This window comes from Lichenicola sp., assembly GCF_965198575.1.
Classification (GTDB): Bacteria; Pseudomonadota; Alphaproteobacteria; order Acetobacterales; family Acetobacteraceae; genus Lichenicola.
In genome coordinates this window covers 1,909,714-2,138,371 of sequence record NZ_OZ240671.1, presented here as the reverse complement: position 1 = coordinate 2,138,371, position 228,658 = coordinate 1,909,714, and the positions used below count along the sequence as shown (strand labels likewise).

The window sequence follows — 228,658 nt, the reverse complement described above, 5'->3', positions numbered from 1 at the left end:
GAACGACACGCTCGCCCGGTCGAAGAGATCGCCTGCCAGATCGGCAAGTCCGAGCATGTAGTGCGCTTGCGCTAGGCCAGGCGCACGGGCGCGTGCCTTGCGTGCGGCGCGCAATGCGCCGCGGACGTCCCCGAGGCCGAGCAGCGACGAGCATAAGTTCAAGGGTGGTGCTGGATCATCCGGAAGCAATGCCTGGCAGGACCGGAACATCGACGCCGCCTCGAGGTGCCGCCCTACCGATTGCAGAGCGATGCCGTAATGCAGCCTGCACCATGGATCGTTCGGGGCCAGCGCGTGGGCGCGCGCAAGCAGGTCGATCGCCTCCGACGGTTCGCCTTGCCGCAACCGACACAGTCCGAAAATCCGCAGGACGTCCGGCAAGGGCGCGACATCCGACGCCAGAGGTTCCAGCACCGACACAGCCTGGGCATAGGCGCCCGCACGATAATGCGCCTCGGCCGTCGGAAGCAGACTCTCGGCGTGGCTCATCTGACACAACTACGCTGCACCGGCAGGTGGTAACATTCCGTTAGTACGCCGTCAATATGCTGTTGCTCCCGGCAGCGCCGCGGTGTTATCCGGTTGCCTGAATGTTACGTAACCGACACGTAATCGATCGCCCGGGCCCGCAGCGAGGTCCATCTGCACGACGGCCCGGCTTCATGGGCGACACAAGGAAGACCTGGCCATGACTTCTTCGAGCCTGCTTTTCACCAGCCAGGACGGCTCCACCCTCATCGCGACCGACGGGACGGTGCAGGGCACCTATATGGTGGCGGATGGAAGCTCGAGTCCGGTATTCTCTGACGACAGCATCTATAGTTCTCTGTCCGCCACGCCGCTCGGAACCACGACATATCTCGTGATGGCTGATGCGACAGGAAACACTTCGGCGCTCTGGAGCTATAACGGAACGGCGGTCACCCAGGTCACATCCTCGAACAACTACGTCTTCAACGCGTCATCCTATACGACGACGGTCAATCCATACCCGCTCACGACCTATGCAGGGAACGTCATCTTTTCGGAAGCGACCCTTGCCAGCAATACCGACGGTTTCAACGATACCGCAACCCTGGCAATCTACAATCCGACGACCCATGCGATCGTGCAGCCGGTAACACCGAACGGCGGCTACGATCCGACCAGCTTCGTGACCCTGGACGGCACACTTTATTTCGAGGCGGCCACCACCTCAGGTCCGGAGGCGATCTACTCGTACAACGGGTCGACGGTCACCGAGATCTACAATCTTGCGCCGACCGCCAGCGGTGTCGCGGCCGCCGGAACCGTCAACGGCTCGTTGATCGCATTTAACGATCACATCTATTTCGGATCCGGCCAACAGACGATGGAGGAACTGACCTCCCTTGCATCGCTCAGCAACAGCGCGACCAACGTCGGCACAACCGGCGAATACCAATTTGACGGATCCCCCGGCAGGAACCCGATCGTTGCAAACGGCTCACTTTTCTACCTTGCCAACAACAACGGCATCTACAGCCTCTCGACCAGCAACGTCGCGACCCTGGTGCTGGGCTCGATCGGCGCGCAGAATTTCACGCCGGTGGTTTACAACAGCGCCGTCTATTTCTTCTCGAGCGATCCAAGCACCCAGCAGTCGAACCTTTACAAGAGCACCGGGGGCGCCGCGACAATCGTCGCCTCGAGCATCAGTGGATCGCAGCTGTTCGTGATGGGCAGCACCCTCTACTACTCGAACGGCACCGGCGCCACGCTGGGCACGATCAACGGCAGCACGGTCGGCACGCTCGCCGTCCCCGGCGGTGTCGGCGGCATCCCGCTGGAGGTCGTCCCACTCACCGGGCTGACCTGGTCGAACCTTCCCGCAGTCCCCGCCACGCCGGCAGCACCGGTCCTGGCGACGGCCTCCGATAGCGGGACCCTCGGCGACCACATCACCAACGTCACGACGCCGACAATCACCGGCACCGGAACGACCGGCGACACCGTCAGTCTGTTCGAGAACGGCGGCGTCACCGCCATCGGCACCGCAACCATCGCTGGCGGCACCTGGTCGATCCACGTGTCCCCCTCGCTTGCCGACGGCACCTACAGCCTCACCACGACGGAAACCAACACGGGCGGCGCATCGGCATCCTCCCCGGGCCTGTCGCTGACCATCGACGCCACGCCCCCGGCTACGCCAGCCGCCCCGACGATTGCGTCCGGCAGCGACAGCGGCACGCTCGGTGACGGCATCACCAACATCATGCGGCCGGCCATCGTCGGCACCGGAACCGCCGGCGACATCGTCACGCTGCATAGCGGCGCCACGGCGCTGGGCACCGCCACCGTGGCAGTCGGCGGCGGCTGGTCGATCACGCCGACCACGCCATTGCTCGACGGCAGCTACAGCCTCACCACGACCGAGGCCGATATCGCCGGCAACGTCTCGGCCGCCTCCCCGCCGCTGGCGCTCACCATCGCCGGCGGCATCATCGATGTTGCCAACATCGGCGACCTGAACGCCGCGATCCAGACGGTCGATGCCGCCACCAGCGGCCAGAGCTACACGATCGCCTTCACCCAGACGATCACCGAGAGCACCAACCCGATGGCGCTGAACCTGGCCAGCGGCGTCAACGTCACCGTCGATGGCGGCGGCTATCTGCTCAACGGTTCCGGCGCCTATCGCGGGCTGTTCGTCTATGCCGGCAGCGTCACGATCCAGAACCTCACAATCGAGAACTCTCTTGCCCAGGGCGGTACCGGCAGCGATGGCGGCGGCGGCGGTGCCGGTCTCGGTGCTGGTCTGTTGGTGGCAGCGGGCGCCACCGTCACCACCAGCAATGTCAGCTTCGTCAATGACTCAGCCAAGGGCGGCGAGGCCCTCGCCACTGCCTGGGGCAATGGCGCCGGTGGTGGCGGCGGCGGCCTGGGCGGCGCGGGCGGCACGATCGTTGGCGCGGCCGGGGGCGCCGCTGGAGGCACCGGCCTGACCGGTTTACCGGCCGGTTCCTTTGGCATGGGCGGCAACGGCGGTGCCCAAGGTAGTAGTGGCGGCGGCGGCTCCGGCGGGTTCGGCGGCGGCGGCGGCGCTGCCGGCGGCTCCGCGTACGGCGGCAGCGGCGGGTTCGGCGGCGGCGGCGGCGGCGGCGGCGGGATCATGGGCTCAGCCGGCGGCGGCGGCTCCGGCGGATTCGGTGGTGGACATGGCCACTCAGGCAACACGGGCGGCGTGGGAGGCCAGGGCGGCGGCGGCCTCGGCGCCGGTGGCGACATCTTCGTCCAGCAGGGCGGCAGCCTGACCATCGAGGGCGGCAGCCTCGGCAACGGAACCGTGGCAGGGGGCGCAGGATCTATTGCCGGTTCGGCCTATGGCGGCGCGATCTTCCTCCAGGGCTACGAGAGCCTGGTCCTGGCACCGGCGGTCAGCACCACGCTCACCGTCTCCGGTGCGATCGCCGACCAGAACGGCTTTGAGGGCATCGGCAGAGGCGGCCTGATCATCAACGGGCTTGGCACGGTGACGCTGGGCGCCACCGACACCTACATCGGCGGCACCACCCTGGACGCCGGAACCCTGATCCTCGGCGCAGTGGGAGCCGCCGGCAGCGGCGCAATCACCTTCGCGCCCTCGGACGTCGCGACCCTGCAATTCACCGGAGCCAACGCGCCCACCAACACCATCGCCGGCTTCTCCATCGGCGACGCGATCGTCCTGTCCGATCTCGCCTATGCCGCGAGCGACACCGTTACCCTGTCCGGCAACGTCGTCACCGTCTCGACCATCGGCGGCGTCCACGACAGCTTCACCCTGTCGGGCCAGCAGAACAACCGCTTCCACCTGGCCGCGTCAGGCAATGGCACCGCCGTGACGCTCGCTCTCAACCCGGTCGTCACCGAAACCCTGGTCTCCGACACCGGCAGCTCGTCCAGCGACGGCATCACCTCCAGCCGACTGCTCGCCGGCACCGCCGACCCCAATGCCTCCGTCGTGCTGAGCTATTCCGGCGGCGGCACCATCACCACCGTCATCGCCAACGCCCAGGGCGCCTGGAACTACAACGGCGCGGGGCTCGTCGACGGCACCCAGACGATCGTCGCCACCGACACCGACGGGACCAACCACTCCGGCTCCGCCAGCCTGACCTTCACCCTCGAGACCTCGGCACTCGCACCCGGTTCGCTCGGCCTCGGCGTCGGCTCCGATAGCGGCACCCTCGGCGACCACATCACCAACGTCACCCTGCCGACGATCGTCGGCACCGGCACGGCAGGCGACGTCGTCACGCTGCATAGCGGCGCCACGGTGCTGGGCACCGCCACCGTGGCAGTCGGCGGCGGCTGGTCGATCGCGCCTACGACGCCGCTGCTCGACGGCAGCTACAGCCTCACCGCGACCCAGCTCGATCCTGCAGGCAACGTCTCCGTCGCCTCCACGCCCCTCGGCCTGACCATCGCCGGTGGCGTCATCGACGTCGCCAACGCCGGCCAACTGGACGCGGCGATCGCCATCGTCGACGCGGCGACCACTGGCCAGAGCTACACCATCGCCTTCACCCACTCGATCACCGAGACCGCCAACCCGATGGCGCTGAACCTGGCCAACGGCGTCAATGTCACCATCGACGGCGGCGACTTTGCGCTCAATGCCGCCAACTCCTATCGCGGGCTGTTCGTCTATGCCGGCACCGTCACGATCCAGAACCTCACCATCCAGAACGCCGTCGCGGCCGGAGGCGCCGGAGCCAGTGGCGGTGGCGGCGGTGCGGGTCTTGGCGGCGGCCTGTTCGTCGCGGCAGGTGGCACCGTCACAACGAACAATGTCAGCTTCAGCGGCGCCGCAGCCCTCGGAGGCGCCGCCCTGTCGAATGTAACGACGGTCGGTGCCGGCGGCGGTGGCGGCGGCGGGCTCGGCGGTGGAGGCGGGAGCCCACCAAGCGGCCAATCCGGTGCACCCGGCGCCGGTGGCGGAAGCGGCCTGACCGGCGTGTCGGTCACGTACGGCAACGGCGGCGACGGCGGCGGCACAAACACCGTCGGCCTGGGTGGCGGCTTCGGCGGCGGCGGCGGGGGCGGCGGGGGCGGGGGCACCGCCGGCGCCTACGGCTCCGCAGGTGGCGGCGGCGGATTTGGCGGCGGCGGCGGCGGCGGCGGCGGCGGCGGCAGCTCTGATGGCGGGGGCGGCAGCGGCGGCGCCGGAGGCGGCGCTGGGTTCGGCGCCGGCGGCGGCGCGGACGGCGGACTCAATATCGGCGGCCAGGGCGGCGGCGGCCTCGCGGCGGGTGGCGACATCTTCGTGCAGGCCGGAGGTAGCCTCACCATCGAGGGCGGCAGCCTCGGTTCGGCACTGGTCCAGGGCGGGACGGGCAACGTCGCCGGCTCCGCTTATGGCGGCGCGATCTTCCTCCAGGGCAATGAGAGTCTGGTCCTGGCGCCTCGGATCAGCACCACGCTCACCATCTCCGGGGCGATCGCTGACCAGACCGGGTCCGGCGGCACCGGCGCCGGTGGACTTGTCGTCAATGGCCTCGGCACTGTGACGCTTGGCGCCCTCGACACCTACACCGGCGGCACCACCCTGGACGCCGGAACCCTGATCCTCGGCGCAGTGGGAGCCGCCGGCAGCGGCGCGATCACCTTCGCGCCCTCGGACGTCGCGACCCTGCAATTCACCGGAGCCAACGCCCCCACCAACACCATCGCCGGCTTCTCCATCGGCGACGCGATCGTCCTGTCCGATCTCGCCTATGCCGCGAGCGACACCGTTACCCTGTCCGGCAACGTCGTCACCGTCTCGACCATCGGCGGCGTCCACGACAGCTTCACCCTGTCGGGCCAGCAGAACAACCGCTTCCACCTGGCCGCGTCAGGCAATGGCACCGCCGTGACCCTCGCTCTCAACCCGGTCGTCACCGAAACGCTGGTCTCCGACACCGGCAGCTCGTCCAGCGACGGCATCACCTCCAGCCGACTGCTCGCCGGCACCGCCGACCCCAGCGCCTTCGTCGTGCTGAGCTATTCCGGCGGCGGCACCATCACCACCGTCATCGCCAACGCCCAGGGCGCCTGGACCTACAACGGCGCGGGCCTCGTCGACGGCACCCAGACGATCGTCGCCACCGACACCGACGGGACCAACCACTCCGGCTCCGCCAGCCTGACCTTCACCCTCGAGACATCGGCACTCGCACCCGGTTCGCTCGGCCTCGGCGTCGGCTCCGACAGCGGCACGCTTGGCGACGGCATCACCAACGTCACCCTGCCGACGATCGTCGGCACCGGCACGGCAGGCGACGTCGTCACGCTGCATAGCGGCGCCACGGTGCTGGGCACCGCCACCGTGGCAATCGGCGGCGGCTGGTCGATCACGCCCACCGTGCAACTGCTCGACGGCAGCTACAGCCTCACCGCGACCCAGCTCGATCCTGCCGGCAACGTCTCCGTCGCCTCCACGCCCCTCGGCCTGACCATCGCCAATGGTGTCATCGACGTCGCCAACGCCGGCCAACTGGACGCGGCGATCGCCATCGTCGACACCGCGACCAGCGGCCAGAGCTACACGATCGCCTTCACCCACTCGATCACCGAGACCGCCAACCCGATGGCGCTGAACCTGGCCAACGGCGTCAACGTCACCATCGACGGCAACGGCTACACGCTTGACGGCGCCAACTCCTATCGCGGGCTGTTCGTCTATGCCGGCACCGTCACGATCCAGAACCTCACGATCCAGAACGCGATCGCGGTCGGGGGCGCTGGCGGCAACGGCGGCGGCGGTGGTGCAGGTCTCGGCGGCGGCCTGTTCGTCGCAGCGAGCGCCACCGTCACCGCGAGCAATGTCAGCTTCAGCAACGACGATGCCTTCGGCGGGAGCACCTCGCTCTCCAACTCTCGCCCGGGCGGCGCCGGCGGCGGCGGTGGCGGCCTGGGGAGTGCCGGCGGCGCGGCCAGCCAATTCGGCACCCCGGGGGTCGGCGGCCTCAGCGGCCTGACCGGTGTGCCCGGCACGTTTGGCCGGGGCGGCGCTGGCGGACCGAACAACTCGAACGGCCAACCTGGCGGCTTCGGCGGCGGCGGCGGTGGCGGCGGCAAGTACTCCAGCGGCGGCGGCGGCGGCTTCGGCGGTGGTGGCGGTGGCGGCACCAGCGGTCGAATCGGCGGGTTCGGTGGCGGGAACGGCCAGAGCGGAGGCTCCAATCCCGCGACCGGCGGTGTCGGAGGTGGCGGCCTGGGTGCGGGTGGCGACATCTTCGTGCAGGCTGGCGGCAGCCTGACCATCGAGGGCGGCAGCCTGGGTGCCGGCGCCGTCGGCGGCGGGTCCGGATATCAGGGCGGCTTCGCTTATGGCGGCGCGATCTTCCTCCAGGGCGATGAGAGCCTGGTCGTGGCGCCCTCCGTCAGCACGACGCTCACGATCTCCGGTGTGATCGCCGACGAGAACGGGTCCGACGGCCGCTATGGCGGCAGCGGCAGCTTGGTCCTCGACGGGCTCGGCACCGTGACCCTGAATGCTGTCAACACCTACAACGGCGGCACCACCCTCGAGGCCGGCACCCTGGTGCTGGGCGCCGCGGGAGCGGCAGGCAGCGGCGCCATCACCTTCGCCGGCCCTGCCACGCTTGCCTTCACCGCGGCGGACCTGCCGACCAACACGATCGCGGGCTTCTCCGCCGGCGATACCATCGTGCTGTCCGACTTGGCTTATGCCGTCTCGGACACCGTCACCATCTCGGGCAACACGGTCACCGTCGCCACCGCCGGCGGCACCAGCAGCGAGACCCTGCATCTCGTCACCGCGCCGGGCGTCGCCTTCAGCCTGGGCGCATCCGGCGGTGGCACCGCCCTGACGCTCGGCGTGCCGGCTGTCACCGAGCACCTGGCCGTGGATACCGGCAGTTCGCCCACCGACGGCATCACCTCGAACCGCACCCTCGACGGCACCGGCCTTGCCAACAGCACCGTCACCCTCAGCGAGAACAACGCCTCCTTCGCCACCACCACGACCAACGCACAGGGCAAGTGGAGGTACGCGACAAGTCTCGCCGACGGCGCGCATACCATCGTCGCCAGCCAGACCAACGGGGGCGGCACCGGCTCCGCCAGCCTGACCTTCACCCTCGACACCATCGCCCCCCTGGCCCCCGCCACCCTGGCCATCAGCGCCGGCACCGACAGCGGTACCCTCGGCGACGGCAACACCGACGACACCACGCCGGTCATCACCGGCACCGGCGAGATCGGCGCCACCGTGTCTCTGAGCGAGGGCGACACCCTGCTCGGCTCGGCCACGGTGCTGTCGAACGGCACCTGGTCCATTGCGACGACCGTCCTGGGCACGGGTCCGCACACCCTGACCGCAACCCAGACCGACCCCGCCGGCAACGTGTCCGGCAGCACGTCCCTGCCGATCGCCATTGCCGGGGTGCCCCAAGCACCTACCGGCCTCACATTGTCGCCGCTGACCGATAGCGGCACCCTCGGCGACCTGTTCACCGACATCCCCGCCGTGCGGATCAACGGCACCGGCATCGCCGGCCAGACCATCATCGTGTTCGACGGCAACACCCAGGTCGGCACCGTGACGATCCCGAGTCTCGGGACCAGCTGGTCGATCCTCACCACCGCACTGTCCACCGGCGCGCATACCCTGACCGCCATCGCCTACGACGCGGCCGGCAATCCGAGCCCGGTCTCGACCTCGCTTCCGGTCATCATCCTCCCGGTTCCGAATGCCGCCGCCGACCTGACGCTCGCGGTCGCCAGCGACACCGGCACACAGGGCGACGACATCACCACCGCCACCACCCCGACCATCACCGGCACCGGCCATTTCGGCGACACCGTCGTGCTGCTCGACGGCACCACCCAGGTCGGCACCGCCATTGTGCTGCAGGACGGCACCTGGTCGGCCACCACCAGCGTCCTTTCGGTGGGCACGCACAGCCTGACCGCGATCCAGACCGACCCCGTGGGCGACCCGGCCCCCGCATCGACCGCCCTGGCGCTCACCATCAGCCCCGCCCCCTCGACCCCGGCCGCACCGTCCCTGTCGCTCGCCAGCGACAGCGGCACCGTCGGCGACAACCTCACCAATGTCTCCAGGCCGCAATTCATCGGCACCGGCACGCCGGGTGACACCATTTCCCTGATCGTGAACAACGTCGTTGTCGCCACGACGAATGCCGGGGGCGGCAACTGGTCGAAGACCCTGGGCACCGCCCTCCCGTCCGGCACCTACACGATCACCACCAGCCAGACCGACAGTGCAGGCAATGTCTCGGCGCAGTCGGCCCCCTACACCTTCACCATCGACACCGACGCGTCCCCTGCCCCGACCGCGCTGGCGCTGGCGACCGGGAGCGACAGCGGCACCCTTGGCGACCACATCACCAACGTCACGACCCCGACCATCACCGGCAACGGCACGGTCGGCGAGACCATCCGGCTGTTCGACGGCGACCAGCTTCTCGGCACCACCGCCGTGCTCGGGAACGGCACCTGGTCGGTGGCACTCACCGGTGCACTGACCGCCGGCTTGCACGGCCTCACCGCCACCACCACGGACGCGGCGGGCAATACATCCGCTGCCTCGGCCACGCTCGGCCTGACCATCGACACCACCGCGTCCGCCGCTCCAGGCAGCCTCGCCCTTGGCCTCGGCAGCGACAGCGGCACCCTCGGCGACGGCCTCACCAACGTGACCCGGCCCGCGATCGTCGGAACCGGCACAGCGGGCGAGACCATCCGGCTCTACGATGGCAACACCCTGATCGGCGTCGCCCTGGTGGCACCTGGTGGCGCCTGGACGATCACCCCCGAAATCGCCCTGGCCACCGGCGCGCATGCCCTGACCGCCACCACCACCGACGCCGCCGGCAACCTCTCGGCCAGCTCCATGGCGCTGAACCTGGTCGTCGACACGGCAGCCTCGCCTGCTCCGACCGCCCTTACCCTGGCCACGCCCAGCGACAGCGGCACGCCCGGCGACAACCTCACCAACGTCACCCACCCGACCATCACCGGCCTCGGCACCGCCGGTGAGACGATCCGCCTGTACGAGGGCCAGACCCTGCTCGGCACCGCAACGGTCGCACCCGGCGGCGCCTGGGCCGTCACGCTGACCGCCGCCCTCGGCAACGGCCCGCACGACCTGACCGCCACGACCACCGACGCCGCCGGCAACGTCTCCACCTCCTCCGCGACACTCGGCCTGACCATCGACACCTTGGTCCCTCCCGCACCGACCGGACTGACCCTGGCCCCGGGCAGCGACAGCGGCACCGCTGGCGACGACATCACCAACGTGACCACGCCGACCATCACCGGCACCGGCACCCCGGGCGACCTCATCACGCTGCTCGACGGCCTCACCCCGGTCGGCACCGCGACCGTGGCCCCGGGCGGCGGCTGGTCGGTCACGCTGGCGAGCCCGCTGCTCGATGGCGTGCACGGCCTCAGCGCCATCGCCACCGATCCCGCCGGAAACGTGTCCCTCGGATCCACGGCGCTCGGACTGGGGATCGTCACCTCGGCCTCGGCGATCGCCAACCTGTCGCTTGCGCCGGCCAGCGACAGCGGCATCGTCGGAGACGGCATCACCAACGTCACCCGTCCGGCGATCGTCGGCACCGGCCCGGCCGGCGAGACCATCCGGCTCTCCGACGGCAACACCCTGATCGGCAGCACCATCGTCGGCCAGACCGGCTTCTGGTCGATCACCCCGCTGACGGCACTGACCCAGGGCACCCACAGCCTGACCGTCACCGCCACCGACATCGCCGGCAACATCTCGCCCGCCTCGACCATCCTCGGCGTCACGATCGACAGCGTGGCCTCCGCTGCCCCGACCGCCCTGACCCTGGCCCCACTCAGCGACAGCGGCACACCGGGCGACAACCTCACCAGTGCCACCGACCCGACGATCCTCGGGGTCGGCACCGCGGGCGACACGATCCAGCTCTATGACAGCGGCGTCCTGGTCGGCACCACCACCGTGGCCGGCAACGGCACCTGGTCGGTCGCCCCATCCGCCGCCCTCGGCAACGGCCTGCACGCGCTCACCGCCACCGGCACCGACCTTGCCGGCAACGTCTCGGCCGCCTCCGCGGTGCTCGGGCTGACCATCGACGACACGGTCCCCGCAGCGCCGGTCGGCCTCGCCCTGGCCACCGCCAGCGACAGCGGAACCGTCGGCGACAATCTTACCAGCGTGGTCCATCCGGCGATCACCGGCACCGGCGCGATCGGCGACACCATCACTCTCCATGATGGCCTGGCGGCAGTCGGAACCGCCGTGGTGGCCAATGACGGCACCTGGTCGATAACCCCCGAGACCGCGTTCGTGGACGGCGTCCATACCCTCACCGCGACCGCCACGGACGCTGCCGGCACGGTGTCGGCGTTCTCGCTGGCCTTGTCGCTGAGCATCGACTCGCACCAGCCGGCAGCGCCCGCGGACATCATGCTGGCGCCCGGCAGCGACACCGGCACGCCGGGCGACGATATCACCAGCGTCACCACCCCGACCCTGACCGGCACCGGCGAGAACGGCGATGTCGTCACCGTCTATGACGGCAACACGCTGGTTGGCTTCGGCGTCGTGGGCGTGGGTGGGATCTGGTCCGTCACCACGACCCCGCTCGAGCAGGGCGCGCACGACCTCTCCGTGCGCCAGACCGACGCGGCGGGCACCGCATCCGGCGGCTCGGCCTCGGCACAACTCGGCCTGACCATCGACAGCGTAGCCTCCACCGCGCCGGCAGGCCTCGCCCTGGCGCCCAACAGCGACAGCGGCACCCTCGGCGACGACCTCACCAACGTTACCCTGCCGAGCATCACCGGCACCGGCACGGCGGGCGAGACCATCATCCTGTCCGACGGCGCCACCGTCATCGGCACCACCGTCGTCGCCGGCAACGGCACCTGGGTGATCACGCCCACGATCCCGCTGGCCGACGGCACCCACGTGCTGGCCGCCACCACCGCCGATGTCGCCGGGAATGTCTCCGCGTCCTCGGCCCCGTTCAGCGTCGTCATCGACACCGCGATCCCGGCGGCGCCTGCAAGACTGGCACTCGCGAGCGGCAGCGACAGCGGCACCCTCGGCGACGGCGTCACCAACGTGAACACCCCCACCATCCTCGGCACCGGCATCGTGGGCGAGACGATCACCCTGTATGCCGGCAGCATCCTGCCGGGCGCCATCCCGATCGGAACCGGCGTCGTCGGTGTCGACGGCACCTGGTCGATCCTCATCGCGAAGGCACTCTCCAACGGCGTCCACGACCTGACCGCCACCAGCACCGACACGGCCGGCAACGTTTCTGCCAACTCCACGGCGTTGGCCCTCATCATCGACAGCACGGTGCCGATCGCCCCGACCCTGGAGCAGGTCGCCGTCAGCACCAGTCCGGCCGCGCCCGAGCTCACAGGCATCGCCCTCGCCGGCGCCACGGTCGCATTGCATGACGGCGCGGTGCTGCTGGGCACCACGACGGCCGACGCGAACGGCGTCTATTTCTTCACGGTCGCCACGGCGCTCGCAGTCGGCATCCATTCCCTGACCGCCACCGAGACCGATCCCGCGGGCACCGTATCGCCGTCCTCGTCGGTGCTTTCGGTGACCGTCAACGCCGACGCCGGCTACACCGTCGCAGTCAGCCCGCCCGACACCGACACCACCGTGACCCACGTGTACGACAGCACCGGCCAGTATGTGTCCGTCGACACCACCGGTGGCACCGGCCTGCTGCTGCAGAGCATCAGTCCGACCTCGACCCTCCGCAACATCTACGACAATGCCGGGACGCTGATCGGCACCATCAGCGAGGCCGGCTCCGCCACCGGCACGGCGCAACCGAATTTCGCCACCGTGGCCCAGACAGACAGCGCCACCACAACCACCGACCTCACCGCCAGCCAGATCACCCTGCTGTCGGAAAGCCACGCCCTCACCTTGCAGGGATCCGACCAGGTCTCGATCGTGGGCGGCGACGACACCATCAGCGCCGGCTCCAACTCGGTCACGATCTCGGGCGGATCGGGCCGCCTGCTGTTCACCGCGGGCAGCGGCGCCAACACCGTATCCGGCGGCACCGGCACCCTCACGGTGCTGGGTGGCAGCGGCGGCGGGCTCTATCAGGGCGGGTCGGGAGCCGGCAACGTGATCTCCGCGGGCGGCGGCAACACCACCCTGCAGGGCGGCACCTCGCACGACCAACTCGATGGCGGCACCGGCAACAGCACCATCGTCGGCAGCAGCGCCGGTTCCGACACCATCACCGGCGGATCCGGCACCAACCGGATCACCGCGACGATCAACGAGACCGTCTTTGCCGGCACCGGCCAGGCCACCGTGTTCGCCCATGCAGGCGGCAACAACCTGATCGTCGGCACCGGCGGCAACGACCAGCTCGACGCGTTGGGCCGCGGCAACGCGATGTTCGGCGGCGCCGGCGACGACACCCTGTTCGGCGGCACGGGTGCCACCACCCTGGTCGGCGGTGCCGGCAGCACGCTCATGGTGGCCGACACCGGCAGCGTCGAATTCGTCGGCGGCTCCGGCCAGAGCACGGTCTGGGGCGGCAAGGGCAACGACGTGATCTGGACCGGCACCGGCACCATGCACGCGGCCGAGGGCCCGGGAAACGACACCGTCATCATCCAGTCCGGCACCAGCAGGATCTACGGCGGGCTGGGCACCGACGTGTACGACATCATCAACGGCAGCGGCGGCGGCAACGCGGTCATTTCCGGCTTCAAGACCGGCACCGACACGATCAATCCGATCGGCTACAGCGGCCCGATCACCCAGCACTTGCTCGGCGGCTCCACCATTCTCAGCCTTTCCGACGGCACCACCATCACGCTGATCGGAGTCAGCCACTACGGCGCCGGTCCGTCGAGCTGAGCCGCCCGGTCGGCCTGCATCTCTCCCGTGCCGACGGCGCCCCTTAACCATTCATTCGGGGAATTGAGCCAGATTACCTGACCGGACCGCGGAGAATGCATATCCCATGTCGTCGCGTGCCCATCATGATGGCGCCTTGGAGCTCCCTGGCCAGCGAGCTCCCGATCTCGTCGCCCTGCTCGGCAGGTGGCTCGGCCTGGGCGAAATCCAGCGTCGCGGCCTGGGTGCGTCGATCGAGCAGCTGGGGGAGTCGTCTGCCCTCATCGAGCAGAGCACGCTCGACCTTTCGGGCCGTTTCCAGAACCTGGCCAGCTCCGCCGACGAGCAGACCGAACGCGTGCAGCGGGTCGCCGCCATTGCAGCAGCCATTGATGTCGGCGGCGTCCCGATGCCGATGTCCGACGCCACCAGGATCGTGGATGTCGCGCTGCGCGAAGGCATCGACGCCCTGCTTGCCGTCTCCCAGCAGGCCGGCCGCATGGTGACGGCACTCGACCAGGTGATTTCCGACGTCGTGGCGACCGAGCAGTGCGTCGGCCAGATCGAGGCGATCAGCAGGCAGACCCGTTTCGTTGCACTGAATGCCAGGATCGAAGCCAACCGGGCCGATGCCTCAGGCGGCACGTTCAAGGTCATCGCCAACGAGCTCAAGGATCTGTCGGAAAAAACCGACGCCACGTCGCATCTCGTGCGCTCCCGTGTGGGAGACGTGGTGAAGGGCGTGCGCCACGCCCATGCGCAGCTCGAGGAAATCGCTGCCGTCGATACGTCCCGTTATCGCCAGACACAGCAGCAACTCGACGCCGTGCTGAGCGGCATGGTGGTGCAGAACCGCAATCTCGCCGCCGTCGTCGACGAGACGATCCGGGCTTCATCCGGCATCGCCGAAACGATCGCCCAGATCGTCATGGGCGCCCAGTTCCAGGATCGTGCGACACAACACCTGAACCACGTCATGGAAGCGATAGAGGTGCTCGCCGGGGCAACGGCGACCCTCCAGTCGGAAACCGAACGCTCGCTTCCGCAACTACCCAGATCGCAAATCGACCGGGCGCTGCTCGAACGCATCCTGGAACGCCAGACCTTGAGCCTGGTCCAGGAGAGGTTTCTCGGCCGTCTTCTGGGCACGCCCGTGCCGGAGCCGGCCCGGACCTCCTTCGTTGGCGATGTCGAGCTGTTCTAGTCGGGACACCCGTCGCCCGGACTTCAGTTTCAAGCGATCGAGCCTTCGCCGCCTTAACTCATCATCAATGGTTTCGACTTACGTTCGGACTGCTGGCCGGAATGAAATGGGATCAGATCATGGATAGTACCGGCAGCGCAGCTGAACTGGTCATCGACGACGGACTGGCCGAACAGGAGACCGGTCAGGCGCTCCTGCAACTCGCTCCGTGCCTCGATCTCGGCGAGGCGGACGCACTCTGCCACGCGTTGCGGAGCCGCCTGTTGGCGGGTGCGATATGTCTCGACGGCAGCCAGGTGGAACGGGCCTCGACCGTGTGCCTCCAGATCATTGCCGCGTCCGTCGCCACTGCGCATGATCGCGGTGCGATATTCTCCCTGCGGTATCCATCCCCTGCCCTGTCATCCGCGATTGCCGATCTTGGTCTTTCAGCCGCAATTCCGCTGGTCGATTGAGATGCATAAACGGGTCATGACGGTCGACGACTCGCGCACCATTCGTGAAATGGTTGCCTTCACGCTGCGTCGAGCCGGCTTCGATGTCAGCGAAGCCGCTGATGGATTCAAGGCTTTGGAAGCGCTGAAGATCACACCGACCGACGTGATCATCACCGATCTCAACATGCCGAACATGGACGGCGTCGCTCTCATCCGCGCCCTCCGGGCCGACCCGAAATGGCGCACCGTGCCGATCCTGATGCTGACAACCGAGTCCGACGACCGGAAGAAGCTTGCAGGCAAGGCCGCTGGAGCGACCGGCTGGCTGGTCAAGCCCTTCGACCCGCAGAAGCTGATCGACGTCGTCAAGCGCGTAACCGGTTGAGTCGGGATGACGTTCGACCACCTTCGCGTCGTCTATTTCGAGGAAAGCGCCGAGCTCCTCGAGAGCGCTTATCTGCATCTCGGCGACCTCGCGGATGGCCGCCGCAACGACGAGACCATTCACGCGCTGTTTCGTGCCATCCATTCGATCAAAGGCGGTGGCGGCTCCTTCGGCCTGAAGCGCATCGTCGCATTCGCGCATGTCATGGAAACCATGATGGACCTGGTGAGGGAGGGCGCCCTCTCCCTGACTCCGGCCCGGCTGGCGCTCCTCGTCAAAGGCACGGATGCACTTGCGGACCTGATTTCCGCCGAGCGCGACGGACTGGTCGTGGCCGTTGACCGGGAAACCGCCCTGCTCGCAGCATTCGCGGACGTCAGCCGGGGAGATGCGCCGCCTCCGGCCGGTCCCCCCATCGCATCCGGACAGCCGCCGGGATGGCGGGTGAAGTTCCGACCGCACCCGAACCTGTTCCGAACCGCCAACGACCCACTCCTCCTGATCCGCGAACTCATGCGCCTGGCGCCGACGACGGTGGCTGTCGACCTGTCCAGCCTGCCGGCGCTTGATTGCCTCGAGCCTGAGGACTCCTTCCTGGCCTGGACAATCGATGTCGGGTCGGAACTCACCCGTGCGCAGATCATCGACGTGTTCGAGTTCGTGGCCGACGATTCAATGCTCGAAATCGAGCCCATGGTCGCACCCGTCATCGCCCCCCAGGAGGTCGAGGCGGCTCCGGCCGAGCAACACGAGTCTAGGGCCGCGCCCGCCGAAACTGGAAATGCGGGCCGCCCCGAGACCGCCACCGCCGCACCACATTCGGTTCGGGTCGATGTCGTCAAGGTCGATCGCCTGGTCAACCTGGTCGGCGAACTCGTCATCAACCAGGCCATGCTGCTGCAACTTGGAGGCACGCTGCCGCCCGACCTGTGTCCAGGGCTGATGGTCGGACTCGGCACACTGTCACAACATCTGCGCGAATTGCAGGAAGCCGTCATGGCCATCCGCACGCAGCCGGTGAAGTCCGTCTTCTCGCGCATGCCGCGCCTGATCCGTGACCTGTCGGCCCAGCTCGACAAGGACGTCCAGCTTGTCATCACCGGCGAGGACACCGAGATCGACAAGACGGTCGTGGAGCAGCTCGCCGACCCACTGACCCATCTGCTTCGCAACGCCGTCGACCACGGGATCGAGACGCCGGAACATCGGATCGCCGCGGGCAAGGCGGGGCGCGGCACCATCCATCTCGGTGCCGAACAGCGTGCCGGCCGGATCTTCATCGCAGTCTCCGACGATGGACGCGGGATCGACCGCGTCCGGGTCCTTGCCCGCGCACGCGAGCGGGGCCTGGTCGCCCCGGACGCCACGCCCACGGACAGCGAGATCGACGAACTGATCTTTCTTCCCAGCTTCTCGACGGCCGCGATCGTATCCGACATCTCAGGTCGTGGTGTCGGCATGGACGTCGTTCGTCGCAACATCCAGGCCCTTGGCGGCCGCATCGCGATCGAATCCCGCTCCGGTACCGGATCCCGGTTCCTCCTGTCCCTGCCACTGACTCTCGCAGTGCTTGACGGTCTCGTCGTCTCGGTCGGTCGCGAGGCGTATGTCCTGCCATTATCGGCAATCGTGGAGAGCCTGCGACCCTCCAGATCCGACATCCACTCGATCGTCGGGCGCGGCGACGTCCTTGCCATTCGCGGCGTCTTCATCCCGCTGCTGCCGCTGCACCAGCAGTTCGACGTCACCGCCGCGAAAACCGACCCGACCCAGGGGATTGTCGTCATCGTCGAGATCGATGCCGGTGAAAAGATCGGACTCCTCGTCGACGACCTGCTCGGGCAACAACAGGTCGTGGTGAAAAGCCTCGAGGAGAACTACCGGTCCGTTGCCGGGATCGGCGGCGCCACCATCCTGGGTGACGGCCGCGTCGCCCTGATCCTCGATGTAACCGGACTGCGCGCTGAAACTGCCGTTCCGTCGATGATGGCGTCATGACCGCACTGCACCGACCTCGAGTGCCGCGTCGCCCCGCGTCCGCCTGCCCTCGCTGCCTCGCCGCCTGACCGTACAGTCCAGTCACCAGGAACCCGTCATGGATATGCCCCCGCCCACCTCATTGTCGCTGGTCCCGAAGGGCAGCCGGTCGCGGCGTGGGACCGATCCGTGCAGCCAGTTCATCACCTGCACGCTGGACGCTGCCGAATACGCCATCGACATCATGGCCGTGCGGGAGATCAAGGGCTGGTCGGAGACAACCGCTATCCCGCATGCTCCGCCCTGGATCAGGGGCGTCATGAACCTGCGTGGCGTCATCGTGCCGATCCTGGATCTCCGCGCACGTTTCGGGATGGCCCTGACGGAACCCACCTCCATGCACGTGGTCGTCATCATCCAGACCGGAGCGCGCATCGCCGGGCTGCTGGTCGATGCGGTGTCCGACATCATTACCGTTGCCGCGAACGATATCCGGCCCATCCCCGAGGTCGGGACGGATGTCCCGACGAGCCTGCTGGCCGGCATCATCCCGCTGGAGCGCGGCCTCGTCGTGCTCGTGTCCCTCGACAGACTTATGGCGCTCCCCGAAGACATCGCCGTCACGCTCGGAAGCGCATTGATTTCAACCTGATCACCCGTTGTCCCAGATTCACTGCCGAGAGGACTTTCCCCGTGTTCATCAGCCGCGCTGCCCGGACCCTGTTTTCGACATCCCGTGCCGATCGGGGATCCGCAAAAAGCCTGCAGGATCACACCCGTGATCTGGAATTCCGCGCAGCCGCACTCGACCGCAGCCACGCTGTCATCGAGTTCAGTCCCGACGGACGGATCGTTACGGCGAACGCCAACTTCCTGAAGGCATTCGGCTACACGCTCGAGGAGATCCGTTGCCAGCACCACTCGATCTTCGTCGACCCGGTGGAGCGGCAGAGCCCAGAATACCGGGCCTTCTGGGACAAGCTCGGCCAAGGCGAATTCGAGGCCGGCCAATACAAACGCCTGGCCAAAGGCGGCCGCGAAATCTGGATCCAGGCCAGCTACAGCCCGGTTCTTGATGCCCTGGGGCATCCGACCGCCATTATCGAGTATGCGACCGAGATCACCGCACAGAAGATGGCGCATGCCGACCTCCAGGGCCAGCTGGCAGCGATCAACAAGGCACAGGCGGTGATCGAGTTCGGTCTCGACGGACGCGTGCTGCACGCCAACGCAAATTTCCTGACCACGCTGGGATACACCCTCGACGAGATCCGCGGCCAGCATCACTCCATGTTCGTGGATCCGCTGGAGCGCCAGGGCGCCGAGTACCGGCTGTTCTGGGACAAGCTCGGTCGCGGCGAGTACGACGCGGGGCAGTACAAGCGCATCGGCAAAGGCGGCCGGGAGGTGTGGATCCAGGCGAGCTACAATCCGATCATGGACATCGATGGCCGACCGTTCAAGGTCGTCAAGTACGCGGCAGACATTACGGTACAGATGCTGTCCAATGCCGATTATCAGGGTCAGCTTGCCGCGATCGGGAAGGCACAGGCCGTGATCGAATTCGGCCTCGACGGTCGCGTGCTGCACGCCAATCAGAACTTCCTCGCGACGCTCGGATACACACTCGAGGAGATCAAGGGCCAGCATCACTCGATGTTCGTGGACCCGATCGAGCGCCAGGGCTCCGGATATCGCCTGTTCTGGGACAAGCTCGGACGAGGGGAATATGACGCGGGTCAATACAAGCGGCTTGCCAAGGACGCACACGAAGTCTGGCTCCAGGCGAGCTATAATCCCATCATGGACATGAACGGTCGTCCGTTCAAGGTCGTGAAATATGCCACCGACGTCACGAAGCAAAAGCTTGCAACTGTCAATTATCAGGGTCAGATCGCAGCAATCGATAAGGCTCAGGCAGTCATTGAATTCGGGATGGATGGCCGGATACAGCAGGCCAACGCGAACTTCCTGAGCGTTCTCGGCTACACCGCCGATGAGATCCGAGGCCAACATCATTCGATGTTCGTCGACCCGGTGGACAGGCAGGGATCTGATTACCGGCTGTTCTGGGACAAGCTAGGGCGCGGCGATTACGACGCCGGGCAGTACAAGCGGATCGGCAAAGGCGGCCGTGAGGTGTGGATCCAGGCCAGCTATAATCCCATCCTCGATTTGAATGGTCGTCCATTCAAGGTCGTCAAATTCGCGACCGATGTAACGGCGCAGCGGATTGCCGCGGATGCACTCAGTAAGGCAGTCGAGGAGACGCAGGAAATCGTCACTGCCGCGCAGGCCAACGATCTGAGCCGGCGGATCTCCCTGGTCGGCAAGACGGGTGCGATCGTCGATCTATGCGAGGGCGTCAACGGCATGCTCGATACGATGTCGTCGGTCGTGGCCTCGATCACCGAAGGCTGCAACACGCTCATGACAGCATCCCGTGAAATTGCCATGGGCAATACCGATCTCTCCCAGCGAACCGAGGAGCAAGCCTCGAGCCTGGAAGAGACGTCCTCCAGCCTTGAGGAACTGACCGGGACCGTGCGTCAGAACGCAGAGAACGCGCAGCAGGCAAACAAGCTGTCGGCATCGGCCTCCGAGATCGCCGTTCGTGGCGGAATGGTGGTCAGCGAGGTCGTGCGGACGATGGGCGGCATTACCCAGTCCAGCAAGAAGATCAGCGACATCATCGGTGTCATCGACGAGATCGCGTTCCAGACCAATATCCTCGCCCTGAATGCAGCGGTCGAAGCGGCGCGAGCCGGCGAGCAGGGCAGGGGATTTGCGGTGGTTGCCGCGGAGGTCCGCAACCTGGCGCAACGGAGCGCCAATGCCGCCAAGGAGATCAAGGCACTGATTTCGGACTCCGTCGAGAAGGTCGACATGGGATCCAAGCTGGTCGCGTCGGCGGGTCAGACGATGGACGAGATCGTCACCTCGGTGAAGCGGGTGACCGACATCATGGCGGAGATTTCTGCGGCATCGAGGGAACAGGCTGGCGGACTGGAGCAGGTCAACGTCGCTGTCTCGCAGATGGACAAGATCACGCAGCAGAACGCGGCCCTGGTGGAGGAAGCAGCTGCGGCCGCTAAATCGATGGAGGAACAGACGGAGACGCTGTCACAGATGGTGTCCAGCTTCGTTCTCGAGGGCCAACAGCGGCCGGCGCCCGCACGACCGGCGCCTGGTCGCAAGCCTGTCCCCGCCGCGGTGACACGGGCGGCTCCGGGCCGTCCGCTACGTCGGGCAACGGTGTCGGCCGCCACCGCAGATGACGACTGGAAGGAATTCTGAGCGACGGCAGAGGTCGACATCGTGCTGGCTCCGGACACACTCACGGGCGACATCGTCCTGACGGATGCGGATTTCGCCGCGATCGTCGTCATGGTACGGCAGCAGTCTGGGATCGTGCTCGGTCACAGCAAGCGCGATCTGGTTTATGGTCGGCTCCGGCGTCGGCTGCGCTCGCTCAACATCGAGTCGTTTGCGCTCTATCGCGAGATGCTGGATGCGGAGGGTGGTCAGGCCGAACGGGTGCGCATGATCAATGCGATCACCACGAACCTGACCGGTTTCTTCCGCGAGCCGCACCATTTCGAGTTCCTGGGCAAGCAGGTCCTGGCGCAGCTTCCGCGCGATCGGAATCGGCTCCGGATCTGGTCGGCCGGGTGCTCATCCGGCGAGGAGCCCTATTCCATCGCGATGACGCTCTGCAACGCGATGCCGGATCTGGGAACATGGGACGCGCGGATCCTCGCGACCGACATCGACACCGACATGATCGCGCATGGTGCGTCAGGTCGGTATAGCGCCGAGCGTGCGGCTGCGATCCCGGCGGGGTTTCTCGCACGGCATGCCCGGCAGCGGGACGCGACAATAACTGAAATGGGTCCGCAGCTGAGATCCTTGATCACGTTCAAGCCGCTGAACCTGCTCGGGCCCTGGCCCATGACCGGCAGCTTCGACGTCATTTTCTGCCGAAACGTCGTGATCTATTTCGACAAGGACACCCAACGCTCCCTGTTCGACCGTTTTGCCGATCAGCTGGTCTTGGGTGGCTACCTCTTTGTCGGTCATTCGGAAAGCCTGTTCCGGGTTACCGAGCGTTTCGAGCATCTTGGCCGCACGATCTATCGCAAGGTCCGGTGAGCGGCCGTGTCAAAGGTGACCGCATGACCGCCACACCGCCTGTCGGCCGGTTTCGCGATCCGACATCCGGTCATATCGCGGTCAAGATCGGGCCCGGCGAGCATTACGTCAGCGGCGATGCAAACGAGATCATCATGACTGCGCTGGGATCGTGTGTCTCAGCCTGTATCCGGGATCCGGTTGCCGGCGTTGGCGGTGTCAATCACTTCATGCTTCCCCATAGCGACGCTGGTGCGTGGGACACGGAAGCCGCCAGTCTGCGTTACGGCAATTTTGCCATGCCCCGCCTGATCAACGACATCCTGCAGCAAGGCGGGCATTCGGGCCGGCTGGAGATCAAGCTGTTCGGCGGGGCCCGGCTTGGCGGTGATCGGGGTAGGATCGGCGGTCTCAATGTCAGTTTCGTCGAGCGGTACCTGCAGGGTGTCGGCCTACCCTGGGTCGTTGCGGAAGTCGGCGGCACGGTCGCCAGGCGTCTGATCTATATGCCCGTGAGCGGACGCGCCTTCGTGCTCGAGCTCCCTGCGCAGACACTGCTCCGTCAGGGCGACGAACCTGTCCATGCCAAGGGGCAGCGCATGCCGCCTGCCCTGCAAGGCGGGCCCGGCATGCCCGTGACAGGAGCCCCCTGATGGCAATCAAGGTGCTCGTCATCGACGACTCCGCGTTGATGCGCCAACTCCTGACCGAGATCCTTTCGACAGATCCAGAAATCCGTGTCGTCGGAAGTGCCGCAGATCCCTACGTCGCGCGCGAGCGGATAAAGGCACTCATGCCCGATGTCCTGACGCTGGATATCGAGATGCCGCGCATGGACGGCCTGGCGTTCCTCGAGAAGCTGATGGCCCTGCATCCCATGCCCGTCGTCGTGGTGTCGACATTGACGCAGAAAGGCACGGACGCGGCATTCCGGGCGCTCGAACTCGGTGCGATCGATGTCGTGAGCAAGCCCATGCTCGATATCTGCGTGGGCATGAATGAGCTTGGAGCCGAGCTCATTGCGAAGGTGAAGGAGGCCGCGGCGACGCGCCCACGCGGGCGGCAGGCAGGCTCGGCAATGGAGGCGCCTCTGGCGGTCGATCCGAAACTTTCCACGGCTGCGCGGATCGTCGCCATCGGGGCATCGACAGGGGGAGTGGAGGCATTGCAACGGGTGCTGATGCGCCTCCCCGCGACGGCGCCGGCGATCCTGGTCACGCAGCACATGCCGCCAGGCTTCACGGCGTCCTTCGCCCGGCGATTGGATTCGCAATGTTCGCTGACGGTGCACGAGGCGGTCGATGGCCGGCGGGTCTTGCCTGGCCACGTGCAGATCGCGCCAGGTGCCCGCCATATGACGCTGGAGCGCACCGGCGCGCACTATGTCTGTCGGGTTTCCGATGGACCACTGGTGTCGGGGCATCGGCCCTCCGTCGATGTGTTGTTCGGCTCGGTGGCGGACGCGGCGGGGGCCAATGCGATGGGGATCATCCTGACCGGCATGGGGCGGGACGGGGCGACCGGCCTGCTGCAGATGCGGCGTGCCGGGGCCCGGACGGTTGGCCAGAGCGAGGCCAGCTGCGTGATCTACGGCATGCCGAAGGTGGCGCGCGAGGTCGGGGCAGTGGAGATCGAAGTCCCTTTGGACCGCATCGCCGAGGAGATCGTGAAAGGCTAGAGAGACTGAACCATGGGTGAAGCACCGCCGGCCTCCAGTCCAGGGCCTGCCCCAACATCGTGGACAAGGGTCTTCTTTGGCGGCGCGCGCCGAGCCTGATCCGCCCCGGCCGAGCGGCAGCCGATTTGGTCTCCATGACCGGTGTGCAGGCCCCCAGGCGCACTAAGTTGGTTACGAACACCACTTGATGCCACGAAGTCACAACTTCTGGTCATCGACGCCACGCCGCTCCCATCGTATTTCGTCATGTCGTATATGAGCCAAGCAAGATCAATAGCTTATCCCGGACGTCAGCTTGGCACGGCGACTGCAATCACTCCTGGCATGGGCAACAGCGCCCACACAGGGGAGATCCAGACATGACCACGCTCAGCTTCGACAACGGTTACGCCATGTTCCAGAGCGACACTGCGCTGTTCGGTCGCCGGGAGGCCGGCACGCCGGTGATCCTGCGGCAGTTGAGCGCGATCGTCGCCACGCCCCAGGTCGAAGCCGCGAGCGCGCTGGTCGGACGCACGGTGCTCGCCTTGGTGCCGTTTTCCGCGCTGGTCTGGATGTTCGTTGCACGCTAGTCGCGTGGCACGGGCCGCCAGTCCGGTGGCGCCAATTCGAAGCCCTCGAACCGGAACGCCGGGGCCACGACGCACGAGACCAGCGTCCAGCGCCCCAGCGAAACCGCGCTCTGCCAATGGCCGCGCGGCACCAGCAGCTGCAACGATTGCCGCATGCCGAGATCGGGCCCGAGATGGCGAGCCTCGGCATCGTGCCCATCCGCCGACGTCGTCAGCACCAGATGCGCGCCGGCCTGCCAGATCCACAGCTCGTCCGCGTCGACGCGATGCCAATCGCTGAGCTCATCGTCGCGCAGCAGGAACAGGATCGCAGTGCCGGCACCCCGCCCGCCGTCCGCCGGCCGATCGCGCCAGGTTTCGCGGTAGTGACCGCCTTCCGGATGCGGCTGCAGATCGAGCGCCCGGATGACCTCTGCGGCATTCAGCCTGTGGTCGCGAAGATCGATCATCGGGCCTCCTGATCGGGTGCGAAGACAACGGTGCCAAGCGCCGGTGTAGGGCGCCCGAGGTCACCATGCCAGCCGCCATAAAAATTGTACCGATCGACATCCAGGTCACAAACGATGGTCTTGCGATACGTTCCGTAATCGTTCTACGTTGAGAATGTTACGAAAAAGTTCTCGGTTCATCGGATCGTCTCAGCTCGCGCTCAGAGTCTCCGTTCCTGACGCAGGCCGTCGCCTATCCATGGATCTGGAGCGGTGTCGCGCAAAAACGGAGATCGACCTTGCCTCGAACGATCAAGACACGTCTCGGCCGTGCCTGTCTGGCCGCCTCCCTCGCCCTGTCCGCCAGCACGGCTGCCACAGCGGCTTTCTCGGCAACGCTCGCCGGCAACGTTGCCAACTGGGTGCCGACCGCTCCCGAAACGGGAACCGCTTCCCCCGGGCAGCAGGTCTCGATCGTCGTGCACATGGCGCTGAAGAACGTGCCGACACTCCGCGGCCTTGCGACCGCCGTGTCGACCCCGGGCAACGCCGCGTATGGCCATTATCTCAGCCAGTCCGAGTTCCGCTCCCGCTTCGCGCCCGACGAGGCGGATGTTTCGGCGGTGCAGGCGATGCTCGGTCGCGCCGGCATGACCAACATCACGGTCGGCCCGCTCGGCTCCTACGTGTCTGCAACAGCGACCGTCAGCCAACTCGGCCACGCCTTCGCCGTCAGCCAGAAGATGTATCGCTACGGCAACATGACGCTGCGCGCCAACAAGGAAGCGCCGACCATTCCGGCTGAGCTCGCCGGCAAGATCGTGTTCATCGAGGGCCTCGACGACACGACGTTCCTGAAGCAGCCGCAGCACATCTCTGTCACCGCCGGCGCGCAACTCGCACCCGCCTCCGCGCCGAGGCCCGCGACACTGTCCGGCACCACCTCGCTGGCCACCGCGGCCGTTCTGCCGCCGCCGGTCGCGTCGAATACCCCGTCGCCCTATTGCAGCACCTATTTCGGCGACGCCAACGCCACCCTCAGCACCAAGCCCGGCCCCTACACCAAGACGCTCCCCTGGCTCGCCTGCGGCTACAATCCGCAGCAGATCCAGGCAGCCTACGGGCTCAACCCGTTCAATATCGGCCTGGACGGGCGCGGCATCACAGTCGCCATCATCGACGCCTACGCCTCTCCGACGCTGCAATCGGACGGCAACCACTACGCCGCCAACCATCACCTTCCGCAGCTCACCAGCGCCAACTTCAAGCAGATCATTCCTGCCGGCATCTACGATGTCAGCGCCAGCGAGGCCTGCGGCCCGTACGGCTGGTGGACCGAAGAGTCGCTCGACGTCGCGGCGGTGCACGGCTCCGCACCTGGTGCCAACATCGTCTATGTCGGCGCGCGCGACTGCGGCTCCACCCTGACCACGGCCCTGCTCGACACGATCTACAACCATCGTGCCGACATCATTACCAACAGCTACGGCAACAACGGCGAGTCCGTGGCCGCGTCCGACGTGGCGATGGAGGACCAGGCCTTCATGGCAGCCGCGGTGCAGGGCATCACGATGCTGTTCAGCTCCGGCGACGATGGCGACCTGTCGCAGCTCAACGGCGTCGCCACCGGCTCGTGGGAGGCGACCAGCCCGTACGTCACCGGCGTCGGCGGCACGTCGCTGCTGCTGAAAAACCAATACGGCGCCAAGTCCGAATATGGCTGGGGCACCTACCGCGACTACCTGGCCGACGCCACCGTCAACAGCAAGACCTCGATCACCACCAGCGGCCTGACCACCACGACCGCGGACGGCCTCACCTTCGCCGACTTCAGCTTCTATGCCGGCAGCGGCGGCGGCATCAGCCTGCTCGAAGCGCAGCCGGCCTACCAGGCGTCGGTCGTGCCGGCTTCCCTCGCCACGACGCTGAACGAAGCGAACGGCTACAGCGTGCCGCTCTCGTCCCGCCGGGTAAGCCCGGATATCTCCGCCGACGCGGACCCGTACACCGGCTATCTCTATGGCGAGACCTACACGATCGCCGGTGACGGCCACAGCGACATCGGCTGCACCAAGGAGAGCGCCACCACCGAGTATTGCGAGATCGCCGAGGGTGGCACCAGCCTGGCCTCGCCGCTGATGGCCGGCGTCATGGCGACCGTCAACGAGGTCCATGGACTGCTTGCCAGGCCGATGGTCGGGTTTGCCAATCCCTGGTTGTATGGCTCCAAGGTCGGCAAAACCACCAACAGCGCCGGCATCAACCAGATCATCGCGCCGACGACACCCACGGCCGTGCTGCGCGGCTACGTCACCAGCTCGAGCCTGGTCAGGGTGGTGACGATCAACTCGGTGCCGGAGGTGATCACCACCACGCCGTTCCCGCTCGAGGTGTGCTCGACAGCGATCTGCGAGGGCATCGACGACGTCTTCAACTTCGTCACCCCGGGCTACAACGACGTCACCGGCCTGGGCGTACCGTATCTCCCGCGCCTGGCGATCCCCTGATCCTTTGACGGCCATCCGGGCCGGAAGCTCCACGCTTCCGGCCCGGATCGTCACTTGCCTCCGGGATCCGCCATCCGGACGATCACCGCGGTCGAAAGCAGGATCGCGCCCACCATTCCCCCGATCGCCCACAGCCCCTTCGGGGTCAGGCTCACCCGGAGCTTGAGCCGGATCAGGACACCCGTCAGTTCGAGCTCGACGATCTGGGCATCGACGACCCCCGGCCGCTCAGGGTCCGCGCCGACCAGGCTCAGGGTGCGCCGCTTCCGGGTTCGCCGATGCCGACACCGGGTTGTTGCGCGTAGGAACCGCTCGGCGGCGCGGTCCCGCTCTGCTGGCAGGCTCCGAGAGCCATCAGGCAGGCGAGGGTCAGGATCGTCGTCATCGTCTTGGTCATGTTGCCTCCGGAGCCGAGGTTGCGCGCTCAGGGTGGCGTTTGGCTACATGCTTCCCATATCCAATTCCGACGGCCGGGCGCCTCGCCGGTTAAGCCGGCCTTAACCTTCCAGAGATACATTTCGCATTCAGCCCGGCTCGATCCCGCCACAGGCCGGGCGTCGAATGCTCACGACGCGGCGTGATCCGCGACGACCGCGCGTCAGAGGGACACATGAGCTGGTTTCAATCGGGTCTGATCGCCCTCGCACTGGTGACGCCGGCGAAACATCCGGCGGCAGCGGTCACGCCGGCGACGCTCCAGGCAAGTCCGGGAGATGTGATCGTCGATTGCGGCGATTTCGCGCGGGTAGCGGATGGAGTCTATATCGGCCGGAGCGGCGCGATCTTCGCTGTCGGCACCATCCGCGACGATCTCGGCGGCGACACCTTCGGCCCGAACGCGCTCAATATCGGCGGGGTCGATCCGGCGCGCTACCTGCAGCAGAAATGCCGGATGTAGAGCCCCCGACCCGCACGTAACCCCGCGATCGCACTTCGCTACAGAACGAGCCCCGACGAGACGGGCCCCTGCCACACGCCTGGTCATATCCTTCCTGCTCAACGTCCGGCGGGCAGGAGTGCCAATCATGTCATTGTGGATCATTGCCGGGATCGTCGCCGGCGTCGCAGCGCTCGGCGTCGTCTTTGCCCTGCTGATCTTCCGCCTCGATGCGCAGGTCGAGGAAGAGCTCGAACTCGGCGACGGCGATCGGAGCTGGACCAGCATCATCTGACGCGCCGGTCCCGCCGGCTGTTCAAGGGTGGTCGCGCGGAACAGCGCTGATTACGGGGGCAGCGCCTTGAGGGTGCCATTCACCGGGTCGGCGGCATCGCTCGCCATCTGGTGGGTTGTCTGGTCGACATAGACCGAGAACAGGTGCTCATCGACCTGGGGGTCGCCGCCGCAGGCTCTGTCGTGCCTGGCAGACACATCGACCCGATCGATCCCGGGATCGCTGTTCCGCGTGACGAAGTATTGCAGGCAGGCCGGTCGCGTTCCGAGATGGTTGTGCATGATGGCTGCACTCACCTTGCCGACCAGTCGATCGTCGGCATCGGCCCATGCAGGTGCGGCGAGGCCGGCCAGGACCGGGCTCCCCAGCACCAGGATCCCGACGGGCAGCCATTGGCCTCGTCGATCGGGCTTCTGGCGCCTCGGCATGCCCCTTATGGTCTTCCCATGTGACCGGATCACCCTGTGCCATCCTCCGAAATCACCCGCCCTGCATCGCTCTCCCAGGTGCAGATCATCCGTTCGCTTGCGGAGGCGCTGGCGTGGTTCGAGAAGGAACTCGGTTGGGGCGTCATCCCGCGGAGCTGCGGCACCTGACGGGCCGCATCGGTGAACTCTACACGGCGATGATCACCCGTGGGCAGATGGTCAGCACATCTCGGTCAAGACCATCACGAGTTCGGGCCATGTCAACTTTCGCCGGAGCACCATCAGCGAGGCGGACCGGATCGTGATCCTGCGGATCGATATCGACGAAGGAGAAGCCTCCATCGAGGAGGTCGCGGACGGACCAGTCGGCGATATCCTGGCTCGGTGCCAGGAGACGCCGGAGGGCTACCGCTACGGTGTCGGCAAACGATCATCGGAACCGCCAGAGCTCGGCCATCTGCGCGTCGTCGCCGAAGCGGTCATGGAGCACCGGCAGATCAAGCAGCTCGAGAATGGAACCGTCATCGTCGAGGTGAACGGCGTCCGCGTGTCAAAGGCAAAACCGGTTCTTCGGGAGCTTGCAATCGCGCTCGGGATCTCACGGCTGAACGGCAACGGCGGCACACAGAACACACGGCAGCTTGGCGCAGACATCATCGCCGCTTTGACGCCCTGAACCACCGCGATCACGCAGCACCTCGACCATCCTCGTCGATGCCGAGGCAGCGGTCGCTCTATAACCAGCCTGCGTCAAAATGTGCCCGACACCGCCACCGACTGGCGGATGGCGACCAACACCCCCATGTCGGCAGGCGTGGATCATGACGATGTCGATAGTCCGGCCGTATCGGTCGGGCGGGCGAGGCCGGAGGACGCCGCCGGCATTGCCGCCGTGCACGTGGCGGTGTGGCGAACGGCCTATCCCGGCGTGGTCCCCGACCACACCCTGGCCGGCCTGTCCCGGGCCGCGCTCGCTGCGCGCTACGAAGCCGCCATCCGCGGCGGTGCGGGCGTCCTGGTAGCGCGGACCACCGGCACCGGACCTGATGACGCACCCGCCCAGGTGGTCGGCTTCGCCACAGCCTCCCGGAGCCGGCCAGGCCCCAGGCTTGCCGACGGCGAGGTCGAGACGCTCTACGTGCTCGATGACTGGCGCGACCGCGGCATCGGCCGCTCGCTGCTGCGCGAATCGGCCCGCCGCTTGTCCGAGTTGTCCTGCCGCTCGCTGTTCCTGTGGGTCCTGGCCGACAACCCGAGCCGCTGGTTCTACGAACGCCTCGGCGGACGTTCCGCAATGCGGTCGACCACGTCGGTCGGGGGTCGCCGGCTGCCGCAGATCGCCATGGTGTGGGACCGCATCGAGACCCTCACCGACTGAGCGGCGGTCCCTCAGGCCTGCTTGATCTCGATCAGGCTGCGACGGATGCGACGACCGCGCTCGATCCGGTCGACGATGAACGCCTCGTCGCCCCAGCGGATCGCGCGCGCCATGGCCTGCGCGTCCTCGGTGAAGCGCGCCAGCATCTCGAGCAGCGCCTCGCGGTTGTTCAGGAACACGTCGCGCCACATCACCGGGTCGGACGCCGCGATCCGGGTGAAGTCGCGGAACCCGGACGCTGCGAACTGCAGCACCTCGTTGCGGCTCTCGCCCTCGAGGTCGTCCGCGGTGCCACAGATGGTGAACGCAAGCAGATGCGGCAGGTGGCTGACGATCGCCAACGCCTTGTCATGATGGGGCGCGTCCATCTCCCGCGTCATTGCGCCGCAGAGCTGCCAGAGCCCGGCGACGCGCGCGGTCGCCTCCGGGTCGGATCCCTCCAACGGCGTGAGCAGCGTCCAGCGACCCTCGAACAGCGTCGAGAAGCCGGCATCCGGACCGGAATACTCGGTGCCGGCCAGCGGATGCGCCGGCACGAAATGCAGGTCCGGCCGCAGCAGCGGCTCGATCTCGCGGATCACCGACTGCTTGGTCGAGCCCACGTCGGTCAGGATCGCACCCGGCTGCATGTGCGGGATGAGCTCGGCGGCGACCACTCCCATGGCGCCCACCGGCACGCACAGCACCACGCAATCCGCGCCCTGCACCGCGTCGGCGACGGTCTCGGCCACCCGGTGGGCGATGCCGAGCTCCACGACCCGCGCCCTGACCGACGGGCTTGCGTCGTACGCCACCACCTCGCGGGCGATCGTGCCCGATTGCAGGGCACGCCGGGCCAGCGAGCTGCCGATCAGCCCGAGCCCGATGACGGCCACTCGCTCGAACAGCGGCTCCTTCGCGGCGGTGCGCTCGACGAGCGGTTCGGTCATGCGATGGCTCCCGGAACAGCAGCGGCGGCAGGCTTGCGCAGGTGCCGGATCTCGAGCGCCTGCCACACCAGCAGCACCGGCACGCCGATGGCGAGATCGCGGCCGCGCCTGAGCAGCGACAGGCTGAATGAGAGGTGAGGATCGATCCCGAACAGGCTGCCAAGGGTCACGTAGGCCGCCTCCTGCACACCCAGCGCCGCCGGCACCAGGAACGACACCGAAACCACGCCACTGGCAACGCCCTCGATCGCCATTGCCTCACCGAAGCCGATCTCGGCGCCCAGCAGGTGATACCCCAGCCAGGCCCAGCCGGCGGCCATGATCCAGGACACGAAATGGATCAGGCTGCTGCCGACGATCCGCCAGGGCTGCGCATAGAACCCGTTCAGCCGCTCCTGCACGCTGTCGAACCCGTCCTGCAGCAGGCCGCGCCACTGCCCGGCGATGCGCGCGCCGAGCAGGTCGATGCCGCGCCGGACCGTGCCGGAAGCGCCGCGCTGCGCCCAGATGAAGGCGATGATCGCCACCGTCATCAGCGCCATGCCGATCGTCACCGGACCGGCGAGGCTGCTGTCCGGCCGGTGATCCAACAGGAAAAGCAGGCCCAGCAAGACGAACAGGATCTGGCCGATCACCTCGGTGGTCAGGTCGACGACGTTGGCCGCCGCCGCTTCCGGCCAGGCGATCGTCCGCGCACGCCTGGTCGCAGAAAAGCACGTGGCCCGCATGCCCATCAGGATGCCGCCGAGCTGCGAGAACGGCAGGCAGGTGGTGCCGCCCTCGCGCACCAGCCGGGCACGCAACAGGCGATACAGCCCGATCCGCGGGCAGGCGACCGCCCAGGCGACTGCCATCACCACGTCGGACGCGAGCTGTGCTGCCACCAGGGCCGCAAAACCGAACGGTCCGACCGAGCCCAGCGAATGCAGCACCGCGCCGAGGCCGAGCCAGGCGGTGAACCCGGTGATCAGCGCGAGGCCGGTCAGCGCGAGCAGGATCGAGACCGTCTTCAAGCGGGCGGGCTTCCGTTCCGGGGCCGGGGCTGGATTGTCCCTGATGCGGCCTCTACACCAGCCAACCGGTCCCTGCCACATGACGACTTGGCGTTGGCCACACCATCATCCTGTTGTCCGGAGCTCCGCGTGCCGCCCATGTCCCTGCCCGTCCTGGTCACCGGCGCCACCGGTTTCGTCGGCTCCGCCGTGGCGCGGGCACTTGCGGCGCGCGGTCACACGCTGCGCCTGCTGGTGCGCAAGGGCAGCGACCGCCGCAACATCGCGGACCTCGATGCCGAGCTGGTGGAAGGCGATCTCGCCCGTCCGGATACCTTCGCGGCCGCCCTCGAAGGCACGTCCGCGCTCTTCCACGTCGCCGCCGATTACCGCCTCTGGGTGCCGGACCCCGCCCGCATGATGCAGGCCAACGTCGAGGGCACGCGGCTGCTGATGCTCGCTGCCCAGGCCGCCGGGGTGGAGCGGATCGTGTACTGCTCGTCGGTCGCCGCCCTCGGCCTGGTCGGTGACGGCAGCATCGCCGACGAGACCACGCCGGTGCATGAGGACGCGATCATCGGCGTGTACAAGCGCTCGAAATACCTTGCCGAGCAGGCGGTGCTGGCGCTGGTGCGCGACCATGGGCTACCCGCGGTGATCGTCAATCCGTCCACCCCGGTCGGTCCGCGCGACATCAAGCCGACCCCCACGGGGGCGATGATCCGCGACGCCGCCGCGGCCCGGATGCCCGCCTTCGTCGAGACCGGCCTCAACCTGGTGCATGTCGATGACGTCGCCGAGGGCCACATGCTGGCGTTCGAGAAGGGCCGCATCGGCGAGCGCTACATCCTGGGCGGCGAGGACATGTCGCTGCGGGAGGTGTTCGCGCTGGTGTCCGAGGTGGCCGGCGTGAAGGCGCCGCGGATCCAGCTCGACCAGCGGCTGCTGTGGCCGGTGGCGGTGGTCTCCGAGGGTCTGGCCCGCGGCTTCGGCATCGAGCCCCGGGTGACCCGCGAGATGCTGGCGATGTCGAAGAAGAAGATGTTCTTCTCCTCCGAAAAGGCTCGCCAGGAGCTTGGCTACACCCCACGTCCGGCCCGCGCTGCGGTCGCCGATGCGGTCACGTGGTTCCGCGACAACGGCATGATCTGAGCGATGCTGGTCCTCGCCATCCTGACGCTGCTGGTGTGGCTCGGCCTGATCGGGCTGCATGGTCGGTTCTGGCAGGCAGGTCCGATCCTGCGCCCCATCCCAGGCAGCGCGCGTACCGACTGGCCCATGGTGTCGGTGGTGATCCCGGCGCGCGACGAGGCGGAGTCCATCGCCGCCTGTATCGCGTCGCTGCTGGCGCAGGACTATCCGGGCCCGTCGCGGATCGTGCTGGTCGATGACGGCAGCAGCGACGGCACCGGCGACATTGCCCGCGCCCTTGCTCCCGGGTCCGATCGGCTGGTGGTGCTGAGCGGCGCCCCCCGGCCCGAAGGCTGGAGCGGCAAGCTGTGGGCGGTGGCGCAGGGCGTGGCCGAGGCCCGGCGGCTCGATATCGGAGACGCTGGCTTCTTCCTGTTGTGCGACGCCGACATCACCCACGCGCCCACGCACATTGCCACCCTGGTCGACAAGGCGCTGCGGGACGGCCTCGACCAGGTCTCCGAGATGGTCGAGCTGAACTGCGCAAGTGCCGCCGAGCGCACGCTGGTGCCGGCCTTCGTGTTCTTCTTCCAGCTGCTCTACCCGTTCGCCCAGGTGAACGACCCCCGATCGCGCACCGCCGCAGCCGCCGGTGGCACGGTGCTGATCCGGCGCACCGCCCTGGACCGCATCGGCGGCATCGAGAGCCTGCGTGGCGCCCTGATCGACGACGTGACGCTCGCCACCCGGGTGAAACGCAGCGGCGGCAAGATCTGGCTCGGCCACTCGATGCTGGCGAAGTCGATCCGGCCCTACCCGCAGCCGGTCGATGTCTGGCGCATGGTCGCCCGCACCGCCTACGTGCAGCTCAGGTTCTCTCCCCTGCTGCTGCTTGGCACGGTGCTGGGCATGGTGCTGGTCTGGATCGCGCCGCTGCTTACCTTGCTGGCCGGACACGGCGCGGCGCGCTGGATCGGCGGTGCCGCGTGGCTCATGTCCACCGGCTCGTTCGTGCCGACGCTGCGGCGGTTCCGGCTGTCCCCGGCCTGGGCGCTGTTGCTGCCCGGGATCGCCCTGTTCTACACCCTGGCGACACTCGGATCGGCGATCGACCATCATCGCGGTCGTGGCGTGGTCTGGAAGCGCCGGGCCTATGCCGGGGCGCCTGGGGGCAACAAGGACGTGACCGCCGCATGAGCAACACGGTCATGGACAACACCATCGCCCCGCCCGCCGCCGACATGTCGTCGGGCAAGCAGGCCGCGGACGAGAACTTCCCCGTCGGCTCGATGCTGATCGCGCGCAAGCTGCGGCCGCACGTCCACGCCTACTACGCCTTCGCCCGCGCCATCGACGACATCGCCGACAACAACGTGCTCTCCCCCGACGCCAAGATCGCCCGCCTCGACGCGATGCAGGCGCTGCTGCTCGGCCGTGAGAGCGGGGCAGCGCAGCTCGGTCCGGCGGAAGCGGCGAGCGCCGTGCGACTGCGCGACAGCCTGGCCGTGACCGGCATCGATCCCGCGCGCGGCACCGACCTGATCGTCGCCTTCCGCCAGGACGCGGTGAAGTCGCGCTACGCCAGCTGGGCCGAGCTCGCCAACTACTGCCGCTATTCCGCCAACCCGGTCGGGCTCTATCTGCTCGACCTGCATGGCGAGGGCTGTGCCACCCACGCTCCCTCCGACGCGCTCTGCACGGCGTTGCAGGTGCTCAACCACCTCCAGGATTGCCGCGAGGACCTGGTCGAGCTCGGCCGCTGCTACCTGCCGGAAGCCTGGCTGCATCAGGCCGGCGAGACCGTCGAAGGCGTGCGGGCCAACCGCGCCAGCCCCGGCCTGCGCCGCGTGCTCGACCAGGCGCTGGACGAAGTCGACCGGTTGAACCGCGACGCCGCCCGGCTGCCCGGCCTGATCTCCGACCGGCGCATGCGGCTCGAGGCGGCCGTCATCGTCGGCCTGTCGCACCGGCTCGCCCGCCGGCTGCGACGCGGCGATCCGCTGGCCCGTCGGGTGAAGCTGTCGCGTCCCGATGTCGCGGCCAGCCTGCTGGCGGCCTTTCGCCACCTCGTCTGACAGCGCGGACCCGCCTCATGCCCCCCCCGCCTAAGCAAACACCTACACCGCTCGATTGCGCGAAGCCGGACCTCGACGTGGTCGAGCAGATCGTCCGCCGCTCCGGAACCTCGTTCGCTCGCGGCATGAGCGTGCTGCCCCCCGACCGCCGCTACGCCATGTACGCGATCTACGCCTTCTGCCGCCTGGTCGATGACGTCGCCGACGAGGACGCCCCGTTCGAGAGCAAGCTGCCCCGCCTGCAGGAGTGGCGCGGCCGCATCGCCGGGCTCTACGAGGGATGCGCCGCCGACCCGCTGGACCGTGTCCTTGCAGCGGCGATCGAGCGCTACGACCTCCGCGAGACCGATTTCGCCGCGGTCATCGACGGCATGCAGATGGATGCGGAGGAGGTGATCGTCGCCCCCGACCTGGCCAAGCTCGATCTCTATTGCGATCGGGCCGCCTCGGCGGTGGGGCGGCTCTCGGTGCGGGCGTTCGGCGATGCCTCCCCGGCAGCCGACCAGGTGGCGTTCCATCTCGGCCGCGCGCTGCAGCTCACCAACATCCTGCGCGACATCGCAGAGGACGCCGAACGCGGCCGGCTCTATCTGCCGCGCGAGGTGCTGGACGAGGCCGGCGTCCCCACCGATCCGGATGGCGCGCTGACCTCACCCCGGCTGCCCGCCGCCTGCCGGATCCTGGCCGCCCGCGCCGCATTGCATTTCAAGTCCGCCCGCGCTGCCATGCGACGCTGCAACCGCCGGGCGATGCGCCCCGCCCGGCTGATGGCAGCGAGCTACGGCGCAATCCTGGCTGCATTGCTCAAGGCCGACTGGCGCGATCCCACCCGCCGCGTTTCCGCACCCAAATGGCGCAAGCTGCTGATCGGCCTGCGCGCCCTGGTGCCGGTCTGACACCATGAGCGGAACCGTCCACATCGTCGGCGGCGGCCTGGCCGGTCTGAGTGCCGCGCTGGAACTGGCGGAAGCCGGCCGCCGGGTGACGATCTACGAGGGCGGCCCGGCGCTCGGCGGACGCGCCCGCTCCTACGAAGACAAGCAGCTCGGCTGCCGGCTCGATAACGGCAACCACCTGCTGCTTTCCGCGAATGAGACCGTGTTCGCCTATCTCGACCGCATCGGCGCCCGCCACACCCTGGTCGGTCCCGGCGCGCCGATCTTCCCGTTCCACGACCTCGCTGCCGGCCTCGACTGGACCGTGCGGCTCTCCCCCGGCCGCATCCCCTGGTGGGTATTCTCCAACCGGCGCGGCGTGCCCGGCATGCGCCTGAAGGAGCTCGGCGGCCTGCTGAAGCTGATGCGGGCTCGCGGCGACCAGACCGTGTCGGAGTGCCTGGACCCCGGTGCACTGGCCGACCGGCTGATGATCCCGCTGGCGGTCTCGGCGCTGAACACCCGACCCGAGATCGCCAGTGCCGCGCTCATGGGTGCGGTGATGCGCGAGAGCATGGCCAAGGGCGGCAGCGCCTGCGTGCCGTGGTTCCCGGCAATCGGGCTGTCGGAAAGCCTGGTTGATCCGGCGACCGTGCGGCTGCAGCAGCTCGGCGTGACGATCCGTACCGGCGCCCGCGTCGCCGGCCTGGGGCTGGTGCATGGCCGGGTCGGCACCATGCTGTTGCCGGAGGGCCGGGTCGAACTCGCACCCGGCGACCAGATGATCCTGGCGGTGCCGGCACATTCGGCGCGCGACGTGGCTGCGGGGGTGCTGCCGGACATGACCGCGCCGACCGAGTACGAGAGCATCCTCAACCTGCACTACCGCGCCGACGTGCTGGACCGACTCACCGGTGACCTCGCCCGCGCCGGCTTTGCCGGCGTCGTCGGCGGCATGGCGGAGTGGGTGTTCGTCAAGCCTGGCATCCTGTCGGTGACCGTGAGTGCGGCCAACCACCTGGCCGACCACAGCGCCGCAGCGCTCGCAGCCACGATCTGGCGCGAGGTCCGTGCCGTGGTGTCGCCTGCGCTTCAGCCCGGCACGACGCTCCCGGACGCGCTGCCGCCGCACCGCGTGGTCCGCGAGAAACGCGCCACGTTTGCCGCGACCCCGGCGCAGGACCGGCTGCGGCCGCAATGTCGCACGTCGGTCCCGAACCTCGTGCTGGCCGGCGACTGGACCGCTACAGGCTTGCCCGCCACCATTGAAGGTGCAATGAGGTCCGGCTTGGTTGCGGCCAGGGCCCTGGGTCCCGGCTCGAGGCCACCACTGACCTGAGCGAGTATGGATGAAATCCGGTCATCAATGCGCTCCGGCCATCCGCGGGCTGGGGCGACCAAGGTGCTGAGCACCGTGCAAGAGCGGGACGCCCTGCTGGCGGACGCAGTGTCCGATCCGGCAGACGAGATCCTCGCCGAGGCGATCGACCGGGGCAGGGCAGCGCTGGCGGCGCGGCAGAAGCCGGACGGCCACTGGCTGTTCGACCTCGAGGCCGATGCCACGATCCCCGCCGAGTATGTGCTGCTCGAGCATTATCTCGATCGCATCGACCCTGCCCTGCAGGCGCGCATCGGCGTGTATCTGCGCCGCATCCAGGGCGCTCATGGCGGCTGGCCGCTGTATCACGGCGGCCGCTTCGACCTGTCCGCCACGGTCAAGGCGTACTACGCGCTCAAGCTGATCGGCGACGACATCGACGCGCCGCACATGCGCAAGGCCCGCGAGGGGATCCTGGCGGCCGGTGGTGCCGAGCGCAGCAACGTCTTCACGCGATTCCAGCTGGCCCTGTTCGGCGAGGTGCCGTGGCGCGGCGTGCCCTGCATGCCGGTCGAGATCGTGCTGCTGCCGAAGTGGTTCTTCTTCAACATCTGGAACATGTCGTACTGGTCGCGCACCGTCGTGGCGCCGATGCTGGTGCTGGGTGCACTGCGCCCGCGCGCGCGAAATCCGCGCGGCGTCCGGGTGCAGGAGCTGTTCGCCAAGAACCCCGAGCGGGTGCGCGACTGGATCCGCGGTCCATACCGGTCCGCCTGGGGCCCGGTCTTCAAGCAGATCGACGCGCTGGTGAGACCGGCCGAGCGCCTGATGCCGCGGCTGATCCGGTCCTATGCGATCCGCCGCACGCGCCGCTTCATCGAGCCGCGCCTGAACGGTGTCGACGGGCTCGGCGCGATCTACCCGGCGATGGCCAACACCGTGATGATGTACGACGCGCTGGGCGTATCCCCCGCGCATCCGAACGCCGCCACTGCCTGGGAGGCCGTCCGCCGGCTGCTGGTCGACCAGGGCGACGAGACCTATTGCCAGCCCTGCGTGTCGCCGATCTGGGACACCAGCCTCGCCGGCCATGCCATCGCCGAAGCCGAGTTGGCCGGGGCACCGTCGCACCCGGGCCTCGACGACGCCACCGCCTGGCTGCGCGATCGCCAGGTGCTCGACGTCAAGGGCGACTGGGCGGTGCGCAACCCGACCCTCGATCCCGGCGGCTGGGCGTTCCAGTACAACAACGCGTACTACCCCGACGTCGACGACACCGCCGTGGTGGGCATGCTGCTGCACCGCCACGATGCCGACGGCAACACCGAGGCGCTGGTGCGCGCGCGCCGCTGGATCGTCGGCATGCAGAGCACGAACGGCGGCTGGGGCGCCTTCGACATCGACAACAACACCAGCATCCTCAACCACATCCCGTTCGCCGACCATGGCGCGCTGCTCGACCCGCCGACCGCCGACGTGACCGCGCGCTGCCTCTCCTTCCTGGCCCAGCTCGGCTACCCCGAGGACCGGCCGGTGATCGAGCGCGGCGTCGCCTATCTCAGGCGCGACCAGGAGGCCGACGGCAGCTGGTTCGGCCGCTGGGGCACCAACTACATCTATGGCACATGGTCGGTGCTGTGCGCGCTGAACGCGGTCGGGGTGTCGCCGGACGATCCGATGGTGGTGCGCGCAGTCGACTGGCTGATCTCGGTGCAGCGTCCGGATGGCGGCTGGGGCGAGGACTGCGCCACCTTCGAAGGCGGCGAACCCGGGCGCTACCATGAGAGCCTGCCGTCACAGACCGCCTGGGCGCTGCTCGGGCTGATGGCGGCACAGCGCCGCGAGCATCCGGCGGTGGCGCGCGGCATCGCCAGCCTGGCCGCCGCCCAGGACGCCAACGGCGAATGGCAGGAGCAGCCGTACAACGCGGTCGGTTTCCCGCGGGTGTTCTACCTCCGCTACCACGGCTACCGGCTGTTCTTCCCGCTGCTGGCCCTGGCCCGCTACCGCAATCTCGGCCGCAGCAACAGCAGCCGGGTCACCTACGGCTTCTAGGCGATTGCCCGTCGGTGAGGCGTCCGCCCTGGCGCGCGACCCGGGCCTCGGGATCGTCGTCGGGCTGCGGGCCGAAGCGAAGCTGGCGCGCACGCTGTTCCCGGCTGCCATGATCGGCATCAGCGGCGCCACCCCGGATGGCGCCAGGCGGGCCGTGTCCGGGTTGCTGGCGCAAGGTGCGACCCGCTTGTTGAGCTTCGGACTGGCGGCGGGTCTCGATCCGGACCTGCGCGCCGGTGACGTGCTGCTACCGGACGCCGTGGTCGTGGATGGCGCGCGCCTGCCTACCGACCCCGGCCTCCGCGCGCTGCTCGCGGCAGGCCGCACGATTGCCCCGCCGTCCCCTCGCACGCTGCCGTCGCTCGATCTGTTGCTGCACAGCGACATGTTAGTGACGGAGGTAGCGACCAAGGCTCTTCTGCTCGCCCGCTCCGGGTGCAGATCGCTCGATATGGAGAGCGGCCCGGTGGCGCTCGCGGCGACCCGGGCCGGCATCCCGTTCGCCGCCTTGCGGGCGATATGTGACCCTGCGGACCGGACGCTACCGCCGGCAGCCTGCATCGCGCTGCGACCCGACGGGCGCCTGAAGGCGCTGCAGGTGCTAGGGTCGATCCTGCGCCGACCGGGCCAGTTGCCGACCCTGCTGGCCCTCGGGCGCGACGCCTCACGCGCGAAGTGGGCGCTACTCGATGTTAGTCTAGGCTCGCCACCGCGCTAACGATCCTGTAACGCACTGTCTTCGGAGTGAATGCCGACGGAGACAGGTCTTGGCCGATACCAGAACTCAGACGATCGCCGGAAGCCGGGTTGCACGGCCCGCTCCGTCGCCATTCATGGGTTATGTGGACGCCTTCGTCGGCGGGGTTGCCAAGGGATGGGCCGTCAACACGCGCGCGCCGACCGAGCCGACGCGCCTGCATGTGCTGATCGACCGCCAGGAAGTCGGCGTGGTCGTCTGCGACCAGCTCCGCGAGGACGTCCAGCAGGCGCTCGGTCATCCGACCGGCCGGCTCGGCTTCAACTTCACGCTGCCGGACTCCTACGTCGACGGCAACCCGCACACCCTGTCGTTCCGCTTCGGCGACCGGGCCATCGTGCCGCAACTCGATCCCGCCAACTCCGCGGTCCTGCACGAGGAATACGAATTCACCCTGCACCGGCTCTACGAGTTCCAGAGCTTCCTCGACGGCATGAAGCAGGGCGCCCTGCGCGGCTGGGTGCAGCGAGTCGATCCCCGATCTCAACTCCGCGCCGGCGGTTGCCACATCCTGGTCACCGCCAACGGCATGCGGGTCGCCCAGGTGAAGGCCGATCGCTACCGTGGCGATGTGGCGGCGGCACTCGGCGGCGATCCGAATTGCGGCTTCGAGATCATCCTGCCGAACTCGTTCCGCAAGGGCGGCCAGCAGACCTTCCGCTTCATCGTCACGCCGGACGATATCGAGCTCGCCGGCAGCCCGTTGACCACCACCATGGTCGACGACCAGCTCGAGGCGCGCCTGCTCGACATCCAGTCGAAGGTGGAGCGGCTGCACGGCGAGATCACCCGGCTGCGCGCCGACATTTCCGACGTCGTGCCGAAGCCTACCTACAATCTCGGCGATTACGACCGCTGGGCCCGCCGCTACTACGACCGCCTGCGCGCCCGTGTTTCCAGCGACCGTGCACATGATGCGGCAGCCGGAAACCGGGTGGCCACACCGCTGGTGAGCATTCTCTGCCCGACCTACAAGCCGATGATGTCGGATTTCACCGCGGCCGTGGACAGCGTGCTCGCCCAGACCTACGGCAACTGGGAACTCATCATCGTCGATGACGGTGCCAAGTCGCCCGAGATTGCAGCCCGGATCAGGAAATACTGCGAGCAGGACCCGCGCATCCGCGCCATCACCCTGAAAAAGAACCTCGGTATCAGTGGCGCCACCAACGCGGGACTTGCCGAAGTGCGCGGCGATTATGTCGCATTCTTCGATCACGACGACCTGCTTGTCGATGTCGCAATCGAGTTGATGGTGAACGCGGCCCTGCGCACCGGCGCCAGGATGCTCTATTCCGACGAGGACAAGATCGACCAGGCCGGCTACTTCCTCGAGCCGAACCTCAAGCCCGACTATAATTACCGCTACCTGCTCGGCTGCAACTACATCTGCCACCTGCTGTTCGTCGAGGCCAAGACGCTGGCCGCGGTGGGCGAGCTGCGTGCGACCTATGACGGTGCCCAGGACCACGACCTGATCCTGCGCCTGGTCGAGCAGATCCCGGCGACCGAGGTGCATCATGTGCCTGAGGTGCTGTACCACTGGCGCAAGACACCGAACTCGACCGCGGTAAATATCGGCAACAAGGGCTATGCGATCGATGCCGGCGTGCAGGCGGTCTCGGACCATCTCGAGCGGCGCGGCATCCCGGCGAAGGTCAGCTCGATCCGCGGCCTGACGCTGTACGGTATCGAGTGGTTGCAGAAACTGCAGCCGAGTGTCTCGATCATCATCCCGTTCAAGGATCAGGTCGACACCACGCAGGCCTGCCTGGACGCGCTGCTGGAGCACACCGACTACAAGGCGTTCGACATCGTGCTGGTGAATAACTGGTCGGTGACCCGGGAAGCGGCGGATTTCTGCAAGCGCGTGTCGAAGCTGAAGCGGGTACGCGTGTTGACCGTCGAGGAGGACTTCAACTACTCGCGGCTGAACAACCTGGCGACGCAGGACAACAAGGCCGACTTCTTTTTCTTCATGAACAACGACGTGTTCGTGAACGATCCAGACTGGCTGAAAACGGTCGTCGGAGAAGCACTGTCGTCAGCCGACATCGCGGTCGTCGGCGGCAAGTTCCTGTATCCGAACGACACCATCCAGCATGCCGGCGTGGTGGTCGGACCGGCCGGCGTGGCAGCCCACGTGCATCGTGGCGCGCCGCTGACCGATTACGGCTATATCGGCCGCGCGCTGCTGAGCCACGAGGTCTCCGCGGTGACCGCGGCGGGCATGCTGATACGCGCCGACGTCTTCCGCCAGGTCGGCGGTTTCGACGAGGAGCACCTGAAGGTCGCCTACAACGATGTCGATCTCTGCCTGAAGGTATGCGATGCGGGCTACCGGATCGTGTGGTGCGCCGAGTTCGTGGCCTACCACCATGAGAGCCTGTCACGCGGCAGCGACGACCGCCCCGAGCACGAGGCGCGCTTCTATGCGGAGACACAGACGATGCAGGAGCGCTGGGGCGAAAACGCGCGCTATCGCCGCGACCCGTTCTACAGCAAGCACTTCACCGTCGATCGCCAGCCCTTCTTCGACCTGGTCGATCCGGCGGTCGAGGCGGAATAACTCAGTCGGTCGGGCCAGCGCCGTATTCCGCGTCGGTCACCTTTTCCATCCAGTCCGCCACCTGGCCGTCGAGCGCCTCCTGGATGGCGATGTGCGTCACGCCGGTCGTCGCCGCCGCGCCATGCCAGTGCCGCTGACCCGGTGGGAACCAGATCACGTCGCCCGCCCGGATCTCGACGATCGGCTCGCCCTCGACCTGCGCCCATCCGCATCCGTCGGTCACGATCAGCGTCTGGCCGAGCGGGTGGGTGTGCCAGGCGGTCCGCGCACCCGGCTCGAAGGTGACGTTGGCGCATGCGACCCGAGCCGGTGCCGGGGCACTGTTCAACGGCTCCACACGGACGCTGCCGGTGAACCATTCCGCAGGTCCCGCATTCGACGGCCGCGATCCGGCCCGTTTCAGTTCCATGATCCTGCTCCTTGCCTGTCGATCAACCCAACGGCCGCAACACCAGCACCTGCAACGGCAGGGCTACGAGCGGTTCGATCGCCACCGCAAACGCCTGCAGATGCGGGGTCCGGTTATGTGCGTCGAGCGCTGCCTGGCTCTCCCAATCCTCGATGAACACGAAGCGGTCAGGGTCCTGCACGTCGCGATGAGGCACGTAGCTGAGACAGCCCGTCTCGCCACGCGTCGCCGCAACGACCGCCTCGATCGCCTTCATGATCGCATCCGCCTGGCCGGCCCGTGCAACAACCACGGCCACCACGTGCACGCTGTCGGCCATGTCGCTCTCCCTCTTGCCGCAAGCCAGCTTGATCCCTGCCGCGCGATCCGCCAAGCAGGCCGAACGCCCACACCCCGGATGGCGACCGGCGACAAGGAGCCTCCGCATCGTGGAACCCCGTTTCCGGCGCCTGCGCCCGATCCTCGTCCACGCGTTGCTGCTGCTGCCGTGCGTCGGGCTGTTCTGGGTGCCGTTCTATGACCGCGCGGAGCCGGCGCTATTCGGCTTTCCGTTCTTCTACTGGTACCAGCTCGCCTGGGTGCCGCTGACCTCGCTGGTGATCTGGCTGGTCTGGAAGTTTGGACGCGCATGACCGCCGCCACCATCGTGCCCTCACCCGGACCGGCCGCGATCGCCGTCTTCCTGCTGTTCTTCGGCGTGACGATCCTGCTCGGCGCCTCGGCCAGCCGTCGCAAGCGACACAGAGCCGGCGACGAGGAATGGAGCCTCGGCGGCCGCTCGTTCGGCACCTGGGTGACCTGGTTCCTGGTCGGCGGCGACTTCTACACCGCCTACACGGTGATCGCGGTGCCGGCACTGGTCTATGCCACCGGCGCATACGGCTTCTTCGCGCTGCCCTACACCATCATCGTGTATCCGTTCGTGTATGCCGTGATGCCGGTGCTGTGGCGCATCGCCAAGGCCGGCGGCCACGCCACCGCAGCCGACATCGTCCGGGCACGGTTCGCCAGCATCCCCCTCGAGTGGGTCGTTGCCGCGACCGGGCTGTTGGCGGTGATCCCCTACATCGCGCTGCAGCTGGTCGGCATCCGCACCGTGCTGGCCGCACTCGGACTGCCGGGCGAGATCCCGCTGCTCGCGGCATTCCTGTCGCTCGCCGCCTACACCTGGTTCGGCGGCCTGCACGCGCCGGCCAAGACCGCGTTCCTCAAGGACGTGATGATCTACATCGCGGTGATCGCCGCGGTCACCGTGATCCCCCGCCATCTCGGTGGCTACGGCGCGATGTTCGCCAATGCAGCCGCCCACATGCACACCGCCAAGCCGGGATCGGTCCCTGCCGGCCATGTGCTCGGCACGGGCCAGTCGATCCCGTACGCCACCCTGGCGCTGAGTTCCGCACTCGCTGCGTTCCTGTATCCGCACACCCTCACCGGCGTGCTGGCGGCCCGCGACGCCGAGACCATCCGGCGCAATGCGGTGATGCTGCCGGCCTACACGCTGCTGCTCGGGCTGATCGCCATGCTCGGACTGATGGCGCACGCCGCCGGCATCGTCACGACGCATCCGAATGCGGTGGTGCCGCTGCTGTTCCTGACGATCTTCCCGGGCTGGTTCGCCGGCTTTGCGTTCGCCGCCATCGCCATCGGCGCACTGGTGCCCGCTGCGGTCATGGCGATCGGCGCTGCCAACCTGGTGACCCGCAACCTGTTGCCGGCCAGGCTGTCCGCATCGGATGGCGGTGACCGCGTCGCCCGGATCGCCGCGTTGCTGGTCAAGCTCGCGGCACTCGGCTGCGTGCTGCTGCTCGCTCCGCAATTCGCCATCGACCTGCAGCTGCTCGGCGGCGTGTGGATCCTGCAGACGCTGCCCGCCCTGGTGCTCGGGCTGCTTCCGATCGGTCTGTCCAGCACCGGGCTGCTTGCCGGCTGGGCGGTGGGCATGGCAGCGGGGAGCTGGATCGTGTTCGCCGACGGATTGAAGCCGGTGCACGCGCTGCATCTCGCCGGCCACACCGTCGGCCTCTCCACCGGGTTGCTGGCGCTGGTCCTGAACGTGGTCGTGGCGCTGGTCGTGTCGCGGTTGTCGAGCACGCGCACGTCGACTCCACCCGGAACGACCTGAAACCGCAGCGTCACACCCACGTTCATTGCGTTATCAACATGGCAGGGCCGTCAGCCATGCAAGAGATCGGCTCCATTCCGTCCCTGACCGCCCGACCCCGACCGACCGCTCGCGGTGCCGCGGTGGCCGCGACGGAGTTACCCGGCATGCGCGGACTGCTCACCTTGCAGGTCGGCGTGGTGCTGATCGCGGCACTGTATTTCGGCAGCAGCATCTGCATCCCGTTCGTCTTGGCCGTGATGCTGAGCTTCCTGCTGCAGCCGCTCAACGGCCTGCTGCGGCGCTGGCATTTCGGGCGCTGGCCCTCGGCATCGCTGTCGGTGCTGTTCGCGCTGGCGCTGCTGGCCGGGATGGCATGGCTGATCGGCATCCAGGCGATGGGCCTGACCCACCAGCTCGCCGCCGACCAGCCGACCATCGAGCGCAAGCTCGACGCTCTGCACCATTTGACCGAAGGCCGCTCGGTCGGTGGCCTGCAGCATCTGCGCGACCAGGTCAGCCAGCTCCTCGCCGGTCCACCGCCGGCACCGCCGCCGCCTGGAAATCCCGCCGTCGTCAAACCGGCCCAGGTCGAGGTGGTCGATGCGCCGGCGTCGTCGCTCGCAGTCGCCGAAGGCCTGCTGTCCCGCATCGCCCATCCGCTGGCGACGGCGCTGATCGTGTTTATCGTATCGATCTTCATCCTGCTGCAGCGCGAGGATCTGCGCGACCGGGTGATCCGGCTGTTCGGCACCAGCGACCTGCACCGCACCACCCTGGCGATCGATGACGCCGGCTCCCGCCTCAGCCGCTACTTCCTGACCCAGCTGGCGATCAATGCCGGCTTCGGCTGCCTGATCGCCGGCGGCCTGCTGCTGATCGGCGTGCCGAGCCCGGTGCTCTGGGGCATCCTGGCGATGCTGCTGCGCTTCATCCCGTATTTCGGCACGTTGATGGCCGCGGTGCCACCGGTGCTGCTGGCAGCCGCCTCGTTCCCGGGCTGGGACCACACCATCGAGACCCTAGCGCTTTATCTGCTGGTCGAGCCGGCGGTCGCGCAGTTCATCGAGCCGCTGCTGATCGGGCACAGTACCGGCCTGTCGCCGATCTCGGTCATCCTTGCCGCCACCTTCTGGACCTGGCTGTGGGGCCCGATCGGGCTGATCCTGTCGACGCCGTTGACCCTCTGCACAGTCGTGCTCGGCCGCCATGTCGAGCGGCTGGAGTTCCTGGCCGTGCTGCTGGGCGACCAGCCGGCACTGTCCCCGGTCGAGAGTTTCTACCAGCGCATGCTGGCCGACGATCCGGACGAGGTGGAGGAACAGGCCGACGCCCTGCTGCAGGACGTCGCGCTCTCCACGTACTACGACGAGGTGGTGATCCCCGGGCTGCAGCTGGCGGATCTCGATGTCGGACGCGGCGTGATCGAGGAGGAACACCTGGCCCGCATGCGGGAGGCGATCGTCGAGCTGGTGGCGGAGCTGGACCGCTACCCCGATCTCGATCCGAAGTCCGAGGGCGCCCCGCGGGAGCTGACCCCCGTCGCCCCGATCGACCCGACCGGCCTGTTGCAGCAGCCCGCGGCGAGCGGAATGCTGGACCGCGAGAGCGTTGTCGACGCCGGCTGGCGGGCGGCGCATCCGGTACTGTGCGTGCCGGGCAGCGGTCCGCTCGACGAGGCTGCGATGACGATCCTGGTGCAGATCCTGGCCAAGCATGGCATCGAGGGCCGGATGGTCACGAACGCTTCGACCTCCCGGACGATGATCGCCAGCCTGGATGTCGGGGAGCCGGCGATGATCTGCCTCTGCGCGCTCGGCATCGAGAGCCGGTTGTCACCGTTGCGCTACACTGCCCGCCGCCTGCGCCAGCGCCTGCCCGGGGTGCCGGTATCCGTTGCGTTCTGGCCGGGTGGGGAGATTGATGATCGGCAGCGTCGTCTCTCGCAGACGCTCGGCGCCGACGCGCATGCCCGCTCGCTCAGGGACATGGTGGCAATCTGCCTGCAGGCGGCGGCGAACGAAGCCAGGGACCGCCAGGCCGCCTGAACGCCGATCAGGCCGCAGGAATGCTGTGGCTTTCGGCGATGAAGTGGAAGAAGCGGCCGTTGAAGGGCTTCAGCACCTCCAGCGTGAGGGCGTGGGATTTCGTCTTGATGTCCGATGCCAGCGACTGATCGAGTGCCGCCCTGTCGGCGAAGTCCATCTCCAGGACCATGACGATCGGGATCGCCCCGCGATCGGCCGACAGCACCCGCTGCACCCGGACGTCCAGCACGTTCGGGAACGACCGCCAGATCGGCTCCAACCGACGGGCGACGTCCGCGAAGAAGGCATCCTCCGTGCCGGGCTCGATCGTGCCCTCGTAGATTGCCACACGCGTCAGCATTGCCGTGCACTCCTGCGGAAGAAGGTCCAGCGCGACGACCCGCTTGTGGTTCGTCAGCGCCGAACGAAGCTCCAGTACAACGGCTGCCGGCCGGCCGCGAGCGCCTTGGCCTCGTAGCGTGTCGGCGGCCAGCCCTCCGGACGACCGGTTACGGGTGTTGCCGGATGGAACAGCGTCTGCGCCGCCATCACCTCCATCACCCAGGCCTGGTAGGTCGGATCGTCGCTGGCCACCCGCCAGGTGGCGCCGGGCTTCAGCACGCGCGCGGCCAGCGGGATTGTCTCGGGATGCACGAAACGCCGCTTGGCGTGGCGGGTCTTGGGCCACGGGTCCGGGAACAGCAGGAACATCCGGTCGAGGCACGCATCGGGCAGCAGCCGCAGCAGCGTGCGCGCGTCGTCGTCCCATAGCCGCAGCAGGTCCGGCACCGGGGCGGTGTCCTCGGCACCCTCCGGCACCAGCCGGGACAGCAGCGAGCAAAGTCCGTTCTCGAACACCTCGCAGGCGATCAGCCCGACATCGGGATGCGCTGCGTGCTGTGCAAGCGAATGCTCTCCGCCACCGAACCCGACCTCAAGCCACACCGCCGCCGGAACACGGCCGAAGCCCGACGCCGGGGCAGCCGCATCGGCCCCCGCGAACCGGACCCGCGGCAGCGTCACATCGAGCAGGCGTTGCTGCCGTGGCCGCAACGGATGGCTGCGCTGGCGGCCGTACAGCCGGTCCGGCGGCGGCTTCACCGCCATGACGGGAGCGGCTTACGAGCGGTTGAAGGCCTGGCGCAGGGTGTCCACCAGGTCGGTCTTTTCCCAGGTGAAGCTGTCCAGCGCCGCATCCGGGGTGCGGCCGAAATGACCGTACGCGGAGGTCACCGCATAGATCGGCCGGTTCATCCGCAGGTGCTTGCGGATGCCGCGCGGCGTCAGGTCGACGGTCTCGCGCAGCACCTTCTCCAGCCGTGTCTCGTCGACATCCCTGCCGGTGCCGTCGAGGTCCACATAGACCGAAAGCGGCTGCGACACGCCGATCGCGTACGAGATCTGCAGCGTGCAGCGGTCGGCAAGGCCGGCAGCGACCACGTTCTTCGCCAGGTAGCGGCACACATACGCGGCCGAGCGATCGACCTTGGTCGGATCCTTGCCGGAGAATGCGCCGCCGCCATGCGGTGCAGCTCCGCCGTAGGTGTCGACGATGATCTTGCGCCCGGTCAGGCCGCAATCGCCGTCCGGTCCGCCGATGACGAACACGCCGGTCGGGTTGACGTAGAACTGGTCCTCGGGGACCTCCCAGCCGGCCGGCAGCACGTCCGCCACCACGCCGCGCAGCGCTTCGCGGATGTCGCGCTGGCTCATACCCTCGTCATGCTGGGTCGAGATCACCACGCTGGTGGCACCCACCGGGCGGCCATCGACGTAGCGCAGCGTCACCTGGCTCTTGGCGTCCGGCTGCAGGCCGCGACCGCGCGGGTCGCCGCTCTTCCGGAGCTGGTTCATGCGGCTGAGGATGGCATGCGCGTAATGGATCGGCGCCGGCATCAACGAGTCCGTCTCGCGCGTGGCGAAGCCGAACATGATGCCCTGGTCGCCGGCGCCCTCGTCCTTGTTGCCGGCGCTGTCGACGCCGACCGCGATGTCGGCGGACTGCGCGTGCAGGTAGTACTGCACGTCGGCATTGCGCCAGGAGAAGCCGGACTGGTCGTAGCCGATGTCGCGCACCGCCTCGCGGGTGGCCTCGACGAGCAGTTCCTCGGTCACCGACGCCGGCCCGCGGACCTCACCGGCCAGCACGATGCGGTTGGTGGTCACCAGCGTCTCGCAGGCAACACGCGCCTCCGGATCGGCGCGCAGGAAACAATCCAGCACGGTGTCGCTGATACGGTCGGCGACCTTGTCCGGATGGCCCTCGGACACGGATTCCGACGTGAACAGGAAGTCGCCCTTGTTGCGCATGGTGCTCCTCGTGTGGCGCCTACGGCACGCCTAAGAACCGGATGCGCCAGTCAAGAGCGCCGGAGTTGGGGGTTTGGCGGAAACGGCCAAGGGGGTCAAGAAACAGTGGTTCGATCCGCGGCTCCGGCGAGCGCTCAGCGCAAGCCGAGCACGTCCTGCATGTCGTAGTGGCCCGGCGGTCGGGTGGCAGTCCATCGCGCCGCCCGCACGGCTCCCGCGGCGAACACCCGGCGATCGAAGGCTCGGTGGGTCAGCCCGATCTGTTCGGCGCCGGAGGTGAATAACAGCGTGTGCTCGCCGACGATCTGGCCGCCACGCAAAGCCGCGAAGCCGATGCTGCCGGGCAGGCGGGCGGTGCCATGCCCATCCCGGACAGGCGCGCGCATCTCGTCGAGACTGCCGCCGCGGCCCGCTGCCACCGCCTCGCCAAGTGCCAGGGCGGTGCCCGACGGCGCGTCGACCTTCTGCCGGTGATGCATCTCGAGGATCTCGGCGTCGTAGGCGTCCCCTGGCAAGGCTTCGGCCATTTGCCTGGCCAGCCCGACAACAAGTGCAACTCCGGGCGAGAAGTTTGCCGCCTGGACGATGGGGATGCGAGCCGCCGCCAGGTCGATCCGAAGCTGGGCATCGGCGGACAGCCCGGTGGTGCCCAGCACCCAGGCGACCCCGGCCGTGGCAAGACAGTCGGCGTGGGACGCGGCGGCGCCTGCATGGGTGAAGTCGATCACGACGTCCGAGGCGGCTGCGAGAGCGGCAATGTCGTCGAAGAGCGGGAGATCGATATCGGACGCAACCTGCGCACCGGGGCGGGCGGTACCGCCGGCCAGGACAAGACCGGACATGCGCACTTCGTCGACGAGCAACCGACCGACACGGCCGAGAATACCGGCGATCCCTACGCGCATCGGATACGGATCGGGCGGCGACGCGGCCATTGCAGCCGCGTCGCCTTTGTCCGCCTACGGCTCGGGCGGGGGGGGGACGTCACCGCAGGCATGAGAAGACTTGGACTCCACCGACCGTCGTTTCAACGAGGACGTCACGCCTTGCGCGCATTTCATCCAGTCGCGAGCTTAAGTTAATCGATTCTGCCGTAACCTTCAGCTCTTGCCTTCGAAGAAATCCCGAACCCTGCCGAAGAACCCCTCGGTCTCGGGGTGGCTCTTGTCGTTCTCGGCGCCCTCGGCCTGGAACTCCTCCAGCAGTTCACGCTGGCGCTTGCTGAGGTGGCGCGGCGTCTCGACCGCGAAGACCACATACATGTCGCCGCGCGCGGCACTCCGCAGCACCGAGAAGCCCTTGCCGCGCAGCCTGTGCTGATCGCCGCTCTGGCTGCCCGCGGGCACGGTCAGCTTGGTGCGCGTGCCATCGACCACGGGCACTTCGACATGACCACCCAGGGCCGCCGTCGTCATGCCGAGCGGAACCCGAACCACGACGGTCGCGCCGTCGCGTTGAAAGATCTCGTGCGGCTTTACCCCCACATGCAGATAGAGGTCGCCGTTGGGCGAGCCCTGCGGTCCGGCCTCGCCCTCGCCCTGCACACGCAGCCGGGTGCCGTCCTCGATGCCCGCCGGGATGTCGACCGAGATGCTGCGCTCGCGCTCGACGGTGCCCGCACCTCGGCAGACCTTGCACGGGTTGCGCACCACGCGACCACTGCCGCCGCAGGTCGGGCAACCGCGCTCGACCAGGAAGAAGCCCTGTTGCGCCCTGACCTTGCCGGCACCGTGACAGGTCGGGCAGGTCTCTGCGCCGCGGCTCTTGTCCTCGGAACCGGTGCCGGTGCACGCCTCGCATGTCACGCGGCTCGGCACGCGCAACGGCACCTTGATGCCGGAGAACGCGTCGGTCAGGCTGATCTCGACCTGGGCACGGACATCTGCGCCGGCACGCGGTCGACCACCGCCGCCGCGACGGCCGCCGCCCATCATGTCGCCGAACACCTGGTCGAAGATGTCGCCGAGGCCACCGGCGCCGGCCGCATATTCGAAGCCTCCAGCGCCCGGACCGCCGCCCTCGAACGCGGCATGGCCGTAGCGGTCATAGGCGGCGCGCTTCTGGTCGTCCTTGAGGACGTCGTATGCTTCGTTGAGATCCTTGAAGCGGCCTTCGGCGCTCTTGTCGCCCGGATTGCGGTCCGGGTGATACTTCATGGCGAGTTTGCGATACGCCTTTTTCAGGTCGTCCGCAGAGGCATCCCGGGCGACCTCGAGGGTCGCATAGTAGTCCTGCTTGGCCATGTGTTCCTCACCGGGGACCAGCCAGCGCCCCACTCGAGGGCACGCCTGACGGTCGTCTCCGTAGTGCCTTGAAGAAGGCGCCCGCCTTCAATCCGAAGCGCGGGCGCCCTTTCGTGTCGTCAACCGCCGGAAGCGATCAGGCCGACTTCTTCTTGTCGTCGATGTCCTCGAAGTCGGCATCGACCACGCGCTCGCCGCCAGGAGCGTTGCCGCCCTGGCTCGCACCCGGACCGGCCGACGCACCCGGAGGCGGCTCGCCGGCACCAGCGGCACCTGCAGCGTCGGCACCGGCCTTGTACATCGCCTCGCCGATCTTCATCGACACCTGGGTCAGGCGATCGGTCGCGGCCTTGACCGCCTCGACATCGCTGCCTTCCATGGCTGCCCGGGTCGCCGCGATCGCCGATTCAGCCTCGGCCTTCTCGGCGGCCGGGACCTTGTCGCCATTCTCGGACAGCGTCTTCTCGGTCTGGTGCACCAGGCTCTCGGCCGCGTTGCGGGCCTCGACCGACGCGCGCTTGGCCTTGTCGGCGTCGGCGTTGGCCTCGGCCTCCTTCACCATGCGCTCGATGTCCTTGTCCGACAGGCCACCCGAGGCCTGGATGCGGATCTGCTGCTCCTTGTTGGTCGCCTTGTCCTTGGCGGACACCGACACGATGCCGTTGGCGTCGATGTCGAAGGTGACCTCGATCTGCGGCACGCCGCGCGGCGCCGGCGGAATGCCCATCAGGTCGAACTGGCCAAGCACCTTGTTGTCGGCCGCCATCTCGCGCTCGCCCTGGCTGACCTTGATGGTCACCGCACCCTGGTTGTCCTCGGCGGTCGAGAAGGTCTGGCTCTTCTTGGTCGGGATCGTGGTGTTGCGATCGATCAGGCGCGTGAACACGCCACCGAGCGTCTCGATGCCGAGCGACAGCGGCGTCACGTCGAGCAGCAGCACGTCCTTGACGTCGCCCTTCAGCACGGCGCCCTGGACCGCCGCGCCGATCGCCACGACCTCATCGGGGTTTACGTTGCGGGCCGGCTCCTTGCCGAAGAACTGCTTCACGACCTCGATGACCTTCGGCATGCGGGTCATGCCGCCGACCAGGATCACTTCCTCGATCTCGCTCGCCGTCACCGACGCATCCTTGAGCGCCGCACGGCACGGACCGAGGGTCCGCTCGATCAGGTCGGCGACCAGGCTCTCGAGCTTCGCGCGGCTGAGCTTCAGCACCAGGTGCTTCGGCCCGGAGGCGTCGGCGGTGATGAAGGGCAGGTTGATCTCGGTCTCCTTGGAGGAGGAGAGCTCGATCTTCGCCTTTTCGGCGGCCTCCTTCAGGCGCTGCAGGGCGAGCTTGTCGTTCCGCAGGTCGATGCCCTGCTCGCGCTTGAACTCGTCCGCCAGGTAGGCGATCACGCGGGCATCGAAATCCTCGCCACCGAGGAAGGTGTCGCCGTTGGTCGACTTCACCTCGATCACGCCGTCGCTGATCTCGAGCACGGACACGTCGAAGGTGCCGCCGCCGAGGTCATACACGGCCACGGTGCCGCCGTTGCGCTTCTCGAGGCCATAGGCCAACGCCGCCGCGGTCGGCTCGTTGATGATGCGCAGCACTTCGAGACCGGCGATGCGGCCGGCATCCTTGGTCGCCTGGCGCTGGGCGTCGTTGAAGTAGGCCGGGACGGTGATGACCGCCTGGCTGACCGTCTCACCGAGATAGGTCTCGGCGGTCTCCTTCATCTTGCCGAGCACGAAGGCGGCAATCTGCGACGGCGCGTATTTCTGGCCGCGGGCCTCGACCCAGGCATCGCCGTTCTCGCCCTTGACGATCGCGAACGGGACCAGCGCGCGGTCCTTCTCGACGGTCGGGTCCTCGAAGCGGCGGCCGATCAGGCGCTTTACGGCGTAGAGGGTGTTGGTCGGGTTGGTCACGGCCTGGCGCTTGGCCGCCTGGCCGACCAGCCGCTCGCCGTTCTCGGCGAAGGCGACCATGGAGGGGGTGGTGCGCGCGCCCTCGCTGTTCTCGATCACCCGGTTCTCGTCACCCTCGCGGATGGAGACGCACGAGTTCGTCGTGCCGAGATCGATACCGATTACCTTGCTCATACTGCTCTCCTCGTCAGCGGCAGCGTGCGGCCCGAAGCACCGGACGCCACCCTTTGGAACACCACGTCATATCATGCCGGCAGGCCGGAAAGCTTAACGAAAGCCTCCGTCGCGTGCATTCAATCCGGCTCGGGATGTATTCAGGCCGGACCGTTACGACAAGCCCCGCCGCGGCAATTCTGCCACGAAACGAGGCAGATCGGCATCAGACGGTCCGGTCGAAGCCACCGCCTGCCGGAGCCTGTGCCGACGGACCACCAACCTGTGCACCGGCCTCCGCTTCGTGCTGGCTCGTCGCGAGCACGGCCGGCTCGGACGACTTCGAGACGACCACCATCGCGGGCTTCAGCAACCGGCCGTGCAACGTCCAGGCCGAGGTCCAGGCCTGCAAGACCGTGCCCGGCGGGTGATCGCCACTCGGCTGCTCGGCCATCGCCTGGTGCAGGTTCGCGTCGAAGCTGCTGCCGGTCGGATCGGTGCCGGTGATGCCGTTGCGCTCCAGGATGCCCAGGAACGACCGCTCGACACTCTCGAACCCCTCGCGGAGCTTGGTCACCACCGGATTCTCGTCGGCATCCGCAGGCGGCAGGCTGGAGAGCCCGCGACGCAGGTTCTCGGCCGCCTCGACCACATCCTTGGCGAACTTCTGCACCGCATACTGGCGGGCATCGTCGACATCCCGCTTGGCGCGGGTCCGCACGTTCTGAATCTCGGCCTCGGCGCGCAACCACTTCTCGCGCATCTCCTCGACGGAGCTCTCGAGCGTGCGGATGCGCTCGCTGGCAACGTGCATCAGCTCGTCCGGGCCACCGGCCTCGGCATCGCCCGCAGTCCCCGATCCGTCCTGCGCCCGATCGGCGTCGCTGTGCGGCCTGTCGAAGTTCGGTGGGCCGGCATGGGCGCCTGCAGCCCGATCCTGGTCGTTCGCGGTGTTCATCGTTTCACCGACATGTGTCTGGGGGTGTTCGTCCATGGCGCTGAATTAGGTGACGCCGCGCCCGGGGACAAGCCGCAGGACGCCCGACAGCACCGGAGCCGACCCAATCGCTGCAAGATTTTCAGGCAGATTGGCGCGGCGGGTGTTTCGGGCCACACTCAGAACGAACCCAGGAGCCCCCTTGATGGAGCCGACTAAGCATACGATCGCGCTGGTCGACGATGACCGCAACATCCTGACGTCGGTCTCCATGACACTGGAGGCCGAGGGCTTCCACGTCCGCACCTACACCGACGGCGAAAGTGCCTTGCAGGGACTGACCGCCAAGCCGGTGGACCTTGCCGTGCTGGACATCAAGATGCCCCGGATGGACGGCATGGAACTGCTCCAGCGGCTGCGTGCGAAGTCGCAGCTGCCGGTGATTTTCCTGACCAGCAAGGACGAGGAGGTCGACCAGCTGATGGGCCTCCGCCTCGGCGCCGACGACTACATCACCAAGCCGTTCAGCCAGCGCCTGCTGCTGGAGCGGATCCGGGCGCTGCTGCGTCGTGGCGAGGTGTTGCGTGCCGAGGCCAATGGTGCAGCACCGGCTGGTGTGATGGCGCGCGGCGAGCTGTCGCTGGACGAGACCCGCCACCAGTGCCTGTGGCGCGGCGCCGACATCCAGCTGACCGTCACCGAGTTCCTGCTGGTGAAGGCGCTGGCATCGCGTCCGGGCCTGGTGAAGTCGCGCGACCAGCTGATCGACGCGGCGTACGGCGAGAACATCTATGTCGATGACCGCACCATCGACAGCCACATCAAGCGCGTGCGCAAGAAGTTCCGGCAGATCGACGAGAGCTTCAACCACATCGAGACGCTGTACGGCATCGGCTACCGGTACAAGGAAGAGTAGCCGCCGGTGAAGGCGCTCTCCCTCCCGGGTTGGGCGCCGGTCAAGCGCACGACTCCCGACCCGAAGCCGGCAGCCGCGCCGCAATCGCCGCCCGTCGCGGCCACCGCGCTGAAACGTCGGCGGCGCCGCTGGATGTCGCCGATGATGCGGCGGATCCTGCTCGTCAACGTGGTGCCGCTGGCGCTGCTGGTGGCGACGCTGCTCTATCTCAACCAGTTCCAGAACAGCCTGCTCGAAGCCGAAGTGAGCGCGCTGCGGGAGCAGGCCCGGATCTATGCCGGCGCACTCGGCCAGTCCGCGGTGGCACCGTCGGCGCACCATCCGGCGCACCACCCGCATCCTGCACATGCCGGCACCCCTGGTGTCGCCGGCTCTCCCGCTGCCGCGACGGAGACCGTCACGCCGGACGCCTTCATGCTGGTTCCGGACCTTGCACGCCCGCTGCTGCTGCGACTGACCGAACCGAGCCCGAGCGCGCAGGCACGGCTGTATGCGCCCGACGGCCAGCTGATCGCCGACAGCAGGTCCGACGCAGCCGAGATCGACCAGCACGCTGCCCGGCCGGGCGTCGACAGCAGCGGCAAACCCGTCCCCGGCTCGACCCGGAGCTTCGGCGCATTGCTGGAGCGACTGTACGACCGGCTGCTCGAACTGCTGCCGCAGCAACCTCTGGTGCCATCCGGCCAGTCGAGCCTGGGGCCGTCAGGTTCGGGAGGCGACCCGGACGTGCAGCCGCAGATCCGCGAGCAGCTCAAGCTCGGCGACACCGACAGTTCCGAGACCGCGCCCTTCATCCGGCGTACGACCGACCACAAGCTGCTGGTAACGGTGGCCGAGCCGGTCGCGCATGACGGCCAGACGGTCGGCATCATCCAGCTGACCCGCGAGGCGCGCGAGGTCGACCGCTCGCTGTTCGCCGTGCGGTCCTCGATCCTGGTGCTGTTCTGCGTGGCGCTGGCGATCACCGTGCTGCTGTCGTGGTACCTCTCGCAGACGATCGCGCGGCCGCTGCTTCGCCTGGCGGCGTCGGCGCACGTGATGCGCGAGACCATCGGCCGCAGCGGCAGCGTGCCGCGCCAGCTGCTCGGCCGGCGCGACGAGCTTGGCGAACTGGCGCAGGCGCTGGAGGAGAGTGCGCGGGCGCTGTGGGCGCGGATGGATGCGATCGAGCGATTTGCCGCGGACGTCAGCCACGAGATCAAGAACCCGCTCTCCTCGATCCGCAGCGCCATCGAGACGCTGATGCGCATCGAGGACCCGGCCCAGCAGAAGCGCCTCCTTGCCATCATCAACGACGACGTGCGCCGTCTCGACCGGCTGATCACCGACATCTCCGACGCCAGCCGGATCGACGCGGAACTGTCCCGCTCGATCACCGAGCCGGTCGATGTGGTGCCGATCCTCGCCGTGCTGGCAGAGATCAACCAGGCGACCCGCAAGGAGGGCGACCCGGTGATGCTGGTCGAGGTGCCGTCGGCGCCGGCCCGGCCGCTGGTGGTGGAGGCGGTGGAGGATCGTCTCGTGCAGGTGCTGCGCAACCTGATCGGCAACGCGGCCAGCTTCTCTCCCCCCAATGGTCGCATCACGTTGTCGGTCACCGACCTCGCGTTGCCGGCGCCCGGGATGGTGGAGGTTGCCATCGCCGACGAAGGGCCGGGCATACCGGCTGGAAAGCTCGACGGCATCTTCGACCGCTTCTACTCGGAGCGGCCGGCGGGCGAGAATTTCGGCCAGCATTCCGGGCTCGGGCTGTCGATCAGCCGGCAGATCGTCGAGGCGCTGCGTGGCCAGATCCTGGCGGAGAACCGCATCGACGCCGAAGGGCGGGTCATCGGTGCCCGCTTCATCGTGCGCCTGCCACACGCCGCCGCCATCACGCTATAAAAACGATCACGGCCGGGCGGCGTTGCACGGCCTATTGGGACGGGCGGGCAGAGTTATGGTTGGGACGATCGGCAGAGCCGACGACATCGAGTTCGAGCAAAAGCAACTGGTTGCGGCCCAGGCGGCGGTGCAGGACGCCAAGCGGAACAGCAGCCTCAACACGCTGTCGGTCTGCCTGCTGGTGCTCACCGTGCTGGCGTCGTTCTACACGCTCTATTTCACCAGCGACCTCGTGCTGCCGTTCGTCCTCGCCGGGGTGCTGAACCTGCTGCTGTCGGGGCCGATGCGCTTCCTGAACCAGCGGCTCCGGGTACCGAAGCCGCTTGCGGCACTGCTGCTGATCGTGGCGCTGTTCGGCCTGGTCGGCGCCATCGGTGCGGCGATTTCGGTGCCCGCCAGCGGCTGGATCAGCAAGGCGCCGCAGAGCCTGCCCGCGCTGCAGCAGAAGCTGTCGTTCCTGAACGGGCCGATCCACGCCGTGCAGGGCGGCATGAAGAAGCTGCAGTCGCTGATGGACCAGACCAGCGCGCAGCAACCAGGCGTCCGCACCATCGCGGTGCAGCAGTCCGGCACCAGCGGCCTGACCAGCGTCGGCTCCTCGATCCTGGTCGGCACGCGGGCGTTCCTCGGCCAGATGTTCAGCATGCTGCTGATGCTGTTCTTTCTGCTCTACGAGGGTGACAGCCTGCTGCGGCGGTTCGTCGAGATCATGCCGACCTGGGCCGACAAGCGCCGCGCGGTGCAGATCGCGTCCGAGATCGAGCGCAACGTGTCGCTGTATCTGGCCACCATCACGGTGATGAACCTGCTGGTCGGCAGCCTGAACTTCATCCAGTGCTGGCTGCTCGGCGTGCCGAACCCGCTGCTCTGGGGCGTGCTCGCGTTCCTGCTGAACTACATCCCGATCATCGGGCCGTTCACCGGGATCGTGGTGTATTTCTTCGTCGGGCTGTTCGTGTTCCCGTCGGCGCTGCACGCGCTGCTGCCGCCGGCGATCTATTTCGGCATCCATCTGATGGAAGGCGAGACCATCACGCCGCTGTTGTTGGCAAAACGCTTCACGCTGAACCCGGTGCTCGTGATGGCGTCGCTGCTGTTCTGGGACTGGCTCTGGGGCATTCCTGGTGCGTTCCTGAGCGTGCCGCTGCTGGCGGTGTTCAAGATCGTCTGTGATCACGTCGAGAGCCTGACCGCGATCGGCCACATCGTCGGCGGCCCTGAAAAGAAGAAACGCCGGCTCGGGAGCTCGCTCCCATTCAGCCGTGCGGCAAGCTAGCACCTGCCACATTGATGGTCCGGCAGGGCGACCGCGTTCAACCCCATGCGCCGGCGGGCTTCTGCCCGTTCATCGTGCAGGAAGGTCAGCAGGACGTAACGGCATCGCGACGTCACGCGGGTCGCCTCGTGGAGAAGCGAGGCGGAGAACACCAAGCCTTCGCCGGTCGCAGGCTGGTAGAGCCCGTCATCGAACTCCGGAAACCTCAGACACCCGCCTTCGTAATCGCCCGCATTGAGATTGACTGACAGCGCGAACTGCCTGAACGCCACGGCAGATCCGACATTGTCGCGATGACGGCTGAAGTGGCCGGCTCCCTCGTCGTATCGCGCGACGAGGATGCGGTCGAGATGAGCGACCTCGTGCTGAAACGCGCGGTCGATCGCGGGAATGCAGCGGTTGAAGAGGCGGTTCCTGACATCGTCGTAAAACCCGTCACCCGGCTCGAGCAGCCAGTCGCGTCGCCGCTTGCGGCGGTGATCGACGCGATCGACCAGTTGCCCGTCCGGACCCGAGGAACTGACCGGACTGTCGAATGTGGGCGCAGTCTCGAACGCCTCGATCAACGTCCGGCAGAATTCCGCCTCGAACAAGCGGGACACGAACAGGACGGGAGGAGCGGGAGGAGCCTTGCCGGCCAATGCGCAGAGACAGGCCAGCGCCGCCTCCGCGATCTGCTCCGGGTCGGCATCCAGGCCCTGCCAGCACCCCGCGACGAGGCCGCCTCGATCGATCACCACAACCAGCGGGATCGGAGTCCCAAGCCGCACGCAGGCCTCGAAGAACTGGTCCGGACAGAGCAGCGCACGGAGTGTGTCGGATGAAGCAGTCTTGTCCGCATACAGCCGTGCCATCGCCGCGAACGGTAGCAGGAGCCACGAGTCCGCACCGGTCGCGACGATCGCATCGCGGCGCGCTGCAACACTGGCGCTGGTCGCCTCCACGACAGGCGTGGATGAGCCGACGCCGATCACCAGGACGGCCGGCCGCCCCGCCTGATGGTCGCTCGAATGAAAGCTGCGATCCGGCCCGACGCCGACGCAGAAGGGCAGTCGATCGCCCGATGAAAGTGCCATGCCACGCTCCGTGACGCCCGAGCGCATTTCCGCACACACAGATGAACAGCGGGCTAACGGCAAACTGCCACCAGCTCCCCTTCAGGATGTCGCCGAACACCCCTCGAGAGCCGCGTCATCCTGCCATCAAAGCTTCACTCGTCGACCACGTTGGATTTTGGGACGTTCGTACAAGCGCCCGTCTCACCTGATGGGATGGTGATCCACGACCGGATGACGCGGCCCGGAGGCTGACAATGAGCGACGTCGTGGACGCCAAGAAGGTCGACCTGCAGGCGCCGAGAACGGTGCAGGACTACATCGACGAGCGCCCGATCTGGCCGGACGGCACCAGCCTCAACTCGGTGCCGATGACAGCCATGCAGCGGCGCATCTGGGCGTTGGCGGCGGCTGGCAAATTCTTCGAAGGCTTCGTGGTCTTCATGACCGGTGTGGCGCTGCCGCTGATCGTGCGCGAATTCCATATCGGCGCCTCGGAGAAGGGCCTGATCAGCGCCGCCAGCCTGGCGGGCATCCTGGTCGGCGCCGTCGGGCTGGGCGGGCTGTCGGACTATTTCGGCCGCAAGCGGATGTTCATCATCGAGATGATCATCTTCTGCGCCTTCCTGGCCCTGCTGATCCTGTGCGCCAATGCGACATCGCTGATCATCTGCCTGTTCGGCCTCGGCCTGGCACTCGGCTGCGACTACCCGACCGCCCACATGATCATCTCTGAAAGCATCCCCAGCACCGCGCGCGGCAAGCTGGTGCTCGGCGCATTCGCATTCCAGGCGGTCGGCGCGCTGGGTGGCACCGGCGTCGGCTGCCTGATCCTGATCTGGAAGCCGGAGCTTGATGCCTGGCGCTGGATGTATGCGACCGCGCTGTTCCCGGCGATCCTGGTCACCATCGGTCGCTTCTACGTCACCGAGAGCGCCAACTGGCTGGCGATCCGCGGCGCGCACGACAAGGCCGAGGTGGCAATCGCGCGGCTGCTGGCGCGCGCGCCGCAATATCCGCAGAACCCCCGGCTGACGCGGCCCCCGCTGGCGCATGCGGACCTGGTCCAGACCACAGCAACGAAAGCACGCCCGTCCTTCGGCGCGCTGTTCGACAGCCGCAACCTGCGCGCCACCATCTTCGCGTCGGTGCCCTGGTTCCTGCAGGATCTCGGCACCTACGGCATCGGCATCTTCACCCCCACCATCCTGGCTGCCGCACTCGGTGGTGGCGCCGACCATGTGCGCAGCCTCAGCGACCTGATCTCGGAGGGCATCCGCGCCGCGGAGGGGGCCGCGATGATCAACGTGCTGCTGATCGTCGGCATCCTCTGCGCGGTGCTGCTGGCCGACCGTGCCGGACGCATCCGGCTGCAGATCATCGGGTTCATCGGGTGCGCGGTCGGTCTGCTGCTGGCCTCGTTCTCGATCGACTTCACCGGCAGCGCCAAGGTCGAGATCATCTTCGCCGGCTTCATGCTGTTCAACTACATGACCAATCTCGGGCCCAACGCGCAGACCTACCTGCTCGCCGGCGAGGTCTTCCCGACCGCAGTGCGTGGCATGGGTGCCGGCTTCGCGGCCGCCTTCGCCAAGATCGGCGCGGTCCTGACGGCCTTCCTGTTTCCGATCCTGCTGGTGAGCATCGGCACGCGCGCGCTGCTGTATGGCCTGGTGGTCACCTCGCTGCTGGGCGCGGTCGTCACATGGCTGTACCGGATCGAGACCAATGGCGTGAACCTGGAGAGGATCGGCCAGTGAAGGCCCTCTCGAAGGCGGCCAGGCGCACCGCCGCCTGCACGACACTTGCATCGTGCCTGATGCTGGGCCTCGCGATACCGGCGCACTCCGCCCCGGTCACGCTGCAGGAGAGCGGGTCCACCCTGCTCTACCCGTTGTTCCAGAGCTGGATCGCCGCCTACGACGCCGCACATCCGGATACCGTCGTGACCGCCGCCGCCACCGGGTCGGGCAAGGGGATCTCCGAGGCCATTGCCGGCCACGTACAGATCGGCGCCTCGGACGCCTACATGTCCGACCAGGAGGCGGAACAGAACCCCGGCATCCTGAACATCCCGCTCGCCATCTCGGCGCAAACGATCAACACCAATCTGCCCGGCCTGTCGGCGCCGCTGCGGATCGACGGGCCGACGCTGGCCGGCATCTACTCGGGCCGCATCGTCAGCTGGGACGCGCCTGGTCTTGCCGCCCTCAATCCCGGCGTCGCATTGCCGCACCAGCCGATCGTGCCGATCCGACGCGCCGACGCATCCGGCGACACCTTCATCTTCACCCAGTTCCTCGATTTCTCGACCCAGCGCTGGGAGGATGGCCCCGGCTACGGCACCTCGATCGCCTGGCCCGACGTGCCCGGGGAAAAGTCCGTCGTTGGCAACACCGGCATGGTCCATGCGCTGCAATCCACTCCGTACTCGATCGGCTATGTCGGCATCAGTTCTGCCGACGCCACCGCCAAGGCCGGCCTCGGCACCGCGATCCTGAAGAACCAAGCCGGGCAGTTCGTGACGGCGACGCCTGCCACGATCGGCGCCGCCGCCTCCGAGCTCGACCCGCGCACGCCCCCCGACGAGCGCCTGAGTTTGGTCTTCGCGACGGGCTCGAACTCCTACCCGCTGATCAATTACGAATACGCGATCGTCTCGGGCAGACAGGCCGATCCGGCCACCGCAACGGCGCTGCGGGCCTTCCTGCTCTGGACGATCGCCCTGGATGGCGGCAACGCCCCGGCTGAGCTGACGCCAGTGGGCTTCGTCGCGCTTCCCGACTTCATCCGGGCGCTGAGCGAGCACCAGATCGCCAGGATCCGTTAGCGCCGGGTCAGGAAGCTGACCTGAAGCTCCAGCCGCAGCACGCGGTGCGTGTCGTGCGAGGCTCCACTCGTCTTGAACATGGAAAAGGCTGCTTCATGAAATCTGGCGTTGTCATCGCATTGGGCCTTGCCGTCTCGATGGGAAGTGCCTCGGCCGCAAGCACGACCTCTCCCGCCGAGATCATGAACGACCTCGCCCACGCGACGAACTCGGGCGATCTGCCGGCGGCCAGGGCGCTCTTCACGAGCTCTCCCACGATCGTGGACAGCTTTGCTCCGTTTTCATGGCAAGGGGCGAACGCGGTCGATAAGTGGTGGAGCAGTTTCGGCAGGTTCTCCAAGCGGCATGGAATGTCGAACATCGATGTCGAGCTGTCGGCGCCCCTCGTCTCGGAATTCGACCGAGAAAAAGACGACGCCTACGTCGTTGTCCCGGGGGTGATCACCGGCTCGATGAACGGCAGCACGTTCCGGATGACGGGTCGCAACACCGGGGTCCTGACGCTTACGCCGGCCGGCTGGCGGATCGTGGTGTGGGCCTGGACCGACGACCCCCATTAGGCCACGCGGCTCAGGGGAGCGGTATCAGGCGCCGAAGCCGCTCCACCAGCAGCCGGTCCAGGGAAGCCGTGCCCGGCATCATGACGGAAGCACCCCCCGCGGCAATCCCCCAGGCCAATGCGTCCTCCGGGGTGCGCCCCTCTGCGAGCGCCATGACCATGCCGGCCAGGAAGCTGTCGCCGGCGCCGACGGTCCCGTTCACGACGACATCGAGTGCCGGCAGCCGCAACAGGCCGTCGGCGGAGGCAAGCGTGGCGCCGTCGTCGCCGAGGGTGAGCGCGAACAGCTCGGTGCGCCCGCTCCGGACCATCTCCAGCGACGCGGCCTCCTGGTCCGCCGTGTCGGGCAGCTTGCGTCCGACGATGCTCTCGAGCTCGCTCAGGCTCGACTTGACCAGCGTGATGCAGGTTCCGCCGGTCGCCAGTGCCGCGCGTAACGGCGGCCCGGACGTGTCCAGCACGAAGCGCGTGCCACGTGCCCTGGCGGCAGACGCGAGCCAGCCATAGAACTCCTCCGGGACCCCGGGGGGCAGGCTGCCGCTGGCGATCAGCCAGGTCGCGTCCAGGGTGCGGATCGCCTCGAGCATCGCCGTCCACTCCGGCTCGCTCACCACCGGCCCCTGCGAGATGAAGCGGTACTCGTGGCCGCTCGACTCGTCGGTCATCGCGTGGCTCGTCCGGGTCCGACCGCCGATCGGCACCACGTGGCGCTCGATGCCGCGATCGGCCAGGAGTTCGTCGAGCAGCCGCCCGGTGGAACCGCCAGCCAGCAACAAGGCGCGCGTCGGGCAGCCGAGCGCCGTCAACACGCTTGTCACGTTGATGCCGCCGCCGCCCGGATCCTGTCGTTCGGAGTAGGTCCGCAGCTTGTGCGTCGGCTGCACGGTCTCTGCCCGCGCGGCGATGTCGATGGTCGGGTTCATTGTCACGGTGGCGATGAGCCCCGCGTCCTGTCGCAGCGTCACGTCCTCGAACTCCCTCCGTCCGCGGGCAGATCGGCAGCTGCCGCTCTCGATGACCGGAAGCAGACCGATGACCAGCCGCACATCCGCGGGCCTCTTGTCGTGCAGAGGCTTGGTCCTCCGCGGGCCGGCAGTCTGTAGATGATTGGCGTACATCGGCGCGCCGACCATGGCTAGGTGCCGGCCGGTGACGAAAATCGTCGCGAGCTTCCAGCCCCAGGCGAAATCTGCCACACAGCCAAGCGATGTCGCCCGCCCAAGGCTGAGGACCTGACCGCATGATCGTCCATGACGTCCGGGTACACCCGGAACGCGAGCGCCTGCCGCGCGAGGACCAATTGGCCTGGAAGATCGCTGCGGTCGCCTCCGATCCGGTCGCCGTCCAGGACGACGTTGCGGAGATGATCGTCAACCGGCTGATCGACAATGCCGCAGTGGCCATCGCCTCGGTCAATCGACACCCGGTCGTCACCGCGCGCGACCAGGCGCTGGCGCACTCGCGTCCGGGCGGGGCGACCGTGTTCGGAATGGGGCCGGACATCCGCGTGCATGCCGAATGGGCAGCCTGGGCGAACGGCACCGCGGTACGCGAGCTTGATTTCCACGACACCTTCCTGGCGGCGGAATACTCCCACCCCGGCGACAACATCCCGCCGATCCTGGCTGTGGCGCAGCAGGCGGGCGCGAGCGGCGCGGATCTGGTGCGTGGTATTGCCACCGGCTACGAGATCCAGGTCGACCTCGTGCGCGGGATCAGCCTGCACAAGCACAAGATCGACCACGTGGCGCATCTCGGACCGTCCGTGGCGGCAGGGGTCGGCACGCTGCTGGGCCTGCCGATCGAGGTCATCTACCAGTCCGTGCAGCAGGCGCTGCATGTCACCACGGCAACCCGGCAGTCCCGCAAGGGCGAGATTTCGTCATGGAAGGCGTTCGCGCCGAGCCATGCCGGCAAGCTGGCGATCGAGGCGGTGGACCGGGCGATGCGCGGCGAGGGTGCGCCGAGCCCGATCTATGAGGGCGAGGACAGCGTCATTGCCTGGATGCTCGACGGCCGGGACGCGCTGTATCACGTGCCGCTGCCGGCGATCGGCGAGCCCAAGCGCGGCATTCTCGACACCTACACCAAGGAACATTCTGCAGAGTACCAAAGCCAGGCTCTGATCGATCTCAGCTTCCGCCTCGGCCGCCGAGTGGAGAATTGGGACGATGTCGACAACATCCTGATCGAGACGTCGCACCATACGCACTACGTCATCGGCACCGGCGCGAACGATCCGCAGAAGTTCGATCCCACCGCATCGCGCGAGACGCTCGATCACTCGATCATGTACATCGTTGCCGTAGCCTTGCAGGACGGCGCCTGGCACCACGTCCGCTCGTACGCGCCGGAGCGTGCGCAACGTCCGGATACGGTCGCGTTGTGGCGGAAAATCCGCACGGTCGAGCAGCCGGCATGGACCGAGCGGTATCATTCGAACGATCCCGCGGTGAAAGCCTTCGGTGGACGGATCATCATCACGCTGAAGAACGGCCAGGTGATCGCGGACGAGCTTGCCGTCGCCAACGCCCACACGCTGGGTGCGACGCCTTGGATGCGCGCTGACTATGTCCGAAAGTTCCGGATCCTGACGGAAGGCATCCTGGAGACCACCGAGACCGAGCGCTTCCTCGATGTGGTGCAGCGCCTGCCGGAGCTTCGGCCGGAGGAGTTGCCGCTGCTGACGGTTGCGGTTCCCGACGCGATACGGGCGACGGGCGGGAAGGGGCTGTTCTGATGAGCGAGACGGCGGCGCTGAAGCCGAAGAAGTCTGTCGCACTCTCGGGAGTGATCGCCGGCAACACTGCGCTCTGCACCGTCGGACGATCAGGCAACGACCTGCATTATCGCGGGTACGACATCATCGACCTGGCGCGGACATGCGAGTTCGAGGAGATCGCGCATCTTCTGGTGCATGGCACGCTACCGAACATCGCGGAGCTCGCTGCATACAAACTGAAGCTGAAGCGGCTGCGCGGGGTGCCGGCGGTGGTGCGCACGGTGCTGGAGAGTCTTCCGGCCGCGTCGCATCCTATGGACGTGATGCGCACTGGCGTCTCGGCACTCGGCTGCGTGCTGCCGGAAAAGGACGACCACAGTCTCGCGGGTGCCCGCGACATCGCCGACCGGCTGCTGGCCTCGCTCGGGTCGATGCTCCTGGTCTGGTATCACTCCGCCTTCAACGGTGTGAGCATCGACATCGAGACCGACGACGACAGCATCGGCGGCCACTTCCTGCAATTGCTGCACGGTGAAACGCCGCGCCCGACTTGGGTCCGGGCGATGCACGCGTCGCTGGTGCTGTATGCCGAACACGAGTTCAACGCCTCGACCTTTACCGCGCGCGTTGTCGCCGGGACCGGTTCGGACATGTATTCGGCGGTTGCTGCCGGCATCGGCGCTCTGCGGGGCCCGAAGCACGGGGGCGCCAACGAAGTGGCTCTCGAAATCCAGGCGCGTTACGCCACACCGGATGAGGCAGAGGCCGACATCCGTGAGCGGGTCGGCAGGAAAGAGGTCGTGATCGGCTTCGGTCACCCGGTCTATACGATCGCCGACCCCCGCAGCGTGGTGATCAAGGAGATCGCCCACGAACTCTCAGCCGGAAATGGCTCCACAGCGAAATTCGACGTCGCTGCGCGGATCGAGACGACGATGTGGGACACCAAGAGGATGTTTCCCAATCTCGACTGGTTCTCGGCCGTGTCCTACGCGGCGATGGGCGTGCCGGCCTCCATGTTCACCCCATTGTTCGTGATCGCCCGCACTGCCGGTTGGGCCGCGCACGTGATCGAGCAGCGCCAGGACGGCAAGATCATCCGACCTACCGCCAATTACACCGGGCCGGAGAACCTCGACTTCGTTCCGATCGTCGATCGGGCGTGACCTAGCAGGTCTACTTCTCGCCGAGCAGCGAGCTCAGCTTGAGGGCGACGCCCTGGCTGCCCTCGATCCTGAGTTGGCCGAGGGTGTAAGCCCACATCGCGTTCAGCGTGCCATCCAACAGCTTGCGCATGTTGTCCGCCGACAGCTTGATGACGGTGTCGGCCTCGGCGTCCTGGTCGGCTTCCACGACCGAGACGTCCGGCTCGGTGGCGTCTATCAGGATCGAGCCGGCATCCTTGAGGTCGATCCGCACACGATAACCGAGCGTCGACAACAACTCGCGCCGCTCTGTGAGAGCCTCGATGATCTCGGCAGTCTCGGACATGGTGTTCTCCGATAATGAGGCCGTCAGCATGGTCGGCTGAGTAACGGAAAAGCGTCCGCAGCGCCGCCAATCCGTGCCCTGTCCGCCAGGCCTACGCTACTCGATGACGTCGCCGATGTCGCCTCCGCACGGAAAGCAGCTCCCGCCGCTGTCGATCGGTAATTTCCGGATGGCATTGTCGAGATCGGCATGATGGAGCGGCGTCGCCGTCCGCCAGTCTGTCTCGTCGTTCAGCGCATGCTTCTTCTCGGGGCGATTCGGCACGTCCCGCAGATGCCTTCGTCGATCGCGGTTTCGACAAGTCTCTCCTCGCTCGAGTCGGGCAATCGGGTGGACCCTTCGCAGAGTGACCCGGCTGTACTGCCCTGTTTCGGCACGCCGTTCAGGCGCTACTCATCAGCGAGCTCTCGCTCGACCCGGCGATGCTGATCGCCAACTTCCGGATGCCGATCCTGATCCTGCAGGGCAAGCGTGACGTTCAGGTCGATCCATCTGATGCGCGTCGGCTCGCGGACGCCGACCGAACGGCGAAACTAGGTCTTTTCACCGACGTGAACCATGCCCTGAAGTCGGTGCCGTCAAAGGCTCTTGCCGACAACCTTTCGACCTATGGCGACCCTGACCTTCCTCTTCTGCCAGCCGTGGTCGATCAAGTTGCCTCGTTCATCCTCAGCAACAGCCCGACGCTAGGCTCCGGATTAGAGGTTCCCGCCGGGCTTGGTGCCGGTCACGGCGGCGACGAGAATGAATACCGCGACAAGCGCCAATAATATACCGAGGCGGTATCGGATGCCCGGGATCATCGACACGACCAAGACGGCCACCGTGAACGCCACCGTGACCGCCCAAGCCTGCCAGGTTATGGGTGTCCATCCCCAGCCGACTGTCTTCGGCCCGAACCATGGACTTCTCACGAGCATGACGCCATGCGCCGAGGATGGTCGGAGGTTTTCGAAGACATCAACCCACCTCCGACATGCCCAGCCCCGACGGTTTTCCAAGCGTAGCGTGTGAGGGCCTCAATCGCTACCGGCGCCTTGCCCTCAACCAGGGGGACCACGCCAGTGTTGCTCAGCGCCGGGACCAGCGCTGTGATCTGGGTCCGGATCATCTGGCGGGCTGAATGAACCGCAATCCCGGAGTCGCTCGTCGAGTTGGCGGGACGCTGGGCTCGCTCGGCGTTCTGCATCAGGCGCGGGTCTAAGAGCGCCAGCTTTCCAAATGCAGACGCAACAAGATCCGTGCCCTTCGCGGCGTCGTCATCGTCATCGTCGGCCAGACGGGCGGGAGACACCCCGTCTTTACGAACAACGGCGCAACCGAAGGCAGCGACCGGGATGGCGGTGAAAACCGTTGCCACGACAAATACGAAGGCGAGTAGCGCGACGTAGCCGGTCAGAGGCCCGCCCTTGCCTGCGCGTATCCGTCAGCAAGACGTGCAACAATCTCTGCCGCGGGGCGAATCGCGTCGATGGCGCCGATTCCCTGGCCGCTCCCCCAGACGTCGCGCCACGCCTTGGCCGACGTCTCAAGGCTCAGCGTGGCTGGCTTGGCACGAGCAATCGCCTCTGGGTCGAGGCCAGCCCGTGTTATCGAGCCGCGCAGGTAGTTGCCGTGCACGCCGGTGAACATGTCGGTATAGACGATGTCAGCCGCCTCCGAGTTTATCACCATCTGCTTGTAGTCGGGTACCGCGTTGGCCTCCTCGCTGGCAATGAACGCCGACCCGACATAGGCAAGGTTGGCGCCAAGAACGATTGCCGCCAACACTGCGCGGCCGGTGGCGATGGCACCCGACAACACAATCGGGCCGTCGAACCAGGCTCGCGTCTCCGCCAGAAGTGCGAACGGTGATTGCACACCGGCATGGCCGCCGGCACCCGCCGCCACCAGGATCAACCCATCGGCGCCCTTCTCGATCGCCTTGTGTGCATGCAGTTGATTGGTCACGTCGTGCATGACGATGCCGCCATAACTATGCACCGCGTCGTTGACGTGAGGCTGCGCGCCGAGTGAGGTGATGACGATCGGGACCCGGTGTCGCACGCAGGTTTCGACATCGGCCGCGAGGCGGCTGTTCGAGCGGTGCACGATCTGGTTGACGGCGAACGGTGCAGCCATGTCGTCCTGGCCGAGCGCGTCCTCGATGCGCGACAGCCAATCATGCAGCGCGGCGTGAGTGCCACGGGCGTTCAGCGCCGGGAACGCGCCGATGATCCCGCTGCGGCATTGCGCGATCACCAGTGCCTCCGACGAGACCATGAACAGAGGCGCGCCCATCACCGGCACGCGAAGGCGGGCGACGATGTCGTCGAAGCTCGTCATGGATCGAGACCGGAGTAGGCCTCTGCCATCCGCTCGATCGCCGCGAGCTTGCTCCGGAACGGTGACCAGTCATCGCTTGCGGCGATCGGCGCCCAGATTGCCTCCATCTCATCGATGAGCATGCCGCAGGGGGTCGGATCGGCGAAATAGGCATGATCGAGACGGAGCCCGGGCATCGCGTCATACCCACTGATCGTCGCGCGCAGAGCGGCGAACCCCTCGCTGGCGTAAGAGCTGGCCGACGGGCTGGCAGCCGCCCGGTCCGATGAGCATGACCCACCATACCAGTCGAAGAAGAACTGTTCGAACGGCACCTGGCTCTCGCGCAGGAATGCCCATACCTGGCTTGCAAACATTGTATCGGCGTCTTGCCCGCCCGACCGCAGTCCCAGCCGACGCAGCAGCGACGTCGATTGTTCCACGTGAAACATTTCGCCGAAGCGTTGCAGCACCGCCTCCAGCGCTGCCTGGTTGGCGAGCGGTAACAGGCACTCGGCCAACCGGATCAGGTTCCACAGCAGCGTGTCCGGTTGACGCCCGTAGGCGTAAAGCTTTCCGGTGTCGAAATAGGCCGCGGTGAAATCGGGCTGGTAGGTCGGCAGGAAACGCCACGGACCGTAATCGAAGCTCTCGCCGGTCACGTTGATGTTGTCGGTGTTCAGCACGCCGTGCACGAACCCGGCGAGCATCCATTGCGCGCCGACCTGTGCCACCCTGCCACACACGCTCTCCAGAAACGCCAGTGCGCGGTCACTCTCGGTCTCGCGCCACACCTCCGGCATGTAGGTCCGGATGGTGTAGTCGAGCAGGCGGCTGATGTTGTCGGTGTCCTGCTGGTAGGCCAGGCGCTGGAAGCTGCCGATGCGGATGTGTGAGTGGCTCAGACGCACCAGAACGGCCGAGCGCGTCGGTGAAGGCTCATCGCCGCGGCTCAGCGCCTCGCCGGTCTCGATCAGCGAGAACGACTTCGACGTCTCGACGCCGAGTGCCTCCAGCATGCTCGTTGCAAGCACCTCGCGCACACCGCCTTTCAGTGAGAGCCTGCCGTCACCACCGCGCGACCAGGGCGTCCTGCCGCTGCCCTTGGTGGCGAAATCCAGCAGCCGCCCGTCGATGAGGTCGTGTCCCTGGGCAAACAGGAAGCCGCGCCCGTCGCCGAGCTCAGGGTTGTAGTTCCGGAATTGGTGACCGTGATAACGCAGCGCGAGCGGCTGAGAGAAAGAGCCCGGCAGCGGCTCGAAGCGGCCGAAATGATCGATCCACCGTGTGTCGCTCAGCGTGTCGAGCCCGACCCGGGCGGCCTGGTGCTGGTTGCGGTAGCGCACGATGTGCTCGGGAAAGGCCGCCGGCTGCACCAGGTCGAAGAACTGGTCTCCGAGCCAGGCATGCGCGGTGGAAGGCTTGAAGAGTGGCGTTGCTGTCATTGTCCCGTCCGGCTCGGCATCGCGTGGCATCCATATGGGACGGAACGCGTCACGCGGCGATTATGTGGGCCCGCTTCGACGGCAGGCCGCCCGGATGACGCCGAAGCAGCAGCACCATGATCAGGATGCCTGGCAGGCAGGCGCCCACGGTCAGCAGGTAGAAAGACGTCCAACCCACCCCCTGCGCGAGGAAGCCGGTGGTGCCGCCCAACGTGCGCCAGGCCACCGGTGCCAGCGACGACAGCAGCGCGTATTGCGTCGCCGTGTATTCCAGTGAGCACAGCCGCGACAGATAGGTGGCGAAGGTGGTGGCGGCCAGCACCTCGGCGAACCCCTCCAAAGTCACCTTGGCGAACAGCATCGCGAAAACCGGGCCGGATCGCACCAGGGCCACATACAGCAGGATCGAGCACATCTGCACGACGGCGCACAGGATCAACGACCGGCCAATGCCGATGCGTGCCACCAGCACCCCGCTCGCTGCCGCACCGGCGAGTGCTGCGCATAGCGAAGGGATCCCGTTCGCGGCGGCGACCGCGGTGGGAGCAAACCCCAAAGCACGGTAGAGCGGGTACGCCATGGTGTCGGCGAGTTGGGTTCCGAGATTGAACACCAGCACGAAGGCAATGACCATCCAGGCATCCGGACGCCCGAGCAGATCGCGGAACGGCTCGAGCACGCGGGCTCTCAGCGCATGCCGCCAGCCCGACCCGGTCGCACCATGGGCGGGGACCAACGCCGGCTCGGGCGCGATCAGGGCCAGGAAGGGTCCGATCAGACTGAGCGCTGCCATGGCGAGAAGCGACAAGTGCCACCCGATCTTGGCAGCAAGCCAGATCGCTCCGGCACCGGAGCACAGCATGGCAATCCGGTAGCCCCAGGTGTAGGCGCCGAGTGCCGCCGCTTGCAGACGACCGGGAAAGGTCTCGATGCGCCAGGCATCGATGACGATGTCCTGGCTGGCGGAAAAGAACGCCAGCGCGACGGCAGCACAGACCAGCGGCCACAAGGCGCGCGCCGGCTGGCAGTCCGCCATCAGCACAATCGCCAGAGTGAGCAGAGCCTGGATCGGCAGGATCCAGCCTCTGCGCCGACCAAGGCGTGTCAACGGTGTCGGCGGCATGCGGTCGAGCAGCGGCGCCCACAGGAATTTCAGCAGGTAGGGCAGCCCGATCAGGGCGGCGGCACCGATTGCTCTGAGCGAGATGTGGCTCTCGCTGAGCCATTGCTGCAGCGTGAAGAAGGTGAGGAAAAGCGGCAGCCCGGAGGCGAAACCGAAGCCGCCCATCAGCGCGATCATGCGCCGAGTTGGCGGATCCAGCTCGCTGGGCGCGACAACTCCAGGAGTGTCGGATGATGCGGTCAAGAGGCGGCCGCTCAAGCCGATCCCATAGCCAGGGGAGCGGGAGCCGGTTGGAACCGGTTCCGCGCACCCCTGTCACGCATGGAGGCGGATAAGCCCGTGGTCAGGAACCAAAGGCAGGTTATTGCGGAGCCGGAGCTGCCTCGGTCGAGGCTGCCGCCTTCTTGTGGTGCTTCGTGGTGGTCTTCTTGTGGTGCTTGGTCGTCTTCTTCGGCGCCATGCTGCTGTCGCTGGATGCGGCGGGTGCCGTGGTCGCCGGTGCGGACATCGCCGGCGCTGCGGTGTCCGGAGCGGGAGCGGTCGGGGCCGGGGCGGCCATCGGTGCCGCGGGGGTGGTGGTGGCGGGTGCCGCCATCGTGTTCTGAGCGAATGCCGGTGCCGCAGCGCCCAGAAGGGCTGCGGTCGACAGGGCGGCGAGGAACCGGGTCGTGAAGGTCATGGATGTCTCCGCGGAGTGGGACAGGCGTTGCTGCAACGCCGACCCCAACGAGGGAACGGCTGCGCAAACACCCCATAACATGGCACCCCAGGCACGTCGCGGGTCAAGTTCGGTATGGCACCGAAGTTTCTTACGCAGTGGCCTGAAATACAACACAAACCGGGCATGGACCGATAACAAATCATGTCGGTTTTGTGGCACCGCGTGGCGGGCTTAGCAGCCGCGCCACGCGGCGTCCGGTTAGGCTATTGAAACGCAACGAACTCCTGATCGGCAGGCAGACGATCAGGCCGCGCTGTCGCCCTTCTTTTCCGCCCGCTTGCGCTGGTTCGGATCGAGGTAGCGCTTGCGGATGCGGATTGCCGACGGAGTCACCTCCACCAGTTCGTCATCCTCGATATAGGCGATTGCCTGCTCCAGGCTCATCCGGCGCGGCGGAACCAGCAGCATCGCGTCATCCTTGCCGGCGGCGCGGATGTTGGTGAGCTTCTTTTCCTTGATCGGGTTGATCTCGAGATCCGACCCGCGGGAATGCTCGCCGAGGATCATGCCGACATAGACCTTCTCGCCCGGATCGACGAACAGCACGCCGCGCTCCTGCAGGTACCACAGCGCGTACTGCACCGCGGCGCCATCCTCGGAACTGATCAGCGAGCCCTTGGTGCGGCCCTCGATCGTGCCGGCCCAGGGCTGATAGCCGGCAAACAGCCGGTTCATGATGCCGGTGCCGCGGGTATCGGTCAGGAACTCGCCGTGATAGCCGATCAGGCCGCGCGACGGGATGATGAAGGTCAGACGCACCTTGCCGCCGCCGGACGGCCGCATATCCTGCATCTGGCCCTTCCGGATGCTCATCTTCTCGACGACGATGCCGGAGAACGCCTCGTCCACGTCGACCAGCACCTCCTCGAAGGGCTCCTCGCGGTCGCCGGTCTCCTCGTTCTGCCGCGTCAGCACGCGCGGGCGACCGATGGTGAGCTCGAAGCCCTCGCGACGCATCTGCTCGATCAGCACGCCGAGCTGCAATTCGCCACGCCCGGCGACCTCGAACGCCTCGCTCTCCGGGCTCTCGGACACGCGGATGGCGACGTTGCCCTCGACCTCCTTGAACAGCCGGTCGCGGATCTGCCGCGACGTGACTTTCTTGCCCTCGCGACCACCGAGCGGGCCGTCATTCAAGCGGAAGGTCATCGACAGGGTCGGCGGATCGACCGGGATCGCGGGCAGCGCTGCGGTGACTTCCGGCGACGCGATGGTCTCCGGGATGGTCGCCTCGGACAGCCCCGCCACGGCCACGATGTCACCGGCCTCGACCTCATCGGCCGGCACCCGCTCCAGGCCGCGGAACGACAGCAGCTTGGTCAGGCGGCCGGTCTCGACCACGGTGCCGTCGGCGCGCAGCACGCGCACCGGCATGTTGGTGCGGGCGCGGCCCTGCTCGACGCGACCGGTCAGCACGCGGCCCAGGAACGGGTCGGCCTCGAGAATCGACGCGACCATCGCGAACGGCGCGTCCTTGTCCAGGTTCGGCGGCTTCACGTGGCTCAGCACCAGGTCATAGAGCGGCGCCAGGTCCTTTTTCGGGCCGTTCAGCTCGATATCGGCCCAGCCCTGGCGGCCCGACGCGAACAGCATCGGGAAATCGAGCTGCTCGTCATTGGCGCCGAGGGCCGCGAACAGGTCGAACATCTCGGTATGGACCTCGTCCGGACGCGCGTCCTGGCGGTCGACCTTGTTCACCACGACGATCGGCTTGATGCCGCGCGCCAGGGCCTTCGTCAGCACGAACTTGGTCTGCGGCAGCGCGCCCTCGGCCGCGTCCACCAGCACGATCGCGCCGTCCACCATGTTCAGGATACGCTCGACCTCGCCGCCGAAATCGGCGTGGCCCGGCGTGTCGATGATGTTGATGCGGGTGTTCTTCCAGACCACGCTGGTGCACTTCGCCAGGATGGTGATGCCGCGCTCGCGCTCCAGGTCGTTCCGGTCCATCGCCCGCTCGGCCACCACCTGGTTCTCGCGGAACGAGCCGGACTGTCGCAACAGCTGGTCGACCAATGTGGTCTTGCCATGGTCGACGTGGGCGATGATGGCGATGTTGCGGATGTCCATTGGCTGACCTGCTGGCTCTGGGCGGCGCGGAAGATGCGCGAACGGAGCCGCCGCCGGAATGGCGGTGGCTGACGCGGGCCCGCTTTGGCCCCGAACAGTTATGATTTGGGGCTAGATAATGCTGCGCCGCGGCGTTTGCACGCCTAAAATGTGCTTGGGGGCCTCAGGCGAGACCTGCGTTCGCCACAAGGGCAAGCAGATCGGCCTCCGGACGGGCCCCGAAATGCGAGATCACCTCCGATGCGGCGATGCTTGCGATATGGCCGCACTCCGGGATCGAACGGCCCTGCGCCAGGCCCGACAGGAACCCCGCAGCGTAGGCATCTCCGGCGCCGGTGCTGTCGACGACGTGGGCCGGCACCGGCGCGATATCGGTCCGTACGCCCTGCCGGAACGCTACGCTGCCATGCTCCGAACGCGTCAACACGGCCAGCTCGACGTCGCGGCCGATCCGTTCCGCCGCCTGCTCGAAGCTGTCGGCCTGGTAGAGCGAAACAATCTCGTCCTCGTTGGCGAACAGGATGTCGACATGACCGGCGGCCAGCGCCAGGAAGGCAGCGCGGTGCCGATCCACGCAGAACGGGTCCGACAGCGAGAGCGCCACCGTGCGCCCGGCGTCATGCGCCAGGGTCGCCGCGCGCCGGAACGCTTCCTGCGCTGCCGGAGGGTCGAACAGGTAGCCCTCCAGGTAGGTGATCCGGGCGTCACGGACGGTGGCCTCGTCGACGTCGTCCGGTCCGAACGCAGTGCAGGCGCCGAGATAGGTGTTCATCGTGCGCTGCCCGTCCGGCGTCACCAGGATCAGGCAACGGGCGGTGGTGCGACCCGCGGCGCGCTCCGGACCAAGCGGCGCCGTCGGGTAATGGATGCCGGCAGCGACCAGGTCGGTGGCGAAGGCCTGGCCGAGCGTGTCGGCGGCAACGGTGCCGAGATAGGCGGTGCGGGCGCCGAGCAGCGACGCCACGACGCAGGTGTTGGCTGCCGAGCCGCCACCGGTCTGCTGGCGGTCCCGAAGCATCGCGGTGAGCTCGTCAGCGCGCGCCGTATCGATCAGCGTCATGCTGCCCGGGATCATGCCCTGCGCCTCGGGAAGTCCGGCCGGCACCGCCGCCAGAACGTCGACGATGGCGTTGCCGATGCCGAGCAGGTCGAAGCGCGCCGCACGCGTGAGATTGGTCAGGCTCAAGATCGGGCGCTCCTTCATGCCTCACCGGCGGCGTCCGCTATCATTCCCGATGATTTGCCGCAAACACTGGCTGTGCCGCCAGGATCGGCTGATCGAAACACGGTTCCGTCAGCGTTGACCCTTGTCGGTCCACGCTGCCTGCGTGTAAGGCGAAGGCCGGTCTCTCGCTCGCGCGTGAGGCTCCCGCTGGGCGGCAGCGCCGTTCAGACCCGAGACATCGACGAGAGCAGCGGGGATCCAGTGTTCAGACGACGCAAACCAGAAGAGGCCGGCGAAGTCCCGCGGGTTCCGCCCGGCCCCGAAATGTCCAGCAAGCCCGCCCAGCCGGCCGAGCAGACCGCCGGACCCGTCGCTGGGCCAGCCTCGGGTGCAGTTCCGGCAACGCCCACCGGCACCTCCACCTTCGGCTCACTGCAAGCGCCGAGAATACCCACGCCAGGTCAGCCGTCGCAGCCCCCGGGCCAAAGCTCGGCCTCGACTACCGTCCCGAACCCAGCACCGTCCAAGGAGGCCTCATCGATGGGTCGTTCACCGTTCCCCACTCCTCCCAGCCCTCCCGCCGCCGCTGGCGGGATGCCCCCTGGCGGTATTCCCGCCAATCGCGGACCGATGCCGGGCACCGGTCCGGGTGGCGCACCGGGTGCCACTTCCGGCGCTCCCGGTAGTGCGCCGCGCAAGGATGCGGCCGAGCGGCGGACCCTCGTGGTCGGACGCGGCATCAGCGTCCAGGGCGTCGTGCAGGACGCCGAGCGGCTCGTCGTCGAGGGCACGGTCGAGGCGACCATGATCCACGCGACCGAGTTGTCGGTGGCCCCGGGCGGTGTGTTCCGCGGTGAGATCGAGGTCGAGGACGCCGAGCTTGCCGGGACCGTCGACGGCACCCTGACGGCGCGCGGCAACCTCACCATTCGCGCCACCGGCCGCCTGATCGGCACTGCCAAGTGCCGCCGGTTGCAGGTCGAGGATGGTGGTCAGGTGACCGGCCGCCTGGAGATGATCACCGAGCAGCGTGCCGGCATCCAGCCACCGGTCGGCGAGCCGATCCAGTCCGTCAAGGCGGCGCCATCCCCGACCGCCCCGGTCGATCCGGCACACGCCGCGACCTGATCCCGGCACACTCCCGGGAGGCATCCAGGCCGTCCCGGCCCGCACCCGGCCTCCCGGCGCGCGGGCCGGGCGCTCCGGCCAGTCTGGATCCGCCATCATGTCCTGGACCGACCTTGGCGACCTGCTGCATGCGCTGATCGCGCTGCCGCTGCTGTTCGGCAGCTTCGTTGGCGGCGCGCTGCTGCAGCGCCGGCTGCCGGAAGCCCATCGTGGCCCGGCGACGCACGCCATGGTGCGGATCGTGATGGACATGCTGGTGACGTTCGCGGCCATCGTGCTCGGCCTGCTGATCACCTCCGCGAAGACCTCGTTCGACGCCACCGGCGACGAGGTCCGCACCTACGCCATCGACATCATCACCCTCGACCAGACGTTGGCGAGCTACGGTCCCGACGCCGGCAGATTGCGACCGATGCTGGCGGACTATACCCGCGACGTCATCTCACGCACCGACCCGGACCTCGGTGTCGCATCGCTCCGGCATTTCGGACTGCTGAGCCGGATCGAGGCCGGCATGCTCTTGCTTCCGGCCGCCACCGACATGCAGCACCACATCCAGGACGAGGCCTTCGGCCAGCTCACCCGCCTGCAGCAGGAACGCCACCGCCTCGCCGACGAGGCGAAGACCGAGACCAACCTGACATTCTACGCGATGCTGATGGTCTGGCTGATGGTGGTGTATGGCTGTTTCGGGCTGATCACCGAACGAACCTGGCTCGGCGACCTCATCGTCGGGCTGTCGGTGATGGCGATCGTGCTGGCGGTGTTCGTGATCCTGGACATGAGCACGCCGTTCACCGGGCTGGTCGTGGTATCCGAGCAGCCACTGCGCGACGCGCTGAAGACCATCACGGCGGGGTAGTCGGACCCCGATCGCCATGGCCCAATATCCCGCGCGGCGGCGGCTCAACGCTCGAGGTCGGAGGCGACCTGCAGCTCGATCGCCTGCAACTCGTCCAGGGTGCGGGTCAGGGCGGCGCTCATCGCGCGCAGCTGCCTGATCCGGTCCCGCACGCCGCGCAGCAACAGCCGCTTCTGCTCGTCATGTTCCGGATCGACGTCGTATAGATCCAGGAATTCCTTGATCTCCCGCAGGCTGAAACCGAGCCGCTTGCCACGCAGGATCAGCTGCATGCGGCCATGCTCGCGATGCGAATAGACGCGCGTCGCCCCGACACGCGAGGGCCGGATCAGGCCCTTGTCCTCGTAGAAGCGGATCGCCCGCGCCGTGACCCCGAGCTCGGCCGCAAGGGCCGTCACGGTGTACAGCCGCCCTTGCTGGGCGCCTCCGGCGGCAACCTCCATCATCAGCTCCAACGCCCTGCTTCCGGCGGCTCTATCGCACCGGCGTGGCGCTCAAGACAACAAGGCCCCCCAAGGCCAGGAAGCTGCTCACGCCGCCTGCGGGCCGGCACGATCCCGTCTGTCCGCCGTTGGCGCGGCGTCGGCCTCCGGCCCTTCGACCCCGGCATCAGCATCAGCATCGGCCTGGGCTGCCCGTCTGCCGGCTTCCTCGGCGACCAGCTCCTTCTTCGACAGCTTGCCGACCAGGGTGCGTGGCAGCGACGCCCGGATCTCGATCTCGCGCGGCATCTCGATCCGCGAGATCTCCCGGGCCAGAAAGTCCGACAGCGCTGCGCCGGTCGCCGTCGCACCGGGCCGCAGCGCCACGAAGGCTTTCGGAGCCTCGCCGCGATAGAGGTCCGGCACGCCGATCACCGTGGCTTCCAGCACGTCGGGGTGGCGATACAGCGCCTCCTCGATCGTCCGCGGATAGACGTTGTAGCCGCTGCACAGGATCAGGTCCTTGATGCGGTCGACCAGGAACAGGTAGCCGTTCTCGTCCAGGTAGCCGATATCGCCCGTGCGCAGCGCGCCGTCGATCATCGTCGCTTCGGTCTCGGCGGCGCGGTTCCAGTAGCCCTGCATCACCTGCGGGCCGCGCGCGCACACCTCGCCTCGCTCGCCCGGCCCGAGAACACGCGACGGATCGGCCAGGTCGCGGATCTCGATCACCGTGCCGATCACCGCCTGGCCTGCCGAACCTGGCGGGCCGGCCTCACCGAGACGATTGCAGGTCAACACCGGGGACGCCTCGCTGAGGCCGTAGCCCTCGCTGACACGGCATCCGGTGAGGGCCTCGAAGCGGTGCTTGACCTCGGCCGGAAGCGGCGCGCCACCGGAGATGCAGTCCTTGATCGAGCGCATCGCCTGGGCCTGCCGCGGCGACCCGGCGGCCACGGCATCCGCGATTGCGGTGTAGAGCGTCGGCACTGCCGGGAAAGTGGTCGGGCGGGTGCGGCGGATGGTGTCGAGGATCGACTTCATCTCGAAACGCGGCAGCAGGATCATCGCGGCCCCGGTCGCCACCGCGTAATTCAGCACCGAGGTGAGCGCGAATACATGGAACAGCGGCAGCACCCCCAGGATCCGGGTGTCGGCACGCATGCCCATCACCGCAATTTCCTGCGCACTGTTCGCGGTCAGGTTGGCGTGGGTAAGCGCCGCACCTTTGGGAATCCCGGTGGTGCCACCGGTATATTGCAGGAGTGCCACGTCGTGCACATCGATCGCGACGTCCTCCGGGCAACCGTCATTGTCGATCAGGCGGGCGTATGGTGCATATAACGGGCCGGCACCCGGTGGCGCGATGGCGCGCCGCTTCACCACGCCGTAGAGCAGCCCTTTCAGCGGCGGCATCGCAGCTGCCAGCGAGCACACGATCAGCTTGCGCAAGGCGGTGCGCGCCGCGACGGCTGTCAGCTTGTCGTGCAGCACGCGCAGGTCCGGCAGCACCATCATGACGGTGCCGGAATCCTCGACCTGCGTGATCAACTCACGCTCGGTGTAGAGCGGGTTGAAATTCACGACGATCCCGCCAGCCTTCATGATGGCGAAATAGAACACCACGAAATAGGGCGTGTTCGGCAGGCACAGACCCACCCGCTCGCCCGGCTGCAGCCCCGATCGCTGCAGGCCGCGAGCCGCCCGGTCGACCAGGCGCTGCAGCTCCGCATAGCGCCAGCGCCGGCCGAGAAAGTCGATCGCCACGCGCGCTGAATGTTTCGCCACCGTTTCGGCAAGCATCTGCGGCAGGGTTCGCACCGGGATGGGATCATCCGCCGCGCGGCCGATGACCTCGCTCACGAACGACATGGCATCTCCTCGGACAGCGAGCGCATCACAAGGTCAGAACCAGAGCCGCGTGCCGATCCCGGCGACCACGCCGCTCGCCTCGACCATGCCGGACAGGGCGACCGGCACCGTTACCGGCGTGCCGGCATAGGCACTGGCGTTTCGGTTGATCGAGGCCGCCTGGAAGTCGACGTAGGTGACCGACGCGTCGAAGGTGATGCGCCGGGTCACCTTGACCGACGTGCCGACCGAGAACAGCCACCGGTTGGCATCCGGCACGCGCGCGTCGCGCGATGCACCCGGTGTCGGGGTGGGGTCGTACTGCAGGCCGGTCCGCATGATCCAGCGCGGCGTCACCTCGTAATCGAGGCCGAAGGCGCCGCTCAACGTGTCCTGGTAGTTCTCGTTGGTCTGCGTCGTCACCGGGCTGGTCACGAAGATCGCATCGAACACGCTCCAGCCCTGCCGCACCGCCTGCGCGTTCAGTGTGAGGCGATCCGTCACCCGGTAGCGCACGGCGAAGGTGGCCGCCCAGGGGGTCGTGAAATGCGCGCCGGCATCTGCGCGGAGATTCTGGCCGGCCAGCAATCCATCCAGGCCGGTCACGCTGAGCTTGCCGCTGAGTTCGTGCTGGATCTTGGATCGATACGCGGCGCCGAAGGTCAGCCGGTCGGTCAGGTGCAGCTGCAGACCGGCATTGAACCCGACGTCCCAGCCGTTGCCGTGCAGCGTCTGCTGACCGTCCGGCTGGCCGGCAAACAGGTTGGGCAGCGCGCTGCTGAGATCGGCCACTTGGTATTCGATGTTCGGACCGATGCCGAGCCCGAGCCAGCTGGTCGGCCGCCAGGCCAGCGTCGGCTGAAAATCGAGCGTGGTCAGGCGCGAGGTTTCGGCTGCGTACCGCGTCCAGCTGTCGGTCGGGTACTTGGTGACGAAGCTGAACGGCGAGGTCACCGCCATGCCGATCGCCCACTGGTCGTCGATCCGATAGGCGAACCCGCCGGTCGGCAGGATGCCGTTCTGCACCGGATTGTCGACCCGGCCATCGCCGCCGACGGAGCTGGTGCCACGACCGAGATAGCGGATCGTCGAATTGTGATCGGTCGCCGTGGAGCTCACGAAGATCCCGGTGACGCCGTTATAGGTCTCGCTCTGCGCGATGCCGGCAATGCTGGCCGGGTTCCACCAGAGCGACTCCGCGCCCATGTCTGCCGCCTCGCCGGAATAGGCGCGACCACCACCCTTCACCGACTGGTCCTGCAGGTAGAAGCCCGCGGCGATCGCGCTGCCGGAGGTGCCCGCGGAGCCTGCGACGAAAGGCAACGCCGTCAGGCAGGACAGCGCCGCACCGCGGGCGGATGACAGGTATCTCATGGACGTATCCCCTAGCGCGGACAGTATGGTCCATCCGTCATATCTTTGCGGTGGCGTTTCGACCACAGTCGCCAAGCCGTCTGGGCTTTTGCCCGACTTTGTTACAGAAGGCTTACGCCCTCCAACACTTGCGTCAAGCAGTTCCGTGATTGTGCAGCGCAGTGCTGCGCAGTTCGGAGACCGGCCCGGGACGGCGGTGTTGTCGCCTCGTCCCCCCGATGCTATCAGCCAGGTGCTTGACGTATAGGGAAGGCACTACCGATCCGGGCTGGTGCCGCTCGAGTGCCGGAGGCCGCCATGATGCAGAACACGGTGATCGCGGGTTATGCCCGCTCCCCGTTCCACTTGGCAGTCAAGGGCCTGCTCGCCCGAGTGCGGCCGGACGATCTCGCGGCACAGGTGATCGGCGGGCTGATCCAGCGCACCGGCGTCAAACCTGAGGACATCGAGGACCTGATCGTCGGGTGCGCATTTCCCGAAGCCGAGCAGGGCCTCAATGTCGGGCGGCTGATCGGGCTACTGGCCGGGCTGCCGACCTCTGTCGGCGGTGTGACTGTCAACCGGTTCTGCGGCTCGTCGATGCAGGCGATCCACATGGCGGCCGGGGCGATCGCGATCGGTGCCGGCGAGGTGTTCATCTGCGCCGGCGTCGAGAGCATGAGCCGGGTGCCGATGGGCGGCTACAACCCGTTGCCCAATCCGGATCTCGCCGCCAAAGGCTCGGCCTATATCAGCATGGGCGAGACCGCGGAGAACGTGGCGACGCGCTACCAGATCGGCCGCCAGGAGCAGGAGCAGTTCGCGCTCGACAGCCAGGCCAAGGCGGCAAGCGCGCAGGTGTCCGGCCGGCTGTCCGACGAGATCGTCACGGTGCGCAGCACGGCGGGCACGGTCGAGACCGACGGCTGCCTGCGCCCGGACAGCAGCGCCGAGGGCCTCGCAGCCCTGAAGCCGGCTTTCGACAAGGACGGCACCGTCACCGCAGGAACCTCGTCGCCACTGACCGATGGCGCCAGTGCAGTGCTGGTCTGCACCGAGGACTACGCCAACCGCCACGGTCTCAAGGTGCTGGCGCGACTGCGCAGTGTCGGCGTGTCGGGATGCGCCCCGGAGACCATGGGGCTGGGGCCGATTGCCGCCAGCCGCAAGGCGCTCGATCGGGCCGGCGTAAAGGCATCCGAGCTGGATGTCGTGGAGCTGAACGAGGCGTTCGCGAGCCAGGCACTCGCCTGCATCCGCGACCTCGGCCTGCGACCGGAGACGGTCAATATCGATGGCGGAGCGATCGCCATCGGCCATCCGCTCGGGGCAACCGGCGCCCGGATCGTCGGCAAGGCGGCGGCGCTGTTGTCACGCGAAGGCGGCCGGTATGCGCTGGCGACCCAGTGCATCGGCGGCGGCCAGGGCATCGCCACCCTGCTGGAGCGGGTGTGATGGCGGCGCTCGACACGGATACCGGCATCCGCCGCGTCTGCGTCGTCGGCGCCGGGGTCATGGGTGCGGGGATCGCGGCCCAGGTCGCCAATGCCGGCGTCCGGGTGCTGCTGCTCGACATCCTGCCGAAGTCGGGTGACGACCGCGATGCGGTGGCCAAGGCCGCCGTGGCGCGCGCGCTCAAGACCGACCCGGCACCGTTCATGTCGCCGGCCGCCGCAAAACTCGTCGAGCCCGGCAACATCGAGGACGATCTCGGGAAGGTCGTCGAGTGTGACTGGATCATCGAGGTGATCGTCGAGCGGCTCGAGCTGAAGCAGGCGCTGTATCGCAGGCTCGAGGCGGTGCGTCGGCCCGGCACGCCGATCAGCTCCAACACCTCGACGATCCCGCTGGCGCAGCTTGTCGACGGATTGCCCGAGAGCCTGTCACGCGACTTCATGATCACGCATTTCTTCAACCCGCCGCGCTACATGCGCCTGCTCGAGCTGGTGGCCGGGCCCGCGACCGATCCGGCACTGGTCGACCGGGTCAGCCGGTTCTGCGACCTCGCCCTCGGCAAGACGGTGGTGCGCGCGCATGACACGCCGGGCTTCATCGCCAACCGCATCGGCACCTACTGGATGCAGCAGGCGGTCAATGCGGCGATGGACCAGGGGCTGTCGGTCGAGGAGGCCGACGCCGTGCTGGGCCGGCCGTTCGGCATCCCGAAAACCGGGGTGTTCGGGCTGCTGGACCTGGTCGGGCTGGATCTGATGCCGCACATCAATGCCAGCATGAAGGCGTCGCTGCCTGCCGGTGACGCGTTCCTCGAGACGCTCCGCGACTCTCCTTTGCTGACCAGGATGATCGCCGAGGGCAATACCGGACGGAAAGGCCGCGGCGGTTTCTATCGGCTGAACCGCGAGGCCGGGAAGATCAAGGAGTCGATCGGCCTCGTCACCGGCGAATACGAGCCATCACGAACGGCAAGCCTGCCGTCGGCGCTGTCACGCGACCCGGCCGCGCTGATCGCGTCCACCGACCGCTACGGCCACTACGCCTGGACCGTGATGGGTGCCACGCTCGCCTATGCCGCCAGCCTGGTGCCGGCGATCGCCGACGATATCGTCTCGGTGGATGCCGCGATGCGTCTCGGCTTCAACTGGAAGCAGGGGCCGTTCGAACTGCTTGACGCGCTCGGTCCGGAGGCCGTGGCACGTCGCCTGGAGGCGGAAGGCCGGCCGGTGCCGCCTGTGCTGCGCACGGTCGGCACTGGCCGGTTCTACAAGGTCGAGAACGGCCGGACGCTGTTCCTCGGCGTGGACGGGGAATACGTCCCGATCGAGCGACCGCCCGGCGTGCTGCTGCTGGACGACATCAAGTGCCGCTCCGAGCCGCTCCTGAGGAACGGGTCGGCCGCCCTGTGGGACATCGGCGACGGCGTCGCGTGCTTTGAGTTCACCTCGAAGATGAACGCGATCGACGAGCACACCCTGAAGCTCCTCGACAAGAGCATCGACCTGGTGAAGCAGCGCTACAAGGCGCTCGTGGTCTATACCGACGCCACCAACTTCTCGGCTGGCGCCAATCTCGGTCTTGCGCTGTTCGCCTGCAACATTGCCGCCTGGGGCGAGATCGAGAAACTCGTGTCGGGCGGCCAGCGGACCTACAAGGCGCTGAAATACGCGCCCTTCCCGGTGGTGTCCGCGCCGGCCGGCCTGGCCCTCGGCGGCGGCTGCGAGATCCTGCTGCATTCGGACGCCGTACAGGCGCATGCGGAGAGCTATGTCGGCCTGGTCGAGTGCGGTGTCGGGCTGGTCCCGGGCTGGGGCGGCTGCGGCGAGATGATCGCCCGCTGGGTCGCCTCGCCCGGCATGCCGAAGGGGCCGATGCCGGCGGTGGCGAAGGTATTCGAGATCGTCAGCACGGCCAGGATGGCGAAGTCGGCGACCGAAGCGCGCAGCCTCGGTTTCCTGCGCGAGACCGATCGGATCACGATGAATCGCGACCGACTGCTGTTCGAGGCGCGTGCCCGGGCGTTGTCTCTGGTGGATGGATACTCCGCTCCGAAGCCTCCCGAGTTCAGGCTGCCTGGAGCCGGCGGACGCATGGCGATGAAACTCGCCGCCGAGGGATTCCACCGTCAGGGGGTCGCCACCGACCACGACCTGGTGGTTGCCGGCAACCTGGCGGAAGTCTTGTCGGGCGGCGAGGCGGATCTGATGGACGTGGTCACCGAGAAGCAGATGCTGGCGCTCGAACGCACTGCCTTCATGCGGCTGATCCGCACCGGCCCGACGCTCGATCGCATCGAGCACACTCTCGAAACCGGCAAGCCACTCCGCAATTGATGCCCATCACGCTGCACAGGACACACCGCCATGCAGACCTATGACGCCCCGCTTCGCGACATGCGTTTCGTGCTGCACGAGCTGCACGGCCTGGACGCGCTGACATCACTGCCGGCCTTCGCCGACCTCAACGCCGAGACCGTCGACGTTGTGCTGGAGGAGGCGGCCCGGATCGCGACCGAAGTGCTGCTGCCGCTGAACGCGTCCGGCGACATCGAAGGCTGCGTCGTCGAGAACGGCGTCGTGCGCACGCCGAAGGGCTTCCGCGCCGCCTACGACACCTTCCGCGAGGGCGGCTGGAACGCACTGGCCGGCGACCCGACTTATGGCGGCCAAGGCTTGCCGGAAAGCGTCAACAAGCTCGTCGAGGAGATGATCTGCGGCGCCAACCTGTCCTTCAGCCTGTATCCCGGGCTGACCCATGGCGCCGTGCAGGCGCTGGCGGCGCATGGCTCGGACGAGCTCAAGGACCTCTATCTGCCGAAAATGATCGACGGCATCTGGTCCGGCTCGATGTGCCTCACCGAGAGCCAGTGCGGCACCGATCTCGGCATGCTGCGCACCCGTGCGGTGCCGCAGGATGACGGCAGCTACCGGCTCACCGGCTCCAAGATCTTCATCTCGGCCGGCGAGCACGACCTCACCGAGAACATCATCCACCTGGTTCTGGCACGACTCCCCGACGCACCGCCCGGGATCAAGGGCATCAGCCTGTTCCTGGCGCCGAAGTTCCTGCCAAAGGCGGACGGCTCGGTCGGGCCGCGCAACGGCATCCTGTGCACCGGGCTCGAGCACAAGATGGGGCTGAAGGCGTCCGCCACCTGCCAGATCTCCTTCGACGACGCGCAGGCCTGGCTGGTCGGCACCGCGCACAAGGGCATGCAGGGCATGTTCACGATGATGAACGAGGAGCGCCTGGGCGTCGGCATCCAGGGCCTGGGGATCGCTTCGGCCGCATACCAGTCGGCCGTCGCCTACGCCAAGGACCGGCTGCAGGGCCGCTCCCTGTCGGGCACCAAGCGTCCGGATCTCGCCGCCGATCCGATCATCGTGCATCCCGACGTGCGGCGCATGCTGATGACGATGCGCACCAGCGCCGAGGGCTGTCGCGCTGTCGGAATCTGGGTGGCTCAGGCGGTCGATCTGTCGAAGCACGCCGCCACCGAGGGCGAGCGCACCGCGGCCGCGGATTTCGTAGCGCTGATGACGCCGGTGGTGAAGGCGCTGTTCACCGATCTCGGCTTCGAGGCGGCGAGCCTGGGCGTGCAGGTCTATGGCGGGCACGGCTACATCCGCGAGCACGGAGTCGAGCAGTATGTCCGCGATGCCCGAATCGCCATGCTCTACGAGGGCACCAACGGCATCCAGGCGCTCGACCTGGTCGGCCGCAAGATGCCGGCGCATATGGGCCGGAGCCTGCGCCGCCTGTTCCACCCGATCTCGGACTTCATCGAGGCGCATCGCAAGGACGAGGCGGTGGCCGGCATGGTCGAGCAGCTCGAGCGGGCGTTCGGCGCGCTGCAGCTGGCGACCGGGCAGATCGCGCAATCCGGCCTGAAGGACCCCGAGGAGGCCGGCGCCGCGGCCACCGACTATCTCCGTCTGCTCGGATTGGTGGCGATGGGCTTCATGTTCGTGCGCGCTGCCGGGATCGCCGCGGAGCGGCTGGCGACAGGCACCGACGAGCCGGAGTTCTATCGCGCCAAGCTGGCCAGCGCGCAGTTCTTCATCGACCGTATTCTGCCGCAGGCGACCGGCCTGTTCCTGGCGATCAAGTCTGGCAAGGCCTCCACCATGGCGCTCGCGGAGGCCTCGTTCTGATGCAGGAGGCGCCGGCCGGCTTCGTACGGCTGCCGATGGCGGGCCTCTCCGACTTCACCGCGCGCACCCTGCCGCTGCATGTCCGCAGCGAGGACGGCCATCTGGTCGGCGGCTTCAGGGTGACGCCGGAGCACTGCAACCCGGCCGGGACCTGCCATGGCGGCATGATCGCGACCTTCTGCGACATCCTCTTGGCGTTCGCGGGAATGTTCGAGAACCGCTTCGAGGCGATGATCCTGCCGACGATCAGCCTCTCGATCGACTACCTGGCGCCGGCGCGCCCGGGCGGCTGGATGCAGGCGACCGGCGAGATCCTCAAGACGACGCGGAGCCTGATGTTCGCACAGGGCCTCGTCCGGACCGACGGGACGCCGTCGGCACGGGTCAACGGCGTTTTCAGGATCCCGCGCCCGGATGCCGAGGCATTCGATACCGGCGCGTGGCTGCGCGATCAGCTCGGCTCCGCCGATCGCGACTGACGAGCCCGCGGCAACGTGTACCGATCAGGCCGCACGGTCAGCGGGAACCGCTCACGCCGCTATCGATCGAGTCCGTAGCTGAATGCCCGGGGGTTGGTTCCGGTCGTGATACTGCCTCGTCCGCGATGCGCAGGCTGCTTGCCAGCGAGAGGACACTGCCCTGCAGGGCGGCCAGTTTATACCGCCAGGCATCGACTGCACGGCGCTGCTCATCGACCGCCTGCTTCAATCTGAGGACAGCGCGCTCGAGCTGGACCTGCGGATCAACCGTCGGCTCAGGCAGCCTTTGGGCCGCCGGACGCTGAGGGAACGGGATCACGTTCGACGCCCGCGCATCCGCCTCGTCGGGCGTCTGTCCTGGGCCGTCCATGGTCTGCATCTTCTAATAACCCCCGTGCTGCACACATCGGACTGTTGCTGCCGCCGATCAACGTAGCCAAGCCTTGAACGTTGCGCCGTCGCGTCGACGGCAGGTTGACAGTCATACGCATGCAAATCATTGACTTTGGTAATGGATGAGCAGCCGCGGGAAGACAATCTTATCGCCTCCGGCCATCGCCTCCCGCGGCCTGGACATGCGCGGCAACGTATTCGGGACCAGCCGCCTCGAGATCACGGGCTGACCGTTGCCAGCTGGCGGCCGATCCTGTTGTTCGGCAATCTGGCCACCCCGATCCGGCAGGGAGAGCTGGCGCGGATGCCCGACCTGGACGCCCCATCACTGGCCTTCCAGCCGGAAACGCCGGAGTGCGAACGGCTGTTGGAGCGGGTCGCGCAGGCCGAGAGGGGCGCCTGCACGACCGCCCTCGGTCGCATCGAACGGACACGTTGCACGCTACGGGCTCGACACGCATCCGGGGGTCCCCCGGCGTGAGTATCTCGACAGCCCGATCGGGACGGTACGCCGCAACCGGCTTGCTGGTGCGACTTGCCGATCGGACGCGGCGGTTCCTGTCGCGCCCGACCTGGCTTGGCCAGGAACTCGCGCCGGATCTTGCAACCTTCGCCTATACGCTCCGCACCATGCTGGCGATCGGCATCGCGCTGTTCACTGCATTCGCCTTGCAGCTGCAATCGCCGATGTCCTCGGTGACCACGGTCCTGATCGTCGCCAACCCGGTGACCGGCGCGCTGGTGTCGAAAAGCGTCTGGCGATTGCTTGCGACCCTGCTCGGAGCCACTGCAGCCGTGGTGCTGATGGCCGTGTTCGCGCAGGCCCCGCTGCTGTTCACGGTGGCCCTGTCGCTGTGTATCGGACTTGCCTGCGTGGTGGCGTCATTGCTGCGCTATTTCCGGGCCTACGGTGCGGTGCTCGCTGGCTACACCATCATCATCGTCGCCAGCGGCTCGTTCGCCGACCCGCAGAACATCTTCACGAGCGCGTTGTCACGCGTTTCGGCAGTCTCGGTCGGCATCGTCGCGGCCGCCCTGGTCTTCCTGCTGACGACCCTGCCGACGCCCCCGACGCTCGGGCGCACCATCGAGAGCCTGGTGCGCGACATCGCCGCGGCCTTCGTGGTGTATCGGCGTCCGAATGGCCAGGCGCTCGATGACCTGGATGCCGACCGGCTGCCCCGATCCGGGCTGCTCGCCCGTGCCGGCGCACTCGACGAGGCGATCGAATATGCCGGTGCCGAAAGCTACGTCCTGGGTCGCCGGACGGCCCGGCTGCGGGTCGGAGCGTCGCGCCTCCTCGGCCTGTTGAGCCAGCTCGAGCCGCTGCACGACCTTGCCCTGCCGGACTCGCCGGACGCCGAAGCTGGACGACAGACGCAGAAGATCGCGCGAGACAGCATGCTCGCGCTGTCGGTCTTGCCGGCCGGCAGCCTCGCCGCCAGCCTTCCGGCGATCGAGGCGGCGCGCACCCGGGTCGCCGCACTCGCCTCGGCCATGCAGGACCCGCGGGCCCTTACCGTCGCCCTGCACGAACGCGATCTGCTGGACCAGTTGGCCCTCGCGATCACCGATCTCACCGAGGCGGGCCCGGCCGACACGAGAATGCGGCTACGCCCCTACCTCGACTGGCAGACGGCGATCCGCAATGGCGTGCGCGGTCTGCTGGTGACCCTGATCGGCGGCCTGTTCTGGTATGTGACGCAGTGGACAGCCGGGCCGACGATGCTGTCCTTCCTGGTGCCGGCTGCCTGCCTGCTGTCGAGCAGCCCCTCGGCGTCCCGCGCGAGCATCGAGTTCGCGACCGGGACACTGTTCGCGATCGTCGGCAGTGTGCTTTGCGAGATTTTCATCCTGCCGCAGATCTCCGGCTTCCCGCTGCTGTGGGGCGCGTTGTGCCTGTGTCTGGCGCCTGGCATCTGGCTGCAATTCAGCCCGGTTCATCGCAATCGGGCGTTTGCCTACGTCGTGTTCTTCAACGCGATGCTGAACGTCCACAACCCGATCAAGTACGACGACATCCTGCTGTTCAATGACTGGTTGGCGTTCCTGCTGGGCGCCGTCTGCCTGGTGATGGTGTTCCGCGTGCTGATGCCGGCGAACCCGGCGCGTGACGTCAGGCGCCTCTCGGTGTCGCTCGGGCGGGCGGTGGAGCTGCTGTCGCGGCGTCAGTGGCGGGCGCCATCGAGCCTGGGCGGGCTCCCCTGCTGGGAAACCTGGCAGAACCTGCAGATGCAGAAGGCCCAACGCCTGGTCCAGCGTCTGCAGCAGGTGCCGGAGATTTCCCCCGCCCCGATCATGCAGGCAGCCTTCGTGATCATCGCCCTCGGGCGCGTGGTGCTGACGCTGCAACGGCTGCAGCGCGACCCGAGATTGCCTCCCGATGGCCAGGACGCGGCGCGTCGGGCACTGCATGCGCTGCACCAGGTGCGTGCTGCACCGACACGCGCCGCATCGGGACTGGACGCGCTCGAACAGGCGATCCTGCCGCTGCTCGACGAGCCGCAGGCCGATCGCCCGGTCCTGCCGGGACAGGAGTGTGAGAGCATGCGCATGCTGGTCGGCACCATCGGCGAGGCAGCCCTGCTGGTGCGCAAGGCCGCGGGTCTGCTCGACCGGCAGTGTCCGATGCTTCCTGCTCCCGGCGGCCCGATGCTCCTGGCCGGGCGCTGAGCCGTGCTGGCCGAAATCCATATCGCAGGCGTGCTGTTCGCCCCGATCGTGCTGTACTGCCTGGCGGCGTTGCCGATCACGCTGCTGCTGCGCGCGCTGATCTGGCGCACCGGCCTGGCCGGCTGGACGTGGCACCTGCCGCTTCTGGAAGTGGCGCTCTATGTGTGCGTGTTGTCGCTGCTGGTCAGGTACGCGTGACGGTTCCTGCATGACCCCTGGCTCAAGGCTCCGACTGCAATGAACCTTCTGCGCGCCCTGCTTCGGGTCAGCCTGACGCTCCTGGTCGTCGTCGCAGCGCTGCTGCTCGGCGGCTCGCTGTGGCGCACCTACATGGTCTCGCCCTGGACCCGTGACGGCCGGGTGCGGGCCTACGTGGTCGACATCGCACCCGAGGTGTCCGGGACAGTGGTGGACCTGCCGATCCGCGACAACCAGTTCGTGCGTAAGGGCGATCCGCTGTTCGTCATCGATCCGTCGCGGTTCCGGCTGGCGATCGACGAGGCCGCCGCCCATCTCGCCAGCGCACGCGAGGATCTGCGTCTGCGGCAATCCGATGCCGCACGCCGGGCAGGACTTGCCGGGATCGTGTCGGCGGAGGAGCGCGAGCGGTTCAATTCGACCGCAGCGACCTCGCAGGCAGCGCTGGATGCGGCACAGGCACAGCTCAACCTGGCAAAGCTGAATCTCGAGCGGGCCACGCTCTATGCGCCTGTGAACGGCTACGTGACCAACCTGGTGCTGCGCACCGGCGACTACGTCATGGCAGGCCAGGCCCGGGTGGCCCTGATCGATGCGGACTCGTTCTGGGTCTATGGCTATTTCGAGGAGACCAAGCTGCATGGCATCGCCGTCGGCGAGCCGGCCCGGATCAAGCTGATGGGGTATGCGCCACTCTTGACCGGCCACGTCGAGAGCGTCGCCCGGGGCATCAACGACGAGAACGGTACGCCGGACCGGGCCGGATTGCAGGACGTGAACCCGGTCTTCACCTGGGTCAGGCTGGCGCAGCGGATCCCGGTGCGGGTGCATATCGACAGCATCCCGGCCGGGATCATCCTGTCTGCCGGCATGACCTGCTCGGTGGCCGTGGGCGCCGAGGTGAAGGACCATGACCGGCTACCGAACTGGCTGCAGGATCATCTCTAAGAACCATGGCGGATTTCATGCCTGCGCCGTGGCGCCATCTCGCCGGAATGCTGTCGACGGTGCTGTCCGGCCTGTTGTTGGCCGGCTGCATGGTCGGCCCGAAATATCACCAGCCGGAGACGGCATTGCCGGCGAACTGGACCGAGCATGCGGCGACGCCGGACGAGATCGCCCGCACCCAGGCGCAGATGCGGGACTGGTGGGCGAGCTTCCACGACCCGGTGCTGACCATGCTGGTCGACCAGGCCATCGCCGGGAATTACGACCTCAGGATCGCCGGCCAGCGCCTGCTCGCGGCCCGCGGCCTGCGCGACCAGATCGCCGGCGGGCTGTATCCGCAGATCGATGCGACACCGGCGGCCGGGATCCAGCGCTTCAGCACCACGCTCGAATATCCGCCGCTGGCGGGCGTGAACTCGGACAACCGGTTCTGGCAGTACGGGCTGACGGCAAGCTGGGAGCTCGATGTGTTCGGCCGCATCCGCCACTCGATCGAGGCGCAGCAGGCGGCGGTCGATGCCGGCATCGAGCAGCGGCGGGGAACCTTGCTGGCGTTGCTGTCCGAGCTTGCCGGCGATTACGTGACGCTACGCGCGAGCCAGCTGGAGCTGCAGATCGCCGACCAGAACATCCAGGCGGCCGGCGACGCGCTCGCGCTGACCAACAAGGTCTATACGCAAGGGCTCGGCACGACCTTGCAGGTGGCGCAGGCCCAGGGCGAATTGGAGACCGAGCAGGCGACCCGCCAGCCGCTACAGACCCGCATCGCCCAGCTGTCGCATGCGATCGCGGTGCTGACCGGACAGATGCCGGGCACCTTCGAGGCCATGCTGGACCGGCCGGCACCATTGCCCGACATCCCGCCGCTGCCGGTGGCGCTGCCGTCGATGGTGATCGCCAACCGGCCGGACATCAGGCGTGCCGAACGGCAATACGCGCAGGCGACGGCAAGGATCGGCGTCGCGGTGGCGCAGCTCTATCCGGACGTGGTGCTGCCGCTCAGCTTCACACCGCAGTCGAGCATGATCCACGAGCTGTTCACCGCGAGCAGCCTCGCCTGGTCGCTGCTGCTGCAGGCGAGCGTGCCGATTTATCACGGCGGCCGGTTGTCGGCGCAGGTGCGCGAGGCGCGGGCCAACGCGGAGGCCGCCCGGCTCACCTATCAGCAGACCGTGCTGCACGCGTTCCAGGAGGTCGAGGACAGGCTGGTGGCCTACCGCAACGACGAGATCCGTACCTCGACCCTGCATCGCGCGGCACAGGACAACGCTCTGGCGCTGGATCGGGCAAGGCGGTTGTACCAAGCCGGCCTGGTCGGCTTCCTCGACGTGCTGACCAGCGAGCGAGCGACTTACACCGCTGAGAACCTGGAAGCGGTCGGGCAACTCGCCCGGCTGGAGGATGCGATCGGGCTGTTCACTGCGATCGGCGCCGGTTGGCAGGGCGTGGCTCTGACCGCCACCACCTTGCCGATCGATGAAGCGCTGCAGGCTCGCATGGCGCAGCGTCACTGACACCGCAACCCTGTCGGCAGAGCGAGGCCCGGCGGTCGCGGTCTGTTGCACGGGCCGATCTTGAACGGCATCACCGGCCATGATGAACTCGGTCGTATGATGATCCGTGTACTGGCCTGCGTGGCGACGATCCTGACTGCTGGCGCCCTTGGTGGCTGCAGTTCAAGCCTTGGTGGCGGTGGCTCAAGTCCCAGCCGGACCTACATTGTCATGCCGAACGGCGAGACGGTTCCGGCCCAGGTGACGACCCGACCGCCCACCGACTGACGACCGCCACACCCTGCCGGTCAGTGGTGGTGCGTCGGGATCGAGCAGCTGGCGCCTGCGACTGACGTGGCGCGTTGCATGACCTGGCCGGCGAACACGACCCCCGCCGGCCCGGCGACCAGGCCGGCCGCGTGCAGGGCGTCATCGGTCCAACTGTTGCAGGTATAGAAGCCGGAATAGCCGATCCGGGTGGCATAGAAGCTGCTCCCCGGGAAGAAGCCGTCGGAGATGCGACGCGGCTGTCCGTCGCGCATCCCGAAGCTGTTCCACACGAAGTCAGAGAGCCGCTCCGCACCGTCCGGTGGCAGCGTGAGTGTCGCCATGGTGCCGTCATCGTAGGCGGTGTCCGGGGCAGCGCGCAGCCCGGCGACCAGCAGGGTGCCATCGCCTGGGAACGGCCCGACCAGCAGGTCATCGAGATGCGTCACCGGCGCCATCATGAAGGTGCGCTTGCCGAACCCGACCATCAGCACCGTCATGCCCGGGAACAACCTGCGGAACAGCGTCATCCGGCCACGCAAGGCGCCGGTCGGGATGCCCAGGTCGGTGTGCCAGCCGTGCGAGACGACGAAGACCACGTTGTCGGGAACCGCATGCGGAATGCAGAGCGGTGGCGAGTATGCGCACCCCGATAACGTCAGGAACGCCGACGCAACCAGGGCAGAAAGCCGCCGACGCACATACCCCGGGGGCAGGCTACGGGCTGCCGGCGTACAGCGCTGCAACATCGTGGGCGAGGGCGGCGCGACTGTCAGGCCGGGTATAGATCATGTGGCCGCCCGGATAGACCTTGAGCCGGACGCGGTCGCGGCCGACCGGCATGTGCTCGATCAGCCAGCGCGACCCGGCGAATGGGCAGGTCAGGTCGAAATAGCCATTGGCGATGAAAACCCGCAGCGACGGGTTGAGGGCCAGCAGTTTCCGCAAGTCGGGCATCCCGCGCGCGACCGTTTCGCTGCCCTGCTTGTAGTCCCAGGCGCTGTTCACCTTCAGGTTCAGCAGGTCGTATCTGAGCGCGGTGCGGAAGCCGAGCACGTCGCCGACATAGCCGGTGAAGGCGTTGCCGTACGCCAGCCCGTAGCCTGCCAGGACCGGTTCCGGGCTGTCGGCATTGTCGATGCCCTCGGGATACGGGTCGGCAATCGAGACCGTGCCGTCATAGAGGCTGTACAGACGGCCGTCGCGGCTGCGCACGTCATGCGCCTGCGGGTCGAGCTGCGCCCGCTCCTTCGCCACCACGCTCTCCGGCAGGCCGGTCATGCCGGCGACCTTCGCGTAGAACTGGTGCGCCGCGTCGGCGTCGAGCGGGGGTCCGGCGATCGTCGAGAGGTAGGGGCCGAAGGCGTAGCGATAGGCGTCGTCGGCCGATTGCGGGGTCAGGGTGTGGTCATGCTCCTGCGCCGAGGCGATCAGGCTGGGCAGCAGGATCGCATCACTGACCGGGTTGTCGGTGTTGCCGAGCAGGCTCATCTCGATCGCCGGCGAGACCATGACGATGCCGGCCAATGGGATGTTCTGCTCGGTTTGCAGCGCATAGGCGGTCTTGATCGAGCGGATGCCGCCATAGCTCTCGCCGACCAGGTATTTCGGCGAGCGCTCGCGCCGGTTGGCCTCGAGCCAGATCCGGATCGCATCGGCGAAGGCGGACCCGTCCTGCTTCACGCCATAGAATTCCGCCGCCGCCTTGGCCGGCTTCTCCGGCAGGCTGTAGCCGGTGCCGACGGCGTCGATGAACACCATGTCGGTGAAACGCAGCCAGCTATCCGGATTGGGCCCGATCTGCGCGTTGGCGCCATCGGTCGGGTTGGAAGTGGGGAAGTTCAACACCACCGGGCCGGCGGCACCGAGATGCAGGAAGGCGCTGCCGGCGCCCGGACCACCATTGAAGAAGAAGCTAACCGGTCGCTTCTGCGCCTGCTGGCCGTCAGCCACGTAGGCCACATAGAACACGCGGGCCGACGGGGCGCCGTCAGCATCACGCAGGGTGAGCGTGCCGGCCGTGGCGGTGTATCCGACATGACCCCAGGCGGCGGTGAGGTCATGATGGGTGACGCTGTTCGACGGCAGTTCCCCGATCAGCGCGTTGTCGGACTTCTCCGGCTTGTCCGTGGAAGCCGGTGTCGCCACTGCGGCCACAGGTGATCCGGTGGGCAGTCCATGCGCCTCCTGCGATCGGGCCGGCATCACTCCCAACGCCGTCGCGGCCACCAGGCAGTGGATGAGCCACCCGTGTCGACGTGTCGGCAATGCGGGGTCGCGGTGCGGCATACGGCTCATGTCGAATTCCTGGAACGGCGGCTGCGGACTTTTTCCCGCAAACAGGCTCGGCGTCCAGTCATGCGTCGGGGCAATCCGGAGCCGCCCGACAGCGTTGGCGACCCTGTGAAGATCGCCACGTTCAACATCAACGCCATCAACAAGCGCCTGGCCAGTCTGCTCGCCTGGCTGCACGAGGCCCGGCCCGACGTCGTGTGCCTGCAGGAGTTGAAGGCGGAAACGGCGGATTTCCCGGAAGCGGCGATCCATGATGCCGGCTACGGAGCGGTCTGGATCGGCCAACGAAGCTGGAACGGAGTGGCGATCCTGGCCCGCGGCCGCGCGCCGGTGCCGACACGGCGCCGCCTGCCGGGTGACGCCGCCGACATCCAGGCACGCTACATCGAGGCGGCAGTCGACGGGGTGCTGATCGCAAGCCTGTACCTGCCGAACGGCAATCCGCAGCCAGGCCCGAAATTCGACTACAAGCTGGCCTGGTTCGAGCGCCTGATCGCCCATGCGGCAGACCTTTACGCGACCGGACTGCCGGTGGTGCTGGCTGGTGACTACAACGTCGTGCCGACCGATGCCGACATCTACCGGTCCAGATCATGGGCCGACAACGCACTGCTCCAGCCGGCCAGCCGCGACGCGTTTCGTCGATTGCTGGCGCAAGGCTGGACCGACGCTGTGCGGACGATCCACCCGGTCGGGCCATCGCCGACGTTCTGGGACTACAAGCGGGATGCCTGGGCACGCGATGCCGGCCTGCGGCTCGATCACCTGCTGCTCAGCGACGCCATTGCCGAACACCTGCAGGATGCTGGCGTCGACAGACAGGTCCGCGGGCAGGATAACGCCAGCGACCATGCCCCGGCCTGGATAACGCTCCGACCCGGCGCTTCAGGAAAACAGATCAGGAGGTCCAGGACATGATCAGCAAAACAGACGAGCGCTTCATGCGTCGCGCGCTGGAGCTTGCACAGGCGGGGCGCGACACGCCGGGCGCGTCTCCGATCGGTTGTGTCATCGTTCTCGACGGCGAGGTCGTCGGCGAGGCGCATAACGAGGTCGGGATCCGGCACGATCCCAGTGCCCATGCGGAGATCGTTGCAATCCGGCGCGCCTGCGAAAGCCTGGGACGGGACGACCTACGGGGCGCCGCTCTCTACTCCACGCTGCAGCCCTGCGGCATGTGCAGCATGGCAAGCATCTGGAGCAGCATCGAGCGCGTCGTGTATGGCGCCTGCCGCAAGGATGTTCATGCGATGTATTTCGAGGACCGGCATATCGACGTGCTGGACATCATCGATGACGCATTCCGTGACGACATGACCGCGGTGGCCGGCGTCCTGGAACAGGAATGTGCCGCGCTGTATTACAAGCCCGGCGATGAACCGCCGGAGCAGGAACAGGCGAACATCTGAGCTCGGCGATGCGGTTCAGGCCGGTGTCTTGTCCTTCCTGGCCGCCTGCATCGCCTCGTCGGTCAGGCGCTTCTCGTTCCGCTTCAGGAACATGAATGCGCCGCCGAGGACCAGGACGGCAACGGCGCCGAGGAAGATGCCGAGCGGACCGGTGATCTTTTCCATCTGACTGCCAAGCAGGTAGGCGGACAGCGAGTAGCCGCCTGCCCAACCGATGCCGCCGAGCGCGTTGTAGAGCAGGAAAACATGCCATGGCATCCGATTCGCGCCGGCGAGCAGGGCGGCAAAGGTGCGGAGGATGGCAATGAACCGACCGAAAAACACCACCTTGCCGCCATGTCGGCGGAACAGGTAGCGGCCGAGCGTCAAGCGCTCCTCGGTCAGGCCGATCTTCCTGCCCCAGCGGGCCAGCACACGGAAGCCGACACTGCGACCGATGAGGTAGCCGAAATTATCACCCATGATGGCGCCGACCACCGCCACGATGATCACCCATGTGATGTTCAACTTGTGGGTTGCGGCACAATAGAGCGCAGTACCGATGAGCAGGCTTTCACCCGGCAGCGGTGCGCCCATGCTCTCCAGCATGACAACCAGGCCGACCAGGCCATAGCCGTAGTGCTGGAGAAGGTGGTCGAGATGATGCAGTGGAGGAATCCAGAGCGTTCCTGAGGTCGTCTTCAGGAACGGGCTGCGGCGCCGCGTGTCAAGCCGCCTGGAAGAGTGGCCTGACCGATGCGCTCGACGAGGAGGGTGAGGTCCAGACCTTCCGGCACCACCAGCATCTCCCCGGGTGCCGCCCCATGCATGACGGTCACGGCATCCTTCGGACAGAGGCCGAGGCAGCCGACCTCCAGGATGCGGACGTCGCGGCGTCGGCCCAGATCGCGCAGGACCTGCTTCATGGCGTCTGGGAGGGCGTGCTTGTTTTTCTCGCCAAAGCCGCCGTCCAGCTTGCGACTGCACTTGCGGCAGACCAGCAACAGGTCCCGCCAAGGTCCGGAGGCCGTGACGATCTCGCCTTCGATAGCCTTGTGCTTCTTGCTCATGTCCGGAGATCTCGCTGCGTTCGTCGGCCCAACGTGCGGGCGGCAGAAAGGCTTCCGAGCGGCTGCGGTCGTCGCTTCCGTCGAGGCATCACAAGGATGGTTGGAGGACTGGTGGAGCCAAGCGGGATCGAACCGCTGACCTCCTGAATGCCATTCAGGCGCTCTCCCAGCTGAGCTATGGCCCCATCGTCTGGTCGGCGCACCGATCGTGATACGCTTGGGTGCGCGGCGTATAGCGGTGGTTCGTGACGGTGGCAAGTCTCGCCGGCAGTGCCGGAAAGCCGGTCAGCTCAGCAGCAGGTTCTGCCGTCGCAGGAAGCCGAGCAGCGCCAGCATTGGCAGGCCGAGGATCGCGGCATACTCGCCATCGACCGCTTCGAATAGCTGCACCCCCGGACCCTCGAGCCGGTAGCTTCCGACACTCTGCAGGACCGTATCCCCTTCGAGTGCCAGATAGGCAGCCAGGAACGCTTCGGTAAGCGGACGGACGTCCAGCGCCGGAGCGGCGACATGCTGCCAAAGCGTTCGACCATATTGCTGGCACACGACGGCTGTGTGCAGCACATGCCGATGCCCGCTCAACGCCTGCAGCTGCCGCTTTGCTGCTGCCTGGTCGGATGGCTTATCGAACCAACGTCCCTCGCACACCAGCAACTGGTCGGCGCCGATGACGATGGCATCCGGATCATGGATGGAAGCGGCCTTGTGCTCGGCGAGCATGAGGGCGGCGTCCGACGGCAGCAGGCAGGCCGCAAGCGCCTGCGTCTTGAGGGCAGCCTCATCCACTGTAGGGGACCGCGCCGTGACCCGGAGCCCGGCATCCCGCAAGAGCCGCAGGCGGGTCTGCGACGAGCTGGCCAGAACGAGAGCCGGACTCGAGGCCTGCAGGCCGGCGGCCGCTGGAATGGAGAGGGCGAGTCGAGTCGGGGTAACAGGCGGTGTCACGCTTATGGGAGTCCTGGGGTACACGGGGATGATAAGAGGCTCTGCCAGACCGGGTACCGAGTCAGGTGCATGACGCGCGAAAGCCGCGACAGCATGGGGTTGTACACAGCACCATGTCAGGAACTTCGGGATAAGTCTGGAAAACCCAGCCTAATCAACAGGCTTGAGGTTGTACACGCTGTGGGAAAAGCGGGGTACGTTTTTCGCAAGCCGGGTACCCCGTCATCCACAGGGCCTACTAGGACTCCAACCATTTTATTCTTCTTCTTTCATGCTTAGATCCGCTCAAGCCGGTAAGACCGATCGGCCGGCTCGAGCGCAAACAGGCGAACCTGAAGATGACGGATAAGCGGCTGTTGCGTGTTCTGCGAGGCGAAGCCGTCTGGCCGCCCCCGGTCTGGCTGATGCGGCAGGCCGGTCGCTACCTGCCTGAGTTCCGGGCTTTGCGGTCACAGGCGGATTTCATCACCCGCTGCATGACACCCGACATTGCCGTCGAGATCACCCTGCAGCCGATCCGACGCTTCGCGATGGATGGCGCGATCCTGTTCAGCGACATCCTGATCCTGCCCTGGGCAATGGGCCAGGGGTTGAAGTTCGTGGAGGGTGTGGGTCCGGTGCTCGAACCGATCCGCACACGTGAGGACCTGGACCGTTTGCAGCCGGAACGGGTGGCTGAAGTCACGGCGCCGATCATGCAGACATTGCGACGGCTCAGGCAGGCGCTCGATGCGCCTGGCGACGAGACCGTCCTGGGTCGCGGTAGCGCCGGCGCCACCACGTTGATTGGCTTTGCCGGGTCGCCCTTCACTGTCGCCTGCTACATGGTCGAAGGCGGGAGCTCGCGCGAATTCCTCGAGCCGCGGCAGATGGCCTATGCCGATCCGGCGCTGTTCGACCGGCTCATCGACATGCTGACGCAGGCCACCGCAACCATGCTGTGCGCGCAGATCGATGCCGGAGCCGAGGCAGTGATGCTGTTCGACAGCTGGGCCGGCTTGCTGCCACCGGGACAGTTCCGTCGCTACGTCATCGAGCCGAGCCGACAGATCGTTCGCGAGATCAGGTCACGTCATCCGTCGGTGCCGATCATCGGCTTCCCCCGGCTCGGCGGCCTGCTGGTCGGGGAGTATGCTGCTGCGACGGGTATCAATGCCCTCGCACTGGACACCTCGGCCGACATGATGGCGGCGGCGGCACTGGTTCCGGACGGCGTAGCGCTGCAGGGCAATCTCGACCCGCTATGCCTGGTCACCGGCGGCGACGGCATGGGGCACCAGATCGACGTGATCCGCGATGCGATGCGCGGCCGACCGCATGTCTTCAACCTCGGGCATGGCGTCCTGCCACAGACTCCGCCCGAACATGTGGCGGCGCTGGTCGAGCGGGTCAGGCGAACATGATTGCGGCACTCGGACCTTATCTGCAGTGGGAGAAAGCCTTCCATCTGATCTCGGTGATCGCGTGGATGGCCGGCCTGTTCTACTTGCCGCGGTTGTTCGTTTACCACTGCATGGTCACGCCCGGGTCGGACCAGAGCGAGGGGTTCAAGGTGATGGAGCGTCGGCTGCTGCGCCAGATCACGACACCGGCGATGATTGCCAGCGTGGTATTCGGGGTGTTGCTGATCCTGACACCAGGCGCCGTCGATTGGCACGCCGGCTGGTGGTACGTGAAACTCGCCGGTGTGGTGTCGATGCTGGGCTTTCATGGCGCCTGCGCCGGCTGGCGCAAGGACTTCCAGCTCGACCGCAACCGTCGACCACAACGGTTCTATCGGATGGCGAACGAGGTCCCGACCGTCCTGATGCTGGTGATCGTGATCATGGCGGTGGTTCAGCCCTCACTGTAGTGAGGTGAGGCGGCTGCGCGGCTGTGGTGATTGGTGGGCGCAGTAGGATTCGAACCTACGACCCGCTGATTAAGAGTCAGCTGCTCTACCAACTGAGCTATGCGCCCCCATGCTCGGATCCTGGTCCAGACCAGGGTTCCTCGCGGGTGACGGCGCTATAGCAGCGTGCGTAGATGAAGGGAAGTGGGCGCAAGCCAGGCTTGGCGACTTATTGGTTCAGCAGTCGCAACACGCCGTCGAGCTGATCGAGAGTGTCGTAGTGGATGCGGAGTTGGCCGCCGCTCCGGCCATTGAACTGGACCTCGACGCGCAAGCCGAGTTTGTCCCGAAGGTCGCGTTCCAGTGCCACGATCTCCGGATCCTTGCCGTCACGCTGATTGATATCGGCCCGTGCCGACGGGGGTGCGATGCGGCTGGCGGTCAGGTGAGTCTGCGCCAAAGCTTCAGTCTGGCGCACCGTCAATCGCTTGGCGATGACCGCCATGGCCGCCTTTGCCGGATCGGGATGATTGATCAGCGCCCGGGCATGGCCGGCCGATAGATCCCCCTTGATGACATCTCGGCGCACCGAGAGCGGCAGTTGCAGCAGCCGCATCGTGTTGGCGACGTGGCTCCTCGACTTGCCGACGGCACCCGCCAGTTCCTCCTGGGTCATCGCGAACTCGCCCATCAGGCGTTGCAGGCCTTCCGCTTCCTCGATCGCATTCAGGTCCCGGCGTTGCAGATTTTCCACCAGCGACGCGGCCATGGCATCCGCGTCGGTGAGGTCACGAATATGAACCGGAACCTCGTGCAGCCCGACCAACTGTGCGGCTCGCCACCGACGCTCGCCGGCGATGATCTGGTAGCGGCCCGGATGCTCGGGATGAACGCGTGCGAGGATCGGTTGTAGGATGCCGCGGCTGCGTATCGAATCGGCAAGTTCCTCGAGCGGCTCCTGCTCCATGATCTGGCGCGGCTGGAAGGCTCCCGGTTCCAGCAGCTCCACCGCAAGGCGATGGACATCGCCTACGGCATCTCCTGCAGACCTGGTGCCGGCGTGGTTCTCGCCGAGCAGGGAAGCAAGCCCGCGGCCGAGCCGGGGAGCCTGTGGGTCCTTGCGCGTGCTCATGACCTGGCTGCCCGCGGAGGATCCGCCCTGGTGCGCATGACGAGTTCCTCTGCGAGCCGGTCGTAGGCCTGGGCGCCGCTCGACTTCGGATCGTAGAGATGCGCCGGTTTGCCATGGCTCTGGGCTTCGGAGATGCGGATATTGCGCGGAATCACCGTCTCGAACACCTGGTCACCGAAGAAGCTCCTGGCGTCTGCGGCAACGAGCTCCGAAAGATTGTTACGGCGGTCGAACATTGTCAGCACGAGACCCTGCAGTCGGAGTGTCAGGTTGAAGGCGCGCCGCACGCGCTCGATGGTGCGGATAAGCTGACTTACACCTTCCAGCGCGAAGAACTCACACTGCAATGGTACGAGCACGGACTGCGCAGCAACCAGGGCGTTCAGGGTCAGGAGGCCCAGGCTGGGCGGGCAGTCTATCAGGATGAAATCGTAGGCGAGCGGTGCCTCTGCCGGTGAAAGCACCTCAGCCAGCCGGTATTCGCGGCGTTCCATGTCGACCAGTTCGATTTCGGCGCCGGCCAATTCATTGTCGGACGGGATCAAGGACAAGGAGGGTATCTGGGTGTCGCACGCGAGGTCGTTGACCGTCCGATCCTCAGCCATGAGCGCGTAGCTGCCGGCGCGCCGATTCGCATAATCGATGCCGAGACCGGTGGAGGCATTCCCTTGCGGATCCAGGTCGATCAGCAGAACGCGATAGCCCAGGACCGCAAGGGCCGTTGCGAGGTTGATTGCTGTCGTGGTTTTACCAACTCCGCCTTTCTGGTTCGCGATGGCGATGATGTGGGGGGAGGAAGCGGGCGCGGCCGAACCGGATTTACCGGCCGGTCGCCCGGTCGGGCTCACTGACACGCCTGATTTCACTCAGCCTGAGGATGACGCCATCCGGATCGGTGCGGCTTGGTCGTCGGGAGACCGCCATGTGCCATTCCGACGCAGCTGCGGTCAATTCTTCGTCGACGGTGCGCCCCTTGAGGAACACGCAGATGCCGTCATGGGAGAGAAACCGCGTCGCCCATCCGAGCAGGCGCGGCAACGGTGCGAGGGCGCGCGCTGTGACGTAATCGGCCGGCGGCAGATCCACCTGCTCGATGCGCCGTGCGACGATCTCCGCCTGCACGCCGGTCGCGCGGGCAGCTTCACGCAGGAAGCTGGCCTTGCGTTGATCGGCTTCGATCAAGGTCACCGGGCTCTCATTGGCAATTGCCAGCACCAGCCCAGGAAAGCCGCCGCCCGATCCGAGATCGATGAACGGGGCCCCAGGCGGGATCTCCTGCACCAGCTGGAGGCTATCCTCGATATGGCGCTGCCAGAGGTGAGGCAGGTCGCCGGTCGAAACGAGGTTGATCCTCGGGTTCCAGCGGGAGAGGAGGTCCGCCAACACCATCAGGCGCTCGGTTGTTTCACGTGAAACAACGGTCCCGAGCGGCGACGAATGTTTCACGTGAAACATCAGGCGGCCTTCAGATGCGCCAGCAGTGCCATCAACGCTGACGGCGTCACTCCTGGCACCCGTCGTGCCGCACTGAAGTTTGCCGGACGTGCTGCCATCAGGCGCTCCCGCATCTCCGTGCTGAGCCCGCCGATCGCCTCGTAATCCAACATTTCAGGAACAATGAGCGACGACTCCGCCGCCAGCTGACGGATCTCCCGCGCCTGCCGGCCGAGATAGCCGCGATAACGAGCCTCCGTCTCTACATGCAACCGGACCCGCTGCGGCAGCTGTGCCAGCCACGGAGCCAGACCAAGCAGAGCCGTTGAAGTCGGCTCGACTGCGAGGAGGTCGAGGATCGTCCGCCGGCGGCCGTCTGCAGTCACGGGGAGGCCGTGCTCCAGAAGCACAGCTGGTGCGAAGCTTTCGTCCTCGGCATGCCTCATCGCCTCGTCGATCAGGCTCCGATCCTGCGCGAATATTGCCGCGCGTGTCGCACCCACGCATCCCCAGCCGGTGCCGATCTCGGTCAGTCGAAGATCCGCATTATCAGCGCGCAAGGTGAGCCGGTACTCGGCACGTGAGGTGAACATGCGATACGGCTCGGAAATACCCTGGGTGGTCAGGTCGTCGACCATCACGCCGAGATAGCCTGTGCCGCGATCCACCACGATCGGGTCGCTGCCCGATGTGCGTCGCGCCGCGTTCAGGCCGGCAAGCAAACCCTGCGCGGCGGCTTCTTCATATCCGGTTGTGCCGTTGATCTGCCCGGCCATGAACAGCCTGCGAATCTGCTTCACTTCCAGGGTCGGCCACAACGCGCGTGGGTCGACATGGTCGTATTCGACTGCGTAGCCTGGCTGGACGATGCGGGCTCGCTGCAGTCCCGGCATCGTCGCCACCAGGAGTACCTGGACGCTTGCGGGGAGGCTTGTAGAGATCCCGTTCGGATAGACCAGGTCGCCCCCCGGGTTGCCCGGCAACGCCTCGGGCTCCAGAAAAACCTGGTGTCGGTCACGGTCTGCAAATCGCACGACCTTGTCCTCGATCGAAGGACAATAGCGTGGTCCGCGCCCCGCGATGCCGCCGCCATACACCGCCGAAAGATGAAGGTTGTCGCGGATCAGCGCGTGCGTTTCTGGCGTGGTCGTGGTGATACGACATGACAGCTGCTGGTTGTCGATCGACGTCGTCATCCTGCTGAACGGCTGCGGAACATCATCTCCGCAATCCTCGGGCAATTCATCCCAGGCGATGCTGTCGCGAGCCAGTCTCGGTGGAGTTCCGGTCTTGAGCCGGCCGAGCGGCAGTCGCATCTCTCTCAGCCGTTGGCTAAGTTTCGCTGCCGGTCCTTCTCCAACCCGGCCGGCCGGCGTGGTCTGGTGGCCGACATGGATCACCCCACCCAGGAACGTTCCGGCCGTCAGCACCACGGCGCCCGCCTCGACATGTCGCCCGTCAGCACACACCACGCCGCACGCCGCGCCGTCGACATCAAGCAGTAGGTCGTCCACGGCCGCCGCTGCGATCGTAAGGCCCCCTGTCTCCCTGAGCAGCTCGTTGATCGCCGTCCTGTAGAGCGAGCGGTCCGCCTGCGCCCGCGGGCCATGCACGGCGGCCCCCTTCGAGCGGTTCAGCAACTTGAAGTGAATTCCCGCACGATCCGCGGCACGCGCCATCAGACCGTCCAGTGCGTCGATCTCGCGCACCAGGTGCCCCTTGCCGATGCCGCCGATCGCCGGATTGCACGACATGGCGCCGATCGTCTCGAGCCGGTGGGTCAGCAGCAGGGTGCGCGCACCGAACCGTGCGGACGCGGCAGCCGCCTCGCATCCAGCATGTCCACCGCCGATCACGATCACGTCCCACTTGCCGCCCATTCGAGGCCATCCCCTGCTGCCAAAGACCGATATTGTGAGGTCCGGCTATTTGCCGATGCAGAATTGTCCGAAGACGCTGTCTAGCAGATCCTCCACGCCGATGGTGCCGGTCAGTCGCCCGAGTGCCTGCATCGCCAGTCGCAGCGCCTCTCCCCGGAGTTCTGCAAGATCGAGGGATCCCGCAGCCGCAAGATGGGATGCAGCCTCCTCTATGCCGGCCCGATGTCGCGCACGGGTCAGCGGTGGCCCCGCTCCGGTCTCCGTCAGGCCCGCGACGGCATCCGCCAGCATGGCTTCCAGGGTCTCCATACCTTCACCGGTCCTGGCGCTGACCCCAAGCCACCCGACCGGTGCAGGCGCCAGATCCACCTTGTTCCAGACCCGCAGCACGCCCGCCCCCTGCCGCCCGACTGCTGAAACATCCGTCGCCACGTCGAGCACCAGGTCGGCATGGTCGGCATGCCGCCTCGCCCGACGAACGCCCTCCGCCTCGAGCGGGTCCAGCGCGTCCCGGAGCCCCGCAGTATCCACGAGTGTCACCGGGATCCCTCGGAGCACCAGCCGCACCTCGATCGCATCACGCGTGGTGCCAGCCCATTCCGAGACGATCGCCGCCTCGTGTCCGGCGAGCCGGTTGACCAGGCTGGACTTCCCGACATTCGGGCGCCCGATCACGGCGATGAACAGTCCGGACCGGATGCGCTGCGCCGGCTCCCCCTGCGCCAGATGCGTCCGCATCTCGTCGAGCAACCGGGCGAGGTCGTGGACGAGCGTGGTCTCGACCTCCGGCGGCAGATCCTCGTCCGGGAAGTCGATCAGCGCCTCCTGGTGCGCCAGCAGATGACGCAGTCGGGCCGCCCAGTCATTGTAGAGCGCGCTCAGCGCACCATCCGCCTGTCGCAGGGCCTGCCTGCGTTGCGCTTGCGTTTCCGCCTCTATGAGATCGGCAATTCCCTCAGCCTCAAGCAGATCCAGCCGGCCATTCGCGAACGCCCGGCGGGTGAATTCCCCAGGTTCGGCAGGCCTCGCGCCGAGGGCCACAAGAGCTGCGGACACCGCCTCCACGACCGCCGGCCCTGCATGCAGATGCAGCTCGGCACAATCCTCTCCGGTGTAGCTCCGTGGTGAGGGGAACCACAGCACCAGCGCCCGGTCGAGCAGCTCTCCGCAACCATCGGCGGCAGGCGCGTGGAGCCCGCGCAGGACCGCGCGACGTGGCGGGGGCCGATCGCCGCCCAGCTGGTCCAGGATCGGTCCGCACAACCTCCCGCTGATCCGGATGATGGCGATCGCGGCACGACCGGCGCCGCTCGCGCGCGCGAAGATGGTCGTGTCGCTCATCACGATGCGCCATTCCATTCGGGCCGAACAGGATAGGCTTGACACCACCCCGTCCGGCGTTGCGATGGTCTGCTTCTGGACCCTGTACCGCTTCCGGAGGCCGGCGCGCTTGCCACAACTGTCACTGCATTCTCCGCTCGGCTCCCTGACCTTGACGCAGGAAGACGATGCACTGGTGGCACTGGACTGGGGCTGGGGCCGCGACCAGCAGGAGACCGTCCTGCTGTGCGAGGCTCGTAACCAGCTGAACAGCTATTTCGACGGCGAGCTGACACGTTTCACGCTCCCGCTGTCACCGGTATCCTCCACACCCTATCGACGTCGCGTATGGGCTGCGCTGGCGGAGATCCCGTTCGGGGAGACCCGTACCTACGCTGAACTCGCGCAGCGTGCTGGGGGCTCTGCACGTTCCGTCGGACAGGCGAACCGCGTCAACCCGCTGCCGATCCTGATCCCGTGCCATCGGGTGGTCGCCGCGACCCACATCGGGGGTTTTTCCATGGAAGGCGGTCTGCAGACCAAACGCTTCCTGCTGAGCCTGGAACGCGGGTCGGGTGCGGAAGTCGGCGCCGAACCGGTGCACGGGGATCAACGCGTATGACCAAGGCTGTCCGCGTTCACGCCTACGGTGGTCCTGAAGTCCTTCGCCTGGACGATGTGCCTGTTCCGGTGCCCTCTGCGAACGAGGTGCTGATCCGACAGGAGGCGATCGGCCTCAACTTCATCGACATCTACTTTCGCAGCGGTCTCTACAAGTTGCCGACGCTGCCTGCCGTGATCGGGATGGAGGCCGCGGGGGTCGTGGAGACCGTAGGCGCCGAGGTAACCTCCCTCAAGCCGGGAGACCGCGTGGCGTATCCTGCCCAACTCGGCGCCTACACCAGGCACCGCGCATTGGCTGCAGACCTCGTGGTGCAGCTTCCGGACTCGATCGACACGCAGACAGCGGCGGGAATGATGTTGCGTGGCCTGACGGTGCAGGCGCTGCTGCGTCAGGTCCGGGTGCTGCAACCGGGTGACACCATTCTGGTACACGCCGCGGCTGGCGGGATGGGGCTGATGATGTGCCAATGGGCGGCGCATCTCGGCGCGATCGTGATCGGCATCACCTCGACCGAGGAGAAAGCCGAGCTTGCGCGGGAGTTTGGCGCAGCACACACGATCGTCGGGCTGGACGACGTGCCGGCAAAAATCAAGCGCATTACCGGTGGCGCCATGGTACCTGTCGTCTATGACAGCGTTGGAAAGGACAGCTTCATCAGCAGTCTGGACTGCCTGGCGCCACGCGGGCTTCTCGTCAGCTACGGCAACGCTTCCGGTGAGGTGACAGGAGTATCGCTAAGCCTGCTGGCGGCGCGAGGCAGCCTGTATGTGACGCGACCGAAGCTCACGACGTTCATTGGCAGGCGTGAGCAGTTGGTCAGTGCATCGAAGGAGCTGTTCGGCGTGGTCGCGAGCGGTGCCGTAAAGATCAGGATCGGCCAGAGCTTCCCGTTATCGGCGGCTGCCGAGGCACACCGTGCTCTTGAGGCCCGGACAACGACCGGCAGCACAATCCTGCTGCCGGACTGATTGTCGCCGCAGCACACCGAACAGCAGGCCCTGGAGTCCCAGGGCCTACGCTCAGGTATTCATCGCGTCGAAGAAGTCCTGGTTCGTCTTGCTGTATTTCAGCTTGTCGAGCAGGAAATCCATCGCGTCCATCGTGCCCATCGGCTGCAGGATCCGGCGCAGCACCCACATCTTCGAGAGCGACGCCTTGTCGACCAGCAGCTCCTCCTTGCGGGTGCCGCTCTTGGTCACGTCGATCGCCGGGAAGGTACGTTTGTCCGACAGCTTGCGGTCGAGGATCAGCTCCGAGTTACCGGTGCCCTTGAACTCCTCGAAGATCACCTCGTCCATACGGCTGCCGGTATCGATCAGCGCCGTCGCGATGATGGTCAGCGAGCCGCCTTCCTCGATGTTGCGGGCCGCACCGAAGAAGCGCTTCGGCCGCTGCAGCGCGTTGGCATCGACGCCGCCGGTCAGCACCTTGCCGGAGGACGGCACAACGGTGTTGTAGGCACGTGCCAGCCTGGTGATCGAATCCAGCAGGATCACCACGTCGCGCTTGTGCTCGACCAGCCGCTTGGCCTTCTCCAGCACCATCTCGGTCACCTGTACATGGCGGGTCGCCGGCTCGTCGAAGGTCGAGGACACGACCTCGCCCTTCACCGTGCGGGCCATGTCGGTGACCTCCTCGGGCCGCTCGTCAATGAGCAGCACGATCAGGAACACCTCGGGATGGTTCTGCGAGATGGCGGTAGCGATGCTCTGCAGCATGACCGTCTTGCCGGTACGCGGCGGCGCCACGATCAGCGCGCGCTGGCCCATGCCGATCGGCGATACCAGGTCGATCACCCGCGGGGTGAAGTCCTTGGTCTGACCCTTGGCCGTGACGGCAGCGTTCTCGCTCTCCATCTTCAGGCGACGGTCGGGATAGAGCGGCGTCAGGTTATCGAAGTTGATCCGATGCTTCACGGCATCCGGCGGCTCAAAATTGATCGTGTTGAGCTTGAGCAGCGCGAAATATCGCTCGCCGTCCTTCGGTGCCCGGATCTGGCCCTCGACGGTGTCGCCGGTGCGCAGCCCGAACCGCCGTACCTGGCTCGGCGACACGTAGATGTCGTCGGGTCCGGGCAGGAAGTTCGCACCGGGCGACCGGAGATAGCCAAAGCCGTCGGAGAGGATCTCCAGCGTGCCTTCGCCGTGGATCTCCTGATCGTTCTCAGCCAGGTTCTTGAGAATCGCAAACATCATGTCCTGCTTGCGCAGGGAGGACGCGTTCTCGATCTGCAGCGACTCCGCGTAGGAGAGCAGATCCGAGGGAGTCTTTGCCTTGAGTTCGGCGAGGTGCATGGGACGCCTCGAAAATGGAGCAGAGCGTGCAGAGGGAGGGGGAACGGGCTGGCTGCCGAGCGGGCAGGGAAACCTAATGTCGTCGCAACGGGGGATAGTCCCGTGCAGGCCAGACCGACATCATTCCGAGTGGAGGGATCCAGGAAGCAGCCAGGCAGGCTGTCAGGACAAGCGAAAGATACGGGCCGTGACGGCGTGCGTCAAGAAGGTGCAAACGAGTCAGTTCGGCGGGTCGAATGAAGCTGGTGTCAGCCAGTAGCGGCCGGCTACCGCGCGATCACCCCACCATGACGCAAGGCGAGTGAACAACGCGACATGGTGTGGAGCGGAGACGATCTCACCGGACAAGGTATCGGCAGTACAGATGCCGGACAGCGACACATCCTGGGTCGGAAGTGCCAGGCGCAGGCTGCAGCCGGCTGTGCCGCTGGTCAGTCCCGGCATGATCCGCCCCGACACCGGACCTTCGGCGACCAGGTGGCGGTCGGACGTGAACAGGATTGCCTCGCCGGCAATCGAACCGTCCGCTGCAGGCGCCGACAGCCCGATCGAAAGATGCAGCGGCGGCTGATCCACCGGTTGAGCGAGCTCAGGCACGCTGCCCTGGACGTCGCCACCATACCGGAACGGCTCGGCCGCAATCCGATGCATCGCGGCAACCGGGTTGGGAGGTGTAAGCGGAGCTGCAGCGGCAACGACAGGCGCGCATGTCGCCGGCAGCATCAGTAGCGCCTTCAGCATCGACGGTCTCGCGCCAGGCATCGTTCGGTCTCTCATTTGCCGCCCAGCCAGCCCTTGCGCCAGAACCAGATCATCGGAGCCACGATGGTGAAGGCCATCAGACCAAGGGCGTACCAGTAGCCGAAGCTCCAGTTCAACTCCGGGATGTCCTTGAAGTTCATGCCGTAGATGCTGGCGATCAGGGTTGGCGGGATGCCGACGATGCTGACCACCGTCAGGATCTTGATGCCATTGTTCTGCTCGATGTTGATGAAGCCGAGCGTGGCATCGAGCAGGAATTGCACCTTGTTGTTGATCTGGCTGTCATAGTCGTTGAGCGAGGAGATGTCTTTCGCCAGCAGATGCAGCCGCGCCGCGAGGGGCTCGCGGCAGGGCCGGTCGGCATTGTCGCTGATGTAGAGGATGATCCGTTGCAGCCCGAGCAGGCTGTCGCGGATCGATGAGGCGAGTTTCGCCTCCTTGCCGATCTTCTGCAGCAGTTCCCGCAACAGCCGGTCGTGGCTGGTGCCGTCTCCTGGCTCGACCGACCGGAAGATCCGGGCCGAAAGCTCGTCGAGCTCGTGTCCCGAACCCTCCAGCAGGTCGGCGATCCGATCGATGAAGCCCTCCAGCAGCATCACCATGGTGTCCTCGCTGCCATGCGGGTCGGGGTTCTTGGCAAGGCGACCGCTGATCGTCTCGAACACCGGGAAGTCGGTGTAGCGGATCGTGACCAGCCGGTCGGCGCTCAGCACGAAGCCCAGTGGCGAGGTGAAGGCCAGGCCGTCGCCGCGCCTGACCAGCGGCGTCGACAGGTAAAACGTCTGCCCCTCCATATAGACCCTGCTCGAGCTCTCGATCTCCTCGACGTCCATGCGGGTGGGCACGCGCAGGCCGGTCAGCCTCTCGGCCAGGGCACGCTCGTCGTCGGTCGGATTGAGCAGGTCGAGCCAGGCCGCCTCGTCGCTCTCCGCCTCCGAGGTCACGGCGACCGGCGGGCGACCGGATGGGTGGGCGAGAAACATGAACACTCCTGGCTCGGATCACACCGAATAATCGATGCCCCGGAAATCATGTCAAACCATGACGGCATGGGCTCCCCATGTGTGAGCACCCTATCTGTGAGGCGTGACCTTGCGCGACCCCTGCGCTAGGAAGGCGCCGTTCCGGAGATGAAGCGTTGAACCCGCCCCAGATCGCGACGACAGACCGCCCCTCGACTGCGACACCCGTGCCGCTCTCGGTCCAGCTTGCAGAGCGGAGCGAGCACCTGCGGCCCAACAGCCTGCGGACCGGACCGGACGACCGCGGCCGCTTCGGCATCTTCGGCGGCCGGTTCGTTGCAGAGACCCTCATGCCGCTGATCCTGGAGCTCGACCAGGCCTACGAGGCGGCAAAGGTCGACCCGGAATTCCGTCGCGAGCTCGACTACTATCTGAAGGACTATGTCGGCCGTCCGAGCCCGCTCTGGTTCGCCCGTCGCCTGACCGCCGAGCTCGGTGGCGCGCGCATCTACCTGAAGCGCGAGGAGCTGAACCACACCGGCTCGCACAAGCTCAACAACGTCATGGGCCAGATCCTGCTGGCCCGTCGGATGGGCCGGACACGCATCATCGCGGAGACCGGCGCCGGCCAGCATGGCGTCGCCACCGCGACCGTGTGTGCCCTCTTCGGGCTGAAATGCGTCGTCTATATGGGCGCCACCGACGTCGAGCGGCAGAAGCCGAACGTGTTCCGGATGCGGCTGCTGGGCGCCGAGGTGCACGCGGTCAAGACCGGCGCCGGCACGCTCAAGGACGCGATGAACGAGGCGATGCGCGACTGGACCGCGAACATCCTCGACACCTACTACCTGATCGGCACCGTTGCCGGACCGCATCCGTACCCTGCGATGGTGCGCGACTTCCAGTGCGTCATCGGCGAGGAGGCGCGCGCCCAGATGCAGGAGGCCGAGGGCCGCCTGCCGGACGCGGTGGTGGCCTCGGTCGGTGGTGGCTCCAACGCGATGGGTATCTTCCACCCCTTCCTCGACGAGCCGGACGTACGGCTGATCGGCGTCGAGGCAGCCGGGCGTGGTCTCGACAGCGGCGAGCAGGCGGCCAGCATCAGCCGCGGCCGGCCAGGCGTGCTGCACGGCAATCGCACATACCTGCTGCAGGACGAGCACGGCCAGATCCAGGAGGCGCATTCGATCAGCGCCGGCCTCGATTATCCCGGCATCGGGCCAGAGCACTCCTGGCTGCACGACATCGGCCGCGCCGAATATGTCGGCATCACCGACGACGAGGCGCTGGCCGCGTTCCAGCTCTGCACCCGCACCGAGGGCATCATCCCGGCGCTCGAATGCGCCCACGCGCTGTCGTATGTGGCGAAGCTCGCACCCACCATGCGCCCCGACCAGATCATCCTGATGAATCTGTCCGGTCGCGGCGACAAGGACATCTTCACCGTGGCGGAGCATCTGGGTGTGAAGCTTTGAGCCGCATCGCCGCACGCTTTGCCGCACTGAAACAGGCCGGCCGTGGCGCGCTGATCCCGTTCCTCGAGGCCGGCGACCCCGACCTCGAGACGGCGGCGGCGATCCTGCGCGGCATGCCGGGAGCCGGTGCCGACCTGATCGAGATCGGCGTGCCGTTCACCGATCCGATGGCCGATGGCCCGATCATCCAGGCAGCGGCCCGTCGCGGCCTGATCGCCGGCGCCACCCTGCCGAAGACCTTGGCGATGGTCGCGGGCTTCCGTGAGCACGACCAGGACACCCCGATCATCCTGATGGGCTATCTCAATCCGGTCGACAGCTACGGCCCGGCGCGGTTCTGCGCCGATGCGGCCGCGGCCGGGGTGGACGGGCTGATCATCGTCGACCTGCCCTCCGAGGAGGCCGACCTGCTGGAAAGCCACGCCAGCGAGCATGGTCTCGACATCATCCGGCTGGTGGCGCCGACCACCGATGCCGTCCGGCTGCCGAAGGTGCTCTCCGGCAGCTCCGGCTTCATCTACTATGTCAGCATCACCGGCGTGACCGGCACCCGCACCGCCTCGGAGGCTGACCTGGCGCTGGCGCTGCCGGGACTGCGCCGCGTGACCGACCTGCCGGTGGCGATCGGGTTCGGCATCCGCACCCCGGCGCAGGCGGCAAACGCAGTCCGCGTGGCCGACGCCGCGGTGGTCGCCTCGGCCCTGATCGAGACCTTGGCGAACAGCCTGGACGAGCATGGTCGCGCCACCGCAGACACCGTCACCCGGGTGCTCGACCAGGTCAGGACGCTCGCGGCCGGCGTCCGATCGGCGCGCGTGGAACAGAAGGAGCGCGTCGCATGAGCTGGCTGACCACCTATGTCCGCCCGAAGATCCGGAACCTGCTCGGCAAGCGCGACGTACCGGACAATCTCTGGACGCAGTGCGACGCCTGCAACCAGATGATCTTCTCCAAGGACCTGCAGAAGTCGCTGAACGTGTGCCCGCATTGCGGCCATCACATGCGCGCCCTGGTCAATGACCGCCTGGCCTGGAGCTTCGACGATGGCAAGTTCACCCGCATCGAGCTGCCCAAGGCGCCGACCGATCCGCTCGGCTTCCGCGACCAGAAGAAATACACCGACCGGCTGAAGGAGCATCGCGCCAAGACCCACCTCGACGAGGCGCTCGTGGTCGCGCATGGCACCATCACCGGCAACAAGGCCGTCGTCGCGGTGATGGCCTACGAGTTCATGGCCGGCACGATGGGCGCGGCTCTCGGTGAAGGCATCGTCGCAGCGGCACGCCTCGCGGTGCTGCAGCAGGCGCCGCTCGTGGTGTTCACCGCATCCGGCGGCGCCCGGATGCAGGAGGGCATGATCAGCCTGATGCAGATGCCGCGTACCACCATCGCGGTGCAGATGGTGAAGGATGCGGGCCTCCCTTACATCGTCGTGATGACCAACCCGACCACCGGCGGCGTGACCGCGAGTTTCGCGATGCTGGGCGACATCCAGATCGCCGAGCCGAACGCGCTGATCGGCTTCGCAGGTCCCCGGGTGATCGAGCAGACCGTGCGCGAGACGCTGCCGGACGGCTTCCAGCGCTCGGAGTTCCTGCTGGACCACGGCATGCTCGACATGGTCGTCAAGCGCGGCGAGATGCGCGAGACGCTCGGCCGGTTGATCTCGCTGCTCGGAACCCGCGATGTCCTCGAGCACGCCGCCTAGCCAGCAACATCCGGCGCCGCTGCCGGAGTTCACTGGGCGCAGCGGGGTCGTGCTGGAGCGTCTGCAGCGTCTTTATCCGGCGCTCATCGACCTCAGCCTCGGCCGGCTCGAGGCGCTTCTGGCCAAGCTGGATCACCCCGAGCGGCGGTTGCCGCCGGTGATCCACGTCGCCGGCACCAACGGCAAGGGCAGCACCTGCGCGAACATCCGCGCCATCGCCGAGGCCGCCGGGCTGGTCGTGCATGCCACCACCAGCCCGCATTTGGTCGACGTGACCGAGCGCTTCCGGGTCGCCGGCCGGCTGGTCAGTGAACCCGTGCTGGTGGCGACCCTGGAGCGCATCGAGGCGGTCAACGCAGGCTCGCCGATCACCGTGTTCGAGGTGTTGACCGCCTGCGCCTTCCTGCTGTTCGCCGAGACGCCGGCCGACCTGGCGGTGATCGAGGTCGGGCTCGGCGGCCGCTATGACGCCACCAATGTGCTGACCGCTCCGGCCGCCTGCGCGATCGCGTCGCTGTCGATGGATCACGAGGCCTTCCTCGGCGACACCCTCCCCGGTATCGCCCACGAAAAGGCCGGCATCATCAAGCCGGGTCGGCCGGTGGTGACCGGCAGGCAGCCACCGGAAGCGCTGGCCGAGATCGAGGCGGAGGCGGCCCGGCAACAGGCACCGCTGTTGCTGCGTGACCGCGACTGGAGCATCGAACCGGCACCCCCCGGGAGCGATGCCCCGCTGCTCTATCGCGACGCTCACGGAACTGTCGCGCTGCCTCTACCCGGCCTGGACGGGCCACACCAGATCGACAATGCCGGGCTCGCGGTGGCGACGTTGCGCGCCTCCGGACTGGCACTGCCGGTGACCGCCTTTGCCGGCATCGCGCGCACCACCTGGCCGGCGCGGATGCAGCGCCTGCACGGCCGGCTGGCTGCCACCCTTCCATCCGACTGGGAGCTCTGGCTCGATGGCGGCCACAATCCCGGTGCCGGCCTGGCGCTGGCCGACACGTTGCGGAGCTGGTCGGATCGGCCGGTGCATCTCCTGGTCGGCATGAAGCAGAGCAAGGACCCGGCCGGCTTCCTGGCACCGCTTCTGGGGGTAGCCGACACGATATGGGCGGTGTCGGAACCTGCCCAGCATCTGGCGCTTCCGGTCGCAGCCATCATCGAGGCTTCCGGAGGCGTCGCCAGGCCCGGACCGACCGTCGCCGAAGCACTGGCCCGCCTGGTGACCGCCGACCCGCGGCCGGGACGGGTCCTGGTGTGCGGCAGCCTGTATCTGGCAGGTGTCGTGCTCAAGGCCGATGGCTGGGTCGCCGAATAGCGCCAACCTGCCTGCCAACTCCTGCACGACGCTGTTGCATTCGGCGCTCGCGCGGTATTTGCTCCCCTGTTCCGAACAGGCGGGGCCGAGTGATGCGCAAGGTGATCTTTGACACCGATCCCGGCGTCGACGATGCGATGGCCCTCTGCCTGCTGACCCGCCGCCCCGAGCTCGAGCTGCTCGGCGTCACCACCGTGCACGGCAACGCCGACATCGACACCGTCACCCGCAACGCCCTGCATCTGAAGCAACGCTTCGGCTTCAAGGCACCGGTGGCGAAGGGCTCCGGCGTCACCCTGCTCAACCGCCAGGGCCAGGGCGCCTCGCATGTGCATGGCCGCAACGGGCTCGGCGACATCTCCGTTGCCGACACCGACCCCACCGATCTGGACGACCGCCGCGGTCACCGCATGATGATCGACCTGGTGCGCGCGCATCCGCATGAGGTCACCATCATCGCGGTCGGCCCGCTGACCAACCTCGCCCGCGCCCTCGACAAGGATCCCGAGATCGCCCGGTTGGTCCAGGGCGTGGTGGTGATGGGTGGCGCATTCGGCATCCACGGTCACACCGGCAACGTCTCGCCGGTGGCCGAGGCGAACATCGCCAATGATCCGGAGGCTGCCGAGGCGGTGTTCACCGCAACCTGGCCGGTCACCATCATCGGCCTCGATGTCACCCAGCAGGTGGTGATGGACTCGGCCTACCTCGACTGCCTCAGGCAGGCAGGCGGCGAGGACGGCCAGTTCCTGTGGGACGTCACCCGCAGCTATCACGCGTTCCACCAACGCACCCGCCGGATCGACGGTGTCTTCGCGCATGACAGCCTGGCCGTCGCCTACGTGCTGGAGCCCGGCCTGTTCACATTGCGACGCGGCCCCGTGCGGGTCGTCTGCGGCGGCATCGCATCGGGCCAGACGATCCAGAAGCCGGAGCATTCGGCGTTCCCGCTCGGTGCGTGGGATGCCCATGCGTCACAATCGGTCGCGGTCGATGTCGATGTGGCCGGGGTGCTGGCGCTGTATGCCGGCACGTTCATCCCGTCGGGGCCGGTCTCACCGCTCGGCCTGCACCCCGCCGCTACCGTTCCGGTCTGGACACCTGGAGCTCAGACCTTGAGTGACGCATCCCGACCCCTGGCAGGGCCGCCGGTCAGCAGGTAGCAGGCACAGCCGGCACTCCGCGATGCATGCGGATCCGGCTCCAGCAGTGCCTCGATGGCGAACCGGCGCATCCTGAGCACGACGAAATCCGCCGGTCCGTCGAGGATGAAATCGAAGTCCTCCGCCAGCACCGACAGCCAATAGGCGACCCCCGGACGCTCGGTGAGGATGATCGGGTCCTGCGCGCTCACCACCAGGCCATTCTCCAGCGCGGTGTTCGCCTCGCCGCGGTTGGTCACGTGATACAGGTACGCGTCGGTCCGGTCGGTTGGACGCAGATTCCGGTGATCGACCTGCTGCAGCATCACCACCCCAGGATCGAGCTGATACGGGCCCTGCAGCTCAGGTTCCGGCTTGGGTTCAGGTTCAGGTTCCGGCTCGGGCTCGGGTTCAGGTTCCGGCTCCGGCTCGGGCTCCGGCTTGGGTTCCGAGTTGCGCGGGTCGATTGGCTCGGGCCCTGCTGATGGCTCGGGTTCTGCCACCATAGGCTCGGCCGCCGGCGGAGCCTGATCGTCTGCCTCAGGCGGCGGTTCAGGATTGGGGGAGGCTGCGCGGAACAGGTCCTCGGGCTGCGGTTCCGGTTTCGGGATCCGGCGCCGGGTGGCCGTCGCGGTTCGGCTGGCAGGCGCCGCTTGGTGCTGCGGCGGATCCGCGTCCACCGGTCCTTGTGCGGCCGGCATGACCTCCGGGAGCGGCAACTCGTGCGTCTGCAGGGCGGCCCGGCGGCTACCCGACTTCCGCACGGCATCTACCCGATGGCTCAACAGGCGGCCCAGTGAGGCGTCGGTGGGCTGCTCTGGCATGGCGGGAGCGAACTTTGCATCTGCGCCCATCATGCGCCAGTAGTGGGCCGCGGCTTCCTCCGGACCCCGGGCGCTGGTGATGCGTCGGAGCACCCGGCCATGCTGGTCCTCGATCCGGAACACAGGCCGGTTGGTGAGCGGGCTGGTCAGGCCGCATGACCGCACCCGGATCCTGCCGCTTTCGGTCGTATCGCTCGCATTCATGTTGGGCCTGGGACCTGCACAAGGCCGAGGTCTATGGGTGCCGGTGCCATCGGGTCAACCGGCCTGGCACATCGCACACAGTCCCTCGACTTCGACGGTCGATCGGGCCGGCCGGAAGCCGACGCCGGCAGCCGCGACGCCGAGTGCCGAGGCCACATCATCGTCCTCGAGTTCCACGGTCCGGCTGCAGCGCGTGCAGATCAGGAACTGTGCCGCATGGTGATGCTCATGGTCATGACCGGAATGGACGTCGTCGGGCTCCGACGCGTGCACGCAGCCGACGAAGGCGGAAAGTCGCTCCACCTTGTGCACCAGGCCCTGCTCGAGCAGGAAATCGAGCGCCCGATACACCGTCGGTGGCGCCGCACCCTTGTGCGCCGAGCGTAGCCGCTCGAGCAGGTCGTACGCGCCCACCGGCGTGTCGCTGTCCAGCACCAGCCCCAATACCTGTCGCCGCAACTCGGTCAGCCGGGATCCGCGGCTGACACAGATGCCGTCTGCCCGCTGCAGCAGGCGGTCGGTGGCTTCGGTGAAGCCGATCCGCTCCATCACGTCGCGCTTCGTCTGCATGAACGGCCTTTCCGACACCAGAGGTTATAGTATAACAGTTTCTCCGGCACGGGAGGGAACCGATCGATGGACGCAACACGCATCAGGCAGACTGCGCGTCGGTCGATCTGGCTGGCGTTCGCCCTGTGCGGCCTGAACGCTGTTTCAGCCCGTGCGGAGGCCCCGCTGCTGATCGTCGCGGCAGAAAACATGTACGGGAACCTGGCGCAGTCTCTCGGTGGCCCTCATGTGCGCGTCACCAGCATCCTCAGCAACCCCGACCAGGACCCGCATCTGTTCGAGATCAGCCCCGGCATCGCGCGGTCCGTGGCGGGTGCCGCAATCGTCGTCGCCAATGGCATCGGCTACGACCCGTGGATGACGACGCTGCTCGCGGCATCGCCGACACGGCCGGGGCAACCCGAGCGCACGGTGCTGGTGGTCGCCGACCTGATCGGGCGGCACGCGGGCGACAACCCGCATCTCTGGTACGATCCGATCACCATGCCGGCCTATGCCCACGCCCTGTCGGCGGAGCTCGCACGCCGTGATCCGGCCGACGCCGCGGATTATGGCCGCCGTCTCGACCAGGTATTGGCCGCGATCGCGCCTGTCGCCACCCGGGCGCGTGCCATGAAGGCGCGGTATGCCGGCATGCCTGTCACTGCCACGGAGCCGGTGTTCGGCGACATGGCGAGCGCGGTCGGGCTCGACATGCGCAACCAGCGCTTCCAGCTTGCAGTCATGAACGACACCGAGCCGGCTGCCTCCGACGTCGCTGCGATGGAGCAGGACCTGCGCCAGCATCGGGTACGGCTGCTGCTGACCAACAGCCAGGCCACCGACAGCGCAGCACAGCACCTGCAGACGATCGCCACGAAGGCCGGCGTGCCGATCATCGGCGTGACCGAGACCGAGCCGCCCGGCAGGGACTACACCCAATGGATGCTGGCCCAGCTGGATGCCGTCGCCGAGGCACTCGGACGGCCTGCGACATGACCCTGCCGGCCGGTCGCGCTTCTGAACCAGCCGTGGCGATTGCCGATGTCAGCCTGGTGCAGGGCGGCCGGACCGTGCTGTCGCGGATCTCGCTCGATATTGCGCCGGGCGAATTCGTCGGCGTGCTTGGCGCCAACGGGGCCGGCAAGACCACGCTGATGCGGGCGATCCTCGGCCTGTTGCGGCCGGCGCAGGGGCGGATCTCCGTGTTCGGGCAGTCAATCGGACGCGGCAATCCGCTCATCGGCTACATGCCGCAGGTGCGTGCGGCGCCGGTCGCCCGCCTGGATGGCCGCACCGTGGTCACGGCGGCCCTGGATGGACAACGCTGGGGCGTGCGGCTGCCGGGGCCGGCTGCACGCCGCGAGGTCGATCGGGTATTCGGGCTTGTGCAGGCAACGGCGTTGGCGCCTCGGCCGCTGTCAGAACTCTCCGGTGGCGAGCGCCAGCGGCTGCTGCTGGCCCAGGCGCTGCTCGGCCAGCCGAAGCTGCTGCTGCTCGACGAGCCGCTGATCAGCCTGGACCCCTCGCGTCAGGCGGAAGTCGTGGGGCTGGTGCGGGACCTGCAACGCTCGCTCGGCATCGCCGTGCTGTTCAGCGCCCACGAGCTCAATCCGTTGCTCGGCGCCCTCGATCGCGTGCTCTATCTCGGCGGCGGCCAGGCGGCGCTCGGCAGTGTCGACGAGGTCATCACCTCGGCCAGCCTGTCCCGGCTGTATGGCGCGCCGATCGAGGTGGTGCGGATCGGCGGCCGCATCTTCGTGATGTCCGGCTCGCACGATGTGGAGCGCGATGCGCATGGTCCGTGCGCCGGCCATCAGCACACCCACACGCACGACCACGCCGCGCGGGCGAGTGCCTGATGCTGTCCGGGCTGTTCAGCTACGACTTCATGGTCAATGCGTTTGCCGCCGCCACCGCGGTAGCCTTGGTGGCCGGACCGGTCGGCTTCTTCCTGGTGCTGCGCCAGCAGAGCTTTGCCGGCCACGCGCTCTCGCATGTCGGCTTCACCGGCGCCACCGGTGCGGCGCTGCTCGGGTTTCCGCCACTCTGGGGCCTGGTGGCGATGACCCTGGCGGCCGGCCTCTCGATGGGATTTCTCGGCGAGAAGGTGGCCGGACGCGACGTTGCGATCGGCATGGTGCTGGCCGCCTCGCTCGGGCTCGGGCTGCTGTTCCTGCACTTCTTCACCAGCTACGCCGCCCAGGCCACGGCGCTGCTGTTCGGCAACGTGTTCGGCGTCGACCGCGCCACGCTGCGGACGCTGATCGTGCTGGGCGCGCTGACCCTCGCCGGGCTGGCGCTGATCGGCCGGCCGCTGCTGTTCGCCAGCCTGCAACCCGAGCTGGCCGAGGCCCGCGGGGTGCGGCTACGGCTGGTCTCGGTGCTGTTCCTCGGGTTGGTCGGGCTGGCCACTGCCGGCTGCGCGCAGATCGTCGGCGTGCTGCTGGTGTTCACCCTGATGGTCGGACCGGCCGCGACAGCTCAGCGGCTGACGCGATCACTCGGCGCTGGGCTCGCCGTGTCGGCGCTGCTGGCGCTCGCCGAGGCATGGGGCGGCATCCTGCTCGCCTGGACCACCGACTGGCCGGCGAGCTTCTGGATCACTGCCCTCAGCGGCGGGATGTACCTGCTGTCTTGCCTGCCGGGGCTGCTGCCTTGGCGGGTGCGGAACCCGCGGCTGCAGGCGCCAGGTCCTCTTCCAGCACCGTGATGATGATCGAGAACGACACTTCGCCCTCGTCCTCGTCGCGATGCACGGTGCCGATCACTTCCTTGTCGATCGCCAGCTCGATCGTCGCGCCCTTGCGCGGCGGTGCCACCACGTTGACCTTGTCCGAGCCGAACAGCTTGCGCAGATAGGTCTGCACCCGCGCGATATCCGAGCTTTCCATGGAAGCGTCCTTTCGATGATCGAGGCCCTGCGGGCTCGTCCCGGGCGGGTGATAGGGTATTACCGCTTTCGATGAAATCCGCGTCTTCGGTCTGGCTCGTCAAACCTGTCCGGATGGCTCCAACGCTGCGAACAGGCTTGCCGCCAGTGCCGCACGGGAAAAATGGCGTTCTGCATAGGCCACCTGCAGCGCGGACTGGCTGCTCCAGGAGCGGTCGTCGCGCAGCAACGTGACCACCGAGTTTGCAAGTGCGGCCGCCTGGTCGTTCACCGGCACCAGCTCGGACAGCCCCGGAACGCCCTCCGCGCCGATCGGGGTCGTGACCAACGGCACACCCTGTTGCAACGCCTCGACCACCTTGCCCTTGACCCCGGCACCGGCGCGAAGCGGCACGATGGCCACCCGGGCCCGCTTGTAGAGTGCCGCCAGCTCGGGCTCGTCCAGGCTGCCGGTCACGGTGATGCGGTCGCCATCGGCCAGAGCCCGTACGGCGGCGGTCGGGTGAGACCCCGCCAGCACCAGGATCGCCGCCGGAATCTCTGCCCGGACCAGCGGCAGGATCGACGTCACCAGCCACTGTGCCGCGTCGATGTTGGGAGGGTGCGCGAAGCCAGCGACGAACAGGATCAGCAGTTCGGCCGGCGGCGCGCCCCGGGTCCGGAAGCGGTTGTAGCTGAATCCCACGACGGCCCGCACCACAGCATCCGGGCACTGCTCCCGCACCATCGCCGCCTCGGTCTCGGACAAGTACAGGAGCACGTCGAACAGCCCCCAGAGCCGGCGTTCGAGCCTGGCCATCTCCGCCGCCGCGGCGGCAAGTGCCGCATCACCCGTCAGTGCCGCCTGCCGCTGCATCCGCACATGGTGGATGTCGTGGCCGTAGAAGCTGAGGTGGGCGCGGGTGTAGCGCATCAGGTCGGACACGAACTCGACGGCGACGGTCGGCCGCATCGTCATCACGTGGTCCAGCTCGGCGCCGTTGCCGATCAGCCAGTCGGCGAAGCCCATCGGCAGCCGATGATCCAGCACCTCGATCCCGATGCTTTCCAGCCGGTGGGTGTAGTCGTTGTGCGACCGGTTCTGTGGCCAGAATTTCACCACCCAGCCGGCATCGCGCAGCGCGTTGAGGATGCCCATGGTCGAGCGCGAGCCGGCGTCACGGTCGGGCTCGGGGACGTAGTGGTCGATGACCAGGATGGTACGCCGCCCCTTTGCGTGCTCGCGGGCACGCATCACGTCGGTTCCGGACGGGAAATGCTCGGCCGCCAGCAGCTTCGGCCAGCGCGCCAGCATGAGGTGCCGGTTCACCTCCTGGCGCGCCTTGATGCCGCTGGTGATGTCGGTGCCGTGCGACAGCCCCTCGTGATGCACCACCACGCTGGCCGGCTGGTACATCACCCGCAGGCCCCGCGCGCGGATCCGGAAGGCGAGGTCGGTGTCCTCGTAATAGGCCGGCGCAAACAGCGGATCGAAGCCTCCGAGCGTTTCGAACAGATCCCGTCGGAGCAGGATCGAGGCGCCGGACACGTAATCGGTGTCGCGCACGGTGTTGTATTGCGGCCGCGAGGGGTCGTCGCCGCGACCGAAGTTCCACCCCGTCGCGTCCTGCCAGACGATGCCGCCGGCCTCCTGCAGCGTGCCGTCGGGGAACAGCAGCTTCGAGCCGACCAGCCCCGCGTCCGGCATCGCCTCGGCCAGCCTGACCAGCGCGTCGAGGAAGCCCGGCAGTGGCTCGGTGTCGTTGTTCAGGAACAGCAGGTAGCGGCCGCGGGCCAGCAGGGCGGCCTCGTTGCAGTTGTGCAGGAAGCCCAGGTTTGTCGCGTTGCAGACCAGGCGCAGGCCGCCGACCTGTTCCAGCCGAACCACCTCCGCATCGCCGGATGCATCCTCGGCGACGATCACCTCGAACGGGGTTTCGGTTTCTGACCCGGCGATCGCGCGCAGGCAGCGCAGCGTGGCCGCCACCTGGCCGTAGCTCGGGACGATCACCGAGACCAGCGGATCGGCCGCCGTCGGCAACTGAAGTGGCGGGTCAGTCGGGGGCTGGGGATCAGGCGCCGGGTCCGTCGGGTGCCGTGGATCAGGCGCCGGGTCCAACCCTGGTATCGGGGGCGGCACCGGGGCGGGTGCCACAGGATCCGCTCGCGCACGTTCGCCGGTAATCGACCGTGCCCGCATCCGGGCCGGCCACTGCAGCGTCAGCGTCCACCAGACCGCCTTGAGCGCACGCCGCCCGTTGCGTGCAACGCCGGGCCGTCGGCCCAGCACGTGTCGCAACGGTTCTGGCGCACGCCAGATCGTACTCGACTGGTGGGCGGCCAGCAGTTGCCGCAACAGGACGATATCGGCATCAAGCTGGGCAATCTGGGGCGCGATCGGCTCCAGCTCCAGCTCCAGCTCCGGCTCCGGCTCCGGCATCGGGTCCGGCGCCGGGATGGGCGTTGCAGATCGGTCGAGCAGCGCGCGGTGCTCCGCCTGCAGCCGGTGCAGCGAGGCACGCAGATCGGCCTGCATCAGCCCCGCGCGAACCAGGGAGAACCGCAACGCTGCCAGCTCGGCCGCGTCGTCCTCTTCGGGGCCTGTATCGCCTGTAGGTCGCTCCGGCAGCTGCACTGTCCTGCATCCTTCCGGCGGGAGCAGTCGGGCCGGCGGCGATCCGGCTCAGCTCGGCGGGGTTGGCCCGCGCGCGATCAGTTCGAGCTCGATCTTGACGTCGGGGGTATCGAAGCCGTCGACAAGGCGCAAGGTCAACGCCGGCCGGGAATCACCGAACGCATCGCGCAACAGCGGGAAGCAGGCGGGGAATGCATCCGCATCGTGCACAAGATAAACCACCCTGACGACGTCGCTCATCGAGAGCCCGGCCGCCTCGAGCGAATGCGCCCCGTTCATCAGGGCGTGACGACACTGCTCCGACAGACGCCGCGGGAAGCCGCCATGCCGCCTGTCGAACCCGGTGACGCGGCGGACGCGCACTTCCTGCCGACCGTTCACCGGTCGGTTCTCGATCCGCGACAGAGGCGAGGGCTCGAGATCGTGAAGCTGCGTCCTTGTCATCACCGACATCATGGCTGCTCCAAATCAGACCGCTTCACCAGCACGGCTGCTCACGAATGCGTCATTCTCCGCCACACTTCAATCCAATATTCATGTTTTGGAGATATTTATGAACAGGATCGCATCTCGTGAAGCTGAGCTGCATCCGGGAGATGCGATGGGTGTCCCTGCTGGACCGGCCGTCATCACGCTGCATGGCAGCTGCGGTGTCCTGAGGGACCAGGCGGTCCTGTTGCTGGGTCGGCCAGGATCCGGGAAGTCCGACCTCCTGCTGCGGCTGATCGATCGCGGGTTCTCGCTCGTCGCCGACGATCAGGTCACCATCCGGGAGGGATTGGCCACTCCGCCGCCATCGCTGGCCGGCCTGGTCGAGGTGCGCGGGCTGGGGCTGCTCCGGATCGCTCACACGGCCCCTGCAGGGCTGGTTCTGGTGTTGGCACTCGACGACCAGGCTGCAGCGGAGGCGTTGCCCGGTCCGATTGCGGACGCTGACGATCGACGGATGCCGTGGCCACGCCGTCATCGGCGTCTCGGGTTGCCGATGCTGCGGATCGACCCGTTCCAGGCCTCGGCACCGCTCAAGGTCGAAATCGCCCTCGATTGCCTGGCCGGTCGGCGCGTGCTGCCGATCAGTGGACTGTGAAGTGGGCTCCCGAAGCGGCTGCGTTTTTTGCGTAGCAGACACTCGCCTGAAACATGACTAGATGGTAAGGAATCGCTCTCAAGTCGTTATGGCGCACCACATTCCAATCAGACGACACCGGCCTCTCCAGCCCGCTGTAACCCGGCAGTCGCCGAATGTTGCCGTCTTGCTCAACGAACCGTTCATGGACAGCCGTGTAGAGTTGCTGCGTATGAGTGGCGAACTGCCTGGATGGGACCTTGGGGCCGATTGCCTGGCAAGGTGTGCCGTCAACCGAATGGAGCGAGCTTGAGCCGCGACTGGTCGATCATTCCGATGAATTCCCGTCTGGCTCGACAAGGCAGACCCGCATGATCGGCCTGGTGCTCATCACCCATGGTGAGATCGGCCCGTCGCTGCGCTCCGCCATGGAGCACGTCGTCGGCCCGCAGCAGCAGATCGCCGCGCTGTCGATCGGGGCCGACGATGACATCCAGGCGCGTCGTCGTGACCTGGAGTCCGCTATCGTCGCGGTGGATCACGGCGATGGCGTGATCCTGCTCACCGACATGTTCGGCAGCACGCCGTCCAACCTGGCAATCGCGATGCTGGGCCGCCCTGACCTCGAGGTGATCGCCGGCGTCAACCTGCCGATGCTGGTCAAGCTCGCCAAGATCCGCTCGAACCGTACTCTCGACGAGTGCATCGAGATCGCCGAGACCGCCGGTCGGAAATATATTTCTGCTGCCTCGCATTTGCCCAAGACCTGTCTTGGCGGCGCCGTGTGCTGCCAGATGTCATCGGCGGCCCCGTCGGAGACGGACATCGAGATCCCACGGATGCGGCGCCCCGAGCCGGTCCTCGGATAGGCGTCCGCCATCCCGGAACCCTCGGCCATGCCAGTCGAGCCGAACCGGCTGACCCGCATCGTCACGATCGTGAACCTGCGCGGGCTGCATGCCCGGGCCGCCGCGCGCTTCGTCGTGATGGCCGAGCGCTTCAACACCCCGGTCGAGGTGTCGCGTGATGGCGAGATGGTCTCCGCCCGCTCGATCATGGGGCTGATGATGCTCGGCGCCGGCCGCGGTGCGCAGATCACCCTGCATGCCGAGGCGGACGGCTGGGATGCGCAGGAAGCCCTGGACGCGCTGGCCGGCCTGGTCGAGGCTGGCTTCGATGAGCAGGACTGACGGCACCGGCAAAGGCGGCGACAGGGCTCGCTCTCGGGCAGCTCCCCGCCCGCGTGCGAAGCGGGACAATCCCCCGGGCCCGCAATCCTCGACCGTTCCGCCCGCCAGCGACCAGTCTGCCAGCGACAGCGGCAATGCCACGTCCTGGACGCCCGGGGCGGAGCTGCGCTTCCGGGGCCAGGGCATCTTTCCGGGGATCGCCATTGGCCCGGTCGCCTTCGCCGCCGAAGCGCCGGCCGTCGTCGCGTCCCGCACCTTGCGTCCTGCCGAGATCCCCGCCGAGACGGTGCGGCTGGACGAGGCGGTGCAACGTTCGCTGCGCCAGCTCGAGAAGCTTCGCGGCCGCCTGGCCTTCCTGTCGGAGGAGAGCCAGGCCGAGATCGCCCCGCTGCTCGATGTCTATCGGCAGATGCTTGGCCCCTCCCGCCTGATGCGCAACGCCATCAGGCGGATCGAGCAGGACAGGCTGAATGCCGAGGCTGCGGTGATGATGGAGGCCGAGGCGCTGGCACAGCTGCTGGCACCGCCGGCGGCCAGGATCGTGGCCGGCGACGCCACCAACGGCACCTCGCAACACAATGCGGCACTCGCCCCGGGGGCCGATGGCGAGGAGGCCGCGGCTGCACTCCGGCGCGCCGAGGAGGTGCGCGAGATCGGTCGCCGGCTGATCCGCAACCTGACGCGCGCCCCATTCCGTTCGTTCGCCAAGCTGCCGGCCGGTGCGGTGCTGGTGACCGAGCAGCTGCGGCCGTCGGATGCCGCCTTGATCGATCCCACCCGGGTCGCCGCGGTGGTGATGGACGATGGCGGCACCTCGGATCATACCGCCATCATGTTGCGCGCGCTGGGCATCCCGGCGGTGCTGGGTGTGGCTGGTGCAACCGCGAAGGCGCAGGCCGGCTCCCAGGCAGTGGTCGATGGCGGCGCCGGGTTGGTCACCCTCGATCCCAGCGACGCCACCCTGCAGGCCGCACAACGCGACGTCGTGGCCTATGCCCGCGAGCGCCAGCGGCTGGCCAGGCTGCGGCGGCTGCCGGCCAGGCTGAGTGGCGGCGAGGCGGTCGAGCTGCAGGCGAACCTCGAGCTGCCGGCGGAGCTGCCGCTGATCGCCCAGGCGGGAGCTGCCGGGATCGGCCTGCTGCGCACCGAGTTCCTGTTCATCAACGCCGAGCGGATGCCCGGCGAGGCCGAGCAGGCGGAGATCTACCGCGGCGTGGTCGCGGCGATGGGCGGCGACTGCACCACCATCCGGTTGCTCGACTGGGGTGGCGAGAAGCAGAGCGAGGCCTTGAGTGCGGCCGGTGTCTTTACCGGGGGCAACGATCTCAATCCGGCGCTGGGTCTGCGCGGCCTGCGTCTGCTGCTGCAGCATCCGGAGGTCATGGAGACGCAGCTCGCGGCGATCCTCAGGGTGGCGCGCGACGGTGCGGTTCGCATCCTGCTGCCGATGGTGACGACCGCGTCCGAGTTGCGCGCCGCCCGCGAGATCTATGACCGGGTGGTCCGCCGCCTGCGTCGCCGGAGCGTTCGCCTGCCCGACAAGCTGCCGCCACTGGGTGTGATGATCGAGACCCCGGCTGCGGCTCTCGGCGCCGAGACACTGGCGCTGGAGGCTGAGTTCCTGGCGATCGGCACCAACGACCTCACCATGTACACGCTGGCGGTGGATCGCGCCTCAAGCCACGTCGCCGGGCTCTACGATCCGCTGCATCCGGCGGTGCTGCACCTGATCGGCCATGCCACCGACGCCGGCTTGCGGCTGCGCCGGCCGGTATCGCTCTGCGGCGAGATCGCCGGCAACCCGCTGGTGGTGCCGTTGCTGATGGGGATGGGCCTGCGCTCGTTCAGCATGAACGCCTCGGCGATCCCGCGCGTGAAGCAGGTCGTGCGGCAGGCCTCGCTCGATGAATGCCGCAGGCTTGCGCGCCGGGTGATGGAGGAGAGCGACCCGCCGGAGGTGGCGCGGCTTCTCACCGAGTTCGCCGCGCGATAAAGCCGGGGCCGCGGGCCGGATCGTCCCGTGTTCGAGACCGCGATAGGACCTGCCGTCATGACCTCCGACATCCTGCCGATCCGCCGCGCGCTGCTGTCCGTGTCCGACAAGACCGGCCTGGTCGAGCTGGCGCAGGCACTAGCGGCGCATGGCGCGGAACTGCTCTCCACCGGCGGCTCGGCGCAGGCGTTGCGCGCGGCCGGACTTACGGTGATCGACGTGTCCGAGCATACCGGCTTCCCCGAGATCCTGGATGGCCGGGTCAAGACGCTGGTGCCGCAGATCCATGGCGGCATCCTTGGGCGGCGTGACCTGCCGGAACATCTGGCGCAGATGGCCGAACATTCGATCGCGCCGATCGACCTAGTGTGCGTCAATCTGTACCCGTTCGAGGCGACAGTGGCGGCCGGCGCGGCACCCGACGACTGCATCGAGAACATCGATATCGGCGGCCCGGCCCTGATCCGCGCAGCCGCCAAGAACCACGCCCATGTGGCTGTGCTGACCACCCCCGCCCAGTACGGCTCGCTGATCGACAGCCTCAAGACGTTGCGCGGCACGACCGTGGCGGATCGTCGTGCCTGGGCTGGTGCCGCGTATGCGCGCACCGCGGCGTACGATGCGGCGATCGCGAAGTGGTTCAGCGACGAGCGCGGCGACCTGCTGCCGGCCTCGCTCGCGATCGTCGGCCAGCGCGCCGAGGCGTTGCGGTATGGCGAGAACCCGCACCAGCAGGCGGCCTTCTACACCGACGGCAGCGCGCGTCCGGGCCTTGCCACCGCCCGGCAGGTGCAGGGCAAGTCGCTGTCGTACAACAACCTGAACGACACCGACGCGGCGTTCGAGGCGGTTGCCGAATTCGGCGCGCCGGCGGTGGTGATCGTGAAGCACGCCAATCCCTGCGGTGTGGCCGTGGGTGCCGACCTCGCCGCGGCGTGGGAGCTGGCGCTGCGCTGCGACCCGGTGTCGGCGTTCGGCGGCATCGTCGCGGTCAATCGCACGCTCGACGAGGCGGCGGCGACACTGATCGCCAAGCTGTTCACCGAGGTCGTCGTCGCCCCAGATGCCACCGAGGGCGCGCGGGCCGTGCTGGCGGCGAAAAAGAACCTGCGGCTGCTGCTGACCGGCGGGATGCCGGACCCGCTGGCCGGCGGGCTGATGCTGAAGAGCGTGGCGGGCGGCTTCCTGGCGCAGACCCGCGACAACGGTCGCGCCGACAGCCTCAAGCTGGTGACCCAGCGTGCGCCGACCGAAGCCGAGTTGGCTGACCTGATCGTCGCTTTCCGCGTGGCCAAGCACGTGAAGTCGAACGCCATCGTCTATGTGAAGGATGGCGCCACGGTTGGCATCGGGGCCGGCCAGATGAGCCGGGTGGATTCCGCACGCATCGCCGCAGCGAAAAGCCTGGAGGCAGCCAGGGCGGCTGGTCTCGACGGGCGGCTCACCGAAGGCAGCGTCGTGGCCTCGGATGCGTTCTTCCCGTTTGCCGATGGGCTGGAGGTGGCGATCGAGGCCGGCGCCACTGCGGTAATCCAGCCGGGCGGCTCGATCCGCGACGCCGAGATCATTGCGGCAGCGGACAAGGCTGGCGTGGCGATGCTGTTCACCGGGATGCGCCATTTCCGTCACTGACCAGACTCGCCGCAATCGAGAACAAGTCGCAAAAGCAAAGCCACAGTCATGGAAGCGCGAGGCATTTGCAGCTTCTTTTCTTTGACTTGAAAATTTCCGGGACAGCGGCGAATACTCTGACATGCGTAAATTCACCGACCTCACCCAGGCCGAAATCCTTGCCTTGGCAATCGCCAACGAGGAGGAGGACGGCCGCATCTATGCGGACTTCGCGCATCAGCTGCGGGACAACTTTCCAGACAGCGCCGGCATCTTTTCCGAGATGGCGAACGAGGAGCAGGACCACCGGCGTCGCCTGATCGACCTGTATGCGGAGCGCTTCGGCAATCATATTCCGCTGGTGCGCCGCCAGGACGTCGCCGGCTTCGCACAGCGTCGCGCCCCGTGGCAGGTGCAACATTCCGGGATCGACACCATCCGGCGCCACGCACGGCAGATGGAACTCGATGCCGCCCGCTTCTACCGGCAGGCCGCCACCCGGACGTCCGATCCGGCGATCCGCAAGTTGCTGGGTGATCTGGCCGAGGCCGAGGACGCCCACGAGCAGGCGGCCGGCGCGATCGAGCTGAAGCTGCTGCCGGCCAGCAAGCGCGAGACCGAGGACGACCACGCGCGTCGCCGGTTCGTGCTGCAGGTGGTGCAGCCGGGCCTGGTCGGGCTGATGGACGGGTCGGTGTCGACGCTGGCGCCGGTGTTCGCTGCGGCATTTGCCACGCATCTGCCGTGGAATGCCTTCCTGGTCGGCATGGCGGCGTCGGTCGGCGCCGGCATCTCGATGGGGTTTGCCGAAGCGGCGTCGGATGACGGCGTGCTGTCCGGGCGCGGCGCACCGCTGCTGCGCGGCCTGATCTGCGGGCTGATGACCACGCTCGGCGGCATCGGCCACACCCTGCCGTTCCTGATCAACGATTTCAGGGTGGCGCTGGTGGTGGCGGCCATCGTCGTGGTGATCGAGCTGGCGATCATCTCGTGGATCCGCTGGCGCTACCAGGACACGCCGTTCCTGTCGGCGGCGATCCAGATCATGTTCGGTGGCGGCCTGGTCTTCGCCGCCGGGGTGTTGATCGGCTCCTCCTGAGGGGTCGACCGCGCGTTCCGCCCCCTTCGCGCAGCCCCTCGCGGCAGGATAGGATGCGGATCATGCGCCGCGCCCTGATCCCACTCCTGCTGCTGGTCCCCCTCATCCCCGGAGTGCCGGCGGCACGTGCCCAGAATGCGCCAGATGGTGCGACCTCGGTGCAGCTGACCCCCGCCGATCAGGGCTGGATCGGGCGCATCCAGGACACGCTGAACGGGATCACCACGCTGAAGGCGCGGTTCCAGCAGATCGCCCCGGATGGCCGCCGCACCACGGGCACCGTCTGGCTCGACCGTCCCGGCCGCATGCGCTTCGAGTACGACAAGCCGAGCCCGCTGCTGCTGGTGGCGGGTGCCGGGCGGATGGTGTTCACCGACAGCCAGCTGGGCCAGACCACCGAGATCCCGCTCGAGAAGACGCCGGTCGGGCTGCTGCTGCGACCGAACCTGAGCCTCGCCGGCGACGTGACGATCACCGGTTTCAACCACGCGAACGGTTTGCTGCAGGTGGCGCTGGTCCGCACCGCGACCCCCGGCGACGGCAGCCTGACGGTCGTACTCACGGACAATCCGGTCGCCCTGAAGGGGTGGAGCGTCATCGACGCGCAGGGGCGGGAAACCCATGTCGACCTGTTCGACATCACCACCGGGCTCGCCGTTCCGCAGAGCCTGTTCGAGACCAAGGTCGAGCAGTGAGCGGCAGGAACGAAACTTGGCCCGGCTCGTTGCTGCCTTTGGGCATCGGCCCAGGGAGAGAAAAAATGGTGGACAAGGATCGCACTGCCGGCGTGGGACATCAGGTCAAGGGCTCGATCAAGGAAGCCGCCGGCAAGGTCACCGGCAACGACCGCCTCACTGCCGAAGGCAAGGCCGAGAAGGCCGGCGGCAAGGTTCAGGAAGGTGTCGGCAAGGGCAAGGATGCCATTCGCGATATCGTCAAGGACTGATCAGGATCGCAACTCATGGCGCGCCCGGACCGGGCGCGCCATGTTCTGTCCGCAGTGAACCGGGAGCATATCGTGCCGTCATGACGTCGATGCAGCCAGTCTGATGTTCGAGACCGCCCTCGTCGGGGCACGCATTTTCACCGGCGACACGATCCTGGTCGACCACGCGCTGCTGCTGGGCCGGGACAAGGTTGTCGGGCTTGCACCGCTTTCGTCGCTGCCACGTGACGCCCGCATGCAGCGAATCGAGGGGCTCCTGGCTCCCGGGTTCGTCGACCTTCAGGTGAATGGCGGCGGTGGCGTGCTCTTCAACGCGATGCCGACGCCCGAGGGTGCGGCGGCCATTGCGGAAGCCCATTCCTGGCACGGCTCGACCGCGTTGCTGCCGACATTCATCACCGATCGGCCGGACGCGATGCAGCAGGCGATCGATGCGGTCCGCCTGGCCGTCGACGCCCGGATGCCGGGAATTGCCGGCCTGCATCTCGAGGGACCGTTCCTGAGCCAGGCTCGCTCCGGCGCCCATGATCGCTCGCTCATCCGCACCATGACGGATGCCGATGTCGACCTTTTGCTGGCGACGGGGATCGAGCACCTGCTGCTGACGGTGGCGCCCGAGGTCGTCTCCCCCAAGCAGATCGAGCGTTTGGTGCGGGGTGGCGTGGTCGTCAGTCTCGGGCACAGCGATGCCGACGCGGATACCGTGTTCGCCGCCATCGATGCCGGCGCCACCGGCGTCACCCACCTGTTCAACGCCATGTCGCAAATGACCGGCCGGGCTCCGGGGCTGGTCGGCGCAGCGCTCGAACGCGGCGAGGTCTGGGCCGGCCTGATCGCCGACCTGCATCACGTCGACCCGATCATGATGCGGATCGCGCTGGCGTCGAAGCGGCTGCCCGGCAGGCTGATGCTGGTGACCGACGCAATGCCGCCCGCCGGCACGCCGGAGGATGGCGACGACGAGTTCGAGCTCAACGGCCGCACGGTCCGACGCGAGGACGGCCGGTTGACCCTTGCGGACGGCACCCTGGCCGGCTCCGACCTGACGATGGACCGGGCCGTCGCGCACGCGGTGTTCGATCTCGATCTGCCGGTCGAGGAGGCGTTGCGCATGGCCAGCCTCTACCCGGCGAAGTTCATGGGGATGGAACGCAGCCATGGTCGCCTCGAGGCGGGCCGCACCGCCGACCTGGTGCTGCTGGACGAGACGATGCGCTGCGAGCGGTGCTGGCGGAACGGGATCGAGCTGCCTCAGCCGGCTCCGGTCGCGGCCGCCTCACCGGGGTCTGCGGCACTGCCCGACGCATCGAGCGCCGCCGCGTCTGCCGCCAGCTCCATCGCCCGCGCATAGACGGTCCGACGTGGCAGATTCACCGCTCCGGCGACCAGAGTGGCGGCGTCCTTGACCGAATGGGTGGCGAGTGCGGCACGCAGCCGTTCGTCGAGTCCCCCGGCATCGCCATCGTCGGCGGCTCCCGGCGCCACCACGACGGTGATCTCGCCGCGGGCCTGGTGGGTCGCGTAGTGCTCGGCCAGCACCTCCAGGCTGCCGCGCCGCACCTCCTCGAAGCGCTTGGTGAGCTCGCGCGCCACCGCTGCCTCGCGCGCGCCGAACACCGCGTGCAGGTCGGCCAGCATCTCCGCCAGACGATGCGGCGCCTCGTGCCAGATCAGCGTCGCCGACAGTCCGGCGCGCTCGGCTGCCAAAAGGCGGCCGAACGTCTCCCTTCTGGCAGCCGAGCGCGGCGGCGAGAACCCCACGAACAGGAACGGGTGCGGCGGCAGCCCGGACAGGGTGAGCGCGGTGATCGCGGCATTGGCACCCGGTGCTGCCTCGATGCGGATGCCGCGCTCGATCGCCGCACGCACCAGGCGGAAGCCCGGATCCGACAGCAGCGGCGTACCTGCATCGGACACCAGGGCGATGCGCCGGCCCGCGCTGAGCATGTCCAGCAAGGCCGGAATGCGCTGGCGCTCGTTGTGCTCGTGCAACGCTTCCGTGCGTGCGGAGATATGCTTCGCAGCGAACAGCCGGGCGGTGGTGCGGGTATCCTCGCACAGCACCAGATCGGCCTGCCGCAGGCAGTCGATGGCGCGCGTGGTCATGTCGCCGAGATTGCCGATCGGCGTCGACACGAGCACCAGTCCCGAGCCGCTGTGCGGCACGGAGCCGGTATCGTCGGGCTCGGGGTCGACCGGGTCGGGAATTGAGGAGTGGGCGTCGGGTGGATCAGGGGGAAGTGATGACGGGTCTTCAGCCATTGCGTCAGTGGGCGCGTCTCGATGCGCGGCGTCAACGTGACCCGGGTCATGGCGTGGCCGTCGGCCTGTTGCGGTGGCCGCTGCTCGCGTCGACGCTGCTGGTGACAGGCTGCGCGAACCTGCCGTTCTTCGGCCCCGGAAGCGCTGCCCCGCCCCCGCCGGCGCCGCAGGCGACGGTGCAGTCCGACCTTGCCCCGGGTCCGATCAACGAGCCGGTTGCGCCGGTGGTGCCGCCCAGCGGACCCAAGGTCGGCCTCCTGCTGCCGCTGAGCGGGCCGAATGGCAGCCTTGGCGAAAGCATGCTGCGCGCAGCGCGGCTGGCCCTGAACACGCCCGGCGCTCCGCTGCTCGACCCGCACGACACCGCGGGTCCGGAGGGTGCCGCGCATGCAGCCACCCTGGCGGTGCAGTCGCATGACGGCATCATCCTGGGACCGCTGACCTCGGCCGACACCGCCGGAGTGGCGCCCATCGCACAGTCCGCGAACGTGCCGGTGCTGGCCTTCACCAGCGACGTCGCACAGGCCCGGCCCGGCGTCTGGGTGATGGGTGTGACCCCTGAGCAGCAGGTCCGCCGGCTGGTGTTCGCGGCCAAGGCGGACGGCCGGACCCGGCTTGCAGCCTTGCTGCCGGCGAGCGCGCTCGGTCAGGCACTGGCCGATGGTCTGACCCATGCGTGCGCCGATGCCGGGCTGCCGCCGCCGACCATCCTGACGCATGCGGGCACCGCCGACAGCATCGACGCCACGATGAAGCAGCTCTCCGACTTCACGACCCGTCAGGCCGCAGCCGCACAGCAGGCGGGTGCCGCGGCGCCGGGTGCTGTCCCGGTTCCGGGCAATCCGGCACCTGGCGCCGTGTCCGCGGTCAATCCCGATCCCGGGCCGGTTCCAGGCCAGGCACCGGCCGCCGTCGCGGCAGCCGGGGGCACGCCCGGATCGGCACCCGCGTCAGCACCGCCCGCACCGTTGCCGCCGCCACCGTTCGACGCGCTGCTGCTGGGCGATACCGGGCTCCAGCTTGCCGAGGTGATCACCGCCCTGCACAACTCGAGCGTGATGGCGCCGCAGGTCCGCATCCTGGGTCCCGGCCTGTGGGGCGCCTTCGCCAGCAAGCTGCATGCCCTGGCCGGCGCGTGGTACGCGGCCCCCGACCCGTCGAACCGCCTCGGCTTCGTCGAGGCATACCAGGCGGCGTATCACCAGTCGCCGAAGCTGTTGGCGGACTATCCGTATGACGCCGCGGCGATGGCGCGGAGCCTGGCGTCACGTGGCTATGACACCGCTGATCTCACGCGGACGGATGGGTTTGCGGGTGTCGATGGGGTGTTTGCGTTGCAACCGGACGGGCATGTCCACCGGTCGCTGGCGATTTTCCAGGTGCTGCCGGGCGGCGGCGCGAGCATCGTGCAACACGCTCCGGCCTCGCTGTCCGACATGGGCAGCTGAGGCGGGCGAAACGCCGGGAGGTCAGGCGGCGACGGTGGCCGTCTGACCGAGCACCGGGCGGATGCAGTGCAACGCATCCTCGAAGCTCTGGAAGCTGCCGAGCGGGTGGTTGCGGACATGGTCGATAACCTGCCACCGCATCCCGTCCGGCCGAACCATGTAGGCCGGATCGGGGTTCTCGCGCACCCACACCAGCACGTGCTCGAGCGTCACCGGGGAGGTGATCGGGGTACGCGGCGACACGTCGACATCGCACAGCCCCATGGAAGAGCCAGCCTGCAGCCACCGCATCAAGTACTCGCGGTGCCGGGGCAGGAATCTGAGTCGTAGCGAGACAATATTGGAATCGACGGGAAAGTCCCGAAGCGGCGCAGGCTTGGCCATTGTTGAACCCTTTGAGGAGAGGCTCGCTATTTCGTGAATAAGGTAACCGGCTCCACTTCACACTGACAAACGGATTCTGCAGCACTGCCCCGCAGACAGGCGGTCCTTCCATTCTTGGCAGATCCTGTGTGGTAAAAATGCAATGATCCGTTACGCTTCCGATGCTTCTACTTGATGTGTTGTGTCAACTCCCGCCGCCAACGTCGATGTAACTGCCCCGAGCTCTCACGCTTTGCTTTAATCCAGTTTTCTGGAACGTCATCGACCTGCCGACGGGGACGTACCGGTCATCCGATCGAGCATTTCCTGCAGGGCGCCCGGCGCGTCCCAACGCAGCGAGACGTCGGCGACCACGACCTCGGCACGCATGTCCGGAGGCAGCCGGACGGCGTCCTTCGGCGTGGTGACCAGGATGGCCTGCAGCCTCAAGGCGTCGCGTCGCAATGCCTCGATATCGGCGGCGCTGAAGCGGTGGTGGTCGGGAAAGCCGCGGGTCGCTGCGAGCTCCAGGTCGATCCCACGGAGTGCCGCAAAGAACTTCTCCGGCCTGGCGATGCCCGCAAACGCCAGCAGCTTTTCGCCACGCAGACCCAGCAGCCCCGGTTCCATGACCAGGTCGGCGCGCAGCAACGGCAGCGATGAAGGCAACTGTGCGGTCACCCCGGCCGCATCGGCACCGATCAGGATCACCGCACGGGCACGCGCCATGGCGGTGGCCACCGGCTCGCGCAACGGCCCTGCCGGCAGCAGGCGTCCGTTGCCGAACCCGCTGGCGCCGTCGATCACCAGCAGCGGCCAGTCCTGCACCAGGCCGGGATTCTGCAGTCCGTCATCCATCAGCAGGATCTGCGCGCCGGCCCCGATCGCCGCACGCGCAGAGGCAGCGCGATCCGCCGAGACCCAGGTCGGCGCGACCCCGGCCAGCAGCAGGGCCTCGTCACCGGTGAGGACGGCGTCGTGGCGATCCGGATCGACCCGCAGCACGCCGCGGACCCGACCGCCATAGCCGCGCGTCAGGCAGTGCACCGCGATCCCACGCGCCTGCAGCCGGCGCGCCAGGTCGAGCGCCACGGTCGTCTTGCCCGCACCCCCGACCCCGACATTGCCGCAGCAGATGACCGGCACCGGCGCGCGCCATCCCGGCCGCCGCAGCCGGCGCGCCGTTGCCCAGGCGGTGACGCCGCCGACCGGACCGAGCAGCCTCGCCAGCGCGGTCGGAGGGCGGATCGACCAGAAGGCCGGCGGGAACATCTAGTGCCTGTCGAGTAGCTGCAGCAGCCGTCGCGCCAGCCGCTCCGGCAGTCCGGCGGATGCGTTCGCCTGCTCAAGCGCCGCATCGGCCATCGCCTGGCGCTGCTCCGGCTGGCTCAGCATCCGCTCGACCCATGCCTGCAAGGCCGGCTCGTCGGGCGCAACGACCAGGCCGCCCGCCTCCCGCATCCGGCTGACATCCTCCTCGAAGTTCTGCGCCAGCGGGCCGATGGCGATGGCACATCCGAGCCGCGCCGGTTCCAGCGGATTGTGCCCGCCACCTGGTGGCTCGACGGCGGCCAGGCTGTTGCCGATGAACACGATGCCGATCAGCCGATACAACAATCCGAGCTCGCCCAGCGTGTCGCAGATCCAGATGCCCTGCTCCGGCGCGGGGTCGCTGGCCTCGGCCCTCCGGGGCGCATCGTCGAGCTCGGCCGCGATCGCCGCCCCGCGCTCAGGGTGGCGCGGCGCGATCACCGTCAGCAGCGTCGGATACCGGGTCGCGATCGCCCGGTGCAGCAGGGCGATCCGGGTTTCCTCACCCGCGTGCGTGCTGGCGGCAAGCCAGACCGGCCGGTCGCCGAGCAGCTGCCGCAGCCGGTCGAGCTCGGCCTCATCGACCGGCAAGGGAGCCGCCGCCTGCTTGAGGTCGCCATCATGCTCCACGGCAGCGGCCCCGAGCCCGCGCAGCCGTGCCGCGTCCTGCGCCGACCGTGCGGTGATCCACGCGAACGCCCCGAACATCTGCCGGGTCACGAAGCGCGCCATGCCCCAGGCGCGGGCACTGCGGGCGGACATGCGCGCATTCAGCAGCACCAGCGGGATGCCGCGCCGCGCGCACCGCACGATCAGGTTCGGCCACAGCTCACTCTCGACCAGCACCAGCATGTCCGGCCGCCAGTGATCGAGGAACCGGTCGATCCAGGCCGGCACGTCGAGCGGCGTGAAGCGGTGTTGCACCCGGTCGGCCAGGCCATCCTCATCGAGCCGCTGCTGCAGCAGGCGCTGGGCGCTCACGGTGCCGGTGGTCAGCAGCAGGCGCAGGTCGCCCCGGCTCCGGCACAGCGTGTCGATCAGCGGCAACAGCGACAGCGTCTCGCCGACGCTTGCGGCGTGCAGCCAGAGCAGCGTGCCGTCCGGTCGCGGTGCCGTCTCGATGCCTCGCCGCTCGCCCAGCCGCTTACCGATCTCCTTGCCGGTGGCCACGCGGCGGCGAAGATTGAGCCGGATGGCGGGCGCGGCGAGTGTGGCAGCAGCCGCCCACAGCGCGAACGGCAGGCCGAACCGCGGCGGCTTCATCCTGCCTCCGCCTGGCGGGTGACGGCGCCGAGCGACGCGGCGATCGTCGGCAGGGCTGCTTCCCAGCCATGCCGTGGGACCAGGATCGGCGCGCCATAGACGATGCGTCCGCGGCCGAACGGCAGCGGCAGGATCATCCGGTCCCACGAGCCGAGCCGCCTGGCCGGTCGGCAGAACGCCGCGGCCGGCACTACCGGCACACCGGACAATGCGGCGAGACGGGCCACGCCTGGCTGCAGCACGTGACGCGGCCCGCGCGGCCCGTCGGGAGTAATCGCCACCAGGCTGCCGGACCGCAGCAGTTCGAGCAGGCTGCGCATCGCTGCCGCACCACCTTTTGCCCGGGCCTGGCCCGCATCGCCCGGCTTCGGCCGATCCGACGAGCCGGCAATCACCTGTACGTCCCAGCGCCGCACGATGTCGGTCATCATCCGTCCGTCGCGATGCCGGCTGATCAGCACCGTCATGCGCATCGCCGGGTTGGCGCGATGCGCGTGCCACCACAGCATCGGGGCCAGCGGCAGGACCTCGTGCCAGAACGCGACGATGGCGCTGCGACCGTCCGCCGCCAGCAGGTAGGGCCACGCCTCTTCGGGCGCCTCGATGCGCCAGCGCGTGGTGCGGAGAGCCACCACCAGGTAGGCGCCGATCAGCCGGGCGCCGAGGCTGCGCACGAACGCGCTGCGGATCAGGCGCTTCATGCCGCCGGAACCCGCGCTAGCGGCCGGTCTGGCCGCGGTGCCGCAGCAGATGGTCGGCGAGCACGCAGGCCAGCATCGCCTCACCCACCGGCACGGCGCGGATCCCGACGCAGGGGTCGTGCCGGCCCTTGGTCGCCACCGACGCCGCCTCGCCGCTGCGGGTCACGGAGGCCACCGGTGTCAGGATCGAGCTGGTCGGCTTAACGGCGAACCGAGCCGTGATCGGCTGCCCGGTCGAGATGCCGCCGAGCACGCCGCCGGCCTGGTTGGAGCCGAACACGAGGTGCCCGTCCTGCATGGACATCGGGTCGGCGTTCTCCTCGCCGCTGAGGCTTGCCGCGGCAAAACCGGCGCCGATTTCCACGCCCTTGACCGCGTTGATGCCCATCAGGGCACCCGCAAGGTCCGCGTCCAGCTTGCCGTAGAGTGGTGCCCCAAGCCCCGGCGGCACGCCATCCGCCTGCAGCGCGATGATCGCGCCCGCCGAGGAGCCGTTCTTGCGCACCCGGTCGAGATACTCCTCCCACACCGGCACCGTGCCCGGGTCCGGACAGAAGAACGGGTTGCGTGTGACCTCGCCCCAGTCCCAGCGCGCCAGGTCGATCGCGTGCGGCCCGATCTGCACCAGCGCGCCACGCACCTGCACCGCAGCGCCCAGCACCAGCCGGGCCACGGCACCCGCCGCAACCCGGATCGCCGTCTCGCGCGCCGAGGAGCGGCCACCGCCACGCGGGTCGCGCAGGCCGTATTTCAGCTCGTAGGTGACGTCGGCGTGGCCGGGACGGTAGCGATCGGCGATGGCGCCATAGTCGCGCGAGCGCTGGTCGGTGTTCTCGATCAGCAGCGAGATCGGGGTGCCGGTGGTCAGCCCCTCATAGGTGCCGGAGAGGATCCGTACGGCGTCCGCCTCCTGGCGCTGCGTGGTGAAGCGCGACTGCCCCGGCCGGCGCCGGTCGAGGAACGGCTGGATGTCGGCCTCGGTGAGCGGCAGGCCCGGTGGGCAGCCATCCACCACCCCGCCGATCGAGGGCCCATGGCTCTCGCCCCAGCTGGTGACGCGGAACAGGTGGCCGAAGCTATTGTGCGACATGGTCTCGCCTCGGTCGCGCGGGCCGGCGCCTCAGTCGGTGATGGAGGCGATGTCGGGCGCCGCCGGATTCTTCATGCCGACCAGGTGGTAGCCGCTATCGACATGGTGGATCTCGCCGGTGACGCCGCTCGACAGCTCGGACAGCAGATACAGCCCGGCGCCGCCGACCTCGTCGGTGGTCACGTTGCGCTCGAGCGGCGCGTTGAGCTGGTTCCACTTCAGGATGTAGCGGAAATCGCCGATGCCGCTGGCCGCCAGGGTCTTGATCGGACCGGCCGAGATCGCGTTGACGCGGATGCCGTCGCTGCCAAGATCGGCCGCCATGTAGCGCACCGAGGCCTCCAGCGCCGCCTTCGCCACGCCCATCATGTTGTAGTGCGGCATGACCCGTTCGGCGCCGAGATAGGTCAGGGTCAGCATCGAGCCGCCGGACCCCATCAGTGCCGCCGCCCTCCTGGCGACGGCGGTGAAGGAATAGCACGAGATGTCGATCGCCTGCAGGAAGGCGTCACGCGGGGTGTCGATGTAGCGGCCGCGCAGGTACTGCTTGTCGGCCCAGCCGATCGCGTGGACCAGGAAGTCCAGGCCACCCCACTCGGTCTTGATCTGCTCGAACGCGGTATCCATCGCCGCGTCGTCCGACACGTCGCACGGGATCACCAGCTTGGAGCCGATGCCGTCGGCGAGCGGCCGCACCCGCTTCTCCAGCGCCTCGCCCTGGTAGGTGAAGGCGAGCTCGGCTCCCTGGGCGGCACAGGCGGAGGCGATGCCCCAGGCGATCGAGCGCTCGTTGGCGACGCCCATGATCAGGCCGCGCTTGCCCTGCATCAGGGTGCCGCGGAGGGGAAGGTTGGCGGAGCCCTCTGGCATGGCGGTTCTATCCTGAGGTTACGGGCCTCATTCTGGGGCCCAGGGTGGCAAGGCGTCAGTCGGCGGCCGCGCGGGCGGGGGAGCTTTGTGGTCGCACAGGGTCACGTATTGAACAAGAGGCGGGGCACGGCATTGCCTCCCCCTTGGCGCGTCGCCCCGGTCAGCGCAGACTTGCACCCGACCGGAGTTCCGTCGCGACGTCTTACCACCTTCTGGCCCATCTTCTGGCCCACCTTCTGGCCCACCTTCTGGCCCACCTTCTGGAGTGACATGATGTCGGACGCGGCGCTGGAAGTCGTCTCGGACCCGATCGAGCTGTTCCGGAGCTGGCTGGACCAGGCGACCGCGACCGAGCCGAACGATCCCAACGCGATGGCGCTGGCGACCGCCCTGCCCGACGGCACGCCCTCGGTGCGCATGGTGCTGCTCAAGGACATCGATGAGCGCGGCTTCGTATTCTACACCAACAAGCAGAGCCGCAAGGCCGGGGAGCTCTCCCGGACCGGGCGCGCGTCGCTGCTGTTCCACTGGAAGTCGCTGCGGCGCCAGGTACGGGTCGAGGGGCCGGTCGAGGATGTCACCGACGCCGAGGCCGATGCCTATTTCAACAGCCGGGCGCGCGTATCCCGCCTGGGCGCGATCGCCTCCGAGCAGTCCCGTCCGCTACCTGACCGTGCCGAGTTGGAGCAACGCCTGGCCGACACCGACGCGCGCTACCCCGGCGACGAGATCCCGCGGCCGTCGCACTGGTCAGGCTACCGGGTGCGGCCGCTGGTGATCGAGTTCTGGCAGGACATGCCGTACCGGCTGCACGACCGGATGGTGTATCGCCGCGACGGCGAAACCGGCTGGCAGACCGGGCGACTCTATCCATGAGCGCCGGGCCGAGGGGCGACATCGCCGCGATCCTGCTGCCGATGAATGGCGCCTCCACGGACGAGGCCGCGCTGACGCTGGGGTTCGACCTGGCACGCCGGTTCTCGGCGAACCTGCAGGCGCTGCATGTCGCGACCGACAGCCGGGAGGTGGCGCCGCTGGCCGGCGAGGGCCTGTCCGGGGCGATGGTCGAGGAGATGATGAGCGTGGCGGAGCGGGAGTCGCTGCGACGAACCACCCGCGCCCGGACATTGTTCGATGCCGCACTCGCGCAGGGTGGCACGGCGGCCGTGACCCGGACGGACCGGTTGCCGCTGGTTGGCCTTGGAACAGCCCGAACGCCCACAGCGAGCTTCCGCACGATCGTCGGGCGCGAGCACGAGCTGGTGGCGCATGCCGCCCGGCTGTCCGACCTGATCGTCATTCCGCACCCGGATTCGGACGATGCGATCTCCTCGTCGGAGGCGCTGCACGCGGTGCTGTTCGATAGCGGCCGCCCGGTCATCATCGCGCCGAAGCAGGCCCCGACCAGCATCGGGCGGCGGGTCTGCATCGCCTGGAACGGCACCGCCGAGAGTGCCGCCGCGGTGCTGTCGGGATTGTGCTGGATGCACGCGGCTGATGCGGTGCAGGTGCTGTATTCCGACGATTACCAGCGCCGTGGACCTGAAGCGTCCGAGCTCGTCGACTACCTGGCCGGGCATGGCATCAACGCCACCAAGGCCGCCTTCAAGCCGCGTGACGGCAACGTCGGAGCCGGGCTGCTGGCGGCTACGGCGGCGTTCGAGTGCGACCTGCTGGCGATGGGCGCCTATTCGCATTCCCGGTTGCGCCAGCTGATCCTGGGCGGCGTCACCCGCCACGTCATCGGCAAGGCGCCGCTGCCGGTGCTGATGGCGCGCTGAGCCTGCGCGGCTAGAAGCGGGTCCAGCCGGGATCGGCGAAAATCTCGGCCAGGAAGTCGATGAAGAGCCGCACCCTTGCCGGCAGTCGGCGCTGCGACGGGTACACCGCACTCACCTCCGACACGCCGCTCCGGTACTCGGTCAGGACCGCCCGAACCGTGCCGGATGCGATCTCGGGCGCGAACACCCAGGCGGGTCCATGCGCCAACCCCAGGCCGGCGAGGACTGCGGCGCGGATCTGCTCACCGTCCGAGGTCCGCAAGCCGCCGGTCGGGATGTGCGTGAAGGCGCCCTGCGCGCCCTTGAACGGCCAGGGCCGGACATCGCCACCGTCGGAGAAGATCACGCAGGCGTGGTGTGCGAGGTCATCCGGCGTCATCGGAGTGCCGGCGCGATCGAGGTAGGCGGCACTGGCGACCGTGATGAACGGGATCGTCGTCAGCTTGCGCGCCGTCAGCGACCTATCAGTGAGCGGGCCGTGTCGGATCGCCAGGTCCAGGCCCTCCTCAGTGAGGTTCAGGCGACGCGAGGAGGCCGAGATCTCGATGGTGATGGCCGGGTGCCGCGCGAGGAAACGCTCGAGCTGCGGCACGATGTGCAACCGGCCGAACACCGGCGCGGCACTCAACCGCACCAGGCCCGAGGGCGACGCCTGGCCGTGCCCGACCGACGATTGCAGCGTCGCGAAATCGTCGACCAGGCGGAGGGCGGCCTCGTAACAGGTGCGCCCGGCGTCGGTCAGGGTCAGGCTCCGGGAGGTCCGTTGCAATAGTCGAGCGCCGAGGGTCGCCTCCAATGCGGCGATCTGCTTGCTGATCGCGGGCTGGCCGACGCCGACTTCCCGCGCCACCGCCGAAAAGCTGCCGCTCTCGACGACGCGGACGAACAGCCGAAGCGCTTCCAACCGATCCATCATGCAGCCTCGACCAGTTCCCGGCAGGAATGATTGCTATCTCCACATGCCGTCTGACCGCCAGTCCCGGAATAGGTGATTGTCCGCCTCCCGGCCTGCGGGCCTGCCAAGGTGACGATCATGCTCAACTCCTCCCCGAACACCCACGTCGAGACGTTTCATCCGCTGGCGGCGGAGGAGCAAGCCATCGAGCAGTCCGTGCTCGGCGCGATCGGCCGGCATTTCGCAGGCTTCCAGGGCTCCATGCGTGACGCCTATGACGCCATGACCGCACAGACGCCGATCGCGGGCGGCGTCACCCTGGATCCGGTGGATCGCGGCGGCATCCAGGGCTGGTGGGTCCGCCCGGACGGCGCACCCGGCGACCGCGCGATCCTGTTCCTGCATGGCGGGGCCTACGCCCTCGGCAGCGCCACCGCCTATCGCGGCTTTGCCAGCCAGGTCGCCATCCGCGCCGGCGTCTCGGCTTTCGTGCTCGATTACCCGCTGGCCCCGGAACACCCGTTCCCGGCCGCGCACGATGCCGCCCTGGCCGCGCGACGCTGGCTCGGGGACCAGGGCATCGCCCGGCTTGCCGTCGTCGGCGATTCCGCAGGCGGCGCCCTGGCCCTCACCGTGGCAACCGACCGGCACGCGGACCGCCCGGCCGTCACCGCGGCCGTGGTGTTCTCGCCCTGGGTGGATCTGGCGCTTGCCGGCGCGTCCTTTGCCGATCCGGCCACCCGCGATCGGATCTTCCAACCGGCGCTTCTCGCATCGGCCGCCGCGACCTACCTCAACGGCGCCGACCCGCGGGACGGGCGCGCCTCGCCGCTCTATGCCGACATCGACACGCTGCCGCCGCTCGCCATCCAGGTCGGCAGCGACGAACTGCTGCTCGACGATGCACGTCGGTATGCAGCCGTGGCCGCGGAGAAGGGTGGCGAGGTCCGGCTCGACGTCTTCGAAGGGCTGCATCACGTGTTCCAGCGCTCGGTCCTGGAACTGCCCACCGCCCGTCAAGCGCTCGACGCTGCAGCTGCGTTCCTGTCGCGCCATTGGCGGTAGCTTATGGTGCCGCCGTCAGAACCCCTGAAGCTCGTTGACCGTGACCACGCGCCAGGCGGTCGGGTGGCGCTCCAGAATGGTCAGCGACAGGTTCTGCACCGAGAACCGGAGCGAGGTTTCCGCGTCCACGCCCAACGCGTGCGCGGTCGCGGCACGGATCGCGCCGCCATGGCTGACGATGACGATATCGCGCCCGTCATGCGTGTCGGCCAGGCGCTCGAGCGTTTCGCCGACACGCTCCAGCACCTGGACCATGCTCTCGCCGCCAGGTGGCACCTCCTCGGCTGCCATCGGCCAGAACGGGTGCGCCGGCATCTCCAGTCGCTCGGGCAGCCGGTGATGCTCGAGCCCATGATAATCACCCATCGATTGCTCGATCAGCCCGGCCTCGACCGACCATTCGGTGCGCGGGTAGCCGGCCTCCTGGATCGCCTGGGCAGTCCGTTGGGTGCGCGACAGCGGGGTGACCACCCACGCGGCATCCCGCGGCAGACGCGCCGCCAGGGCCTGGTACATCGGCACCTGGGCCACCAGGCTCTCCGGGCAGAGCGGAACGTCGAGCGAGCCGTAGAGCTTGGCGCGCGCATTCTCCTCGACCAGCGCATGCCGGATCATCCAGAAGCGGGTGATCCCGGGAGCCAGGAGTGGGGTGTCGAGGAAGGCGGCGCGCTGTGTCATCGGTCGAGGCATCCGGGGTGCAGCTTCGGGAAGCGGCGTATCAGGCCAGATCGGCATGGCCATAAAAGGGCAGGTGTCGCGGCCATCAGATGTTGAGGCCGGGATCGGCGCGGCGGCGCAACGGCGTGTCGGACGAGAAGCGCGGCACCGGATCGAGCCGTTCCAGCGCCTCCCAGTGGCGCAACAGCAACCCGATCTTGTCGATGATCCGACGCACATCGGCGATCTCGCGTGCCATCCGCGCCACGCTGTCGAGCCCTTCATGCGACGGCTCACCGGACAGCAGCCGGGCGCCGACCGAGATCCGCAGCGCTCCCGCCATCGCAGGGCCGCCGGGCGCATGCGCAAGGGCGTCATGGGCGACAGGGGCGGGCTGGCCGATGTGGCACAGCAGCCGGGCCAGCTCACGGTCGGCGTCGTTCGCCGCAGCGTCGAGCGCCCGGCTTACGTCGGCGTTGAGCCAGCGATAGACCTGCCGTGCCCGGATCATGTCCAGCGGCTTGCGGAGTGCGCCGGGGGGGCTGTCCGGCTCGAGCACCATGAAGCTGCGGATGGTCTGCAGCTGGTCCCAACCCGGCTGCGGTGCGCCCGCGCCCATCGGCAGATCCGGGCGGGACGGCGCCGGCACCGGCACGGCCACGACATGCGGGCTCGACGCGATCGCCGCCTCGACGCCGTCGATGAACGCCTCGGTACGCGCCCGCGCCTGCGCGTCGGGCACCAATGCGAAGGCACGCATTTCCGCCAGGGCCGCGTGCCAGCGCAGCAGCATACCGGGATTGGCCTCGGGTCCGAGGTCTGCGGCGGCCTGGTTGGTCGCCTCGCCCGGCCAGTCGGCGCGACCGCCATAGTCGGCGAGCCCGCGCGGCAGCCGGCCGGGCCCGCGCAACCGGGCAGCCATGCGCCTGGGCAGCAGCAGCGCGCCGCAGAACGGCGGCCCGGTGAAGAACTTCGATCCTGTGACCATCACCATCCAGCCACGCGCCAGGTCGGCCTGCACGCGCCGGCGGTCGATCCTGGCCTGGCATGCGTCGACGACGATCTCGAGCCGATCGCCGAGCCGCGCCTGCAGCGCCTCCAGACATGCCGTTCCGGGGGCCAGGAGCCCGGTTTTCGACAGGTCCAGCCGGTGCAGCAGCACGGTGCGTCCTTGGGCCGCCTCCGCCTCGGCCAGACGGGCGCAGGCCGCATCGACCAGGTCCGGCGGCAGCAGGTGGCCATCCCGGTCGCGGATGGCGACCTTCAGCACCCGCGTGTCATCCGGAAAGCCATCGACCAGGGCGCCCTTCACGACGCGGCGGCCGAGTGCGGTGTCATCGGCGAAATGTCGCCCGGCCGCCGCCGATGGAACCCCCGCGCCGGTCTCCTCGGGGGCCACCAGGATGTTGCTGACCGGCCGCGGCTGGCTCTGGCCCGCATCGGGCAGGCTGCACATCGCCAGCGCGATCAGTTCGCTGTCGGTGCCTGACGCCGCCAGCACGATGCCGGCAGGACCGGGCTCGGATAGCCCGTAATAATCTGCGATCGCCGTGCGCACCTGGTCGGTCTCGCGCTGCAAGGCCGTCTCCGATCGGCCGCCGAGTGCGGCGATCGCCAGCCGCTTGCGTGCCGCCTCGGCGCCCTCGAACCCGCGTTCGGACAGCGAGGACGCGGTCGATGATGCAAACGTGACCGCCCATGGGCGCGGCCGGTGGCTGCAGCCGTAATGGTTGAGGCCGGTCCGCGGATCGACCGCCAGGCGGGCGTCGCCGCCCTGCGCCATCAGCGTTTCCGCCGGGCCAAGGAGCGTCCAGCAGGCCGCCAGGGCACGTATCACCGGCTCCGGCACGATGCTGTCGTCATGACCGCAGCAGGCGGTCCGCAGCAGGCGGTAGGAGGCGCCCTGCAATTGCCGTACGCGTGCCCAGACCACGTTGAGCGCGTCCCGGCCGGGCATCCGATCCGCGGCCATGGTGGCGAGCCACGATGCGGGGTCCGGTCCTGCCGGCTGGTCCGCGGGTGCCGCATCCAGCAGCCAGAAGCGGGAGGCGGTCCGAGCCGCGCACAGCCCGGCCAGGATCGGCATGTCGAACGACTGCACCCGGACGGCCGTGGTTCCTGATGCAGCCGCGTCGAGCATTCCAGACGCAGCCGCGTCGAGCAGCCCCGGTGTGGCGGCGTCGAGGAGCCCAGACGCCGCGGCGTCGAGGAGCCCGGACGCGGCGGCGTCGAGGAGCCCGGACGCGGCGGCGTCGAGGAGCCCGGACGCGGCGGCGTCGAGGAGCATCGACAGTTCCAGTGCGTGGCGGATGTGGAACGCGCAGATCCGCTCCGGCCCGAGACAGGAGGCTCCCAGCACGACCTCGCCGCCCGGATCGGCCCGGAAGCTGGTATCGAGGAGGGCGTCGAACACGATGCGCTGCCGGTCGGCGACGATGCGCAGGTCTGGCCGCTCGAGCGCTGCCAGCAGCTGGATATTCAGGACCTCGGCAAACACCGTCCGCTCCGTTAAGCGATCGTTCAGATTCGGTGTGGCAGATCTACGCCCGTTCGAGGCGCGGTGCGAAGCCACAACCGCCTTCGAATCGCCATAGCAGAGCCTGATGGTCGCCACGTCTGGGCCCGACGGTTGCTTGACAGGCGGCGCACTGCCAAGCTGAAAGCCGAGAGATGCAGCACCGAGGACAGGGTCGAGAATGAAAATTCTTCTGACGGGAGGGTGCGGCTTCATCGGCTCGGCGGTGGTCAGGCACCTTATCCGATCGACGTCGCACGCCGTGATAAATGTCGACAAAATGACCTACGCGGCGTCGCGTGATGCGCTTGAGGAGGCCCTCGACGACCCCCGACACACGCTGGTCGAGGCCGACGTTGCCGATCTCGCAACGATGAAGACGTTGTTCGAGCAGCACCGGCCTGACGCGGTCATGCACCTCGCGGCGGAGAGCCATGTCGATCGCTCGATCGACGGCCCCGCGGTGTTCATCCAGACCAACGTGGTCGGCACGTTCTCGCTGCTGGAAGCGGCCCGCGCCTACTGGTTGGGGCTGGAGGGTGAGGCGAAGGCGGCGTTCCGGTTCCACCACATCTCGACCGACGAGGTGTTCGGGGCGCTGGAGGCGAACGATCCGCCCTTCACCGAGACCACGCCGTATGACCCGCGCAGCCCCTATTCCGCTAGCAAGGCCGCATCGGACCATCTGGTGCGGGCCTGGTACCACACCTACGGGCTGCCGACCTTCGTCACCAACACCACCAACAATTACGGCTTCTGGCACTTTCCGGAGAAGCTGATCCCGCTGGTCACCATCAACGCCATCGAGGGCCGCGAGCTGCCGGTGTATGGCGATGGCTCCAACGTGCGCGACTGGCTGTTCGTCGAGGACCACGCCGAGGCATTGGTGCGTGCCGTCGAGCACGGCGTGCCCGGCGAGACCTATGCGATCGGCGCCCGCCAGCCGCGCTCCAACTTGCAGGTGGTGCAGGCGATCTGCCGCACCCTGGACGAGCTGCGTCCGGACCCGGCCGGCCCGCGCGAGCGTCTGATCCGTTACGTCACCGACCGTCCCGGCCACGACTGGCGCTACGAGATCGACGCCAGCCATGCCGAGCAGGCGCTCGACTGGAAAGCGGCGCATGATTTCGAGACCGGGATCCGGCGCACGGTGCAATGGTATCTCGATCATCAGACCTGGTGGGAGGCGATCAGGTCCGGCCGCTACACCGGTCAGCGCCTGGGAACAGCAGCATGAGCAGATCACCCGACACCGGTATGAAGGGCATCCTGCTCGCCGGCGGATCGGGCACCCGCCTGCATCCGATGACCCTGGCCGCGAGCAAGCAGCTGCTGCCGGTGTATGACAAGCCGATGATCTATTACCCGCTCAGCACCCTCATGCTGGCCGGCATCCGCGACATCATGATCATCTCGACCCCGGCCGATCTGCCGCAGTTCGAGCGACTGCTCGGCGACGGCTCCCGCTTCGGCGTGCGCTTCACCTACCGGGTGCAGCCCGAGCCCGACGGCATCGTGCAGGCCTTCCTGATCGCCGATGACTGGCTCGGCAGAAGCCCGTGCGCGCTGGCACTCGGCGACAACCTGATCTTTGCCGACCATCTCGGCGTGTTGCTGCGTGCGGCGTCGGCGCGGCCCGAGGGCGCGACCGTATTCGCCTACCAGGTGCGCGATCCGGAGCGTTACGGCGTCGTGTCGTTCGACGAGAGTGGCCGTGCGCTGGAGGTGGTCGAGAAGCCGGCCAACCCGCAGTCCAACTGGGCAATCACCGGCCTGTATTTCTACGACAACCGGGTGCTCGACCTGGCCCGGCGGATCAAGCCGAGCCCACGCGGCGAGCTCGAGATCACCGACCTCAACCGGCTCTATCTCGAGGAGGGGTCGCTGCATGTGGAGCGTCTCGGCCGCGGGTGCGCCTGGCTCGATGCCGGCATGCCCGACAGCCTGATGCAGGCCGGCACCTTCGTGCAGACCATCCAGTCCCGCCAGGGCATGCTGGTCGGCTGTCCCGAGGAGGTCGCGTTCCGGATGAACTTCATCGACGCGCAGTCCCTGCGCGAACAGGCCCGCAAGCTGTCCAAGACCGAGCTCGGCCGGCTGCTGCTCGAGCTTGCCGACGGCGTGCACGCCTGACAGGCGACAGAGGGAGACGACACGCATGAAGGTAGAACGGCTCGCCATCCCGGACGTGATCCTCATCACCCCGCCCCGCTTCGGTGACGCCCGCGGGTTCTTTTCCGAGACCTACAACTACCCGCGGATTGCCGCCGAGGCCGGGATCGAGCTGCCGTTCGTGCAGGACAACCACTCCTTTTCCAAGGAGCGCGGCGTCGTGCGCGGGCTGCACTGCCAGCTGGACCCACATGCGCAGGGCAAGCTGCTGCGTGTTTCGAAGGGCGCCATCTACGACGTGGCGGTCGATGCCCGCACCGGTTCACCGACCTATGGCAAGTGGGTCGGCGCCGAACTCTCGGCCGATAACTGGCAGCAGCTCTGGATCCCGCCCGGCTTCCTGCATGGTTTCTGCACCCTGACCGACGATGTCGAGGTGCTCTACAAGTGCACCGACGTCTGGGACAAGGCGAGCGAGCGCGCGGTGATCTGGAACTGCCCCGAGATCGGCGTCGACTGGCCGATCAAGCCGGAGGAGGCGATCCTGTCCGACAAGGACGCGCAGGCGCCGCACTTCTCCGCTGCTACCGGCTGGTTCCAGTACTGATGTCGGCGCTGTCTGCCGAGGGTGGCGCGATCCTGGTCACCGGTGGTGCCGGCCAGTTGGCGACATCTCTCATGCGGCTCGGCGGCCCGCGCATCCATCGCGTCGGCCGGCCGATGTTCGATTTCGACCGGCCTGAAACCCTCACGGCCACGTTTGCCGCCGTGCAGCCGGCCGCCGTGGTGAATGCCGCGGCCTGGACCGCGGTCGATGCCGCCGAGGCCGACGAGGCGGGCGCCGCGCGCGCCAATCGCGACGGTCCGGCGATCCTAGCCAGGCTGTGCGCCGATGCGGGGATTCCGCTCATCCACGTCTCGACCGACTACGTGTTCGACGGCGACAAGGGCGCGCCCTATGTCGAGACCGACCCGACCTCGCCGACCGGCGTCTATGGCCGCACTAAGGCCGAGGGTGAGCAGGCGGTGCTGGCGGGCAACCCGAACACCGTGGTGCTGCGGACCTCGTGGGTGTACTCCGCGACGGCCAAGAATTTCGTCCGCACCATGATCAATGCCGGCGAGAAGAACCCGACCCTGAAGGTCGTCGGCGACCAGCATGGCGCGCCCACCGCCTCCGACGACCTGGCCGAGGCGATCCTGGCGATCCTGCAGCGCATCGAGACCGGCGGCTGGCAGGACCACTACGCCGGCATCTTCCATGCTGCCGGCACCGGCGAGACCACATGGCACGGTCTCGCGGTCGCAGCACTCGAGGCCGCCCGGAAGCATGGGCGGACGATGCCCGAGGTGCTCGCAATCCGGACGGCCGACTGGCCCACCCCGGCGCGCCGCCCGGCGGATTCCCGGCTCGATTGCACCAAGCTGGAGCAGGTCTTCGGCGTCCGTCTGCCGCCCTGGCACGCGAGCCTCGTGCGCACGGTGGACGAACTTCTGGCGCCTCCACCATCCTGACGGCTCTCGAGACACGGCTTCCCCGGACAATGCAATCCGCATTGGCGGATCCGCTTGACGCGGTGGACGAACGGAGTGGCGGCCAGGGCGGCAGGACCGTGGAGACCGCCGCCGACGTGACGCCTGTCGCGGTGCTGCTCTCGACCTATAACGGTGCGCGCTACCTGCCGCAGCAGATCGAGTCGTTGCTGCAACAGAGCTTCCGGTCCTGGTCCCTCCTGTGGCGCGATGACGGCTCCAGCGACGAGACCGCGACACTGATGCAGGCTTTTGCCGAACAGGCCGGCCCCTGCCGCTGTCCGCCGATCCAGGATCAGGACGGCCATGTCGGCATTGCCGGCTCCTTCCTGTCGCTGCTGCGCCGGGTGCCGCCGGACACGATCGCAGCCTTCGCCGACCAGGACGACATCTGGCTGCCGGACAAACTGCGGCGCGGCGTCGATGCTCTGGCGGCCGTGCCGAAGGATGTGCCGGCGTTGTATTGCGCCCGCCAACGGCTGGTCGACGAGAACCTGGCGCCGCTGGGACTGTCTCCATACCGCGGCAGGCCCGGCCGTTTCCCGGCGGCGCTCACGCAGAACGTGGCCACCGGCTGCACGGTGATGCTGAACCCGGCTGGTGTGGCGCTGGTCGCCGCCAGCCAGGCGCCGGCTGGCACGCTGCATGACTGGTGGTCCTACCTGGTGGTCAGCGCGGCGGGCGGCCAGCTCATCGCCGATCCGGTGCCGGTGGTGCTGTATCGCCAGCACCAGCAGAACGCCGTGGGTGCGCCGCATTCGCCGCTGCGGCGCGGCGTGATGGCGCTGAGGCGTGGGCCGGACGAGTTCATGCAGCTGTTCCGCCGGCACGTGGATGGGCTGATGGCGTACCGGCACGCCCTCTCACCTGCCGCGCTGCGCGATCTGGAAGCGCTGCACCGGGCGTTGTCCGGCGGGCTCCTTTCGCGACTGCAGGCGATGCGACAGGTGCGCTCGCTGATCCGCCAGACACCCGCCGAGACCCTGCTGTTTCGGCTATGGTTCCTCATCGGTTGACGTCCGGGGGCTGGCAATGAACAGGAACACCATCGGGCTGGTCTGGATCGGCGGCCTGGTGCTTGCGGTACTGTTGACGGTGATCGGCCCGGGCTCGCTGGGCGCCGGAGTCGCCGCCGCGTTCGACCACACGTTCGACACCATCTCGCTCGCCCTGGAACAGCTCGGCGATCCGTTGCGCGAAATGATCCGTGGGTTCGCGCTGGCCGCATATGTCGTGTTCATCGTGCTGTGCGTGCTCGCTCGCCGCCGTGGAATACCTGCGGTCGGCACGGCGGTGGTGGTCACGCTCGGATTTCTGCTGCTGGCAGGTGGCCCGCGGGATTGGAGCCGGACGCTGCAGGGATCGCACTGGCTGCTGGCGCTGATCCTGGCCCTGGGGGCTGCCCTGATCATGACCAGGCGTGTGATGCGGGGAACAGCGGGGGTCAGCCGCTGGAACGTCGGCCCTCGCGCGTGAGGCCACGATCCACATGACGACCCGCGGCCGCGTGCCTGATATACGATCCGTGATCGCATGATAACTTGACGCCCTGCAGACGGTGATGGTTTTCTGGTTCCCTGCATCAGTCAGGGGACGGACATCCATGCTCGACATGATCGCGGGCCAACGCGGCCGGATCCAGGGCACGGCGCGGATCGGCTCGGTCCCATCGTCCCGGCGCCCCGCTCTCCGGTCGGGTCGTGCCGCCGCCCGCACGGCCTGGCTGTCCGGCAGCGGATTGCGCCGCGTCGTTTCGCCCGTGCTGATCCTGCTGCTGTGGCAGGTGGCATCGTCGACCGGCCTGGTTTCGCCGCAGACCCTGGCCTCCCCGCTGCAGATCATGGCGACCACGCGGACACTCATCGCCGACGGCACGCTGCCGCATAACCTGCTGGTTTCGCTGTTGCGGGCCGGCAGCGGGCTGGCGATCGCGATCGTCGCCGGCATCGGGCTGGCGCTGGTGGCCGGCCTGTCGCGCATCGGCGAGGACGCGATCGACGCACCGATGCAGATGGTGCGGACGCTTCCGGCCCTGGCCCTGGTGCCGCTCTTCATCCTGTGGTTCGGCATCGGCGAAACGCCGAAGATCGCGCTGGTCGCACTCGGCGCGATGTTTCCGATCTATCTCAATCTCTTCAAGGGGATCCGCTCGGTCGACCCGAAGCTGCTGGAGATGGCGCGCACCCTCGGCCTGTCCCGCACCCAGACGATCACGCAGATCGTGCTGCCCGGTGCGCTCCCCGACCTGCTGGTAGGGCTGCGGTTTTCGGTCGGCATGTCCTGGCTGATGCTGGTGGTCGCCGAGCAGGTGAACGCCAATTCCGGCATCGGCCACATGATGATGGATGCCGAGGATTTCCTGCGCACCGACATCATCCTGGTCGGGCTGCTGGTCTATGCGGCGCTCGGCCTGATCAGCGACCAGATCGTCCGCACCCTGGAGCGCGTCCTGCTGGTCTGGCGGCCGCAGCAGATCGGCCTCGGCCGGCGCGGATGAGCCTTGGCATGACCAAGCTGCAGCCGATCCGGGTCGAGGGGCTGAGCCGTCGGTTCGGCGACCAGACGGTGCTGGACGATCTCGACCTTACCATCCATCAGGGCGAGTTCGTCGCCCTGCTCGGTCGCAGCGGCTCCGGCAAGACCACCCTGCTGCGCACCCTCGCTGGCCTCGATGCGGTCGAGGAGGGATCGGTCGCCGTTCCACGTAACGTGGCGGTGGTATTCCAGGAGAGCCGGCTGCTGCCATGGCGACGGGTGTGGCAGAACGTGGCCCTCGGGCTGCCCGGTCACGATGCCCGGGATCGCGCGGTGGCCGCACTGGAGGAGGTCGGTCTGAGTCATCGTCTCGATGCCTGGCCGCTCACTTTGTCAGGCGGCGAGGCGCAGCGTGTGGGTATTGCCAGGGCGATGGTCCGCGAGCCCGACTTCCTGATGCTCGACGAACCGTTCGCCAGCCTGGACGCGCTGACCAGGCTGCGCATGCAGGCGATGGTCAGCGAGCTCTGGCAGAAGCATCGCTGCGCCGTCCTGCTGGTGACGCACGACGTGGACGAGGCGTTGCTGCTCGGCGACCGCGCGGTGGTGCTCGACCGGGGCCGGATCTCCCGCAGCTTCTCCATCAACATGAGCCGCCCGCGTCATCACGACGACCCGGCCTTTGCGCCGGCGCGGAAGGACTTGCTGGCGTCGCTCGACGTGTTCGAGACCAGCCGCAACGCCGCCTGAAGCGAGGCCTTACCGGCTGGCCGCCGGTGCTCCGACATTGGCGATCATCTCGCCGAACGGGCCGGCGTTGCGGGCCGGACCGTAGCCGTTGCCGGTGGTCGCCCGCAGCGGCAGCTTCGGGAACACCAGCTCGGCGAACCGGTAGCACTCCTCCAGATGCGGGTATCCGGACAGGATGAAGCGGTCGATCCCGATCGCCATGTATTCGCGCATCCGGGCTGCGACCTCGTCCGGATCGCCGACCAGCGCGGTGCCGGCGCCGCCACGGACCAGGCCGACGCCCGCCCAAAGGTTCGGCGAGATCACCAGCTGGTCGCGGCCGCCCTTGTGCAGCTCCGCCATCCGCTGCTGCCCGACGCTGTCGAACTTCGAGAACGCCGCCTGCGCGCGGGCGATGTCCTCGTCGCTGACATGGCGGATCAGGTCGTCGGCGGCCTGCCATGCCTCGGAAGAGGTCTCGCGCACGATCACGTGCAGCCTGATCCCGAACGACATCGTGCGTCCCTGGGCCGCGGCCAGCGCGCGCACCGCCTCGATCTTTTCCGCGACGGCCGCGGGCGGTTCGCCCCAGGTCAGATAGACGTCGCAATGCTCGGCCGCGACCTGCTGGCCGACGCCGGAGGAGCCGCCGAAATACAGCGGCGGATAGGGCGCCTGGACCGGCGGATACAACAGCTTGCCGCCGTGACTCTGCATGTGCTGGCCGTCGAACTGCACCGTCTCACCGGCCATCATGCGGCGCCAGATATGCAGGTATTCGTCGGTCGCCCGGTAGCGTTCGGTGTGGTCGAGGAACACGCCGTCGCCGGCAAGCTCGCTCGGATCGCCACCGGTCACCACGTTCACCAACAGGCGGCCGTTCGACAGCCGGTCGAACGTCGCGGCCATGCGCGCGGTCATCGACGGCTCGGACAGGCCGGGACGCACCGCCACCAGGAACCGAACCCGCGAGGTCAGCGGGATCATCGACGAGGCAACGACCCAGGAATCCTCGCAGGATTTCCCGGTCGGCAGCAGCATCCCGAAATAGCCGAGCTCGTCAGCGGCGCGGGCGATCTGGCTGAGATAGTTCAGCGTCACATGCCGGGCGCCGATCTGCGAGCCGAGATAGCGGCCATCGCCATGGGTCGGCAGGAACCACAGCACGTCGGCTTCGCTGGCGCCGCGACCGCCATCGGCTGGAACGGCCGGCGCGCGGAAGTCCGTGATGTTGTGCGTGTCGGGTGCCATGAGGGCGATCTCCTGGTCCCGTGACTGATGCACGGTCTCAAGGCGTTTAATTGGTGGCGGGCAAGCTGGATCAGATCGTGGAATTATGCAATGCACGTCGGCGAGAAGGAGCCGATGCATTGTCCACGACCAGACGTTCCCTGCTGTTGCAGGCCGGCCTTTCCATGGCGGCGCTGTCCCTCGCCGGGATCGGCCGGGCCCGGGGTGCCGCGCCACGCACCATCCGCATCGGCTACCAGCGCTACGGCACGCTCATCATCCTCAAGCACACCGGCACTCTCGAGGTGGAGCTGGCCAAGACCGGCGACCGCGTGGCGTGGAGCGAGTTTCCTGCCGGACCGCAGATGCTGCAGGCGATGGGGGCGGGTGCGATCGATTTCGGCATCACCGGCGACGCCCCGCCGATCTTCGCCCAGGCCGCCAGCAACCGCATCGTCTATATCGCCGCCGAGCCGAAGGCGCCGTACGGCGAGGCCATCATCGTGCCGAAAACCAGCACCATCAAGGATGTGGCCGGGCTCCGGGGCAAGACCGTCGCCCTCAACCGCGCCTCGAACGTGCACTGGCTCCTGCTCGCGGCGCTGTCGAAGGCCGGGCTGACGATGGCCGATATCAAGCCGGTGTTCCTGACCCCGGGGTCGGCCCGGCCGGCATTCGATAGCGGACGCCTCGACGCCTGGGCGATCTGGGACCCGTACCTCTCCTCGGTGCAGACGGCATCGGACCCGCGGGTGATCGCCTCGGCAGGTGACCTGGTCGGCAACCGGCAGTTCTTCCTCGCCGACCGTCATTTCGCCGACGCCAACCCGGACCTGATCCGGCTGCTGATGGCCCAGGTCAACCGGTCCGACGCCTGGTCGGAGGCACACAAGGACCAGGTCAGCCAGTATCTTGCGAGTGATACCGGGCTGCCGGTGCCGGTGGTCCGCAAGGCGGTGGACCGGCTCACGTTCGGCGCCCTGCCGCTTACGCCGGATGTGGTTGCCGAGCAGCAGGCCATCGCCGACGCATTCCTGGCCCAACACCTGATACCGGGCCGTCTCACCGTGCAGGATGCGGTGTGGAAGCTGCCCGCCTGAGACCCAAGGCCTCAGCCAGTCGCGACGCGCCCTTCCGGTCTCGGGGTCGCCGCGGCGGCCTCCAGCTCGCGACCTCCGGCCTCGGCGCCCAACAGCGACAATGCGCCATCGCGGATCCGACCGGCATCCGCACGCGGCAGGACGTCCTCCCGCGAGACCAGGAAGAACCGCATCCGGCCCTGGTCGCGGAGCGAGAAGATCGCCGGGGTGCCGCGCCACGGCATCGATGACAGGAAACCCAGGATCGAGCCGCCGGCGAACGGCCCGACGCCGGTGGGCGTATCCGCCTCGCCGAGATGGGAGAACATCAGGTCGTTCCGGGCGCGCCCGTGCAGCTGCAGGTCGATGAACCAGTCCGCGATGGCGTGCAGGTGCTCCGAGGTCAGGATCGAGCGGCGTGGATCCAGCCTGGCCTTGCGCGCCGTGAGGTCGCCGCGGAGCCGTCGGACCTGGTGCCAGAAATCGTCGTCGAGGCCGGGATCCAGCGACAGGTGCACGGTGTCCGGGTAGCCGAACAGCATGTCCGCCTCGATCAGCGGCAGCATCGGCCGGATGTCGATCGGGCAGAGCAGCCGGTTGCGCGCCTGGAGCGGTCGGACCTGTCGCACGGCGCGCAGGAAGGCGGTCGCCAGCGCGGTGTAGGGTGTGACATCCTCGTGCCGGCAGCTGGCCCGCAAGGCGTCGGTGGCAGACACGTCCATGTCCCAGCGGATCACGTAGCTCGGCAGCATCGGCACCGGCAGCGGGCGCCGGAAGCCGGCCCAGGACTCGACCAGCCACCGGGCAGCGCCGGCATGCGACAGCAGGCTTCGCCAGCGCCGGGTCAGGCGGGTGTCCTTGTGGCAAAGCTCCTGGACGCTGACGATGTGGCGTGGGGCGCGGCCCTCACAGGCCGATGGCCGGCGGTTGCCGCAAAGCTCGGCCAGGATCTCGCGCACCAGCAGCAGCATCGAGCGTCCGTCGCAGATGCAGTGGCTGGCGACCAGCACGAGCTCGCTCACCGTCTCCGACCGCAGCCACACCAGGCGCAGCAGCGGCCCAAGGGTGCTGTCGAATGGCCGGTCGATCTCGCTCTCGACAGCCGTGAACCAGTCATCGTCGGAGCTGCGTGGGGCGATGCGCAGCTCGATCGGCGGCACCGGGTCGGGCGTGGTGAAGTGCGGCCGGCCATCCTGCTGCACGATGCGCACGCACAGCATCGGATGGCGTGCCTGCAGGCCGGTGAGGGCGGCCCGGAGTGCCGGCTCCTCGATCGCGCCCGGCAGCCTGGCTACGAGCATGACGTTCCAGGGCCGGCGATCACCGACCAGAAGGAACCGCTCGTAGAAGAACAGGCCGCGCTGCATCAGGGACGATGATCCGCCACAAGCGGTTAAGGCGCCATGAACGTTATGCTGATAATGCGCCACCCAGCGTGCGCTGGAACAGCGCCAGCATCCAGCCCAGCCCGGCCAGATACAGCGCCGGATCGTAGCGTGGTCCCTCGTCGCGCATGAAGGCGTGCGCGCCGTTGACCTCGTGCCATTCGTAGCGCGCGCCCGCTGCCTCCAGTCGTTCGCGGATCAGCTGCCGGCCGGCGAACGGAACATGCGGATCCTGGCGCCCCCACACGAACAGCGCCTCCGCCTTGAGCTCGCCGATCCGCGCCAGGCTGTCATCGGAGCGGCCCTCGCCGAGCGAGCCGGAGTGGATGTCCGTCGCGTAGAAGCAGGCAGCCGCCGACACGGCAGGGTTGAGTGCGGCACGGTAGGCGAGATGGCCGCCGAGGCAGACGCCCAGTGTGCCGATCCGGCCGGTGCAGGCCTCGTGGCCCTGCAGGAAGCCGACCGTCGCGGCGGCGTCGGCATCGTACGCCGTGACCGGCTTGGCGAACTTGAGTTCGTTGCCGCGATTGGTGCCGGGCGGATCGTAGGCCAGCACGGTCCCGGCCGGCTCGTACTCGTGGTACACTTCCGGCACCGCCACCAGGTAGCCCTGGCCCGCCACCATCGCCGCAAGCCGGCGGATCGGGTCGGTGACCTGGTAGATCTCCGAGTACAGCACGATCCCCGGATACCGGCCGGGCACCGCCGGACGGAACAGATGCAGCCGCATCGGGCCGCTGGAATGTCCGGGGGCGCCGGGCACCGGGATGTCGACGGTCTCGTTGCTGATGATCATGGAACGGCTGTCCCCCAGGGAATATTGCGTGGAGATGTCATGCTCTAGCCAAGCGGTCATGCTCGCGCCTAGCGTGTCGCGACCTGTCGAATGGATCATGACCTGATGCAGACCGTCATCCAACGGGAGGGAGTGTTCCAGGTCGAGCTGGCCCCCGGGCAATACGCCGTCCTTTTCAACGCCGGGCGGCCGGTGACGCGGTTCGAGCCGGGCTGGGAGCCGGTCGGGCTGCATGACCGGTTCCGGACGGTGCTGCTGCTGCAGTTGCGCCACGTGTCGGGCCATGAGGCGACCTGGTTCTTCGGCGCCGACTTCCACTTCATCGGCGACACGGTCGAGACTTTGGCACCGCCGCAGCGGGACGCCCTTGCGGGTGCGGCGCTCGGCGCGTTGGCGACCTTGCGCGACGGCATGCTGAATGCGGCAACCCCGCACCTGGTCGACCTGGACGATTTCTCCAGCCTCGGCCTCCAGGTCCGGCGCGAGCTGCTGAGGGCCTGCCACCCACGCCTGTTCCCGCCGCCGATGGTGATCCAGCTCGACGTGACCGAGCCTGGCCAGGCCGGCAGGGAGATGGGCACCCTGGACATCCCCGCTGTCACCGACGGTGCGGTACCGACCCCAGCCCTGGCCCTGGATCGCGGGGCCCTCCTTGCGATGCTCGGACGCGACCTGCAGCAGGACCATCTCGACCTGCTTCGGGACGGACAATACAGCGTGCCGGGCCCGGTCAGCGGCCGCACGCTGCACTCCGACAGCAGCATCGTCGTGGTGTATCGCTTCAACGCCTACCGCTTCGTCGACACCCTGCCCAACGGTGACGGGCTGGTGTTCTTCCTGTGCACGACGCCGGGGATCACCGAGAAGGAGATCTTCATCCCGGCGCTGAACTGCACCATCACCCGGCGCGAGGCCGGGATGGCGGCGACCCGGCTGGCGGACCTGTTCGACGAGTTCATGCGCAACCAGGCGCTGATCCTGGAGTACCTGCCGGCGCCGAAACGGACCGCCGCGGTGCTGACGCCGTATCCCGGCCTGCATATGGGCCACACCCTCTGGAACGAGCTGTCCGGGCTCGATCGGGTCCGTCGTAGCGTGCCGCCCGATCGCCTGCCGCTGGTGCTGGTGCAGAATGCCGACCAGGGCACCGAGGTGTATGGCCCGGTCGCCGAGCTCATGCCGGAATTCGCACACCGGGTCCGATACCTGCCGCTGCTCGGCACCGACATGTCTGAGCACGTCTATCGCAACCGGCTGACCCTGATCGGCGCGTTCGACAACCATGTCAGCCGCGCCATCGCCGACCCGATCATCGCGCTGTCCGAGCGCGTGGCGGCGGCGGGCCGTGATCTTGCCTATGCCGAGCTGCTGGCCGCGGAGGGACGCACCGGCATCCTGCTGGGCCTGCGGGTCAATAGCCGCAGCATGCCCGACCAGACCGAGGTGATGGCCCTCGTCGTGCGCCGGCTGGCGGCCCGGCTGGGCCCGCTGCTGGTGGTGGTCGATGGCAGCAACGCGCGCGTTGCCGGCGATCCCTCCAGCGATTACGGCTCGTTCGGGCCGGCCGGGCCGCGGGCGGCGATGCTCGAGGAGCTGGAGATCGTCATCCAGCTGCGGCGGATCTTCCAGCATGCGCCGGACGTCCGGATCGTCGGCACGGTCGGCGCGCCGGTGCTGTCGAGCGTGTTCTGGGCGTCGCGCTGCCGGCTGTTCGTCGGGCTCTGGGGCGCGGGTTTCGCCAAGTACCGCTGGATCTGCAACCTGCCCGGTCTGGTGCTGACCAACCGCCACAACCTCGATCATCCGCAGGGCGATCTCGGGATCTACCACCTGCCGCGCTACACCGAGGCGCCGACCCCGCTGCGCTTCATCGAGCCTGGCCTGGTGACCGACGAACCCGGCCCGGGCGGCTTCTATGCGAACTTCCGGGTTGACCGGGCCGGGCTGGAGCGCACCCTCGACGGCTTCGTCACCGAACTCGAGCGGAACGGCGCCGACGCCGGTTCGACAACGCCCGAACTGACAGTGTCCACCCGGCCGCCAAGGTTCGGATCCGGCAGCTGAGCCCGCAGGCTCCGGCACCTGCCGGGGCGTGGCAGCGCGAGCGGAAAAGCCGGTTGCGTCTTATGACTTGGCCGATCAGCCGGCGCGGGCGACAATGGCGCTCGGTCATCCCTCGCCTTGCATGGCACTCGAGGTGGCGCCGTCTGCAGCTTGCGAATTGAGAAGGGTCCAGCACTCATGGCCGTGCACGACAGCATGCTGGTCGCAATCGACCAGCTTGGAGTGGTTCGGGATAGCGGGGAGCCAGCGGTCTTCGTCACCGGCTGGACCCCGACCGTGGCCTATCTGGGCCTGGCGCCGCTGATCGTCCTCTGCTTCCGCCATGACGAGGGCAACCAGGCGAGCTGGTACCTGGACGAGAACCTCAACCGGCTGGGCGGCTCGGTCACCGAACTGTCGCCCGACCTGAGCCGGATCCTGGCGGAGGCGAGCTGCTCGCTGTTCGACGGGCTCTGGCGCAAGATCATGGAGACCCCGGAGCCGCCGGCGCTCGATGACCGCGAGGAGGCGTTCTTCCAGCTCCCCGAGGGCACGCGCGCCGAGATCCTGTCGATCTTCCTCGGCAGCTTCGACACGGCGACGCGCTATTCCCAGGTCGACCAGATGAACCCGGCGCACCCGGGCAGCCAGATCATCGATTACGGCTCGCACCGGCAGCCGCTGCAGCGCAGCCACCTGCACGCGCTGCTGAACCCCGGCGCATTGCAGATGCAGAACCTGGCCTTCATCGAGAAGGGCCACATGAGCTTCCCGTCACCGATCGACGGCACGCCGATGACGGTGCGCCATGCGTTGATCATCCACGGGGTGATCTATGCATATCGGGCGGTCGACGAGGCCACCGGGACGGTCATTTTCCTGATCGCGGGCGAGATCTATTTCCGCATCATGGGGGTGTTCATCCCGGCCGCGCGTACCTTCGTCGGTTTCCATCCGGACTCGATGCGCGCGCAGATGCCCGAGATGTTCCGCGAGTTCTTTGCCCGCGTGATGCAGCACGGCAACCTGCTGGCGCGGTATTTCGCGCGCAAGGACACGGTGCCGGTGCATGCCTGGCGGGGCGTCACGGCGATGCATATCGGCCACGTGCTATGGAACGACATCTCCGGCATCGGCAACATCATCGCCAGCGTGCCGAAGCAGCAGCTGCCGCACTTCATGGTGTTCGAGTCCCAGTACGAGCCGGAGATGTACGGTCCGCTCGACAGGATCTTTCCCGAGCTCGCCGGGCGCCTGGAGCGGAGCCACGCCTCGCTCATGGAGGCCATCCCGGGCTTCTATGCCAAGGGCCAGTGCCTGATCCGGTCCTCCTCGATGAAGGTCACGGCCGATGTGCGCGACCGCATCCTGGCGACGGTGAAGCCGCTGGATGCCGCATCGCCCGCGTCGGTCTGCCGCAAGGCGCGCGCCTCGGGGGTGCCGGTGGTGATGTTCGGTATTCGCGTCGAGAACCGTACCATCGTCGGGCTCGAGAGCTTCTGCACGACGCTGGTGCGCCACCTGGCACGCACGCTGGGGTCCGCCATCGTGGTGGTGGACGGCCATAACAGCCGCATCGGCAGCCAGGACGACTTCATCTGGAGCCACGGCGAGCGCGGCGCCTCACGCAGCCCGATCATGATCGAGCGCGACATGGTGGCGGCGATGCAGGCAGCGTCCCAGGGCACCGGCATCGAAATCGTCAGCACCATCGGCCTGCCGATCACCGAGAGCCTGGCCTGCGGGCGCGAGAGCGACGCGCTGATCGCGATCTGGGGCGCGGGGCTCGCAAAATATCGCTGGGTCTGCAACATCCCGGGCCTGCTGCTGACCAACCGGTGGAACCTGACCCATCTCGGCGACCGGTTCATCTACCACCACCCGGACGCCATGGAGGCGCCGACGCCGCTGGTGTTCATTCCCGAGGACGCCGTCGAGGACCTGCCCGATGCGGAACTCGTGGTGCGGCTGGGCGACGGCTTCATCCCGTCGATCTGCAACTTCCGGATCGACGAGACAAAGGCGATGGCGGCGATCGACGCGGTGCTGAAGGAGCACGTGCTGGTTCCTGCCTGACCGGCAACCGGACGGCACCTGCGGCCTTGTTCCTGCCTGGAACAGGACAAGGACGGCAAGGCCATGACCACGCTCTACTGGGGCCCGCACACCTGCGCGATTGGCATCCACGTGCTGCTCGAGGAGATCGGCGCGCCGTACGACACCGTGAAGCTCGACGCCGCCGGTGGCGAGACGCACAAGCCGCCGTTCATCGAGATCAATCCGAAGGGCAAGGTGCCCACGATCATCCGTGACGACGGAACGGTGCTGACGGAGTACGGCGCGATCGCACGCTGGCTCGCCACCACCTTCCCGGATGCCGGCCTGCTGCCCGACGATCGGGAGCACGAGATCCGCGCGATGGAGATGATGGACTACACGGTCGGCACGGTGCACGGGCAGGGCTTCGCGCGGATGTTCCTGCCGGCGCGGTTCGAGCCGAACGACCCTGTGCATGCGACGCTCGGGCTGGGTGCTGGGAACGTGAAGCAGCAGGGCCGCACGATGGTCGAGCAGGGCTTCGCGATCCTGGAGAAGCAGCTCGGCACGCGCGACTTCGCCGGCGGTGACCGTTTCGGGATTGCCGATTCCGCGCTGTTCTATGTTGAGCGCTGGGCGGCCGAGGAAGGCGTCGACCTGCCACCGCAACTGGCCGGTCATTTTTCCCGGATGAAGCTGCGGCCGGCGGTGCGACGGGTGATGGAGCTGTGGGGGGAGGCCTGATCACGGCCTTGCAACCGTAACGACGTGGAACTGTCACACCTTGCTTTCGCGGAATCTTGCTAGACAGCGTCGATAAACATTTGTGACGCCACCGCCGGATTTGGGGAAGCGGGCCTTTATGAATATCTCCATGCGGCAGGACCAGGTCGCCGGCGCCTATGATCGATGGGCGCCGATCTACGACCTGGTCTTCGGCCCCGTCTTCCGGCGCGGGCGACTTGCCGCGGTCGCTGCGGCTGATCGGATCGGTGGTCGCATCCTGGAAGTCGGCGTCGGCACCGGGCTCTCATTGCCGAGCTACGCGCGCAGCAATCATCTCGTCGGCATCGACATCTCCGAGACGATGCTGGAGAAGGCGCGGCTGCGGGTGAAGCGCGACGGGCTGACCCACGTCGACAGCATCGCCGTCATGGATGCCGAGCAGCTGCAGTTTCCGGACGCTTCGTTCGACGTCGTCGTCGCGCAGTATGTGGTGACCGCGATCCCGCGTCCCGAGACGGCACTCGACGAGTTCGTTCGGGTGGTGCGTCCCGGCGGCGAGATCATCATCACCACGCGGATCGGCGCCGAGAAAGGCCTGCGTGGCACGCTCGAGAAATGGCTGATGCCGGTAACCAGCCGGCTTGGCTGGCGCACCGAGTTCTCGTGGCAGCGCTATCAGGATTGGGCGGACCTCTGCCCCGGCGTGAAGCTTCTCGAACGACGTCCGCTGCCACCGCTCGGCCATTTCTATCTCGTCCGGTTCCTCAGGCTGCCCGACGCCGTGGCGCCCACCACCTCCGCCGGAACAACACCGGTCATGGCATCGGCCGGCGCCTATCACTGAGCGTCCAGCCGCGCGTAACGGTATCGATCCGAAAGGGACAGCATTGGCCCGGTTCTTTGAGCTTCTCTCCGTGCAGCGCTGGGACGACCATCGCTATTACCATCACAGCCGCATCAACCAGTCGCTGCATCTCGTGAGTGCCGCGACGTTCGTCGTCGCGTATTGCCTGATGTTCAAGGATCCGGCGCTGGCGGCACTGCTGGCCTGGCTGGTGTCGATGACCAGCCGGCAGATCGGCCACCTGGTGTTCGAGCCGAAGGAGTACGACGTCGTCAACCAGGCGACGCACGAGCACAAGGAGGAGATCAAGGTTGGCTACAACCTGCGCCGCAAGATCGTCCTGATGAGTGTGTGGGCGCTGTCACCGCTGCTGCTGGTGTTCAGCCCGACCATGCTCGGCCTGTGCCAGGCGCCGCATTCGGCGATCGCGTTTGCCCGCCATCTCGGCAATCTCTGGCTGGTGATCGGCGTCGGCGGGCTGCTGTTCCGCACCGTGCAGCTGTTCGTCATCAAGGACATGCAGACCGGCCTGGTGTGGGCGACGAAGATCATCACCGACCCGTTCCACGACATCATGCTGTATCACCGCGCGCCGCTGGCGCTGTTCCGTGGCGGCCACGACAGCGAGATGTCGGACGACTTCCACGACGTGCGCGGCTCCTATTAGCCGCTCTTGCGGCCGCCGCGGTTGGTGATCATCTCGCGCAGGATGCCGCGGCGGATCGAGCGGTTGGTGATGTCGTCATTCCACCACCACCAGCCATCCGCCTGCATGGTGCGCGCCGCCTCGACGAACTTGTCGCACACCACGGCAAAGTCGGCGTCGGTGTAGTCGAGGCTGAAGATCAGCCGGCCGGTGCCGACCCAGCTCAATGCCAACCCGGCCGCACGCAGATAATACTGCAGCATCCAGTTGTAGCGGGACGGCGCGGTGTAGCAGACGGTCCAGATCGAGGAGAGGTTGGCCACGCGCACCGGCACGCCGGCCTCGACAAGCCGGCGGTTGAGCAGGGCCGCCCGATCGTCCCAGACCTGATCGAGATCGTCATACATCGCGCGCGTTGCCGGAGCCTCCAGATGATCCAGAAACTCCGCCATCGCCCCCATGACATAGGGGTGCGAGTTGAACGTGCCGCGCGCGAAGCAGATATCGGCGGGGTGGTCGTCGCGGAACCGCCTCATGAGCGATGCACGGCCGCACAGCACACCGACCGGCAGCCCGCCACCCAGCGACTTCCCGTAGGTGACGAGGTCCGGCTGCACGCCGAAATATTCCGCCGCCCCGCGTCGCGCGAGCCTGAACCCGGTGAACACCTCGTCGAAGATCAGGACGATGCCGCGCGCGTCGCATACCTGGCGCAGCTGCTGCAGCCAAGTCGTATAGCCGGCGCGATCGAGCCCGGCCTTGCGTCCGCTATCGACCAGCGTGCCATCGGACGGCGCTCCGGAGTTCGGATGCAGCGCCTGCAGCGGATTGACCAGCACACACGCGATGTCGGTGCGGGTGCGAAGAACCTCCAGCGTGCGGGCCGACATTTCAGAGAGCGTGTAGGTATCGTGCGCCGGTGTCGGGTTGCCGATGCCGGGTTGCACGTCGCCCCACCAGCCGTGATAGGCGCCGCAGAACCGCACCAGGTGCGAGCGGCCGGTATGGTAGCGGGCGAGCCGGACCGCCTGCATCACCGCCTCGGTGCCCGACATGTGGAACGACACCTCGTCCAGCCCGGACAAGGCGCGCAGGCGGGCGACGTTCTCCGCCACCACCGGATGATACCCGCCGAGTACCGCGCCCAGCTGTTGCACACGATCGGCGCCACGCGCGATGCACGCCTTGTAGAAATCGTGGCCGAACAGGTTCACGCCGTACGAGCCGGTCAGGTCGTGGAACACGTTGCCGTCGAGATCGGTGACAGTCACTCCCGACGACTCTGCCAGAAACGCGCCGGTCGGCAGCGAGCGCTGCACCAGCCGGCTGAACTGGAACGGCACCCTGTAGGCCGCGGTGAATTGCAGATCCGAGACGGCCGGCGAAGTTTCCGCAGTCAGCGCGTTGGTGCTTGCGAAATGCGCGCCGTAGTAATGCGACAGTCGCGTGAACCCCGCACGTCGTCGAGCTGCGATGGCCGAGGGTGCGCCGTCACACTCGAAGAACCGGTCCTCGTCGTAGCTGTAGAACGGGATCAGCGCAGCGACGCGGCGCGCCATCCGCGAGTGGCCGGCGAGCGAAGGGTGTTTTGCGCGCGAAAGGCGGAGGCGTCTTGCCGCTTTGGTCGCAAGCGCCGCCAGCATCGCCGAACCACCGATGACCCGGCTGGCCGTGGTGACATTGAATGCCGCCATCGAGCGACTCCTCCAGCTGACCGTGCGTCTCGATGACGATCCGCGCCGTTATAGGCAGGATCACCCGGCAGGAGAATGTGAACTTCCTGCTGAGCAACGCGATCCCGCGCCGTTCCATGACACGCCTGGTCGGCTGGTTCAGTCGCATCGAGCAACCATTGGTTCGCGATGCGTCGTTCCGCGTGTGGCGATTGTTCTCGAGCCTGGATCTTTCCGACGCCGAGCACAGCCGGTTTCGTAGCCTGCATGACTGCTTCACACGCCGCCTGAAGCCCGGCGCCCGTCCGATCGACCCGGATCCGTCAATGTTGGTCAGCCCATGCGACGCGATCGTGGGTGCGTCGGGCACGATCCGCGACGGCATGCTGCTGCAGGTCAAGGGCATGCCGTATCGCCTTGACGAACTGCTCGATGACGAGGCGCTCGCGGATGAATGGCGTGACGGCCGCTATGTGACGCTTCGACTGACCGCCGGCATGTATCACCGCTTCCATGCGCCCCACGACTGCACCGTCACGTGTGTGACGCACATCTATGGCGATGTCTGGAACGTCAATCCGCCCACCCTGAAGCGTGTGGCGCGGTTGTTCTGCCGCAACGAGCGTGCCGTGCTGACCACCACGCTCCCAGGCGGGCACCGGCTGCTGCTGGTTCCTGTGGCGGCGATCCTGGTGGCCGGCATCCGGCTCAGCTTCATGCAGCTGCCAACCGGAAAGGGCCGCCGAATCCGCTGGAGCCAAGCCTGTGATGCGACCCTGCGAAAGGGCGACGAGATGGGCTGGTTCGAGCACGGCTCGACGATCATCGTGATCGGACCGCCCGGTCTGGAACTCTGCGCCCATGAGGGCACGCAGATCAGCGTCGGGCAGCCACTGATGCGGCTGCCCTGACGCGACCTTAGCGCCCGATATGCCGGAGCGACTTGCCCGCCATCAGGTTCTGCTCGATCGCCTCCAGCGACATGTCCTTGGTTTCCGGCACCAGGAACACGATGAACAGGATGAAGCCGGCGTTCATGATCGCGAACAGCCAGAAGGTCGGGGCCTGGCCGAGCACGGTCAGCAGCGTCAGGAAGGTGTTGCCGACCAGCCAGTTCGCCGCCCAGTTGGTGAAGGTCGAGGCGCCGATGCCGAAATCGCGTCCCTGCAGCGGCTGGATTTCCGCGCACAGCGTCCAGATCAGCGGACCGGGTGCCGCCGCGAAGCCGATGATGAACACCAGCACCATCGCCACCAGCAGGTAGCGTGTCGTCTCGCCATGCACGCCCATCGAGAGCAGGGTGCCGACCGCTGCCATGCCGATCGCCATCGTGATGAAGCAGGTGATGAGCATCGGCTTGCGACCCCAGCGATCCGCAAAACCGATCGCCAGCAGCGTGGCCAGCACGTTGGTCAGCCCGACCACCGCGGTCGCCCAGTTCGCGGCGCCCGCGCCGAAGCCCGCGATGCCGAAGATCTTCGGCGCATAGTACATGATGACGTTGATGCCGGTGAGCTGCTGGATGATCTGCAGGCCGACGCCGAGAAACACCGAGCGTCGGAAGTTCGGGTTATGCAGGAACAGCGTGGTGCCAAGCTGGCGCACCTTGAGCTGCTCGCCGATCTCGGTGATCTCGCGGTCTACCGCGCGGGGGTCCGAGCGGAGGCTGTAGAGCACCGTCCGCGCCTCCTCGGTGCGGTTATGCAGCAGGAACCAGCGCGGGCTCTCCGGCAGGAACAGCACCGCTACCAGGAAGGCAATGCCGGGGATCGCGATGATGCCCAGCATCAGGCGCCAGTTGCCGCTCGCGGTCAGCAGGCTGTCCGAGACGAAGGCGGCGAAGATCCCGATCGTCACCATCAGCTGGTAGAGCGACACCATGGCACCGCGCCAGTGTTGCGGCGCCACCTCCGAGATGTAGAGCGGTCCGGCGAACGCGACGATGCCGATCGCCAGGCCGAGGATCACCCGGCCGATCATCAACGTCGGCACCGAGGGCGCGAACGCACAGGCCACCGCGCCGATCACGAACAGCACCGCGCCGATCAGCAGCGATTTCTTGCGCCCGAGCCGGTGCGACAACGTGCCGGCACCCGCCGCTCCGGCTGCAGCACCGATCATCATGACGCTGACGATCCATTCCTCGGTCCGCTGCGAGGCTGCGAACGCCTTGCCGATGAAGCCGAGGGCGCCGGCGATAACCCCGATATCGAGCCCGAACATCAGCCCGGCCAGGCTCGCGAGCCCACAGGTGATGAACGCCCTGGTCGGGATCGGCTCGTGTGGCAGGGCGCCAGCTAAGGTCCCCGCGCCTGACGTGGCACCCACTTTGGAAAGCGACATGACGCGGGTCCTTGCACTTTGTCCGGAAGCGTAACGCATCACGTCGGCGTCCGATCCCGGGTCCGCTCACAGTTCCCCACCGGTGTCTCAAAATGCGCGTGATGGACAGCGCCCGCGGCCTGAGGTGTGGTGCCGTTCCATGACACTCAGGATCCTTGAATGGTGACGAACGCGCTGATCTCGCCTGCCTATGCGTTCTCGGGGCTGGTGGTCGGCTTCCTCGTCGGCATGACCGGGGTCGGCGGCGGCTCGCTGATGACGCCGCTGCTGGTGCTGCTGTTCCGCTTCCACCCGGCGACCGCGATCGGCACCGACCTGCTGTTCGCCGGCACCACCAAGATCGCCGGCACGGTCGTGCATGGGCTTGCCCGGACGGTCGATTGGCGGGTGGTCGGCCTGCTTGCGGCCGGGAGCCTGCCGGGCACGCTCGTCACCCTCATGGTGATCGACCGGCTCGGGCCGCCGCTGGCGTCGACCGGGCATATGCTGACGGTGGCACTCGGCGTGGCGCTGCTGCTGACCGCGGCCAGCCTGGTGTTCCGCGACCAGCTGATGCGCTGGGCGCAGACGTTGAACCTCAATCCCGGCGGCCGGCGGGCCGAGGTCTGGACGGTGGTGCTCGGCCTCTATCTCGGCGTTGCCGTCACGATCTCGTCGGTAGGCGCCGGCGCCATCGGGGTGACCGCGCTGATCCTGCTGTATCCGACGCTGCCGCTGCCGCGCGTGGTCGGCACCGATATCGCCCATGCGGTGCCGCTGACCCTGCTGGCGGGGGCCGGCCACTGGCTGATCGGCACCGTCAGCTGGCCGCTCTATCTGTCGCTGATCGCGGGCTCGATCCCGGGCGTGATCGCCGGCAGCCTGATCAGCACCCGGGTATCGGAACGGGTGCTGCGTCCGGTGCTGGCCCTGATCCTGGTGGTGGTGGGCGCCAGGCTGCTCGCCTGACCTGCTGAACTGGCGCCCGCTTCAACGCGTCCGGAGGTTCAGCCCGGCTGGTCGCCACCGTTGTCGTTGCCCGAGTTGCCGTTATCCATGCCGCCGCCGTTGTCGCCGCCGCCCTCGTCGCCGGACCCGCCGTTCTCGGAGCCGGTATTGCCCTGATCCGAGCCCGAGCTGGTGTCCGGAGACACCGCGACGAACACCATCTGCCCGTCATGCAGGATCCGCAGCGCCACATCGCCCTTCTTGAGCGCCGCGTGCACCGCATCCACCACCTGGTGCGGGTTGTTCACCGCGATGTTGCCGACCGCCACGATGATGTCGCCCGCCTGGATGCCTGCAGACTCGGCGGGGGAGCCCGGCCGGACCGCGCGCACCACCACCCCGTGCGTGCTGTCATCGACGCCGAGCTGCTGGCGCAGGTTCGGGGTGAGCGGCGCCAGCGACACGCCGATCGAGCCGTTGCCGGGGTTGCCGGCCTGGCCGCCGGACCCGCCGCCATTGGCCCCGTTGACGTTTCGATTGCCCAGGTTGGCGACCGTGGCGTCGACCGTCTGCATGGTGCCGTTGCGCAGGTAGCCGATGGTGACCTTGCTGTTCGGCGCCACGCCGGCGACCTTGATCGCCAGGTCGCGCGGGCTGGCGACCTTCTGGCCGTTCACCTGGGTGATGACGTCGCCGGGCTTGATGCCGGCCTTCTCCGCAGGGCTGTCGGCGACCACGTTGGCCACCAGCGCGCCGGCTGCCGGACCATCGGTCGGCGTCGGCAGGCTGAGCGCCTTGGCCATCGTGGGGGTGATCTCCTGCGCGGTGACGCCGAGATAGCCGCGGGTGACGTGGCCGCTCTTTTCCAGCTGGTCGACCACGTTGCGCACCACGTCGGACGGGATCGCGAAGCCGATGCCGATGCTGCCGCCCGAGGGTGACAGGATCGCGGTGTTCACGCCGACCACGCGGCCGTCCTGGGTGATCAGCGGGCCACCGGAGTTGCCGCGATTGATCGGCGCGTCGACCTGCAGGAAGCTGTCGTAGGGCCCGTCGCCGATGTCGCGACCGCGTGCCGAGACGATGCCGGCGGTGACCGAGCCGCCCAGCCCGAACGGGTTGCCGACCGCGATCACCCACTGGCCGGGCTGCACGTCGTCGCTCTCGCCCAGCGTCAGGAACGACAGCTTGGCGGACGGCTTGACCTTGAGCAGTGCCAGATCGGTGCCGGCATCGCGCCCGACCACCTTGGCCTTGAGGGTGGTGCCGTCATCGAGCGTCACGGTGACCGAGGTGGCGCCCTTCACCACGTGGTTGTTGGTGACGATGAAGCCGTCCGCCGAGATGATGAAGCCGGAGCCGCGGGCCTCGACGGTGCGCGGCGTGCGGTTCTGCGGCGTCATCTGGAACGGGAAGGGGAACGGGAACGGCATCTGCTGGCCGCCGCCCATGCCGCCCTGGCCGCCACCGCCCTGGCCACCACCCTGACCGCCCTCGCCCTCGTCGTCGGAGCCGTCATCCTTGAGGATCGAGGTGATCGAGACGACGGCGGGCTTCACCTGCTTCACCATGCCGACGAAATCCGGCAGCTTCTGGGTCATGCCGGTCGGCTGCAGCGCCGTCTGGGCGTGCGCCGGGCGGCCTTCCAGGGTCGCGACGGTCACACCACCGAGTGCGGTGCCGGCAATCAGCATCGCCATCGCCGAGCGGGCGACGGGAGAGACGCGGCGGGTGGATCGCTTGGACGAAAGATCGGACATGAGGTTCCTGTTGCTGGCGGGCTGACTGGTTTGCTGCTCGTTAGGGGATGTGGCCGTCGAACGTCGGCAGCACCACCCTCGACATTGCGTGGCAGAGTGCACTTCGTTGCCCAACGGCGGTCATACGAGGCCATGAAACCTGCGTTATCCGGCCTGACCCGAGCCGTTTCCGGCATGGCGCAACGCGGTGAAGAAGTCCCGCAGCAGCGTCCCCGCCTCGCGCTCGTCGACGCCGCCGACCACCTGCGGCCGGTGCAGGCAGCCTGGCTGCTCGTACAGCCGCGGCCCGTGCTCGATACCGCCACCCTTCGGGTCGTACGCACCGAACAGCACCCGCGCCACCCGGAAATGCGAGGCCGCCGCCGCACACATCGGGCACGGCTCCAGCGTCACCACCAGGGTGCAGCCCTCCAGCCGGGTGCTGCCGATCGCCGCTGCCGCCGCCCGCAGCACCAGCATCTCGGCGTGGGCGGAGGCATCGTGGCGCGCCTCCACCTCGTTGCCCGCGGCCGCCAGCACCGCCCCGTCCGGCGCCAGCAGCAGCGCCCCCACCGGGACCTCGCCGCGGGCCGCCGCATCCCGTGCCTGCTGCAAGGCCGCCTGCATCGGCGTCATCGCCGGTCCCCCGCACAATTCCTTCGGCGTTCATATTGCTATAGTCAGACGCCATGAAGCGCACCCGTCCCGTCATCGGCGTCACCCTCGACAGCGAGCCGCCCGGCACCACCGACAGCCCGTCCTACTCCCGATACCCCTGGTACGCGCTGCGCGAGAACTACATGACCAGCCTGATCGAGGCCGGCGGCCTGCCCGTGGCCTTGCCGCACAGTGCCGAGCTCGCCGCCGACCTGCTCGACATGATCGATGCCCTGGTCATCACCGGCGGCGCCTTCGATGTCGATCCCAGCCTGTACGGCGACAGCGAGCAGCACGAGACCGTGCTGATGAAGCGGTCCCGGACCGACGCCGAGCTGGCCCTCCTGCATGGTGCCCTCGAGCGCGACATGCCGATCCTCGGCATCTGCGGCGGCGAGCAGCTGCTGGCGGTGGCCCTCGGCGGCAGCCTGATCCAGCACATCCCCGACAGCATCGAGAGCGCGCTCGCCCACGAGCAGCCGAACCCGCGGCATGAGCCCGGCCACCCGATCCGCATCGAGCCGGGCACGCTGCTGGCACGGATCGTCGGCACCGGCGAGATGCAGGTGAACTCGTCGCATCACCAGGCGGTGCGCGATGCCGGGCGCGGGCGGGTCAATGCGATGGCCGAGGACGGCGTGATCGAGGGCATCGAGGACCCGACCCGGCGCTTCTGCCTGGGCGTCCAGTGGCACCCGGAATTCGGCATCGATCCAGGCGATCGGCGGGTGTTCGAGGCGCTGGTCTCGGCGGCACTGGGGTGAGCATGCCCGACCTCGATCACCCGGACGACGATCCGCCTGGCTTCGACGATGACGTGATCGAGCCCGCGGGTGCCGACGCGCCGGCCGTTGCCGCCGCACCCGCCGACCGTGGCGAGCGCATCGCCAAGTGGCTCGCGCGTGCCGGCGTGGCCAGCCGCCGCGATGGCGAGAAGCTGCTGGCCGAGGGCAAGGTCCGGCTCAACAACCGCGTCGTCACCCACCCGGCGACCTTCGTGCAGCCGGGCGACATGGTGCAGGTGGGCGGCAAGGTGATCGACCAGCCGGACCGCACCAGGCTGTGGCGCTATCACAAGCCGGACGGGCTGGTGACCACGCACAAGGACCCAGAAGGCCGGCCGACGGTGTTCGGCGCCCTGCCGCCCGGACTGCCGCGCGTTGTGTCGGTCGGTCGGCTCGACCTCAACAGCGAGGGGCTGCTGCTGCTGACCAATGACGGCGCCCTGGCCCGCCAGCTCGAGCTGCCCTCGAACGGCTGGATCCGGCGCTACCGGGTGAGGGTGTTCGGCCAGGTTGATGAGCGGCAGCTGGCGGCGCTGGCCGACGGACCGGTGGTGGACGGCGTGCGCTACGGGCCGATCGAGGCCGGGCTGGACAGCCGCAAGGGCGACAATGCCTGGATCACGGTGGCCCTGCGCGAAGGCCGCAACCGCGAGATCCGCCGTGTCATGATCAGCCTGGGGTTCCATGTGAGCCGGCTGATCCGCACCTCGTATGGCCCGTTCCAACTCAGCACCCTGGCCCGCTCGGAGCTCGAAGAGGTTACCGGCAAGGTCATCCGCGAACAGCTCCCCAAGTAAAAGGACCGGCCGGGAATGGGCTGTGCTGGCGATCCGATGCACCTGCCTGCGCGTGCCGGGTGCACGGTCGGACGGGCGCTTCCACGGGGCAGCTCTTACCCGGCACAGCCGGTTCCCGGCCGATCTTTCGATGGTGTTGGATAGACGTGCGGATCGTCGCGGGCAGTTTTCGGGGGCGTGGGTTGGCGGTACCGGCGGGGGACGTGACCCGGCCGACCGCGGATCGGGTGCGGCAGGCGACGTTCGACATGCTGCGTCATGCGGACTGGGCCGAGGGCGCACTCGACGGCGTCGTGCTGGACGGCTTTGCCGGCACCGGGGCGCTTGGGCTGGAGGCATTGTCGCGGGGTGCGTCGCGGGCGGTTTTCATCGAGCGGGACCGTGCGGCGCTGATGTGCGTGCGGGCGAATATCGAGGCGTGCCGGATGCAGGCGCAGGCGCTGGTGGTGCCGGGCGATGTCACCCGTCCACCGGCGGCACGCGAGGGTTGGGGTGCTGCCGGCCTGGTATTCCTCGATCCACCCTACGGCGCCGGGCTGGTGGCGCCGGCGCTGACGGCACTCGCGGCGAAAGGCTGGGTCGCGCCGGACGCGCTGGTGGTGGCCGAGATTGCCGCCGAGGAACCGGCACCGACCGACCAGCCGCTGCTCGCCGAGCGTCGGCACGGCGCGGCGCGGCTGTGCATCTGGCGCCGTGAAACCTGACGCACCCCACCCCGTCACCCCGGACGGGCGCTATTTCGTCGTGCGCGGCCGTCTCTGGCGCTGCACCGACCCCCACCTCGACGATGCCACGCGCTCGGCCCTGACCCATGAACTGATGCACGCCCGCCGCGCGAAGCAGTCAGCGATGCGCGCAGGCGACGATGCGGCACGCGAGGCCGCCCGGGCCCGGGTGGACGCTGCCAAGCACGCGCTCGGCGAACGCGGCCCGGTATGGTGGACCGACGGCGCGCCCGACTACAACCGCCACATGGCCCGCAACACGCCTTATGCGGAGTGGTTCTCACAATTGATCGCACTCCTCAGTCAAGAAGCGCGCGTGATGAGGTAGTTCAAAACGGTGACATAATGGTCACGACGAACGGCAACACCATTCCGGGTTGCTGGCAGGTAACGCGTGTCACGTGCCGCCTGCAGCGCGGACTGTTCGAACCGCCCATCCGTGCTTTGCTGCACGACGCAGTTCTCCGGAACGCCTTCTTCGGTGATAGCGCAATCCACGCTGACATGTCCCTCGATACCAAGGCGTGCGAGCACGAGCGGATAGGCCGGTCTGCCGCGAATGGTCGGCCTTGGGGGTACCGTGATCGGGATCCCGAGCCTGACAACGATCGCGTCCGAAAGCGGATCGGGCTTCTGCTCAGGGACCGGAGCCGGGCCGGCACATGCCGCCAGAAGGCACACGAAAATAATTGACGGCACGTGAGCGGTCTTGAGCACCAACGACGGAATATTCAGACAACATAATATCATCTCGCGTAAATGACGTGCATGACCCGGCGATTTTCGGGCGGCGCAGCGGATATCTGTCGAAACCATATGTTCTGTCCGCGTCAGGTCTTGAAAATGATGCAGCGTCGTGGCGTCGAGTCGGTCAGACAGCCGGCGATCCATGTACCCTTGAGATCGACTTGCGGAGCATCCTGCCGGCCACTCACCCTCAATAGGGCCTCGCCTGGCCCTTCCGGCAGCCCCATGTAGAAACTACCCACGTAGGAATTGTCGGAGCCCCACGTCAGACGTCCTGGTCCTTCCCAAGAACCGTAATGGAAATTACCCTCGTAGCGCGCTCCTGTCGGATAAACGGTGACGCCATGACCGTCCTTCATCCCAAGATGAAACTCGCCGATATATTGCCATCCATCCGCAGATTTAAGGCTGCCGGCTCCTTCGAAGTTCTCGTCCACCATGTTGCCCGTGATCGTGTGATCGAGCTTCCCCGTGTCCTTTTCATAGACCCGCATCACCAAGTGGCCTTGATATCTCCCGTGATGCATTTCCCCGTCCAAGATCTGGTCCAGCCGTAGGCCGGAGGCATCAGCGATCACGCCTCGCCCATTGGCGACCGGTTGCGACGGCAGCTTCCAGACGGTTTCACCCTGGCCTTCACCGAAGCCTCCGACGCACGCGCCGCTCCAGCTTGCGCTCTCGCCGGCAACCGGTCTGCTGTCCCAAATCTGACAGCCCTCGACCGTCGTGAACCAGGGAGACCGGCTTTGCGGAAACGAATTCGTCGCCATGGAAGCCGTCTGCGTCGGTTGCTCTGCACAACCGGCGCATGACAGGACTGCAACGATTATCCACCGATTTATTTCCATCTGCCACCGATCGTTCCGGGTAACCACCGAGACGTCCGGACTCGGGCGAAGTTGCAATATCGGCAGAGAACCATCGCCGAAAATATCCACCTCATGCTGGACGGCTATGCTTCGCGCATACGAACAGCAGTTGCGGACACGTGCCGGGGGGTCTTCCGCTAGCCGAACCATTGCAGCGCGACGCGGCGCCACGATGTTCACCACATGCTCGATGCCGTCGCCTGCCTGCTGCTGTTGTTCGTCCTGTTCTACCTGCTGCCGCTCGCCATCGCCGCGCTGCTCTACCGGTGGCGCGGTATCGGGGCGAGATGGCAGACCGCCGACCGCTCCAGCATCGGCCATCTGCCGCCGGCACGGGACGCCCAGGCCGTCGTACGAATCTTCGCGGCGCAGACGGTACGCTGGAAGGGCATTTTCGCCACCCACTGCTGGATCGTGTTCAAGCCCGCCGACGCCCCCCGCTACACCCGGTACGATTACACCGCCTGGGGCCAACCGGTCCGGATGAACGGGTTCGAGCCCGACGGACGCTGGTTCGGCCATGCGCCCCAGGTGGTGTTCGCAGCCGACGGGACCGCGGCCAGTGCGATGATCCCCAGGATCCAGGCGGCCATCAGCAGCTACGCCTTCACCAAGACCGGTGACTACCGCGCCTGGCCCGGTCCGAACTCCAACACCTTCGTCGCCGCGGTCATGGATGCGGTGCCGGAGATCCGCTCGTCGCTGCCGCCGACCGCGATCGGCAAAGACTACCCCTATGACGGCCGCCGCCTGGCCCTGACCCCGACCCGGACCGGCTTCAGGCTGCGCCTCGGCGGCTATCTCGGACTGACCGTTGCATGGGTGGAAGGCATCGAGCTCAACCTGCTCGGCGCCGTCGCCGGGCTCGACATCCGCCGTCCGGCCCTGAAGCTTCCCGGTCTGGGCAGGATCGGGACGCGGTAACGATTGCCATTTGAGGCGCTAAGCGCTTCTTCCGCCAGCATGTTCCAGGCTATGCTTCATCCGGTTCGCGAAGAAAGGCCGGAGCTGTGCCCATGCAGATCGCCCTACCCAGCCGCTTCATCTCGGAGCGGCTCGCTTCGCCGCAACTGCAGGCGCTGATCCGCCGGCGGCTGGCTGAGCTCGGCGGGGTGGTGCTCGCTGCCGTCGCGATCGCGATGCTGGTGGCGCTGGTCAGCTACAACCCGCGTGATCCGTCGCCGGACACGGCCACGATGGTCGCCACCAGCAACCTGGCAGGCCCGGTCGGCGCCGCGTTCGCCGACCTGATGCTGCAGTATTTCGGACTGGCCGGGCTGTTGCCGGTGCTGGCGATGCTGGCATGGGCCTGGCGAATCGCGTCCCGCGGCGGCCTCGGCAGCCTCACGCTGCGAGTCGTGGCGCTGGTGTTCGTGCTCCCGGTTGCGGCTACGGTCCTGGCCGGCGTCGCGATCCTGTTGCCGCACATGGCCCTGCCCGGCCCGGTTCAGGCACCGGCTGCCTGGCTGCCGGCGTGGCTGCACACCGGCTGGCCGGGTGCGGCGGGAGCAGGCGGTGCGGTCGGCCTGTCGCTGGGCCAGGCATCGATCGAAGCCGGGCGCGGCGCGCTGGGCCCGTTCGGCGGCGTGCTGGTCTGGCTGCTGACGGTGGCGCTGGCGATCCTGCTGGTGCCGCTCTGCCTCGGGCTTTCGGCACGGGAATGGCGCGCGGTCGGACGCGGCGCCCACCGCACGGCGCGCTATCCGATCGCGCGCGCGCGCCGCAAGACGGGGGACGATGGCAGCCAGTCTCGCTCGCTGATGAGCCGCTTCAGGAGCCAATCGAATCGCGCGGCCACACAGCGCAGCCTGGCCGACGAGGACGATTTCGATCACGTGATGCCGGGCGAGTCGCCGTTCGCTGCGGAGGCCATGCGGGCGAGCGGGGGCGCCCGGGCGCGCACCGCCGCTTCCGGGTTCGGCGCATTGGTGGCGCAGGAGCCAACGCCTGCGGCGCGGCAGGCAACGGCCCGCGCCCGAAGCGCCGACCGCCAGGAGCCGAGCCTCGCCGGCCGTCGGGCCGAGAAGTCGCCGCCGCGTCCCAAGCTCGGGTCGAGCGGATGGGTGTTGCCACCTGGCGCGCCCGAGGAGCCCGACGACATGCCGGCCCTGCCGCTGAAGTCGCGCACCGCGATGAAGGCCTCGCGCGCCGCCACCCCCGAGTTGCCGCCGATCCGCCTGGGCGCACCGACCGAGGCACCTGCCGCGGTTGCCGAGCCGACTCCGGCGCCTGCGATGCCGCGCGCTTCCGACCCCAAGGCCGGCAGCATGATCACGCGGCTCCTCGGCACCCGCTCCGAGCCGTCCACCCGCGCACCCGCCGCCGGCACCGTCCCGCCGCAGGCTGCCCCGAGACCCGAGCCGTCGCGCCGCGTGCAGCCGGATGACGGCCAGTGGCGCCTGCCACCCTTGTCGCTGCTGCAGCCCGCACCCCCACGCGCCGCGACCGGCCCATCCAACGAGAGCATGCAGGCCAACGCCCGCCTGCTCGAGACGGTGCTGTCGGATTACGGCGTGCAGGGCGCGATCGGCGACATCCATGCGGGCCCCGTGGTCACGCTGTACGAGCTCGAGCCCGCCCCCGGCATCCGTTCGGCCCGCGTGATCGGCCTGGCCGACGACATCGCGCGCTCGTTGTCGGTCACCGCGGTGCGCATCGCCACCGTCCCCGGCCGCAACGTGATCGGCATCGAGGTGCCGAACGCCAAGCGCGAGACCGTGTATTTCTCCGAACTGCTCGACCGCGACGACTGGATCGAGAACCCGGCGCGGCTGTGCCTGGCGCTCGGCAAGGACATCTCCGGCGCGCCGGTGTATGCCGACCTCGCCCGCATGCCGCATCTGCTGATCGCCGGCACCACCGGCTCCGGCAAGTCGGTCGGCATCAACTCGATGATCCTGTCGCTGCTCTACCGGCTGAGCCCGGAGGAGTGCCGGCTGATCATGATCGACCCGAAGATGCTCGAGCTGTCGATCTATGACGGCATCCCGCATCTGATGGCGCCCGTCGTGACCGATCCGGCCAAGGCGGTGATGGCGCTGAAATGGACCGTGCGCGAGATGGAGCGCCGGTATCGCGGCATGAGCCAGCTCGGCGTGCGCAACATCGCCGGCTACAACGAGCGCACCGCGGCCGCCCGCGCCAGCGGCGAGACCATGACCCGCAAGGTGCAGACCGGCTTCGATCCCGAGACCGGCCGGCCGATCTTCGAGGAGCAGAACCTCTCGCTCGAGGCGCTGCCCTACATCGTCGTGGTGATCGACGAGATGGCCGACCTGATGATGGTCGCCGGCAAGGAGATCGAAACGACGGTGCAGCGCCTGGCGCAGATGGCGCGCGCCGCCGGCATCCACGTCATCATGGCGACGCAGCGGCCGTCGGTGGACGTCATCACCGGCACCATCAAGGCGAATTTCCCGACCCGCATCTCCTTCCAGGTGATCAGCAAGTTCGACAGCCGCACCATCCTGGGCGAGCAGGGCTCCGAGCAGCTGCTGGGCCAGGGCGACATGCTCTACATGGCCGGCGGCGGTCGCATCACCCGCGTGCACGGGCCGTTCGTGGGCGATCTCGAGGTCGAGGAGGTGGTGCGCCACCTGCGCGCCCAGGGCGAGCCGGTCTATGTCGACGAGGTGACCTCGCTGTTCGAGGACGAGGGTTCCAGTTCGGGCAGCGGTGGTTCCGGGTCAGGCAACGGGCTCGGCGGCGGCGGCTTCGATGGCGATACGGCGTTGTTCGACCAGGCGGTGGCGCTGGTGGCTCGTGAGGGCAAGGCATCGACCAGCTTCATCCAGCGGCATCTGTCGATCGGCTATAATCGCGCCGCGAAGCTGATCGAGCAGATGGAAAAGGATGGAATCGTCAGCAGCGCGAACCATGTCGGCAAGCGCGAAGTTCTGGTACGCCGGACGCCAGACGAGGATTGAGGGCAGGATCGATGTCGGTCATCGAACGCAGGATCACCGCTGGCGGGCCCGAACTGGGCAGCCGTCCCGCAGTCGATCCGGCAGCGCGTGCGGCCTTCGCCATCCTGCTGGTCATCACGCTCTGCCACCTGCTCAACGATTCGATGCAGGCGCTGCTGCCCGCGATCTATCCGCTGCTGAAGCGCGGTTTCAACCTGAGCTTCGGCCAGATCGGCCTGCTCACCTTCACCTTCCAGGCGACCGGCTCGCTGCTGCAGCCGCTGGTCGGCCAGTTCACCGACAAGCGCAAGCTGCCCTGGTCGCTCTCCGCCGGCATGTGCTTCACCCTGGCCGGGCTGGCGGCGCTGTCCCTGGCGCACAGCTACGCGCACCTGCTCGTGGGCGCCGGACTGCTCGGCGTCGGCTCGTCGATCTTCCATCCGGAGAGCTCGCGCATTGCCCGGCTGGCCTCCGGAGGACGGCATGGCTTCGCGCAGTCGCTGTTCCAGGTCGGCGGCAATCTCGGCACCTCGTTCGGACCGCTGCTCGCCGCCTTCATCGTGCTGCCGCTCGGCCAGTCGAGCGTCGCCTGGTTCTGCCTGGTGGCGCTGCTCGGCGTGGCGTTGCAAGCGCATGTCGGCCGCTGGTATGCCGGTCAGCCCGCCGCCAAGCCGCGCTCACTCCAGCCGGAGCCCGGCGTGGTGCCGCTCAGCCGCGCCAAGGTCGGAGGCGCCATCGCCGTGCTGATCGCGCTGGTGTTCTCCAAGTACTTCTACCTGGCGAGCTTCACCAGCTACTACATCTTCTACCTGATCCACCGCTTCGGCGTGTCGACAACCGCCGCCCAGACCGACCTGTTCATCTTCCTGGGCGCGGTCGCGGCGGGCACCTTCATCGGCGGCCCGGTGGGTGACCGCATCGGCCGCAAGGCGGTGATCTGGGTCTCGATCCTGGGCGTTCTGCCGTTCAGCCTGGTGCTGCCGCATGTCGGGCTCGGCTGGACGATCGGGCTCAGCGTGGTCATCGGGCTGGTGCTGTCCTCGGCGTTTTCGGCGATCCTGGTCTATGCCACCGAGCTGCTGCCGGGCCGTGTCGGGATGGTGTCGGGGCTGTTCTACGGGCTGGCGTTCGGCATGGGCGGACTTGGCGCCGCATTGCTCGGCCAGCTCGCCGATATCCGCGGGATCGATTACGTCTATCGGATCTGCGCCTACCTGCCGGCCCTCGGAGTCCTGACCGTGCTGTTGCCGACCATCGAGGTGAAGGCCCGACGCCTGGGCAAGCAGCCACGAACCGCCTGATCCCGCCGCCGATCCTGTTCCAGGATGCGCGGTTCGTGGTGCTCGACAAGCCGGCGGGGCTTCCGGTGCATGCCGGTCGCGCGGGCGGCCCGTCGATCGAGGACTGCTTCCCCGAGTTGAGCCGGCGGCGTGATGGGCCCTGGCTGGCGCACCGGCTCGACACAGACACCGCCGGCTGCCTTGTCGTTGCCTTGCGCAAGACGCCGCTGATCCTGGCGCAGGCTTGCTTTGCCGAGGGTCGTGCGGCGAAAATCTACTGGGCCGTGGTGACCGGCGAGCCGCCTGCGGAGAGTGGCGAGATCGACCGGCCGCTGGCCAAGCACACGACCCGCGACGGCTGGCACATGCACGCCGACCCCGCCGGCCAGCCCGCTCGAACCGGCTGGCGTGTGCTGGGCCGGGCTCCGGGCCTGGCCTGGCTGGAGTTGCGGTTGCACACCGGCCGCACGCATCAGGCGCGGGTGCATTGCGCCCTGTTGGGCTGCCCGATTCAGGGCGATGCGATCTATGGCGCCCGAGGCGGGGATGGTGAGCCGCTAAACCTGCTCTCCCGCTCGATCACGCTGCCGCTCGATCCGCCGGTTACAGCCACTGCGCCACCACCGCCGCACATGCGCGCCGCACTACTCACGTGCGGATGGTTGGTGGGCTGAACGATGTTGTGGAGCACCCGCTGTCACGCAGGTATTAGCCTTTTGCCGGCCCTTGCCGTCCTCTCCCGTGATTGAGCAGATTCGCTTGACTTGATTGATTCGCTGAAAAGGCGGCGGCGGAGCAAGTAGGTTCTTCTTGAATTTAGAGACTTTCGGAGGCGCTGCGTGGTGGCGACATCGTCGCTGTCAGCTCCTCTAAGAGGGCGCGAACTAAATATTTTCCATGATCAGTTCAGCTATCACAAATATGGAGGCGATCGAAAACGGTATCTGTATCAGCAGTGTTGACTTCGCGTATTCCAAATCGAATTTAATCACATGTGCCATCGTAAGCGCAGTGGTTACCGTTACGCTCTTTGCAACTCCGTGAGAGGCAAGGGCGTAATGAAGCAGATCCCCACACCATAAAAGTAGATAGAACGTTATAGCGCCGAGGATCACGGTCATGTAGAAGGCACGCCGAAGTCTATTGGTCCACGCACTCATCGAGGCTACCCGCCAGCCATCAATGAGGACTTGGCGAGCGCCAACTTCAGTCCTGCCTGCAAGCCCTGCCTGGTCAGGCTGCGGATCATCAGCCGGGCGCCCTCGGCACCCTGGCGCTCCAGCAGTGCCATCGGCGTATCATTATCGAACGGCGGCGACTTCTGCGGCGACGCCAGCCAGCGCTTCGGGTCCAGGCCGAGAGTGACCAGCGCACGATCCAGCGCCCGAAGTGCCGCGTAGGCATGCGCCTCGTCGTCCTGCAGGCGGAAGCGCGGCCGGGTGCCCTTTTTCGTCAGGCCGCCGGCATGGCCGATCATCCGTAGCGCCTCGAGGTCGCCGACGCCCCACTGGTCCATCAACGACCAGAACGCCGCCGACGGGAAACTCGATGCCGGATCCGCGCGGCCATGCCCCTGAGGCGACAGGCCGAGAGCCGTCGGCCCGGACAGGTCGGGCTCCGACCGATCGTTGGGCGGCTCTGGTTCGATCGCTTCGGGTTCTGGTGTGCGCTTCGGTTCAGGCCTGTTCCGGGGCTCAGGCTTCGCCCGGGCCTCAACCTTTGCGCCCGGCTTCGGTCGCGCCAGAGCCTCCACCAGTTCGGACACGCCGGCGATCGTCTGCGCCGCCTCCGACCGCAGCCCCGCCACAAGTTCCGCCTGCGGGTGATCGTCCGGGACGCGCCGCAACAGCGTGTCGAGGCGTACGTCGTCGGAGGCACCGAGGCCCTCCGCGGCGCTGATCGCCTGCAACGCCTGGTGCAGCGCCAGTCGGGTCAGCACGATCTCGTTGCGTCGACGGTGCTCGGCCAGCAGGCGCGCATCGTCCAGGCTTTCGCGGGCGCGGGCCAGCAGATCCGACGCGGCGTCGTTCACACTCCGGAAACCTCTCGGGTGCCAATCTCCCTGGAGCCGCCGCCATCCCGGTGGCTGCGCTGCCGCGTGACCAGGAGCTGATTGATGCGGAAGCCTTCCACGTCCACGACCTCGAAGGTGAAGCCGGCAGCCTCGATCCGGTCCGCTTTGCGCGCCACCCGCCTGAGCCGGTGCATCACGAAGCCACCGATAGTCTCGTACGACCCCGGTGCCGGCGCCAGGTCGCCCGGCCGGTCGACCGCCAACGCGCGGATCACGTCGCCCAGGTCGGCGATGCCGTCCACCAGCCAGCTGTTCTCGTCGCGCCGGACGATCGCCTGTTCCTCGAACGGGTTGGCCAGGCCGTCCATCAGCGCGCCCATGATGTCCTTGAAGGTGATGATCCCGACCACGACGGCATACTCGCTGACGATCAGCGCGAACCCGGCGCCGTGGCTCTCGAACTGCGCCAGCGCCTCCCAGAGGTTCAGCGTGTCCGGCAGCGACAGCACCTCGCGGCGCATCCGCCCCATCACGCTGCCCGGCGTCTCGGGCGAGTTGGGGTCGATGCCCGGGATGCTCTCGCCGACCACCACCGCCAGCACGTCCTCGGCGCGGACGCTGCCGACCACCGTGTCGAGCCCGTCATCGCAGAGCGGATAGCGGGAGTACGGCTTGGCGCGCACCTTTTCCCGCTGGCTCTCGAGCGTCTCCTGCAGGTCGAGATAGACGATCTCGTCGCGCGGCGTCATCGCCGAGGTGATCGAGCGGTCCTGCAGCCCGAGCACGTTCTGGATCAGCCGGTGTTCCTGCTCGAGCAGCACGCCCGAGGCGGTGCCGGCGGCCAGGATCGCGCGCAGGTCCTCCGGCGTCACCGGGTCGGCCGCGGTGGTCATCGGGATGCGCAGGGACCGCAGGATGGCGTCGGCGATGCGGCTGAACACCCACACCAGCGGGAACAGCAGCTTCAGCGCCAGCACCGGGAACCAGCCGACCGCCAGCGCCACCTTGTCCGGCGACTGCATGGCGATGCGCTTCGGCAGCAGGTCGGCGAACAGCACGAACAGCCCGGTGACCAGGCAGAAGCCGAGCACCGAGGCGAGCTGCAGCGCCTGCGCCGGCCCCATGCCGAAGCCCTCCAGGATCGTGGAGAGCGGTGGCGCGATCAGCCAGTCGCTGGCGATGCCGCCGAGCACGCCGACCGCGTTCAGGCAGATCTGCAGCACCGTGACGACCTGGCCGGCATTGCGACGCAGCGCCAGGAAGCGGATCGCACGCACGTCGCCGGCCTCGGCCCGGGTGCGCAAGCGGCCCTCGCGCGCGGCGGCAAACGAGATTTCCGACAGCGCGATCAGGATGCTCAATCCGATCAGCGCCAGGACCGCGATCAGGCCGAGCAGGAGTGTCATCAGGTGGTGTCCGTTGGGTATCCGAGGGTGCGCGTGCGCAGATTCGATGTCGAGCGCGCAACGGTTACAGTCATCCAGGCGGTGCCGTCATGCGTATATTCAGGACGCAGACCTGCTGTTTTGGGGCGTAGGCTCCTACATCTGCATCGGGGGCAACGTCGCGCCCTGACCAGCGAAGGACCAACCATCGTGACCTCGAATGCCAAGTTCCGGTCCAGCCAGACCCGCCGGCAGCTCCTGCAAGGGGTGAGCGCATTGGCGGCCGGGGTGGTGATCTGGAAGCTCTCGCCGCTGGGCGCGCGCGCAGCCGACCCGGCTTCGGGCACGATCGTGGGCGCGACCAACGCGGTCGCCCAGGAAGGTGCCCCGCTGGTCACCCACACCGACGCCGAGTGGCGCCACGTGCTGACGCCGGCGCAGTACGATGTGCTGCGCCAGGAAGGCACCGAGATGCCGTTCTCCAGCCCGCTCAACCATTTCTACTCGAAGGGCCGCTACGACTGCGCCGGATGCGACGAGCCGGTGTTCGCGTCCGACACCAAGTTCGATAGCGGCACCGGCTGGCCGTCATTCTGGCGACCCCTGCCGGCGGCTGTCGTCGAGCGCCAGGATGGTTCGATGGGAATGCAGCGCACCGAGATCCATTGCGTGCGCTGCGCCGGCCATCTCGGACACGTGTTCAGTGACGGTCCGCCGCCGACCGGCCTGCGCTACTGCATGAACGGCGTGGCGCTGCGCTTCAAGCCGGCGCCCGGCGTCAAGCCGCCCGAAGGGGCGTGAGGAGAGCTGTCATGACGATGTCCAGCCTGTCCAGGAAGATCCTGCTGCTCGGCGCCTGTGCCGCTTTGCCGGCCTCGCTGCTGCTTTACGGCGCGGTGCCCGGTCGCGCCGAGGAAGCGCCGCGCCTGGTGCCCGCTTTCGTGCAGACCAACGCAACAGCCGTTCCCGCCGAGAACGGTTCCCGCACGATCACCTTCTCCGGCGGCTGCTTCTGGGGTGTCCAGGGCGTATTCGAGCATGTGAAGGGCGTCCGTAAGGCAGTGGCCGGATATACCGGTGGCCAGGCCGACACGGCGCAGTACGAGACCGTCAGCACCGGCACCACCGGCCACGCAGAGTCGGTCCAGGTGACATACGACCCGCAGGCGATCTCGCTCGCCCGGCTGATGCAGATCTACTTCTCGGTGGCGCTCGACCCGACGGAAGTCAACGAGCAGGGCCCCGACACCGGTACGCAGTATCGCTCCGAGATCTGGACCAGCTCACCCGCCGAGGCCCAGGCAGCGACCGCATACATCGCGCAACTGGATGCGACCCACACCTATGGCGCCCGGATCGCCACCCGGGTCGATCCCCTGCAAGGCTTCTATCCGGCGGAGACCTATCACCAGGACTACCTCGCGCATAATCCCGACGCCGCCTACATCGCCATCAACGACATGCCGAAGGTCGAGGCGCTGAAGCGGCTGTTCCCGCAGGACTACCGCGCGACCCCGGTGCTGGCGCTCCCCTCCACAGGGGCCACATAGCCGCGCATCACGTCGCAGCCTCGTCGTTGGCTGCCGGGACACCACTGCCCTGGCGTCCCGGGACGGCGTGCACCTTCAGGTAATGCCGGAGCTGGTAATATGTCAGGCCGAGTGAGCGTGCCGCCGCCCGCTGGTTGAAGCGGTTGGCCTCCATCGCTTCGTTGAGCAGCCGGAGCTCGTACTGCCGGATGCGCGAGGTGAAGTCGCCGGTGCCATCGGTGGCCGGGTCCGCGGCTGGCCCGGCCATCGCGGTCGGGGCGGCGAGCGTCGGGGCGGGCCGCGCGGGTTCCGCCGACAGCAAAGGCGACGATTTCGGGAACGGATCGAGTACGATGCGCGAGAGCGGCTTCTTCGGATCGATCATCCGGTACACGCTGCGCTCGACCGCATTACGCAGTTCCCGCACGTTGCCTGGCCAGTCATGCGCCTTGAGCGCCGCCATCGCATCCGGCGCAAAACCGGCAAACAGCTCGCGCCCCAGCTCACGTGTCATGCGCAACGCGAAATGCCCGGCCAGCAACGGGATGTCCTCGGGTCGGTCACGCATCGGCGGCACCGGCACCACATCGAACGCCAGCCGATCGAGCAGGTCGGCGCGAAACCGGTCGGCCCTGACCAGCGCCGGCAGATCGGCATGGGTCGCCGCAACCACCCGCACATCCACCTGCTGCGGCTCGTTGCCACCGACCCGCTCGAAGGTGCCGTACTCGATGACCCGCAGCAGCTTTTCCTGGACCGCCATCGATGCAGTCGCGATCTCGTCGAGGAACAACGTGCCGCCATCGGCCAGCTCGAACCGCCCGGCGCGCCGACGCGATGCTCCGGTAAACGACCCCGCCTCATGGCCGAACAGCTCGCTATCCAGCAGCGCCTCGCCCAGCACGGCGCAGTTCAGCTTGATGAACGGCTTGTCCCAGCGCTGCGACAGGTAGGCGAGCCGGCTTGCTACCAGCTCCTTGCCGGTGCCGCGCTCGCCGATGACCAGCACCGGCCGGTTGAGCGGCGCGGCCAGGGAGATGTGCGCCAGCATCTCGCGAAACGCCGGAGCCTCGCCGATCGGCGTCGTGGAGTCGGCAGGCGATGTGGCCGAACGCGCCAAGTGATGGTTCTCCCGACCAAGGTCATGAAGAGGCCGAGTGTCGACGCGGACGGACCTCAGCGCAAGTCGGAGAAAATCCTGCGGCAAACCAATCGGTTACGAGAATGGCCTGCGGTCCGACCTAGTGGCACGGATGCTGCTCTGTCCCTTGCCCAAGGACGAGACCCCGTCCGATCTCGAGACGGAGGCTGCCATGAGCATCTTCTCCCGCCTGTCGGATATCGTGAACTCCAACATCAACGCCATCGTCGCGGGTGCGGAGGATCCGAAGAAGATCATCCGGCTGATCATCCAGGAAATGGAGGACACGCTGGTCGAGGTGCGCTCGTCCGCGGTGCAGACGATCGCCGAGCGCAAGGAGATCGAGCGTCGCGTGGCGACCCTGGCGCGTGACGAGGCCGAGTGGGAGCGCAAGGCCGAGCTGGCCCTGACGCATGATCGCGAGGATCTGGCGCGCGGTGCGCTGCAGGCCCGCACCCACCTGATCAAGACGCGCGAGGCGCTGCAGCAGCAGCTTTCGCAGATCGTCGCTGGCCTCGCCCAGCAGAACGACGACATCGCCAAGCTGCAGGCCAAGCTCGCCGATGCGAAATCCCGCGAGCAGGCGCTGCTGTCGCGCACCGCGATCGCCTCCTCGCGCGTCAAGCTGCGCGAGCGTATTCATGATGGCCGCATCAGCGACGCATTCGGTCGTTTCGAGCAGATCGAGCGCAATCTGGATGCGCTGGAAGGCCGCGCGGAGTCCTATGATCTCGGCCGGCGGACGCTGGAGCAGGAGATCGAGGGGCTCGAGGCCGACACCGCCGTCGAGAGCGAGCTCGACGTACTGAAGGCCAAGATGCGTCGTCGCGTCGGAGGGCCGGGGGTCGAGGGATCGGGCTCGCAAAGCTGAGGACGCCGTTGCATGGACATTGTTCCTCTTGCCGCAATTCTGGGTGGGAATCGTCTCGTGGATCTGACCGGGCTTGTCGCCGTCCTGGCACCGTTCCTGCTCATGGCCTGGTACATGAAGCTGAAGCATGACCGCGGTATCCGGTCGATCGGTTCGCAGGGGCTCGGCGCCGAGGAACAGCGGGCGCTGGCCGACATGAACGAGATCGCGCGGCGGATGGAGCAGCGCGTCGAGAACCTCGAGCGCATCCTCGACACCGAGCTTGCCGGCTGGCGCAGCCGGATGCCGCTCTGACGCGGAGGCCGAACCGATGAACGATCCGTACGCCGATGAGGCCCAGCCGCGGGTGTGGCGCCAGGACCGGGGGGCGATGTTCGCCGGCGTCTGCTCAGGCCTCGCCGATGACCTCGACCTGCCGCTGCCGCTGGTGCGCATGGTGACGGTGCTGTTCGTTTTCCTGCCGACCGGCCTCGCCTATCTTGCGCTGGGCCTGCTGTTGCGCCGACGCATGCCGAACCGTCGCACGCAGTTCCGGTCCTCCGGGACCACGTTCCGGACCGAAACCGGCGCCGGTGCCACGACGCGGCCGCAGCCTGTCGGGCAGAGCTATGCGTTGTTGCGTCACCGTTTCGAGACCCTCGAGCCCCGCCTGGGCCGGATCGAGGCGTTCGTGACCTCGTCGGACTTCGAGCTGCATCGCGGCTTCCGGCGCATGGGCCAATAGCCGATGCCGATCTTCGAGATCCACGATCTGTCGCGTGCCGGCGACATCCGCATGCGGCGGCGTCGCGCGGCGATCCTGCTGGCGGCGATCGTGGTGGTGCCGTGGGTGCTGCTGCAGGACAACGGCAGCCATGTCCATCGGCACCTCGCCCTCGAGGCTCCGGCGTTCCACGTCAGGCTGGACCCGATCCACGTATCGATCCCTGACGGCCCGTCCCGGAGCCTGACCGCGTCCGACCTGACGGTGGATCTGCCCTGCGCGAGTTCGGTGATCGTGAAGGCGGTGCCGGAGCTCGTGGACCGGATCATCGTCTCGGTCCGGTCGGGCCAGGACGCGGCCTTGCAGGCGATCGACGTGCAGGGCGGCAACATTCGAGAGTCGCCCGGCTGCAGCGAGGGCGACGGCGGCGACTTCATCCTGCAAGCCCCGCCGACGATGCCGTTGCGGATCGTGCAAAGCGGCGACCTCGACATGCATCTCGGCCGCTTCACCGGGCCGGTGACGATCGATGGCTCCGGCAGTGGCGACGTGGTGGTGGAACAGGCGGGCTCACTTTCGGATCAGCAACGATCTGCCGGCGACGTGTCGGTGGCGCAGATTTCCGGCAACGTGGTGGCCAACCTGACCGGATCGGGCGACCTCAGGATCGGCAGCGGTCACGCCGGCAGCCTGGTCGCAGCCCTGCATGGCAGCGGCGACCTGGTGGCTGGCAGCGGCGCCAGTTTCGACGGCGTGCAAGCCGTGCTCGACAATAGTGGCGACCTGTCGCTCGGCATCGTGAACGGCCATCTCGACGCGCAGACGACAGGCAGTGGCGATATCGGCATCTGGGTGGCGTCGGTCGACACGGCGCAGCTGGCTGGTTCCGGATCCGGCGACATCCTCATCCGTGCGGGGCGGATCGAGACCTTGATGGCGGAACGACACGGCTCCGGCGATCTGACCGTGCGCGCGACTGTAGGGAACGCGCAGGTCAGCCACACCGGCGCCGGCGATGTGACGCTCCCGCATGTCACCGGCCACCGCGTCGTCACCGACAGCGAGGACAACCGTTGATCGGCAGTCATCCTCGCCGGTGCTGAAGGCGATCCGCCGTTAGCGCGGCTGATCCGGGGTGACGGCGCCATTGGTCTGACCGGCACGATAGGCGGCGGCGTCCTGGCGCTGCTGCTTCCGGTAGCGGTGACGCACGACCATGCCGGTCGCACATCCGCCAGCAGCGCCGAGCACGCCGTGATGGGCGAGATGGCCGCCGACCGCACCGACCGCACCGTATTTCAGGCAGCCGCCCGGCTCTGCGGATGCCGGCGCCATCGGCAGGACGGCTCCCAGCGAGATCGCCAGGGCAACAGGCAGAACAACGAACTTCTTGATCATGGCACTCTCGATATCTTGGGGCTGCAGCCGCGCATCGCGGAGCCGCATCAAGCTACACCATCACTGCAAAATCAGGCGGAATTCGGACTGCATCGCGGCGATTCCGATGCGCACGGAGACGTGCACGGTTTGACCCGGACGCCTCCCCCGCCTGGTTGCAACCGGAACCGCCGCGACGGGAGGCTGGATCAGAACCAGCCGCCATCCACGACGAACTCGCGCGCGGTGACCATGCGGCTGTCGTCGGCGGCGAGCCAGAGCACCATGCGCGCGACGTCCGGCTCATACAGCCGATCGGGGATGCACTGGCCGCTCGCGCGCTTGGCTTCCGCCTCGTCGGTCATCCACAGGTCGAGCTGGCGCTGGGTGATGATCCAGCCGGGATAGACGATGTTGGCGCGGATATGATGCGGCCCGAGATCCCGGGCGAGGCCGCGGGTCAGGCCGATCACGGCCGACTTCGCGGCGGTGTAGGCCGGCATCCCACCCGAGGCGAGCAGGAAGCTGTTGGAGCTCATGTTGATGATGGAGCCGCCGCCGGCCTCGATCATGTCGGGCTTGATCGCCTGCACGCAGAAGAACTGATGTCGCAGGTTGGTGGCCATGCGGTCGTCCCAGTATTCCGGGGTCACGTCGTCGATGGCGTGGCGATCGTCGCGGGCAGCATTGTTGACCAGCACGGTGAACGGGCCGCCGAGCTGCTCGCGGAGGGTGTCGATCCCGGCACGGAGTGCGGTGATGTCGCGCAGGTCGCAGGCGGCAAAGCGGACCGTGACGCCATCGGGGAGGCTGGCCAGGGTCGCGGCAGCGCCGGTCTCGTCGATGTCGAGGAAGCCGACATGCGCGCCCTGCTCGGCGAAGTGGCGGACGATGGAGGCGCCGATGCCGGATGCTCCGCCGGTGACGAGCACGCGGCGTCCGCGCAGGCTGGGGTAGGTGGCGAACTGGTCGGCCATGATGATCGATCCTTGTGGCTCGTGGTGCAGCCTCTTGTCAGAGCCTGTCGGGGAATGCGCCGTGCCGGTCAGGAGCGGGACTCCGGTCCGGCACCCCCGACCTCAGCGGCTCTGAGATCAGCGGCCACCGCGTCGCGGCGCAATCTGCAACAGGAGGGGCCTGCCGCCAACGGGTGCGGATCGAGTTACTTGCCCGGTTGCAGTCGGAACAGCCGCGTTGGACGCAGCGTACGGTCCTCGAGCTCGAGCGAGGTCTCGACATCGTAGCGTCCGATCTCGATCAGTCCGTCGGCGGGCAGGTAGGCGCGACCCGGATCGGCGACCCACACCTCGGCGGTTTCCGCCATACGGCGCAGCCACGGCAGGATGTGCCGGGTCATCGGCGCCTCGTAGCAGACGTCGCCGCACAGGATCAGGTCCCAGCGGTTCGGCGCTCCAACGACATCCTCGGAAATCGGCGTGACCTCGACCGCGTTCAGTGTGGCGTTGAGCCGGATCGCGGCAACCGCCAACGGATCGATCTCGGCCGCCTCGACCGAAGCGGCGCCGGCCCGCGCACAGGCGATCGCCGCGATGCCGCCGCCGGCCGCGAAATCCAGAACGCGCCGGTCGGTTACCGCCTCGGGATGATCCAGCACATGCCGCGCGATCACCTGGCCGCCGGGCCACGCGAAGGCCCAGAATGGCGGCTCGATCCCGGTCTGTTTGAGCCAGTCTTCCGAAGCCTGCCAGATCGGCGTGATCTCGGTCGCGAGGTGCAGCCGGATCTCCGGCACCAGCCTGGTGCTGGCGACAACGGTGTGCGCCGCGATGAAGTCGTTCATCAGGACAGGGCGCCCTCGGTGATATGCGGCTCGGGCCCGCCCCGGGTGATCGCCGCGATCGCGGCCGCGAGCCCGCGCGTGACCGACGCCGTATCCAGAGACGGAGGCTCGCTCCCGGATATGCGCCGCACCGCCGCCTGCTCCGGCAGGAACGGGATATGCACGAACCCGCAGCGCATCGACGGCCAGGTCGTTTCGGCCATGTGGCGCAGGCCGAAGAACACGTGGTTGCACACGAAGGTGCCGGCGCTGTGCGACACCGACGCCTCGACACCCGCCTCCCGGATCGCCGCCACCATCGCCTTGACCGGCAGCGTGCTGAAATACGCAGCCGGCGCACCCGCCACCACCGGCACGTCGACCGGTTGCTGCCCGGAATTGTCGGGGATGCGGGCGTCATCGAGATTGATCGCAACGCGCTCGACGCTGAGCCCCGAGCGTCCGCCGGCCTGACCCACCGCGAGCACGATGTCCGCCGGCCAATCCTCGAGTGCCCGCCGCAGTTTTTCGAGCGAGTGCCCGAAGCTCGTCGGCAGCGTCAGCGTCCGCAACTCCGCACCGGGGAACGTCTCGCGGTGCAGCCCCGCTATCGCCGCCTCCGACGGATTGACGCTCTCGCCGCCGAACGGCTCGAACGCGGTGACCAGGATGCGCGTCAGGAACCGGCCCCCGGTTGTGCCACCAGCTGCGCGCCGATCAGCGCCGTCAGGTTGGCGATGCCGCGTGCGGTGACGCTCTGGGTCAGCACATGCACCGGCCGCGACACGCCGAGCAGCATCGGCCCGACCTGCAGCCCCTCCGCCGCCGCCTTCAGCAGCGAGAAACTGATGTTCGCGGCATCCAGCGACGGCATGATCAACAGGTTGGCCGATCCGGTCAGTGTGCTGTCGGGAACCGTGCGCATCCGCAGCGCCTCGCTGAGGGCGGTGTCGGTCTGCATCTCGCCATCCACCTCGAGGTCGGGGCTGGCGGCCCGGATCAGAGCCAGCGCCTTGCGCATCTTGCGTGCCGACGGGCTGTCGCTGGAGCCGAAATTGGAATGCGACAGCAGCGCCGCGCGCGGCACGATGCCGAACATCCGCACCGCTTCCGCCGCCAGCAGCGTCATCTCGCAGACCTGCTCGGCGGTCGGATCAACCACCATGTGGGTGTCGCAGAAGAACAGCACGCCGTTGCCCTGGATCAGTGCGGTGAGCGCATAGACCCGGTTGGCGGCCTGCAGCGGCGGGATCACGGGCAGCACGTAGCGGACCTGCTGCCACCAGCTGTTCAGCCCGCCGACCACAGCCGCATCGACCAGCCCCGCGCGCAGCAGCATGGACGCGGCAATGGTCGGGCGACGCCGCAGCGCCCGCGACGCCGCCTCGAGCGGCATGCCGCGACGACCGACCAGGCGCTGGTACTCGGCGACCAGCGGCTCGAACAGCTCCGAGGTGTCGGGGTCGATCACCTCGGCATCCTGGTCGAGATCGAGCCGGAGCCCGAGGGTGCGCAGCTTGGCCTCGATGATATGGCGGCGCCCCAGCAGCACCGGCCGGGCGATGCGGTCATCCACCACCGCCTGTGCGGCACGCAGCGTGCGTTCGTCCTCGCCCTCGGCGTAGGCGATGCGTTTGGGCGATTTCCGCGCCGCCTCGAACACCGGCCGCATGACCTGGCCGGAGCGATACACGACGTCGTTCAGGTCCTCGATGTAGGCGTCGAAATCCAGGATCGGCCGGTCGGCGACGCCGCTCTCCATCGCCGCCCGCGCCACTGCCGGCGCCACCACGATGATCAGCCGCGGATCGAACGGCTTCGGGATGATGTAGTCCGGGCCGAACACCGGCGCGTGGCCGCCATACGCGGTCGCCACCACCTCGCTCGCCTCGATGCGCGCGAGTTCGGCGATCGCCTCGACGGCCGCCACCTTCATCGCCTCGTTGATCTCGCGCGCGCCGACATCGAGGGCGCCCCGGAAGATGAACGGGAAGCACAGCACGTTGTTGACCTGGTTCGGATAGTCCGAGCGCCCGGTGGCGATGATCGCGTCCGGCCTGACCTCCCGGGCCAAGGTGGGATCGATCTCCGGCTCCGGATTGGCCAGCGCCAGGATGAACGGCTTGTCGGCCATCTGCTTGAGCCACTCGGGCTTCAGCACCCGCGGCGCCGACAATCCGAGGAACACGTCCGCACCCGGCAGCACCTCGGCGAGGGTGCGCGCATCGGTGGTTTGGGCGTAGCGGGCCATGTTCTCGCCCATGTCGGGATCACGCCCGGCGAACACCACGCCCTTCACGTCGGTGAGCGTCACGTTCTCCGGCCGCAACCCCATCGCCACCAGCAGATCGACGCAGGCGAGGGCGGCCGCACCGGCGCCGGAGGTCACCAGCCTGACGTCGGCAAGCGTCTTGCCCTGCAGCATCAGGCCGTTGGTCACCGCGGCGGCACAGACGATGGCGGTGCCGTGCTGGTCGTCGTGGAACACCGGGATACGCATGCGGCTGCGCAAGGCCCGTTCGATCTCGAAACATTCGGGCGCCTTGATGTCCTCGAGGTTGATCGCCCCGAAAGTCGGCTCCAGCGAGGCCACGATATCGATGAAGCGCTGCGGGTCCTGCTCGGCGATCTCGATGTCGAACACGTCGATGTCGGCGAACTTCTTGAACAGGACGGCCTTGCCCTCCATCACCGGCTTAGACGCCAGCGGCCCGATATTGCCGAGGCCGAGCACCGCGGTGCCGTTGGTGATGACGCCGACCAGATTGCCGCGCGCGGTGTAGTCGCGGGCCCGGTCCGGCTCGGCCTTGATCTCCTCGCAGGCCGCCGCCACGCCGGGCGAATAGGCCAGCGCCAGGTCGCGCTGCGTCGCCATGCGCTTGGTCGGCACGATCGCCAGCTTCCCCGGCTTCGGCAGCCGGTGATAATCCAGTGCCGCCTGGCGGAAGTTCTCGTCCATTCGCGTGATGTCCCTAGAGCGCGTCGGGCCATTCTCCACAAGCCGGGGTCCGCTGCCAAATCGCGGCTGGTCTGCATCGTCGGTAGCCGGGATCGGCCTGGTCGTTACACTCCGTCGCCTAATGCAGCGGCTCGTTGTTACAGCCCATGCGCATCATCCTGCCAGCTCCCCAGCCGGGGCACGCCGAAGCCCAGGAGAACCGTCCGATGCAGACCCGTAAGATGCTGTTGACCACCGCCATTGCCGGGCTGCTCGGTTGCGGCGTCGCCTTCGCCCAGCCTGGCCCCGGTGGATGGCACCATGGCGGCGGCATGCTCGAGGGCGTGACGCTGACCTCGGCGCAGCAGAGCCAGGTGCATGCGCTGATGCAGGCCGAACACCAGAATACCAGGAGCCTGCGCCAGCAGGTGCGCGCGATCCACGAGCAGATCGAGACGACGTTGCTGTCCTCGGGCAACGTGACCGAGGCCACCCTGGCGCCGCTGCAGCAGCAGGAAGCGTCGCTAGAGCAGCAGCTCGAGGCGCAGCATCTGTCGAACCAGATCGCGATCCGCAACCTGCTGACCCCGGAGCAGCTCACCCAGGCGGCCAGCACGCACGCGCAGATGGTCTCGTTGCACAACCAGGAGCAGGCGCTGCACAGCTCGTCGAACTCGCCGGAATAACCTCCCAGCCGATCGATGCGGGGCTGCCCTCAGCCGGCAGCCTCGCTCGCCTCCTCCTCTGCCGCATCCACATGGCTCTGCTTTATGGCATCGAGCACGGAATGCGGATCGGCCGGAGCCGCCATCGCCTCCGCCTCCGGATCATGGCGGTCGGCCAGCAGCGGATTGTCCCGCCGCATTTCCTCGAGCAGCTCGATGATCTTGGCGGCCTTCTGCTCGCTCAGGATCGACAACTCCAGGGTCAGCTGCTCGCGATACTCGGCAAGCTGGTCGTCGTGCCGCTGGGTCGAGAGAATCAGCACAGTGATATAGAGCGCGCCCAGCGAGACCGCGCCATCCATCCAGGCGAATGGCGGGGGGTCGAGCGGGACACCGCCGGCCGCGGTGATCAGCAGGTTGAAACCGATCCAGAACACGACAGCCGCCGTGAGCATGCCGACGAAGCGTGGCCGCCCGACGAAACCCACCAGCCGCGCCACGGCGCGCTGCAACGTCGAGGATGCCCGACGATGCTCCGCGTGGAGCTGCGCGATCGAGCGGATGGTATCCTCGATATGCGCGGGCAGTATCGGATTGCGGTCGTCCAAGCGGCTGGCCTCCTTGGGGGAGCGGACCTGCAATCACAGGCCGGCAACGGGCGGCGACAGATGCGCGTCGCAGGCCCGTTGCGGCCTTTCAACGGACAGGGGCGCGGGGAATGCGGAGATCGCCTTCACCCGCACATGATGACCCTGCGGTCGGATCAGTCCTCCGAGGTTTCGTCCGCATCCTCGCCGGCGACATGCTCGTCCTGCTCGGCAGTCCGCTTGGTGCTCCGGCGTGTTTTCGTCGCGGCGGCGCGGCGCGGCTTCTTTTCCGCGGTGGCGGCAATGAACGGCGCGGGCTCCGGAGCGGCCGGTGCGACTTCGCGGGCAGCCGCCTTCATCTCGGCGTTCTGCTTGCGGAGACGCGCAACGGTCCGTTCGAGCTTCGCAACCTGCGCTTCCAGCTCTGCCTTGTTCGGCTTCGGGGCGGCGGCCGGCGCGCGACGCGCAACAACGGCGCGCTTCGGAGCCGCGGCCGGAGCAGCCTTCGCCCGGGCGCTCGGCACCTTGTTCTTCGAGCCGATCGGACGGCCGACGCGCTTCTTCGGAGCAGGCTCGGGAGTCCGTTTTGCCGGAGCGCGAGTGGTCTTTGTGGTGGTACGGGCCATAATTAATCCTGTAACAATGTGGAGATATCTGCTGACTATAGCCTGAATGCCGAAGCGACAAGGCTTGCGGCCTCACAATTCGCGCTATTACGCATTTATTTCCGGGACTATTCCGATCGTGCGCAGCCGATCAGCGCACCGAAACCGACACGCGGTGCCAGGCAGCGCTCAAATATCCCTTGAAGTTCCATGTGTCGTCCGGTCGCGCGGGTTGCGTCTGCCCGGCAGAATCCCAAGCGCGTACAACAAGTTCATGTCGACCTGCCGGCAGATCAAGTACTGCCGTCCAGAAAGTCCAGCTCCATGGCGCGGTCGCATCATGCTCGAGGCTCGCCTGGATCCAGTGGTTGCCGCCATCATATGAAATATCGACACGCACGATCGGGCGCGCCGTCGCGATCGCGTAGCCGCGCACGGTGACGTGGCCGGTTTCGAGCACCTCACCGGCGGCCGGCTCGCAGATCGCGGAATTCAGTGGCATCTCGTTAATCGTGAATCCGCTGTCCCAATCGACGGTCTCCGGCGTCATGTGCGGGGGGACGAGCTTGTAGTCACGCGCCTGCATGTGATTGTCCGACGGCCGGTCCTGCACGGTGATGCGGCGGAGCCATTTCGGACTGCGCACCCCGGCATAGCCCGGCACCACGACCCGCAATGGATGCCCGTGCTCCGGCGCCAGCGCCTCGCCGTTCATCGCATAGGCGAGCAGCACCTCCGGCGACATCGCCTTTGCCATCGGGATCGACGCACCGTAGGCGAAACGACCTTCGCCTTCGATCTCCACCTCGTCGCATGAGTCGAAGGCCACGTGCAGCGACTCGGCGTCGCTGGCACCGGCGGCGTTCAGGACGTCGGCCAGCCGTACGCCGGTCCAGGCGGCGTTGCCGATGGCGCCGGGAGCCCACGGGTCCCCGGTGGTCGGCCGCACGAGCTGCAGGTCGGCACGCCGATTGCCGGCGCATTGCATCACCGCGGTGACGGTGACTTCGGAAAAACCATCCCGCAGCGCGTCCAGGGAAAATTCGAGCGGCTTCGCCACCAGCCCGGCGACGACCAGGCGGTGCGTCGCCTCCGCAAGGTCGGGGATATCGCCGTGGCTGCGAACATAGAAATCCCGCCGGGCGGTGATCGTCGCGGCACGCAGGCGGTCCAGCGGCGGCTCGGCATTGTATGGCGTCGTGGAGTGGACGATCATGATCGGCGGTTCGGCCTGCTGCATCTCGGGCTGCAACGTCGCCCGGCGCGTCGGGATCATGTCGAGAAACAGGGTTTCGGTTGCAGATGATCCAATTCCGGAAGATCTCCCGTGGCGTGGTCACGGCCCTGGTTCTGGGCACGACCTTGGCCGCTCCGGTCGTTGCAGCGGCGGACGGGGTGCGGGTCGGTTCCGTCAGCACGACGTTCCGGCTGCTCGGGCGCAACGACCAGATCGCCGTCGATCGCTACGATGATCCGAAAGTTTCGGGCGTGTCGTGCTACCTGTCGCACGCCGAGACCGGTGGCGTTAAGGGATCGCTGGGCCTGGCGACCGATCCGTCACGGTTCTCGCTGGCCTGTCGCGCCACCGGAAAAATCGTGCCCCCTGCCGACCTGCCCGATTCCGAAATCGTGTTCGGGCTGAGCACGTCGTTCTTTCTCAAGGAACTGCGCGTATCCCGCCTTTACGACCGGGACAAGCATGTCCTGATCTATCTCGCCTGGTCGACGAAAGCGATGACCACCGGCGGCAGTCCCTACAATGCCATCACCGCGATCCCGCTCGACGCTCCTTGAGGAAAACTTACCGGGTCACGTAGTCCAGCAGCGTCATCGCGAACAGGATGGCGACCCAGAAGAAACCGATCAGCGCGAAGAAGCGGATGATCGGCGGCTCCTCGAACAGCTCCATCGACACCACGATGACGGTGCCGATCATGACCACGGTGACCGCGGCCTCGATCATCCATGCCGCCTGGATCGGCCGCCAGACGCCCAGCAGCACGATCAGCCCGAGCATCAGCAGCAGCGCCAGCATGGTGAGGATGGGCGTGCGCAGGGCCGCCCACAGCATCCGGCGATCACCCGGGGAGAGCGGACGGGCGGCCATCAGCGGTTCAGCACGTAGAGCACGGGGAAGACGATGATCCAGATCAGGTCGATGAAGTGCCAGTACAGCCCGAAGATCTCGATCCGGTTCTGGTGCCGCTCGAGGAACCGCGGCTGGCTCGCCAACCAGGTCATCACCAGCAGGATCGACACGCCGGTGAGCAGATGCACGGCGTGCAGCCCGGTGGTGATGTAATAGAGGTCGGTGAACAGGATGCTGGCCCGGTCGTCGGCGAGCGCGTAGGAGCGTAGCGGCAGGAACGGCATCATGTGCTCGTCCCAGTCCTGGTAGTACTCGAAGCTCTTGAGCAGCAGGAACAGGGTGCCGAGGCCGGCGGTGGCCAGCATCGCCCGCACCATGCCCCGCTGCCAGCCGATGCGGGACAGCTGGATCGCCGCCGACATGGTGAAGCTGGAGACGATCAGCACAGCGGTATTGGTGGCGCCGATCCAGAACTTCAGGTGCCTGGCGACCGCGGTGACCGCCCCGGGGTGCAGGATCCGCAGGATCAGCGCGGTCAGGAACAGGCCGGCGAACAGCAGCAGCTCGGTCAGCAGCCAGCACCAGAGCCCGAACTTGGCGGCGTGTTTCTGCTGCCCGTCGGTGGTGAAATGCTCCTCCCGCTCGATCCCGACCTCTGCACGTTCCTCCCGGAGGGCCTGGCTCACACCCGGGCCTCGCGGTCGGAGTAGTCGTACGGCTCGAAATCGACGGTCGGCGGGGTTTCGAAATTATGCTTGGGCGGCGGGGACGAGGTCGTCCATTCAAGCCCCTTGGCGTTCCACGGATTGGCCGGGGCGCGGGCACCGAACCGTAGCGACCACAGCAGATAGACCATCGGGAAGATGTAGCCGAGCGCCAGCACCAGGCTGCCCGCCGACGACAGGATGTTCAGGATCTGGAATTCGGGCGGATAATTGTGATAGCGCCGCGGCATCCCGAGATAGCCCAGGATGAATTGCGGCATGAACGTCGTGTTGAAGCCGATGAACACCAGGAACGCCGAGAGCCGTCCCCAGGCCTCGGGATACATCCGGCCGGTGAACTTCGGCCACCAGTAATGCAGGCCGCCCAGGAACGCGAGCGCTGTGCCCCCCACCATGATGTAGTGGAAATGCGCCACCACGAAGTAGGTATCGTGCACCTGCTCGTCGACCGCCAGGGTCGCCAGGAACAGCCCGGTCAGTCCGCCCACCACGAACAACCCGATATAACCCATCGCGTAGAGCATCGGCGTGTCGAGCTTGAGGCTGCCTTTGTAGATGGTGGCGGTCCAGTTATAGACCTTCACCGCCGACGGCACCGCCACCGCGAACGACAGCACCGAGAACACCACCGCCGAGGTCTCGCTCTCGCCGTTGACGAACATGTGGTGGCCCCACACGAAGAAGGTCAGCGAGGCCAGCCCGATCGAGGCGTAGGCGACGAAGCGGTAGCCGAACAGCTTCTTCTGCGCGAAGGCCGGCACGATCTCGCTGATCACCCCCATGCCCGGCAGCACCATGATGTACACCGCCGGGTGCGAGTAGAACCAGAACAGGTGTTCGAACAGCACCGGATCGCCGCCGAGTGCGGGGTCGAACACGCCGATATGGAAGGCGCGCTCCATCAGCAGCAGGATCAGCGCGATGGTGATGACCGGCGTCGCCAGCAGGAAGATCAGGCTGGTCGCGTACATCGTCCAGACGAAGATCGGCATCCGGAACCAGGTCATGCCAGGCGCCCGCATGGTGTGGATGGTGACGATGAAGTTGAGCCCGGTCAGGATCGACGAGAACCCCACGACGATCACGCCGATGAGTGCGGGCACCACCCAGGTGTTTGAGAAGGTGGTGCTGAACGGCGCGTAGAAGGTCCAGCCGGTATCGACGCCGCCCGCCACGACGGTGAACAGGGTGAACAGCGACGCGCCGACGAAGATGTACCAGCTGGTGCGGTTGAGCCGCGGGAAGGCCACGTCCTTGGCGCCGATCATGATCGGCATGATGAAGTTGCCGAAGGTCGCCGGGATCGACGGGATCAGGAAGAACCAGATCATCACTACGCCGTGGATGGTGAACAGCTTGTTGTAGGTGTCGTTGCTGAAGATCGTCCCGTTCGGCACCACCAGCGACAGCCGGATCAGCCCGGCGGCAATGGCGCCGATGATGAAAAAGAAGGTGATGCTCAGCAGGTACAGGATGCCGATGCGCTTGTGGTCGGTGGTGCCGAGCCAGGAGCGCAGGGTGTGCTCGTCATGCAGGTAGTCCGGCTCGCGGTCGATCGTCGTGCGCGCCGGGCTCGGCTCGCGTGCGCCTCCGGCGATGCGGGAAAGCGTGGTGTCGGAGGGGCTCATGGCGTCTTCTCCGGTCCGGAGCTGGTGTCGTCGCGATCGGGCGAGCCGAGCGACTTGATGTAGGCGGTGAGCAGGACGAGGTCGCTCTCCTGGATGACGCCCTTGAATGACGGCATGACCTGCTTGTAGCCGGCGATCAGGTTGTGGTCCGGATACAGGATCTTGTCGCGGATGTAGCTGTCGTCGGCGATCAGCGTGCCGCCGGCCTCGAGCGGCACCGGGTTGCCGTACACTCCGGCCAGCGACGGCGCCCGGACCACCGCATTGCCGTCATGGCAGCCGGCACAGCCATACGAGCTGAACAGCGCCTTGCCCTGGCTGGCGAGCGACGTAGAGGTGCCGGCGTTGCGCAACCAGACGGCGTAGTCGGCCGGCGTCATGATGGTGAGCAGCCCAGCCATCTTGGAATGGTCGGTGCCGCAATATTCCGAGCAGTACAGCCGGAACACCCCTGCCTTGTCCGCCTTGAACCAGAGCTGGGTGTAGCGGCCGGGCAGGGTTTCCATCTGGATGCGCAGTGCCGGCAGGTACAGCGCGTGGATCACGTCCTGCGAGATCATGTTGATCAGCACCGGCTGGCCGGTCGGCACATGCAGGTCGTTGATTTCCGCCTGGCCACCCGGATGCTGGAATTTCCACATCCATTGCCGGCCGATCGCCTCGATGCGCAGCGCGTCGCCGGGCGGGTGCTTGTGCCGGTCGAACAGCTTGGCGCCCCAATAGAAGAAGATGAGCGTCAGCATGAACGGGATGAGCATCCAGCTCACCTCGAGCAGCCGGTTCTTGTTCTCGGAATACTCCCGGTGGGCCTGCTTGCCGTCGCGGAAATGGATCGCGAACCAGGTGATGGCGAGAAAGATCGGCACCGTCAGCAGCAGCGTCAGCAGCGTGAAGCTGAGGATCAGGTGGTCCGACTGCACCGCATCCGCGGATGCGGCACGCGGCCACAACAGCAGCGGCGAGCTCGCCGGGCTGGCACTCTGGCTGTTCATGCGAGGGACCAGGTCATGGAACGCCGTCCAACGACTGGCCGATGGTGCGCTGCATCGCCTCGCCGATCGGGATGCGGGCCCGCGTGTGCTGCGGATCGGCCCAGGCGTAATGGTTCAGCCGGTCCGACTCCGTCCGGCGGAGGGCAGCGATATCGCGCAACGGATGGTCCTGCAGGTGCGGCAACGGCGTGGCGATGGGGGTCTGCTGCTCGGCGGTCAAGGATGGCGCCTGCTCGCGGTCGGCGCGGAAGCCATGCAGCATCAGCACCACCAGCCAGATCGCCACGGCAATGGCGATCGCCAGGCCGAGCGAGAGCAGCCCCATCGTCGCCGCACTCATGTCCTCGGTCTCGAACCCCTTGGCGACGGCCTGCGGTGCCGGCGGAGCGGAGGGCTGGCCGCGGCCGGTCTCCTCGCCGAACGGATCCGCGCCGCTTTCCAGCATGCGCTTCCGGGCGGCCTGGCCCATGAACAACGCCGAGACACCGGCGACCGCGCCCGCGAAGGCGAGCAGCGCGCCGTTGCGACGGCGGTGATCCGGCGTCGGGGCATGGTCGCAGGCGGGGTGCTCAGGCGCGGACAAGGCGACGCCTCCCGAGGGCCGGAAGCCAGCCCGCCAGATGCACGCCGACGACCAGCGCGATCAGCCCCGCCGCCGCCAGCAGGTCGGCCGCGGACAGCGTGAAGTGACCGCGGAATGACGGGGTAATCAGCCAGAAGCTCTCCAGCAGCCGGACCAGCAGCGCCAGACCGGCAATGGCTGCGATCAAGCGACGCCGGGCCGCGGGTCGGATCGCCGGCAGCCTCAGTACCGGGGCTGCCAGCAGGAGCAGCACCGCGAGCCACAAGCAGGCCGCACCGAGGCCGTCGATCCGGTGCAGATACCAGCTCGCCTCGTGCGGTTCGTTGGCCGACCAGATCACCAGGAACTGGCTGAAATGCAGGAACATCCAGAGCGCCAGCAGGATCAGCAGCGGCCCCGCAAAGCCATACGACGCCGGCGGGTCGACCAGGCAGGCCAGCAGGGCGGCCACCGAGAGCGCCGAAAGCATCGCACCGGCGAGGACCAGCAGCCCGAATTCCGAGGAGGCAATGCCGGGCTCGACCGCCATGACCCAGTCGTACGCGGCGAGGGTGCCGGTCACCAGCGTCAGGCCGAACCCGAGCCCGGCCGCCACGCGCCGGCCGCCAAGGCGCGGGGGCACGCTGAATTGCAGGGCGAGCGCGCTCCAGATCAGCAGGAACACCACCATGCGCAGGCTGAACGGCGTGTGCGCGAACCACTCCCGGCCGATCCCCGCCGCGGGCCAGGCCGACGGATCGTACAGCGTGCCTGACAGCAGCAGCACCGGCAGCCCGAGCAGCGCGGCCACCGGCATCAGCGGCAGCAGCGCCCGCAACGGCGGTAGCAGAGGGCTCGCCTCGCCGGCGAACGCCTCAAGCAAGCCCACCAGCAACAGCGCACCAAGCGGCACCGACAGCACGAACAGCCACGCAGCCAGGTAGGACGGCATCACCCGCATGCCGGCTCCGCCCAACACCGCCAGGACCAGCAGCGGGATCACACCCGCACCAGCCAGCAGCATCGGTCTGCGGTCACGGGTCATGGCTGCCCCGCATGATCGAGCTCCGCATGATCGAGCCCCGCATGATCCTGGGGTGTGAGCTCGGCGACGGGCAGGCCCTGGCTGCGTTGCAGCGCGCGGATATAGGCGATCACCGCCCAGCGGTCGTCGGACGGCACCCGCTCGGCATAGCTGTACATGACGCCGTAGCCGTTGCTTATGACATCGTAATAATGCTGCGCCGGCGCCTGGCGCAGCCGGTCGCTGTTGAAGGAGGGCGGATGCGGGAAGCCGCGCTGCACGATCATGCCGTCACCTTCGCCGGTCTTCGCATGGCACGGCGCACAGAAGATGTTGTACCGTTCGTGCCCGCGCTCGAGCATTGCGGCGGTGGCGACGGGCGGGTGCGCGACGTCCGGGTCCGTCTCATCGACCGGCACGGCGCCATCGGCGGCCTTGCGCATCGATTGCTGGTTCGGAAAGAACCGGCTCGCGTCCCAAGAGCTCGACTTGTCCTGGGTGTACATGTCGTGCCGCTTGCACCCCGACGGCAGCAGCGCCAGGACCGGCAGCAGCATGATCGCAGAAATCCGCTTCATCGCGGCACCCGGTGCACGACGAGCGGCTGCACCGGCAGCGCCTGCATCGCGAGTGTCACGCGGGCGGCATCGAAATCGTCGTCCTGCTTCTCCACCACCAGGAAATAGCGGTCGCGGCTGGCACCGCCGATGCCAGGGATGTTGAAGGCCGGATGGTTCAGCCGCGGCAGCCGGTTCTGGAACAGCAGCGCCGCCACCGTCGCGATCGCGCCCACCATCATCGCGAACGACACGCTGGGCACCACGAATGACGGCCAGGAAAAGCGCGGCCGCCCGCCGATATTGAACACGTAGTCGTAGCCGGTGGCGTACAGGCACATCGCCATCATCGCCGCCCCACCGAGCAGGACGATCCCCGCCAGTGCCACCGGATGGGTCAGCCGCCGCCGCATCTGCAGCGCCTCGACGGCCCCCTCGATCGGCATCGGCGAATACAGGTCGAGCCGGCCGAGCTTCCGGCCGTGCAGCGAGCGGGCAGCGGCAACCGCATCGTCCGGTCCGTCGAACTCCGCCGCCACGCCCCAGACCGGCGCGTCCCGCGGCAGGTCGAGATGGTCCGACGACACCGGCGTTCGGGTCGCTTCCGGACCAAGATGCGACAGCGCCCGCGTGTCCGGCAACGACAGCACCGGCAGCAACCGCAGCGCCAGCAGCAGCAGGAACAGGAACAGCCCGCCGGAGCCCACGAACGTCGCTAACCCCCAGATGCCGATGCTGTAGGGGTGATCCGACGAGGGCAGGAAATCATGCTGCAGCGTGGCCACGATGACCATGAAATGGTCCGCCCAGCTGCCGACACACACCGAGAGCCCGACCAGCAGCAGCAGCGGCGGGGATTGCCGGGCGGTGCGCAGCCAGAACAGTTGCACCGGCACGATCGCCGCCAGCAGCAACGTCCAGAACGCCCAGGAATGTGGCCCGTGCAGGCGCTGCCCGAGCGAGAACAGCGCATAGCTGTCGCCGCTGAGCAGGGTCCCGAAATTCTCCGCGAACACGCAATAGAGGTCGGCGAGACCCAGCCCGAGCAGCAGCCAGCCGAGCCGGTCGAAATGCGCCTCGGTGATGGATGCCTCGAGCGAAAACGCGCGCCGCATCACCACCACGATGGCGGTCGTCGCGGCAACGCCGGAGAACAGCGCGTCGACCAGGAACGTCACCGGCAGCATCGTGTCGTGCCAGCCGGGCTCGAGGCTGCCTGCGAACATCACCGCGGCCCCGGTCTGCAGCGACACCACGACGATCAGCCCGAGCAGCCCGAGTGCCCGCAGCGACCGGCTCCAGCGATACCAGTGCGACGCCGAGCCACGCCAGCCGAGGGCGGCAATGCCGTAGAGCTGCGCTGCAAGAAGTGGCATCCGGCCGCCTTCGCGGTTGCGCACCCGGTCGACGGCCCGGTCGCGCAGGCTGGCGAGGTCGGGCAGCATGCCGACATACCAGAGCGACAGGCTGACCGTCAGGTAGCCGAGGATGTCGACCGCGTCCCAATAGAGCGGGCTGCGGAACTGCGGCCACAGCCCCATCGTGTTCGGATACGGCAGGTTCCAGTAGAAGAACCACGGCCGTCCGAGATGGATGATCGGATACACGGCCGCGGCAATCGCAGCCAGCACGGCGATGGTCTCGCTGATCCGGCTGACTGCCCCGCGCCAGCTCTGGCCCGTCAGCAGCAGCAGCACCGACAGCCCGAGTGCCCCGGTCGCAACGCCGATCCACCAGTCATAGCCGACGATGTCGAGCGCCCAGGTGACCGGGACGTTGTTGCCCCAGACGCCGACGCCTTCGTACAGCAGCCAGCCGATCGAGATCACCAACACTCCGATCAGCCCGACCGACGCGGCGACCGCCAGCCACCAGGCCCGCCCGATCGCCCCGAACGCCGCCTGCTCGACCTGCCGCCCGATGCTCTCGTAGGTCTGGTCCGAGCGGATGAACGGCGACGCGCGCGGGAGGATGCCGTCGCTCATGCTCAGGCCTTGCCCGGCGCGTCGGGGGGCAGCAGGCCGGCCAGGTACGTGGTGCGCGGCTTCACCCCGAGCTCGCCGAGCAATGCGTAGTTGCGGTCGTCCTGGCGTTGCGCGGTGACCTGCGCGTGCGGGTCGGCGAGGTTGCCGAAGCTGATCGCGCGGGTCGGGCAGGAGGTCTGGCAGGCGGTTTTCACCACCCCGTCGGCGATCGGCTCACCGGATGTGTCGCTGTCGATCCGCGCCTCGGCGATGCGCTGCACGCAGTAGGTGCATTTCTCCATCACGCCGACCGCGCGCACCGTGACCTCCGGATTGCGGCCGGCCTGGATCGAGGGCTGCGCGCCTGCGGAATAATCCAGGTAGTTGAAGTGCCGCACCTTGTACGGGCAGTAGCCGGAGCAGGCGCGGGTGCCGACGCAGCGGTTGTACACCATGAGGTTCAGCCCCTCATGGTCGTGCAACGTCGCCTCCACCGGGCAGCCCACCTCGCACGGCGCGTCCTCGCAATGCATGCACGGCACCGGCTGGAAACGCGTGTCGGGCGCGTCGAGCTCGCCTTCGTAATAGCGGTCGATGCGCAGCCAGTGCATCTCGCGGCCCTGCATCACCTGGTCGCGGCCGACCACGGCGATGTTGTTCTCCGACTGGCACGCCACCACGCAGGCGTTGCAGCCGATGCAGCTATCGAGGTCGATCACCATGCCCCAGGCGCGGCCGTCGCCGGGTTCGGTGACCGGCCTGGTGTCGTACAGCGTGGCCGGCTTCACGGATTCCGCGTCGTTGTCGTGCGTATCCTGGCGCTCGCCCGGATGCTGCATGCGGACGAAGTCATGCCCCTCCATCGAGGAGTGGTCCTGCGTGGTGGCGATCCGCACGCGCCGGCCGGTCTTGCGCAGCGTCACGTCGTCGCGCGCCCACGGGGTATCGGCGCGGACCAGCGTGTATGCGTCGTAGCCGAGGCCGGTGGCGAGCGCGTCCTGCACCCGGCGGCCGTAACCCAGCGTGACGGTGAGGCTGTTCTCCGCCTGGCCCGGGGTGATCCAGACCGGCGCCTCCAGGGTCCGGCCTCCCGCCGACAGCACCACCACGTCGCCGTTGCCCAGCCCCTCGCGCTCGGCCAGGCGCGGCGAGATTGCGACGACGTTCTCCCACACGATCTTGGTGAGCGGCTTCGGCAGCTCCTGCAGCCAGGCGTTGTTGGCCTGGGCACCGTCGCGCACGGTGGGGTCCGGCCGGAACAGCAGCTCGAGGCCGGTCCAGGCCGGGCGTGGGTTTGCAGCGCCGGCCGGCTGCACCGACACCGTCACCGGCTGGAACGCGCTGCCCTCGACGAAGCCGTGCCGCAGCGCCGCGTGCCAGCGATCATCGGAACCCCACTGCCCACGCCAATACGCATGCAGCAGCGCCCGCCCGGCTTGCGGCTCCGGATCGGTCAGCAACGACAGGATCTCTTGCGGCGAACGACCTTCGTAAAACGGCGCGATGGTCGGCTGCAGCAGCGAGACGGTGCCGTCGAACGCCCGCGCATCGCCCCAGCTTTCCAGCGGGTGGGTCAGCGGCAGATGCCAATCGGAGGCCTCGGCGGTCTCGTCGACATACTCGCCGGCGTGGATCTTGAGCGGCACCCGCGACAGGTGCGCGCCGAAATCCAGCTCGGCCGCCGCGTCGTAGAGCGGATTGCAACCCAGCATCAGCAGCGTCTGCACCTGGCCCGCCTGCATCGCCGTGAGCAGCGAGGCGAGATCCTCCGTCGCTGCCACCGCGCGTGCCGTCTGGAACACCGGCCCGCCGAGATTGCCCAGCCGCGCGTTGGCGCGATGCACCGCCGCATGCACCTCGGCCGGTTGCGCCGGGCCTGCCATCACGATGCCCTGGCCGTGCGCCGCTTCGAGAGCAGCGATCGCCCGTCGCACCGCCGGTGCCGAGGAGCCGGTCCAGTCGCCGCCGGTCGCAAGGCAATCGGCAAGCGCTGCCACATCACGCGCCGAGAGCGGTGCGTGATGATCCGCCTTGGCGCTGGTGAGCGTCGGTGTCGGGCCGAATGCGTGCAGCGTGAGCAGCGGACCATTCGCCGTCGAGGCCCGGCGCGCCTCCACCCAGTCCCGCGACACGCCGACCTGCTGCGGCCCCGGATCGAGGAAATCCCCATCAAGCGCCACGACGACGCGCGCCTTGTCGAAGCGCCACCGCGTCTCGAGCGTCTGCCCGAACGCGAGCTGGCTGCCGGCCCGCACCGCCGCCTGCGAGATCGGTTCGTGACCGTGCCAGTGCAGCCCTGGCATCTCTGCACGCAGGCCCGCGATCCGTGCCGCCAGCGAGGGCGAGGTGACCGGCCCGGTCAGCAGCCGCAAACCGTCGCCACGACGCGCCCGGGCGACCGCGATCGGGGCCAGCATCTGCGCGCGGAAACTCTCCCAATCCGTGGTGCGCCCGTTCTGCAAAACGGCCTGCGAGCGGAACGGATCGTACAGCCCGAGGATCGACGCCTGCCCCAGCACGTCGGTGCCGCCGCGGGTCCAGGGGTGGCTGTCGTTGCTCTCGATCTTGATCGGGCGGCCGTTGCGGGTGACCACATGCACGCCGTTCGCGAACCCGTCGGTCAGCGTCGCGGTGGCGTAACGCAGCGGCGAACCCGGACGCTGGTGTGCCGGATCGCGCACATACGCGACCTCCTCGGTGCGGCCATCGTCGTCGTCCGGATCATCGCAACCGGCAAGACCGGCCAATGCCAACGACGCCGCCATCACCCGGAAAAACCGCCGCCGATCGATCGCGCCGCCAATTCCGCCAGGCCCCGCGAGATCGGCAACCCCCGGATATTCCGCTTTCAGGAAACGCCGGAACGCCGGAGTTCCCGCCAGATCCTCGAGACTGCGCCAGGCATTGCCGCCGCTCGCCTGCCGCTGCCGGAGGGCTGCCCGCACGGCACCGATATCGTCCGGATCAGCCGCCATCGTGGACAGCTCCCCCGCGGCATGTCAGCGATGGCATATCGAGCAATCCGTGAGCTGTGCCGCCGGCCGGATATGGTTCTTCAGCACCAGCAGACGGCCGAGTTTCGCCTGGTCGAGCGGCGACGACCATTCCATGTTCCAGACCTGGTCGGGCGTGCGGATGAACTGCGCCGGGTTGCGATGGCAGTTCAGGCAGAACTGCATCGTGAAGGCGTTCGCCCGGTAGGTCAGCTGCATCGTATTCATCGCGCCATGGCAGCTCGAACAGCCGATGCCCTTGGTCACGTGAATCGAGTGGTTGAAATAGACGTAGTCCGGCAGTCGATTCACACGCACCCAGTGCAGCGGCCGATCGTTGGCAAGGCTCTCGCGCACCGGCGCCAGCATCGACGACCCGGTCCAGATCTGCGAGTGGCAGGTCATGCAGGTCCATGTCGGTGGAATACCTGCCGTCGCCGCCGTCTCGACCGACGTGTGGCAATAGCGGCAATCGAGCCCGAGCTCGGCCACATGGTGCTTGTGGCTGAACGGCACCGGCTGCGACGGGGCCACGCCGACACCGTACATGTAGCTCGAGCGCGACACGCCACCGGCGACCAACACGCCACCGACAACCAACACGGCGACGATGAGCAGCACCAGACGAAGAATCGCGTCGGCACCCGGTGCGAATAACTGCCGCACCGCTCAACCGTGGCGAACGGCTTGGAAAAACTCGCGCGATCGTGGAGTTGCGTGCGTCATGCGATTGCAAGGGGGCGTGCCGGTTTCAGGGCGCATCGTCGAAACCCTTCATCGTCCCAGCCAGATGATGAAGCTGGCACGCCGTGCCGGGCATGGCAAACCACATGCCCGGCACACTGTGCGATCCGGCTAGTCGACCAGGACCACGACTTTTCCGACCTGCTCGTTCGACTCGAGATAGCGATGCGCCTCGACGATCTGTTCGAACGGGAAGGTTTTCGCGATCTTCGGACGCAACGCGCCCGAGGCGAGACCAGCCAGGACGAAATCGCGCCCCCTGGCCAGCTTCGCATCGTCGGTGGTGTATTCGAACAGCACGTAACCGCGGATCGTCTGCTGGCGGCCGAGAACGTCGAACAGCGGCAGCGGCGTCGCCTCCTCGCTGAGCGCGCCGTACAGCAGGATGATGCCGCCACGCGCAGTGGCCTGTGTCAGCTTGGCCATGGTCGGGCCGCCGACCGGATCGAATACGACGCGCGCGCCCTTGCCGTCGGTCAGACGCATCACGTCCTGCACGAGATCCTGCTCGGCCGTGGCGATGACATGCGCCGCGCCGGCTTCGGTCAGGTCCGCCTTCTTTGCAGACGTCCGGGTCAGCGCGATCGGCGTTGCACCGACCTGGTTGGCGATCTGGATCGCGGCCAGTCCGACACTGCTCGAAGCAGCCGGGATCAGCACGAAGTCACCGCGCTTGAGGTTCGCGATGTCGATCAGCGCGCCCCATGCGGTCAGGTACTGCATCCAGGTCGCCGCCGCGGACGCCCAGTCCAGGGTTTCCGGATGCTTCACCACGGCGCGGGCCGGTGCCAGCACCAGGTCGCCATACATGCCGTAATGGGCGAAATGGAACGCCGGCACGACGCTGACCGCATCGCCAACCTGGAACTCGCGTACGTCCGGCCCGACCGCCTCGATCGTGCCGGCCGCCTCGTAGCCGAGCTTCGATGGAAACACCGGGTCCTCGAGATAGGCGCCGACGCGGAACATCGCTTCCGCCCGGTTGAGGCCGAGTGCCTTGACCTTGATCCGGACTTCGCCCGCGCCGGGGGCAGGCACGTCGACCTGCTCGATCTTGAGCACGTCCGGGCCGCCGGTCTCATGAAAACGCACACCACGAGCCATGTGGATCACTCCCTTGTCTGAACCGGTGGACAGACATCAGCCCGCCCCGGCCGCCAAGGGCCCAAACGACGTCGTGAGGATCACAGAATGGTGTCCGCGGCGGGATTCGAACCCACGGCCCCAGGATTCATCCCACTTCGACTTTCGCCGCCGCCGCCGGTGAGGGCGACGTTCGTGGTCTGGACTGTCCCTTCACCCTAGGCCGGAACCCTTAGGTGCCGCCCGTCCAGTCTCTACACCTTCCCACCCTTTGCGGGGCGGGCTTGGCTCGGGATCGGCACGACGCCAGAGCGCCACCAGCTTTCCCCGACTTTGAGCGGATCCATCGCGCGGTTTCCCATCGCGACGCCCAGTTGGTGACAAGGAATCCTGTGCTCTATCCGGCTGAGCTACGCGGACAACCGATCCGCTTATAGGCCGCCCTCACGACACCGGGCAACACGCGGCTAGCGGGATGCGCGCGCCTGGTTCGCAATCGCCGCCAGGTGGCGCTTGCACAGCACCAGGTCGGGGGCACCGGTCTGCTTGCAGGCCAGCTCCAGTGCCTGCGTCTGCTCGGCCGCGCGCAGCAGCCCGGCGGCACTCCACAGCGACACGCCTTGCGCGAACGCCTGCGCGCGCTTGAAGAACACCGGCGGACGCAGGCTGCGCATCGCCTCCTGCGCACCCTGGCCGGTCTCCTCCATTACGAGCCGGACATGGCGCAGCCGGTGCAGGTGGCCCAGCAGCGCGCGCGCCACCGCGATCGGGCTTGATCCCTCCGCCAGCGTGCGCTCGATCGCGAGGTCCGCACCGGCCCGGTCACCGGCGGTTGCGGCAAACGCGGCATCGTCCAGCGACGCGCCGGCCGCATCGCCGGTGCAGGCCATGGCGTCGTCCAGGCTGATGCGGCCGCCACCCTCGCCGGCATAAAGTGTCAGCTTCTCCACCTCGCCGCGGGTCGCCGCACGATCGGCCCCGAGCCGGGAACAGAGCCAGGCCAGCGCGTCCGGGTCGATGCGCACCTGCAATGCCGCCAGCATCTGCCCGACCTGCGCTTCCAGTGCGCGCCCTTCCTCGGGATAACAGGCGATCGACGCCCCATCCGGCATCGCCTCGACCTGCGCCCGCAGCTTCGAGCGGGACACCAGTCCGGGCCCCTCGAGCACCACCAGCGTGTCGCCCGGCCTGGCCAGCGCGCGTTTCAGTGGCGGTCCGAGTGCGTCGGTCGCCTCGCGAACCCACACAACGCGCCTGCCGCCGGTGAGGGACAACGCGCCGATCTCCTCCTCGAGCCGCTCGTGCGCGTCGCGCGACAGCGTCGCCAGCCGGAACGGATCATCCAGCGTGCCGGCCGCCGCACGCACCGCTTTGGCAGCGCGCTCGCGGATCAGGCCGCTATCCTCGCCATGCAACAGGATCGCCCGCAGCGTCCCCGGAGCCGCCAGCAGCCGGCCGGCCTGACGCGCATCGACCTTCATGATGCCACCTGACCGCGAGCGTTACGGAGTCGGGTTGCCGCGTCCGATCGCACTCGCCGGCAGCCCGTCCTCGCCCGGCGCCGTGCTGGGCGACTCGTTGGTGTCGCCGGGCACGTCGTGCGGCGTGAGGTATTGGCCGGTCGGCGCCTTCACAGGCGCGGACCCGACCGGCCGATGGTTGGTGAACCAGGTGGCGAGCTGCAGCGTGATGGCATCCGCCAGGTTGTTGGCGATGCGCTGCTGGGTGGTGTCGTTTGCCAGCGTGCTGGCGAAATACTGCTCGTCGATCTGGTTGTAGCCGTCGACCGTGCGAGCATCGCCCGTGGTCACCTGCACCGGCGCCGGCGACACCGAGGACAGCACCCAATGGGCCCGCCCGACGATCCGGTTGCGCTCGGAGGAGTTGTCGCCGTTGATGCCGACCGCTTCGCCCGATGACGAGAGGCTGACCAGCAGCGTGTAGCCCTGCGGTTCCGCCTCGCTGGTGCCGGCAAGCCGCTGCTGCAGAGCCAGGCGCAGCTCCTGGCCCGAGCGGTCCGGGATCGACTGCACGAAGATGTCCGGCAGCTTGGCGATCGCCGACTGGTCCGCCGCGCCGTACAGCGGATGGAAGCCGCAGGATGCGAGCGGCGCCAGCAGCAGCAGGCGCGCGGTGCGGGCGAGGTGGCGGATCATCCGGCGACCACGAAGTTGACGATGCGGTTGGGAACATGGATGCGCTTCACGATGCGGCGTCCCTCCAGCGATCGGGCGACGTTCGGCTCCGCCTCGGCGGCGGCGATCACCAGGTCCCCGGCCTCGTCCGGCAGCGCCTCGATGGTGCCGCGCAGCTTGCCCATGATCTGCACCGCGATGGTCACCCGGCGGGCGGCCAGCAGCAGCGGGTCCGCCTCCGGCCAGGCCCGGTCGACGGCAAGCAGGCCATCCGGCTCCAGCAGGGCGAGCAGCTCCTCGGCCAGATGCGGCATCATCGGCGCGACCAGAAGGCAGAGCGTGACCGCGGCTTCCCGGCGCGCCCAGTCGATGTCGGCGGCAGGGGCCTGGTGGGCGGCATCGGCCAGTGCCGAGGCGAGCTCGTGCAGGCGGGCCACGCCGACATTGAAGGTGAAGGCCTCGAGCGCGTCGGTGACCGCGGCGATGGTGCGGTGTGTGGAGCGACGCAGCGTGTCGGCCGCCTCGCCGAACGCCTGGGGCATGTCCGCCGCGGCGGTGGTGGCAGCGACCCCACCCACGATCCGGAACAGCCGCTGGGTGAAGCGCGAGGCACCTGCGACGCCGGCCTCGGTCCATTCCATGTCGCGCTCGGGCGGGCTGTCGGAGAGCACGAACCAGCGCGCGGTGTCGGCGCCGAAGCGCTCCATGATCGCCTCCGGCGACACCGTGTTGCGCTTGGATTTCGACATCTTCTGGACGCGGCCGATCTGCACCGCCTCGCCGGTATCGCGGCGGGTCGCACCGCTGCTGCTGCGCTCGACGTCGTCCGGATACAGCCAGGTGCCGTCCGTCGCCTGGTAGCTTTCGTGGTTCACCATGCCCTGGGTGAACAGCCGGGCGAACGGCTCGTCCAGCCCGAGATGGCCGGTGGCGTGCATCGCCCGGGTGAAGAAGCGCGCGTACAGCAGGTGCAGGATCGCGTGCTCGACGCCGCCGATATACTGGTCGACCGGCAGCCAGCCATCCGCCGCCGCGCGCACTGTCGGGGTGTCGGCGCGGGGTGCGGTGAAGCGGGCGAAATACCACGAGCTGTCGACGAAGGTGTCGCAGGTGTCGGTCTCGCGCACGGCCGGGCTGCCGCAACGGGGGCAGTCGACGTGCTTCCAGGTCGGGTGGTGATCCAGCGCGTTGCCGGGGAGCGAGAAATCCGGATCGTCGGGCAGGCGCACCGGCAGCTGGTCGTCCGGCACCGGCACCGCACCGCAGGCCTCGCAATGGATGATCGGGATCGGGCAGCCCCAGTAGCGCTGGCGCGAGATGCCCCAGTCGCGCAGCCGCCAGTTCACCACGCCCTCGCCGGCACCCAGGCCTTCCAGCCGCTCGATCGCCGCACGGCGGCCGGCATCGGTCGAGAGCCCGTCCAGGAAGCCGGAATTGATCAGCGTCGCCGGGCCGTCATAGGCGATGCGGTCGATCCGGAACGCGGCCTCTTCCTCGCCCGGTGGCAGCACCACCACCGGCACCGGCAGGCGATACTTGACGGCGAAATCCAGGTCACGCTGATCGCCGCAGGGGCAGCCGAAGATCGCACCGGTGCCGTATTCCATCAGCACGAAGTTGGCGATCCACACCGGGAAGGTGACGTCGGGCATGAACGGATGCGCCACCCGCAGCCCGGTATCGTAGCCGCGCTTCTCGGCCGTCTCGATCGCGACCTCGCTGGTGCCGAGGCTGCGGCATTCGGCGATGAATGCAGCCGCCGCGGGATCGCTCGCCGCCACGTGCGCCGCCAGCGGATGCTCCGGAGCGACAGCCAGGAACGACATCCCGAACAGCGTGTCCGGCCGTGTGGTGTAGACCTCGAGCCCGTCGATGTCGGGGTCCAGATCGGCCGGCGGATGGGCCAGCGGGAACCGCACGCGGGCACCTTCGCTGCGGCCGATCCAGTTCGCCTGCATCAGCCGGACCCGCTCCGGCCACTCATCGAGCCCGTCGAGCGATGCCAGCAGCTCCGGCGCGTAGGCGGTGATGCGCAGGAACCACTGGCTGAGCCGCTTCTTCTCGACCACCGCGCCGGATCGCCAGCCGCGTCCGTCCACGACCTGCTCGTTGGCCAGCACGGTCTGGTCGACCGGGTCCCAGTTCACGAGCGCCGAGCGGCGTTCGACCAGGCCGGCCGCCATCATGTCCAGGAACAGCTTCTGCTGGTGGCCGTAATAATCCGGCAGGCAGGTGGCGAACTCGCGGTCCCAGTTCAGCGACAGGCCGAGCCGCTTCAGCGTGCCGCGCATGGTCTCGATGTTGGCCAGCGTCCACTCGGCCGGGTTGCTGCCACGCTCGCGGGCGGCATTCTCCGCCGGCAACCCGAACGCGTCCCAGCCCATCGGGTGCAGCACCGCATGGCCGCGCGCCCGCTTGTACCGCGCGATGACGTCGCCCAGCGTGTAGTTGCGGACGTGGCCCATATGCAGCTGGCCGCTGGGATAGGGGAACATCTCCAGCACGTAGTATTTCGGCCGGTCGGGCGGGGGCACGTCCGGCACGTCGAAGCACCCGGCCTCGTCCCACACGCGCTGCCAGCGCTGCTCGGCGGCGCGGAAATCGTAGCGCGCCGCTGCGTCGCTCGAGCCGGTGTCGCTCATGGCGTCCGCCCTGTCTCAGGCGTTCCGTTCAGCCGGCGCCGCTATCGGTGCGCAGCTGACGGGCGCGTGCCAGGATCTTGCTGGTGATGTCGGCCGCGGTATTCGAGGCCACCGGCGCGTCGACCCACTGCCCGTCCTGCAGCACCTGGCGGAAGATCGACACCTTGATCGCGTCCGAGCGCAGCGCCTTGCCGAGGATGTAGGCGTTCGCCTTGAAACGCTCGCCGGTGGTGGTCGGCGGGCTGTACCAGTCGGTGATGATGATGCCGCCCTCGGGCTCGGCGGAGGCGAACGGCATGAAGGACAGCGTGTCGATGGCGCCGCGCCACAGATAGGCATTCACCCCCACCGCAGTCTGGTCGCCGGCGGTCGAGCTGCGATCCTCGCCCATCAGGTGGTTGGCCTGTGTCGGCGTGGCCAGGGCGGTGGTGTCTCCGGAGATCGGCTTGCTGTGGTCGCTCGAGCCGTTGCCACACGCGGCCAGCCCGACGAGGCAGACCGCCATCCCCGCCCACCCGAAGGCGCGGGCGCCGAGGCCGGCCCTTGCGTTGCCGCTGGCGGACGTGGTGAAGGCCCCGGTTGTCACGACGGCGGCAGCGATTGGACGCAGAATCATGGTGCCTCTGTGGCCTGGATGAGCCCCGCCGGTTGCGCGGGCGATCTGAACGCCGACGCTCCGAGCCCGGGGCAACCTTCGGGAAAGCCCGGAGAACGACCTCCGGGAGGCCGTCGGGACCGGTTGCAGGTCGTTATCTATCCTGCTCGTCCCGTCGCGCCAAGCGTCCGCCCGCGTCGCTCGGCATCTGCTTCTGCGCCGCCGCCCGCTCCCCCGGCAGCGTGGCGGTCGATCCAGCGATCGTGGGTGCAGCCAGGATGTCGGCATCCTGCTTCGAGGGGGGCGGCGGGCCGCTCGGAGCCGGCTCGTCCTCGAGCGGGAGGCCGGCCCGCCTGAGCCCATCCGCCAGGCATTGCCGGTCCTCTGCGCGTCGCAGCCCGGACTCCTGCACCAGCCGGAGCGTGCCGCCATCCGGCAGCATCGTCTGCAGCCGCACCGTGATGCGTTCCGCCTCGGCCGCCCGGCCGAGATGACCCAATGCCGAGAGGTAAGGCACCAGGTTCGGCACGAAGCCCGGTCGCAGCTCCGACAGCACGCCGCCCATCCGGACGGCCTCGTCGAAGCTGCCCTGCAGCAGCGCGATCATGATGCCCGGCTGGTCCAGCAGCACCTCCAGCGGATGCGTCGGGAACAACATCTTGTAGTGCTGGAAATGGCGGGCGGCCTCCTCGATGCGGCCGAGGCGCACCAGCGGGAACGCCGCCGCTGCCCAGCCGGCGGCGTCGAACGGATAATCGGCCATGGCGCGCTCGATCAGCACCATCGCGCTGTCCGGCTCGTCATGCAGCTCGCTGCGGAGCAGCCCGCTCAGGGTCAGCGCTCCGGGAGAGGCGGAGGATCCGCGCTCCAGCGCCTGGCCGAGTGCCGCCGACGCCTCGGCCGCCGCCTGCTTCGGATCGCCCCAGCGCTGCATGCTGCGCAGCATGCAAGCCAGGCCCAGCATCATGTGCGGCAGCGGATGACCCGGATCGAGCGCCGATGCCTCCTGCAGCAGCGCGCAGGCGCGCTCGTTCTGGAGGCGGTCGATGCGCAGGATCAGGGTGACCGCGCGCATCACCAGCCCGTAGGCATTGAGCTCTGCAGTCGGCCGGTGCGACAGCCGCCGCCCCTCGACCAGGATGATCTCCCAGGGCAGCCGCGCCATCACCTGCGCGGTGATGGTCTCCTGCAGCGTCAGCACGTCGTCCTCGGCGGCGTCGAAACGCTGCGCCCAGACCAGCTGCCCGTGCTGGCGGATGTCGGTCATGCGCAGGATCGCGCGGATCCGGTTCTGGGTGCGTTGCAGGGTGCCGTCCAGCACGTAGTCGAGGCCGAAACTCTGCCTGAGCACGGCGTCGTCGCGCCCCTGCGACAGGCTCCCCGACAGCTCGCTGCCGGAGAGCAGCTTGACCCCGCCATAATGGATCAGGCCGGCGCCAATATCCTCCGCCAGGCCCTGCGCAAGCGCCGGCGCCAGGCCTGGCGCCAGGTTCGGTGAGGTTCCCGGTGTCAGCTTGGGCGGCTGCGGGGCCTGGGTTCCCTGGGCGCCGGCGTGCTCGAACCGTCCGGAGGTAGCCGGGCCGTTCAGGTCGAGCATCGGCAGCACGGTGATGAAGGGCAGTCCGTGATGGATGTCGTGCCGAAGCTGGTTCACCGCATCCGGATGCCTGAGCATCCGCTCGGGAGCCGCATCGAGGCCAGGCGGGAAGGCTGCGGGTGCGTCGTGCTGCTCGGTCGCGGACGCTTCCGCAGCATCCGCCGAAGCACCCGCGCCGGTCCTGCCGGACCCGTCCTGCGAACCCGGATCGGCCTCGACCCGGCCGACCGCCTCTGGGCCGCCGCGCAGCATCTCCGACAGCAGGCGACGGGTGTCGGGGCCGGGCTCGACGGCATTGCGGGCGGCAAACGCGGCCGCGCAACGCTCGGCACTCTGGAACGCCAGCCCGGTCTCGCCGAGCGCCAGTTGCCCGCGGATCTGGGCCCGCCAGGCGGCCTCGTGCAACGGGTCGAGCAGCAGCAGCTGACGGGCCGCGGCCAGCGTGCCCATGGTATCGCGCTGGCGCCGGAGCATGGTCTCGAACAGCCCGATCGCATGCTCGCGCAGGCGGTTGCGCTCCTGGTCGAGCCAGGCGTCGAACGCCGGATCGGTGCCGGTCAGCTCGTCGAGCAGGATGCCGTCGATCGGCGGCAGGCTCTCGGCCTGGTTGGCGTTGGCGTTGCGGATGCGCTCGGCATCGACCGAGGTCAGCGCCGGCTTCAGCGCCAGGGTGTGGCGTTCGACCGTGATGATCTCGACGCCGACCGGCGACAGGGCCTCCAGCAGCCGATGGATCTCCTGGCGCAACGACGCCCGCGCCTGCTCCTCCGACCGCCGGCTCCAGAGCAGCTCGGCCAGCTTCGAGCGCAGCACCGGTCGTCGTCCGGACAGCGCCAGGATCGCCAGCAATCCGCGGGTCTTGCGGCCAAGGGGCAGGACGCTCTCATTATTGAGCGTCAATGCCTGCATCCGGCCGATCAGCTGCAGTCGCAGCAGCACGGCATCCGGTTTTGGTAGGCCGGGCCTCAGGGGTTCCAACGATTTCCTCCCGGCGCCGCGTGTAGCCTCTTCAAGGATGACGGCACTTCATCACCATTACGGCATTACTGCAAAGAACCCTAGCGGCGTAGTCGGCGGCACCCAGCTTTGCCCCGGGCGGCCCCGCCCGCCGCGTCGGTACGACGGCGCCGGTCCGCGAGATGATGTGGAGCGCAGCCGACCTGCAGCGGCGGACCAGCCGCTGCATTTATCGTTTCGATTATTTCTTTTCGTGTTTGGAGACCTGATGTCCGTAAACCCTGACAGCCCGCTGTTTCAGCCGTTCCAGATCGGCGCGTTGGCCCTGCGCAACCGGATCGTCATGGCGCCGCTGACCAGGAGCCGTTCCAGCGACGAGGGCGTGCCCCCGGACTTTGCCGCCGCCTACTATGCCCAGCGCGCAACCGCCGGCCTGATCGTCTCGGAGGCGACCAACATATCCGCCCAGGCGCGCGGCTACGCGATGACGCCGGGCATCTGGGCCGAGGCGCAAATCGCAAGCTGGCAGCGGGTGACCCGGGCGGTGCATGCGCGCGGCGGGCTGAACGTGCTGCAGCTCTGGCACACCGGCCGCATCTCGCATCCGAGCCTGCAGCCGGGCGGGGCGCTGCCGGTGGCGCCCTCCGCGATCAAGCCGATCGGCCAGGCCTTCACCAAGGAGGGCATGCAGGACCACGTGACCCCACGCGCGCTCTCGACCGGCGAGGTCGAGCAGATCGTCGAGGATTACCGCCATGCCGCGACCTGCGCGAAGGAGGCCGGCTTCGATGGCGTCGAGATCCACTCGGCGAACAACTACCTGCTGGAGCAGTTCCTGCGCGACAGCACGAACCAGCGCACCGACCGCTACGGCGGCTCGCTGGAGAACCGGCTGCGCTTCCCGCTCGAGGTGGCGCGCATCGTCACCGAGGTCTGGGGCGGCGGCGACCGGGTCGGCATCCGCATCTCGCCGGCCACCGAAAACCCCGGCAAGACCCCGCTGACCTCCGACGTGATGGCCACCTACGGCACCTACCTGGACGAACTCTCGACGCTCAAGCTGGCGTACGTGCATGTGATCGAGGGCGAGACCCAGCAGACCCGTGACCATCCGGCAGACGTGGACTTCCTGGCGCTGCGCAAGCGTTTCTCCGGCGCCTACATCGGCAACAACGACTACACGACCGAGTTGGCCGAAAAGGCCCTCGCCGAGGGTCGCGCCGACGCATTCAGTTTCGGCCGCGACTTCATTGCCAATCCGGACCTGGTCGAGCGCCTGCGCACCGGCGGACCGATTGCAGAGGCCCCCAAGCAGTACTGGTACGGCGGCGATACGGTCGGCTACTCCGACTGGCCGGCGATGGACGGCCAGATCCGCATCGCCGTCTGACCACCCGCCGCCGAACGCAGCGTCGCGGTCAGAACTTCCGCGGCGCCTCGTTCAGCTTCATGTCGCGCATGTCGCTGCCGGTGACGCCCTCCTCGAGATCGTCGTCGGCGAGGGTGTCCATGGCGACGCTGCGATCACCGCCATGCTCGGCGATCTCGCGCTCGCGTGCCCCGGCAGTCCGGTCGACGTGATAGACCTGATGGATGCCGGCCTCGCGGGCCAGCGTCTGCGCTTGCGCCTGCGCCGTATCCCAGTCGAGCGGCTCGCCCGTCTCGGTCAGCAGGCGGCTGGTCTCCTCCGACTGGTTCTTGTGGATGACGATCAGCTCGATCATCGGGCGGATCGGGTCCTCCTCCTCGAACCGGCGCATCAGCACGATGGCGGGGCCGTCGGGCAGGGGATCATGCGGCTGCAGCGTCGTGATCTCGGTCATGGCGTGTCTCCTCCGGGTGTGGAGCCAACGACTGCCGGGCGGCGCGGTTCAGCCGCCGGGCGTGACCACCATGCAGGGGATGTTCTGCGACCGGAGCGCGTCGCACGCACTCCCTGCATCGCCGCGGGCGAGGCCGGCCAGGCGTGCACGATACAGCACCGCATGCCCGAACGGGGTGGTCTGCTGCACGACGCTCTGGCTGCCGGCGAGACGGGTGAAATCAGCCTGGCGCGCCATCGTGGTGGCAAACCGCGCCTGCTCGACCGAATTGAATGCGCCGACCTGAATTGCCCAGCTGCCATACGCCGAAGGTGCGGCCGGCGGCTCCGGCACCCGCGCGGCAATCCGCATGACCATCGGCGCCGGGGCGGCATATCGGATGGCGGGCTGGATCGGTCGCGGCGTGCAGGGCGCGTCATAGGCGGCATCCGGATCACGCACGCACCCGGCTGACGCCCGGGGCTGGGCGGAGGGTGGCGGCAGTCGCGAGTAGGCCATCGCCGATTGCACCGGAACGTAGGCGGCAACCTGGACCGGCGCCTCGACGGGCGGCGGCGCCTGGCAGGGAGCGTCCGGATCGTATGCCGCATCCGGATCGTGCCAGCAGGCAGTCTGCCTGCCACGCCGCCGGTGTCCGTAGGCCTGATTGGACGGCACCCGATAGGCAGCGAGTTGGACCGGCGGCTCGGTCGAGTAGGAGCCCGCCCCGGTGGCATACGATGCCAGCGGGCCGCTCATGGCGATCTCGGTGCCGAGGTTGGGCCCGATCGAGGCGACGTAATTGATGGTCTCGTTCGGCAGCGAGCGCCCGTTCGAGAGGTAGTCGTCCAGCCGCTGCGGGCCCGCGTTGTAGGCCGCGAGGAAGGCCGGCGCGCCGTATTTCTGGTACATCTGATGGATGTACGCGGTGCCCGCCATGATGTTGTCGTGCGGCTCGTACGGGTCGCTGCCGAGGTTGTACTGCGATTGCAGGTCGGCATAGGTCGCCGGCATCAGCTGCATCAGCCCCATGGCACCGGCGCCGGAGGTGATCGGCTGGCCATGCAGATACTCGTGGCCGCCGGATTCCTGGTGGATCACCGCGCGGATCCATTGCTGGGGCACGCTGAACCGGCTGGAGGCATCCCGGATGTACGGCCGCCACGGATCCTCGGGCGGCCCGGGCTCGGGGTAGATCGTGCTGCCCGGAGAATAATGCCCGGTCCGAGCGTATTGCCCGCCGCCGCCGCCGCCGCACGCCGCAAGCACGCACAGCAGCGGCAGCAGCCAGAGCGTGCCTGGAACTCTCCCCTTCGCGCCGATGGTCCGGCGACGGGAGGGCGGAGCGTCCTGCTGGGGCGAGGCGACCATGGTGCCCGCATGGTGAACGAGGCGGCGGCTGCATATCAACCGGAGCGTGTGGTCCGGCACCCGAATCCCAGCCGGAGGATGCCGATCTGCCACAGGGGTGCCAGCAGTTTCAGCGCGCTGGCGGCCGACGCTCAGGGGTCGGGCCAGGACCAGGCGTGGCAGCGCGCGCGTTCCTGCTCGAACAGCTCCTGTTGTCGTTCGATGGTCGGGTTCATCTCACCGATCAGCGGGTAGAAGCCCCGGCCGGGCCGGCGGGTCTCGCTGTTGACCACCAGGCACATCAGGCTCGGCTCTCCCAGCGCCTTGTTCTGCAGACACAACCGGGCCAGTGCCGCGGTCAGGGACGAGCTGAAGGCCCGGCTCCATTGCTGCATGAAGTGACTGGCGACGCTGCCATAGCTGACGATCTCGCCTGTCCTGGCCAGGCCGACCAGAAGCTGCCGCAGCCGGACGTCATCGACGCGAAAGCCGTTCATCTCTCGATCTCCCTCGGGGGAAGGCGTGGCGACCTCGTCCATCGGCACCCCGAGGCGGGCGGCAGTCTCCTCCGCAAGCGCCCCGGCGGCTCCGCTCACGCTGTCCTCGGAGACGATGTCGCCGCTTGCCGCGCCGGTGGCAGACGGTGCGTGTTTCCGATGCAGGTTCGGGCCGGGCGTCCAGACCGTGTCCACCGGCACCCCGTTTCGGGCGGCGGAATGCGCAAGGATCGCCCGGGTCTCGGCAGTGACCGGTGTCGCGATGTAGCCGTGGGCGTCGTCGCCGATCACCATGCCGGCCGCCGGCGAATCTTGTCGCCAGTACCGGCAAATTAGCAGGCAGAGGGCGGCATCCAGACGGTCCTGGTCGGCCTTCTTGGGCACCGCGATCGGATGGTGCGCCCGCGCCCAGGCAGCCAGCGCCGGCAGTCCGAGGCGGTCGGCCTGGGTGGCGAGGCCGTCACAGACGATCTGCCAGTCGGTGAGCAGGAAGGTCTTGCGCTGCACCGGATTGTACTTCGCCGCCCGCTTGCGCTCCCAGATCGCCGGCACCAGCGAGGGCAGGGCGAGTGCCGGGAACACCTCCATCGCGAAACGGCCGCTGGTCGCGTTGCGCGCCGCCGCCGGGTTCTGCACCACGTCGATCGCCGCCAGGAAACCCCAGATCGGCGCGTCGTCGCCGAACATCGAGGCGCCACCGCCGCCCCGCCTCGCCGGCTGGACGCCGCCCTTCAGCCTGTTGACGATGCTGGCGGCCACGCGCTCCACCGGTCTGCAGCCCGCGAGATTGGGCACGATGGTCGGCTGGTCGATCGCCACCAGCAGCACGTCCGCCGTGGCGCCGAGCTCCAGCACAAGCTTGAGTGCGTCCGCGAAGCTCGCCAGCCTGGGCGCCACGAATTCGGCAGGCTGCCCATCCTCGATCACGACGGCGGCGATGGCGCCCGGGTTGCGCAGGTTGTCGGTCCAGGCGGAGTCGAAGCCGATCAGGATCTCGCGCATGCTACAGCAGGCACAACGCCAGCAGCTCCCGGCGCAGCTTGAGCGGCAGTTCGTCGCCCGACGCCGGGTTGCCGGTGAGATCGGCCGGTGCATCGGCCTCCGTCAGGTAGCGCCAGCCCTGGAAGGCCCGCACGGTGCGCGGCACGACTGCAACGATCGGGCGCTCCAGCACCACGCCGGTGCAGGGAGTGCCGTCGTCGCGCTGGTCCTGCACGATGTCGCGGATGACCTGGCGGCACAGCAGCATTCGGGCCGTCACCCAGTAGATCGAGCCGCCCGCCAGCACCTCCTCGGCGCGCCGCGGAAAGCTGCGGGTGCGGAAGAACGGCTTGCCGTCATGCGCCCCGGTCTCCCGCGATCGCATCGCCTGGCGACCCGCCAGCTCATCCGGCGTAGCGACACCCACCGCCAGCTTGATCAGGTGAACGGCCATTGGGCAGCCCTGTCCGAAGCGGCCGCTACCAGGGCAGTTCCTTGTTGGCGTAGGTCACGAAGAACACGCCCGGGGTGCCGCGTCGCGCCTCCAGCATCCCGGTGACGCCGCTGGTGCTGGTTTCCACGTCGAGATTGGCGCCGGGCCCGCCCATGTCGGTACGCACCCAGCCCGGGTCCACCGCGAGGAAGGTCCGCCGGCTGTCCTTCCGCCGGGCCGCGACCGAGCGCAGCAACGTGTCGAGGGCCGCCTTGCTGGCGCGGTAGGTCTCGTAGCCGCCGGTCTCGTTCATCGCCACGCTGCCGAGCGAGGACGACATCACCGCGATCGTCCCGGGCGATGGCACCAGCCCCTCGAGGCGCTCGACGACGCGCATCGGGCTCAGCGTGTTGGTGCGCAGGATATGGAAGAATTGCTCGTCCGAGACACTGCCGATGGTCTGCGACGGGTCGTGTGCCACGCCGGCATTCACGAACAGCAGGTCGAGCCGGGTGCTGCCGAGCCGGTCCGCGAGCGCCTCGAGCTGCGCCGGCTCGTTCATGTCCAGCGTCTCGATCACCAGGCTGTCGCCGGCCTCGGCGGAGAGCGCGTGCAACGCGTCGGAGGGCTTGCGGACGGTGGCGATCACCTTCCAGCCACGCGCCAGGTGCTGCTGCACCAGGCCGAGCCCAAGGCCACGTGAGGCGCCGACGAAGAGCGCGGTGCGTCCGACGCCGATAGTGCGGTTGCTGTCACTCATGCGGGGCGGTTCCTCAATGATGCGGACCGGCTGCAGGGCCGGCCCGGGTGGATTGCGCGTCCCGGACAAACCCGTCGAGGAACCGGCTGGTGTCGATCGCCTGCACGATGGTGACGCGGCGCATGCCCCGATCCTTCGGCGCCAAGGCCTCGGGCCAGACGTGGGCGTGGCCGTAATCCATGCCGTCGGTCAGGTCGACATCCATGTAGGCATCGACCGATCGGGTGACCAGGGCGGGATTCACGGCAACGGCGGTCGCCATCTCGTCCCACAGCGGCAACGATGCGAAATATCGCTCGAGGTACTCCGTGACGGGCGTCCGGACCGCAGCGATGCGGTCCATCAGCGCGGGCGTCATCATCACGCTGCCGGAGACGTTGCCGAGCGAGACGATCCTGGGCCAATCGGCGGTGAGCACGATATGCGCCGCCTCCGGATCGAACAGGATGTTGAAATCGGACGCGAAATTGGCGTTGCCGGTCACCGCCGCCATGTTGGTGTCGATCAGCCCGCCCATGAAAACGAGCTGCTTGGCGGTGGCAGTAAACGTCGGATCGAGCCGGATCGCGAGGGCCAGGTTGGTCATCGGGCCGGCCTCGACGATCGTCACCTGATGCGGATGCAGGTGCACCTGGCGGATCAGGAACAGCGCGGCCGGCTCGGCAATGGCGTGGGTGCGCGGCGCGCCTGCCGGCAGCGGGCCGATCGGCGGCTCGGTCGCGGGCGCGGCGTCGATGGAACCGGTGCCGCCCCAGGCGCCCTTCCAGGGGATCGTCCCGAAGCGGCGCTCCCACTCGCGCATGCGGGCAACCGTGTTCACCAGCGGATATACGGCACCTTCGGCCACCGGCACGTCGGTGCGCCCGGCGATCTCGAGGAAGCGGAGGATGTTGGCGGCCTCGGCATTCTCCCAGCCATCGCCCGTCACGACCGTCAGGCCGAGCAGGGTGACCGCAGGGTTCGCCAGCAGCGGCAGCGTCGACTGGATGTCGGAGCCGCCCGGGCCGAGGAAATCGTTATCCTCGATGACGTAGAACGGCGCTTCGGCACGCGCTGCCTGTCCGGTCAGCAGGAGCAAGGCGAGGACGCATGCGAGCCTCTGGATCGCCAGCCGCATCCGGGCCGCCTACCGCACCAGCGCGCCGAGCAGCGCCTCCAGCCGCAGGCGTCCGGCCGAGGTGGCGATCAGGGAACCACCATCCCAGCGCAGGTAGTCCTCCTCGATCGCCGCCTCGAGGATCGCCGGCTCGACCGCATCCTGGAGTGCGGTGCCGGTACGGGCGGCGAACCGTGCCGCGTCGATGCCCTCCGACAGCCTGAGGCCCATCAGCAGCATCTCGCGAGCAGGCTCTGGCGCTACCAGCCGGGTCTCGTCGGTGAGGCCATGCCCCAGCCGCTCGACCCGATCTGCCCACGGCTCGGGCGCACGATGCCGGCGGGTCGCGTAGATTGCCGGACCGTCCTGGTCGGCGTCCGGAAGCGTGATGCGACCATGCGCGCCCGGTCCGATCCCGGCGTAGTCGCTGTAGCGCCAGTACGCCAGGTTGTGCCGGCTCTCGGATCCCGGCCTGGCGTAGTTCGAGACCTCGTAGGCCAGCAGCCCATGCCGCGCGGCGACGTCGGCGGTCTCCTCGTAGAGTGCCGCGCCAAGCTCCTGGTCGGGCATCGCGATCAGGCCCTGGCGGTGAAGCGCCTCGAACTTCGTGCCTGGCTCGATGGTGAGTTGGTAGAGCGAGAGATGGTCAGAGGCGAGCGTCAGGGCCTGGTCGAGCTCGGCGCGCCAGGCAGCAACGGATTGGCCAGGTCGGGCATAGATCAGGTCGAACGAGATCCGCGGAAAGATCGCCCGTGCGATTTCCAGCGCCGCCACCGCCTGAGGCGCGGAA

General features: G+C 67.8%; 209 protein-coding genes and 2 tRNA genes (2 of these 211 running past the window's edge). 108 read left to right on the top strand and 103 right to left on the bottom strand.

Features of this window, described 5'->3' with window-relative positions; translation table 11 throughout:
- Positions 1–489, bottom strand: the beginning of a protein-coding gene (locus tag ACOEQ2_RS09785) for a tetratricopeptide repeat-containing sulfotransferase family protein (protein WP_419727804.1). Its footprint begins 1,497 nt before the window's first position; only the first 489 of its 1,986 coding nucleotides appear in the window; the start codon lies at positions 487–489; its stop codon lies off the left edge, out of view.
- 199 nt (positions 490–688) lie between these two features.
- Between ACOEQ2_RS09785 and ACOEQ2_RS09780 the strand changes: the two genes are divergently transcribed.
- The 11 genes from ACOEQ2_RS09780 to ACOEQ2_RS09730 all read left to right on the top strand — a co-directional run bounded on the left by ACOEQ2_RS09780 (position 689) and on the right by ACOEQ2_RS09730 (position 24,242).
- On the top strand, positions 689–13,879 hold the full coding sequence (locus ACOEQ2_RS09780) for a beta strand repeat-containing protein (RefSeq protein ID WP_419727803.1): 13,191 nt from the start codon (positions 689–691) through the stop codon (positions 13,877–13,879).
- A gap of 337 nt (positions 13,880–14,216) precedes the next feature.
- Complete coding sequence (locus tag ACOEQ2_RS09775; protein WP_419727802.1) at positions 14,217–15,062, top strand: methyl-accepting chemotaxis protein; 846 nt, start codon at positions 14,217–14,219, stop codon at positions 15,060–15,062.
- A 119-nt stretch (positions 15,063–15,181) separates the two neighbouring features.
- On the top strand, positions 15,182–15,517 hold the full coding sequence (locus tag ACOEQ2_RS09770) for an STAS domain-containing protein (protein ID WP_419727801.1): 336 nt from the start codon (positions 15,182–15,184) through the stop codon (positions 15,515–15,517).
- A gap of 1 nt (position 15,518) precedes the next feature.
- Complete coding sequence (locus tag ACOEQ2_RS09765; protein ID WP_419731188.1) at positions 15,519–15,884, top strand: response regulator; 366 nt, start codon at positions 15,519–15,521, stop codon at positions 15,882–15,884.
- A gap of 6 nt (positions 15,885–15,890) precedes the next feature.
- On the top strand, positions 15,891–17,882 hold the full coding sequence (locus ACOEQ2_RS09760) for a chemotaxis protein CheA (RefSeq protein WP_419727800.1): 1,992 nt from the start codon (positions 15,891–15,893) through the stop codon (positions 17,880–17,882).
- A gap of 97 nt (positions 17,883–17,979) precedes the next feature.
- The gene (locus tag ACOEQ2_RS09755; protein WP_419727799.1) at positions 17,980–18,513 is read left to right on the top strand and encodes a chemotaxis protein CheW; all 534 of its coding nucleotides are present in this window, start codon (positions 17,980–17,982) and stop codon (positions 18,511–18,513) included.
- 41 nt (positions 18,514–18,554) lie between these two features.
- Positions 18,555–21,158 (top strand): PAS domain S-box protein, encoded by a 2,604-nt coding sequence (locus ACOEQ2_RS09750; protein WP_419727798.1) that lies wholly within the window; start codon positions 18,555–18,557, stop codon positions 21,156–21,158.
- 21 nt (positions 21,159–21,179) lie between these two features.
- On the top strand, positions 21,180–22,013 hold the full coding sequence (locus ACOEQ2_RS09745) for a CheR family methyltransferase (RefSeq protein ID WP_419727797.1): 834 nt from the start codon (positions 21,180–21,182) through the stop codon (positions 22,011–22,013).
- Between the two features lie 134 nt (positions 22,014–22,147).
- Complete coding sequence (locus tag ACOEQ2_RS09740) at positions 22,148–22,645, top strand: chemotaxis protein CheD (RefSeq protein ID WP_419727796.1); 498 nt, start codon at positions 22,148–22,150, stop codon at positions 22,643–22,645.
- Positions 22,645–23,670: a protein-glutamate methylesterase/protein-glutamine glutaminase gene (locus tag ACOEQ2_RS09735; protein WP_419727795.1), complete on the top strand. Its 1,026-nt coding sequence runs from the start codon at positions 22,645–22,647 to the stop codon at positions 23,668–23,670. The genes ACOEQ2_RS09740 and ACOEQ2_RS09735 overlap by 1 nt, the downstream gene beginning before the upstream one ends.
- Before the next feature lie 359 nt (positions 23,671–24,029).
- On the top strand, positions 24,030–24,242 hold the full coding sequence (locus ACOEQ2_RS09730; protein ID WP_419727794.1) for a hypothetical protein: 213 nt from the start codon (positions 24,030–24,032) through the stop codon (positions 24,240–24,242).
- Here the strand turns inward: ACOEQ2_RS09730 and ACOEQ2_RS09725 are convergent.
- Complete coding sequence (locus ACOEQ2_RS09725) at positions 24,239–24,691, bottom strand: cupin domain-containing protein (RefSeq protein ID WP_419727793.1); 453 nt, start codon at positions 24,689–24,691, stop codon at positions 24,239–24,241. The two genes, ACOEQ2_RS09730 and ACOEQ2_RS09725, sit on opposite strands and share 4 nt — an antisense overlap.
- 278 nt (positions 24,692–24,969) lie before the next feature.
- Between ACOEQ2_RS09725 and ACOEQ2_RS09720 the strand changes: the two genes are divergently transcribed.
- On the top strand, positions 24,970–27,177 hold the full coding sequence (locus ACOEQ2_RS09720; RefSeq protein ID WP_419727792.1) for a S53 family peptidase: 2,208 nt from the start codon (positions 24,970–24,972) through the stop codon (positions 27,175–27,177).
- Between the two features lie 250 nt (positions 27,178–27,427).
- Here the strand turns inward: ACOEQ2_RS09720 and ACOEQ2_RS09715 are convergent, their stop codons facing one another.
- On the bottom strand, positions 27,428–27,574 hold the full coding sequence (locus ACOEQ2_RS09715; protein WP_419727791.1) for a hypothetical protein: 147 nt from the start codon (positions 27,572–27,574) through the stop codon (positions 27,428–27,430).
- Positions 27,575–27,787: 213 nt separating this feature from the next.
- Between ACOEQ2_RS09715 and ACOEQ2_RS09710 the strand changes: the two genes are divergently transcribed.
- Together ACOEQ2_RS09710 and ACOEQ2_RS09705 are read left to right on the top strand one after the other, a co-directional pair.
- Positions 27,788–28,075 (top strand): hypothetical protein, encoded by a 288-nt coding sequence (locus ACOEQ2_RS09710; RefSeq protein ID WP_419727790.1) that lies wholly within the window; start codon positions 27,788–27,790, stop codon positions 28,073–28,075.
- Positions 28,076–28,202: 127 nt separating this feature from the next.
- Positions 28,203–28,349 (top strand): hypothetical protein, encoded by a 147-nt coding sequence (locus ACOEQ2_RS09705; protein WP_419727789.1) that lies wholly within the window; start codon positions 28,203–28,205, stop codon positions 28,347–28,349.
- A gap of 50 nt (positions 28,350–28,399) precedes the next feature.
- On the opposite strand, the gene ACOEQ2_RS09700 is transcribed toward ACOEQ2_RS09705, so the two are convergent.
- Positions 28,400–28,777 carry a hypothetical protein gene (locus tag ACOEQ2_RS09700; RefSeq protein ID WP_419727788.1) on the bottom strand — a complete coding sequence of 126 codons (378 nt, stop codon included), beginning with the start codon at positions 28,775–28,777 and terminating at the stop codon, positions 28,400–28,402.
- Between the two features lie 36 nt (positions 28,778–28,813).
- On the opposite strand from ACOEQ2_RS09700, the gene ACOEQ2_RS09695 reads away from it, so the two are divergent.
- From ACOEQ2_RS09695 to ACOEQ2_RS09685, 3 genes are all read left to right on the top strand, one after another.
- Positions 28,814–28,945, top strand: coding sequence for a hypothetical protein (locus tag ACOEQ2_RS09695; protein WP_419727787.1), 132 nt, complete (start codon positions 28,814–28,816; stop codon positions 28,943–28,945).
- A gap of 133 nt (positions 28,946–29,078) precedes the next feature.
- Complete coding sequence (locus tag ACOEQ2_RS09690) at positions 29,079–29,453, top strand: hypothetical protein (protein WP_419727786.1); 375 nt, start codon at positions 29,079–29,081, stop codon at positions 29,451–29,453.
- Positions 29,454–29,534: 81 nt separating this feature from the next.
- Positions 29,535–30,155 carry an N-acetyltransferase family protein gene (locus tag ACOEQ2_RS09685; RefSeq protein WP_419727785.1) on the top strand — a complete coding sequence of 207 codons (621 nt, stop codon included), beginning with the start codon at positions 29,535–29,537 and terminating at the stop codon, positions 30,153–30,155.
- An 11-nt stretch (positions 30,156–30,166) separates the two neighbouring features.
- On the opposite strand, the gene ACOEQ2_RS09680 is transcribed toward ACOEQ2_RS09685, so the two are convergent.
- Together ACOEQ2_RS09680 and ACOEQ2_RS09675 are read right to left on the bottom strand one after the other, a co-directional pair.
- Entirely contained in the window at positions 30,167–31,084 is a 918-nt protein-coding gene (locus ACOEQ2_RS09680) for a prephenate/arogenate dehydrogenase family protein (RefSeq protein WP_419727784.1), read from the bottom strand.
- The gene (locus ACOEQ2_RS09675) at positions 31,081–32,097 is read right to left on the bottom strand and encodes a lysylphosphatidylglycerol synthase domain-containing protein (protein WP_419727783.1); all 1,017 of its coding nucleotides are present in this window, start codon (positions 32,095–32,097) and stop codon (positions 31,081–31,083) included. Before ACOEQ2_RS09675 ends, ACOEQ2_RS09680 begins: the two co-directional genes overlap by 4 nt.
- 138 nt (positions 32,098–32,235) lie before the next feature.
- Here ACOEQ2_RS09675 and hpnA point away from each other — a divergent pair, with 138 nt between their 5' ends.
- From hpnA to ACOEQ2_RS09635, 8 genes are all read left to right on the top strand, one after another.
- The gene (hpnA, locus tag ACOEQ2_RS09670) at positions 32,236–33,228 is read left to right on the top strand and encodes a hopanoid-associated sugar epimerase (RefSeq protein WP_419727782.1); all 993 of its coding nucleotides are present in this window, start codon (positions 32,236–32,238) and stop codon (positions 33,226–33,228) included.
- A gap of 3 nt (positions 33,229–33,231) precedes the next feature.
- Entirely contained in the window at positions 33,232–34,404 is a 1,173-nt protein-coding gene (locus tag ACOEQ2_RS09665; RefSeq protein ID WP_419727781.1) for a glycosyltransferase, read from the top strand.
- Entirely contained in the window at positions 34,401–35,282 is an 882-nt protein-coding gene (gene hpnC, locus ACOEQ2_RS09660) for a squalene synthase HpnC (protein ID WP_419727780.1), read from the top strand. Before ACOEQ2_RS09665 ends, hpnC begins: the two co-directional genes overlap by 4 nt.
- Positions 35,283–35,299: 17 nt before the next feature.
- Entirely contained in the window at positions 35,300–36,178 is an 879-nt protein-coding gene (gene hpnD, locus ACOEQ2_RS09655; RefSeq protein ID WP_419727779.1) for a presqualene diphosphate synthase HpnD, read from the top strand.
- Between the two features lie 4 nt (positions 36,179–36,182).
- Positions 36,183–37,496 (top strand): hydroxysqualene dehydroxylase HpnE, encoded by a 1,314-nt coding sequence (hpnE, locus tag ACOEQ2_RS09650; RefSeq protein WP_419727778.1) that lies wholly within the window; start codon positions 36,183–36,185, stop codon positions 37,494–37,496.
- 93 nt (positions 37,497–37,589) lie between these two features.
- Positions 37,590–39,530, top strand: a complete 1,941-nt coding sequence (gene shc, locus ACOEQ2_RS09645) for a squalene--hopene cyclase (protein WP_419731187.1) — start codon at positions 37,590–37,592, stop codon at positions 39,528–39,530.
- 4 nt (positions 39,531–39,534) lie between these two features.
- Positions 39,535–40,248, top strand: a complete 714-nt coding sequence (locus ACOEQ2_RS09640; protein WP_419727777.1) for a hypothetical protein — start codon at positions 39,535–39,537, stop codon at positions 40,246–40,248.
- 115 nt (positions 40,249–40,363) lie between these two features.
- The gene (locus ACOEQ2_RS09635) at positions 40,364–42,856 is read left to right on the top strand and encodes a glycosyltransferase family 2 protein (RefSeq protein ID WP_419727776.1); all 2,493 of its coding nucleotides are present in this window, start codon (positions 40,364–40,366) and stop codon (positions 42,854–42,856) included.
- A 1-nt stretch (position 42,857) separates the two neighbouring features.
- Here the strand turns inward: ACOEQ2_RS09635 and ACOEQ2_RS09630 are convergent, their stop codons facing one another.
- Positions 42,858–43,265 carry a cupin domain-containing protein gene (locus tag ACOEQ2_RS09630; protein ID WP_419727775.1) on the bottom strand — a complete coding sequence of 136 codons (408 nt, stop codon included), beginning with the start codon at positions 43,263–43,265 and terminating at the stop codon, positions 42,858–42,860.
- 22 nt (positions 43,266–43,287) lie between these two features.
- On the bottom strand, positions 43,288–43,584 hold the full coding sequence (locus tag ACOEQ2_RS09625; protein WP_419727774.1) for a putative quinol monooxygenase: 297 nt from the start codon (positions 43,582–43,584) through the stop codon (positions 43,288–43,290).
- A 109-nt stretch (positions 43,585–43,693) separates the two neighbouring features.
- Between ACOEQ2_RS09625 and ACOEQ2_RS09620 the strand changes: the two genes are divergently transcribed.
- The 3 genes from ACOEQ2_RS09620 (at position 43,694) to ACOEQ2_RS09610 (ending at position 47,417) form a co-directional block, all read left to right on the top strand.
- Positions 43,694–43,897, top strand: a complete 204-nt coding sequence (locus ACOEQ2_RS09620) for a DUF3311 domain-containing protein (RefSeq protein WP_419727773.1) — start codon at positions 43,694–43,696, stop codon at positions 43,895–43,897.
- A complete protein-coding gene (locus ACOEQ2_RS09615; RefSeq protein ID WP_419727772.1) occupies positions 43,894–45,390 on the top strand; it encodes a sodium:solute symporter family protein in 1,497 nt (498 codons plus the stop codon). Before ACOEQ2_RS09620 ends, ACOEQ2_RS09615 begins: the two co-directional genes overlap by 4 nt.
- A 146-nt stretch (positions 45,391–45,536) precedes the next feature.
- Positions 45,537–47,417, top strand: a complete 1,881-nt coding sequence (locus ACOEQ2_RS09610) for an AI-2E family transporter (protein ID WP_419727771.1) — start codon at positions 45,537–45,539, stop codon at positions 47,415–47,417.
- A 7-nt stretch (positions 47,418–47,424) separates the two neighbouring features.
- On the opposite strand, the gene ACOEQ2_RS09605 is transcribed toward ACOEQ2_RS09610, so the two are convergent.
- The 7 genes from ACOEQ2_RS09605 to ACOEQ2_RS09575 form a co-directional block, all read right to left on the bottom strand.
- Positions 47,425–47,757, bottom strand: coding sequence for a hypothetical protein (locus ACOEQ2_RS09605; RefSeq protein ID WP_419727770.1), 333 nt, complete (start codon positions 47,755–47,757; stop codon positions 47,425–47,427).
- A gap of 53 nt (positions 47,758–47,810) precedes the next feature.
- Positions 47,811–48,503, bottom strand: coding sequence for a tRNA (guanine(46)-N(7))-methyltransferase TrmB (gene trmB, locus ACOEQ2_RS09600; RefSeq protein WP_419727769.1), 693 nt, complete (start codon positions 48,501–48,503; stop codon positions 47,811–47,813).
- A gap of 12 nt (positions 48,504–48,515) precedes the next feature.
- The gene (gene metK, locus ACOEQ2_RS09595; protein ID WP_419727768.1) at positions 48,516–49,706 is read right to left on the bottom strand and encodes a methionine adenosyltransferase; all 1,191 of its coding nucleotides are present in this window, start codon (positions 49,704–49,706) and stop codon (positions 48,516–48,518) included.
- 134 nt (positions 49,707–49,840) lie between these two features.
- A complete protein-coding gene (gene dapB / locus ACOEQ2_RS09590) occupies positions 49,841–50,611 on the bottom strand; it encodes a 4-hydroxy-tetrahydrodipicolinate reductase (protein ID WP_419727767.1) in 771 nt (256 codons plus the stop codon).
- Positions 50,612–50,806: 195 nt separating this feature from the next.
- Positions 50,807–51,949 carry a molecular chaperone DnaJ gene (gene dnaJ / locus ACOEQ2_RS09585; protein ID WP_419727766.1) on the bottom strand — a complete coding sequence of 381 codons (1,143 nt, stop codon included), beginning with the start codon at positions 51,947–51,949 and terminating at the stop codon, positions 50,807–50,809.
- A 136-nt stretch (positions 51,950–52,085) separates the two neighbouring features.
- Positions 52,086–54,038, bottom strand: a complete 1,953-nt coding sequence (dnaK, locus tag ACOEQ2_RS09580) for a molecular chaperone DnaK (RefSeq protein ID WP_419727765.1) — start codon at positions 54,036–54,038, stop codon at positions 52,086–52,088.
- Between the two features lie 205 nt (positions 54,039–54,243).
- Positions 54,244–54,975 (bottom strand): nucleotide exchange factor GrpE, encoded by a 732-nt coding sequence (locus ACOEQ2_RS09575; protein WP_419727764.1) that lies wholly within the window; start codon positions 54,973–54,975, stop codon positions 54,244–54,246.
- Positions 54,976–55,159: 184 nt separating this feature from the next.
- Here ACOEQ2_RS09575 and ACOEQ2_RS09570 point away from each other — a divergent pair, with 184 nt between their 5' ends.
- From ACOEQ2_RS09570 to ACOEQ2_RS09560, 3 genes are all read left to right on the top strand, one after another.
- Positions 55,160–55,870, top strand: a complete 711-nt coding sequence (locus ACOEQ2_RS09570; protein WP_419727763.1) for a response regulator transcription factor — start codon at positions 55,160–55,162, stop codon at positions 55,868–55,870.
- Between the two features lie 132 nt (positions 55,871–56,002).
- Complete coding sequence (locus ACOEQ2_RS09565) at positions 56,003–57,754, top strand: stimulus-sensing domain-containing protein (RefSeq protein WP_419731186.1); 1,752 nt, start codon at positions 56,003–56,005, stop codon at positions 57,752–57,754.
- Positions 57,755–57,809: 55 nt separating this feature from the next.
- Positions 57,810–59,030 (top strand): AI-2E family transporter, encoded by a 1,221-nt coding sequence (locus tag ACOEQ2_RS09560; RefSeq protein WP_419727762.1) that lies wholly within the window; start codon positions 57,810–57,812, stop codon positions 59,028–59,030.
- Here the strand turns inward: ACOEQ2_RS09560 and ACOEQ2_RS09555 are convergent.
- Entirely contained in the window at positions 59,027–60,106 is a 1,080-nt protein-coding gene (locus ACOEQ2_RS09555; RefSeq protein ID WP_419727761.1) for a 2OG-Fe(II) oxygenase, read from the bottom strand. The genes ACOEQ2_RS09560 and ACOEQ2_RS09555 overlap by 4 nt on opposite strands.
- Positions 60,107–60,342: 236 nt before the next feature.
- Here ACOEQ2_RS09555 and ACOEQ2_RS09550 point away from each other — a divergent pair, with 236 nt between their 5' ends.
- The 3 genes from ACOEQ2_RS09550 (at position 60,343) to ACOEQ2_RS09540 (ending at position 63,475) form a co-directional block, all read left to right on the top strand.
- Positions 60,343–61,845, top strand: coding sequence for an MFS transporter (locus ACOEQ2_RS09550; protein ID WP_419727760.1), 1,503 nt, complete (start codon positions 60,343–60,345; stop codon positions 61,843–61,845).
- Positions 61,842–62,915 carry a phosphate ABC transporter substrate-binding protein PstS gene (pstS, locus tag ACOEQ2_RS09545; protein ID WP_419727759.1) on the top strand — a complete coding sequence of 358 codons (1,074 nt, stop codon included), beginning with the start codon at positions 61,842–61,844 and terminating at the stop codon, positions 62,913–62,915. Before ACOEQ2_RS09550 ends, pstS begins: the two co-directional genes overlap by 4 nt.
- 95 nt (positions 62,916–63,010) lie before the next feature.
- Entirely contained in the window at positions 63,011–63,475 is a 465-nt protein-coding gene (locus tag ACOEQ2_RS09540; protein ID WP_419727758.1) for a YybH family protein, read from the top strand.
- A 10-nt stretch (positions 63,476–63,485) separates the two neighbouring features.
- Here the strand turns inward: ACOEQ2_RS09540 and ACOEQ2_RS09535 are convergent, their stop codons facing one another.
- Positions 63,486–64,439, bottom strand: a complete 954-nt coding sequence (locus ACOEQ2_RS09535) for a 1-phosphofructokinase family hexose kinase (protein ID WP_419727757.1) — start codon at positions 64,437–64,439, stop codon at positions 63,486–63,488.
- Positions 64,440–64,714: 275 nt separating this feature from the next.
- Here ACOEQ2_RS09535 and ACOEQ2_RS09530 point away from each other — a divergent pair, with 275 nt between their 5' ends.
- A complete protein-coding gene (locus tag ACOEQ2_RS09530; protein WP_419727756.1) occupies positions 64,715–66,214 on the top strand; it encodes an MmgE/PrpD family protein in 1,500 nt (499 codons plus the stop codon).
- Positions 66,214–67,362, top strand: a complete 1,149-nt coding sequence (gene prpC / locus ACOEQ2_RS09525; RefSeq protein ID WP_419727755.1) for a bifunctional 2-methylcitrate synthase/citrate synthase — start codon at positions 66,214–66,216, stop codon at positions 67,360–67,362. The genes ACOEQ2_RS09530 and prpC overlap by 1 nt, the downstream gene beginning before the upstream one ends.
- Positions 67,363–67,372: 10 nt before the next feature.
- On the opposite strand, the gene ACOEQ2_RS09520 is transcribed toward prpC, so the two are convergent.
- Both ACOEQ2_RS09520 and ACOEQ2_RS09515 read right to left on the bottom strand, forming a co-directional pair.
- Positions 67,373–67,687, bottom strand: a complete 315-nt coding sequence (locus ACOEQ2_RS09520) for an SCP2 sterol-binding domain-containing protein (RefSeq protein WP_419727754.1) — start codon at positions 67,685–67,687, stop codon at positions 67,373–67,375.
- A gap of 96 nt (positions 67,688–67,783) precedes the next feature.
- Positions 67,784–67,951, bottom strand: coding sequence for a hypothetical protein (locus ACOEQ2_RS09515; protein ID WP_419727753.1), 168 nt, complete (start codon positions 67,949–67,951; stop codon positions 67,784–67,786).
- A 158-nt stretch (positions 67,952–68,109) separates the two neighbouring features.
- Between ACOEQ2_RS09515 and ACOEQ2_RS09510 the strand changes: the two genes are divergently transcribed.
- Complete coding sequence (locus ACOEQ2_RS09510) at positions 68,110–68,457, top strand: hypothetical protein (RefSeq protein ID WP_419727752.1); 348 nt, start codon at positions 68,110–68,112, stop codon at positions 68,455–68,457.
- Between the two features lie 140 nt (positions 68,458–68,597).
- Here the strand turns inward: ACOEQ2_RS09510 and ACOEQ2_RS09505 are convergent, their stop codons facing one another.
- The 7 genes from ACOEQ2_RS09505 to ACOEQ2_RS09475 form a co-directional block, all read right to left on the bottom strand.
- On the bottom strand, positions 68,598–69,047 hold the full coding sequence (locus ACOEQ2_RS09505; RefSeq protein ID WP_419727751.1) for a hypothetical protein: 450 nt from the start codon (positions 69,045–69,047) through the stop codon (positions 68,598–68,600).
- Between the two features lie 35 nt (positions 69,048–69,082).
- On the bottom strand, positions 69,083–70,012 hold the full coding sequence (locus ACOEQ2_RS09500; protein ID WP_419727750.1) for an NAD(P)H-dependent flavin oxidoreductase: 930 nt from the start codon (positions 70,010–70,012) through the stop codon (positions 69,083–69,085).
- Entirely contained in the window at positions 70,009–71,436 is a 1,428-nt protein-coding gene (locus ACOEQ2_RS09495) for a protein adenylyltransferase SelO family protein (RefSeq protein WP_419727749.1), read from the bottom strand. The genes ACOEQ2_RS09500 and ACOEQ2_RS09495 overlap by 4 nt, the downstream gene beginning before the upstream one ends.
- A 49-nt stretch (positions 71,437–71,485) precedes the next feature.
- Positions 71,486–72,736, bottom strand: a complete 1,251-nt coding sequence (locus ACOEQ2_RS09490; RefSeq protein WP_419727748.1) for an AmpG family muropeptide MFS transporter — start codon at positions 72,734–72,736, stop codon at positions 71,486–71,488.
- A 184-nt stretch (positions 72,737–72,920) separates the two neighbouring features.
- Complete coding sequence (locus tag ACOEQ2_RS09485; protein ID WP_419727747.1) at positions 72,921–73,238, bottom strand: hypothetical protein; 318 nt, start codon at positions 73,236–73,238, stop codon at positions 72,921–72,923.
- A 285-nt stretch (positions 73,239–73,523) separates the two neighbouring features.
- Positions 73,524–75,350: a translational GTPase TypA gene (gene typA, locus ACOEQ2_RS09480; RefSeq protein ID WP_419727746.1), complete on the bottom strand. Its 1,827-nt coding sequence runs from the start codon at positions 75,348–75,350 to the stop codon at positions 73,524–73,526.
- 163 nt (positions 75,351–75,513) lie between these two features.
- The gene (locus ACOEQ2_RS09475) at positions 75,514–76,530 is read right to left on the bottom strand and encodes an adenosine kinase (RefSeq protein WP_419731185.1); all 1,017 of its coding nucleotides are present in this window, start codon (positions 76,528–76,530) and stop codon (positions 75,514–75,516) included.
- A gap of 525 nt (positions 76,531–77,055) precedes the next feature.
- Here ACOEQ2_RS09475 and ACOEQ2_RS09470 point away from each other — a divergent pair.
- Positions 77,056–77,643 (top strand): bactofilin family protein, encoded by a 588-nt coding sequence (locus ACOEQ2_RS09470; protein ID WP_419727745.1) that lies wholly within the window; start codon positions 77,056–77,058, stop codon positions 77,641–77,643.
- Between the two features lie 97 nt (positions 77,644–77,740).
- Positions 77,741–78,505 carry a hypothetical protein gene (locus ACOEQ2_RS09465; protein ID WP_419727744.1) on the top strand — a complete coding sequence of 255 codons (765 nt, stop codon included), beginning with the start codon at positions 77,741–77,743 and terminating at the stop codon, positions 78,503–78,505.
- Positions 78,506–78,549: 44 nt separating this feature from the next.
- Here the strand turns inward: ACOEQ2_RS09465 and ACOEQ2_RS09460 are convergent, their stop codons facing one another.
- The 3 genes from ACOEQ2_RS09460 to ACOEQ2_RS09450 all read right to left on the bottom strand — a co-directional run bounded on the left by ACOEQ2_RS09460 (position 78,550) and on the right by ACOEQ2_RS09450 (position 82,152).
- Positions 78,550–78,951, bottom strand: coding sequence for a MerR family transcriptional regulator (locus ACOEQ2_RS09460; RefSeq protein ID WP_419727743.1), 402 nt, complete (start codon positions 78,949–78,951; stop codon positions 78,550–78,552).
- Between the two features lie 84 nt (positions 78,952–79,035).
- Entirely contained in the window at positions 79,036–80,799 is a 1,764-nt protein-coding gene (locus tag ACOEQ2_RS09455; RefSeq protein ID WP_419727742.1) for a long-chain-fatty-acid--CoA ligase, read from the bottom strand.
- Between the two features lie 33 nt (positions 80,800–80,832).
- The gene (locus ACOEQ2_RS09450; RefSeq protein ID WP_419727741.1) at positions 80,833–82,152 is read right to left on the bottom strand and encodes an OmpP1/FadL family transporter; all 1,320 of its coding nucleotides are present in this window, start codon (positions 82,150–82,152) and stop codon (positions 80,833–80,835) included.
- Between the two features lie 297 nt (positions 82,153–82,449).
- On the opposite strand from ACOEQ2_RS09450, the gene ACOEQ2_RS09445 reads away from it, so the two are divergent.
- From ACOEQ2_RS09445 to ACOEQ2_RS09430, 4 genes are read left to right on the top strand one after another with little or no spacing between them, the layout of a single operon-like run.
- A complete protein-coding gene (locus tag ACOEQ2_RS09445; RefSeq protein ID WP_419727740.1) occupies positions 82,450–83,586 on the top strand; it encodes a thiolase family protein in 1,137 nt (378 codons plus the stop codon).
- Positions 83,586–85,919, top strand: a complete 2,334-nt coding sequence (locus tag ACOEQ2_RS09440) for a 3-hydroxyacyl-CoA dehydrogenase NAD-binding domain-containing protein (protein ID WP_419727739.1) — start codon at positions 83,586–83,588, stop codon at positions 85,917–85,919. Before ACOEQ2_RS09445 ends, ACOEQ2_RS09440 begins: the two co-directional genes overlap by 1 nt.
- A 30-nt stretch (positions 85,920–85,949) precedes the next feature.
- On the top strand, positions 85,950–87,740 hold the full coding sequence (locus ACOEQ2_RS09435) for an acyl-CoA dehydrogenase C-terminal domain-containing protein (protein WP_419727738.1): 1,791 nt from the start codon (positions 85,950–85,952) through the stop codon (positions 87,738–87,740).
- Positions 87,740–88,219, top strand: a complete 480-nt coding sequence (locus ACOEQ2_RS09430) for a PaaI family thioesterase (protein WP_419727737.1) — start codon at positions 87,740–87,742, stop codon at positions 88,217–88,219. Before ACOEQ2_RS09435 ends, ACOEQ2_RS09430 begins: the two co-directional genes overlap by 1 nt.
- A 37-nt stretch (positions 88,220–88,256) precedes the next feature.
- On the opposite strand, the gene ACOEQ2_RS09425 is transcribed toward ACOEQ2_RS09430, so the two are convergent.
- Positions 88,257–88,598, bottom strand: coding sequence for a hypothetical protein (locus ACOEQ2_RS09425; protein ID WP_419727736.1), 342 nt, complete (start codon positions 88,596–88,598; stop codon positions 88,257–88,259).
- Positions 88,599–89,089: 491 nt separating this feature from the next.
- Here ACOEQ2_RS09425 and ACOEQ2_RS09420 point away from each other — a divergent pair, with 491 nt between their 5' ends.
- From ACOEQ2_RS09420 to ACOEQ2_RS09400, 5 genes are read left to right on the top strand one after another with little or no spacing between them, the layout of a single operon-like run.
- A complete protein-coding gene (locus ACOEQ2_RS09420; protein ID WP_419727735.1) occupies positions 89,090–91,285 on the top strand; it encodes an FUSC family protein in 2,196 nt (731 codons plus the stop codon).
- Between the two features lie 3 nt (positions 91,286–91,288).
- Complete coding sequence (locus ACOEQ2_RS09415; RefSeq protein WP_419727734.1) at positions 91,289–91,483, top strand: DUF1656 domain-containing protein; 195 nt, start codon at positions 91,289–91,291, stop codon at positions 91,481–91,483.
- A gap of 39 nt (positions 91,484–91,522) precedes the next feature.
- The gene (locus ACOEQ2_RS09410) at positions 91,523–92,431 is read left to right on the top strand and encodes an efflux RND transporter periplasmic adaptor subunit (RefSeq protein ID WP_419727733.1); all 909 of its coding nucleotides are present in this window, start codon (positions 91,523–91,525) and stop codon (positions 92,429–92,431) included.
- A gap of 17 nt (positions 92,432–92,448) precedes the next feature.
- On the top strand, positions 92,449–93,945 hold the full coding sequence (locus tag ACOEQ2_RS09405; protein WP_419727732.1) for an efflux transporter outer membrane subunit: 1,497 nt from the start codon (positions 92,449–92,451) through the stop codon (positions 93,943–93,945).
- A gap of 60 nt (positions 93,946–94,005) precedes the next feature.
- Positions 94,006–94,212, top strand: coding sequence for a hypothetical protein (locus ACOEQ2_RS09400; protein WP_419727731.1), 207 nt, complete (start codon positions 94,006–94,008; stop codon positions 94,210–94,212).
- Positions 94,213–94,232: 20 nt separating this feature from the next.
- Here the strand turns inward: ACOEQ2_RS09400 and ACOEQ2_RS09395 are convergent, their stop codons facing one another.
- Both ACOEQ2_RS09395 and ACOEQ2_RS09390 read right to left on the bottom strand, forming a co-directional pair.
- Complete coding sequence (locus ACOEQ2_RS09395; RefSeq protein ID WP_419727730.1) at positions 94,233–94,790, bottom strand: DUF2459 domain-containing protein; 558 nt, start codon at positions 94,788–94,790, stop codon at positions 94,233–94,235.
- Between the two features lie 118 nt (positions 94,791–94,908).
- Positions 94,909–96,489, bottom strand: a complete 1,581-nt coding sequence (locus ACOEQ2_RS09390; RefSeq protein ID WP_419731098.1) for a S10 family peptidase — start codon at positions 96,487–96,489, stop codon at positions 94,909–94,911.
- Between the two features lie 105 nt (positions 96,490–96,594).
- Between ACOEQ2_RS09390 and ACOEQ2_RS09385 the strand changes: the two genes are divergently transcribed.
- Both ACOEQ2_RS09385 and ACOEQ2_RS09380 read left to right on the top strand, forming a co-directional pair.
- A complete protein-coding gene (locus ACOEQ2_RS09385) occupies positions 96,595–97,404 on the top strand; it encodes an exodeoxyribonuclease III (RefSeq protein WP_419731097.1) in 810 nt (269 codons plus the stop codon).
- A complete protein-coding gene (locus ACOEQ2_RS09380) occupies positions 97,401–97,895 on the top strand; it encodes a nucleoside deaminase (RefSeq protein ID WP_419731096.1) in 495 nt (164 codons plus the stop codon). The genes ACOEQ2_RS09385 and ACOEQ2_RS09380 overlap by 4 nt, the downstream gene beginning before the upstream one ends.
- 15 nt (positions 97,896–97,910) lie before the next feature.
- On the opposite strand, the gene ACOEQ2_RS09375 is transcribed toward ACOEQ2_RS09380, so the two are convergent.
- The 4 genes from ACOEQ2_RS09375 to ACOEQ2_RS09360 form a co-directional block, all read right to left on the bottom strand.
- Positions 97,911–98,483 (bottom strand): DedA family protein, encoded by a 573-nt coding sequence (locus ACOEQ2_RS09375; protein WP_419731095.1) that lies wholly within the window; start codon positions 98,481–98,483, stop codon positions 97,911–97,913.
- Positions 98,484–98,575: 92 nt separating this feature from the next.
- Positions 98,576–98,944 carry a hypothetical protein gene (locus ACOEQ2_RS09370; protein WP_419731094.1) on the bottom strand — a complete coding sequence of 123 codons (369 nt, stop codon included), beginning with the start codon at positions 98,942–98,944 and terminating at the stop codon, positions 98,576–98,578.
- 109 nt (positions 98,945–99,053) lie between these two features.
- Positions 99,054–99,129 (bottom strand) — tRNA-Ala (locus tag ACOEQ2_RS09365).
- Positions 99,130–99,229: 100 nt separating this feature from the next.
- Positions 99,230–99,889 (bottom strand): Maf family protein, encoded by a 660-nt coding sequence (locus tag ACOEQ2_RS09360; protein WP_419731093.1) that lies wholly within the window; start codon positions 99,887–99,889, stop codon positions 99,230–99,232.
- 338 nt (positions 99,890–100,227) lie between these two features.
- On the opposite strand from ACOEQ2_RS09360, the gene hemE reads away from it, so the two are divergent.
- Both hemE and hemJ read left to right on the top strand, forming a co-directional pair.
- Entirely contained in the window at positions 100,228–101,292 is a 1,065-nt protein-coding gene (gene hemE / locus ACOEQ2_RS09355; RefSeq protein ID WP_419731092.1) for a uroporphyrinogen decarboxylase, read from the top strand.
- Positions 101,289–101,741 carry a protoporphyrinogen oxidase HemJ gene (gene hemJ, locus ACOEQ2_RS09350; protein WP_419731091.1) on the top strand — a complete coding sequence of 151 codons (453 nt, stop codon included), beginning with the start codon at positions 101,289–101,291 and terminating at the stop codon, positions 101,739–101,741. Before hemE ends, hemJ begins: the two co-directional genes overlap by 4 nt.
- A 31-nt stretch (positions 101,742–101,772) precedes the next feature.
- On the opposite strand, the gene ACOEQ2_RS09345 is transcribed toward hemJ, so the two are convergent.
- The 6 genes from ACOEQ2_RS09345 to mnmE form a co-directional block, all read right to left on the bottom strand.
- Positions 101,773–101,848, bottom strand: a tRNA-Lys gene (locus ACOEQ2_RS09345).
- Between the two features lie 101 nt (positions 101,849–101,949).
- Positions 101,950–102,852 carry a ParB/RepB/Spo0J family partition protein gene (locus ACOEQ2_RS09340; protein ID WP_419731090.1) on the bottom strand — a complete coding sequence of 301 codons (903 nt, stop codon included), beginning with the start codon at positions 102,850–102,852 and terminating at the stop codon, positions 101,950–101,952.
- Positions 102,849–103,700, bottom strand: a complete 852-nt coding sequence (locus ACOEQ2_RS09335; protein ID WP_419731089.1) for a ParA family protein — start codon at positions 103,698–103,700, stop codon at positions 102,849–102,851. The genes ACOEQ2_RS09340 and ACOEQ2_RS09335 overlap by 4 nt, the downstream gene beginning before the upstream one ends.
- Positions 103,672–104,307 (bottom strand): 16S rRNA (guanine(527)-N(7))-methyltransferase RsmG, encoded by a 636-nt coding sequence (gene rsmG / locus ACOEQ2_RS09330; RefSeq protein WP_419731088.1) that lies wholly within the window; start codon positions 104,305–104,307, stop codon positions 103,672–103,674. Before rsmG ends, ACOEQ2_RS09335 begins: the two co-directional genes overlap by 29 nt.
- On the bottom strand, positions 104,307–106,166 hold the full coding sequence (gene mnmG, locus ACOEQ2_RS09325; protein WP_419731087.1) for a tRNA uridine-5-carboxymethylaminomethyl(34) synthesis enzyme MnmG: 1,860 nt from the start codon (positions 106,164–106,166) through the stop codon (positions 104,307–104,309). The genes rsmG and mnmG overlap by 1 nt, the downstream gene beginning before the upstream one ends.
- A 45-nt stretch (positions 106,167–106,211) precedes the next feature.
- Positions 106,212–107,513, bottom strand: coding sequence for a tRNA uridine-5-carboxymethylaminomethyl(34) synthesis GTPase MnmE (gene mnmE / locus ACOEQ2_RS09320; protein ID WP_419731184.1), 1,302 nt, complete (start codon positions 107,511–107,513; stop codon positions 106,212–106,214).
- Between mnmE and ACOEQ2_RS09315 the strand changes: the two genes are divergently transcribed.
- The gene (locus ACOEQ2_RS09315) at positions 107,497–108,108 is read left to right on the top strand and encodes a methylated-DNA--[protein]-cysteine S-methyltransferase (protein ID WP_419731086.1); all 612 of its coding nucleotides are present in this window, start codon (positions 107,497–107,499) and stop codon (positions 108,106–108,108) included. The genes mnmE and ACOEQ2_RS09315 overlap by 17 nt on opposite strands.
- The gene (locus tag ACOEQ2_RS09310) at positions 108,105–109,079 is read left to right on the top strand and encodes a quinone oxidoreductase family protein (RefSeq protein WP_419731085.1); all 975 of its coding nucleotides are present in this window, start codon (positions 108,105–108,107) and stop codon (positions 109,077–109,079) included. The genes ACOEQ2_RS09315 and ACOEQ2_RS09310 overlap by 4 nt, the downstream gene beginning before the upstream one ends.
- A gap of 51 nt (positions 109,080–109,130) precedes the next feature.
- Here ACOEQ2_RS09310 and rho read toward each other — a convergent pair whose 3' ends face one another.
- From rho to ACOEQ2_RS09295, 3 genes are all read right to left on the bottom strand, one after another.
- Complete coding sequence (gene rho, locus ACOEQ2_RS09305; protein ID WP_419731084.1) at positions 109,131–110,405, bottom strand: transcription termination factor Rho; 1,275 nt, start codon at positions 110,403–110,405, stop codon at positions 109,131–109,133.
- A gap of 219 nt (positions 110,406–110,624) precedes the next feature.
- Entirely contained in the window at positions 110,625–111,167 is a 543-nt protein-coding gene (locus tag ACOEQ2_RS09300) for a hypothetical protein (protein ID WP_419731083.1), read from the bottom strand.
- Positions 111,168–111,178: 11 nt separating this feature from the next.
- Positions 111,179–112,150, bottom strand: coding sequence for a magnesium transporter CorA family protein (locus ACOEQ2_RS09295; protein WP_419731082.1), 972 nt, complete (start codon positions 112,148–112,150; stop codon positions 111,179–111,181).
- A gap of 206 nt (positions 112,151–112,356) precedes the next feature.
- Between ACOEQ2_RS09295 and trpB the strand changes: the two genes are divergently transcribed.
- From trpB to ACOEQ2_RS09270, 5 genes are all read left to right on the top strand, one after another.
- Positions 112,357–113,604, top strand: a complete 1,248-nt coding sequence (trpB, locus tag ACOEQ2_RS09290; protein WP_419731183.1) for a tryptophan synthase subunit beta — start codon at positions 112,357–112,359, stop codon at positions 113,602–113,604.
- Positions 113,601–114,446, top strand: coding sequence for a tryptophan synthase subunit alpha (gene trpA, locus ACOEQ2_RS09285; RefSeq protein WP_419731081.1), 846 nt, complete (start codon positions 113,601–113,603; stop codon positions 114,444–114,446). The genes trpB and trpA overlap by 4 nt, the downstream gene beginning before the upstream one ends.
- The gene (gene accD, locus ACOEQ2_RS09280) at positions 114,443–115,312 is read left to right on the top strand and encodes an acetyl-CoA carboxylase, carboxyltransferase subunit beta (protein WP_419731080.1); all 870 of its coding nucleotides are present in this window, start codon (positions 114,443–114,445) and stop codon (positions 115,310–115,312) included. Before trpA ends, accD begins: the two co-directional genes overlap by 4 nt.
- Positions 115,290–116,633: a bifunctional folylpolyglutamate synthase/dihydrofolate synthase gene (locus ACOEQ2_RS09275; RefSeq protein ID WP_419731079.1), complete on the top strand. Its 1,344-nt coding sequence runs from the start codon at positions 115,290–115,292 to the stop codon at positions 116,631–116,633. The genes accD and ACOEQ2_RS09275 overlap by 23 nt, the downstream gene beginning before the upstream one ends.
- 92 nt (positions 116,634–116,725) lie before the next feature.
- On the top strand, positions 116,726–117,796 hold the full coding sequence (locus tag ACOEQ2_RS09270; protein ID WP_419731078.1) for a nucleoside hydrolase: 1,071 nt from the start codon (positions 116,726–116,728) through the stop codon (positions 117,794–117,796).
- Here the strand turns inward: ACOEQ2_RS09270 and ACOEQ2_RS09265 are convergent.
- Positions 117,742–118,107 carry a hypothetical protein gene (locus ACOEQ2_RS09265; protein WP_419731077.1) on the bottom strand — a complete coding sequence of 122 codons (366 nt, stop codon included), beginning with the start codon at positions 118,105–118,107 and terminating at the stop codon, positions 117,742–117,744. The genes ACOEQ2_RS09270 and ACOEQ2_RS09265 overlap by 55 nt on opposite strands.
- Positions 118,108–118,857: 750 nt before the next feature.
- Positions 118,858–119,373, bottom strand: coding sequence for a transcriptional repressor (locus ACOEQ2_RS09260; protein WP_419731076.1), 516 nt, complete (start codon positions 119,371–119,373; stop codon positions 118,858–118,860).
- 66 nt (positions 119,374–119,439) lie between these two features.
- Between ACOEQ2_RS09260 and ACOEQ2_RS09255 the strand changes: the two genes are divergently transcribed.
- Genes ACOEQ2_RS09255 through ACOEQ2_RS09245 form a run of 3 tightly spaced genes read left to right on the top strand, consistent with a single transcriptional unit; the run spans position 119,440 to position 122,065 of the window.
- The gene (locus ACOEQ2_RS09255; RefSeq protein ID WP_419731075.1) at positions 119,440–120,351 is read left to right on the top strand and encodes a metal ABC transporter solute-binding protein, Zn/Mn family; all 912 of its coding nucleotides are present in this window, start codon (positions 119,440–119,442) and stop codon (positions 120,349–120,351) included.
- A 32-nt stretch (positions 120,352–120,383) separates the two neighbouring features.
- Positions 120,384–121,214, top strand: coding sequence for a metal ABC transporter ATP-binding protein (locus tag ACOEQ2_RS09250; RefSeq protein ID WP_419731074.1), 831 nt, complete (start codon positions 120,384–120,386; stop codon positions 121,212–121,214).
- A gap of 11 nt (positions 121,215–121,225) precedes the next feature.
- Positions 121,226–122,065 carry a metal ABC transporter permease gene (locus ACOEQ2_RS09245; protein WP_419731182.1) on the top strand — a complete coding sequence of 280 codons (840 nt, stop codon included), beginning with the start codon at positions 121,226–121,228 and terminating at the stop codon, positions 122,063–122,065.
- Here ACOEQ2_RS09245 and ACOEQ2_RS09240 read toward each other — a convergent pair.
- From ACOEQ2_RS09240 to ACOEQ2_RS09230, 3 genes are all read right to left on the bottom strand, one after another.
- A complete protein-coding gene (locus ACOEQ2_RS09240; protein WP_419731073.1) occupies positions 121,965–122,246 on the bottom strand; it encodes a DUF3126 family protein in 282 nt (93 codons plus the stop codon). The two genes, ACOEQ2_RS09245 and ACOEQ2_RS09240, sit on opposite strands and share 101 nt — an antisense overlap.
- Before the next feature lie 99 nt (positions 122,247–122,345).
- Complete coding sequence (locus ACOEQ2_RS09235) at positions 122,346–124,859, bottom strand: glycosyltransferase (RefSeq protein WP_419731072.1); 2,514 nt, start codon at positions 124,857–124,859, stop codon at positions 122,346–122,348.
- Positions 124,860–124,907: 48 nt separating this feature from the next.
- Positions 124,908–125,303 (bottom strand): Rid family hydrolase, encoded by a 396-nt coding sequence (locus ACOEQ2_RS09230; RefSeq protein ID WP_419731071.1) that lies wholly within the window; start codon positions 125,301–125,303, stop codon positions 124,908–124,910.
- A 157-nt stretch (positions 125,304–125,460) separates the two neighbouring features.
- On the opposite strand from ACOEQ2_RS09230, the gene ACOEQ2_RS09225 reads away from it, so the two are divergent.
- The 9 genes from ACOEQ2_RS09225 to nagA all read left to right on the top strand — a co-directional run bounded on the left by ACOEQ2_RS09225 (position 125,461) and on the right by nagA (position 134,115).
- Positions 125,461–125,946 carry an HPr kinase/phosphorylase gene (locus tag ACOEQ2_RS09225; RefSeq protein WP_419731070.1) on the top strand — a complete coding sequence of 162 codons (486 nt, stop codon included), beginning with the start codon at positions 125,461–125,463 and terminating at the stop codon, positions 125,944–125,946.
- Positions 125,947–126,185: 239 nt separating this feature from the next.
- The gene (locus ACOEQ2_RS09220; RefSeq protein WP_419731069.1) at positions 126,186–126,794 is read left to right on the top strand and encodes a PTS sugar transporter subunit IIA; all 609 of its coding nucleotides are present in this window, start codon (positions 126,186–126,188) and stop codon (positions 126,792–126,794) included.
- A 27-nt stretch (positions 126,795–126,821) separates the two neighbouring features.
- Entirely contained in the window at positions 126,822–127,115 is a 294-nt protein-coding gene (locus ACOEQ2_RS09215; RefSeq protein ID WP_419731068.1) for an HPr family phosphocarrier protein, read from the top strand.
- Positions 127,102–129,108, top strand: coding sequence for a phosphoenolpyruvate--protein phosphotransferase (ptsP, locus tag ACOEQ2_RS09210; RefSeq protein WP_419731067.1), 2,007 nt, complete (start codon positions 127,102–127,104; stop codon positions 129,106–129,108). Before ACOEQ2_RS09215 ends, ptsP begins: the two co-directional genes overlap by 14 nt.
- Before the next feature lie 57 nt (positions 129,109–129,165).
- Positions 129,166–130,740, top strand: coding sequence for a bifunctional phosphoribosylaminoimidazolecarboxamide formyltransferase/IMP cyclohydrolase (gene purH / locus ACOEQ2_RS09205; RefSeq protein ID WP_419731066.1), 1,575 nt, complete (start codon positions 129,166–129,168; stop codon positions 130,738–130,740).
- A 121-nt stretch (positions 130,741–130,861) separates the two neighbouring features.
- Complete coding sequence (gene mbfA / locus ACOEQ2_RS09200; RefSeq protein WP_419731065.1) at positions 130,862–131,818, top strand: iron exporter MbfA; 957 nt, start codon at positions 130,862–130,864, stop codon at positions 131,816–131,818.
- 62 nt (positions 131,819–131,880) lie between these two features.
- Positions 131,881–132,513: a LolA family protein gene (locus ACOEQ2_RS09195; RefSeq protein WP_419731064.1), complete on the top strand. Its 633-nt coding sequence runs from the start codon at positions 131,881–131,883 to the stop codon at positions 132,511–132,513.
- 65 nt (positions 132,514–132,578) lie between these two features.
- The gene (locus ACOEQ2_RS09190; RefSeq protein WP_419731063.1) at positions 132,579–132,764 is read left to right on the top strand and encodes a CsbD family protein; all 186 of its coding nucleotides are present in this window, start codon (positions 132,579–132,581) and stop codon (positions 132,762–132,764) included.
- Between the two features lie 103 nt (positions 132,765–132,867).
- Positions 132,868–134,115, top strand: coding sequence for an N-acetylglucosamine-6-phosphate deacetylase (gene nagA / locus ACOEQ2_RS09185; RefSeq protein WP_419731062.1), 1,248 nt, complete (start codon positions 132,868–132,870; stop codon positions 134,113–134,115).
- Here the strand turns inward: nagA and rsmI are convergent.
- The gene (gene rsmI / locus ACOEQ2_RS09180) at positions 134,016–135,026 is read right to left on the bottom strand and encodes a 16S rRNA (cytidine(1402)-2'-O)-methyltransferase (protein ID WP_419731061.1); all 1,011 of its coding nucleotides are present in this window, start codon (positions 135,024–135,026) and stop codon (positions 134,016–134,018) included. The two genes, nagA and rsmI, sit on opposite strands and share 100 nt — an antisense overlap.
- Between rsmI and ACOEQ2_RS09175 the strand changes: the two genes are divergently transcribed.
- Positions 135,008–136,474, top strand: a complete 1,467-nt coding sequence (locus tag ACOEQ2_RS09175; protein ID WP_419731060.1) for a penicillin-binding protein activator — start codon at positions 135,008–135,010, stop codon at positions 136,472–136,474. The genes rsmI and ACOEQ2_RS09175 overlap by 19 nt on opposite strands.
- Positions 136,475–136,495: 21 nt before the next feature.
- Here the strand turns inward: ACOEQ2_RS09175 and ACOEQ2_RS09170 are convergent, their stop codons facing one another.
- From ACOEQ2_RS09170 to fabI, 6 genes are all read right to left on the bottom strand, one after another.
- Positions 136,496–136,858, bottom strand: a complete 363-nt coding sequence (locus ACOEQ2_RS09170; RefSeq protein WP_419731059.1) for a hypothetical protein — start codon at positions 136,856–136,858, stop codon at positions 136,496–136,498.
- A 258-nt stretch (positions 136,859–137,116) separates the two neighbouring features.
- The gene (gene lpxK / locus ACOEQ2_RS09165) at positions 137,117–138,109 is read right to left on the bottom strand and encodes a tetraacyldisaccharide 4'-kinase (protein ID WP_419731058.1); all 993 of its coding nucleotides are present in this window, start codon (positions 138,107–138,109) and stop codon (positions 137,117–137,119) included.
- A complete protein-coding gene (locus ACOEQ2_RS09160; RefSeq protein WP_419731057.1) occupies positions 138,110–139,411 on the bottom strand; it encodes a 3-deoxy-D-manno-octulosonic acid transferase in 1,302 nt (433 codons plus the stop codon).
- Positions 139,408–140,112, bottom strand: coding sequence for a lysophospholipid acyltransferase family protein (locus ACOEQ2_RS09155; protein ID WP_419731056.1), 705 nt, complete (start codon positions 140,110–140,112; stop codon positions 139,408–139,410). The genes ACOEQ2_RS09160 and ACOEQ2_RS09155 overlap by 4 nt, the downstream gene beginning before the upstream one ends.
- Positions 140,113–140,128: 16 nt before the next feature.
- The gene (gene aroC / locus ACOEQ2_RS09150; protein WP_419731055.1) at positions 140,129–141,202 is read right to left on the bottom strand and encodes a chorismate synthase; all 1,074 of its coding nucleotides are present in this window, start codon (positions 141,200–141,202) and stop codon (positions 140,129–140,131) included.
- 30 nt (positions 141,203–141,232) lie between these two features.
- Positions 141,233–142,072 carry an enoyl-ACP reductase FabI gene (gene fabI / locus ACOEQ2_RS09145; RefSeq protein WP_419731054.1) on the bottom strand — a complete coding sequence of 280 codons (840 nt, stop codon included), beginning with the start codon at positions 142,070–142,072 and terminating at the stop codon, positions 141,233–141,235.
- 273 nt (positions 142,073–142,345) lie between these two features.
- Between fabI and pdxH the strand changes: the two genes are divergently transcribed.
- Positions 142,346–142,948: a pyridoxamine 5'-phosphate oxidase gene (gene pdxH, locus ACOEQ2_RS09140; RefSeq protein WP_419731181.1), complete on the top strand. Its 603-nt coding sequence runs from the start codon at positions 142,346–142,348 to the stop codon at positions 142,946–142,948.
- On the top strand, positions 142,945–143,853 hold the full coding sequence (locus ACOEQ2_RS09135) for a universal stress protein (protein WP_419731053.1): 909 nt from the start codon (positions 142,945–142,947) through the stop codon (positions 143,851–143,853). The genes pdxH and ACOEQ2_RS09135 overlap by 4 nt, the downstream gene beginning before the upstream one ends.
- A gap of 10 nt (positions 143,854–143,863) precedes the next feature.
- On the opposite strand, the gene ACOEQ2_RS09130 is transcribed toward ACOEQ2_RS09135, so the two are convergent.
- Positions 143,864–144,769: a LysR substrate-binding domain-containing protein gene (locus ACOEQ2_RS09130; protein WP_419731052.1), complete on the bottom strand. Its 906-nt coding sequence runs from the start codon at positions 144,767–144,769 to the stop codon at positions 143,864–143,866.
- 117 nt (positions 144,770–144,886) lie between these two features.
- Between ACOEQ2_RS09130 and ACOEQ2_RS09125 the strand changes: the two genes are divergently transcribed.
- Positions 144,887–145,813 carry an alpha/beta hydrolase fold domain-containing protein gene (locus ACOEQ2_RS09125; protein WP_419731051.1) on the top strand — a complete coding sequence of 309 codons (927 nt, stop codon included), beginning with the start codon at positions 144,887–144,889 and terminating at the stop codon, positions 145,811–145,813.
- 15 nt (positions 145,814–145,828) lie between these two features.
- Here the strand turns inward: ACOEQ2_RS09125 and ACOEQ2_RS09120 are convergent, their stop codons facing one another.
- Entirely contained in the window at positions 145,829–146,491 is a 663-nt protein-coding gene (locus ACOEQ2_RS09120) for a histidine phosphatase family protein (protein WP_419731050.1), read from the bottom strand.
- A gap of 85 nt (positions 146,492–146,576) precedes the next feature.
- On the bottom strand, positions 146,577–148,967 hold the full coding sequence (locus ACOEQ2_RS09115) for a hypothetical protein (protein ID WP_419731049.1): 2,391 nt from the start codon (positions 148,965–148,967) through the stop codon (positions 146,577–146,579).
- 199 nt (positions 148,968–149,166) lie between these two features.
- On the opposite strand from ACOEQ2_RS09115, the gene rfbB reads away from it, so the two are divergent.
- From rfbB to ACOEQ2_RS09075, 8 genes are all read left to right on the top strand, one after another.
- Positions 149,167–150,222, top strand: a complete 1,056-nt coding sequence (gene rfbB / locus ACOEQ2_RS09110) for a dTDP-glucose 4,6-dehydratase (protein WP_419731048.1) — start codon at positions 149,167–149,169, stop codon at positions 150,220–150,222.
- 20 nt (positions 150,223–150,242) lie between these two features.
- Entirely contained in the window at positions 150,243–151,118 is an 876-nt protein-coding gene (rfbA, locus tag ACOEQ2_RS09105; RefSeq protein ID WP_419731180.1) for a glucose-1-phosphate thymidylyltransferase RfbA, read from the top strand.
- A 25-nt stretch (positions 151,119–151,143) separates the two neighbouring features.
- Complete coding sequence (rfbC, locus tag ACOEQ2_RS09100) at positions 151,144–151,704, top strand: dTDP-4-dehydrorhamnose 3,5-epimerase (RefSeq protein ID WP_419731047.1); 561 nt, start codon at positions 151,144–151,146, stop codon at positions 151,702–151,704.
- Positions 151,704–152,612: a dTDP-4-dehydrorhamnose reductase gene (gene rfbD / locus ACOEQ2_RS09095; RefSeq protein WP_419731046.1), complete on the top strand. Its 909-nt coding sequence runs from the start codon at positions 151,704–151,706 to the stop codon at positions 152,610–152,612. The genes rfbC and rfbD overlap by 1 nt, the downstream gene beginning before the upstream one ends.
- Positions 152,613–152,674: 62 nt before the next feature.
- On the top strand, positions 152,675–153,646 hold the full coding sequence (locus ACOEQ2_RS09090; RefSeq protein ID WP_419731045.1) for a glycosyltransferase family 2 protein: 972 nt from the start codon (positions 152,675–152,677) through the stop codon (positions 153,644–153,646).
- A 16-nt stretch (positions 153,647–153,662) separates the two neighbouring features.
- Positions 153,663–154,106 (top strand): hypothetical protein, encoded by a 444-nt coding sequence (locus ACOEQ2_RS09085; protein WP_419731044.1) that lies wholly within the window; start codon positions 153,663–153,665, stop codon positions 154,104–154,106.
- A gap of 127 nt (positions 154,107–154,233) precedes the next feature.
- Positions 154,234–155,127 carry an ABC transporter permease gene (locus ACOEQ2_RS09080; protein WP_419731043.1) on the top strand — a complete coding sequence of 298 codons (894 nt, stop codon included), beginning with the start codon at positions 154,234–154,236 and terminating at the stop codon, positions 155,125–155,127.
- An 8-nt stretch (positions 155,128–155,135) separates the two neighbouring features.
- Positions 155,136–155,855, top strand: coding sequence for an ABC transporter ATP-binding protein (locus ACOEQ2_RS09075; RefSeq protein WP_419731042.1), 720 nt, complete (start codon positions 155,136–155,138; stop codon positions 155,853–155,855).
- Between the two features lie 9 nt (positions 155,856–155,864).
- Here ACOEQ2_RS09075 and ssuD read toward each other — a convergent pair whose 3' ends face one another.
- Positions 155,865–157,085: an FMNH2-dependent alkanesulfonate monooxygenase gene (gene ssuD, locus ACOEQ2_RS09070; RefSeq protein WP_419731041.1), complete on the bottom strand. Its 1,221-nt coding sequence runs from the start codon at positions 157,083–157,085 to the stop codon at positions 155,865–155,867.
- A 119-nt stretch (positions 157,086–157,204) separates the two neighbouring features.
- On the opposite strand from ssuD, the gene ACOEQ2_RS09065 reads away from it, so the two are divergent.
- Complete coding sequence (locus ACOEQ2_RS09065; RefSeq protein WP_419731040.1) at positions 157,205–158,164, top strand: aliphatic sulfonate ABC transporter substrate-binding protein; 960 nt, start codon at positions 157,205–157,207, stop codon at positions 158,162–158,164.
- A gap of 11 nt (positions 158,165–158,175) precedes the next feature.
- Here ACOEQ2_RS09065 and ACOEQ2_RS09060 read toward each other — a convergent pair whose 3' ends face one another.
- Together ACOEQ2_RS09060 and ACOEQ2_RS09055 are read right to left on the bottom strand one after the other, a co-directional pair.
- Positions 158,176–159,510 (bottom strand): condensation domain-containing protein, encoded by a 1,335-nt coding sequence (locus ACOEQ2_RS09060; RefSeq protein WP_419731039.1) that lies wholly within the window; start codon positions 159,508–159,510, stop codon positions 158,176–158,178.
- Positions 159,511–159,553: 43 nt separating this feature from the next.
- Complete coding sequence (locus ACOEQ2_RS09055; protein ID WP_419731038.1) at positions 159,554–160,324, bottom strand: dienelactone hydrolase family protein; 771 nt, start codon at positions 160,322–160,324, stop codon at positions 159,554–159,556.
- 105 nt (positions 160,325–160,429) lie between these two features.
- On the opposite strand from ACOEQ2_RS09055, the gene ACOEQ2_RS09050 reads away from it, so the two are divergent.
- From ACOEQ2_RS09050 to ACOEQ2_RS09030, 5 genes are all read left to right on the top strand, one after another.
- Positions 160,430–162,388, top strand: coding sequence for a hypothetical protein (locus ACOEQ2_RS09050; RefSeq protein ID WP_419731037.1), 1,959 nt, complete (start codon positions 160,430–160,432; stop codon positions 162,386–162,388).
- A 177-nt stretch (positions 162,389–162,565) separates the two neighbouring features.
- Positions 162,566–164,443, top strand: coding sequence for a hypothetical protein (locus ACOEQ2_RS09045; RefSeq protein WP_419731036.1), 1,878 nt, complete (start codon positions 162,566–162,568; stop codon positions 164,441–164,443).
- A gap of 63 nt (positions 164,444–164,506) precedes the next feature.
- Entirely contained in the window at positions 164,507–165,148 is a 642-nt protein-coding gene (locus ACOEQ2_RS09040) for a glutathione S-transferase family protein (RefSeq protein ID WP_419731035.1), read from the top strand.
- Between the two features lie 130 nt (positions 165,149–165,278).
- Positions 165,279–165,974 (top strand): class I SAM-dependent methyltransferase, encoded by a 696-nt coding sequence (locus ACOEQ2_RS09035; RefSeq protein WP_419731034.1) that lies wholly within the window; start codon positions 165,279–165,281, stop codon positions 165,972–165,974.
- 70 nt (positions 165,975–166,044) lie between these two features.
- Positions 166,045–166,641 carry a hypothetical protein gene (locus ACOEQ2_RS09030; RefSeq protein ID WP_419731033.1) on the top strand — a complete coding sequence of 199 codons (597 nt, stop codon included), beginning with the start codon at positions 166,045–166,047 and terminating at the stop codon, positions 166,639–166,641.
- Here ACOEQ2_RS09030 and ACOEQ2_RS09025 read toward each other — a convergent pair.
- Positions 166,638–168,314 (bottom strand): aminotransferase class III-fold pyridoxal phosphate-dependent enzyme, encoded by a 1,677-nt coding sequence (locus ACOEQ2_RS09025; protein WP_419731032.1) that lies wholly within the window; start codon positions 168,312–168,314, stop codon positions 166,638–166,640. The genes ACOEQ2_RS09030 and ACOEQ2_RS09025 overlap by 4 nt on opposite strands.
- A gap of 32 nt (positions 168,315–168,346) precedes the next feature.
- Here ACOEQ2_RS09025 and asd point away from each other — a divergent pair, with 32 nt between their 5' ends.
- Positions 168,347–169,204 (top strand): archaetidylserine decarboxylase, encoded by an 858-nt coding sequence (gene asd / locus ACOEQ2_RS09020; protein ID WP_419731031.1) that lies wholly within the window; start codon positions 168,347–168,349, stop codon positions 169,202–169,204.
- Positions 169,205–169,211: 7 nt separating this feature from the next.
- Here asd and ACOEQ2_RS09015 read toward each other — a convergent pair whose 3' ends face one another.
- A complete protein-coding gene (locus tag ACOEQ2_RS09015) occupies positions 169,212–170,636 on the bottom strand; it encodes a sugar porter family MFS transporter (RefSeq protein WP_419731030.1) in 1,425 nt (474 codons plus the stop codon).
- Positions 170,637–170,795: 159 nt separating this feature from the next.
- Between ACOEQ2_RS09015 and ACOEQ2_RS09010 the strand changes: the two genes are divergently transcribed.
- Positions 170,796–171,584: a sulfite exporter TauE/SafE family protein gene (locus tag ACOEQ2_RS09010; RefSeq protein ID WP_419731029.1), complete on the top strand. Its 789-nt coding sequence runs from the start codon at positions 170,796–170,798 to the stop codon at positions 171,582–171,584.
- A 38-nt stretch (positions 171,585–171,622) separates the two neighbouring features.
- Here ACOEQ2_RS09010 and ACOEQ2_RS09005 read toward each other — a convergent pair whose 3' ends face one another.
- Both ACOEQ2_RS09005 and ACOEQ2_RS09000 read right to left on the bottom strand, forming a co-directional pair.
- Positions 171,623–173,323: a Do family serine endopeptidase gene (locus tag ACOEQ2_RS09005; protein WP_419731028.1), complete on the bottom strand. Its 1,701-nt coding sequence runs from the start codon at positions 173,321–173,323 to the stop codon at positions 171,623–171,625.
- 144 nt (positions 173,324–173,467) lie between these two features.
- Positions 173,468–173,938 carry a nucleoside deaminase gene (locus ACOEQ2_RS09000; protein WP_419731027.1) on the bottom strand — a complete coding sequence of 157 codons (471 nt, stop codon included), beginning with the start codon at positions 173,936–173,938 and terminating at the stop codon, positions 173,468–173,470.
- Between the two features lie 53 nt (positions 173,939–173,991).
- Here ACOEQ2_RS09000 and ACOEQ2_RS08995 point away from each other — a divergent pair, with 53 nt between their 5' ends.
- The 4 genes from ACOEQ2_RS08995 to ACOEQ2_RS08980 all read left to right on the top strand — a co-directional run bounded on the left by ACOEQ2_RS08995 (position 173,992) and on the right by ACOEQ2_RS08980 (position 176,594).
- Positions 173,992–174,723 carry a gamma-glutamyl-gamma-aminobutyrate hydrolase family protein gene (locus ACOEQ2_RS08995; protein WP_419731026.1) on the top strand — a complete coding sequence of 244 codons (732 nt, stop codon included), beginning with the start codon at positions 173,992–173,994 and terminating at the stop codon, positions 174,721–174,723.
- A gap of 2 nt (positions 174,724–174,725) precedes the next feature.
- On the top strand, positions 174,726–175,541 hold the full coding sequence (locus tag ACOEQ2_RS08990; RefSeq protein WP_419731025.1) for a pseudouridine synthase: 816 nt from the start codon (positions 174,726–174,728) through the stop codon (positions 175,539–175,541).
- A gap of 146 nt (positions 175,542–175,687) precedes the next feature.
- Positions 175,688–176,245 carry a 16S rRNA (guanine(966)-N(2))-methyltransferase RsmD gene (rsmD, locus tag ACOEQ2_RS08985; RefSeq protein WP_419731024.1) on the top strand — a complete coding sequence of 186 codons (558 nt, stop codon included), beginning with the start codon at positions 175,688–175,690 and terminating at the stop codon, positions 176,243–176,245.
- On the top strand, positions 176,235–176,594 hold the full coding sequence (locus ACOEQ2_RS08980) for a hypothetical protein (protein ID WP_419731023.1): 360 nt from the start codon (positions 176,235–176,237) through the stop codon (positions 176,592–176,594). The genes rsmD and ACOEQ2_RS08980 overlap by 11 nt, the downstream gene beginning before the upstream one ends.
- On the opposite strand, the gene ACOEQ2_RS08975 is transcribed toward ACOEQ2_RS08980, so the two are convergent.
- Together ACOEQ2_RS08975 and ACOEQ2_RS08970 are read right to left on the bottom strand one after the other, a co-directional pair.
- Entirely contained in the window at positions 176,570–176,983 is a 414-nt protein-coding gene (locus ACOEQ2_RS08975) for an energy transducer TonB (protein WP_419731179.1), read from the bottom strand. The genes ACOEQ2_RS08980 and ACOEQ2_RS08975 overlap by 25 nt on opposite strands.
- Before the next feature lie 113 nt (positions 176,984–177,096).
- A complete protein-coding gene (locus ACOEQ2_RS08970; protein WP_419731022.1) occupies positions 177,097–177,783 on the bottom strand; it encodes a hypothetical protein in 687 nt (228 codons plus the stop codon).
- 282 nt (positions 177,784–178,065) lie between these two features.
- Between ACOEQ2_RS08970 and ACOEQ2_RS08965 the strand changes: the two genes are divergently transcribed.
- The 4 genes from ACOEQ2_RS08965 (at position 178,066) to ACOEQ2_RS08950 (ending at position 183,741) form a co-directional block, all read left to right on the top strand.
- Positions 178,066–178,806 (top strand): DUF3750 domain-containing protein, encoded by a 741-nt coding sequence (locus ACOEQ2_RS08965; protein WP_419731021.1) that lies wholly within the window; start codon positions 178,066–178,068, stop codon positions 178,804–178,806.
- Positions 178,807–178,898: 92 nt separating this feature from the next.
- Complete coding sequence (locus ACOEQ2_RS08960) at positions 178,899–181,808, top strand: DNA translocase FtsK (RefSeq protein ID WP_419731020.1); 2,910 nt, start codon at positions 178,899–178,901, stop codon at positions 181,806–181,808.
- An 11-nt stretch (positions 181,809–181,819) separates the two neighbouring features.
- The gene (locus ACOEQ2_RS08955; protein WP_419731019.1) at positions 181,820–183,088 is read left to right on the top strand and encodes an MFS transporter; all 1,269 of its coding nucleotides are present in this window, start codon (positions 181,820–181,822) and stop codon (positions 183,086–183,088) included.
- A gap of 35 nt (positions 183,089–183,123) precedes the next feature.
- The gene (locus ACOEQ2_RS08950) at positions 183,124–183,741 is read left to right on the top strand and encodes an RluA family pseudouridine synthase (RefSeq protein ID WP_419731018.1); all 618 of its coding nucleotides are present in this window, start codon (positions 183,124–183,126) and stop codon (positions 183,739–183,741) included.
- Positions 183,742–184,232: 491 nt separating this feature from the next.
- On the opposite strand, the gene ACOEQ2_RS08945 is transcribed toward ACOEQ2_RS08950, so the two are convergent.
- Positions 184,233–185,099, bottom strand: coding sequence for a hypothetical protein (locus ACOEQ2_RS08945; RefSeq protein WP_419731017.1), 867 nt, complete (start codon positions 185,097–185,099; stop codon positions 184,233–184,235).
- Positions 185,096–186,487 (bottom strand): hemolysin family protein, encoded by a 1,392-nt coding sequence (locus ACOEQ2_RS08940; RefSeq protein ID WP_419731016.1) that lies wholly within the window; start codon positions 186,485–186,487, stop codon positions 185,096–185,098. Before ACOEQ2_RS08940 ends, ACOEQ2_RS08945 begins: the two co-directional genes overlap by 4 nt.
- Before the next feature lie 369 nt (positions 186,488–186,856).
- On the opposite strand from ACOEQ2_RS08940, the gene msrB reads away from it, so the two are divergent.
- Positions 186,857–187,267, top strand: coding sequence for a peptide-methionine (R)-S-oxide reductase MsrB (gene msrB, locus ACOEQ2_RS08935; RefSeq protein ID WP_419731178.1), 411 nt, complete (start codon positions 186,857–186,859; stop codon positions 187,265–187,267).
- Between the two features lie 11 nt (positions 187,268–187,278).
- A complete protein-coding gene (msrA, locus tag ACOEQ2_RS08930; protein WP_419731015.1) occupies positions 187,279–188,016 on the top strand; it encodes a peptide-methionine (S)-S-oxide reductase MsrA in 738 nt (245 codons plus the stop codon).
- Positions 188,017–188,023: 7 nt separating this feature from the next.
- On the opposite strand, the gene pspF is transcribed toward msrA, so the two are convergent.
- Positions 188,024–189,115, bottom strand: a complete 1,092-nt coding sequence (gene pspF, locus ACOEQ2_RS08925; RefSeq protein ID WP_419731014.1) for a phage shock protein operon transcriptional activator — start codon at positions 189,113–189,115, stop codon at positions 188,024–188,026.
- A gap of 193 nt (positions 189,116–189,308) precedes the next feature.
- Between pspF and pspA the strand changes: the two genes are divergently transcribed.
- Genes pspA through ACOEQ2_RS08905 form a run of 4 tightly spaced genes read left to right on the top strand, consistent with a single transcriptional unit; the run spans position 189,309 to position 191,787 of the window.
- Positions 189,309–190,007 carry a phage shock protein PspA gene (gene pspA, locus ACOEQ2_RS08920; RefSeq protein WP_419731013.1) on the top strand — a complete coding sequence of 233 codons (699 nt, stop codon included), beginning with the start codon at positions 189,309–189,311 and terminating at the stop codon, positions 190,005–190,007.
- Between the two features lie 12 nt (positions 190,008–190,019).
- On the top strand, positions 190,020–190,301 hold the full coding sequence (locus ACOEQ2_RS08915; protein WP_419731012.1) for a hypothetical protein: 282 nt from the start codon (positions 190,020–190,022) through the stop codon (positions 190,299–190,301).
- A 16-nt stretch (positions 190,302–190,317) separates the two neighbouring features.
- Positions 190,318–190,731: a PspC domain-containing protein gene (locus ACOEQ2_RS08910; RefSeq protein ID WP_419731011.1), complete on the top strand. Its 414-nt coding sequence runs from the start codon at positions 190,318–190,320 to the stop codon at positions 190,729–190,731.
- A 3-nt stretch (positions 190,732–190,734) separates the two neighbouring features.
- Positions 190,735–191,787, top strand: a complete 1,053-nt coding sequence (locus ACOEQ2_RS08905) for a hypothetical protein (protein WP_419731010.1) — start codon at positions 190,735–190,737, stop codon at positions 191,785–191,787.
- Between the two features lie 39 nt (positions 191,788–191,826).
- Here the strand turns inward: ACOEQ2_RS08905 and ACOEQ2_RS08900 are convergent, their stop codons facing one another.
- From ACOEQ2_RS08900 to ACOEQ2_RS08880, 5 genes are all read right to left on the bottom strand, one after another.
- Complete coding sequence (locus ACOEQ2_RS08900) at positions 191,827–192,108, bottom strand: hypothetical protein (RefSeq protein WP_419731290.1); 282 nt, start codon at positions 192,106–192,108, stop codon at positions 191,827–191,829.
- 188 nt (positions 192,109–192,296) lie between these two features.
- The gene (locus tag ACOEQ2_RS08895) at positions 192,297–193,064 is read right to left on the bottom strand and encodes an SDR family NAD(P)-dependent oxidoreductase (RefSeq protein ID WP_419731009.1); all 768 of its coding nucleotides are present in this window, start codon (positions 193,062–193,064) and stop codon (positions 192,297–192,299) included.
- A gap of 185 nt (positions 193,065–193,249) precedes the next feature.
- Positions 193,250–193,888, bottom strand: a complete 639-nt coding sequence (locus ACOEQ2_RS08890; protein ID WP_419731008.1) for a class I SAM-dependent methyltransferase — start codon at positions 193,886–193,888, stop codon at positions 193,250–193,252.
- On the bottom strand, positions 193,888–194,535 hold the full coding sequence (pcp, locus tag ACOEQ2_RS08885; RefSeq protein ID WP_419731177.1) for a pyroglutamyl-peptidase I: 648 nt from the start codon (positions 194,533–194,535) through the stop codon (positions 193,888–193,890). Before pcp ends, ACOEQ2_RS08890 begins: the two co-directional genes overlap by 1 nt.
- A gap of 8 nt (positions 194,536–194,543) precedes the next feature.
- On the bottom strand, positions 194,544–196,826 hold the full coding sequence (locus ACOEQ2_RS08880) for an NADP-dependent malic enzyme (protein WP_419731007.1): 2,283 nt from the start codon (positions 196,824–196,826) through the stop codon (positions 194,544–194,546).
- A 206-nt stretch (positions 196,827–197,032) separates the two neighbouring features.
- On the opposite strand from ACOEQ2_RS08880, the gene ACOEQ2_RS08875 reads away from it, so the two are divergent.
- On the top strand, positions 197,033–197,491 hold the full coding sequence (locus tag ACOEQ2_RS08875) for a Spy/CpxP family protein refolding chaperone (protein ID WP_419731006.1): 459 nt from the start codon (positions 197,033–197,035) through the stop codon (positions 197,489–197,491).
- Between the two features lie 29 nt (positions 197,492–197,520).
- Here the strand turns inward: ACOEQ2_RS08875 and ACOEQ2_RS08870 are convergent, their stop codons facing one another.
- The 3 genes from ACOEQ2_RS08870 to ACOEQ2_RS08860 all read right to left on the bottom strand — a co-directional run bounded on the left by ACOEQ2_RS08870 (position 197,521) and on the right by ACOEQ2_RS08860 (position 199,938).
- The gene (locus tag ACOEQ2_RS08870; protein ID WP_419731005.1) at positions 197,521–198,078 is read right to left on the bottom strand and encodes a DUF1003 domain-containing protein; all 558 of its coding nucleotides are present in this window, start codon (positions 198,076–198,078) and stop codon (positions 197,521–197,523) included.
- 155 nt (positions 198,079–198,233) lie between these two features.
- Complete coding sequence (locus tag ACOEQ2_RS08865) at positions 198,234–198,683, bottom strand: hypothetical protein (RefSeq protein ID WP_419731004.1); 450 nt, start codon at positions 198,681–198,683, stop codon at positions 198,234–198,236.
- Between the two features lie 130 nt (positions 198,684–198,813).
- Positions 198,814–199,938: a molybdopterin-dependent oxidoreductase gene (locus tag ACOEQ2_RS08860; protein ID WP_419731003.1), complete on the bottom strand. Its 1,125-nt coding sequence runs from the start codon at positions 199,936–199,938 to the stop codon at positions 198,814–198,816.
- Between the two features lie 26 nt (positions 199,939–199,964).
- On the opposite strand from ACOEQ2_RS08860, the gene ACOEQ2_RS08855 reads away from it, so the two are divergent.
- On the top strand, positions 199,965–200,456 hold the full coding sequence (locus ACOEQ2_RS08855) for a CreA family protein (RefSeq protein ID WP_419731002.1): 492 nt from the start codon (positions 199,965–199,967) through the stop codon (positions 200,454–200,456).
- Between the two features lie 7 nt (positions 200,457–200,463).
- On the opposite strand, the gene ACOEQ2_RS08850 is transcribed toward ACOEQ2_RS08855, so the two are convergent.
- The 16 genes from ACOEQ2_RS08850 to ACOEQ2_RS08775 all read right to left on the bottom strand — a co-directional run bounded on the left by ACOEQ2_RS08850 (position 200,464) and on the right by ACOEQ2_RS08775 (position 220,931).
- On the bottom strand, positions 200,464–200,769 hold the full coding sequence (locus tag ACOEQ2_RS08850; protein WP_419731001.1) for a hypothetical protein: 306 nt from the start codon (positions 200,767–200,769) through the stop codon (positions 200,464–200,466).
- Complete coding sequence (locus tag ACOEQ2_RS08845; protein ID WP_419731000.1) at positions 200,769–201,437, bottom strand: cytochrome c oxidase subunit 3; 669 nt, start codon at positions 201,435–201,437, stop codon at positions 200,769–200,771. The genes ACOEQ2_RS08850 and ACOEQ2_RS08845 overlap by 1 nt, the downstream gene beginning before the upstream one ends.
- Positions 201,434–203,104 (bottom strand): cytochrome c oxidase subunit I, encoded by a 1,671-nt coding sequence (gene ctaD / locus ACOEQ2_RS08840; RefSeq protein WP_419730999.1) that lies wholly within the window; start codon positions 203,102–203,104, stop codon positions 201,434–201,436. Before ctaD ends, ACOEQ2_RS08845 begins: the two co-directional genes overlap by 4 nt.
- Complete coding sequence (coxB, locus tag ACOEQ2_RS08835; RefSeq protein WP_419730998.1) at positions 203,101–204,096, bottom strand: cytochrome c oxidase subunit II; 996 nt, start codon at positions 204,094–204,096, stop codon at positions 203,101–203,103. Before coxB ends, ctaD begins: the two co-directional genes overlap by 4 nt.
- A 13-nt stretch (positions 204,097–204,109) precedes the next feature.
- Positions 204,110–204,679, bottom strand: a complete 570-nt coding sequence (locus ACOEQ2_RS08830) for a hypothetical protein (protein ID WP_419730997.1) — start codon at positions 204,677–204,679, stop codon at positions 204,110–204,112.
- Positions 204,666–205,703 (bottom strand): hypothetical protein, encoded by a 1,038-nt coding sequence (locus ACOEQ2_RS08825; protein ID WP_419730996.1) that lies wholly within the window; start codon positions 205,701–205,703, stop codon positions 204,666–204,668. The genes ACOEQ2_RS08830 and ACOEQ2_RS08825 overlap by 14 nt, the downstream gene beginning before the upstream one ends.
- A complete protein-coding gene (locus ACOEQ2_RS08820) occupies positions 205,700–206,260 on the bottom strand; it encodes a c-type cytochrome (protein WP_419730995.1) in 561 nt (186 codons plus the stop codon). The genes ACOEQ2_RS08825 and ACOEQ2_RS08820 overlap by 4 nt, the downstream gene beginning before the upstream one ends.
- Positions 206,257–208,224, bottom strand: coding sequence for a quinol:electron acceptor oxidoreductase subunit ActD (locus ACOEQ2_RS08815; protein ID WP_419730994.1), 1,968 nt, complete (start codon positions 208,222–208,224; stop codon positions 206,257–206,259). Before ACOEQ2_RS08815 ends, ACOEQ2_RS08820 begins: the two co-directional genes overlap by 4 nt.
- 2 nt (positions 208,225–208,226) lie before the next feature.
- Entirely contained in the window at positions 208,227–211,178 is a 2,952-nt protein-coding gene (locus ACOEQ2_RS08810; protein ID WP_419730993.1) for a TAT-variant-translocated molybdopterin oxidoreductase, read from the bottom strand.
- Positions 211,179–211,202: 24 nt separating this feature from the next.
- A complete protein-coding gene (locus ACOEQ2_RS08805) occupies positions 211,203–211,862 on the bottom strand; it encodes a cytochrome c3 family protein (protein WP_419730992.1) in 660 nt (219 codons plus the stop codon).
- Between the two features lie 189 nt (positions 211,863–212,051).
- On the bottom strand, positions 212,052–213,044 hold the full coding sequence (locus tag ACOEQ2_RS08800; RefSeq protein ID WP_419730991.1) for a zinc-dependent alcohol dehydrogenase family protein: 993 nt from the start codon (positions 213,042–213,044) through the stop codon (positions 212,052–212,054).
- Between the two features lie 446 nt (positions 213,045–213,490).
- Positions 213,491–214,504 carry a DNA polymerase III subunit delta gene (holA, locus tag ACOEQ2_RS08795; RefSeq protein ID WP_419730990.1) on the bottom strand — a complete coding sequence of 338 codons (1,014 nt, stop codon included), beginning with the start codon at positions 214,502–214,504 and terminating at the stop codon, positions 213,491–213,493.
- 21 nt (positions 214,505–214,525) lie between these two features.
- Positions 214,526–215,179 (bottom strand): LPS assembly lipoprotein LptE, encoded by a 654-nt coding sequence (gene lptE, locus ACOEQ2_RS08790; protein ID WP_419730989.1) that lies wholly within the window; start codon positions 215,177–215,179, stop codon positions 214,526–214,528.
- On the bottom strand, positions 215,176–217,800 hold the full coding sequence (gene leuS / locus ACOEQ2_RS08785) for a leucine--tRNA ligase (protein WP_419730988.1): 2,625 nt from the start codon (positions 217,798–217,800) through the stop codon (positions 215,176–215,178). Before leuS ends, lptE begins: the two co-directional genes overlap by 4 nt.
- 28 nt (positions 217,801–217,828) lie before the next feature.
- Entirely contained in the window at positions 217,829–218,416 is a 588-nt protein-coding gene (locus ACOEQ2_RS08780; protein WP_419730987.1) for a DUF3576 domain-containing protein, read from the bottom strand.
- Positions 218,417–218,549: 133 nt separating this feature from the next.
- Positions 218,550–220,931, bottom strand: coding sequence for a BTAD domain-containing putative transcriptional regulator (locus tag ACOEQ2_RS08775; RefSeq protein WP_419730986.1), 2,382 nt, complete (start codon positions 220,929–220,931; stop codon positions 218,550–218,552).
- Positions 220,932–221,217: 286 nt separating this feature from the next.
- Between ACOEQ2_RS08775 and ACOEQ2_RS08770 the strand changes: the two genes are divergently transcribed.
- Positions 221,218–222,339 carry an alkene reductase gene (locus ACOEQ2_RS08770; protein ID WP_419730985.1) on the top strand — a complete coding sequence of 374 codons (1,122 nt, stop codon included), beginning with the start codon at positions 221,218–221,220 and terminating at the stop codon, positions 222,337–222,339.
- Between the two features lie 28 nt (positions 222,340–222,367).
- Here the strand turns inward: ACOEQ2_RS08770 and ACOEQ2_RS08765 are convergent, their stop codons facing one another.
- From ACOEQ2_RS08765 to hemW, 7 genes are all read right to left on the bottom strand, one after another.
- The gene (locus tag ACOEQ2_RS08765; RefSeq protein WP_419730984.1) at positions 222,368–222,772 is read right to left on the bottom strand and encodes a hypothetical protein; all 405 of its coding nucleotides are present in this window, start codon (positions 222,770–222,772) and stop codon (positions 222,368–222,370) included.
- Between the two features lie 48 nt (positions 222,773–222,820).
- Positions 222,821–224,122, bottom strand: a complete 1,302-nt coding sequence (locus ACOEQ2_RS08760) for a transglycosylase SLT domain-containing protein (RefSeq protein ID WP_419730983.1) — start codon at positions 224,120–224,122, stop codon at positions 222,821–222,823.
- Positions 224,123–224,253: 131 nt separating this feature from the next.
- On the bottom strand, positions 224,254–225,600 hold the full coding sequence (locus tag ACOEQ2_RS08755; RefSeq protein WP_419730982.1) for a DUF429 domain-containing protein: 1,347 nt from the start codon (positions 225,598–225,600) through the stop codon (positions 224,254–224,256).
- A 1-nt stretch (position 225,601) separates the two neighbouring features.
- Positions 225,602–226,033 (bottom strand): DUF1489 family protein, encoded by a 432-nt coding sequence (locus tag ACOEQ2_RS08750; protein WP_419730981.1) that lies wholly within the window; start codon positions 226,031–226,033, stop codon positions 225,602–225,604.
- Positions 226,034–226,058: 25 nt separating this feature from the next.
- The gene (locus ACOEQ2_RS08745) at positions 226,059–226,772 is read right to left on the bottom strand and encodes an SDR family NAD(P)-dependent oxidoreductase (protein WP_419730980.1); all 714 of its coding nucleotides are present in this window, start codon (positions 226,770–226,772) and stop codon (positions 226,059–226,061) included.
- A 13-nt stretch (positions 226,773–226,785) separates the two neighbouring features.
- The gene (locus ACOEQ2_RS08740; RefSeq protein WP_419730979.1) at positions 226,786–227,889 is read right to left on the bottom strand and encodes a nucleoside hydrolase; all 1,104 of its coding nucleotides are present in this window, start codon (positions 227,887–227,889) and stop codon (positions 226,786–226,788) included.
- A 9-nt stretch (positions 227,890–227,898) separates the two neighbouring features.
- Positions 227,899–228,658, bottom strand: the 3' portion of a protein-coding gene (hemW, locus tag ACOEQ2_RS08735; protein ID WP_419730978.1) for a radical SAM family heme chaperone HemW. The gene runs 404 nt beyond the window's last position; the window shows 760 of its 1,164 coding nt (coding positions 405–1,164); the start codon falls outside the window, past its right edge — the gene reads right to left on this strand; its stop codon occupies positions 227,899–227,901.

Coding starts and splice junctions, on each gene's coding strand:
- ACOEQ2_RS09780 (WP_419727803.1), top strand. CDS start 689: ATGACTTCTTCGAGCCTGCTTTTCACCAGCCAGGACGGCTCCACCCTC.
- ACOEQ2_RS09770 (WP_419727801.1), top strand. CDS start 15,182: ATGGATAGTACCGGCAGCGCAGCTGAACTGGTCATCGACGACGGACTG.
- ACOEQ2_RS09765 (WP_419731188.1), top strand. CDS start 15,519: ATGCATAAACGGGTCATGACGGTCGACGACTCGCGCACCATTCGTGAA.
- ACOEQ2_RS09760 (WP_419727800.1), top strand. CDS start 15,891: ATGACGTTCGACCACCTTCGCGTCGTCTATTTCGAGGAAAGCGCCGAG.
- ACOEQ2_RS09755 (WP_419727799.1), top strand. CDS start 17,980: ATGGATATGCCCCCGCCCACCTCATTGTCGCTGGTCCCGAAGGGCAGC.
- ACOEQ2_RS09740 (WP_419727796.1), top strand. CDS start 22,148: ATGACTGCGCTGGGATCGTGTGTCTCAGCCTGTATCCGGGATCCGGTT.
- ACOEQ2_RS09735 (WP_419727795.1), top strand. CDS start 22,645: ATGGCAATCAAGGTGCTCGTCATCGACGACTCCGCGTTGATGCGCCAA.
- ACOEQ2_RS09730 (WP_419727794.1), top strand. CDS start 24,030: ATGACCACGCTCAGCTTCGACAACGGTTACGCCATGTTCCAGAGCGAC.
- ACOEQ2_RS09725 (WP_419727793.1), bottom strand. CDS start 24,691: ATGATCGATCTTCGCGACCACAGGCTGAATGCCGCAGAGGTCATCCGG.
- ACOEQ2_RS09715 (WP_419727791.1), bottom strand. CDS start 27,574: ATGACCAAGACGATGACGACGATCCTGACCCTCGCCTGCCTGATGGCT.
- ACOEQ2_RS09710 (WP_419727790.1), top strand. CDS start 27,788: ATGAGCTGGTTTCAATCGGGTCTGATCGCCCTCGCACTGGTGACGCCG.
- ACOEQ2_RS09705 (WP_419727789.1), top strand. CDS start 28,203: ATGTCATTGTGGATCATTGCCGGGATCGTCGCCGGCGTCGCAGCGCTC.
- ACOEQ2_RS09700 (WP_419727788.1), bottom strand. CDS start 28,777: ATGCCGAGGCGCCAGAAGCCCGATCGACGAGGCCAATGGCTGCCCGTC.
- ACOEQ2_RS09680 (WP_419727784.1), bottom strand. CDS start 31,084: ATGACCGAACCGCTCGTCGAGCGCACCGCCGCGAAGGAGCCGCTGTTC.
- hpnA (WP_419727782.1), top strand. CDS start 32,236: ATGTCCCTGCCCGTCCTGGTCACCGGCGCCACCGGTTTCGTCGGCTCC.
- ACOEQ2_RS09665 (WP_419727781.1), top strand. CDS start 33,232: ATGCTGGTCCTCGCCATCCTGACGCTGCTGGTGTGGCTCGGCCTGATC.
- hpnC (WP_419727780.1), top strand. CDS start 34,401: ATGAGCAACACGGTCATGGACAACACCATCGCCCCGCCCGCCGCCGAC.
- hpnD (WP_419727779.1), top strand. CDS start 35,300: ATGCCCCCCCCGCCTAAGCAAACACCTACACCGCTCGATTGCGCGAAG.
- hpnE (WP_419727778.1), top strand. CDS start 36,183: ATGAGCGGAACCGTCCACATCGTCGGCGGCGGCCTGGCCGGTCTGAGT.
- ACOEQ2_RS09635 (WP_419727776.1), top strand. CDS start 40,364: ATGGGTTATGTGGACGCCTTCGTCGGCGGGGTTGCCAAGGGATGGGCC.
- ACOEQ2_RS09630 (WP_419727775.1), bottom strand. CDS start 43,265: ATGGAACTGAAACGGGCCGGATCGCGGCCGTCGAATGCGGGACCTGCG.
- ACOEQ2_RS09625 (WP_419727774.1), bottom strand. CDS start 43,584: ATGGCCGACAGCGTGCACGTGGTGGCCGTGGTTGTTGCACGGGCCGGC.
- ACOEQ2_RS09615 (WP_419727772.1), top strand. CDS start 43,894: ATGACCGCCGCCACCATCGTGCCCTCACCCGGACCGGCCGCGATCGCC.
- ACOEQ2_RS09610 (WP_419727771.1), top strand. CDS start 45,537: ATGCGCGGACTGCTCACCTTGCAGGTCGGCGTGGTGCTGATCGCGGCA.
- ACOEQ2_RS09605 (WP_419727770.1), bottom strand. CDS start 47,757: ATGCTGACGCGTGTGGCAATCTACGAGGGCACGATCGAGCCCGGCACG.
- trmB (WP_419727769.1), bottom strand. CDS start 48,503: ATGGCGGTGAAGCCGCCGCCGGACCGGCTGTACGGCCGCCAGCGCAGC.
- metK (WP_419727768.1), bottom strand. CDS start 49,706: ATGCGCAACAAGGGCGACTTCCTGTTCACGTCGGAATCCGTGTCCGAG.
- dapB (WP_419727767.1), bottom strand. CDS start 50,611: ATGCGCGTAGGGATCGCCGGTATTCTCGGCCGTGTCGGTCGGTTGCTC.
- dnaJ (WP_419727766.1), bottom strand. CDS start 51,949: ATGGCCAAGCAGGACTACTATGCGACCCTCGAGGTCGCCCGGGATGCC.
- dnaK (WP_419727765.1), bottom strand. CDS start 54,038: ATGAGCAAGGTAATCGGTATCGATCTCGGCACGACGAACTCGTGCGTC.
- ACOEQ2_RS09575 (WP_419727764.1), bottom strand. CDS start 54,975: ATGAACACCGCGAACGACCAGGATCGGGCTGCAGGCGCCCATGCCGGC.
- ACOEQ2_RS09570 (WP_419727763.1), top strand. CDS start 55,160: ATGGAGCCGACTAAGCATACGATCGCGCTGGTCGACGATGACCGCAAC.
- ACOEQ2_RS09565 (WP_419731186.1), top strand. CDS start 56,003: ATGTCGCCGATGATGCGGCGGATCCTGCTCGTCAACGTGGTGCCGCTG.
- ACOEQ2_RS09560 (WP_419727762.1), top strand. CDS start 57,810: ATGGTTGGGACGATCGGCAGAGCCGACGACATCGAGTTCGAGCAAAAG.
- ACOEQ2_RS09555 (WP_419727761.1), bottom strand. CDS start 60,106: ATGGCACTTTCATCGGGCGATCGACTGCCCTTCTGCGTCGGCGTCGGG.
- ACOEQ2_RS09550 (WP_419727760.1), top strand. CDS start 60,343: ATGAGCGACGTCGTGGACGCCAAGAAGGTCGACCTGCAGGCGCCGAGA.
- ACOEQ2_RS09540 (WP_419727758.1), top strand. CDS start 63,011: ATGAAATCTGGCGTTGTCATCGCATTGGGCCTTGCCGTCTCGATGGGA.
- ACOEQ2_RS09530 (WP_419727756.1), top strand. CDS start 64,715: ATGATCGTCCATGACGTCCGGGTACACCCGGAACGCGAGCGCCTGCCG.
- prpC (WP_419727755.1), top strand. CDS start 66,214: ATGAGCGAGACGGCGGCGCTGAAGCCGAAGAAGTCTGTCGCACTCTCG.
- ACOEQ2_RS09520 (WP_419727754.1), bottom strand. CDS start 67,687: ATGTCCGAGACTGCCGAGATCATCGAGGCTCTCACAGAGCGGCGCGAG.
- ACOEQ2_RS09510 (WP_419727752.1), top strand. CDS start 68,110: ATGCTGATCGCCAACTTCCGGATGCCGATCCTGATCCTGCAGGGCAAG.
- ACOEQ2_RS09500 (WP_419727750.1), bottom strand. CDS start 70,012: ATGACGAGCTTCGACGACATCGTCGCCCGCCTTCGCGTGCCGGTGATG.
- ACOEQ2_RS09495 (WP_419727749.1), bottom strand. CDS start 71,436: ATGACAGCAACGCCACTCTTCAAGCCTTCCACCGCGCATGCCTGGCTC.
- ACOEQ2_RS09490 (WP_419727748.1), bottom strand. CDS start 72,736: ATGATCGCGCTGATGGGCGGCTTCGGTTTCGCCTCCGGGCTGCCGCTT.
- ACOEQ2_RS09485 (WP_419727747.1), bottom strand. CDS start 73,238: ATGACCTTCACGACCCGGTTCCTCGCCGCCCTGTCGACCGCAGCCCTT.
- typA (WP_419727746.1), bottom strand. CDS start 75,350: ATGGACATCCGCAACATCGCCATCATCGCCCACGTCGACCATGGCAAG.
- ACOEQ2_RS09470 (WP_419727745.1), top strand. CDS start 77,056: ATGGGTCGTTCACCGTTCCCCACTCCTCCCAGCCCTCCCGCCGCCGCT.
- ACOEQ2_RS09465 (WP_419727744.1), top strand. CDS start 77,741: ATGTCCTGGACCGACCTTGGCGACCTGCTGCATGCGCTGATCGCGCTG.
- ACOEQ2_RS09460 (WP_419727743.1), bottom strand. CDS start 78,951: ATGATGGAGGTTGCCGCCGGAGGCGCCCAGCAAGGGCGGCTGTACACC.
- ACOEQ2_RS09455 (WP_419727742.1), bottom strand. CDS start 80,799: ATGTCGTTCGTGAGCGAGGTCATCGGCCGCGCGGCGGATGATCCCATC.
- ACOEQ2_RS09450 (WP_419727741.1), bottom strand. CDS start 82,152: ATGAGATACCTGTCATCCGCCCGCGGTGCGGCGCTGTCCTGCCTGACG.
- ACOEQ2_RS09445 (WP_419727740.1), top strand. CDS start 82,450: ATGATGCAGAACACGGTGATCGCGGGTTATGCCCGCTCCCCGTTCCAC.
- ACOEQ2_RS09440 (WP_419727739.1), top strand. CDS start 83,586: ATGGCGGCGCTCGACACGGATACCGGCATCCGCCGCGTCTGCGTCGTC.
- ACOEQ2_RS09435 (WP_419727738.1), top strand. CDS start 85,950: ATGCAGACCTATGACGCCCCGCTTCGCGACATGCGTTTCGTGCTGCAC.
- ACOEQ2_RS09430 (WP_419727737.1), top strand. CDS start 87,740: ATGCAGGAGGCGCCGGCCGGCTTCGTACGGCTGCCGATGGCGGGCCTC.
- ACOEQ2_RS09425 (WP_419727736.1), bottom strand. CDS start 88,598: ATGCAGACCATGGACGGCCCAGGACAGACGCCCGACGAGGCGGATGCG.
- ACOEQ2_RS09410 (WP_419727733.1), top strand. CDS start 91,523: ATGAACCTTCTGCGCGCCCTGCTTCGGGTCAGCCTGACGCTCCTGGTC.
- ACOEQ2_RS09405 (WP_419727732.1), top strand. CDS start 92,449: ATGCCTGCGCCGTGGCGCCATCTCGCCGGAATGCTGTCGACGGTGCTG.
- ACOEQ2_RS09390 (WP_419731098.1), bottom strand. CDS start 96,489: ATGAGCCGTATGCCGCACCGCGACCCCGCATTGCCGACACGTCGACAC.
- ACOEQ2_RS09380 (WP_419731096.1), top strand. CDS start 97,401: ATGATCAGCAAAACAGACGAGCGCTTCATGCGTCGCGCGCTGGAGCTT.
- ACOEQ2_RS09375 (WP_419731095.1), bottom strand. CDS start 98,483: ATGCTGGAGAGCATGGGCGCACCGCTGCCGGGTGAAAGCCTGCTCATC.
- ACOEQ2_RS09370 (WP_419731094.1), bottom strand. CDS start 98,944: ATGAGCAAGAAGCACAAGGCTATCGAAGGCGAGATCGTCACGGCCTCC.
- hemE (WP_419731092.1), top strand. CDS start 100,228: ATGACGGATAAGCGGCTGTTGCGTGTTCTGCGAGGCGAAGCCGTCTGG.
- hemJ (WP_419731091.1), top strand. CDS start 101,289: ATGATTGCGGCACTCGGACCTTATCTGCAGTGGGAGAAAGCCTTCCAT.
- ACOEQ2_RS09340 (WP_419731090.1), bottom strand. CDS start 102,852: ATGAGCACGCGCAAGGACCCACAGGCTCCCCGGCTCGGCCGCGGGCTT.
- rsmG (WP_419731088.1), bottom strand. CDS start 104,307: ATGTTTCACGTGAAACATTCGTCGCCGCTCGGGACCGTTGTTTCACGT.
- mnmG (WP_419731087.1), bottom strand. CDS start 106,166: ATGGGCGGCAAGTGGGACGTGATCGTGATCGGCGGTGGACATGCTGGA.
- ACOEQ2_RS09310 (WP_419731085.1), top strand. CDS start 108,105: ATGACCAAGGCTGTCCGCGTTCACGCCTACGGTGGTCCTGAAGTCCTT.
- rho (WP_419731084.1), bottom strand. CDS start 110,405: ATGCACCTCGCCGAACTCAAGGCAAAGACTCCCTCGGATCTGCTCTCC.
- ACOEQ2_RS09300 (WP_419731083.1), bottom strand. CDS start 111,167: ATGCCTGGCGCGAGACCGTCGATGCTGAAGGCGCTACTGATGCTGCCG.
- ACOEQ2_RS09295 (WP_419731082.1), bottom strand. CDS start 112,150: ATGTTTCTCGCCCACCCATCCGGTCGCCCGCCGGTCGCCGTGACCTCG.
- accD (WP_419731080.1), top strand. CDS start 114,443: ATGAGCTGGCTGACCACCTATGTCCGCCCGAAGATCCGGAACCTGCTC.
- ACOEQ2_RS09275 (WP_419731079.1), top strand. CDS start 115,290: ATGTCCTCGAGCACGCCGCCTAGCCAGCAACATCCGGCGCCGCTGCCG.
- ACOEQ2_RS09270 (WP_419731078.1), top strand. CDS start 116,726: ATGCGCAAGGTGATCTTTGACACCGATCCCGGCGTCGACGATGCGATG.
- ACOEQ2_RS09260 (WP_419731076.1), bottom strand. CDS start 119,373: ATGCAGACGAAGCGCGACGTGATGGAGCGGATCGGCTTCACCGAAGCC.
- ACOEQ2_RS09255 (WP_419731075.1), top strand. CDS start 119,440: ATGGACGCAACACGCATCAGGCAGACTGCGCGTCGGTCGATCTGGCTG.
- ACOEQ2_RS09240 (WP_419731073.1), bottom strand. CDS start 122,246: ATGGAAAGCTCGGATATCGCGCGGGTGCAGACCTATCTGCGCAAGCTG.
- ACOEQ2_RS09230 (WP_419731071.1), bottom strand. CDS start 125,303: ATGACAAGGACGCAGCTTCACGATCTCGAGCCCTCGCCTCTGTCGCGG.
- ACOEQ2_RS09225 (WP_419731070.1), top strand. CDS start 125,461: ATGGGTGTCCCTGCTGGACCGGCCGTCATCACGCTGCATGGCAGCTGC.
- ACOEQ2_RS09215 (WP_419731068.1), top strand. CDS start 126,822: ATGCCAGTCGAGCCGAACCGGCTGACCCGCATCGTCACGATCGTGAAC.
- ptsP (WP_419731067.1), top strand. CDS start 127,102: ATGAGCAGGACTGACGGCACCGGCAAAGGCGGCGACAGGGCTCGCTCT.
- purH (WP_419731066.1), top strand. CDS start 129,166: ATGACCTCCGACATCCTGCCGATCCGCCGCGCGCTGCTGTCCGTGTCC.
- mbfA (WP_419731065.1), top strand. CDS start 130,862: ATGCGTAAATTCACCGACCTCACCCAGGCCGAAATCCTTGCCTTGGCA.
- ACOEQ2_RS09195 (WP_419731064.1), top strand. CDS start 131,881: ATGCGCCGCGCCCTGATCCCACTCCTGCTGCTGGTCCCCCTCATCCCC.
- ACOEQ2_RS09190 (WP_419731063.1), top strand. CDS start 132,579: ATGGTGGACAAGGATCGCACTGCCGGCGTGGGACATCAGGTCAAGGGC.
- nagA (WP_419731062.1), top strand. CDS start 132,868: ATGTTCGAGACCGCCCTCGTCGGGGCACGCATTTTCACCGGCGACACG.
- ACOEQ2_RS09175 (WP_419731060.1), top strand. CDS start 135,008: ATGACGGGTCTTCAGCCATTGCGTCAGTGGGCGCGTCTCGATGCGCGG.
- rsmI (WP_419731061.1), bottom strand. CDS start 135,026: ATGGCTGAAGACCCGTCATCACTTCCCCCTGATCCACCCGACGCCCAC.
- ACOEQ2_RS09170 (WP_419731059.1), bottom strand. CDS start 136,858: ATGGCCAAGCCTGCGCCGCTTCGGGACTTTCCCGTCGATTCCAATATT.
- lpxK (WP_419731058.1), bottom strand. CDS start 138,109: ATGTTCCCGCCGGCCTTCTGGTCGATCCGCCCTCCGACCGCGCTGGCG.
- ACOEQ2_RS09160 (WP_419731057.1), bottom strand. CDS start 139,411: ATGAAGCCGCCGCGGTTCGGCCTGCCGTTCGCGCTGTGGGCGGCTGCT.
- ACOEQ2_RS09155 (WP_419731056.1), bottom strand. CDS start 140,112: ATGAAGCGCCTGATCCGCAGCGCGTTCGTGCGCAGCCTCGGCGCCCGG.
- aroC (WP_419731055.1), bottom strand. CDS start 141,202: ATGTCGCACAATAGCTTCGGCCACCTGTTCCGCGTCACCAGCTGGGGC.
- fabI (WP_419731054.1), bottom strand. CDS start 142,072: ATGCCAGAGGGCTCCGCCAACCTTCCCCTCCGCGGCACCCTGATGCAG.
- pdxH (WP_419731181.1), top strand. CDS start 142,346: ATGTCGGACGCGGCGCTGGAAGTCGTCTCGGACCCGATCGAGCTGTTC.
- ACOEQ2_RS09135 (WP_419731053.1), top strand. CDS start 142,945: ATGAGCGCCGGGCCGAGGGGCGACATCGCCGCGATCCTGCTGCCGATG.
- ACOEQ2_RS09130 (WP_419731052.1), bottom strand. CDS start 144,769: ATGATGGATCGGTTGGAAGCGCTTCGGCTGTTCGTCCGCGTCGTCGAG.
- ACOEQ2_RS09125 (WP_419731051.1), top strand. CDS start 144,887: ATGCTCAACTCCTCCCCGAACACCCACGTCGAGACGTTTCATCCGCTG.
- ACOEQ2_RS09120 (WP_419731050.1), bottom strand. CDS start 146,491: ATGACACAGCGCGCCGCCTTCCTCGACACCCCACTCCTGGCTCCCGGG.
- rfbB (WP_419731048.1), top strand. CDS start 149,167: ATGAAAATTCTTCTGACGGGAGGGTGCGGCTTCATCGGCTCGGCGGTG.
- rfbA (WP_419731180.1), top strand. CDS start 150,243: ATGAAGGGCATCCTGCTCGCCGGCGGATCGGGCACCCGCCTGCATCCG.
- rfbC (WP_419731047.1), top strand. CDS start 151,144: ATGAAGGTAGAACGGCTCGCCATCCCGGACGTGATCCTCATCACCCCG.
- rfbD (WP_419731046.1), top strand. CDS start 151,704: ATGTCGGCGCTGTCTGCCGAGGGTGGCGCGATCCTGGTCACCGGTGGT.
- ACOEQ2_RS09085 (WP_419731044.1), top strand. CDS start 153,663: ATGAACAGGAACACCATCGGGCTGGTCTGGATCGGCGGCCTGGTGCTT.
- ACOEQ2_RS09080 (WP_419731043.1), top strand. CDS start 154,234: ATGCTCGACATGATCGCGGGCCAACGCGGCCGGATCCAGGGCACGGCG.
- ACOEQ2_RS09075 (WP_419731042.1), top strand. CDS start 155,136: ATGACCAAGCTGCAGCCGATCCGGGTCGAGGGGCTGAGCCGTCGGTTC.
- ssuD (WP_419731041.1), bottom strand. CDS start 157,085: ATGGCACCCGACACGCACAACATCACGGACTTCCGCGCGCCGGCCGTT.
- ACOEQ2_RS09060 (WP_419731039.1), bottom strand. CDS start 159,510: ATGCAGCGCGGCCTGTTCTTCTACGAGCGGTTCCTTCTGGTCGGTGAT.
- ACOEQ2_RS09055 (WP_419731038.1), bottom strand. CDS start 160,324: ATGATCATCAGCAACGAGACCGTCGACATCCCGGTGCCCGGCGCCCCC.
- ACOEQ2_RS09050 (WP_419731037.1), top strand. CDS start 160,430: ATGCAGACCGTCATCCAACGGGAGGGAGTGTTCCAGGTCGAGCTGGCC.
- ACOEQ2_RS09045 (WP_419731036.1), top strand. CDS start 162,566: ATGGCCGTGCACGACAGCATGCTGGTCGCAATCGACCAGCTTGGAGTG.
- ACOEQ2_RS09040 (WP_419731035.1), top strand. CDS start 164,507: ATGACCACGCTCTACTGGGGCCCGCACACCTGCGCGATTGGCATCCAC.
- ACOEQ2_RS09035 (WP_419731034.1), top strand. CDS start 165,279: ATGCGGCAGGACCAGGTCGCCGGCGCCTATGATCGATGGGCGCCGATC.
- ACOEQ2_RS09025 (WP_419731032.1), bottom strand. CDS start 168,314: ATGGCGGCATTCAATGTCACCACGGCCAGCCGGGTCATCGGTGGTTCG.
- asd (WP_419731031.1), top strand. CDS start 168,347: ATGACGATCCGCGCCGTTATAGGCAGGATCACCCGGCAGGAGAATGTG.
- ACOEQ2_RS09015 (WP_419731030.1), bottom strand. CDS start 170,636: ATGTCGCTTTCCAAAGTGGGTGCCACGTCAGGCGCGGGGACCTTAGCT.
- ACOEQ2_RS09010 (WP_419731029.1), top strand. CDS start 170,796: ATGGTGACGAACGCGCTGATCTCGCCTGCCTATGCGTTCTCGGGGCTG.
- ACOEQ2_RS09005 (WP_419731028.1), bottom strand. CDS start 173,323: ATGTCCGATCTTTCGTCCAAGCGATCCACCCGCCGCGTCTCTCCCGTC.
- ACOEQ2_RS09000 (WP_419731027.1), bottom strand. CDS start 173,938: ATGACGCCGATGCAGGCGGCCTTGCAGCAGGCACGGGATGCGGCGGCC.
- ACOEQ2_RS08995 (WP_419731026.1), top strand. CDS start 173,992: ATGAAGCGCACCCGTCCCGTCATCGGCGTCACCCTCGACAGCGAGCCG.
- ACOEQ2_RS08990 (WP_419731025.1), top strand. CDS start 174,726: ATGCCCGACCTCGATCACCCGGACGACGATCCGCCTGGCTTCGACGAT.
- ACOEQ2_RS08970 (WP_419731022.1), bottom strand. CDS start 177,783: ATGGCGACGAATTCGTTTCCGCAAAGCCGGTCTCCCTGGTTCACGACG.
- ACOEQ2_RS08965 (WP_419731021.1), top strand. CDS start 178,066: ATGCTCGATGCCGTCGCCTGCCTGCTGCTGTTGTTCGTCCTGTTCTAC.
- ACOEQ2_RS08960 (WP_419731020.1), top strand. CDS start 178,899: ATGCAGATCGCCCTACCCAGCCGCTTCATCTCGGAGCGGCTCGCTTCG.
- ACOEQ2_RS08955 (WP_419731019.1), top strand. CDS start 181,820: ATGTCGGTCATCGAACGCAGGATCACCGCTGGCGGGCCCGAACTGGGC.
- ACOEQ2_RS08940 (WP_419731016.1), bottom strand. CDS start 186,487: ATGACACTCCTGCTCGGCCTGATCGCGGTCCTGGCGCTGATCGGATTG.
- msrA (WP_419731015.1), top strand. CDS start 187,279: ATGACGATGTCCAGCCTGTCCAGGAAGATCCTGCTGCTCGGCGCCTGT.
- pspA (WP_419731013.1), top strand. CDS start 189,309: ATGAGCATCTTCTCCCGCCTGTCGGATATCGTGAACTCCAACATCAAC.
- ACOEQ2_RS08915 (WP_419731012.1), top strand. CDS start 190,020: ATGGACATTGTTCCTCTTGCCGCAATTCTGGGTGGGAATCGTCTCGTG.
- ACOEQ2_RS08910 (WP_419731011.1), top strand. CDS start 190,318: ATGAACGATCCGTACGCCGATGAGGCCCAGCCGCGGGTGTGGCGCCAG.
- ACOEQ2_RS08905 (WP_419731010.1), top strand. CDS start 190,735: ATGCCGATCTTCGAGATCCACGATCTGTCGCGTGCCGGCGACATCCGC.
- ACOEQ2_RS08900 (WP_419731290.1), bottom strand. CDS start 192,108: ATGATCAAGAAGTTCGTTGTTCTGCCTGTTGCCCTGGCGATCTCGCTG.
- ACOEQ2_RS08895 (WP_419731009.1), bottom strand. CDS start 193,064: ATGGCCGACCAGTTCGCCACCTACCCCAGCCTGCGCGGACGCCGCGTG.
- ACOEQ2_RS08890 (WP_419731008.1), bottom strand. CDS start 193,888: ATGAACGACTTCATCGCGGCGCACACCGTTGTCGCCAGCACCAGGCTG.
- ACOEQ2_RS08880 (WP_419731007.1), bottom strand. CDS start 196,826: ATGGACGAGAACTTCCGCCAGGCGGCACTGGATTATCACCGGCTGCCG.
- ACOEQ2_RS08875 (WP_419731006.1), top strand. CDS start 197,033: ATGCAGACCCGTAAGATGCTGTTGACCACCGCCATTGCCGGGCTGCTC.
- ACOEQ2_RS08865 (WP_419731004.1), bottom strand. CDS start 198,683: ATGGCCCGTACCACCACAAAGACCACTCGCGCTCCGGCAAAACGGACT.
- ACOEQ2_RS08860 (WP_419731003.1), bottom strand. CDS start 199,938: ATGATCCCGACGCGCCGGGCGACGTTGCAGCCCGAGATGCAGCAGGCC.
- ACOEQ2_RS08855 (WP_419731002.1), top strand. CDS start 199,965: ATGATCCAATTCCGGAAGATCTCCCGTGGCGTGGTCACGGCCCTGGTT.
- ACOEQ2_RS08850 (WP_419731001.1), bottom strand. CDS start 200,769: ATGGCCGCCCGTCCGCTCTCCCCGGGTGATCGCCGGATGCTGTGGGCG.
- ctaD (WP_419730999.1), bottom strand. CDS start 203,104: ATGAGCCCCTCCGACACCACGCTTTCCCGCATCGCCGGAGGCGCACGC.
- coxB (WP_419730998.1), bottom strand. CDS start 204,096: ATGAACAGCCAGAGTGCCAGCCCGGCGAGCTCGCCGCTGCTGTTGTGG.
- ACOEQ2_RS08825 (WP_419730996.1), bottom strand. CDS start 205,703: ATGACCCGTGACCGCAGACCGATGCTGCTGGCTGGTGCGGGTGTGATC.
- ACOEQ2_RS08820 (WP_419730995.1), bottom strand. CDS start 206,260: ATGAAGCGGATTTCTGCGATCATGCTGCTGCCGGTCCTGGCGCTGCTG.
- ACOEQ2_RS08815 (WP_419730994.1), bottom strand. CDS start 208,224: ATGAGCGACGGCATCCTCCCGCGCGCGTCGCCGTTCATCCGCTCGGAC.
- ACOEQ2_RS08810 (WP_419730993.1), bottom strand. CDS start 211,178: ATGGCGGCTGATCCGGACGATATCGGTGCCGTGCGGGCAGCCCTCCGG.
- ACOEQ2_RS08800 (WP_419730991.1), bottom strand. CDS start 213,044: ATGGCTCGTGGTGTGCGTTTTCATGAGACCGGCGGCCCGGACGTGCTC.
- holA (WP_419730990.1), bottom strand. CDS start 214,504: ATGAAGGTCGATGCGCGTCAGGCCGGCCGGCTGCTGGCGGCTCCGGGG.
- lptE (WP_419730989.1), bottom strand. CDS start 215,179: ATGATCCGCCACCTCGCCCGCACCGCGCGCCTGCTGCTGCTGGCGCCG.
- leuS (WP_419730988.1), bottom strand. CDS start 217,800: ATGAGCGACACCGGCTCGAGCGACGCAGCGGCGCGCTACGATTTCCGC.
- ACOEQ2_RS08780 (WP_419730987.1), bottom strand. CDS start 218,416: ATGATTCTGCGTCCAATCGCTGCCGCCGTCGTGACAACCGGGGCCTTC.
- ACOEQ2_RS08770 (WP_419730985.1), top strand. CDS start 221,218: ATGTCCGTAAACCCTGACAGCCCGCTGTTTCAGCCGTTCCAGATCGGC.
- ACOEQ2_RS08765 (WP_419730984.1), bottom strand. CDS start 222,772: ATGACCGAGATCACGACGCTGCAGCCGCATGATCCCCTGCCCGACGGC.
- ACOEQ2_RS08760 (WP_419730983.1), bottom strand. CDS start 224,122: ATGGTCGCCTCGCCCCAGCAGGACGCTCCGCCCTCCCGTCGCCGGACC.
- ACOEQ2_RS08755 (WP_419730982.1), bottom strand. CDS start 225,600: ATGCGCGAGATCCTGATCGGCTTCGACTCCGCCTGGACCGACAACCTG.
- ACOEQ2_RS08750 (WP_419730981.1), bottom strand. CDS start 226,033: ATGGCCGTTCACCTGATCAAGCTGGCGGTGGGTGTCGCTACGCCGGAT.
- ACOEQ2_RS08745 (WP_419730980.1), bottom strand. CDS start 226,772: ATGAGTGACAGCAACCGCACTATCGGCGTCGGACGCACCGCGCTCTTC.
- ACOEQ2_RS08740 (WP_419730979.1), bottom strand. CDS start 227,889: ATGCGGCTGGCGATCCAGAGGCTCGCATGCGTCCTCGCCTTGCTCCTG.